Source organism: Kineosporia rhizophila (assembly GCF_021277265.1).
Taxonomy (GTDB): Bacteria; Actinomycetota; Actinomycetes; order Actinomycetales; family Kineosporiaceae; genus Kineosporia; species Kineosporia rhizophila.
Map to the genome: position 1 here is coordinate 1 of NZ_JAJSOH010000006.1, position 230,686 is coordinate 230,686.

Sequence of the window (230,686 nt, forward strand, 5' to 3'; positions counted from 1 at the left end):
GGGCGAGGACCTGGGTGGTGCGGTCACCGGAGGCGGGGACGATGGGCGGTCGGCACATGCCGTCCATGTGCAGTGCCTTGCCCAGAAGGTCCGCCCCCTCCTGGATGTTGTCGAGTTCGGCGTCGCTGAAGGGGGCATCGAGCCCGGCCGCGCGGGCCAGGTCCCACCGGTGGACGTACATGTCCCAGACGTAGAACTGTCCGAAGGTGGCCCCGATCGTCGTGGGCCCGAAGAACCAGTCGATGGGCCGGTCGACGAGGTCGGCGTCGGCCAGGGCTCGGAGCACGCCGTCGGTGTGCTGAGCCCACGCGCCGACGGGATCAGGGGCGGTGTCCGGGGCGTCCCCCAGGACGACGCCGTTCGTGGTCAGCGTCTCGTTCTGAGTCTGGATGAGGTGGGCAAGGACGTCCCGCGCGCTCCAGCCCTCGCAGGGGGAGGGGGCGTCCCAGTTCTGCGGCGGCACAGCGGTCACGACGGCGGTCAGCGGGATCACAGCGGTTCGGTACTGCGCCAGGATGTGCGTCATGGATGGACGCTATGAGCAGGTCTTGGGGCAGGGATTGGCGAAACCCGACACCGACCCCGACACCGACACCGGTGTCGTGGTGAGCACGGTACGTAGGGCGCCGGAGGAACTGGCGCATCTGACCGACACTGCTGGGCCGGTGTACCGGTACGCCGCGAGCAGCGACCTCGGGGGTGTGCTGCGCCGCTTCTGGATCCCGGTGTGGTCGGTGCCCTCCGGCGCCGAGGCGCCGCAGAGAATGTTGCAGGACCCGGCCTGCCTGATCGTGATCACTGGGGACGATGCCCGTTTCTACGGCGTCGCGCCCGAACTGTCGGCGACAACGCTGACCGGGCAGGGGTGGGCGGTCGGAATGGTGCTGGCCCCGGCCACGGGCTTCCGGATGGCGGGCCAGATCGACGGCCTGAACGACCGGTACCTCGATCTGGCGCAGGTGCTCGGCGACGACGGCCGGGCCCTGGCCGGCCGGGTGCAGAACCTCATGGCACCGGATCCGCACGACGCTGCGGCCCATCGAGCCGTCATGGACGTGTGCGAGGGCGCCTTACGTCGGTTCCTGCCTCTCGACGCCGAGAGTGAACTCGTCAACGCCGTGGTGGAGGCCGTCGAGAACGATCTGGAACTGCTGCAGGTGGCCCAGATCTGTGAGCAGTTCGGCATCGGCGAGCGAGCCCTGCAACGTCTGCTGCGCCGCCGCCTGGGACTCACACCGAAATGCCTGATTCAACGTCGGCGGTTGCAGGAGGCCGCCGAGAGGCTGCGCTCGCAGGCGGTCACGCAGGCCGAACTGGCCGCTGCCGTGGGCTATGTCGATCAGTCGCACATGATTCGCGACTTCGTGCACATCACTGGGACGACCCCCGGACGGTTCGTCGCCGCGCACCGGCCGTGACCCGGCCCGGTGGTCAGTAGGACCAGTTGGTGCCAGAGCTTCGCCCAGAACTTATGGCGCCCGTCACATTGCCGCATCTGATGCAGCGTTCCTCCCTCAGCGACCACTACGGCGAGAACAAGAGTGAGGGAAGGATGGTGTGGTGATTGTTGACGAACGGCTCGGCCTCGGCCCGGCGGCCGATGCCGATCTGCTGGCGTCGATCCGCGCAGGGAATCAGGAGGCGTTCACCGAGCTCTTCGAACGGTATGCGCAGACTGTCTGGAACTACGCCTACCGGCTGACCGCGTCGTGGGCCGAGGCCGAGGACATCGCCGGCGCAGTGTATTTGGTGCTGTGGCGACGAAGGCACGAGGTGCGCATCGTCAACGGCAGCGCCTTGCCGTGGCTGCTGAAGGTGACCAACACGCTGGTGCGCAACGAACGCCGTCGATTGGCAAGGTATCTGCGGGCCTTGCCCCGGATCGCTTCGCACCAGGCCGACCGTGACCACGCTGAGGAGTTCAGCGAGCAGGCGGCGGCCAGAGCCCGGCTGGAGCGGGTGCTGCACGCCGTGCGTCGCCTGCCCCGGGCCGAGCGGGAGGCTGTGGAGTACTGCGCCCTGGGGCGAATGGCGACCGGTGACGTCGCCGAACTGCTCGGGATCACCGAGGCCAGCGTGCGCTCGCGACTGTCGCGCGCCCGGGCCCGCCTGCACACGATGACCGACCTGAACGACGAGGACTGACATGACGGACGCTCTTGACCAGGCGGCGCTCGAACCGGATCGGGTGATGCCGGATGATGTGCGCCGCCGGCTGCGATCCCGGGTCTCGCCCCGGTCGACATCACCCCGCACCTATCTGGCCACCGGCCTGAGTGCCACCGCGGTCGCCGGGGTGGCGGTGCTGGCGATGCTGGGGGGCGCGCAGTTGCAGAACGGTGGCCCCGGTCTGTCGGTGGCTGCGGGCGACTCGGACCTGGCCGAGCAGGGTGGGTGGACGCAGGAGGATCTGCGGAAGGGCAACCACTTCTGGACGGCTGCGGAACGCTACGACGCGACCGCGAACTGGGCTCCTGCGGAAGCGATTCAGCGGTGCGCGGCCGACCGACCAAGTTGGAAACCTTTACTGACTGCCTCGGCTCGGGGGGTGACCGTGGTCGCCTTCGCCGACGGCGACGAGCGGATCTTCTGCGAGCTGACGGCCGAGTCGCTCACCCTGTCCCGGCCCGTTCCCGCGAAGAAGAGCGCGGGCGAGGCCACGATCGAAATGGTCTCTCCCCTCGGTACAGTCGCTGGTCTGGCCTCAGCCGACGTCACCCAGGTACTCCTGTCTCCCGGTTCCGACCCTGATCCGACGGATGCGGCCGTGATCAGTAACGGGGTGTTTCTGCGTCCCAACTCGGTTCCTGCGGGCAGCACGTCGTTCCAGGTGAAGGTGAACGGCGCGCTCCAGACCCAGCAAGCGCCGTCCAGCAGCCAGAGCCACGCTGTCGAAGATCCCAACCTGAAGACGAACGACCTGGCCAACTGCACGCGGGAAACCGACCTGCCCGTGGCTGATCCGGGCCGCTGGCAACGCGGCGCCGGGCACGACCTCGACGGCGAACACCTGCAGCTGTGGAGCTACGACGGGATGCTGGCGATCTGCCGCACCGATGCCTCGGGCATCGGCTCGGTGGAGGTGGTGACCAAGGAAGACCCCACGACCACCACCGAACCAGAACTCGCTGCCGCCAAGGACCTTGGCGCGACCCGGGAAATCTTTTTCAACTTCCAGCCCGACTCCGGAGGCCAGTCCAGCGACACGGTGGCCCTGGCCGGAGCGGGCCTGCCCACCGGTGCAGCCACCGTCGAGGTGACCCGCCCACGATCAGATCTGCTGAGTACCCGCGTCGTCGGGGACACCTTCCTGCTCACCGGGATCCGGCTGAACGAGACCGGCACCGGAACCGATCCTTCCACCCTGACCGTCCGCGACGCCGATGGAGCAGTTCTGGTCCGCATAGACCTGGCCGATCTCTAACCCGGCAACCGCACCTTCGTCACCCCGCCGGTTCCGGTGCTGATCCAGGTCGGCACCCCGCACCTGCCGCCGGATGCGGGGAAGATCGGTGAACTGGCCGACCTTCCCCGCCAGCTGAGAGGTTGCCGCTCGGCGAGCCGCGTCAGCTCACAGCTGGGCCTCGTCGTCGAACTCGTGGGCCTGCACGCCCTGAACGAAGGCGCGCCACTCCGGGACAGTGAAGCTCAGGGTGGCGAGGGCGCGGTTCTTGGTGTCCCGCACGTGGACCATGCCGTCGCTGCGTCCCACCTCGACGCACGCTCCCTGTTCGCTGAAAGTCGACTTGTGGAAGGCAATGTCGGGGACCGCGCCGGTGGTCAGGTCGTTGCCGTCGGTGGCGCTCACAGGTACTCCTCGATCGGTGTTGAGCTGTCGAAAACGCTCTGGAACTTGTCGTTCATGCTCGCCACCACCTGGCGGTCGTCGGTGTGCGCACCGCCCACCCAGCTCTCGGTGTAGACGATGGCACGGGACCGGCCCCCGGCCCGGAAACGCAGGATCGTCGCGGCACCCCGCACCGCCGAGTGAGCTCCCGAGGAGATCAGGTGGACGCGGATCTGTGCGTACTCCTCCCGGACCAGGCGCAGCAAGTGGCTTTTGAGTTCGTCCATGACCTTCTTGGACTCGACCTCCCTCAGGAGGACTTCCTCGTCCAGGGCCACGCGCAGCTGCGCGCGCCCCAGCGTCAGGCGCTGACGTTCCATGCGCAACGCGACCACCACATCAGCCGCAGCTCCGTGCGCGCCGTCCAGTCGCGCTGTGGCCGCGGCATAGTGGGGAGTCTGGATCAGCCCGTGCATCCCACCGAGCGAGTCCACCCCCACGGCATGTCGTTCGAAGGCCAGGTACTCGCGGAAAGTCGGTTGTACCGCGGGAACCTGCGAGTTGACCTCCGCACCGGCTCGAGCCCGCATGTCCTCCAGTTCGTCGGCCTCCACGTCCGAGAGCCGGAAGACCTTGCGCATCTGCTGGATGTCGCCTGGGCGCAGGGCGAAGCCGCCTTTGTTGCCCTCGATCCGGTTCCACCGCGACTCCGAACCCAGACCCACGCCGGCCATCTGCTTGTACGTCAGGCCGGCGCGCAGACGGTACGCCTGGATCTGCTGCACCAATAGCCATCGTGTGATGCCGGGCCATTCCCTCCCGTCCTGCGATGGTTCGTCCCCTGTTTCGACCACCACGTCAGCCTACTGATACGTAGAAAAGCCACCATGAGGGAAAACCCCTGCATACCTGTCATATAGGCCTGGCATCGTGACAGGTAGTCAGACAGCCAGGCCATTTGTCAGGATTTCTTGCGAGTAGCCCGACCAGGGCTGCTGAAGCAGGTGCTGGCCGGACTTCCACGGGGGGAGCCCGGTCCGCACCGCTTTCCCCCCGCTCGCAATCGATGGGACAGCGATGCCGAACGAGCCACGGAACAGTGCCTACGGCCAGGAGTCGGCCGAACCACCTGCCCCCGACTCGTTCGTCAGTTTCGTCATCCCGCGTCCCCGCCTTCCGCTCGGTAACGCTCCGGCCGACGAGCGCGTCGTGGGGCGGGCGCGGCGCACGCGATCACATGGGCGGGCCTTCCTGGTCCCGCGTCCCCGTCGCTCGCCGACGGAGCCTTCGTAGATCGCTCAGTCTCTTGAGGCGCCCATTCGGGCAATCGTGGACAGTGATCGGCTCCTGACCGGTCGATCCTGCCCGCAGAGAGCACGAGCAATGGACGTCAGAGGTGGCCGTCAGGCACGGGGTGATCGACTAGGCTGCGCCGGTGACTGCGCCTGACTCTGCACCGCGCCGGCTCCTGCTCGTCAACGGGCCGAACCTGAACATGCTGGGTACCCGCGAGCCGTCGCTGTACGGCAGCGACACCCTGGCCGACGTCGAGGCCAGCGTCGTCGAGGTGGCGGCCGGGCTCGGGTTCGAGGTCCGGGCGGTGCAGAGCAATCACGAGGGTGTCCTGATCGACGCGATCCACGCGGCCCGGTCGGACTGCGCGGGCATCGTGATCAACCCGGGTGCGCTGACCCACACGTCGGTCGCCCTGCGCGATGCCCTGCTCGCGTCCGAGTTGCCGGTCGGCGAGGTGCACCTGAGCAACGTCCACAAGCGTGAGCCCTTCCGGCACCACTCCTACGTCTCGGACATCGCCGAGGTCGTGGTCGTCGGTGCCGGCATTCACGGCTATGCCTTCGCCGTGCAGCAGATCGCCCGCGTCGTCGGCTGACGGCACGGGCGATCCGGCGGGAGCGGACTAGGACTCAGCGGTTCACCGGCGCGCCGATCGGCGCCGGGTCCGGTGCTGGGCCGCCGAGCTGGGCGGTTGGGATGTCCTTGGTCTCGCGGGCGGTGGCGGCGGAGATCGCCGCGGTGATGGCGATGACCGCGGTGAAGCCGGCGGTGACCTTCCAGCCGCCCTCCTCGACCCCGCCGAGCGCGGTGACGATGGTCGGCGCGAAACCGGCCATCAGGAAGCCGAGTTGGGTGCCGATGGCCAGGCCCGAGAACCGCACCCGGGAGTTGAACATTTCGCCGTAGAACGAGGGCCAGACGGCGTTGGCCGCGGCGTAGCCGAACGAGAAGGTCAGCACGGCCAGGGCGAAGGTCAGCAGGTCGTTGCCGGAGCTCATGGACAGCAGGTAGAACGGCATGAACGCGGCGCTGGAGAGCGCGCCGTAGATGAAGACCGGTTTGCGCCCGATGCGGTCGGCCACTGTCGCGAACACCGGCTGCGTGCCGAGGGCGACGATGTTGGCGACCACCACGAGCCACAGGGTGATCGACTCGTTGACCCCGACCTCCTTGCCGTAGGCGATGGCCAGGTTGCCGAACACGGTGGAGACGGCCGCGATGAACGCGCAGAACACCACGCGCAACACGTCCGCCCAGTGGTGGCGCAGCAGATCGGCCAGCGGGATCTTGGCGATCTGGCCGGTGGCCTGCTTGCGGGCGAATTCCGGCGGCTCGTGCAGGGTTCGGCGGATCACCCAGGCGACCACCACGACCAGGGCGCTGAGCCAGAACGGGATGCGCCAGCCCCAGGAGAACTTGATGTCGTCGGGCATCGCGACGACCGGCAGCATGACGAGCGCGGCCAGGATCTGACCGCCCTGGGTGCCGGTCAGGGTCCAGGAGGTGAAGAACGAGCGACGGTCGTCGGGCGCGTGCTCGAGGGTGAGCGAGCTGGCGCCGGCCTGCTCACCGGCGGCCGAAAGGCCTTGCAGCAGGCGGCAGAGCACGAGCAGGGCGGGGGCCGTCCAGCCGATGGCGTCGAAGGAGGGCAGGCAGCCGATCGCGAAGGTCGCCACGCCCATCAGGACGAGGGTGAACATCAGGACCCTCTGCCGTCCGACCCGGTCGCCGAAGTGGCCCAGGATCACCGCTCCCACCGGGCGGGCGACGTAGGCGAAACCGAAGGTGGCGAACGACATCACCTGTGCGGAGGCGTCGTCGTCGGGGAAGAAGACCTGCGGGAAGATCAGCGCGGCGGCGGTGCCGAAGACGAAGAAGTCGTAGTACTCGACCGCGCTGCCCATGAAACTGGCGAGGGCGGCCTTTCTGGGGGTCTTGATGGTGGGGTCCGGTGTTTCCACGAGTTGCCTCCTTGCAATCTGGAAATGAGCCCCGGTCAGGCGACCAGGGACCGGAAGTGCTGGAGCATGCGGGCGGCGTCCGGGGTTCGGCCGGTGATCAGATGGAAGGCGTCGACGGCCTGGTGGACGGCCATGTGGCCGCCGTCGAGGGTGCGGCAGCCGGCGGCGCGGGCTGCTTGCAGCAGCGCGGTCTCCAGTGGCCGGTAGACGATGTCGGCCACCCAGAGTCGGGCGTGCAGAAAGGTGGCGTCGAGGGGGAGTCCGGGGTGGTCGGCCATTCCGGTCGGGGTGCAGTGCACCAGGCCGTCGGCCTCGGACAGCAGCGCGGAGAGTTTCTCCGGGCTGCTGGTCTCGACCTGTGCGCCGGGGTACCGGGCCGACAGGTCCTGGGTGAGGGCGGTGGCCCGTTCGTGGTCGACGTCCACGATGCTCAGGCGTTGGGTGCCCAGCCCGAGCAGGGCTGCGGCGACTGCACTTCCGGCCCCACCGGCCCCGATCTGGACGACGTGCCGGGTGTCGGCCCCGGGCAGCCCGGTGGTGAAGGCGGCCTCGAAACCGGTGAGGTCGGTGTTGTACCCGACCGCCCGGCCGTCCTCGAACACCACGGTGTTGACGGCGCCGAGGTCGGCCGCCCGGCGCTCGACCCGGTCCAGATGAGGCACCACGATCTGCTTGCAGGGGTGGGTGATGTTGAAGGCGTCGTAGCCGAGCAGCCGGCCGTACCGGACCAGGTCGCCGACGTCGGAGGCCGGTAGGCCGAGCGCGGGCAGGTCGATGGTCCGGTACAGGTACTCGATCCCGTGGTGGCGGGCCTCGGCCATGTGCAGGGCCGGGGTCAGGGAGGGGCCGACCCCGGCGCCGATCAGGCCGGCCAGGTAGGCACGAGTCATGGGGGACCGCTCCCATCGGTATGTACTAAATGGTTCGTACGTTGGGAGTACAGCACGTGGCCGCAGGCCCGGGCAAGGGGATGCGGCTCAGTCCGCCGTAGCGGTCAGCCAGGCCACGACGACGTCACCGATCATCGCGCGCAGGTGCTTGCGCTGGAGCGGGGACTGCAGGTCACGGCCGAACAGGTAGCCGAAGGTGTGCTGGTTGGCGACCTGGAAGACGCAGTAGGAGCTGATCACCAGGTGCACGTCGATCGCGTCGACGTCCGCCCGGAAGACCCCCGTGGCCCGGCCCCGGGCCAGGAGGTCCTCGAGGAGCCCGGCGACCGGCGTGGCCAGCTCGCGCACCGACTCGATCCGGCGCAGGAACTCACCCCGGTGGATGTTCTCGATCGAGACCAGGCGGATGAAGTCGGGGTGGGCGTTGTGATGGTCGAACGTGAGCTCGGCCAGCCGGCGCATCGCCTCGACCGGTTCCAGATCGCCGACCACGAGAGCCTGCTCGGCGGCGCGGATACCGGCGTAGGCGTTCTCCAGGACAGCGACGTAGAGCTGCTCCTTGCCGCCGAAGTAGTAGTAGATCATCCGCTTCGTGGTGCGGGTGCGCTCGGCGATCTCGTCGACCCGCGCGCCGGAGAAGCCGTCCTCGGCGAACACTGCGGTGGCCACCTCGAGCAGTTCCGCCCGGGTCCGCTCGGCGTCACGGGTTCGTTCGGCCGGCGACTTGCTCACGGCAGCACTGTAGTGCGTCCCCGGACAGGCCTTGAAGCAGCGTCGCCGTTAATGTACTAGTTAGTTCATTGCCGAGCTCCGGAGGCTGCCATGAAGCGGTCCATCGCCACGGTCTGCCTCAGCGGCGGACTGACCGAGAAGTTGCACGCCTGTGCCGAGGCCGGGTTCGACGGCGTCGAGGTGTTCGAGCCCGACCTCGTGGTCGCCGCGCAGTCACCCGAGGAGGTCCGCGCCCTGGCCGACCGGCTGGGCCTCACCCTCGACCTGTACCAGCCGTTCCGGGACTTCGAGGGCGTGGACCCGGCGACCCTGGAGGACAACCTGCGCCGTGCCGAGGCCAAGTTCGCGCTGATCCGCCGCCTGGGCATGGACCTGGTCCTGGTCTGCTCGAACGTCGCCACCGCAGTGGTCGACTCCGACGAGGTCAGCGCCGCCCAGCTGCGCCGCCTGGGCGAGCTGGGGGCCCGCTACGGCGTCCGGATCGCGTTCGAGGCACTGGCCTGGGGCCGCTTCGTCGACGACTACCGGCGCGCCTGGCGGATCGTCGAGCTGGCGGACCATCCGAACGTCGGCATCTGCCTGGACTCCTTCCACATCCTCTCGCGCGGCCACGACCCCGCCCAGATCGAGGAGATCCCGGGAGAGAAGATCTTCTTCGTCCAGCTCGCCGACGCACCGGCCCTGTCGATGGACGTGCTCCAGTGGTCACGCCACCACCGGCTCTTCCCGGGCGAAGGCTCGTTCGACCTCGCCACCTTCGTGGCCCACGTGCTGCGCACCGGCTACGACGGGCCCCTGTCCCTGGAAGTCTTCAACGACGTCTTCCGGCAGACCGACGTCACCCGCACCGCCGCGCACGCCCTGCGCTCGCTGGTCTGGCTGGAGGACGCCGCCGCGCTCCGGCTCCAGGACCGGACCGACCTGCTGCGCCTGCCCGAGGCCAAGGCCCCGACCGGGTTCGATTTCGTGGAGATCCGCGCCGAGGACACCGCGGCGGTCGAGACCCTGCTGGAGCAGCTCGGATTCACGTTCCGCGGACGCCACCGGTCCAAGCCGGTACGACTCTGGAGCGCCGGAGACGCCCGCGTCGTGCTCAACCAGGAGCAGGCCCGCGACCGTGCACCGCACCTGGCCGCCATCGGCTTCGACGTGGACGACCCTGCCGCCACGGTCGATCGGGCCCAGCAGCTGATGGCACCCCGCGTGTACCGCCGCACCTACGCCTCGGAACTCCCGCTCCAGGGCGTGGCCGCCCCCGACGGCACCGAAATCTTCCTCTGCGACTCGACCGCGGGCACCGACGCCCCGTGGGTGGCCGAGTTCGAGGGCGGCGCCGAACCGGGGCCGAGCCCCACCAGCCCGATCAGCCCGATCAGCCGGGTCGACCACGTCAACATGGTCCAGCCCTGGGAGGACTTCGACGAGGCGGTCCTCTTCTACACCTCCGCCCTGGGACTGGACGCCGAGACCGGTGTCGAGGTCGCCGGCCCCCACGGCCTGGTCCGCAGCCAGGTGATGCGCTCGGTGGAGGGCGCCGTCCGCCTGCCTCTCAACGTCGCTCCGGCCGCGTCCTCGGAGCTGGCCCAGCACGTGGCGTTCGCCTGCGACGACGTAGCCGCGGTAGCCCGTAGCGCTCGCGCCGCAGGCCTGCGATTCCTGCCCGTGCCGGCCAACTACTACGACGACCTCGCGGCCCGCTACGGCCTTCCCGACGCCGTCATCGCCGATCTGCGTGAGCTCGATCTGCTCTACGAACGTGATGCGGCAGGCGAGTTCGTCCACTTCTACACCCGCACCGAGGGTGACGTGTTCTTCGAGGTGGTCGAGCGCCGGTCCCGCTACGACGGTTACGGCGCCGCGAACGCCCCCGTCCGCCTCGCCGCCCAGAGCCTCGGCCGAGGTAAGTAGGTCTTCACCGAAAACCCCGATTGAGGACGCTTGTGAGGACCGACGCTGGAACGCTCAGGAGGTTTCAGGGCACCTCGGGAAAGCCCGGCTGCTCCGGACCGTGTGGGATGTCGATGCGTTCTTCACCGGTGCGCAGGGCTCGCAGCACCACCCGGGCCACGTATTCGGGGGAGTGCGCGACCAGACCGGCCGGAAGTTCACCCCCGGCATAGAACTCGGTGTCGGTGACCGACGGCAGGACCATGCTCAGCTGGACGTTGTCGTCGGCCAGTTCCATGCGCCCGACCTGGCTCAGCCAGTTCACCGCGACCTTGGTGGCCGGGTAGAGGCAGTTGCCCGCCATCGGCATCTGGGTGGCGCCCGAACTGATGTTGACGATGCGTCCCCGTCCGGCCGCCCGCATGTGCGGCAGGACTGCCTGGATCGCGCTCACGACGCTGACCACGTTCAGGTTCAGCAGATCCAGGAACGCGGCCGGCTCCAGCCCGTCCAGGGCGTGGAACGACCCGGCGCCGGCATTGTTGACCAGCCCGTCCACCCGTCCGAACCGCTCCACCGTGGCCTGGGCCAGTGCGTTGACCTGATCCGGGACCGTGACGTCGGTGGGCACGGCCAGCGCACCGTCCAGTTCCTCGCTCAGCACCTGCAGACGGTCGGCCCGACGGGCCGCCAGCACAGGATGAGCCCCCGCGTCATGCAGCAGGCGGGCTGTCGCCCGGCCGATCCCGGAAGAGGCTCCGGTGACGATGATGACCTTGTCCTCGAGGGTGTCGCTCACTGTTGTTCTGCTCCTGCTCTTGTCCTGCTCTGGTCCGGTGAATCGCCCCCTAGTCAAGGTCCGCGGAGGATGAACGGGGAAGGATCATCTGGCTCTCGATTGATACCTTGCGCATATGAGTGAGTTGGAAACGCGTCAACTCCGGTACTTCGTCGCCGTGGCAGAGGAGCAGCACTTCGGTCGCGCCGCGCAACGCCTGGGCATCGCGCAGCCACCGCTCTCGCGCGCAATCCGCGACCTGGAACGGCAACTGGGCGTCCAACTGCTGGTGCGTACCACCCGTCAGGTGGCCCTGACCCCGGCCGGCCAGGCCCTGCTGGAAGACAGTCGCACGGCCCTCGACGCGGTGACCCGGGCTGCCAACCGAGCCCGTCAGGCCGGTCAGGACCAGCCCCGGCTGCGGCTCGCCCTCAAGGCCGACCACGACGGTGGCCTCCTGACCAAGATCCTGGGCGCCTACGACGTCCTACCGGTCGAACTACTGCTCGGCGTCTACGGCGAGCAACTTCCGGCCCTGCACGAAGGGCGGGCCGACGTGGCCCTCATGCACACGCCTTTCGAGCAACGCGGGCTGGACAGCGAGCCACTGATCACCGGTCCCCGCGTGGTCGCCCTGGCCGCCTCGGACCCGCTGGCCGCCGGTAGCCGCATAGGGCTGGCCGACCTGGCGGGACGGCGTCTGCCGGACGGGCAGGCGGCAGACGCGGGGTTCCCTAAGTCCTCGACCCCGTCCCGACCGCTGCTGGACCACTCGCAGATCTTCAACCTCATCGAGGTCGGGAACGCTGTCTGGTTCCTGCCGACCTGGGTGGCCGATCGCCTTCCCCGGCCCGGCATCACCTACCGGCCGGTGGAAGGGCTGGAACCGGTGACGCTTTCGGTCGTCTGGCGGGCCGAAAACCGCTCGGCCGCGGTGGCGGCGTTCGTGCGAACCGCCCAGCAGATCGCCCAGCCCGCTGACTCTCCAGCGCACGGAACGGAAGGTCTTGGGCCCGTGACCACCGAAGCCGCCGGGCGGCCTTGAGAACCCATCCAGCACGGGTGATCAGGGTTCGGGAATTACCAGGCTCGCTGCGCCTACGGCCAGTACCACGCCTCAGGCCAAGCGCCGCGTCGGCCACCGCGCGAGGTCGGCCTCCAGCAGCGCAGGGTCGCGCGGTTCCGGTACCTCGCCGAGGATCTCCAGGCGGGTGATCCGCTCGATCCGGAAGCCGCGGATCGCATCACGCAGCCGGCACCAGCCCACCAGCAGCCAGGCATCACCCGCCCGCAGAAGACCCATCGTCTCGACGTCACGAACGGTGCTGGTGGACAGATCGGGGCCGCCGTCCTCGTTCTCGCCCAGATAGGTCAACCGGACCAGACGGCGAGCGGCGATCACGTCGGAGAGCAACCCCAACGGCACCGCATCGTCCGTCGGGGCGACGGCGTCGATGACCTGAATCATCCCGAGCATCTCGTGCACGGCGCCGCGGTGCTCCTCCTGCATGACCGCGGCGATCTTGGCGCGGGCCCGGCGGGCGGCCGCCTGGTACGGCGAGGACTCCAGCAGCGCGAGGCCGGCGAGCACCGCCAGCGATTCCGGAGCAGACAGGTTCAGCGGCGGCAGCGAGTACTCGCGCAGGATCGAGTAGCCGCCCGCCGCCCCCTGTTCGGCGTAGACCGGGACCCCGGCCAGCTGGAGCGACCTGAGGTCGCGTTCGATGGTGCGGGCCGAGACCCCGAACTCCTCGGCGAGCCGGGCGGCCGACCACGGCCGGCGCGCCCCGCGCAGCAGATCCACGAGGGCGTACTGCCGCTCGGCGCGCTTCATCCTCCAAGTCTGGCAGAGGCCGCCACCGGCACCGATGGCCCCCAACCGATGGGCCTCAGCTGAGCATGCTCCGCTGACCGCCGACGGACCACACCCGGCGGACCCGGCCGTCCGCGTCGAAGTCGAAGACGTCCACGCCGCCCGCACGCTGTCCGTCCGCTTCCACGTCCCACAGCAGTCGGCCGTGCTCGCCGTCGATCGCGTCGGCGATGCGGGTGAAGACGGTCTCGGGGTTCTGGCCGTGCCACCAGTCCAGGTACTGCGCGAAGTCCTCGGCGCTGCGAATGTCGTCCGCCGGGGTCGACCCGTCGGGCTCGGTCACCGCGAAGTGGATGCGGAAGTCGTCGGAGCAGATCTGACGGGCGAGGTCGCCGTCGCTGTTCCACATGGTCAGCCACAGGTCGAGCGAGTGCCGGGCGGAGGTGGTCGTGACCGTGGGGTTCGGGTTCTGGGTCATGCAGGCAACCCTGGACCGCCCGGGCGACAACAGTGTGTCGGTGTTGCCGACATTTCCTCCGCAGGACAGGACCTAGCCGTACAGCCTGCGCTCCAGCGTCACTGCGTGCTGCTGCACCTGGGCCACGAGCTCGCGGTAGCGCTCCGGTGTCGCCTGATCGGCCCGGAAGGTCACCGCCAGGGCCACCGCCGGCCAGCCGCTGCGATCGCGCACGGCCACGGCGACCGACGCCAGACCTTCTGCTATCTCACCGTTCTCGACCGCGTAACCCCGGGCCCGGGTGGCCAGCAGTTCCTCGCGCAGCTGTGAGTACGATTGCGGCGGAAGCGGATTGGCGGCGAAGGCCTCCGGGCCGGGGAAGATGGCGCGCACCTGCTCACGAGGCAGCACGGCCAGCAGGGCCCGCCCGCTCGCGGTCAGCGAGCTCGGAAGCCGCACCCCGACATCGGTGACCAGAACCGGCCGACCGGGCGCACGCTCGTCTGCAAGATAGACCACGTCCCGGCCCAGCAGGACGGCGAGGTGCCCGCTCTCGCGCACCTTGTCCACCAGGTTGGCCAGCACCGGCCGGCCCAGCCGGGTGACCGGTTCCTGCCGGGTGTACCCCGAGCCCAGCTCGAAGGCCGCGATGCCCAGCCCGTACCGCTTGTCCTCGGGATATCTCAGGACGAAACCCCTCTCCTCCAGCACCCCCAGCAGCCGGTAGACGCTCGAGCGGGGCAGATCCAGCGTGCGAGCCAGGGTGGCCGCCGCCACCGGACCCCGCTGCAGGCCCAGAAAGGACAAAATGCGCAGAGCCGCATCAACGGTCGGAGCCGGTGCTGTGCCGCCCATCACGTGCTCCTCCCGCATAAGCCAATGTCCAGCATCCTAGACACCGGCCTGGTCCGAGGCCTAGAGACCGCACCCTGCGCAGCAGTGAGATAGCGGCCATGACAGACGCTTACGCACCCCTCGGCGAGCACGACGTCCTGATCGGCACGGGACCGGTGAGCGTCGCGGACGTCGTTGCGGTGGCCCGCCACGGCCGCCGGGTGGCCCTGGACCCGATCGCGCTGAAAGAGGTCGAGGCTTCCCGCGCCCGGATCGAGGCCCTGGCCGTGGACGCGGAACCGCACTACGGCATCTCCACCGGCTTCGGCGCTTTGGCCACCACCTTCATCGCTCCGGAGGCCCGCACCCAGCTGCAGCGCAGCCTGGTGCGCTCGCACGCGGCCGGATCAGGGCCCACGGTCGAGGACGAGGTCGTGCGCGCGCTCATGCTGCTGCGCCTGTCCACCCTGATGACCGGCCGCACCGGCGTGCGCCCCACCACCGCCCAGGCCTACGCCGACCTGCTGAACGCCCACCTGACCCCGGTCGTGCACGAATACGGCTCGCTGGGATGCTCCGGCGACCTGGCCCCGCTGTCACACTGCGCTCTGGCGGTCATGGGCGAGGGCGTGGTGCGCACCCGCGAAGGCGTCGAGCTGCCCGCGGCCCAGGCGCTGACCGAGGCCGGTCTGCAGCCCGTGGTGCTGGCCGAGAAGGAAGGGCTGGCGCTGATCAACGGCACCGACGGCATGCTCGGCCAGCTCGCCCTGGCCCTGCACGACCTCACCAACCTGTTCAGCGTCGCCGACGTCGCCGCCGCGATGAGCGTCGAAGGGCTCCTCGGCAGCGACGCCGTCTTCGCCGTCGACCTGCACCAGCTGCGCCCCCACGACGGCCAGGGCATCGCCGCGGGGAACATGCGCCGTCTGCTGGCCGGCTCCCCGATCGTGGCCAGCCACCAGGGCCCCGAATGCACCCGCGTGCAGGACGCCTACTCGCTGCGCTGCGCACCGCAGGTGCACGGCGCCGGCCGTGACACCCTGGCCCACGCCGACGCCGTGGCCGCCCGGGAACTGGCCTCGGCGATCGACAACCCGGTCGTCACCCCGGACGGGCGGGTCGAGTCCAACGGCAACTTCCACGGCGCCCCCGTGGCCTACGCGCTCGACTTCCTGGCCATTGCCGTGGCCGACCTGGCCAGCATCTCCGAACGCCGCACCGACCGCTTCCTCGACCCGGCCCGCAACCAGGGCCTGCCCGCCTTCCTGGCCCACGACGCCGGCGTCGACTCCGGGCTGATGATCGCCCAGTACACCGCCGCCGGCATCGTCAGCGAACTCAAGCGCCTGGCCAACCCCGCCTCGGTCGACTCGATCCCCAGCTCGGCCATGCAGGAGGACCACGTCTCGATGGGCTGGGCCGCCGCCCGCAAGCTGCGCAGGGCCGTCGACGGCCTCACCCGCGTCCTGGCCATCGAAATCCTCACCAGCAGCCGCGCCCTGGACCTGCGCGCACCCCTGACCGCCGCACCGGCCACCGCGGCCGTGCTCGCCGTGGTGCGCGAGCACGTACCGGGGCCCGGCCCGGACCGCTTCCTGACCCCCGAGATAGACGCCGTGGTGCAGCTGATCGCCTCGGGCGCCGTCACCCGGGCTGCGCGCTCGCAGGTGGATCTCGACTGACCGGGGGCACCGCCCTCGGCATCTCCCGGGCACGGCAGAATCGACGTCCATGAAGGCTCTGGTTCTCGACCGCCCTGTGGCTCTGCTTCGGCCGGCCGCGTGAACACGAACAGCAGCCCCGCCGGCGCAGAGGTGGTGACGCTGGCCAGTGACCTGATCCGGATCGACACCACCAACACCGGCGACCCCGACACGACGGTGGGGGAGCGGTCGGCCGCCGAATACGTTGCCGCCCAATTGGAAGACGTCGGTTACCAGGTCACGTACCTGGAGTCGGCTCCCGGGCGGGCCAACGTCATCACCCGCATCCCGGGGGCCGACCCGGCCCGCGGGGCCCTCCTGGTGCACGCACACCTCGACGTGGTCCCCTTCGATGCTTCGGAGTGGCGGGTGCACCCGCTGTCCGGCGACGTCGACGACGGTTACCTGTGGGGTCGAGGAGCGGTCGACATGAAGCACATGGCGGCCATGACGCTCGCGGTCGCCCGGCAGTTCAAGCGCGACGGCACGGTACCCCCACGCGACCTGGTACTCGCCTTCGTCGCCGACGAGGAGGCCGGCGGGGTGTTCGGGGCCCAGTGGCTGGTGAAGAACCACCCGCAGCTCTTCGAGGGCGTCAGCGAGGCGATCGGCGAGGTCGGCGGGTTCTCCGTGACCCTGGCCGACGACGTGCGCGGCTATCTGGTGGAGACCGCCCAGAAGGGCTCGATGTGGCTGCGGCTCACCGCCCGAGGGGTGGCCGGGCACGGCTCGATGATCGGGCACGACAACGCCGTGGCGAAGCTGGCGGCCGCCGTCACCCGCCTCGAGCAGCACGAGTTCCCGCTGGTCCTGACCGGCCCGGTCCGCGACTTCCTGACCGTCGTCGGGGAGATCTCCGGCGTCCCGTTCGACGAGGACGACCCGCAGGCGGCGGTGGCCCGGCTGGGCAGCCTGTCCCGGATGATCGGGGCCACCCTGCGCAACACCGCGAACGTGACCGTGTTCCAGGCCGGTTACCGGGACAACGTCGTGCCTTCCGTGGCCCACGCCGTCGTGGACGGGCGGTTCCTGCCCGGTCAGGGCGAGATCCTCGAGCGGGACGTACGAGCGGTGCTCGGGCCCGAGATCGAGTTGCAGGTCCGTTCGCTGCCGGCGGTCGAGACCACCTTCGACGGCCACCTGGTCGACCGGATGGCGGCCGCGATCCGCACGCAGGACCCGACGGCCCGGCTGCTGCCGTACATGCTGTCGGCCGCCACCGACGCCAAGTCGTTCCAGCAGCTGGGCATTCGCAACTTCGGCTTCGTCCCCCTGCGGCTGCCACCCGACCTGGACTTCACCGCCCTGTTCCACGGGGTGGACGAGCGGGTCCCGACCGACGCGCTCGAGTTCGGAACCGCCGTCCTGCAAAGCTTTCTGTCCGACTGCTGAGGGTGCGCCGGGATCAGAGCCCGCGGTCGGCGGGTTGCCCGTGGTGTGACGAACGGGCCACGTGCTGGGCCACCCGCTGCGCCTCGATCCGGATCTGGCGCAGCATCCCGCCCAGCGTCACGTCGTAGCCGATGAAGTAGAGCCCGGGCCGGGCCGGGACTCCCGCATGCGCCACCGGAAGGCCGTCACTGTCGAACAGCGTTGCATCATCGAAAAGTTCGCCTAGTCCAGTGGTGTAGCCGGTGGCCGCGACCACGGCATCGGGTCGCAGGCTCGTCCCATCGGCCAGCTCCACGCTGTCAAGGGTGAAACTCTGCACGGCGGCGACCGGTTTCACCCGCCGCTGCTGAATGTCCGCGACGATCCCCACGTCCTGCAAGGGCACGTAGCGCGAGGTGCGCAACCGTGTCTTCAGGCCCACGATCGGGCGGGAGAGACCGTAGGGCCGTAGGTCCGGGATCTCGACCCGGGCCAGGCCGGCTGCGACGGGATCGAAGATACGCTCCGGCAGCCCGCCGAGCAGGAGGCCGTTCATCTGGGCCGGCCAGCCCGCGACCGTGCGGCGCACGATGTGCGGCGGGGTGCGCACCGCCAGGCTCACCGAGGCAGCACCGCCCTCGGCGAGGTCACTGGCGATCTCGGCGCCGCTGTTGCCGGGTCCGACGACCAGAACGTCCTTGCCCCGGAACGGTTCGGCATTGCGGTACTGGGACGAGTGGATGAGCTGACCGTTCCAGGACTCGCGGCCGGGCCAGTCGGGGATCAGGGGAGTGTGAAGGTAGCCAATGGCGATGACCAGCGTGCGGGTGCGATGGGTGGCGCCGCCGGCCAGGTGCAGCGACCAGCCACCGTCGCTGGCCGACTCGACTCGTTCGACCGTCGTGCCGGTCCGTACGTCGAGGTCGAACTTCTCGGCGTACGCCTGCAGATAGCTGACCAGGTCGTCGCGGCGTACCCACCGGCCGAACTCGCGAGGCATCGCCAGCCCCGGCAGCGCTGAAAGTCGCCGCGTGGTGTGCAGACGCAGGCGGTCGTACCGGCCGCGCCAACTGGCTCCGACGGCGTCCCCACGCTCGAGGACGACGCTGTCCACGCCGTGGCGCTTCAGCTGAGCCGCCACCGCCAGGCCGGCCGCGCCGGCACCCACGATGGTCACGTCGGAGAACAACAGGCACTCCTCATCCTTGAGCTGCCGGAGGGTACAGAACATGACATAGCGGGGTGCCCTACCGCAATGGTCGGCCGGGCTCAGCGTGCTGAAACGGTGAGCGACGGACGGCCGAGACACTCGTCGCCGTCCCGTATCCGCGTGGGCCCGGCCGACCTCGCTACTCGGCCCCGGCGTTGTTGAGTTCGGCGAGCCTGCGCAGCAGGGGCGGGGCGTCGAACGGGTCCAGGACGGCCTCGATGAGCACCATCTGGTCGCTCGGAGCCTCCTCGAGGGCGGCCCGTAGTTCGGTCGTCGTCTTCACCGTGCGGGTGTGAATGGGCGTCTGGACCAGGGATTCGGCCAGGGCTGTCCAGTTCCAGGGGGCCACGTCGTTGTAGCCGGCCTTGGGGCTCTGCAGGGCCCGCTCGATCGTGTAGCCGGCGTTGTTCAGCAGCAGGATCACCGGGTTCAGGCCGTAGCGAGCGATGGTGCTCAGTTCCTGCACGGTCATCTGCGCGGCCCCGTCGCCGATCAGCAGCACCGGGCGCCGGGAGGGATCAGCCAGGCCCTGGCCCAGGGTGGCGGGCAGGGCGTAGCCGATGGAGTTCCAGATCGGCTGGGCGTGGAAGACGGTGTCGTCGGGGAAGGTCAGGGAGGCCGCGCCCCAGAACGCGGTGCCGGTGTCGGCCAGCAGCGCGGTGCCTTCGGGCAGCCACGACTGCACCGCGCGCCAGAGGTTCTCCTGGGTCAGGTCCTCGTCCTCGTGGTCAGGTAGCAGCACGTTGACGGGCGTGGCAGCGCGTTCGAAGTCCACGCCGGAGCACAGCGCGGCCAGTTCCTGCACTGCGTCTGCGAAATGGACGGGGTAGGAGGTCTCGCCGATCCGGGAGAAGGTGGCGTGCACCTGCAGGGTGCGTTCGTCGGCCGGGCGGTGGGTGAAGAAGCCCGACAGTACGTCCGAGGCCACCGTGCCCAGTTCCAGCACCAGGTCGGCCTGGGCGACCAACTGGGCGCTGCGGGCGTCCACCATTGTTCCGGCGTACACGCCGTGATTCAGCGGGTCGGACTCGTCGATCACGCCCTTGGCGGCCAGCGTGGTCACGATGGGGATGCCGGCCGAGCGGGCGGCCTGCAGTACCTGCGCACCCAGACCGAACCGGGCAACCAGGTGACCAACCACGAGAACGGGGCGGACAGCGTCTTCAAACAGGTGTGCCAGGGCCTCCCGCAGACGCAGGGCGGCCGCCTCGTCGCGAACCGGAGTCAGGGGAGTGGCCAGTGGCGCGGGGTCGACCGGCAGGGTGGCCAGGTCCTGCGGGATGCTCAGGTAGGCAGGCTTGCGGTGGGTGATCGCGGCCAACAGCACGGCGTCGATCTGCTCGGTGGCGCGCTCGGCGGTGACCGTCTCCACGGCCACGCTGATCTGTCGGTAGGCGTGCTCGAACCGGTCGAAGACGCCGTCGGCGAGGGTGTGGTGCACCAGTCGGCCGGCCTGGACCGCGGCCGTGCGGGGACTGCCCACGACGTGCACCACCGGCACGTCCTCGGCCGCGCTGCCCGCCACCGCATTGATGCAGCTCAGTTCACCCACACCGTAGGTGGTCACCAGCGCCGCCAGCCCCCGGGTGCGGGCGTAGGCATCGGCCGCGTACCCCGCGCCCAGTTCGTTCGGTGAGCCGACCCAGGCCAGACCCTCGACCTCGTTCAGGTGGTCGAGCAGGGTGAGGTTGAAGTCGCCGGGCACACCGAACAGGTGCTCCACACCGGCCTGCCGCAGCCGCCGGCCCAGGTACTCAGCGAGATTCATCCTCATGGGCATCAACATGCGATCTTGGAAGCAGACTGCGCAAGACCCGAGAGCCGGGCTGAGCATTCTGCGCAACTGCCCCGACGAGGCGGTGAGAGACTGAGCAACATGACACCTCTGGATGGCACGGACGCCCGCATCCTGCTCGCCCTGGACCGCAACCCCCAGGCGACGGTCGTGGCGCTGGCCAACGACCTGGGCCTGGCCCGCAACACCGTGCAGGCCCGGCTGCGGCGGATGGAGACCAGCGGCGCCCTCGGTTCCACCAGCCGCCGGGTCGAGCCCGAGGCCCTCGGGTACCCGCTGATGGCCTTCGTCACCGTGACCATCAGCCAGCGCATGCGCGACCAGGCCACCGCAGCCCTGGCCGGCCTGCCGGAGATCGTCGAGCTGCTGGCCACCACCGGCGACGGCGACCTGCTGGCCCGGGTGGTGGCCCGCGACACCGCCGACCTGAACCGGGTCACCGAGAGCCTGCTCGACATGCCCGGGATCGTGCGCACCAGCACCTCGATCGTGCTGAAGAAGATCCACTCGCTGCGGATGGACCTGCTGCTGGAACGCCTGGCCGACCGCTGAGGACCCGTCCCCGCGCGGACGGCTGCACTGGTGCAATCAGCCCGGGTGCCCATGATGAGGCCCATGACCGTCCCCTCTCTGGCCGAAGCGCTGGAAACGCTGCGCTCACGCGTCGGTGACCTGCGGCTGGACCTGTCCGGGCCAGGAGCCGGGCAGGCCCGGCAGACCCGGTCCGAGCTCGCCGGTCAGGTGGACGACTACCTGCTGCCCCGGCTGCGCCAACTCGACGCCCCACTGCTCGCGGTGGTCGGCGGCTCCACCGGCGCGGGTAAGTCCACCCTGGTCAACACCCTGATCGGCGCCAACGTCACCAAGGCCGGCTGGCTGCGCCCGACCACCCGCGGGCCGGTGCTGGTCTGCAGCCCCGACGACCGGCGCTGGTTCACCGAGGACCGGATCCTGCCCGAACTGGCCCGCACCAGCGGCGACGGCAGCCAGGGGGGTGGGCGCAGCCTGCACGTGGTCGCCGACCCGGGCGTCCCGGCCGGGCTGGCCCTGCTCGACGCCCCCGACATCGACTCGGTCGTCGCCGAGAACCGCCAGCTGGCCGCCCAGCTGTTGTCGGCCGCCGATCTGTGGATCTTCTGCACCACCGCCGCCCGCTACGCCGACGCCGTGCCCTGGGAGATGCTGCACACCGCCCAGCAACGCAGTACCGCACTGGCCGTGGTGATCAATCGCGTACCGCCCGAAGGGCTGCGCGAGATCAGCTCGCACCTGGCGGCCATGCTCGACCAGAACGGCCTGGCCCGGGCCACCCTGTTCGCGATCCCCGAGACCGGCCTGCACAACGCCGACGACCGGCTGCCCGAACAGATCGTCGCACCCCTGAGGGCCTGGCTGGACGGCCTGGCCGGCGATGCCGACGCCCGCTCCGAGGTCATCCGCACCACCCTGGACGGTGCCCTGCAGAGCGTTCGCGCCCGAGTGTCGTTGCTGGCCCGGGAAGTTGACGAGCAACTGGCGGCGGCAGCGGTGCTGCGCGACACCGCCGAGGACTTCTACGCCGAGGCCGTGCGGGAATTCGACGACGGCATCCGCAGCGGCAGCGTGTTGCGCGGCGAGGTGCTCAGCCGTTGGCAGGAATTCGTCGGAACCGGCCAGCTGACCCGCAACCTCGAACAACAAGTGGGCCGGTTGCGTGATCGCCTCACCGCATTCGTCACCGGCCGCCAGGCTCCCACCGCAGCCGTGGAAGAAGCCCTTGAAAGCAGCGTGCAGACGCTGCTGCGTTCGGCCGCCGAGCGCGCGGCCGAACGCACCGTCGACGCCTGGGGCGACAGCCCGGCCGGACGCGCCCTGCTCGCCGACCGCGCGCCCACTCTCGGGCACACCTCGCCGGAGTTCTCCGCCGCTCTGCAACAGGAGATCCGGGCCTGGCAGGGCCGCGTGCTGGAGTTGGTCAGTGCCGAAGGCGGACAGAAACGCTCGATGGCCCGGCTGGCATCTTTCGGCACCAATGGCGCCGGGCTGGTGCTCATGCTGGCGGTCTTTGCCCAGACCGGCGGACTCAGCGGGATCGAGTTCCTGGTCGCTGGAGGAACTTCCGCCGCCAGCCAGAAGGTGCTCGAGGCGGTATTCGGAGACAGCGCCGTACGCGCGCTCGCCACCCGGGCCCGCGCGGATCTTCTCGAACGCGTAGAATTCCTGTTGGGCAACGAAAAACAGCGGTTTTTGGACGTCGTTGAGGGCGCATCCCCGGATGTCGAGTCGTCGACGGGGTTGCGTAGAGCTCTGGAAGACTTCGAAAAGGTGCGCCGGAGCGCTCGTTCCACGACACGTCCGGGCGCGGTCGGCATTCCGGGGAGTAACTGATGCTGCTCACCGGGCGACGTTCCGGTCTCGCTGAGCGGCTCGATGCCCTGCAGGAGGTGCTTACCCTCTCGCACGGGCGCCTGGATCCGGCGGTCGTCGCGGAAGCGGAACAGATCGCGGCCAAAGCGAGTGATCGGCTGCGGTTCGGGGAGTCGCGCACGGTGGTGGCGTTGGCGGGAGCCACCGGCAGCGGCAAGTCGTCACTGTTCAACGCGCTCGTAGGAGAACCACTTTCGCAGGTGGGCATGCGCCGCCCGACAACGGGGGCGGCACATGCGGCGGTGTGGGGCAGTAGCGACGCGACGGCGCTGCTGGACTGGCTGGAAGTGCCCCGCCGTCACCTGCTGGGCGCCGAATCGGTGCCTGAGCTGGACGGTCTGGTCCTGCTGGATCTTCCCGACGTCGACTCGGTCCAGCAGGGCAACCGGCTGGAGGCCGAGCGGCTCATCGAGCGGGTGGACCTCCTGGTCTGGGTCCTCGATCCGCAGAAGTACGCCGATGCCGCCGTGCACGAGCGCTACCTGGCCCCACTGGCCGCGCATGCCGACGTGATGCTCGTTGTCCTGAACCAGGTCGACCGCCTGCCGCCGCAGGCCCGCGCCGGATGCCTGGACGACCTGCGCGCCCTGCTGAAGTCCGAGGGCCTCGCCGCAGCAACGGTTCTGCCCGCATCGGCGAGCACGGGTGATGGAATCCAGGCTCTGCGGGGCGTGCTGGCCAAGAATGTCGATGCCAAACAGGCTGCGGTGCGCCGACTGTCAGCGGACCTCTCAGTCATAGCCGAACGCCTGGACGAGAGCTGCGCCGGCGCCGCGGACCAGGCCATCACGGCCGCCGACCGTAAGGCCCTGACGCGTGCCCTGGGTGCGGCGGCGGGCGTGGACGTGGTGAGCGAGGCCGTGGCCGGGGCCTACCGGTTGCGGGCGCGCCGGGCCACCGGCTGGCCGGTGACCGCCTGGACGTCACGACTGCGTCTGGACCCGGCCCGGCGCCTTCGCCTGCGCGACGAACCGTCGGAATTGGTACGCACCTCGCTACCGGCACCCTCGGCCCTGCAACGCGCGCACGTGGACAATGCGCTGCGCCAGATCAGCGACCGGGCCGCGGGCGGGCTGCCCCAGCCCTGGCCGCAGGCAGTCCGCCGGGCCGCCAGCAGCTCTCAGGAGCGCATGCCCGACCTGCTGGACCAAGCCGTGGCCGGCACCGACCTCGGCCTGGGCCGGCGTCCCTTCTGGTGGCGGGTCGCCGGAACCCTGCAGTGGCTGCTCCTGGCCGCCGCCACGGCCGGGCTCGTCTGGCTGGTGATGCTGTTCGCCGTGGCCTGGCTGCAGTTGCCGGATCCTCCACTGCCGCACTGGGGTCCGCTGCCGGTACCGACCGTGCTGCTGGTGGCCGGGCTGCTGGCCGGGTTCCTGCTCGCTCAGGTCTGCGGGCTCTTCGCGCGTACCGGAGCCCGGCGGCGGGCCCAGCTGGCACGCCGCCGACTGGAAGAACGGATCAGCCGGCTCGCCGACGAGACGGTGCTGGAGCCGGTCGAGCGCGAACTGGCTGCGAGACGGGAGTTCTGCACCGTGCTGGCTCGTGTGCGCGGCTGAGACCCACCAGGGCGTGTTCGCCGGCCTCGCCGTCGTGTGCGTCATGGCTTTCTGGTCCTGTTCGGTCCGGGCAGCCCCGGAAAGGCCTGCGTGAGGGCCTCCCTGCAGTCCCGCGCCTGCGGTTGACCGACGTTCGACGGAAAAAGGGGTTCGCTCCGCCCTGGGCGGCGGCGAGCCTCTTTTCGCGTGATACATCGCCTGCTCGGAAATGGGCAAGGGAAATGACCCGGAAATGCGCCGGGCGGTCTTACTGCCCTTGCTGAATATCACTAGAGGCCACCGAAAGGCGATACCCAGGTTCGGGTCTAGGTGTTTCAATTCGGCCATTGACGCATGTCCGGTCACCGGCGACACTCCATGAACGAACCGGACGGTGGCCGGGGAGCGGGGGCTTGAATCAGCGGCGGGATTCGATCGCAGAAAACATTTCGAATTCTATCGCTTCCCCCATCGCCGTGATCAAAAATGTGAACGTTAACAACGATGTTGACGTGGTCCCCAGGAGGTACGGATGTTGAGGAAGCGGGCTGGCGCACTGCTCGCGGCGGCGCTGATGGTGTCGGCGCTGGCTGCCTGTGGTGACGACGAGGGCAGCGGCTCCGCCGGTGGTGGCGGTGGCGGCGACGGCAAGCTGGTGCTCGGGTTCTCCCAGGTCGGCGCCGAGAGCGGCTGGCGTACGGCGAACACCAAGTCGATCCAGGAGTCGGCCGCGGAGGCCGGTTACGAGCTGAAGTTCTCCGACGCCCAGGGCAAGCAGGAGAACCAGATCAAGGCGATCCGCTCGTTCATCACCCAGCGGGTCGACGTGATCGCGTTCTCGCCGGTGGTCGAGTCCGGCTGGGACACGGTGCTGAAAGAGGCCCAGGACGCCGAGATCCCGGTGATCCTGACCGACCGGGCGATCGACTCCCCGGACGAGAGCCTCTACGAGAGCTTCATTGGCTCGGACTTCGTCCTGGAGGGCAAGAAGGCCGGTGAGTGGCTGGTCGAGGAGTACAAGGACGAGACCGGTCCGGTCAACATCGTCGAACTTCAGGGCTCGCCCGGCGCCGCCCCGGCGAACGACCGCAAGGCCGGGTTCGCCGAGGTCATCGCGGCGGAGCCGGAGAAGTTCAAGGTCATCGCCTCGCAGACCGGTCAGTTCACCCGGACCGACGGCAAGCAGGTGATGGAGACCTTCCTGAAGTCGCACGACGACATCGACGTGCTCTACGCCCACAACGACGACATGGGCCTGGGCGCGATCGAGGCGATCGAGGCGGCCGGCCTGAAGCCGGGCGAGGACATCAAGATCATCACGGTGGACGCGGTCAAGGACGGCATGACCGCGCTGGCCGACGGCAAGATCAACTTCATCGTGGAGTGCAGCCCGCTGCTCGGGCCGCAACTGATGGAGCTGGCGCAGACGGTGGCCGACGGCGGGAGCGTGGAGAAGCGCGTGCTCACCGAGGAGACCACCTTCACCCAGGAGCAGGCCAAGGAGGCTCTGCCCGACCGCAAGTACTGATCACACCCGTGAAGAGTGCGCGGCCGGTCCGGACGGACCGGCCGCGCACTCGCACGGTGGAACCGCCGACGCCCGCAGAAACGGAGTAACCATGGGCGACGATGCCCCGGTCCTGGAGATGACCGGTATCCGCAAGGTCTTTCCCGGTGTGGTGGCCCTGGACGGGGTCGACCTGCGCCTGATGCCGGGTGAGGTGCACGCCCTGATGGGCGAGAACGGCGCCGGGAAGTCCACTCTGATCAAGGTTCTCACCGGCGTGTACGACATCGACGGCGGTGAGATCCGGCTCGACGGCAGGCCGGTGCGCTTCTCCGGCCCGCTGCCCGCGCAGCAGGCCGGCATCAGCACCGTCTACCAGGAGGTCAATCTCTGCGCCAACCTCTCGGTGGCGGAGAACATCCTGCTCGGCCGGGAACCCCGGCAGTTCGGCAAGATCCGCTGGAGCCAGACCCGGCGCCGGGCCCGCGAACTGCTCGAGCGGCTCGACCTCGACCTGGACGTGAGCGCCCCGCTGAGCTCCTACTCGCTGGCCATCCAGCAGATGGTCGCGATCGCCCGCTCGCTCAGCAACACCGACATCGACGCCAAGGTGCTGATCCTCGACGAGCCGACCTCCAGCCTGGACGCCTCCGAGGTGGCCCAGCTGTTCGCGGTGATGCGCCGGCTGAAGGCCGAGGGCGTGGCCATCGTCTTCGTCTCGCACTTCCTCGACCAGGTCTACGAGATCGCCGACCGGATGACCGTTCTGCGCAACGGCCGGCTGGTGGGGGAGTACCGCACCGCCGAACTGCCGCAGATGGAGCTGGTCTCCAAGATGATCGGCAAGGACCTGGCCACCCTGGAGGACCTGGAGCAGCAGCCCCGCGAGGCCACCGCCCGGATCGAGCGCGGTGAACCGCTGGTGCAGGCCGAGGACCTGGGCCGCAAGGGTGGCATCGAGCCGTTCGGGCTGCGCATCCACTCCGGTGAGATCGTCGGTCTGGCCGGTCTTCTGGGCTCCGGGCGGACCGAACTGGCCCGCCTGCTGTTCGGCGCCGACCGGGCCGACGAGGGCAGGCTGAAGGTCGACGGCAAGCCGGTCACGCTGCGCACCCCCCGGGCCGCGATGAACCGCGGTATCGCCTTCTCCTCGGAGAACCGCCGCACCGAGGGCATCGTCGGCGACCTGAGCGTGCGCGACAACATCATCCTGGCCCTGCAGGCCTCCCGCGGCTGGATGCGGCCGGTCTCCCGGCGCCGGGCCGACGAGCTGGTGGACAAGTACGTCAAGGCCCTGCAGATCCGCCCGGCCGACCCTGACCGGCGGGTACGTGACCTCAGCGGCGGCAATCAGCAGAAGGTGCTGCTGGCCCGGTGGCTGATCACCGAGCCCCGGCTGTTCATCGTGGACGAGCCCACCCGCGGCATCGACGTCGGGGCCAAGGCCGAGATCCAGCGGCTGGTCGCCGAACTGGCCGACGGCGGGATGGCCGTGCTGTTCGTCAGCGCCGAGCTGGAAGAGGTGCTGCGGCTCAGCCACAAGATCGAGATCCTGCGCGACCGGCGGCTGGTGGAGGAACTGGAGAACACCGACGCCGTGGACGCGGACCGGATCATGCAGACCATCGCCGGCGGCACGGTCGCGGACACCGAAGGGAAGGCCGCGTCATGATCACGAACCTGACCCGGCACCGGCTGTTCTGGCCGTTCGCCGTCCTGGTGCTGCTGCTGGTGCTCAACCTGTTCTTCTCGAACAACTTCTTCCGGATCACCGTGCAGGACGGGCACCTGTTCGGCACGATCATCGACATCTTCCGCCGGGCGGCGCCACTGACCCTGGTGGCGATCGGGATGACGCTGGTGATCGCGACCGGCGGCATCGACCTGTCGGTCGGCTCGGTGATGGCCGTCTCCGGGGCCCTGGCCTGCCTGCTGATCGGTGACCTGGGCGATCCGCACAGTGTCGCCGGAGTGGTCGGTGCCGTGCTCCTGGCCCTGCTGCTGTGTCTGGTCCTCGGGGTGTGGAACGGGTTCCTGGTGTCGGTGATCGGGATACAACCGATCGTCGCCACCCTGATCCTGATGGTGGCCGGGCGCGGTCTGGCCCAGCTGATCACCGACGGGCAGATCCTCAACGTCACCTCCGACCCCTACCGGGTGATCGGCGCCGGGTACTTCCTCGGTCTGCCGGTGTCGGTGCTGATCGCCGCCGCCGTCCTGGTCGTGGCCGTCCTGCTGACCACCCGCACCGCCCTCGGCCTGCTGCTGCAGGCGGTCGGCGGCAGCCCGGCCGCCTCCCGCCTGGCCGGTATCAACGCCCGGGGCCTGACCTGGCTGGTCTACGTGATCGCGGCGGTCTGCGCGGGCATCGCCGGGCTGATCTACAGCTCCAACGTGGCCAGCGCCGACAGCAACGCCGCGGGCAACCTGATCGAGCTCGACGCCATCCTGGCCGTGGTGATCGGCGGCACCGCACTGACCGGTGGGCGCTTCTCCCTCGCCGGGACCGCCCTGGGCGCGATCCTGATCGAGACCCTGAACATCACCATCCTCAGCGTCGGCATCCCGGTCGAGGCCACCCTGCTGTTCAAGGCGGTCGTCGTGGTCGTCCTGTGCCTCGGCCAGTCCGCCGCCTTCCGCGCCCGGGTCCTCGGACGCGGCACCAAGCCCCAGCCCGCGCTCACCACGAAGGAGGCCGCGGCATGACCGAGACCACCCGGGCCGAACCGGACGTGGACCTGAGCGCTCCCGGGCCCACCGTCACCAGCCGGCGCACCGTGCAGATCAGCCGCCGCCACGTGCCCGTCCTGGCCACCCTCAGCCTGCTGGCCTTCATGTACGGCCTGGGCGTGGTCAACTACGACGGCTTCGACCACCCGCAGGTCGTCCTCAACATCTTCGTCGACAACGCCTTCCTGCTGGTCGTCGCCGTCGGCATGACGTTCGTGATCCTGACCGGCGGGATCGACCTGTCGGTGGGTGCGGTGGTCGCCCTGACCACCACCCTGGGGGCGACCCTGCTGCAGGCCGGCTGGCCGGCCGGGGTGGTGCTGCCGCTGCTGCTGGTCCTGGGCACCGGGCTCGGCCTGTCCATGGGGGCGGTGATCCACTACTTCAAGGTGGAACCGTTCATCGCCACGCTGGCCGGGATGTTCCTGGCCCGCGGCCTGGCCCTGCTGATCGACCGCAACTCGATCCCGATCGACAACGGCTTCTGGGTCAGCATCGCCCAGCAGCGGATCCGTTTCGACCGCGGCGTGTTCATCTCCTCCAGTGTGATCCTGGCCCTGGTGGTGGTGCTGATCGCGGCGATCGTGCTGACCTGGACCCGGTTCGGCCGCTGCGTGTACGCGATCGGCGGCAACTCCGACTCGGCCCTGCTGATGGGCCTGCCGGTGGCCCGCACCCGGATCGCGGTCTACGGCATCAGCGGCTTCTGTGCCTCCCTGGGCGGGGTGATCTACAGCTTCTACACGCTGTCCGGGTACAGCCTGCACGGCAACGGCCTGGAGCTCGACGCGATCGCCGCGGTGGTGATCGGCGGCGTGCTGCTGGCCGGTGGCTCCGGCTACCTCTTCGGCACCGTGCTGGGCGTGCTGGTGCTCGGCCTGATCCAGACCATCATCACCTTCCAGGGCGACCTGAGCAGCTGGTGGACCCGGATCGTGGTCGGCGTGCTGCTGTTCGCCTTCATCGTGCTGCAGCGGGTGGTCACCGGTAAGAGCGCGGTGAGATCCGGCGGCTGAGCCCTACTGCCGGTAGGGATCGACGAGCAGCGTCGGGGTGCGGGCGGTCTCCAGCACGGACTCAGGAAAAGCCGGACCAGCCACACAGGTCCGGGCCCGGGTCCGGCCGGAGGCCACCAGCACCCCGAGCGTGCCCAGATCACGAAGGTCGCGCTGAGCCTGCTGGGTGCTCAGCCCCTCGGCCTGCTCGTAGCGGGCCCGGCGCACCCGGCCGGTGATCGCGACGTCGTGCAGAGCCGAAACCGTCCGCGGGTCCAAGCCCAGGGGGCGGATCGCCTGCTCGAGCTGGGACCACACCGCCGCCGAGCGGTCCCAGCGTCCCTGCACGGTCTGGGCCTGCTGGTGGTAGGCGAGCAGGTTGAACCGCAGCCAGTCCGTGACGTCCTGATCGGGCGCATAGTGCGGGCCCCGCGCATTGAGCCGGCGGTAGTACTCCCAGGTGTTTCCCGGGCGTCCCAGCCAGGCCTCTATCGAGGAGAACTCCGGCGCCAGAACACCTTCGCGGGCGATCAGCAAGGTCTGCAGGGAACGAGACATCCGGCCGTTGCCGTCCGACCAGGGGTGGATGGAGACCAGATGCAGGTGCGCCATGGCCGCGCGCACCAAGGCGGGGCTCCCGTCGTCGGTGTTGAGCCAGTCCACCAGTTCCGACATCAGCGCCGGCACCTGGGCGACATCCGGCGCGGTGTAGGCGGCCACTGACGGGTCTCGTGGATCGGTCACGTAGACCGGGCCCGGCCGCCATTGGCCCGCCGGTCGGCGCGGGGTGTGCCGATGGCCCTGGAGCATCCAGTGCAAGGCGTTGAGCAGGCTCTTGTCGTAGGTGAAGTCACCGACGTCGTGGAGCGTCTGTAGATAGGTCATCATCCGCTGGTAGGCCAGCGTCTCGTCCCGGTTCTCGGCCGACACCTCGACATCGCGCTCGCCAGCAATCAGGTCTTGGACGTCGATCGTGGAGACTCTGAAACCCTCGATGGCGTTCGACGCCGCTACCGCATCGGCCGTGAGGTACCCGCGCATCCCCGCCACCCACGGCTCTGGGGAGTCGAGGAGCAGGTGCCGCAGGTGTGCTCGCCGGTTGTCGATCTGCGCCAGCACTGCCGCATCGGCCCGGTTGAGCCGGGGGGTCGGGAAAAGCACAAATCAAGCTTAGGGTGGGTGGCCCCCTCAACGTGCGGGAGAGGGCCGAATCGGGTTAAAAAGGATCTCTACGGGTGACAACGATGTGACCTTGGGGGAGATCCGGATGTCGCAGCCTGTTCTCTGGTGCGTTTCCTTCGACGGGGCGCCGCTGTCCGGCGTCGTGGTCGAGTCGCTGAAGCTGGCCAACGCCTTCCGGCAACGGGGGCATCGGGTGTTGCTGGACATCGGGTACGACATCAAGGCCGACAAAGGACGTTTCTTCGCGCCTTACACCGACGAGGTCACCAGCCTGCCGGGCTGGGTCGAACTGGTCCGGGTCGCCGGTATCGACAGTATTCCTTGGTACAACACCGCTTTCGTGCGATCCACGCTGGCCGGGGTGGCGCGGGGGCAGGGGCCGGGTGGCTGCTACGAACCTGTGGTCGAGGCGCTGACCCGGCGGATCGTGGCCACCTGGCAGCAGTACGGGGTCACGGCGGTACTGGTCGAGAACGGCACGCTGCCCGAGAACATCGCCTACAGCGAGGCGCTCTACCGGGCGATCGAGCGGTACGGGAAGCAGTTGGGCCACGAAAAGCCCTTCGTGCTGTGGCGCGATCACGACCTGATGTGGAACAGCGAGCCCTCGACCGGCAAGTACGGCCGCCCGCCGTACCCGCTGGCGCCCAAACCCCGCAACTCGCCGTACATCCGCTACCTGGCCCTGCACGAGGAGGCGCGGCGCCGCACTCTGGAATGGGTGCCTGGACTGCGCGATCTGCAGGTGCTGCCGAACACCTTCGACTTCGAGAACACCGCCGTGCAAGCGGGATTCCGCGAAGTCTACGGGATCCCGGCCCAGGCGGCACTGATTGCGCGCTGCACCCGGCTGATCCCGCAGAAAAGGGCCGACCGCGAGATCGATCTGCTGGCCCGGCTGCGGCACCGCATTCACGACCGTCCGGTGTACCTGTTCCTGGCCGGCGATCCTTCCGAGCATCCGGCTACGGTGACGTCCCTGCGGGCACAGGCCGAGCGGCTGGGGGTGGCCGGGCAGGTGGTGTTCGGTGGCCGTCTGGCTCCTCGAGACGTCGCGCCGAGTCACGGCTTCTCCGTGGCCGACCTGCTCGCCGAGGCCGATCTGCTGTCGTTCCTGACCTCGTACGACTACGAGAGCTACGGCAATCCGGTCGGTGAGGCGGTGGCGTCCGGAGTTCCCTTCCTGACCACGCGATACGCGCTCTACGACACGGTTTACGGTCGGAAAGGACTGCAGGCGCCGGTCCTTCCGATCTCTGCCGATGACCAGGCTCCACTCACCGACGACTTCGTGAACGAGGTGGTCGCGCTCCTGACCGATCCTCTGCTGCGTAGCCGGGTGGTGGCTCACAACCGTCGTTGCGGGCAGCAGTATTTCGCCCAGAGCCGGGCCGCCGAGGTGGTCGAAGAGCTTCTGACTATGGACGTCCGTGGCGACGAAGGTCACGAGGAGAGCGTTTACGGGGAGGCGGGTAGGGCGGCTGTTCCGCCGCTGAGCGCGCGCACGCGGATGACGGTGGTGATTCCGGTGCGTGACGAGGCCGCCAACCTTCCCGCCGTGATCGATTCGCTGGCTGGGCAGCAGGGCCCGGACGGCCTGATCGACCGTGACCTGTTCGATGTTCTGCTGGTGGACAACAACTCCCGCGACAACACCGTCAGCCTGGCCCGGGATCTGGCCGCCCAGCACGAGGGATTGCGGCTGTGGGTGATCGGCGAGCCGGAGCAGGGTGTTTCGTGTGCCCGGCGAGCCGGCATGGACCTGGCGGCGCAGCGAGCCCAGCAGCGCGACGGTGACGATGCGACGCAGCGCTTCTATCTGGTCTCGGCCGATGCCGACTGCCGGGTGGCGCCGGACTGGCTGTGGGAACTGCTGAAGGCCATGGACGGTGAGAAGGCCGCGATCGGGGTGTGCGACTACTACTACGACGCAGATCATTTCAATGGACGTCCGTTGTTGTGGGATGCGATCGACCGCACCATCCGCTGTCGGCAGGTCGCGTGGTCGCGCTTCGGTGGCTTCCCCGACGGCAAGGGTTTCGCGGTGGACCGGCGCTCGTACCAGCGGGTCGGCGGGATCGAACTGTCGTACCAGCTGGAGCACGGACGATTCGTCAGTCACCTCTCCGACGACTGGGACTTCGGCATCCTGGTGCGGGCCAGTGGTGAGGACATCGTCTACGTGCCGAACTCCCGGGTGGAGATCAACCCGCGCCGCGTCGACCACGCCCTGGACGAGGTGGTGGCCGGTCAGGCCTACGGCTCGGGCGGGATCATCACGATGCGCGACATCCGGCCCAGCGAGCCGGGACCGGTCACCGGCCGGGACCTGACCGAGGCGGAAGCACTGCAGGCCTGGGAGTTCTCGGTCAAGGACTTCATGCCCAAGAACATGATCCTGGCCGCCGTGCTCACCCCCTCGCTGCTGGACGACGAGGGCGTGATCGACCTGCTCTCACCGGCCCTGGCCCGACGGATGGCCGAACGCATCCCGCAGATCACGGCCGAGACCGGCTTGGTCGACTACACCCCCATCCACTCGTACAAGACGCCCTGCTTCCGGCTGTACTTCGAGTTCGCGGACGAGTTGTTCGCCCGGCTGCGCGCCAAGGTCGGTCCCGAGATCGGATATCCGCCCCCGCTGCCGCAGTGCCTGCAGGAGATCCGCGACACCGGTGACGAGAACAGATTCCGCGAGTTCGTGCGCCACTACTGCGAAGACCGCGAATCCGGAGCGGCCCACGACTACTTCGGCAACGGGGGAGTGTTCTGAGGTGAACCCACTCGAATCGCTGACCCGACTCGACCCCGACTACCCGCGCCCAGCCGTCCTCAATCTGCTGGCCGCCCCGCACAACGAGCGCCTGCTGGAGTATGTGGCCAACGACCCCTTCGGTGCGCACGTCTTTCCCGGCGACATCCCTGATGTGGCACCGGAAGCGTTCCTGGACGACCTGGACGCACAACTGGCCGACACCCGTCCCATCCATCTGTGGTCGTACATCCCGACCTGCAGCTACCGCTGCCGCTTCTGCCAGTACCCGGTGGTCATCGTCAAGGGCCCGGCCGACGTGACTCGGGAAAAGATCGACCACTGGGTGGATCTGAACATTCGCGAGGCGCAGTTGTGGCTGCAGCGGGTGCCCCGGCTGCGCGAGGCCCCGGTGGGGGAGTTCAACGTCTTCGGCGGAACCCCGTCGCTCATGGGCCTGGACTCGGTGTCCCGGCTGCTGAACTTCTACCGGGAGAACTTCGGTTTCGGCCCGGAGACCACCGTCCGCTTCGAGGGCGACCCGACCACGCTCACCCCCGACCTGCTGGCCCGGCTGCGGGAGCTGGGGTGTGACAAGGTCTCCTGCGGGGTGCAGTCGTTCGACGACCAGGTGCTGAAGCTGAGCGGACGTGAGCACACCGAGACCGAGTGTCACGAGTTCCTCGACGCCACCGAACGTCTCGGGTTCGACTGGGTGACCATCGACCTGATGTACGGCCTGCTCGACCAGACCGTCGCCGGGGTGCAGCGTGACCTGGAACAGGTGCGCCGACACCGGGTTCCCGGGGTGGTCTGCACCAAGCTGCACCTGCGTTCTTACACCGACACCCGCACCGGGGTCGCCGGCGACCGGCCGGCGGCCTGGCAGTTCCCCAGCTACCGCAACCGTCTGGCCGAGGCCGGGCACCGCTGGCCGACCCTCGGCGAGCAGTACCAGATGCGCGAGGTGCTGGCCGAGGGGCTACGCGCCGACGGGTACGGGGAGCACCCGACCATGTACTTCCACCGCGCCGACAAGCCGCCGGAGACCTGGAAGTCGATCATGGTGGATCAGGACCGGCAGGACGCGGAGGTGGCGATCGGGCTGGGCGGTAGTTCCAGCTGCCGCCGCTCGGAGGCGATGACCGAGGTGAACGCGGGCCGCTACGCCCAGCTGGTGCAGGCCGGGCAGCTGCCGCTGACCTCGGCCACCCGCTTCGGCCCGACCGCCACCGAGGCCCGGGCGATCAAGATGGCCCTGAGTACCCTGCAGCCTCTGCGCGACGACCTGCACCGCGAAAGGTTCGGCGGGCGTTCGCTGTTCGACGAGCCCTGGAACCGGCGCTGGCTCGACCTGGAGCGCCGCGAGCTGGTCGTCACCGACCGGGCCGAAGGCTCGGTGCGGCTGACCGCGCCCGGAGCGGTGCTGGTCGAGGCCATCATGAACACCGAGTTCTGACCGGGTTCTGACCGGGTTCTGACTGGGTTCTGACTGGGGCGTCCCAGTCCCTACACTCGCCGGGCCACCGACGAGTGAAGGATCACCATGCTGCACGTACGGGTCATCGCACCGGCCGAACTGACCGACAGGGTCGTGGAGCGGCTGGACCGGGACGAGGCGATCACGCACGTGGTGGTCCTGCCCTCGGTCGCGCTCTCGCCGCCGGGCGACCTGATCGAGTTCGACGTGGTCCGGGAGGGCGCCAACGGCATCCTGGCCGACCTGAACGAGCTGGGCCTGCACCAGGACGGCGCGATCGTGCTGGAACGCATCGACACCTCGATCTCGGCGGCGGCCGACCGGGCCGCGCGCAGTGCCCCCGGGCTGGGGGTCGACGCGGTGGTGTGGCGCGAGATCGAGCAGCAGACCGGGGAGGAGTCGCGGCTGTCGGTGTCCTTCCTCGCGTTCATGGTGATCGCCATGGTCATCGCTGCCGTCGGCGTGCTGCTGGACCAGCCCATCCTGATCGTCGGCTCGATGGTGGTCGGCCCGGAGTTCGGCCCCCTGGCGGCGTTGTGCGTGGGGCTGGTGAAACGCCGCGGCGCGCTGGTGCGCCGTTCCGCAGCAGCGCTCGGGGTCGGCTTCCCGGTCGGGATGATGCTGACGGTGGTGGCGGTCTGGCTGCTGACCGCGGCCGACCTGGTGGACCGCTCGATGCTGACGGCCGAGCGTCCGCTGACCGACTTCATCTGGCGTCCCGATGCCTTGAGCTGGGTCATCGGCTTCCTCGGCGGTGTGGCCGGCATCCTCTCGCTGACCTCGGCCAAGGCGGGCACGCTGGTCGGGGTGCTGATCTCGGTCACCACCGTCCCGGCGGCGGCCAACGCGGCGGTGGCCCTGGCCTACGGTGTGCGCGACGAGGCGGTCGGCTCGTTCTTGCAGCTGGTGATCAACCTTGCCGCAATCGTCCTGGCCGGGGTTCTGACGCTTCTCGTGCAGCAGGTGGTCTGGCGCTTCGGCGCCGCAAGGGCGTAAACCTCAGGTGGCGGGGCGGATCATGACCTGCGACTCGGTGCCGGGCAGGAGGCGAACCGTTCCCACCGTGGCGAAGCCGTGCCGGGCGTAGAGCCGGGCGCTGCCGGAGGTGGTGGCCTCGAGCGCGGTGGGGGCGGGGCTCTGGTCGATCAGGTTCAGTCGGTGGGCCAGTAGGGCCGAGCCGATTCCGCGACCTTGCCGGCGGGGATCGGCCGCCACGTCCTGCACGAACCAGTGCGGCTCAGCCGGGCGGTGTTCTCGAACGGCCCGTTCCTGGCGTAGGCCCCGGCCGATCGTGCCGCCCAGTCGGGCCGCCGCTGATCCGGCGGTCCGGCGCCACCACGAGGCGGGCCGGTCGGGGCGGGGAGTGGTGAAACGCAGAGCCCCGACGAGGAGTCCACTGGTCTCGTCCACCGCGACGTCGAGGGCGTTGACCCCGGCGCCGGACAGATCGGCGAGCATCAGCCAGCGGATGTTACGGGCGCGCCGCTCGGCGCGAGGCATCAGTGCGGCCCACAGCGGATCGTGCTCGAAGGCCCGGGCGAACAGGTCGGCGACCGGCGCGACGTCGTCGGCGGTGGCTGCCCGCACAAGGACCATGCCGTCAGCCTACAGACCGCTTGATCGGCCGAATCTGGCCGCGCCGGAGCCGGATGTCACGTCAACCCGGCTCCTTCGGCAAGACGGCGGATGACGTCGGCCGCGGGGCCGGTGGGGGCGTTGCGCCACCCGCTGCCGGCCCACAGGTGCAGACGGTCGGCGTCGCCGGCCTTCCCGGCAGCCTGCCGCAGTGCGCGGGTCAGATGATGCACAGCGGGGTAGGCGCTGGGCCCTTGGGGGTGTCGGTCGGTGAACCCGTTGCGCAGCGCCCGTGCCGGTCGTCCGGTGAAGGCCCGGGTCAGGACCGTCTCGGTGAATGCCGGGTCGCCGAGCGCCTGCCGGTGGGTGGCGGAGGTACCGGCCTCGTCGGTGCGCAGCAGCAGTGTGCCCACCGCGACGGCCTGTGCCCCGGCCTGCAACGCGCGGCGCACCGCCTCGGGGCCGTCGACACCACCGGCCGCGACCACCGGCAGGTCGACCGTCTGCAGCACCCGCCGAACCAGCACGTCAGTGTCGACCGGTTCCGGGAGCTGGGTGGGATCGAAGGTGGCGCTGTGCCCGCCTGCGGCCGGGCCCTGAACGACGAGGCCGTCTACGCCTGCATCGTCGGCCAGCCGTGCCTCCTGCGGGGTCGTGACACTGGCCAGCACCCTGCTTCCGGCGTTCTTCAGGACGGTGATGTCAGGCGCATCAGGCAGGCCGAAGGTCAGCGAGACCACCGGAACGGGATGCCGGACCAGCAGGGCGATCTTTTCCCGCCAGTGATCGTCGTCAGTGACCGGCGACGGGTCGAGCTGCAGCGCGTGAACCGCGGCCTCTTCTTCGAGTTCCCTTGCGTAGACGGCGAAAGCGGTTGCATCGATCGGGGCGGTGGACGGGACGAACAGGTTCACGCCAAACCCCGTCCCGGTCGCCCGGAGCTGCTCGATCTCCGCGGAAAGAACCTGCGGTGACTTGTATCCGCCGGCCAGGAACGGAAAGGCGCCGGCCGAGGCCACCGCGCGGGCCAGGGCTACGGTCGAGGGGCCGCCGGCCATGGGCGCGGCAACGATCGGGAGCGCGGAGTTCAGCAGGGCTGCGTGCACACCCTGTTCTATCAACGTCGAGACACGGTCTGGGCCGGGGCGCGGACGCGTCCGACGACGCAGGAGATCGGAGACAGACGCCGGATGTACCAAGCCCGAAACGCCACCCCGGGCGCGGTGCCCTGCGTAGATTCAGAGGCGACCAAGCAATCGGACTGGAGGTCTTCCGATGACCCTTACCAAACACCGGCGTCTGGTGACCGGTCTGGCCGTGACCACGTCGGTGATGGCCGCCGGCACCTCGGCCGTGATGTTCTCCGGCTCCGCCGAGGCGGTCAGCCGCCCGGCCACCGTGAGCATCGGCAACGACCTGGTGTTCCAGGCGGCCCCGGGCCAGCTCAACCAGCTGACCATCACCAAGAGCTGGGCCGCGCCCGAGGAAGATCCCGGTGGCTACGGCGGCGGGGAGTACACCTATCGGCTGGACGACCGGGTCGAGATCGAGGCGGACGAGGACGGGTGCACCTACCCGGACGCTTCCGACCGCACCCTGGTCGTCTGCACCTTCGTCCACGGCTACGGTCAGGACCCGGGCGAGGTCGGCTATTTCAACCTCGGGGACAAGAACGACACGGTGAAGTTCGTCAACCCCGGCGACTACTACGCCAACGACCGGGTTCATCTCGGGGCCGGGAACGACACCTACACCAGCAACCAGAAGGCCCCGGACGCCAGCTACGTCATCGGCGGAGCGGGCCACGACACGATCACCACCGGTGAGCAGATCGGTGACGTGAGCGGCATCCTCGGCGGCACCGGTGACGACACGATCCGGACCTGGGGCGACTACGGCTACGCCGGGGTCCAGGGGCAGGAGGGCAACGACACGATCTACGGCGGTGACGGTGAGCAGCGTTTGAACGGTGGGGCCGGTGACGACGTGATCCGGGCCGGAGCCGGCAAGGACCTGGTCTGGGGCGGTCCCGGGCAGGACACGCTGTACGGGGGCACCGCCGCCGACGAGATCTACGGCAACAGCGGGAACGACAAGCTGTACGGCGGTCCGGGCAGCGACACCCTGTCGGGTGGTCCGGGGAAGGACCTGATCAAGCACGACTGACGAGGTGCCGACCCAGGTGGCGGTCCGGCTGTCTGAGCGCCGTCGGCCCGGAACCTGACCGGGTCGGCCTGCGTCCAAGCCGGGTGAAGAGGACCAGGACGGGGTTCGGGACATGGACGGCGCTGACGGCGCCGACGGCGCTGGTGGTCCTGCTGGCCGGCTGCGGGACGGGCCAGGACGGGGCCACACCGCAGGACGGGCCCGGCTCGGTGAGCGAACAGATGATCGGAACCTGGTACGCCTGGGACATTCCCGGCTACCAGGCCACCGACTTCGGCCTTCAGACGTTCGACGAGGCCTGGATCGAGTTCCGCGACGACGGCACCTGGTCGGCCAGCGACGGCTGCAACGGGGCGGGCGGTAAGTACGAGGTCGGTGCCGACGGAGACTTCAGCGCGACCAAGCCGGGGCCTCAGACGGCCATCGGGTGCGCGAATGTGCCCAACGACCGGACCTTGTACACCTCGTCGAAGGTCGCGGTCGTCGACGGTGTGCTTGTTCTGAGCAATCAGTACGACAACATCACAGGTCGGTACCTGCGCGAACCTCAGGCTGCTCCCTCCGGCACACCCGGTGGAGCGCCCTGATCCCGCAGGCTCTACCGGGAAGGAGGCCGCCGGCCGGGACGGCCTCCTTCCCGAAGTGGTCAGCCGGAAACCTCTTTGGTGCCGTCCGAAGAAGGCCCGGTGCCCACCGAGTTCTCGGCCGGGCCGAAGAGCCGGTCCTCGTCCAGGGCCGAGGTCTGCACGATCAGCACGTCGCACCGGGCGTGCCTGACCACCTCGCCGGGCACCGAACCCAGCTGCTGCCCGTCGCTGGCCCCCAGTCCGCGGTTGCCGACGACGATCAGGTTCGCCGGGTTCGTGCCCACCGCCTCGAGCAGGGCCTGGGCCGGGTCGCCGGCCACCAGACGCTGGTCGATGTGCCGGGCCCGTTCCCGGGTGAGGTTGGTGATCGACTTCTCCAGCGCCTGCCGGGCGGCGTCGGCTCCGTACAGATGCTGGTGCTCGCCGGCCACCGGAGCGGCGACCTCGCCCTCCCGGTAGGCGGTCACGACCACCAGCCGGGCCTGCGCGGCCTGCGCCACCTCGGCCGCCCGGTCCACCGCGTACAGGCTGGTGGCGGTGCCGTCGGAACCGACCACGACCTGGTCGTAGACGGTGATGCTGCGCCGGCTGCCCAACGGCACGATCGGCGACTCGTCGGCCTCGTCGGGCGGGTTCACCCAGAGCATGGCCACGGCGCCGATGCCCAGCAGCACCCCGGCCAGGACCATCGCGTTGGAACCCTTGCCGTCCAGCAGATGGTTGAAGATCCAGCCGAAGGTGAGGGTCTGCACCAGCATCGGCACGACGATCATCATGTTCAGGATGCCCATGTAGACCCCGGTGCGGCGGGCCGGGACCATGCTGGCGACCATCAGGTAGGGCACCCCGACCGCGCTGGCCCAGAAGATACCCACGCCGATCATCGGGATCAGGGCCAGGTACTGGTTGTCGATGTTGGCCAGCCAGATCAGCGCCGCCGAGGCCAGCCCCAGAGCGGCCGCGTGCACCCGCTTGGCGCCCATCCGCTGGGCCAGGCCGACCAGGAACAGCGCCGAGATCATGGTGACGAAGTTGTACGTGCCGTTCATCAGGCCGGTCCAGGCGATCTCGTCGCCGCCCGAGCCGGCCTCTCCGGGCGCCGCCCCGAACACCGTCTCGCCGAGGCTGACGGCCAGGAACTGCCAGTAGATGAACATCGCGTACCACTGGAAGGCGAAGACCACGCCGATCTTGTGCATGGCGACCGGCATGGTGCGCACGGCGTCGGCGATCTCGCGCACCGCGTAGGTGACGCCGCGCGGAGCCGTCCGCATCTCCTCGAGATCCTCCTCGGAGGGCGTGAGTTCGCGAGTGCGGGACATCGCCGTCAGCACCGTCAGCAGGATGCACACGGTGCCGAACATGAAGACGACGTACATCCAGTACGGCACGCCGTTGCCCGCGGTCTCGTTCAGCGCGTCGACCTTCTGCAGGGCGAACAGTGAGACGTTGGCCAGCACGGCCCCGGCCCCGGTGAACATGCTCTGGGTCAGGAAACCGCGCGCCAACTGGGATTTCGGCAAGCGGTCGGAGATGAAGGCCCGGTACGGCTCCATCGAGGTGTTGTTGCCGGCGTCCAGTAGCCAGAAGCAGATCACGCCCAGCCACAGCGCTCCCACGAATGGGAACGCGAAAAGGATGGTGGCGCAGAGGATTGCGCCGGCCACGATGAACGGGCGCCGTCGACCCCAGCGTGGGTGCCAGGTCCGGTCGCTGATCGCCCCGATCAGGGGCTGGATGACCAGTCCGGTGATCGGGCCGGCCAGGTTCAGGATCGGCAGCTGGTCGGGGTCGGCCCCGATCAGCAGGAACAGCGGGTTCACCGCCGACTGGGTCAGGCCGAAACTGAACTGCACCCCGAAGAAACCCAGGTTCATCAGCAGCAGGGCCTGGGTGCTCATCAGGGGTTTGCGATCGATCCCCTCCGCGTCCGAGGAGTCCGAGGAGGCGGAGTGTGCAGTCGTGGTGGTCATGGCGGCCCCTTTGCCGACGCGATCCGACGCAGATCTCCATTTGACGCTAAGCCTGCTCCGGGCGCCCCGCAAGACAGTTGAGGTCCGGAAGTCGACCTGGCGCATTTGACATCGATTTCTGCAAAGCTCCTTTTGATCAACGACTTCTGGATCTCGGTCCACCTCTCGACGGCGCGCGAACCGTGCCTTAGCGTTTTGCTCGGGTGGATCGCCCGGCCCGGCACTCGACGATGAGGAGCTGACGGTGAGCAGATGGAAGTCCGTCCTGGTCGGCGTCGACGGATCGCCCGGCAGCCGCAAGGCACTGGCCTGGGCCGCGGCCGAGGCCGCCGACCACGGGGCCGAGCTGGTCGTGCTGAGCGTGTGGGAGCCGGCCCTGCTGCCGCCGGTGGGCAGCGGCAGCGTGCCCGTGGGCAGCCTGCCGGTGCCGGGGGAGCAGGCCGCCGCCGACCTGGTCCAGGTGATCCACGAAGAGCTGGGCGCCAGTCCGCCGGTCGTGGCACAGCCTCAGGTGAAGCAGGGCAACCCGGCCGAGGTGCTGATCGAGCAGTCCGCCTCGGCCGACCTGCTGGTGGTGGGCACCCGGGGGTACGGCGGTTTCGCCGGGCTCGTCCTGGGGTCGGTCAGTCAGCACGTCGCCGCCTACGCCCGCTGCCCGGTGACCGTGGTGCGCTGAACCCAGCCCCTCGTCCTCAGGTACCGAAGAACTGACCTGTGGTACCGGATCCGGGCCTGAGGCCGGGCCGGGGGCCTGGACCTGTCTACAGTGCCGAACGTGGCATCGTGGATCTCCCGGCTGGGCCCTGCTGACCTCCTCTTCGGAGCGGCACTGCTCGCGGCTCTCGTATCGGTACTGGTGTTCGTGGCCCAGCGGGGCGCCGGGGCGCGCAAGCTGGTCGGGATCGGAGCGTTCGGCGGGTACCTGGTCGTCCTGGCGCTGATCATTCTCTGTCCCCTGCCCGGCCCGGCACCCGAACCTGCGTTCCCGGGCGCCCCGGCCGTACCGCTGCTCCAGATCTCCACCGAGGTCGAGCTGCGCGGGCTGCTGACCAGTGGCCTGGGTGACCAGAATCTGCAGAACCTGCTGCTGGGTGTGCCGTTCGGGTTCGGTCTGCCGTTCCTGCTGCGGCGAGGGGGACGGTGGCTCATCGCAGCGTGCCTGCTGTTCGGCGCCGGGCTGGAGGCGAGTCAGGCAGCGGCCTCGCTCCTGGCCGGCTGGGCCTACCGGAGCATCGACGTCAACGACCTGATCGCCAACGACCTCGGTGCGCTGCTCGGTCTCCTGCTGTTCTCCGTCGCCAACCAGTGGTTCTCGTTCCGACCCGGCCTTGCGGGGCGGGCCGTGCTGCTCGGCTCCCCGGTCGCGGCCGGCGTCGTCGCCCTGGCCCTGCTGGCCGGGCCGCGGCCGGGCCTCGAACCGGGGGTGAACTACTGCGAGGTGCCACCCGCCACCGTCACCGAGGTCGAGGGCTACTCGGTGTTCGCCGACCATGACGTGGTGTGCCTGACGAACCAGCAGGGGTTCCTGACTCTGCTGCCCGGGGACCAGACCCCGGCCGTCGAGTCCCCTCAGGCCGAAGTGGTCAATGTGGTCGGCCTGGTCCCTGTCGGGACGACTCGGGTGCGGGTGGATCTGGGGGACGGGCAGTCCGCCGAGGCCCGGCTGGTCCCGGTGGCAGGGATCGACGACTGGACGGTCTACGTGGCGGCGATGCGGAAAGGCCCCCTCGACGATTTCACCGTGCAGGTGACGCGGTTCGCCGCCGATGGAACGTCGGTGGTGCAGCCGGCTGTACCTTGAGACCCCGGCTACCGGTCACCGCAGGACGCACGGTGCTGGAAGGTCGGCTGCACCCGGTGACGAGAGGTGGGCGCAGACGGATCGGCGATTCGCTTCACCATGAGTTCGACTGCCCGCCAGCCCATCTGAGCCGTGTCCTGGCGCATCGCCGACAGCCGGGGCTCGAACAGGTCAGCCCAGTCGAAGTCGTCGTAGCAGACCATGGCCACGTGCTCGGGGATGCTCAGGCCCAGGGTGCGCAGGGCCCGCACGGTCCCGATCGTCATCGCGTTGTTGCCCACCACCACCGCGCTGGGACGGTTGCGGGCCGAGAACGCCTCCAGCACGACCTGTTCGGCGACCATGCTCTCGCTGGCGCCGTCCAGCAGGAGGGCGGGATCGGGATCGAGGTCACGCTCGGCCACCACGTGCCGGAATCCGGCGATCCGTTCCTCGGTGGAGTGCAGACCCTTCAGGCCGGTGACCATCGCGATGCGCCGGTGGCCCAGGTCGGCCAGGTGGGCGGTCAGCTGCGCGGTGGCCTCGAAGTTCTCCGGGGCGATCTGGTCCAGGTCGGCGTCGGCGAAGCGGTCCATCAGCACGGTCGGGACGGCCGCGGTGCTCAGGAAGGGCAGGGCCCCGGCGGTGGTGGTCGCCGGTGCGGGGGCGAGGATCACCCCGTCCACCCTCCGGTCGACCAGTTGCTCGACGATCTGGCGCTCCACCTCGGCGTCGTCGTGGGTGTCGCCGAGCATCAGCATGTAGCCGGCCGCCCGGGCCCCGGCGTCGACCGAGCGGATCAGTTCGGCCAGGTACGGGTTGGCCGCCGAGGAGATGGCCAGTCCCAGCGCCATCGTGCTGGAGGTGGCCAGGGACCGGGCGACCGCGTTGTGGCGGTAGCCGGTGGCGATGATCGCGTCCATCACCCGCTCGCGGGTGTCCGCGTTGACGGCTCTGGTGCCGTTGAGGACGTGGGACACCGTGGAGGCGTGCACCCCCGCCAGGCGGGCGACATCTGCCATGGTCACCATCGGAAGGCTCCTCAGTCGATCTTACGCGGCCGTTCCATCCTGGCCCGGATACATGTCCGTATCCATTGCCCGGGTCCAGGTCTGTCGATATCCGTATGAAACCCGTTTGAGACTGGACGGCAGACAAGCGCTTGCGCAAGCGCTTGTACCAATTTATGTTGGTTAGCGCCGGGACCCCAGGGACTGATGTGACGGTTGCCGGAAGTCCGCAACGAGGCGGAGGAGGTCGTGATGTCCATGGCGACGGACTGGGTCGCCGGTGTGGCCGTGCCCCCGGCACCAGGTCGCCGGCCCGGGCCTTCCGTCAGGATGCTGATCGGTGGGCCGAGCCGCCGGCCGTTCGTGACGACCGCCCGGCGCGTGTTCCGCAGCCCGGTCGAGGCCGGACCCGATGTCCGCCCGGTCGACGAAATGATCTGCTCTTGAACAAGTTTTATCGTCGAAGGCGTGCTTGCCGCAGTTAAGCTGTCGCCGACGCAGGCGGTGGACCATCACCGGGAACCTGCGGTCGTACGCGGTGTGTGCAATGTTGTGCGCGACAGTCTGATTCAGAGAAACTGCCAAGGCCCGGCCGGTCTGCGAGCGCGCTGCCCGACCTGCTGACGCTCAGCCAACCACGTGGGAGGCCGTCGAATGACAGTGTTGTCACCTGACGCCGACAGTTGGTCCAGCCAGATTCGGACCTCTGTCCAAAATACCGTGCGAGCGGGCGATTTGGATTTCCTGATGGCCGAGTACGCGGCCGCGGCGCGTGGGGAGACCCGGTGCGTCGTGGTCGAGGGGCCGTCCGGTGGCGGTGCCGGTGAGCTCCTGGCCACGTTCGTGCGCAAGGTGCGAGCGGCCGGTGCCCAGGTGCGCCGCCACTCCTGCCGAGCCGTCGAGGCGGACCTGGGTTACGAGGCGCTGCAGCGGCTCACCGGGCAGACGGTCGAGGGTCCTCTCATACCGCAACGACTTTCGCAGTCGTACTTCCGGATCTTCTCCGACCACCTGCGGCAGGGTCCGGTGGTGGTGGTCCTGGAACAGGCCCACTGGTGCGACGAGGCGTCCCTGCGCTGGCTGGAGCTTCTGCTCAGACGGTGCCGCGGGCTGCCGTTGCTGCTGGTCATGAGTCAGAGACCGGCCCTGCTGCCGCAGTGGCACCGCCTGCTGGACGCGGCCGGCCCGTCCGTGCAGCGGCGGAGCCTGGTCCTTGACGCGGTCGAGGACAACGATGTCTACGAGTGGCTGGTGCGGTCCTGGACACCGGCCGTCGACGTGCTCTTCGCCCACGAGTGCCGGCGGCTCAGCGTGGGCCTGCCCGGTCTGCTGCATCGCCTGCTCACGCGGTTGCAGGAGGTCGCCTGCCCGCCCGGCCCGGCCGGGATGGAGACCCTGGCCGAGGTCGGCGCGCAGTTGCTGGCCGATCACACCGAATCGGTACTGCGGGGCCATCCCCCGCACGTGCGACGCCTGGCCGAGGCGCTGGCGGTGCTGGGACAGCCTGACACCGAAGTGCTCGCCCTGCTGGCTCCCGTGCCGGCCGCTCTGATCCCCGGCTCACTGGAACTGCTGCAGCACGAGGGCCTGCTCGAGAGCCGGGCCAGGATGCCCGAACAGGTCCGCGAGGCGGTGCTCGAGGGCATGGGAGCGAGCGCCCGCACCGCCCGGCACGAACGGGCGGCGCGGCTGCTGAACGACACCGGAGCGGCCGCCGAGCAGGTGGGGGAGGTGTTGCTGCGGCTTCCCACGGTGGCCGAGCCCTGGATGAAGGAGATCCTGCGGCAGGTCGCCGACCAGGCCGAACGGGCCGGCGACGTGACCGGGGCGGTGCGCTGCCGGGCCCGTCTGGTCGAGACCGGCGAGCGTGACGTCGAGGACCTGGTGGCCTACGCCCGGGTCCTGGCCCATCTGGAACCCGGCCGCGCCCACCGCCTGGTGCAGGAGGCGTTGCGCACCGGGCCGGGAGTACGGGTGCGGGCCGCTCTGGCCGTGCAGTTGGGCAAGTCGGCGATCCTGCTGGGTACCGTCGCGGAGGCGATGGCCGAGCTGAGGTCGGTGCTGAACGACCTGGCCGGTGCGCCCGGCAGCGGTGCCGAGCGCATCCAGGTGGAGTCGGCCCTGCTCATTCTGGCCTGCCACGAGGCCCCGGTGCGGCCGGGAAGCAGCGCCCACCGCCGAAACACCTCTCAGCAGCAGACCATTGAGGACGGCGTAGCGTCCCCTTTTGATCGAGGCTCCCAGTTCCCGCGGCCCGCCCCGACCGTCAGCGACCTGGCCGTGGCGCTGGGCCGGGCCCGGGAGTGCGGGTGGATGATGCCCGAGGCCGGACCGGGCGGGCCGCAACAGCTGCCGTGGTGGACGGCGGCCGCGCCGGCCCTGCTCAGGTGCGAACGGCGGCAGGCCCGGGTGGTTGCCGAACCGACCGTGCTGCAACAGGAAAGGCCCTGGATCCGGCTTGCGGCCCAGCTGGCCACCCAGACCCGGGTGCTTCCGCGCTCCCGCCGCGGCGGTGTCCTGACCCCCAGCGAGGAGCAGGTGGCACGGCTGGCCGCCGCCGGCACCAGTAACCGCGAGATCGCCGCCACCCTGGTGATCTCGCTGCGTACCGTCGAGATGCACCTCACCAGCGTCTACCGCAAGCTCGGCATCACCGGCCGGGCCGGTCTCGCCGGGCCCGGGCCGCGGCCGGCCCGGGACGACCGGGCCCGGCTCGGGGCCTGAGCCGGGCGCCGTCCTCATCTTTGTGTCTTCCCCTAGCGAATAGCGGATTTCGTTGCCCGGCCGCCACGAGGTTGCGACATTGGTCTCACTTCGGTGGTTCCCCCGAAGGGCCTGAGCGCCCGCGGTGCGGGCCCGGCGACCGCGGCGAGGGAGAGGTCCTGATGACGAAACGGGCACTGATCACGGGAATCACCGGACAGGACGGTTCGTATCTGGCCGAGCATCTCCTGGCCCAGGGGTACGAGGTGTGGGGGTTGGTGCGCGGGCAGGCCAACCCCCGCCGCTCCCGGGTCAGCCGACTGGCCGGTGAACTGTCCTTCCTGGAGGGCGATCTGCTCGACCAGGCCAGCCTGACCTCGGCGGTGGACCGGATCCAGCCCGACGAGGTGTACAACCTGGGCGCGATCTCGTTCGTCCCGATGTCCTGGCGCCAGGCCGAACTGGTGACCGAGGTGAACGGGATGGGGGTGCTGCGGATGCTGGAGGCGATCCGCACGGTCAGCGGCTACGACACCTCGCGAACCCCCGAGCGCAGCAACCGGATCCGCTTCTACCAGGCTTCCTCCTCGGAGATGTTCGGCATGGTGGCGGAGAGCCCGCAGTGCGAGACCACCACGTTCTACCCGCGCAGCCCCTACGGGGTGGCCAAGGCCTACGGGCACTTCATCACCCGCAACTACCGCGAGTCCTTCGGCATGTACGGCGTCTCCGGCATGTTGTTCAACCACGAGTCACCGCGGCGGGGAGCCGAGTTCGTCACCCGCAAGATCACCATCGCGGTGGCCCAGATCAAGCTGGGTCTGCAGGACAAGCTGTTCCTGGGCAATCTCGACGCGGTGCGCGACTGGGGCTTCGCGGGCGACTACGTGCGGGCCATGCACCTGATGCTGCAGAAGGACGACCCGGCCGACTACGTGATCGGAACCGGGCAGATGCACTCGGTGCGCGACGCCGTCCGGATCGCCTTCGAGTGCGCCGGCCTGAACTGGCACGACCACGTCGTCATCGATCCCGCCCTGGTCCGCCCCGCCGAGGTGGAGACGCTGTGCGCCGACTTCGGCAAGGCCCGGGCCGAGCTGGGCTGGGCGCCGTCGGTCGACTTCCCCGAGCTGATCCGGATGATGGTCGAGTCCGACCTGCGCCGCGCCAGTGACGAGCGCCGGTACAGCGAGATGGTTCTGGACGCGGGCTGGTGACGTACCCCAATCGGTCCACCCCACAGAGGATCCCGGCAGCGGTGCCGGGCCGGACGACGCAATCGGAGGACAGGTCATGCACACGATGAAGGCCTTGCTGACAGGTGGCCCGGAGACAGCCATGGGAAGCGGGATCGTCGAGGTCCAGAACCTGGCGGAGACCGTGAAGATCGCCTTTGCCGCCGGGTACGAGCACTTCCGCCACCACGGCGAGGTGCGTCACGTCGACGGCCAGGAGATGCCGGTGTTCGCCTGGTGCGGCCGTACCCGGATCGCCGAATAACACGTCCGCACAAGGCCGGTCCGCCGAGGTTCTCCCTCGGCGGACCGGCCTTTCTGGTCAGTGTTCGACCAGTGCCGCGGTGCGCAGTTCCTCGGTGACCGCGGAAGCGTGTTCGGTCAGGTAGAAATGGCCACCGGGCCACACCCGGATGCGGAACCGGTCGCGGGTGTGCTCCTGCCACTCGCGGGCCTCGTCCACCGTGCACTTGGGGTCGCGGTCACCCACCAGCACCGTGATCGGGCAGGAGAGCCGGCGCTCGCCCGGCAGGGTGTACAGTTCGGCCGCCCGGAAGTCGCTGCGGATGGCCGGCAACGACATCCGCATGATCTCGTCGTTCAGCAGCGCGGCATTGCCCGGGTCCATCGACCTGATCTCGGCCAGCAGGCCCTCGTCGTCCAGTCGGTGCACCGCCTCGTCGCGCGTGGTGCCCGGTCCTCGTCGGCCCGAGGCGACCAGCGACACCGGAGCGCGGCCGGCCTGCTCCTGACGCCAGGCCACCTCGAAAGCCAGGGTGGCGCCCAGGCTGTGACCGAACAGGACGGTCGGCAACGGTTCCTGGGTCGCCAGCACCGCGGTGATCTGGTCGGCCATCGTGGCCACGTCCGGCAGCAGCGGCTCGTGCCGGCGGTCCTGCCGCCCGGGATACTGCAGCGAGATCACGTCGGTCTGCGGGGCCAGCGCGGTGGCGATCGGGTGGAAGTAGCTGGCCGCACCGCCGGCGTGCGGGAAACAGACCAGCCGGGTGCGGGCTTCGGGGGCCGGGACGTACCGGCGCAGCCAGAGCCGGGGGTCCGGTTCGGAATCGATCACGTCAGTCGCCGTCCTTGTCGGGGTGTCGGGTGGATCCTCCAGCCAAGCGTCCAGGGTGCCGTGATGCCCCTAGATTCACCAGGTCCGCCCGGCCCGTGATGGTTTCCCTAGAGAACTCGTTGAGGCGTTGTCCGGCCCGGCCGCGGTGTCCCAGGCTTCGTGGGAGGTCGTCCGACACTCACGCGGAGGCAAAGGTGGACACGAACACGGACGCCCGGGGCCCGGTGGACCGGCTGGTGATCGTCGGAGCCGGGGTGATGGGCACCGGCATCGCCGCCATGGTGCTGGGGCAGGGGTTGCCGGTGGTCCTCGTCGACCAGGACGCCACCGTTCTGGGCACGGCGGCCGATCGGGTGCACCGCCAGATCCGGCACGGGAACCTGCTGGGCGCCTTCTCCGAGCCCACCGATCCCACCGGTCCAGGTGACTTGGTGCTGACGCAGGACCTGGAGGCGGTGAGCGGGGCGAGCGCCGTGATCGAGGCGATCGTCGAGGAGGCGGCGGCCAAGACCAAGCTGCTGACCGAGCTGTCCGACCGGGTGCCCCCCGGAACCCCGCTGATCACCAATACTTCCGGGATCCCGGTGGACGAGCTGGCCGACTCGACCGCCCGTCCCGAGGACGTGATCGGCACGCACTTCATGAACCCCGCGTACCTGATCGGCATGGTCGAGACCGTCCGGGGCCCGCGTACCTCCCAGGTCACCCTGGAACGGGTGAGTGAGCTGCTCGGCCGGCTGGGGCGCCGGGTGATGGTGGTCCAGGACTCGCCCGGCTTCGTCACCAGCCGCCTGCTGCACCCCCTGATCAACGACGCGGCCCGCCTGGTCGCGGCCGGCACCGCGCCGGTCGAGGCGGTGGACCAGCTGATGCAGGGCTGCCTGGGCCACCCCACCGGGCCGTTGCGCACCGCCGACCTGATCGGCATCGACAACCTCGTCGACGCTCTGGGCGTGCTGGCCGCCCGCACCGGCAACCCCCACTACCGGCCGTGCGAGCTGCTGGTCGAGATGGCCCGCGCCGGCCGGCTGGGCCGCAAGAGCGGAAGCGGTTTCTACGAATACGGAGAGGTGGCGCTGTGAGCAGCGATACGGGAGTCGGCACGAACCAGCAGACTCAGCAGACTCAGCGGATCGGTGACGAGGTGGCCGAGCACCTGTCCCGGATCGTGAAGGCGCCGGTGCCCCGGGACGAGGACCTGTTCGCCTCCGGGCTGGTGCCCTCGGTGGTCGCCATGGAGCTGATCGTGCATCTGGAGGCCACCTACGGGATCGCCATCACCGGCCCCGACCTCAAGCTGGCCAACTTCCGCACCGTCGAGCGGATCTCCGCCCTGGTGCAGCGGCTGCGCGAGCAGCCGGCCTGATGGCGCTCACCCAACCCGGGCCGCGGCCGGATCACCTGGAGCCATCGGACGGCCCGGACGACCTGGACGATCTGGCCCGGCAGGTCGAGGACTGGGTGGCCGGCCAGGCCGGTCAGTGGGACCTGGACGGCCGGCTGCCGGTCGCTCTCCTGCGCCGGATGTCGGCCGCCGGAGCACTGTGCACCCAGGTCCCGCGCCAGTACGGAGGGCGCGGCGCCACCAGCTCGGCCAACGGGGAGTTCACCGCCCGGGTGGGCGCGCAGTGCTCGTCGTTGCGCAGCGTCCTGACCTCTCAGGGCATGGCGGCCTGGGTGATCGAGCGGCTGGGCAGCGAGGACCAGCGCGGCGAATGGCTGCCCCGCCTGAGTGGTGGGGCCCTGGCCGCGGTGGCGTTCAGCGAGGCACAGGCCGGAAGTGACCTGTCGGCGATCAGCACCACGATCCGCACGGACGGGCACGAGGTGGTGATCGAGGGCGACAAACTGTGGACGACGGCCGCCACCTACGCGGACATGATCGTGGTGATCGGTCGGCACCAGGACGGCGCGGCGGCGGTTGTCGTCCCGGCCGATGCTCCCGGAATGTCTCTACGACCGCTACCGGCGCCCTCCGGGTGCCGGGCGGCCGGTCACGCCGACGTGAGCCTGCGCGGCGTCCGTCTGCCCGCCTCCGCCGTCCTGGGCGGTGGTGACCAGGCGCTGCCCATGCTGATCACCACGGCCCTGGCTTCGGGCCGGCTGTCGGTGGCCTGGGGGTGCGTGGGCATCCTGCGCGCCTGCCTGGCCTCGGCCTCCGCCCACGCCGCCACCCGCCAGCAGTTCGGGCGCACGCTCGGCCAGCACCAGCTGGTGGCCGGTCATCTGGCCGATCTGCTGGTGGCCGAGCGCTCGGCCACCTGGGCCTGCCAGGCGGCCAGCCGGCGCTGGGACGACCGCTCGCCGGACCTGGTGATCGCCACGGTGCTGGCCAAGCAGGTGGCGGCGACCCGGGCCACGCACGGCTCGGCGCTGGCCGCCCAGGTGCTCGGCTCGGCCGGGGCGCAGGACGGGCACGTGGTCTCCCGGGCGCACCGCGACGCCCGGCTGATGGAACTGATCGAGGGGACGACCGAGATCTGCCGGACCCTTCTGGCCGGTCACGTCCTGGCCGGGGTGAGCAGATGAACAGTCCGACGAGTACGGCCGTCACCACGCCGGTGAAGTGCCTGGTCTGGGACCTGGACAACACCCTGTGGCGAGGCACCCTGCTGGAGGGTGACCAGGTGGTGCTGACCGACGAGATCCGCGAGCTGGTGGCCCTCCTCGACTCCCGGGGCATCCTGCAGTCGGTGGCCAGCAAGAACGACCAGGACCTGGCCTGGGCCCAGCTCGAGGCGCTCGGGCTGGCCGAGTTCTTCGTGCTGCCGGAGATCGGCTGGGGGGCCAAGTCGGAGTCGGTGCGCCGGATCGCCGAGGGGCTGAACTTCGCCACCTCGGCCGTCGCGTTCGTGGACGACCAGCCGGCCGAGCGCGCCGAGGTCTCCGCCCGGCTGCCGGACGTGCGGTGTTACGACGCGGCCGAGCTGGCGCAGCTGGCCGCCCGGCCGGAGTTCGACCCCGAGGTCACCGGCGACGCCCGGGAACGGCGCCGGATGTACCAGGCGGGTTTCCGCCGGGACGCGGCCCGCAGCGACTTCCCCGGACCGGACGAGGACTTCCTGCGCTCGCTCGACATCGAGATGCAGATCCGCCGGGCCGACGCCGCCGAACTGGCCCGCGTCTCGGAGCTGACCGTGCGGACCAGCCAGATGAACGCCACCGGCGTGCCCTACTCCGGCGATGAACTACAAGACCTGACCGCCGACCCGGAGCACGAGGTGCTGGTGGTCTCGATGTCGGACCGGTTCGGCTCGCACGGCGCGGTGGGCGTGCTGCTGCTGGAACGCAGACCCGGGCTGTGGCGGCTCAGGCTGCTGGCGACCTCCTGCCGGGTGGTGAGCTTCGGCGCCGGCACGGTGATCCTGAACTGGCTGATCGATGCCGCGCACACCGCAGGGGTGCACCTGGCCGGGGACTTCCGGCGCACCGAGCGCAACCGGATGATGGACATCGCCTATCGCTTCGCCGGTTTCGAGGACGCGACGTGCGCCTGCCTGGCCGGGCTCGATTCCGGAACCGCTCCGGACGGGCTGCAGCACCTGCACCTGGTGCCCACCGCCCACCCCGCCCCGACCACGATGCGGCTGAGCTCGCCGACGCTGTTCGGGCGCACATCGTGATCGAGTACGTGACCGCGCTGCTGGTCGGCCTTCTCAGTTCCTCCACGAGAGCCGACAGCCCGTTCGAGACGAGGTGGGAGCCGTGGCCGAGCAGTTGGCGACCGGGGCCGAGCTGACCGGCTACCTGAGGGCGGTGTCCCTGCGGGAGGACGAGGTGCTGCGCGACCTGCGACAGACCACCGCCGAGCTGCCCTGGGGCGAGGCCATGCAGGTGCCGCCCGAGGAGGGGCAGTTGCTGGGGCTGCTGGCCGGGCTGACCCCGGCCCGCATGCTGCTGGAGATCGGCACCTTCACCGGCTACAGCACGCTGTGCCTGGCCCGCGCGCTGTCTCCGGGGGGCCGGGTGGTGACCTGCGACATCACCGACCGCTGGGCGCCCATCGCCCGCCCGGCCTGGCAGCGGGCGGGAGTGGCGGACCGGATCGAGGAACGCTTCGGGGACGCCGCCGTGAGCTTGCAGGAAGTGGAGAACGACTACGGTCGGGGTGGTTTCGACCTGATCTTCATCGACGCGGACAAGTCCGGCTACCCCGCCTACTACGAGGCCGCGTTGCGTCTCGTCAGCAAGGCCGGGCTGATCGTGGTGGACAACACGCTGTTCTTCGGCCGGGTGTTCGACCCGGGCCACGACGACCCGGACACGGTCGCGGTGCGCGGGTTCAACCAGGCGCTGCTGGACGACGAGCGCGTGGACATCTCGCTGCTGCCGATGGCCGACGGGATCACCCTGATCCGCCGTCGCCGGTGAAGCAGCGGACGGGAGAGTGACGATGCCGGACATCCAGGCCGACCGGGACGCCTGCGTGGGCGCCGGGCAGTGCGCAATGATCGCGCCCGCGCTGTTCGACCAGGACGACGAGGGCATCGTGGTCACCCTCGCCCACCGACCACCGCCGGAGCACGAAAGCGTTGCCCGCCAGGCGGTCCGGCTCTGTCCCGCCCGGGCCCTCGCGCTGATCGAGCAGGGCTGAGCCAGAGCTGAGCCAGGGCTCAGCCAGAGCTGAGCCACTGCGGGACCGGAGTGATCCGGGTAAGGACCGACGCGCCGACGAACTAGCACGGATGGGTTGATCTGACGTGGACGACAACGAGGCCAAACTCCGCGACTACCTCCGGCGCGCGACCGTCGACCTGCGCCGCAGCCGCACCCGGGTCCGGGAACTGGAGGAGAGCACCCGGGAGCCGCTGGCGGTGATCGGGATGAGCTGCCACTACCCGGGCGGGGTGCGCAGCCCCGAGGACCTGTGGCAGTTGGTCTCCGGCGGAGTGGACGCGATCGGCCCGGTCCCGCCCGACCGGGGCTGGGACCCGGCCCGACTGCGCCTGGCCGGCTGCGACCGCGGTGGATTCCTGGCCGAGGCCGCCGATTTCGACGCGTCGTTCTTCGGTGTCTCGCCCCGTGAGGCGCTGGGCATGGACCCGCAGCAGCGGCTGCTGCTGGAAACCACGTGGGAGGCGGTCGAACGGGCCGGCCTCGACCCGCGGACCCTGCGCGGCAGTCGTACCGGCGTCTTCATGGGCGCCATGTCACCCGACTACGGCGACATCCTGCCGGTCGACTTCGACGCCTTCGGCCTAACCGGCACCTCCAACAGCATCCTCACCGGGCGGCTGTCCTACCTGCTGGGGCTGGAGGGCCCGGCCGTCACCGTGGACACGGCCTGCTCCTCCTCGCTGGTGGCGCTGCACCTGGCGGCCCGCTCCCTGCGCGCCGGGGAGACCTCACTGGCCCTGGCCGGGGGCGTGACGGTGATGTCCACGCCGGCCGGCTTCGTGCACTTCGGCCGCACCGGGGGACTGGCCCCGGACGGGCGCTGCCGCTCCTACTCCGACGACGCGGCCGGCGTGGGCTGGGCCGAGGGCGTCGGTGTGCTTCTGCTGGAACGGCTTTCCGACGCCGAACGCAACGGCCACCCGGTGCTGGCCGTGCTGCGCGGCACTGCGGTCAACCAGGACGGCGCGTCCAACGGCCTGACCGCCCCTAACGGCCCGTCGCAGCGACAGGTCATCCGGGCTGCCCTGGCCGACAGCGGGCTGACCCCGGCCGACGTCGACGCGGTCGAAGGTCACGGCACCGGAACCACTCTGGGTGACCCGATCGAGGCCCAGGCCCTGCTGGCCACCTACGGCGCGGACCGGCCCGAGGAACGTCCGCTGTGGCTGGGCTCGGTGAAGTCGAACATCGGTCACACCCAGGCCGCGGCCGGCGTGGCCGGTGTGATCAAGATGATCATGGCTCTGCAGCACGGCGAACTGCCCGCGAGCCTGCACTCGCAGACCCCCTCCAGCCACGTGGACTGGAACGCCGGCAACGTCCGGCTGCTCCACCGGCCGGTGCCCTGGGAGCGGTCCGAGCAGCCGCGTCGGGCCGGCATCTCCTCGTTCGGCATCTCGGGCACCAACGCCCACGTCGTGATCGAGGAAGCCCCTGCGCGAACCCCGGCTGCACTCCCGGAAGCCCGCACTGGACAGCCGCTTCCGGTACTCGTCGCGGCCCGGTCGCCACAGGCGCTACGGGCACAGGCCGCGCGCTGGGCCAGCCACGTCGTGGGCGAGGACGTCACGGTCGCCGCCGTGGCGCGGGCCGCCGCCACGTCCCGGACCTCGTTCGAGTTCCGGGCGGCGGTGACGGCTACCGAGCCGGCCGAGCTGGCCGCCGGCCTGGCCGCCCTGGCCTCGGGCGACTCGACCCCCGGTCTGGTACAGGGCCGCGCGCGCGAGCAGGCCCTGGTCGCGGTGTTCTCCGGCCAGGGCGGGCAGCGGCCGGGCATGGGCGCCGGGCTGTACCGGCGATTCCCGGTCTTCGCCCAGGCCTGGGACGAGATCGAACAGCAGATGGGCCTGCCCCTGCAGGAGCTCGCCGACGGTGACCTCGCCCGGACCGGCGACGCCCAGCCGGTGCTGTTCGCATTGCAGGTGGCCGCGTTCCGTCTCGCCGAGTCGTGGGGGCTGCGACCGGACGTGCTGGTGGGGCACTCGGTCGGGGAGATCGCGGCGGCCCACGTGGCCGGTGTCCTGTCACTGGCCGATGCCTGCCGCCTGGTGTCCGCCCGGGCCCGCCTGATGCAGGCGCTGCCCGTGGGCGGCGCGATGGTGGCGGTACAGGCAACTGAGGACGAGGTGGCGCCCCTGATCGCGCCGGTCGCCGACCGTGTGTCGGTGGCTGCCGTCAACGGCCCGCAGTCCGTCGTGCTCTCCGGTGCCGAGGCCGAGGTGCTGCGGATTGCGAGCCAGTTCGCGCGCACCCGCCGTCTGCGGGTCTCGCACGCGTTCCATTCGCCTCTGATGGCGCCGATGATGGACGAGTTCACGCACCTTCTCGGCGAACTCACCTTCGCCGAACCGCACTTTCGGGTCGAGTCCTCGGTGCAGGCCGACGCCGACCTGAGCGACCCGGACCACTGGGCGCGACACGTCGTTGCCCCGGTGCGTTTCGCCGATGCCGTCACCCAGGCCGTCCAAGGTGGCGAAGGGACGTTCCTGGAGTTCGGCCCGGACGGGATCGCCACCGCCATGGTGCAGGAGACCTGGCCCGAGGCCCCGGCCGTCGCACTGCTGCGCTCGGGGCAGGACGAACCGGAGGCCGCGCTGCAGGCCCTGGCCCACCTGCACGTGAACGGTGTCGAGCTGGACTGGGACCAGGTCCTGCCGCCCGCCCGCCCGACCGCCTTGCCCACCTATGCCTTCCAGCGGGAACGCTTCTGGCCGCTGGCCGGGTGGAACGCGGACGCCCGCGGGCTGGGCCTGACCGATGCCGACCACCCCCTGGTCGGAGCGGCCGTGCGGCTGGCCGACTCCGACGGCGTGCTGCTGGTCGGCCGCGTCGGCCTGAGCAGCCACCCGTGGCTGGCCGAGCACCGGATCGCCGGAACCGCGGTCCTGCCGGCGACTGCCTTCCTCGAACTGGCGGTCCGGGCCGGCGACCAGACCGGCTGCCGTCAGGTGTCCGAGCTGACCGTGCTCGAGCCCTTGGTGTTCCCCGAGCAGGACGCCCTGGCCCTACAGGTGTCCGTAGGCCCGCCGGACGGGTCCGGCCGTCGTGGGCTGGACATCTGGTCCCGCCCGGCCGAGGGCGAGGACGTGCCCTGGACCCGCCACGCGACCGGCGCTCTGCTGTCGGACAGTGGCCCGGCGCCCGATGCCGAGGCTACCTGGCCACCGCCGCAGGCCCGGTCCGTGGACCCCGGCGAGATCGAGCAGCAGTTGGCCGGGCTGGGCGTCACCTACGGCGAGGCCTTCACCGGGCTGCGAGCGGTGTGGGTCGGCGAAGGTGAGGTCTTCGCGCAGGTCGAGCTGCCGGCCCAGTTGACCGGTGCCAGCGCCTACGGAGTGCACCCGGCGCTGCTCGACGCTGCTCTGCAAGCCACCCCGTGGGCCGGGCTGGAGCCCGTTCCGGGCGGACGCCTGCCCTTTTCCTGGAGCAACGTGGTGCTCTGGTCCGCGGGTGCTCGGGAGCTACAGGTCCGGCTGAGGCGCACCGGCCCGGACAGTATTGATCTGCTGGCCCTCGACGTCGCCGGGAACCCGGTGCTGACGGTCGAAGGGCTGGTGCTGCGGGAGGCGTCTGCGCTGACGGCTGGGCAGGACCCGGTCGTGCGGGATGCCCTGTTCGAGACCAGTTGGGTCACGCTGCCGCAGAACGGGTCTGTGCCGGAGTCGGACACTCTGCACGTGATCACCACGGCCGGGCCGGGTGACGATGTGGTTGCCTCGGTCCACGCCGCGGGCGCCCAGGTGCTGGCCGGTCTGCAGGACTGGCTGGCGGGCGAACAGCCTGATGATGCCCGGTTGGCCGTGCTCACCAGGGGCGCGGTGGCGGTCTCGGGTGAGGAGGCGGTGCGGGACCTGGCGGGTGCCGCGGTGGCCGGTCTGGTACGTACCGCCCAGGCTGAGCATCCCGGCCGGATCGTGCTGGTGGATGCGGTGCCGGGTACCGAGGTGCCGTGGGCCGCTGTGCTGGCCAGTGACGAACCGCAGGTGGCGGTCCGGTCGGGTGCGCTGCTGGCTCCCCGGCTGGTGCGGCTCACCGCCTCGCGGGATCAGGATGCCCAGGCGGGTCAGGCGGGTCAGGCGGGTCAGGCGGGTCAGGCGGGTCAGGCGGGTCAGGCGGGCCAGGCGGGCCAGGCAGGCCAGGCAGGCCAGGCAGATCAGGCGGCGGGAGCGGTCCTGACCGACCAGGTGCCGGCCTGGCCCACCGAGGGAACCGTGCTGATCACCGGCGGCACCGGCGGCCTGGGCGCACTGACGGCCCGGCACCTGGTGACCGCTCACGGTGTGCGCCGCCTGCTGCTGACCAGCCGACGCGGCGCCCAGGCCCCCAGGGCCGAAGCACTGCGCGAAGAGCTTTCGGCGCTGGGTGCCGAGGTGTCCATCGTCCCCTGCGACGTCGCCGACCGCGCCCAGCTGGCCGCTGTCCTGAAAACTGTTCCACCGCAACACCCGCTGACCGCTGTGGTCCACACCGCAGGCGTTCTCGACGACGGGGTCCTGACCGGCCAGAACCCCGAGCGGCTGGCCGCGGTGCTGCGTCCCAAGGTCGACGGGGCCTGGAACCTGCACGAGCTGACCCGTGACCTGAACCTGCAGGCGTTCGTGCTCTTCGGGTCGCTGGCCGGGGTGCTCGGAGCACCCGGCCAGGCCGGCTACTCGGCCGCCAACGCCTTCCTCGACGCCCTCGCCCAGCACCGCAGAGCCAACGGACTTCCGGCCCTGACTCTCGCCTGGGGCCCGTGGGCCGCGGACGCAGGGATGGCCGGAACCCTGACCATGACAGACCGAGAACGTCTGGCGCGGGCGGGAACTCCGGCCCTCAGTGAGGCCCAAGGGCTGGCCCTGCTCGACGCGGCACTGCGTGGGCAGGCCGCCGCGATCACCGCGGCGCGGCTGGATCTGGCCGCCTTCCGCAGCTCCGGCGCCGTGCCTGCCGCCCTGCGCGCACTGGTCCGCTCCACCCGCCGCGCGCCGGCCTCCTCAGCTCGCGGAGGCGACGGCTCGCTCGCCCGCAAGCTGGCCCGGATCGAGGCCGCGGACCGGCAGTCGTACCTGGTCGAGCTGGTAAGGGCCGAGGTGGTCACCGTGCTCGGGCACGCCTCGTCGGCCGGGGTCGATCCGCGCCGCGAGTTCCGTGACCTGGGCTTCGACTCTCTGACCGCGGTCGAGCTGCGCAACCGGCTGGGCACCACCACCGGCCTGAAGCTGCCGGTCACCGTCGTCTTCGACTACCCGACGCCCACCGGCCTGGCCGATTTCCTTCTTGCCGAACTGCTGGACGAACACCCGGAAGTGATTTCCACCGCGGCGAAGACCGATTCGCCGGAGGATCCGGTGGTGCTGGTGGGCATGGCCTGCCGGTACCCAGGTGGGGTGCAGTCGCCCGAGGACCTGTGGCAGCTGCTGCGCGACGGGCGGGAGGGGATCGGTCCGTTCCCGGCCGACCGAGGCTGGGACCTGGCCGCGCTCTACCATCCGGATCCCGACCAATCAGGGACGTCCTACACCCGTCACGGTGGTTTCCTCTCCGATGCGGGTGGTTTCGATGCGGAGTTCTTCGGGCTCAGCCCGCGTGAGGCATTCGCCACGGACGCGCAGCAACGGTTGCTGCTGGAGACGTCCTGGGAGGCGCTGGAACGCGCCGGCGTGAATCCGGCGGCGTTGCGGGGCAGCCGGACCGGGGTGTTCGCCGGAGTCATGTACAGCGACTACGCGAACCTGTTGACGGGCGCGGAGTTCGAGGGCTACCGGGGAACCGGAAGCGCCGGGAGTGTCGCGTCGGGGCGGATCTCGTATGCGCTGGGTCTGGAGGGCCCGGCCGTCACGGTGGACACCGCCTGTTCCTCGTCCCTGGTCGCCCTGCACCTGGCCGCCCAGGCGCTGCGCACCGGCGAGTGCTCGCTCGCCCTGGCGGGCGGGGTGACGGTGATGGCCACCCCCGGCGCTTTCGTGGAGTTCTCGCGGCAGCGCGGGCTGTCCCCGGACGGGCGCTGCCGGTCGTTCGCCGACGACGCGGACGGCGTGGGCTGGTCCGAGGGTGTGGGCATGCTCGTGCTGGAGCGGCTTTCGGACGCCGAGCGCAACGGTCACGAGGTGCTGGCCGTCCTGCGCGGATCGGCGGTGAACCAGGACGGCGCCTCCAACGGCCTGACCGCGCCCAACGGTCCCTCTCAGCAACGCGTCATCCGTCAGGCGCTGACCGCGGCGGGCCTGACTCCGAGCGACGTGGACGCCGTGGACGGGCACGGCACCGGCACTACCCTCGGAGACCCGATCGAGGCCCAGGCGCTGCTGGCCACCTACGGTCAGGAGCGGCCGGCCGAGCGGCCGCTGTGGCTGGGGTCGGTCAAGTCGAACCTTGGGCACACCCAGGCCGCGGCCGGGGTGGCCGGGGTGATCAAGATGGTTCTGGCCATGCAGTACGGTGTGCTGCCGCGCAGCCTGCACGCCGGGCAGCCCTCGGGCAAGGTGGACTGGAACGACGGGGCCGTGCAGTTGCTGGCCCGGGAGGAACTCTGGCCCGAGGGCGACCGTCCGCGCCGGGCCGCAGTCTCGTCCTTCGGGATCAGCGGCACGAATGCCCATGTCGTGCTGGAGGCGCCCAGCGCACCGGTTCCGTCCGCCGAGGCCGGTGGGCCCACCAGGTCTGGCGAGACCACCCAGCCCGCCACCGAGCCGGCGGCCGTCACTGAACCTGGACCGATCGTCCCTCTGCTGGTCTCGGCCCACACCGAACCCGCACTCCGATCCCAGGCGGCCCGACTGGCCGCGTATCTCGACCGCACCGGCGCCCAGCCGACCGACATCGCCCATGCGCTGGTGACCACTCGCGCCGACCTGGAACACCGGGCCGTGATCCTGGCCGACCAAGGCCGCACGGCGATCGGGGCGCTGCAGAACCTCATCGCCGGACAGGCTTCACCCCATTTGATCACCGGCCCGACCGAGGGCCCGGCCCCGCGCATCGCCTTCGCCTTCAGCGGCCAAGGTGCTCAACACGCGGGCATGGGACTTGGCCTGTACGAACAGTTCCCCGTCTTCACGCAGGCTCTGGACGAGGCCCTGACCGCGGTCGGACTGGATCGCCAGGCGCTGGCGGATGCCGAGCAACTGGATCGCACCGGGATCACCCAGCCCGCGCTCTTCGCCCTCGAGGTCGCCCTGTTCGCTCTGGTCAGGTCGTGGGGGGTGCGGCCGGCGGCCCTGATCGGGCACTCGGTGGGCGAGATCGCGGCGGCGCACGTGGCCGGAGTGCTTTCGCTGCCCGATGCGGCCGTGTTGGTGCGAGCGCGCGCCGAGTTGATGCAGGCATTGCCCATGGGTGGGGCGATGGTGGCTCTTCCGGTGAGCGAGGGTGAGCTGGGTGAGCTGCCAACCGGAGTCAGCCTGGCAGCGGTCAACGGGCCGTCCTCGGTGGTGCTTTCCGGCGACGAATCGGCTGTGCTCGAGTTCACGGCCCAGTTCCCGCGCCGCCGCCGGCTTTCGGTCTCACATGCGTTCCACTCGTCGCTGATGGAACCGATGGTGGATGCTTTTCGCGACGTGGCAGCGGGTCTCACCTTCCATGAGCCCCGGATTCCGCTCATCTCGAACGTCACCGGACAACTGGCCACCGAGGCCGAGTGGGGCGACGCGGACTACTGGGTCCGTCATGTCCGGGAGGCCGTCCGATTCGCCGACGGGGTGCGGGCCTTGGCCGAATCCGGCGTGCAGGGCCTGCTCGAGCTGGGCCCCGACGGTGTGCTGACCGGCCTGGCGCAGGACAGCCTGCCCGCCGATGCCCTGCTGGTGCCGCTGCTGCGCAAGGACCGGGACGAGACCACGGCGGCCCTCACCGCACTGGCTCGCCTGCACACCCGGGGCGTCTCGGTGGACTGGACGGCGCTCGTTCCGGTCCGTCGACCGGCCGAGGCATTGCCGACCTATGCCTTTCAGCATCAGACTTTCTGGCCGCAGGCGCCGGCCTCCGGTCAGGACGGTCCGCTGTGGGCAGCGGTGGACGAGGGTGATGCAGCCCGGCTGCAGGCCCTGCTGGACCTGCCTGACCTGGCCGCCGCCACCGACATGCTGAACGCACTGGCGGCCTGGCGGCAGCGTGACGTGGTCAGCGACGCGCGCCGCTACCAGGTCGGGTGGAGCGAACTGCCCGAGGCCGGGCTGACCGACGCCACGGGCAAGACCTGGGCCGTGCTGGGGGCGGACCAGGTGCCGCCGGAGGAAACGGCGCTTCTGGAGGCCGCTTTTGAGGCCGCCGGAGCCCAGCTCACATCGGTTGCCGAGGCGGTCGACGGGATACTCTCGCTGCACGCACTGGGCGAGGACCCGGTGGCCCCGACCCTCGATCTGGTGAGCCGGCACGTCGCCGGCCCCGAGGACGTCCCCTTGTGGTTGGTGACCAGGCGGGCGACCACCGATCCCACGGCCGCCCAGCTGGCTGGGCTGGGCCGCGTGGCCGCGCTCGAAAGCCCTCGTGGCTGGGGTGGGCAGATCGACCTGGACGGTCCGCTGACCGAGGCCGTCGCCACCCGGCTGGTCGCCGCCCTGCATCGCGGCGGTGAGGAGGACCAGTTCCGGATCACCGAGCGGGGGACCGAGGGCCGCCGGCTGCGCAAGGCCGGCCCGGCTCCGGCCGCGTCCGACTTCACCGTTGCCGGCACGGTGCTGGTGACCGGCGGAACCGGTGCCCTGGGCAGCCAGGTGGCGCGCTGGCTGGCCGCCCGCGGGGCCCGGAAACTGGTGCTGCTGTCTCGCCGGGGCCCGCAGGCGCCGGGTGCCGTGGATCTGGCCGCTGAGCTGAGCGGGAACGGTGTCCAGGTCGAGGTGGTGGCCTGTGACCTGAGCGACCGGCAGGCGCTGGCCGCGGTTCTGGCCGAGCATCCGGTCGATGCGGTGATCCATGCCGCCGGGCTGGGGCAGGCCGACGAGCCGCTGGCCGGGACGTCCCCGGACCGTTTCGCCGAGATCGTGCAGGCCAAGGTGGACGGCGCCCGGCATCTCGACGAGCTGCTGGCCGACCGGGCCCTTCAGTTCTTCGTCCTGTTCGGATCGGTGGCCGGGGTCTGGGGCGGAGCTGGGCAAGGCGCGTACGTGGCGGCCAACGCCGCGCTGGACGCGCTGGCCGCCGACCGTCACGCCCGCGGTCTGCCGGCCACCTCGATCGCCTGGGGAGCCTGGGGCGGAGAAGGGCTGGCGGCCGACGACGTCTTCGCCGAGCAGATCCGGCGGCGGGGCCTGGGACTACTGCCGCCCGACGAGGCCGTGGCCGAACTGGGCCGCGCCATCTCCTCCGGACAGCCGCAGATGGTCGTCGCGGACGTCGAATGGGACCGCTTCCTGCCGGTCTACACCTCCGGACGGCCATCCGCGTTCTTCAGCGAACTGCAGGCCCCGGCCGAGAGCGCCCCCACGGGTGAATGGGCCGAGCGCCTGAGCGCCATGAGCGAGTCCGAACGCCGCCGCACACTGCTGGATCTGGTGCGCAGTGAGGTGGCCGCCGTGCTCGGGCACAGCTCCGGCGCCGCGGTGGGGGAGCGGAAAGCGTTCCAGGAAATGGGATTCGACTCGCTCACCGCGGTCGAGCTACGCCAGCGTCTGGTCTCGGTCACCGGTCTGGACCTGCCCACGACGCTGGTCTTCGACCACCCGAACCCGGCCGACCTGGTGCAGTTCCTGCAGTCGCGGCTCAACGGCCGGACCCGGTCACCGATCGCCTCCGGCCCTGCAGCGGCCTCGCAGGAGCCGATCGCCATCGTCGGGATGGCCTGCCGCCTGCCCGGCGGCGTCGCGTCCCCGGAAGACCTGTGGGATCTGGTGCTCGAGGGCGGCGACGCCATCTCGGGTTTCCCGGCCGGACGCGGCTGGGACCCGGAGGCGTTGTACGACCCGGATCCGGACCGCAGCGGGCACACGTACACGCTCGAAGGCGGATTCCTGCACGAGGCCGACCAGTTCGACGCCGCGTTCTTCGGGATCTCGCCCCGTGAGGCGCAGGCGATGGACCCGCAGCAGCGTCTGCTGCTGGAGACCGCCTGGGAGACTCTGGAACGGGCCGGTCTGGACCCCGACGCGCTGCGCGGCAGCCGGACCGGCGTGTTCGTCGGTTCCAGCGCTCAGGAGTACGGCGCCGGGGTGGGTGAGGGCGCCGAAGGTCATCTGGTCACCGGCACCCTGCCCAGTGTGCTGGCGGGTCGTCTGTCCTACGCCCTCGGGCTGCGGGGGCCGGCGGTCATGGTCGACACCGCCTGCTCGTCGTCGCTGGTGGCGCTGCACCTGGCCGTGCAGTCGCTGCGCAGCGGGGAGAGCACGCTGGCCCTGGCCGGCGGGGTCACGGTGATGACGACCCCGGCCGCGTTCGTGGCGTTCAGCCGGCAGCGGGCCCTGGCCGCCGACGGCCGGTGCAAGGCCTTCGCCGAGGGCGCCGACGGCATGGCCCTGGCCGAAGGGGTCGGTCTGCTGCTGGTCGAGCGGCTGTCCGACGCCCAGCGCAACGGTCACCCGGTACTGGCGGTGGTGCGGGGATCGGCGGTCAACCAGGACGGAGCCTCCAACGGCCTGACCGCACCCAACGGCCCGGCCCAGGAACAGGTCATCCGCGATGCCCTGACCGCCGCCGGACTCACCGCTGCCGAGGTGGACGCGGTGGACGCGCACGGCACCGGAACGGCGCTGGGCGACCCGATCGAGGTGCAGGCCCTGCAGGCCGCCTACGGGCCGGACCGCCGGCAGCCGCTGCGGGTGGGCTCGGTCAAGTCCAACATCGGCCACACCCAGTCGGCCGCCGGTGTGGCCAGCGTGATCAAGATGGTCCAGGCGCTGCAGCACGCCCGGCTGCCCCGCACCCTGCACGTCAGCGAGCCGTCCTCGCGGGTGCGCTGGGCCGACGCAGCGGTGCAGCTGCTCACCGAAGAACAGGACTGGCCGGTGACCGGTCGCCCGCGGCGGGCTGCGGTGTCGTCGTTCGGGATCAGCGGGACCAACGCCCACGTCGTCCTGGAACAGAGCCCAGCCGACACCGGTGTGGCGGACGAGGCGCCAGAACCGGGCGTCCTGCCGTTCCTGATCTCGGGTCGAGGGCGGCCGGCCGTGCGGGCCAACGCGGGCCGGCTGGCCGCGGTCGTCCCCGGCGTCGAACGCCGCGACCTGGCCTGGTCGCTGGCCACGGCGCGGGCTCGCCACGAGCACCGGGCCGTGGTGGTCGCCGCAGACCGGGAAGAGCTTTGGACGGGGTTGCGGGCGGTCGCTGAGGCGGCGCCTTCAGCTGGGGTCGTGGAGGGAAGTGCGGACGTCTCGGGCCGGGTCGTGTTCGTCTTCCCCGGCCAGGGCGCGCAGTGGGTCGGGATGGGGGCCCGGCTCCTGGACGCGTCGCCGGTGTTCGCCGAGCGCCTGGCCGAGTGTTCGCTCGCCCTGGCCCAGTACGTGGACTTCTCAGTGCTGGACGTGCTGCGGGGTGCGCCGCAGGCCCCGGCCCTGGAACGCGTGGACGTGGTGCAGTGCAGTTCGTTCGCGGTGATGGTGTCGCTGGCGGCGCTGTGGCGCTCGCACGGCGTGCAGCCGGACGCCGTGATCGGCCACTCGCAGGGGGAGATCGCGGCCGCCTGCGTGGCCGGGGCCCTGAGCCTGGACGACGCGGCCCGGGTGGTGGCCCGGCGCAGTCAGGCCATCGCGGCGACGCTGGCCGGGGCCGGAGCGATGGCGTCGGTGCAGTTGCCGGTGGCTCAGGTGCAGGAGCGCCTGACGGCCTGGGGCGGCCGGCTCTCGGTGGCGGCCGTCAACGGCCCGGCGTCGGTGGTGGTCTCCGGCGACGTGGAGCCGATGGACGAACTGCTGGCCGAGCTGGCCGGGCAGGAGGTGCGGGCCCGGCGGATCGCGGTGGACTACGCCTCGCACTCGGCCCAGGTCGAGGCCCTGGAAGATTCGCTGCAGAGAACACTTTCGCGGGTCCGGCCGGGTCGGACCGAGATCGCGATGCTCTCCACCGTGACCGGGCAGTGGCTCGACGGCACCGAGCTGGACGCTCGTTACTGGTACCAGAACCTGCGCTCGCCGGTGCAGCTCGAACCGGCCGTGCGCTCGCTGCGGGACGGCGGTCACCACGCCTTCGTCGAGATCAGCCCGCACCCGGTACTGACCGTCGGGATCCAGGCGACCCTGGAGGACGGCCCGACGAATGTGGACGTGCCGACCGTGGTGCTCGGGACCCTGCGACGGGACCAGGACGACCAGACCCGGGTGCTGACCACTCTGGCCGAGGCCTGGGTTCGGGGCCTGCCCGTTGACTGGAACACCGTGCTGCCGGCCGGGCAGCGCATCGACCTACCCACCTACGCCTTCCAGCACGAGAGCTACTGGGCGCTGCCGGTCGAGAAGAATGCTGCGGCAGCCGATCCGGACAGCGAGCGGTTCTGGTCCGCAGTCGAGCGGGCCGACCTGGACGAGCTGACGGCCGGGCTGGACGTGGAACCGGACGCACTGGTCGCGGTGCTTCCGGCCCTGTCCGGCTGGCGGCGCGCCGCCGGGGAACGCTCGCTCACCGAGTCGTGGCGCTACCGGGAGGTCTGGCGTCCGCTCGCCGAGGACCTGCGCCCCCTCGAAGGGAACTGGCTGCTGGTGCGCTCCGCCGAAGACTGCGCGGTGGCCGACGCAGTCGAAGCCGCGCTGCGCGATCACGGAGCCACTGTCCGCCCGGTGCCGATCGGCCCGGAACAGACCGGCCGGGCCGCGGTCGCCGAAGCCCTGGCCGACCAGGCACTGGACCTGCGGGCAGTGGTGTCGGTGCTGGGACTCGCGCCGCACGGTCTGGCCGCAACCCTCGGCCTGGTGCAGGCACTGGGCGATCTGAGCCTGGACGCGCCGCTGTGGTGTCTCACCCAGGGCGCGGTCAGCACCGGGCGCAACGACCTGCTCACCGCGCCCGAACAGGCGCAGATCCTGGGGCTGGGGCGGACTGCGGCCCTGGAGCATCCTCAGCGTTGGGGCGGGCTGATCGACCTGCCCGCCGATCTGGGCCCCAGAACCGCGCGTTCGTTGGCGGCGGCCCTGGGTGGGAGCTCGGGCGAGGACCAGCTGGCTGTGCGACCGGGTGGGCTGCTGGCCCGGCGCCTGGTGGCGGCGCCGGCACCCCGCAGCGCGGCGCCCGACTGGACACCCCAAGGCACGGTACTGATCACCGGCGGCACCGGGACCATCGCCCCGCACGTGGCCCGCTGGCTGGCCGGTCTCGGCGCCACCGACATCGTGCTCACCAGCCGCCGCGGCGACCAGGCCCCCGGCGCCGCCGACCTGGTGGCCGACCTGACCCGGGCCGGCGCCCGGGCCGAGGTGCTCGCCTGCGACGTCAGCGACCGCGACGCCGTGGCCCAGCTGCTGCAGCACCTGGCCGGCCAGGGCCGGGCGGTGCGCACCGCCGTGCACGCGGCCGCCCAGATCGAACTGCGCCCGCTGGCCGAGACCACCCCCGAAGAGTTCGCCGCGGTGCTGGCGGCCAAGGTCGACGGCGCCCGGCACCTGGCCGATCTGCTCGACCCGGAGATCCTGGACCGGTTCGTGCTCTACTCCTCGACGGTCGGCATGTGGGGCAGCGGCGCTCACGGGGCCTACGCGGCCGGTAACGCCTACCTGACCGCGCTCGCCGAACAGCGTCGCGGCCAGGGGCTGCCGGCGACCGCGGTGGCCTGGGGCATCTGGTCCGACGACCGGGCGCTGGGCCGGGTGGATCCGGAGCAGATCCGGCGCAGCGGGCTGGACTTCATGCCCGCGGCCCAGGCCCTTGCGGCGCTGCGGCGGGCGCTCACCGACGACGAGGTGGCGCTGACGGTGGCCGCCGTGGACTGGGAACGCTATTACCCGGTCTTCACTTCGGGGCGCGACACCCGCCTGTTCAGCGAGCTACCAGCGGTGCGCCTGCTGACCACGGCTGCGCAGGAGGCGCCGGCCCAGGTCGAGGGCGAGTTCGCGACCAGGTTGCGACAGGTGCCCGAACGCGAGCGCGAGCGGCTCGTCCTGGACCTGGTGCGCGCGCAGGCGGCCAGCGTGCTCGGCCACTCCGGTCCCGAGGCGGTCCCACCCACCAAGGCCTTCCGCGACATCGGTTTCGACTCCCTCACCGCCGTGGACCTGCGCACCCGACTGGCCACGGCGACCGGCACGACCCTGCCCACCACCCTGGTCTTCGACCACCCCACCGCCGGGGCACTCAGCGCCCACCTGCTCACCCTGCTGACCCCGGGCGCCGGGGGAGGCTCGGCCTTGATCCGGGCCGAGGCCGACTCCGAGGAACCGATCGCGATCGTCTCGATGGCCTGTCGCTACCCCGGCGGCGCCGACTCACCGGAACAGCTGTGGGACCTGATCCGCGACGGGGTGGACGCCATCTCCACGTTTCCGGCCGACCGGGGCTGGGACGCCCAGACGCTGTACGACCCCGACCCGGACCGGCCCGGGCACACCTACTCGGTCAATGGTGGCTTCCTGCACGAGGCGGCCGCCTTCGACGCGGGCTTCTTCGGCATCTCGCCGCGCGAGGCCCTGGCCATGGACCCGCAGCAACGCCTGCTGCTGGAAGTGGCCTGGGAGACCTTCGAGCGGGCCGGGATCGAACCGGGCAGCATGCGGGGCAGCCGCACCGGGGTGTTCGTCGGCGCCAGCTACCAGGACTACGCCGGTGAGGGCGGTGGCGCCGACGGTCACGAGATCACCGGGGCCATCCCGAGCATCGCTTCCGGGCGGATCGCCTACCTGCTGGGGCTGGAGGGCCCCGCCCTCAGCGTGGACACCGCCTGCTCGTCCTCACTGGTCGCACTGCACCTGGCCTGCCAGTCGCTGCGCTCCGGCGAGAGCTCCCTGGCCCTGGCCGGAGGCGTCGCCGTGATGTCCACCCCGGCCGCCTTCGTCGGCTTCAGCCGGCAGCGGGCGATGGCCCCGGACGGGCGCTGCAAGGCCTACTCCGACGACGCCGACGGGATGAGCCTGGCCGAGGGCGCCGGACTGGTCATGCTCGAGCGGCTGTCCGACGCCCGGCGCAACGGCCACCCGGTGCTGGCGCTGGTCCGGGGATCGGCGATCAACCAGGACGGCGCCTCCAACGGCCTGACCGCCCCCAGCGGGCCCGCCCAGGAACGGGTGGTCCGGCAGGCCCTGGCCAACGCCGGTCTCGCCCCGGCCGAGGTCGACCTGGTGGAGGGGCACGGCACCGGGACCCGGCTCGGGGACCCGATCGAGGCGCGGGCACTGCTGGCCACCTACGGAGGCGACCGCGAGCGTCCTCTGTTGCTGGGGTCGGTCAAGTCGAACATCGGGCACACCCAGATGGCCTCCGGCATCGCCGGGGTCATCAAGGCGGTGCTGGCCATGCGTCATCGGACCGCCCCGCGCACCCTGCACGCCGACACCCCCAGTTCGCACGTGGACTGGTCGGCCGGCGCGGTGGAGGTGCTCACTTCTGAGCAGCCGTGGCCCCGGACCGGCCGGCCGATGCGGGCAGCGGTCTCCTCCTTCGGGCTCAGCGGTACCAACGCTCACACGGTGCTGGAGGAAGCTCCGTCCGAAACGCCCACCGAGCGCGAACTGGTTGGCCCTCAGACGCTTCCGATTCTGCTGTCGGGGCAGGACGAGTCCGCCCTGCGCGCCGGGGCCGCTCGCCTGGTGTCCGCCGCGGACCGCCTGCTGGACGAACCTCTGGATCTGGCCTACTCCCTGGCCGCCACCCGAACCGCACACACCGAGCGGGCGGCGATCCTGGCCTCGGACCGCGACCAGGTGCTGTCGGCGCTCACCCACCTGGCGTCCGGCACGCCGGATCGGGCCATCCTCCGGGGCACGGCCAAGTCGTCCCGCCTGGCCTTCCTCTTCGGGGGCCAAGGAGGACAGCGGCTCGGTATGGGGCGCGAGCTCGCCGAGACGTATCCGGTGTTCGCCGCGGCCTGGGACGAGGTCCTGGCTCAGCTCGATCCCGGACTACGGCACGTGGTGCACGGAGACGACGCAGCAGCTCTGGAGCAGACCGGGTGGACGCAGCCCGCGCTGTTCGCCTTCGAGGTTGCACTCTTCCGTCTGCTGGAGTCGTGGGGTGTGCAGCCGGACGCGGTCGCCGGGCACTCGGTGGGCGAGATCGCGGCGGCGCACGTGGCCGGGGTGCTCTCGCTGGAGGACGCCGGCCGCCTGGTCAGTGCCCGGGCCCGGCTCATGCAGGCCCTGCCCGAGGGCGGGGCCATGATCGCGATCCAGGCCACCGAGGCGGAGGTCTCGGCCCGACTGGAAGGATCGTTGTCGATAGCCGCGGTCAACGGCCCGCGCTCGGTGGTGGTTTCCGGCGACGCGAGTGCGGCTGCGTCGCTGGCCCAGGCCTTCTCCGTAGAAGGACGCCGGACTCGCCGGCTATCGGTCTCGCACGCCTTCCACTCGCCGCTGATGGAACCGGTGCTCGACGAGCTCGACACGGTCGCGGCCGAACTGGATCACCGTCCGCCGATGCTTCCTCTGGTTTCTGGGGTCACCGGTCAGATCGCGACCCTGGAAACCCTCAGCGCACCGGGCTACTGGGTGCAGCATGCCCGTGGCACCGTTCGTTTCGCCGATGTGGTGCACACTCTCGCAGCCAGCGGGGTGAAGGGCTTCCTGGAAGTCGGGGCAGACGCGGTGCTGACCCCGATGGTCGGCGAGACGCTCGGGCCGGACCCCGACCTGACGGTGCTACCGACCCTGCGCCGCGACCGCAGCGAGACCGAAGCGCTGCTCACCGCCCTGGCCGGCCTGCACGTGCGCGGCTTCGCCGTGGACTGGGCCGAGTTCTACCGCGGCACCGGCGCCCGGCGGATCGACCTGCCCACCTATGCCTTTCAGCGGCGCCGTTACTGGCCCAAGACCGCGGCCGGTGCGCCCACCGCGGCCGGGCGCTACCAGGTGCGCTGGCATCCGGCCGTGAACGGCGACGTTCCGGCGTCCTCAGGCCGTCGGCTGGCACTGGTCCCGGCTGCTCTTCAGGACGATCCCTGGATCGGCGCGGTGCTCGCAGCGCTCGGTGACGTGACGGTCCTGCCCGTTGCCCAGATCGACCGGGCGGCGCTGGCCGAGCAGTTGCGCTCGGCCGCTTCTCCCGGCCAGATCGTGTCTTTCCTGGCCCTCAGCGACACGTCGGAGGGTCTGCTCGCCACCCTCGCGCTGGTGCAGGCCCTCGGTGACGCTGGTCTCGGCGCGCCGGTGTGGTGCCTGACCCGAGGGGCGGTCAGCACCGGCACCGCGCAACCCCCGTCGTCCCCGATTCAGGCGGGTGTGTGGGGCCTCGGCCGCACCATCGCCCTCGAACGGCCCACGGCCTGGGGCGGACTGCTCGACCTACCCACCGAACTCGACCCCACCGTCCTGAAAAGGCTTTCGGAAGCCCTCGCGCTGGGCGGGGACGAAGACCAGATCGCGGTGCGGCGGGCGGGGGTGTTCGTCCGTCGGCTGGTGCGCTCGCCGCAGACGCGTTCCGGTCGGGACTTCCGGCCGAACGGGACCGTGCTCGTCACCGGTGGCACCGGAGCCCTGGGCAAGGAGGTGGCCCGCTGGTTGACCGGTCTGGGCGCGGCGCGGGTCGTTCTCGCCGGGCGACGGGGGCTCGCTGCCCCCGGGGCTGAGGAACTGGCGCAGGAGCTGGGCACGGCGGTCGAGATCGTGGCCTGCGACGTGTCCGACCGGGAGGCGCTCACGGCCCTGCTGGAACGGACCGGGCCCCTACAGGCGGTGATTCACGCGGCCGGGGTGCTGGACGACGGTGTGTTGCACGGTCTCACTCCGGAACGGCTAGAGACGGTGCTGCGGGCCAAGGTCACGTCGGCCTGGCTGCTGCACGAGCTCACGGGCTCGGCCGACCTGGAGGCGTTCGTCCTGTTCTCCTCCACCTCCGGAGTGGTCGGCTCAGCCGGCCAGGCGAGCTACAGCGCGGCCAACGCCATGCTCGACGCCCTCGCCGAACACCGGCACGGGCTGGGTCTGCCCGCCACGTCGATCGCCTGGGGTCCCTGGGCCGGCGACGGGATGGCCGCCGGTGAGGGCGTCGGCGACCGGCTGCGGCGTGGTGGTCTGCGTCCGTTGGCCCCGGCCGCCGCAGTGGCCGCGCTGGGGGAAGCAATCAGCAGCGGCCAGCCCACGGTCGTCGTCGCCGATCTGGACGAACCGCGATTTGCCGCTGCCTACAGCGCTTCCCGGCCGAACCCGTCTCTTATTGAGATCGCCCCGCCTCACCGTACGGTGACCGCAGCGGCCGATCCCGTCCCGGTTTCCGGACGCGCTGAGCACCTGCTGGATCTGGTGCGCACCCAGGCCGCCGCCGTACTCGGGCACGACGACACCGAGCCGGTCTCCGCCGATCGTCCCTTTGCCGAGCTGGGATTCACCTCTCTGACCGCACTGGAGCTGGGGAACGCGTTGTCCGCGGCCACCGGTCTGAGCCTGCCCGCTACGCTGATCTTCGACTACCCGACTCCGCGTGACCTGGCTCGGATGCTGAAGGGCACGCTGACCGGCGCCGACCAGACGGCGACGCCGACCGCAGTCCGCCCGGTGGACGACGACCCGGTGGTGATCGTCGGCATGGGCTGCCGGTTCCCGGGCGGCATCACCGGCCCGGATCAGCTGTGGCAGTTGCTGGTCGAGAAGCAGGACGCGATCTCGGCCTTCCCGGCCGACCGGGGATGGGACCTGGACGCCCTGGCTGATGGGTTGTCGGTCACCCGCGAGGGCGGATTCCTCGACGACGTGGCCGGTTTCGACGCTGAGTTCTTCGGCATCTCACCGCGCGAGGCCCTGGCCATGGACCCGCAGCAGCGCCTGGTGCTGGAAACCGCCTGGGAGGCTCTGGAACGCGCCGGGATCGACCCCCTGGCGTTGCGGGGGGACCAGGCCGGGGTGTTCGTCGGCACCAACGGCCAGGACTACGGCGGTCTGCTGCGCTCGGGCACCGAGGACGTCCGTGGTCATGCCGCCACCGGCACCACGGCCAGCGTGCTCTCGGGCCGGCTGGCCTACTCCCTGGGGCTGACCGGCCCGGCCATCACGGTGGACACCGCCTGCTCGGCCACACTGGTGGCCATGCACCTGGCCGCCCAGGCGCTGCGCTCGGGTGAGTGCTCCCTGGCCCTGGCCGGCGGCGTTTCGGTGATGTCCAGCCCGGACTCGTTCGTCGAGTTCAGCGCCCAGGGCGGACTGGCAGCCGACGGCCGCTGCAAGTCCTTCGCGGCCGGGGCCGACGGAACGTCCTGGTCGGAGGGTTCGGGAATGCTCGTACTGGAGCGGCTTTCGGACGCTCGTCGGCTCGGCCACCCGGTGCTGGCCGTCGTCAAGGGCTCGGCGGTCAACCAGGACGGTGCCTCCAACGGTCTGACCGCACCGAACGGCCCGTCGCAGGAGCGGGTGATCCGCCAGGCCCTGGCCAGCGCCGGGCTCACACCGGGCGATGTGGACGTGGTCGAGGCGCACGGCACGGGGACCGAACTCGGCGACCCGATCGAGGCCCGCGCCCTGCTGACCACCTACGGGCAGGACCGGGCGCCGGAACGTCCGCTCTGGCTGGGCTCGGTGAAGTCCAACCTGGGGCACACCCAGGCTGCGGCCGGGGCCGCCGGGGTGATGAAAATGGTGCTGGCCATGCGGCACGGCATGCTTCCGGCGACCGTGCACGTCGATCAGCCCACACCACACGTGGACTGGACGAGGGGTGCAGTCCGGTTGCTGACCGAGGCGCAGGACTGGGCATCGGATCAAAAACCGCGACGAGCCGGCGTTTCCGCGTTCGGGGTCAGTGGCACCAATGCGCACGTCATTCTTGAGCAGATTGAGGACGACTCTCCCGCAACGACCGTGGACAGCGGCCCGTTGAGCGGGACGTTGCCCTGGGTGGTCTCGGCCCGGTCGGAAGCCGCGCTGGCCGAACAGATCGAGCGGCTGACCAGTTCGCCGCAGTTGGTGGCCGAGACGGGCGCGGGACTGGCCCGGCGGGCGGTGCTGCCCCAGCGCGCGGTGCTGCTGGCCGGGCCGGACGGTGTTCTCGAGGTCGCCCGCGCCGGTGCCGCGGAGAACGGCCGCCTGGCCTACCTCTTCGGCGGGCAAGGCGGCCAGCGCCCCGGCATGGGCCGTGAGCTGGCCGAAGCCTTTCCTGCGTTCGCCATGGCTTGGGACGAGGTGCTCGCCCAGTTCGACCCTGAGCTGCGCGAGGTGGTGCTGGGCGAGGATGCGGTGGTTCTGGAACGCACCGAGTGGGCTCAGCCTGCGCTGTTCGCCTTCGAGGTGGCGCTTTTCCGGCTGCTCGAGTCGTGGGGTGTGCGCCCGGACACGGTTGCCGGGCACTCGGTGGGGGAGATCGCGGCCGCTCACGTGGCCGGGGTGTTCTCGCTGGAAGACGCCTGCCGTCTGGTGGCAGCCCGTGGCCGCCTCATGCAGGCGCTTCCCTCAGGCGGAGCGATGCTTTCGGTGCGGGTGAGCGAGCAGGAGGCACTGGACGAACTGGCTGACCGGCCCGAGGTGGGCCTAGCAGCGGTGAACGGGCCACGGTCGGTGGTTCTGGCCGGGCCGCGCGAAGATCTGGAACCTCTGGCGCTGGCCTGGGCGGCGCCGCAGTACCGGGCGACCTGGCTGTCGGTCAGCCACGCCTTCCATTCGCCGCTGATCGATCCGGTGCTGGACGAACTTCACGCTGTGGTGGCCGAACTGGATTTGAGGACGCCGGAACTAAACCTGGTCTCCACGGTCACCGGATCACGGATCACGGATGAGATCTGCGATCCGGCCTACTGGGTGCGGCACGCCCGGCAGACGGTCCGCTTCGCCGATGCGGTCCGGACGCTGCGCGAACAGGGAGCCACCTGGTTCGTGGAGGTCGGGCCCGGGGGAGCGCTGGCTGCTTCCACCCGACTGGTCATCGAGGACGAGAGCTCTTCGGGCCGCCGGTCCCTGGTCACGCCGTTGCTGCGACGCGAGGTGGGCGAGGTCGAGGCGGTCCTGACCGGCGTCGCCAACCTGTGGACGGCCGGGGTCCCGGTGCGGTGGAGCAGCTTCTACCCGGGCATCACCGCGGACTGGGGACAGCTGCCCACCTACCCGTTCCAGCACCGGCGGTACTGGCCGGAGCCTGCTGCCGCCAAGGCCGATCCGCGCGATGCGGCCTTCTGGGACGCGGTGGAGCAGACCGACGCCCCAGCCGTCGCCGAGCTGGTCGGGTTGCCCGCCGAGGCCTTGCAGGACGTGCTGCCGGCGCTGAGCAGTTGGCGCCGCGAGCGTGACCAGGTGCAGGCGGCGCAGGAGTGGTGCCATGCCTGGCGGTGGAGCGCTCTGCCCACGCCAACGATGGCGACTCCCGCGGGTAAGTGGCTTGTTGTCGGCCGTGACGGTGATGCGGACGTTCCCGTTCCGGCGGGTGCGGTGCGAGTTGAACTCGGCTCGTTGACCGAGCAGATGGGGGATCACGCTGACGCGGTTGGTGTGCTGTTGCTGCCGCGCGCTGCCGACCCAGGCACGTTGCTGACCCTGCTTCGGGCCATGGATGACGCGGGCCTGGACGCGCCACTGTGGTGCCTGACCCGGGAGGCGGTCGTCGCGGGGGTTTCCGATCCGGCCGGGTCGCGAGCCGGGGCCGCGGTGTGGGGCCTCGGGCGGGTAGCGGCGCGAGAGCAGACCGGTCGCTGGGGTGGGCTGATCGACCTGCCTGCCGAACTGGATGATGCCGGGCGCGCCCGGCTGCAGAGCCTGCTCGCACAGGGGCGGGCGGGAGAGGAACAGACGGCGATCCGGGCGGGCAAGGTGCTCGGACGCCGTCTGGTCCGGACCGCCGCTTCTGCCCGGGACGTTTGGCGGCCGGAAGGCACGGTCGTGGTCAGCGGGGACGCCGCTGATGTGGCTGGGCCGCTGGTGCGGTGGTTGCTGGAGTCGGGGGCGGAGCGGGTGGTGGTGACCGGTCCGGGCGACCTGACGGACCCGGCCGTTCCGACGCGCTCGGTGAGCCAGGAAGGTCCGGTGAGCTCCGTGGGTTCGGCGAGTTCGGTGGGCGAGGCGGGCTCGGTGGGCTCGGTGGGCTCGGTGGGCTCGGCAGGCCTGGTGAGTGAGGCAGGCCCCGTGGGTGAGGCAGGCCCCGTGGGTGAGGCAGGCCCGGTTGGAGCTGCCCCGGCCGAGGGCCTGATCCGCCGGCCCTTCGCCGATCTGGGCCAGGTGATGGCGGAGTTCGCTCCCAAGGCGGTGCTGCACACGGTGGCACCGGGCGCTCCCGGGGCCTTGGGTGAGCTCTTGCCGGAGCAGGTGGAACAGGAGTTGGCCGAGGTGGCGGCGTTCGAGGCAGCCTTGGCCGGTCACGAGCCGAAGCTGGTGGCCGTGTTGTCGGGGTTGCCGGCAAGTTGGGGCCTGACCGGCCGGGCGCTGGATGCCGCGAGCTACGGAGCCTGGGATGCGCTTGTACAGCAGATGACGGGCCCGGACCGGGTGGCGGTGTCGGTCTCCCTGGCGGCCTTCGAGTCCGGCGCCGCATCCGAGGCCAGGCATCAGCGGCTGAACGGACTTCCTCCCATGAGTTCAGCTCCGGCGCTACGGGCACTGGCGCGAGTCCTCGGAGGCGGCGAACCCGAGCCCTTGATCGCAGATATCGACTGGACCACGGTTGCGCCCAGCTTGTTCGCCGGCCGCGCCACCACCCAGCTGAACGATCTGCCCCCAGCCCGGAAGGCCGCCGCCGAGGCAGCCCGCTCGAAGACCCGCGAATCCGACCTCGGCGAACACCTGCGTGGTCTGCCGAGGGCCGAGCGGGAGGCGGAGGTGCTGGCGGAGGTGCTGGAGCGGGTTGCCCTGGTGCTCGGACACTCCGGTGCCGCCTCGGTCGATCCCGACGTGCCCTTCCGCGACCACGGCTTGGATTCCCTGACCGCAGTCGACCTACGAGACCAGCTCACCCCGTCCTTTGGTCCAGATCTGCCGGCCACCCTGGCCTTCGACCACCCGACCGCCCGCGAACTCGCCGCCCACCTGACCGCCGAACTGCTCGGCGGCCTCGAGACGCAGGACGGCCCGGCCGCCTCGGCCGAGACCACCGACCCGATCGTGATCGTCGGGATGGCGTGCCGATTCCCGGGTGGGGCGAACTCGCCCGAAGAGCTCTGGCAGTTGCTGGAGAACGGCACCGACGCCACCGGCGACTTCCCCTCCGACCGGGGCTGGGACCCGGCCGCGACCAGCTTGCGGCGGGGCGGATTCCTCGACAACGCAGCCGACTTCGACCCGTCCTTGTTCGGTGTCTCACCGGCCGAGGCGCTGGTCATGGATCCGCAGCAGAGGCTTGTGCTGGAGGTCGCCTGGGAGGCCTTCGAACAGGCCGGAATCGACCCGCGCAGTGCTCGCGGCTCGGAAGTGGGGGTCTACGTCGGTGCTACCGGCGGCGACTACCGGCCCCCGCGAACCAGCCGTGGGCAGGTGCAGACCGCCCAGGCGGCGGCGGTGATCGCCGGGCGGGTGTCGTACTCGTTCGGGCTGCAGGGACCGGCCGTCACCGTGGACACGGCCTGCTCCTCCTCGCTCGTCGCGCTGCACCTGGCCGCGCAGGCGCTGCGTTCGGGGGAGTGCACGATGGCCCTGGCCGGCGGTGTGGCCGTGATGTCCACGCCGGTCGCCTTCGTCGAGTTCGGCGAACTGGGCGCCCTCTCGCCGGACGGGCGCTGCCGCGCCTTCGCCGACGGGGCCAACGGCACCGGCTGGTCCGAAGGCGCCGGAATGCTGATGCTGGAACGAATGTCGGACGCCCGCCGCCAGGGCCACGAGATCCTTGCGGTTCTGCGGGGGTCGGCGGTCAACCAGGATGGCGCCTCCAACGGCTTCACCGCACCCAACGGGCCTGCCCAGCAGAAGGTTCTGCGGCGGGCTCTGGACAGCGCCGGACTGCGGCCCGCAGACGTGGACGTGATCGAGGCGCACGGCACCGGCACCGCCCTGGGCGACCCGATCGAGGCGCAGGCGCTGATGGCGGTCTACGGCCGGGACCGCGAGCAGCCGGTCCTGCTCGGGTCGGTGAAGTCCAACATCGGGCACACCCAGGCCGCGGCCGGGGTGGCCGGCGTGATCAAGGCGGTGCTCGCGATGCGGCACGGTGTCGCCCCCGCCACCCTGCACGCCGCGCAACCCTCGTCGCACGTCGACTGGCGGTCCGGAACCCTGCACCTGCTGGACGAGGCCCGGCCCTGGCCCGACTCCGGACGTCCCTTCCGCGCCGGTGTGTCGTCGTTCGGGGCGACCGGGACCAACGCGCACGTCATCCTGGAAAATGTTGAGCCGCAGCCGCTTGCGCCCAAATCCGAGCGGTGGCCGCTGCTCGTGCCGCTCGCTGCGCGCACCGGCCCGGCTCTGCGAGGGCAGGCGCGACGTCTGCTGACCCACCTGGAGTCGCAGCCGGAGCAGACGCTGACCGATGTGGCCTTCTCGCTGGCGACCACGCGGTCCGCGCTGCCGTTGCGAGCCGGGCTGGTGGCCGCCGACCGGAGGCAGTTGCTCGTCGCGCTGGACGCTTTGGCGAACGGTGAAGCGGAAGCCCCGGCGGTGCAGGGCCGGGCCGGCTCGGGCAAGCTGGCCTTCCTGTTCTCCGGGCAGGGGGCTCAGCATCTCGGTATGGGCAGCGAGTTGCGCTCCCGGTTCCCGGTCTTCGACCAGGCCCTGGCCGAGGTGTTCGAAGAGTTCGGCCGCCACTTGCCGGAACCGCTGGCCGACGTGCAGTTCGGCGGCGACCCGGACCGGCTGGACCGCACGGACTGGGCGCAACCGGCCCTGTTCGCCACCGAAGTCGCGTTGTTCCGGCTGCTGGAGAGCTGGGGGCTGCGCCCGGATGTGCTGGCCGGGCACTCGATCGGAGAACTGGCCGCCGCGTACCTGGCCGGGATGCTCAACCTGCCCGACGCCTGTGCGCTGGTCGCCGCCCGCGGTCGGCTGATGGCCCAGCTGCCGCCCGGCGGAGTGATGCTGGCCGTGCGGGCAGACGAGAAGGACGTGCTGCCGCTGCTGACCAACAATCGGGTGTCCTTGGCCGCGGTGAACGCGCCGGGCTCGGTCGTGTTGTCGGGGGCTGAGGCGGACGTCCTGGCTGTCGCCGGGCAACTGCCGGGCAAGGTGCGCCGGCTGAAGGTCTCGCACGCCTTCCACTCGTCCCTGATGGATCCGATGCTGGAGGAATTCCGGTCCGTGGCCGAGAGGCTGACCTATCGGCCGCCTACGCTCGCACTGGTCTCGACGGTCACCGGTGAACCGGTCGACACCGAACAGTTCTGCACGCCCGAGTACTGGGTGCAGCAGGTGCGCCGTCCCGTCCGGTTCAGTGCCGCGGTGGCATCGCTCGCGGCGGCGGGGGTGAGCCGGTTCCTCGAGGTGGGTCCGGATTCCGTGCTCGGTAGTCAGGCCGAGATGTCGCTGTCCGACGACAGCGTGGTGGTGTCGGCGCAGAAGGCGGGGACCTCGGAAGCGCAGGCCCTCCTCACCGCGGTGGCTCGCCTGCACGTGGCCGGTATCAGCCCGGACTGGTCGGCCCTGTACCCGGGGGCGCACCGGGTGGCCCTGCCCACCTACGCCTTCGACCGCCAGCGGTTCTGGCCCGACGCCGAGCCCCGTCACGAGGTTGCCCCGACCACTGCGGACGGAGAGTTCTGGGCCGAGGTGAGTGAGGGCGACACCGATGCCCTGGCTGAGCGTCTGGGCCTGCCCAGCGACTCGCTGGACGCGGTGCTGCCGGCCCTGGCCGGATGGCACCAGCGGCAGAAGACCACGTCGGTGCTGAATTCCTGGCAGTACCGGACCGGCTGGCAGCCCTGGGCGCCGACCGAGGTGGCCGGTCGGCCCGGAACGACGGGGCCGACGGAACCTGTCGCCGGAAAGAGGTGGCTGGTCGTGGTTCCGGCCGCGCACGCCGACGATCCGTGGGCCCTGGCCGTCGCGGCCGCTCTTCCTGGAACGGCAGAAGTGCTCAGAGTCGCCCAGCCAAACCCGCAGCACCTCGCCGACCGCCTGCCGCAGGCCGCCGAGGCCGTCGTCTCCCTCCTGGCCCTGGCCGGGCGCGAGGGCCCAGCGCTGACCGCAGTTCTGAGCCAGGCCCTGCAGCAGGCCGGCCTGCGGGCGCCGCTGTGGTGCCTGACCCGCGCCGCCACCTCTGCGGGTGGTTTCCAGGCCGGGCCTGATGTCTGGCAGGCCGGGGTCTGGGGGCTGGGCCGGGTTCTGGCCGTGGAACAGCCCGAAACCTGGGGCGGCCTGATCGACCTGCCCGAGACGGTCGAGGGGCATACGTTGTCGGCCGTTCTCACCGCCGAGACTCCGGAGGACCAGTTCGCCGTTCGGGACGACGAGATTCTGGTGCGTCGCCTGCTGACCGGCTCGGCCAATGAACAGGAGTTGGGCCCGGAGTGGCGGCCGGACGGCACCGTTCTGATCACCGGTGGTACCGGCGCCCTGGGCCAGTACCTGGCCCGGCATCTGGCCGGACGGGGAGCCAGGCACCTGGTGTTGGCGGGACGACGCGGACTGGAGGCTCCGGGCGTCCATGATTTGAAGAAGGAACTGGGGGCGCAGGGGACCACGGTCGATGTGGTGAGTTGCGATGTCTCGGACCGAGAGGCCCTTTCCCAGGTGCTGACCCAGTTCCCGCCGCGAGCGGTGCTGCACGCGGCCGGCGTGCTGGACGACGGGGTGGTGAGCACCTTGACCCCCGAACGATTCGCCGAGGTCAGGCAGGCCAAGGCCGATTCAGCGGTGCTCCTGGACGAGTTGCTGAGCGAGGCCGACCTGTCTGCGTTCGTGCTCTTCTCCTCGGCTGCTGCGGTGTTCGGCAGCCCGGGGCAGGGCAGTTATGCCGCGGCGAACGCGGTGCTGGACGCGCTGGCCGAACGGCGCCGGGTGGCGGGCCGAGCGGGTGTGTCGATCGCCTGGGGTACGTGGGGCGATGCGGCGCCAGGTGCGGGCATGGTCGGTGACCGTGCGGTGCAGGGTTCGGTACGGATGGGGGTGCGCCCGATGGATCCGGCACTGGCGGCCCAGGCTCTCGACCGGGTCTGCGCCGGTTCCGCGCCGGCCGTGATCGTGGCCGACATCGACCGGGAACGATTCGCCCGCAACGCCTTCAGCCGACCGCGGCCCGACCGTCTGCTCGCGGACCTGCCCGAGTACCAGGCTCTCGACATCGCTCCCCAGGAGCCGACCGAGGTAGTGGCGGACCTTCGGGGACGACTGTTGTCGCGTCCTTCGGGGGAAAGGCCGGGGCTGGTGCTGGACGTGGTCTGCACTCAGGTGGCGGCCGTGCTCGGCTACTCCGGGCCGGGACAGGTGGAGACCACGACCAGTTTCGGCGACCTCGGGTTCGACTCGGTCAGCGCGATCGAGCTGCGCAACCGGCTGAACGCGGCGACCGGGCTGACCCTGCCGGCCACCCTGGTCTTCGACCATCCCTCGGCCCAGGCCCTGGCCCGGCACGTCCTCGGCCAGCTGATGCCCGAGGAGCAGCCGGACGAGGAGAGCCGGGTGCGGGAGCTGCTGGCCACGCTCAGCCTGGCCCAGTTGCGGCGCAGCGGGCTGCTGGACACCCTGCTGCAGCTGGCCGACGCGCCCGAGGCCGAGGCGTCGAGCAACGGCCACAGCAACGGATCCTCTGACGGTCTCGACCAGATGGACCTGGACGAGCTGGTGCGGGTGGCTCTGCAGAACGAGGACTGAACGGACGAAGCCCCCGGCCCTTACGGGTCGAGGGCTTCGTCGTGGTCAGAGAAGAGTCAGTCCCAGCGCACCGGGAGCTCGTGCAGGCCGAAGAGCACGCCGTCGTACTTGATCGCCAGATCCTCCGGGGCCACGTCCAGCCGTAGGTTCGGCAGCCGCGAGAACAGCGCGCCGAAGGCGATGTCGAGCTCGGCCCGCACCAGGTGCTGCCCCAGGCACTGGTGCACCCCGTAGCCGAAGGCCACGTGGTGTCGGGCCGAGCGGCTCGGATCGAACTGCCCGGCCCGCTCGAAGGTCGTCTCGTCGTGGTTGGCCGAGGCGCCGAGCGGGACGATCCCCTCACCGGCCCGGATCAGCTGCCCACCGATCTCGACGTCCTCCACCGCCACCCGCAGCGCCACCCGGTCGGCCACCGACAGGTAGCGCAGCACCTCCTCGACCACGCCCGGCGCACCGATCCATTCGGGGTTGGTCAGCTGCACCACCACCCCGAGACCGATGCTGTTGGCCGTGGTCTCGTGCCCGGCGATCAGCAGCAGGAGCGCCACCCCGGACAGTTCCGGCCCGCTGAGCACGTCCTTGGCGACCAGCCGGCTGAGCAGGTCCCGGCCCGGGAAGCGGCGCTTGCTGGAGATCAGTTTGGTCATGTACTCCAGCAGTTCACCGGCCGCCTCCTCACGCTCGGCGTCGGTGGCCGAGTACCGCACCAGCACCTGGGTCCGGCTCTCGAACAGGTCGTGGTCGGTGTACGGCACCCCCAGCAGTTCGCAGATCACCAGCGAGGGCACCGGCAGGGCGAAGGTGGGCACCAGGTCGGCCCTAGGCGGTCCGGCCAGCAGCGTCTCGATCCGGCCGTTGACCACCCGCCGGATCGCCTTGCGCAGCTCGGCGATGCGGCGCACGGTGAACTCCGGGATCAGCGCCTTGCGGAAGCGCGAGTGCTCCGGCGGGTCGTAGCCGACGAACCAGCCGGGTACCGAGTCCCGCAGCGGCACCGTGCCGTTCGTGCCGATCTGGGGGAAGCCCGGATGCATCGGGTTGGAACTGATCCGCGGGTCGGTGAGCACGGTGCGCACGTCCTCGTAGCGGGCCACCAGCCAGACGTCGGTGCCACCGGGCAGGGCCGAGCGCACCAGCCCGGGGGTCTGGCGCAGGTGCGCGTACTCCGCCGGCGGGCCCAGTTCACCCCGCGCGCGAGCCGGGAACTCGATCGGTCTGGTCGTCATCGGGGGTCCTCCCGCTCAGGGTGCTGAGAATCAGGTCGGCCGCCGCCGCACGGCCTCCGGCCGCCCGCTGCTGGGCCGCGAAGAACTGGGCGCGTTCGGTGAACGACGGTTCGTTCAGCACCCGGGTGAGCTTGTCCAGCACGTCCGCCACCCGCAGGTCGTGCGGGCGGTCGAGGGTCAGGCTCACCCCGGCGTCCACCCCGCGGACCGCCTGGTCGTGGCAGTCCACCCAGAGCGGCCGGTTCACCAGCGGCTTGCCGAAGTAGATGCCCTCGTGGAAGCTGTTGCCGCCGGCGTGGGTGAAGAACACCCGCACGTGCGGGTGGGCCAGCGCGTCCAGCTGCGAGGGCAGCCAGCTCTCCACCCGCAGGTTGGCCGGCCACTGCTCCCGCGGCGGCAGCAGGTGCTGCTGCTCGCGGCCGAGCTTCCAGAGCACCTGGTGCCGGTCGCCGAGCCGGCGGGCCACCTCGACCATGTTGTGCACCTGCGGCCGGGTGAGCCGGGTCAGGGTGCCGAACGCGACCAGCACCACCGACTCGTGGGCGTCCAGCCAGGCGTTCAGGTCCGGGTCGGGCTCGGCCTCCGGCAGGGGCGGCACCACGGCCCCCAGCATGCGCAGCTTCTCGGGGACGTCGAACTCGTACTCCAGCCCGAAGACCGAGTAGCAGAGCACCAGTTCGGCATGGTCGACCTTGGCGCGGGGAAACAGCGTCTCGGCCGGGATGCCCATCTCGGTGCGCCCGGGAATGGACTTGCGCAGCGTGATCTGGACGGCCGGATGCAGGAACATCAGCCCGGCGCGGGCCCGGAAGTAGGCGTTGTAGAGCTTCTGCCGGCGGTTCATCCGCCGGGGCAGCCCGGTGTGCAGCATCGGGAAGTCCAGCCCCATCTGCAGCACCATCAACGTGCTCGGCATGAACGGCGAGCTGAGCACGTAGGGGATGTTCCGGGTGACGGCCACCTCGACCGCGTAGGTGCTCATGCTCTCGATCACCATCAGCGCCGGCTTCACCTGCTCGACCAGGGCGTCCAGGGCGCGGAACTTCGGGTAGCGCAGCCGCAGGTCGTAGGTGTGCCGGACCACCGCCCGGTGGGCCCGCCAGCGCGATCGCTGGGTGACCTTGCGGAAGGTCCGGTCGTCCCACGTCTTGGCCGAGAACTCGCTGATCACCGGGCCCAGCGAGCCGAAACGCACCGGGGCGGCGGCACTCAGCGCCTCGACCTCGGCCCGCATCGGCTCGTCGGTGGCGAACCACAGGTCCGGCACCCCGCGGCGGGCCAGTTCGCCGGCCACGACCATGAGCGGATTGGCCAGACCGGCCTCCGGCATGCTGACGAACATGATCGGTCTGCGGCCTGGGTCCATCGCAGCGCACCTTCCTGGTCGGGCCGTCCGGACGAGGGCTCCCGCCCGGGAGGCTAGGCCGGGCCGGCACAGGGGATTCCCTAGAAGGCCCGGGACTCAGGTCTAGGGTTTTACGCGGTGGATCGCCGGTTCTACTTCGTCGGTGGACGACACCAAGGTTCTCGAAGCCCTCCGGACCTCCCTGCGAGACGCCGATCGGTTGCGCAGGCAGAATCGGCAACTCGTCACCGCCGCCACCGAGCCGATCGCGATCGTCGGTCTGGCCTGCCGGTTCCCCGGCGGCATCAGCGATCCGGAGCAGTTGTGGCAGCTGCTGGAGGCCGGCGGCGAGGCGATCGGCGACGCCCCGGCCGACCGCGGCTGGGACCCGGACGTGCTCGGCCGGGCCGGGCTGCGCGGTGGATTCCTCCACCACGCAGGCGCCTTCGACGCCGCGTTCTTCGGCATCTCCCCACGTGAGGCCCTGGGCATGGACCCGCAGCAGCGGCTGCTGCTCGAGGTCGGCTGGGAAGCCTTCGAGCACACCGGGCTGGACCCGCGCACCCTGCGGGGCAGCCGGACCGGGGTGTTCGTGGGGATGAGCGGGCAGGACTACTCGTTCCTGACCTTGCGCTCGCTGGACGACGTCTCGGGGGACGTGGGGACGGGGACCGGTGGGGGTGCGGCCTCCGGACGGCTGTCGTACACGATGGGCCTGGAAGGGCCTGCGGTGACGGTGGACACGGCGTGCTCCTCCTCGATGGTGGCGATCCATCTGGCGATCCAGGCGCTGCACAACGACGAGTGCGGGCTGGCCCTGGCCGGTGGGGTCACGGTGATGTCCACGCCGGGTGGGTTCGTGGAGTTCAGCCGTCAGGGTGGGCTTTCTTCGGACGGGCGGTGCCGGGCCTTCGCGGACGGGGCCGACGGAGTCGGCTGGGGGGAGGGGGCCGGTCTTCTGGTGCTGGAGCGGCTTTCGGCGGCCCAGCGCAACGGTCACCGGGTGCACGCGGTGATTCGTGGCTCGGCGGTGAACCAGGACGGCGCCTCCAGCGGCCTGACCGCGCCCAACGGCCCTGCGCAACAGCGAGTGATCCGGGCGGCGCTGGAGTCGGCCGGGTTGTCCGGGGCCGACGTGGACGTGGTGGAGGGCCACGGCACCGGCACGACTCTGGGCGACCCGATCGAGGCTCAGGCCCTCTTGGCGACCTATGGGCAGGATCGTGAGAACCCTCTGTGGCTGGGCTCCCTGAAGTCCAATATCGGCCACACCCAGGCCGCTGCTGGGGTGGCCGGCGTGATCAAGATGGTCCAGGCGCTGCGGCACGAGGAACTGCCGCGCACTCTGCATGCCCACCAGCCCTCGACCCACGTCGACTGGTCGGCCGGGGCCGTGTCGCTGCTCACGGCACCGGTGCCCTGGCCCGCGGTTCAGGAACGCCCCCGGCGGGCGGGCATCTCGTCGTTCGGTCTCAGCGGGACCAACGCCCACCTGATCCTGGAGCAGCCCCCGGCCGAGGAATCGGCGCCGGCCGCGCCCCCGGTCGAGCACCCACTTCCGGTACTGCTGTCCGGCCGCTCGCCCGAGGCGTTGCGGGCTCAGGCCGCCCGTCTGCTGGAAACGCTCTCCGATGAAACTGCTTTGGTGGATATAGCCTGGTCGGCGGCCACCTCCCGCACCGCCATGGAGCACCGCTGTGCCGTGATGGCCGCGGACCTGGAACAGGTGCGGGCAGGCCTGGAGGCTGTGGCCGAGGCGCTGCCTTCGCCCTTGGTCCGGCAGGACATCGCTTCACGCGGCCGACTGGCGTTCGTCTTCTCCGGTCAGGGCGGGCAGCGCAGTGGCATGGGCCGCGAGCTCTACCAGCGGTTCCCGGTCTTCGCCGAGGCCTGGGACGAGATCGCCGAGCACCTGGGCCTGCCGTTGAGCGATCTGGTGGCGGGTGATCTGAGTCGTACCGGCGATGTTCAGCCAGCGTTGTTTGCGTTGCAGGTGGCGCAGTTCCGGTTGTTGGAGTCGTGGGGTGTGCGTCCGGATGTTCTGGTCGGGCATTCGGTGGGGGAGATTGCGGCTGCGCATGTGGCTGGGGTTTTTTCGCTTGAGGACGCGTGTGTGCTGGTGGGTGCGCGGGCTCGGCTGATGGAGGCGTTGCCTTCGGGTGGGGTGATGGTGGCGGTGGTGGCGTCGGAGGACGAGGTGCTGCCGCTGCTGGCCGGTCTTGAGAGCGAGGTGTCGATTGCGGCGGTGAATGGTCCGTCGTCGGTGGTGTTGTCGGGGGTTGAGGACGCGGTCCTGCGCGTGGCTGGGCGGTTTGCGAAGACTCGGCGGCTGAGGGTCTCACATGCGTTCCACTCGCCGCTGATGGCACCAATGCTGGACGAGTTCGCGTCCGTGGTCGGTCGGGTGCAGTTTGCCTCGCCCACGGTTGCGCTCGAGTCCTCGGTCGAGGCAGGGGCCGATGTGGCCTGCGCCAACTACTGGGTTCGGCACGTCATGGCACCGGTTCGGTTTGCGGACGCCGTCCAGGCCGGCGCTGCCGACGTCCACCTGGAACTGGGGCCCGACTCGGTGGCCACCACGATGGTGGCTGAGGTACGTCCGGCGACCACCGCCGTCCCCTTGTCGGTGGGCGACCGCAACGAACCTGAGGCCGCCCTGGAAGCCCTGACCCGACTGCATCTGCGCGGTGTTTCCGTCGACTGGCAGGCTGCGCTGACCTGGACGCGGGGGCGGCGGATCGATCTGCCCACCTATGCTTTTCAGCGGGAACGGTTCTGGCCGGCCGCCGTTGCGGCCCTCAGGTCCTCAGGCGGCGCACCGGTGGACGACGCGGCTTTCTGGTCTGCGGCCGAGGCCGGCGATGCGGGCGCGGTGGCCGAGGTGCTGGCGGTGGATGAAGAGGCCGTGCGTGACCTCCTGCCCGCGCTGGCGGCCTGGCGGAAGGGCCGCCGGGACGAGGCCGTGCTGGATGGTTGGCGATACCGATCCGTGTGGCGCGTGCTGGACGGGACGGAAGCTGGGAGCGGGCAAGGGACAGCGGGCACCCCGGACGGGCGGTGGCTGGTTCTCGTGCCTGGCACGGCCTCGGCCGGCCGATGGCGTGATGAGCTGGTCGCTGGGATGGGCGATGTCACGGTGGTTGCGGCTGTTGATCGCTCTGGCTTGTCCGAGGTGGCGGGCACCACGTGGGCGGGTGTCCTGGTGTTGGCGGGTGCCGTGGCTGCTGCTGACGGGGGTGGGGGCGCCGAGGCGGCCGGGGAGCCCACGCTTACGCTTGCCGAGGACTCCGCCTGGGTCGCCGCGATGTTGCAGGGGCTGGGCGATGCCGGGATAGGCGCCCGGGCCTGGGTGCTCACCCGCCAGGGCATCTCGGTCAGCCGCTCGGACGAGGTCGGTTCCCTGTCACAGGCGGCGGTCTGGGGACTGGGCCGGGTTGCGGCTCTGGAGCACGTCGATCGCTGGGGCGGCCTCATCGACCTGCCGCAGCGGATGGACGAGCGAGTCCTGAACAGCCTGCGTTCGATCCTGGCCCGCCGGCTGGACGGGGAGCTCGCGGTACGTCCGAGTGGCGTCCTGGCTCATCGACTGGCCCCGGCCCCCGTTCGTCCGGACAACGCTTGGGAGCCCTTGGGCGAGACGGTTCTGATCACCGGCGGCACCGGTGCTCTGGGCTCGCTCGTGGCTCGGTGGGCCGTCGGGGCCGGGGCAGCGCGGGTGGTTCTGCTGAGCCGCCGGGGCGACGCCGCGCCTGGCGCCACCGCGCTGCGGGACGAGCTGGGCCCGGCGGTCGAGCTGGTGGCCGCCGATGCGGGCGACCGCGAGCGGATGAGCCGCGTGCTGGACGACTACGAGGTGACGTCGGTGGTGCATACCGCCGGTGTTCTGGACGACGGGGTTCTCGACGGTTTGACGCCGGAGCGCTTCGCCGGGGTTTTCGCGTCCAAGGTGGCCTCGACCGTCGTCCTGGATGAGCTGACCCGCGATCGCCCGCTGACCGCCTTCGTGGTGTTCTCGTCGGTGGCCGGAGTGCTGGGCAATCCGGGGCAGGCCAGTTATGCGGCCGCGAACGCGGTGCTGGATGCGGTGGCCGAGCGTCGGCGGGCGGCCGGGCTGCCGGTCGTCTCGGTGGCCTGGGGAGCCTGGGCCGGGGCGGGGATGGCTGCCGGTATGCGCGGTGGTCTGGCGCCGGAGCTGGCGGTGCGGGCGTTGGCTCAGACCGGCGCCGGTGCGGTGGGGCCGATCGTGGTGGCCGATCTGCAGCGTCCTGAGATCGTCCGGGCGTACTCGGCCCGTTCTAACCCGGTCCTGAGCGAACTGCCCGCCTACCGCTCCACCACGGCGCAACCGGTTGGGGGTTCCACCTCTCGACAGGGGTTGAGTGCCCTGCCGGCTGCCGCCCGCGCCGCGTCCCTGGTGGACCTGGTCCGGGCGACCGCGGCCACCGTCCTCGGGCATTCCGGGCCGGAGGCGGTGCCGGCCGACCGCGCCTTCAGCGATCTGGGCTTCGACTCACTGAGCGCAGTGACCTTCCGCAATCAGCTGATGGCGGCCACCGGAACCACGCTGCCCGCCACCGTCGTCTTCGATCACCCGACCCCGCGAGCCCTGGCCGAGCGGCTCGCCAACGATCTGCCCGGCGAAGTGAGCGCGGCCGACGAGCCCCGGAACATCGCCCCGACAGACGATCCGATCGTCGTGGTCGGCATGGCCTGCCGCTTCCCCGGGGGCGTGAGCAACCCCGACGAGCTGTGGCAGATGCTGGTGCAGGGCCGGGACGCGGTCTCCGACTTCCCGGACGACCGGGGTTGGGACCTGGCCGCCCTGCAAATGTCCAGCGACACCCTCCGCGGTGGATTCCTTTCCGGCGCGGCCAACTTCGACGCGGCCTTCTTCGGGATCTCACCCCGTGAGGCCCTGGCCATGGACCCGCAGCAGCGGCTGGTGCTGGAGACCACCTGGGAAGCACTGGAGTCGGCGGGCACCGACCCGCACTCGTTGCGCGGCAGCCGGACCGGTGTCTACCTGGGCACGAACGGCCAGGACTACTCCGACCTGGCCCGCGCCCTCCAGGCCGACCGCGAGGGAATGACCGGCACCGGCATCGCGGCCAGCGTGGCCTCCGGCCGGATCTCGTACGCCCTCGGCCTGGAGGGGCCGGCGGTGACGGTGGACACCGCGTGCTCCTCGTCGCTGGTGGCCATGCACCTGGCCGGGCAGGCCCTGCGCTCGGGCGAGTGCGACCTGGCGGTGGCGGCCGGGGTGACGGTGATGTCCACGCCCGGTGGTTTCGTCGGCTTCAGCGGGCAGAACGGCCTGGCGGTGGACGGGCGGTGCAAGGCGTTCTCCGACTCGGCCGACGGCACGTCGTGGTCCGAAGGCGTGGGAGTGGTCGTGCTGGAACGACTCTCGGACGCGCGGCGCCGCAGGCATCGGGTGCTGGCGGTGCTCAAGGGTTCGGCGGTGAACCAGGACGGCGCCTCGAACGGGCTCACCGCGCCCAACGGCCCGTCTCAGCAGCGGGTGATCCGGGCCGCGCTGGCCTCCGCCGGGCTGTCGGCCGCCCAGGTGGACGCGGTGGAAGCTCACGGCACCGGAACCACTCTGGGTGACCCGATCGAGGCGCAGGCGCTGCTGGCCACCTACGGACGCGACCGCGAGCGTCCACTGTGGTTGGGGTCGATCAAGTCCAACCTCGGGCACACCCAGGCGGCAGCGGGGGTGGCCGGTGTGATCAAGGTGATTCAGGCGCTGCAGCACGAAACGCTGCCGCAGACGCTGCATGTCGACCAACCTTCACGAAAGGTCGACTGGGGCTCGGGCGCGGTCACTCTGCTGACTCGGGCCCAGCCCTGGCCGGTCGCCGAAGGAGAACGGCGGCGGGCCGGAGTCTCGTCGTTCGGGATCTCCGGCACGAACGCCCATCTCATCCTGGAGCAGGCGCCCGACGAGCCGCAGGTGCCGACGAGGGCCGCCCGTCCGGACGAGACGCTGCCGGTGCTCCTTTCGGGGGCAACGGCCCAGGCTCTGAGGGCTCAGGCCCAGCGGCTGGCCGCCTTCATCGCCGACGGCGACCATGCCTTGACTGATATCGCCTGCGCTTCGGCAACGTCCCGGGCCGCTCTGGAACACCGGGCGGTAGTGCTGGCCCATGACACGACCGGTCTGACCGAGGGCCTTCACGCTCTGCTGGACGGTTCCCCTTCTGCTGGCCTGGTGACCGGCCAAGCGACGGATCGGCGCCTGGCGCTGGTGTTCTCGGGGCAAGGCGGTCAGCGGACCGGCATGGGGCGGGTTCTGCGTGAGCGGTCGGAGGTGTTCGCCCGCGCCTGGCACGAGGTGGCCACCGAGCTCGACCCACTGCTGGACCGTCCCCTGGACGAACTGGTGAAGGGTGATCTGGGTCGTACCGGCGATGTGCAGCCGGCGTTGTTTGCGTTGCAGGTGGCGCAGTTCCGGTTGTTGGAGTCGTGGGGTGTGCGTCCGGATGTTCTGGTCGGGCATTCGGTGGGGGAGATTGCGGCTGCGCATGTGGCTGGGGTTTTTTCGCTTGAGGACGCGTGTGTGCTGGTGGGTGCGCGGGCTCGGCTGATGCAGGCGTTGCCTTCGGGTGGGGTGATGGTGGCGGTCGCGGCGTCCGAGGCCGAGGTGCTGCCGCATCTGGATGGTCTCGAAGCAGAGGTGTCTGTTGCGGCGGTGAACGGGCCGTCGTCGGTGGTCTTGTCGGGGGTCGAGGATGCGGTTCTGCGCGTGGCCGGGCGGTTTGCGAAGACTCGGCGGCTGAAGGTCTCGCATGCGTTCCACTCGCCGTTGATGTCGCCGATGCTGGACAAGTTCGCTGCTGTCGTGAGGCGGCTGGAGTTCCGGGCGCCGCAGATTGCGATTGCCTCGACGGTGGGGGCCGGTGCGGACCTGTCCGCGCCGGAATACTGGGTTCGTCACGTCGCTGCTCCGGTGCGCTTCGCCGAAGCTGTCGGATCGACCCGCGCTGATGCGTTCCTCGAGCTCGGCGCGGACGGTGTGGCCTCGGCCATGATCGGATCGGCGGCCGCGGTCCCGCTGCTGCGCGGTGACGGCAACGAGATGTCGCAGGCCCTCGAGGCGGCTGCCCGGGTGCACGTGCTGGGCGTGCGTCTCGACTGGGCACAGGTGCTCCGGGAGACCGGTGGCCGTTCGATTCCGCTGCCTACGTATGCGTTCCAGTCCGAGCGGTACTGGCCCGAGGGGCGTCTGACGGCGCCCGTCGGGGGGCAGGGTCAGGCCGACGGAGCGCTGTGGCAGGCGGTGGAGTCCGGTGATGCCGATGCTGTGGCCGATGTGCTGGGACTGGCCGGGGATCAGGTGCGTGAGGTCGTGCCGGCACTGAGCGCCTGGCGGCGGGGCAAGCAGGACGAGGCGGTGCTGGACTCGTGGCGTTATCGGTCGGTGTGGCGGGCTCTGCCGGAGGGCGCGCCGGCGTCTGAGCGGCCGGGCGGGCGGTGGCTGGCGGTGTTGCCGGACGAGCCGGACTCATGGGCGCAGTCTGTGTTGGCCGGGCTGGACGCCGGCTATGAGGTCGTGATCGGTGCCGGCCGCGAGCAGCTGGCAAGTATCGGGCCGGGCCCGTGGACCGGGGTGGTGGTGCTGGCAGGGCTCGGCACCGGTATGGCCGCGCATGGGGGTCCTGCCGCGCCCGACCGGGCAGCCGTGGGTGATAGGGCGGTCGCGGGTGACGGGGCGGTCGCGGGTGACGGGGCGGTCGCGGGTGACGGGGCGGCCCCCGGCGATGGAGTGGCCTTGAGCGATGGGGTGGCCCAGGACGATGCGGTGGTCCATGGCGCGGGCGAGGCTCGGGCCATGGGAAGGGCTTTGCGCGACGGGGCGGCCTGGGTGGCCGGGGTGCTGCAGGGGCTGGGTGACGCCGGCGTGCAGGCGCCCGCCTGGGTGATCACTCGTCAGGGCGTTTCGATCACCCGGTCCGAGGTGCCCGACTCCTTGGCGGCAGCCGGAATCCGGGGTCTGGGCCGGGTGGCGGCCCTGGAACACCCCGAGCGCTGGGGTGGCCTGATCGACCTCCCGGCCGAGGTCGGAACGGTCGAGCTGACACGGCTGAAGGCCGCCCTGTCGCAACCGGAAGAAGGCGAGCTGGCGATCCGCTCGGCCGGCCTGTTCGCGCGGCGCATGGTCCCAGCGCCCGTCCCCTCCGGCGCGGCCTGGGCTCCCGCGGGCGACACGGTCCTGATCACCGGCGGTACCGGCGCGCTGGGGGCAACGGTCGCTCGCTGGGCGGTGAATGCGGGAGCGGCACGGGTGGTGCTGCTGAGCCGACGGGGCGAGGCTGCCCCGGGGGCTACGACCCTGCGGGAGGAGCTGGGCTCGGCGATCGACCTGGTGGCGGGCGACGCGGCCGATCGAGCCCTGGTGGACCAGCTGCTCACCGACTTCGGGGTGACGGCGGTGATCCACGCCGCCGGTGTGCTGGACGACGGTGTGCTGGACAGCCTGACGCCCGAGCGGTTCGCCGAGGTGTTCGCGGCCAAGGTCGATTCCGCGCTGGTCCTGGACGAGCTGACCCGGCGTCCGCAGGTGCGGGCACTGGTGCTGTTCTCCTCGGTGGCCGGGGCCCTGGGCAACCCGGGCCAGGGCAACTACGCCGCGGCGAACGCAGTGCTGGACGCGGTGGCCGAGCGTCGGCGGGCCGAGGGCTGGCCCGTGGTGTCGGTGGCCTGGGGAGCCTGGTCGGGTGCCGGTATGGCCGCAGGTGTGCGCGGCGGTCTCGACCCCCAGCTGGCGGTCAAGGCCCTGGGCCAGATCGGCGCCGGAAGTCTGGGGTCGCTCGTGGTGGCCGACCTGCAACGGCCGGAGGTCGTCGAGGCGCACAGCACCCGGATCAACCCGGTCCTGTCGGAGCTGGCGGCCTACCGGCGGACGCAGGCCGAGCGGGCTGCGACCGACGACGCGGCGGCCACACTACGCCGGCAACTGCGCGAGCTGGCTCCGGCCGCCCAACAGACCCGCCTGCTCGACCTGGTTCGGGCGCAGGCCGCGGCCGTGCTCCGGCATGCCTCCGCCGAAGCCGTCCCGGCCGATCGTGCGCTCAGTGACCTGGGCCTGGACTCGCTCTCGGCGATCGAGTTGCGCACCGGACTGGCCGCCGCCACCGGCCTGGCCCTGCCCACCACGCTGGCCTTCGACCATCCCACGCCTCACGCCCTGGCCGAGCATCTGCTTGCTGAGCTGGCCGGCGTCCCCGGCTCAGAGAACGTCTTGCGCCTTCCGACCGCCTCGGCCCCGGACGACCCGATCGTGGTGGTCGGCATGGCCTGCCGCTTCCCGGGGGGAGTGAACAACCCGGACGAGCTGTGGCAGCTGCTGGTGCAAGGACAGGACGCGGTCTCCGACTTCCCGGACGACCGGGGCTGGGACCTGGCCGAGGTGGCGACGAGCAGCGACACCCTGCGCGGGGCGTTCCTGTCCGGCGCGGCCGACTTCGACGCGGAGTTCTTCGGCATCTCACCCCGGGAGGCGCTGGGTATGGACCCGCAGCAGCGCCTGCTGCTGGAGACGGCCTGGGAGGCCCTGGAGTCGGCCGGGCTCGATCCGACGGCCCTGCGCGGCAGCCGGACCGGCGTCTACGTGGGCTCGAACGGGCAGGACTACTCCGAGCTGGCCCTACGGCTGCAGGTCGGCCGGGAAGGAATGACCGGCACCGGGGTGGCGGCCAGTGTGGCCTCGGGCCGGGTCTCGTACGCGCTGGGGCTGGAGGGCCCGGCCGTGACGGTCGACACCGCCTGTTCGTCGTCGCTGGTGGCCATGCACCTGGCCGGGCAGGCCCTGCGGGCGGGGGAGTGTGGGCTGGCGCTCGCCGGTGGGGTGACGGTGATGTCGACGCCGGGTGGTTTCGTCGGCTTCAGCGGGCAGAGCGGTCTGGCCGTGGACGGCCGGTGCAAGGCGTTCTCCGACTCGGCCGACGGCACGTCCTGGTCCGAGGGCGTGGGAGTGCTGGTTCTGGAACGGCTCTCCGAAGCGGAGCGCAACGGGCACGAGATCCTGGCCGTGATCAGAGGATCAGCGGTCAACCAGGACGGGGCCTCGAACGGGCTCACCGCGCCGAACGGCCCGTCGCAGCAGCGGGTGATCCGGGCCGCGCTGGCCTCCGCCGGTCTGCGGCCGGACGAGGTGGACGCGGTCGAGGCGCACGGCACGGGAACCACTCTGGGCGACCCGATCGAGGCGCAGGCCCTGATGGCCACCTACGGACGGGACCGCGAGCGTCCCTTGTGGTTGGGGTCGGTCAAGTCGAACCTCGGCCACACCCAGGCCGCCGCGGGCGTGGCGGGCGTCATCAAGATGATCCAGGCGATGCGGCACGAAACCTTGCCCCGGACCCTGCACATCACGCAACCTTCCTCACACGTCGACTGGAACGCAGGGCGGATCTCCCTGCTGACCGAGCCCGCGCAGTGGCCGGCCGGGGAGCGTCCGCGCCGGGCCGGTGTCTCGTCGTTCGGCCTGTCGGGAACGAACGCCCACCTGATCCTGGAACAGCCCTCTGCGGCAGCGCAGATACAGCCTGCGGTCACCGTTCCGGGCGTTCTTCCGATCGTGCTGTCCGCCGCCTCACCGCAGGCTCTGCGGGCTCAGGCCGAACGCCTGGCTGCGCACCTGGAACAAGTGCAGCCGGACCCCGCCGACGTGGCCTGGTCGTCGGCCACGGCCCGTTCGAACCTCGAGTTCCGGGCCGCGGTGCTGGGCGCAGGAAGCGCGGAGTTGATCGATAAGCTGCAGTCTTTCGCGGCAGCAGGACCGGAGTCGGGAGTTCTGTCCGGCCGGGCTCGCAGCGGAGAACTGGCCATGGTCTTCCCGGGGCAGGGACGCGAGCGTACCGGCATGGGGCAGGGGCTGCGGCAGCAGTTCCCGGTCTTCGCCCAGGCCTGGCACGAGGTGGCCACCGAGTTCGAGCCCTTGCTGGACAAGCCCCTGGACGAGGTGGCCGCCGGGGACCTGGAGCGCACCGGCCGGGCCCAGCCCGCGCTGTTCGCTCTGCAGGTGGCGCTTTTCCGGCTGTTCGAGTCGTGGGGTGTGCGTCCGGACGTCCTGGTCGGGCACTCGGTGGGGGAGATCGCGGCGGCGCACGTGGCGGGCATTCTTTCGCTGTCGGACGCCTGCCGGTTGGTGGCGGCGCGGGCCCGGTTGATGGACGCGTTGCCGGACGGCGGCGCGATGGTGGCGGTCGCGGCCTCGGAGGACGAGGTGCTGCCACACCTGGCCGGCCTCGAGGACAGCGTCTCGATCGCCGCGGTGAACGGGCCCACCTCAGTGGTGCTTTCCGGTGTGGAGGGCGAAGTTCTGGCAGTGGCCGGGATGTTCGCCAAGACCCGTCGGCTGAAGGTCTCCCACGCCTTCCACTCACCACTGATGGCCCCGATGATGGACGAGTTCGCCTCCGTGGTGCGGCAGTTGCAGTTCGGTGCGCCTTCGGTTGCGCTGGTGTCCACGGTCGAGCCCGGCGCCGACCTGGCCTGCGCCGACTACTGGGTGCGCCACGTGCGGGCCACTGTCCGGTTCGCTGAGGCCGTCCAGACCATCTCGGCGCAGCGGTATCTGGAACTGGGCCCGGACCGGGTGGCCAGCGCCATGCTGCCGGACCTGCACCCCGAGGCCCTGGCCGTGCCCGTGCTGCGACCCGACCACCCGGAAACCGCAACCGCTTTCGAGGCCGCGGCGACCCTGCACGTCCATGGTTCGCCCGTGAACTGGACTTCGGTGCTCGCAGGCACCGGTGGCCGTCGCATCCCCCTACCCACCTACGCCTTCCAGCACCAGCGGTTCTGGCCCACCGGCACCACGAACGCGGCCGCGAACGTCGCCTCGGCCGGTCTGGCCGAGGCCGGGCACCCGTTGCTGGGGGCCAGCGTGCCGATGGCGGGCTCCGACGCGGTGCTGCTCACCTCCCGGCTGTCCGTCTCCACGCACCCCTGGCTGGCCGACCACGTGGTCGGCGGCACCGTCGTGTTCCCGGGCACCGGCTTCCTGGAACTTGCGGTCCGGGCCGGGGACCAGGTCGGCTGTGACCGCGTCGAGGAGATCACCCTGGCCCGTCCGCTGGCGTTCTCCGGTAGCGCCGCGATGGCCGTCCAGGTGGTGGTCGGTGAGCCCGACGACGAGGGACGTCGTGCCGTGGACATGTACGCACGGCCGGCCGAGCAGGCCGGCGCCGGCGGATGGACCCGGCACGCCACTGGACGGCTGGCCGCGGGCGCCCACGAAGATTCCTTCGACACTGTGCACTGGCCGCCCGCCGGCGCCGAGCCGGTCGACCTGACGGGGGCCTACGAGCGGCTTGCCACCGGCGGACTGGCCTACGGCCCGGTGTTCCAGGGGCTGCGGGCCGCCTGGACCCGGGACGGCGAGGTGTTCGTCGAAGTGGCTCTGCCCGAACAGGTGGCCGACGCCGACCGTTACGGCCTGCACCCCGCCCTGCTCGACGCGGCCCTGCACGCCGTGCCGTACGCCGGCCTGGAACGGCTGACCGACGGCGCCGGACGAATGCCGTTCACCTGGTCCCAGGCGAGTCTGCACGCCGCCGGTGCCGCCGCCCTGCGAGTGCGGCTGCGCAAGACCGGCGACGAATCGGTTTCCGTCACCGCGGTCGACCTCACCGGGGCCCCCGTGTTCTCGGCCGAGGAGCTCCTGCTGCGGCGGGTTCCCACCGATCAGATCACGGCCGCCCGGGCCGAGGAACCGGCCGGCTCCTTGTTCGGGCTGGAGTGGGTGGCCGAGCCGCCGCCCCGCTCGCCGGTGGATGCGGTGGCCGGTCTGGACGTGGTGCAGCTGGACGGCGGGCTCGCCGATCTGGACCTGACCGACCGCCCGGCCCCGGACCTGGTGGTCTTCACCGTGCCGCGGGCCGGTGACGACGAGGGGCCCGCGCACGTGCACGCGACGACCGTGCGGGTGCTGGAGCTGCTGCAGGAATGGCTGGCCGACGAGCGCCTCACCGAGTCCCGCCTGGTGCTGGTCACCGAGAACGCGGTGGACGTGCCGCAGGAGGGTCTCGATCCCGAGGACGTGGTGCCGCTGGATCTGGCCGGGGCCGCCGTCTGGGGGCTGGTGCGTAGTGCCCAGGTGGAGAACCCGGACCGGTTCCTGCTGGTCGACATCGACGAGTACGAGACTGATCTGTCCGCGGTCCCGCCTCTGCTGGCCTCCGGTGAGCCGCACGCCGTGCTGCGTGACCACGTCCTGCTGGTTCCCCGCCTGGTTCAGCACGACCGCAGTACTCAGGCCATCGGCCCCTGGAACAGCGATGGGACGGTTCTGGTCACCGGGGGCACAGGAGGGCTGGGTGCTCTGGTGGCCCGGCACCTGGTGACCGAGCACGGGGTACGTCGGCTCGTCCTCACCAGCCGGCGCGGCGCGTCGGCTCCGGGCGCGGCCCAGTTGCAGGAAGAGCTGACCACGCTGGGGGCCCAGGTGAGCCTGGCCGCCTGCGACGTGGCCGAGCGGGACCAAGTGGCCGCGCTGTTGCAGGATCACCAGGTCAACGCCGTGGTGCACACCGCCGGCGTCCTCGACGACGGCGTCCTGACCTCGATGACCCCGCAGCGGATGCACGACGTGCTGCGGCCCAAGGTGGACGGGGCCTGGAACCTGCACCAGCTCACCGCCGACCAGGAGCTCACCGCGTTCGTTCTGTTCTCCTCGGTGGCGGGCACGATGGGCGCACCGGGGCAGGGCAACTACTCGGCCGCGAACGCCTTCTTGGACGGGCTGACTGCAGCCCGGCGTGAGGCCGGCCTGCCGGGGGTCTCGATCGCCTGGGGACCGTGGGCCCAGACCGCCGGGATGACCAGCAGCCTCGACGCTGCCGACGTGCGCCGCCTCTCCAGGGCCGGGTTCGTCCCGCTGCGCCCCGACCAGGCGCTACGGCTGTTCGACGCCGCGACCGCCGGCCGCACCTCGGTGGCCGCGGTCAACCTCGACCTGACCTCGGTCGCGGCCGGGCTGCCGATGCTGAGCAGACTGCCGGTCCCCGGGTCCACACCGACCGATCGGCCGACGGTCACCCGCACTGTCGTGGACAGCCGCGGCACCCTTCGCGAGTTGCTGCTCGGGCTGCCTGCGCCGGGCCGCCGCGACCACCTGATCCGGATGGTGCGCGACCAGGTGGCCCGGGTGCTCGGGCACGGCTCGATCGCCGGGATCGAGCCCGGCAGCCAGTTCACCGACCTGGGGCTGGACTCGCTGGGCTCGGTGGAGCTGCGCAACGGCCTGGGCACGCGGACCGGTCTGACCCTGCCCTCCAGCCTGATCTTCGACTACCCGACCGTGTCGGCGCTGGCCGCCTACCTGCTGGAGCAGCTGGTGCCGGCCGCGGACGAGCCGGACGACGGCCGGGCCCTGCTGGCCGAGCTGGCGCGTTTCGAGACGTCGCTGAACGCCGGGCGGCTGGACGACGTGACCCGCAGTGGGCTGGCCACCCGGCTGCGGCATCTGCTGGCCGCGGTGTCGGCGACGGCCCCGCCGGACCTGCACCGCAACGGCGGCGCGGCAGCGCCGGCCGACGAGCTGCAGGCGGCCAGCGCCGATGAACTGTTCGCCCTGATCGACCAGGAGTTCGGCCGTCGGCCGGGCGGTTCGGCGGGCTGATGTGAGGTCTCGGCCCGGCCCGGGGCGGCCGGTCGAAGACTAGGCGTTTGCGGACCTGGGCTCGGCTTGAATCGGTTCCGGAGGCGGACGGCGGACGCTCGTGAGGGCGCCCGCCGTCTCAGCTACGGCATCGAGGAGTGGCCTGCATGTCCGAAGACCAGAAGCTCGTCGAGTACCTCAAGTGGGTCACCTCGGATCTTCGGCAGACTCGGCAGCGACTGGAAGAGGTGGAGTCCGGCCGGCACGAGCCGATCGCCATCGTCTCGATGGCCTGCCGCTACCCCGGTGGCGTGGCTTCTCCCGAAGATCTCTGGCAGCTCGTCGATTCCGGCCGGGAGGGAATCGGCGACTTCCCGACCGGCCGCGGCTGGGACCTGGACGCCCTGCGCGGTTCCGGTGAGGACGCCGCCCAGGGCCGGGCCAGCGCCACCAGCGCCGGCGGATTCCTCTACGAGGCGGACCGTTTCGACGCCGCTTTCTTCGGCATCTCGCCGCGCGAGGCGCTGGCGATGGACCCGCAGCAGCGGATCCTGCTGGAGACCGTGTGGGAGGCGGTCGAGCGGGCCGGGATCGACGGGGACTCGCTGCGCGGCAGCCGCACCGGTGTCTTCGCCGGCCTGATGTACCACGACTACGCCTCCAGCCGGTTCGACTTCCCGCCCGAGTCGATGAGTTTCATCAGTACCGGCACCGCCGGCAGCGTGCTGTCCGGCCGGGTCTCGTACACCCTCGGCCTGGAAGGGCCCACCCTCACCCTGGACACCGCGTGTTCCTCCTCGCTGGTGGCCGTGCACCTGGCCGCCCAGGCCCTGCGCTCGGGCGAGTGCACCCTGGCCCTGGCCGGCGGGGTCACCGTGATGGCCACGCCCGGGCCCTTCCTCGGGTTCAGCGCCCAGGGCGGACTGGCCCCGGACGGGCGGTGCAAGTCGTTCGCCGAGGCGGCCGACGGCGTCAGCTGGGCCGAGGGCGCCGGTGTCCTGATGCTGGAGAAGCTGTCCGACGCCCGGCGCAACGGGCATCCGGTGCTGGCCGTGATCCGTGGTTCGGCGGTGAACCAGGACGGCGCCTCCAACGGCCTGACCGCCCCGAACGGCCCTTCCCAGCAGCGGGTGATCCGGGCCGCCCTGGCCTCGGCCGGACTGTCCCCGGCCGAGGTGGACGCGGTCGAGGGGCACGGCACCGGCACCACGCTGGGTGACCCGATCGAGGCCCAGGCCCTGCTGGCCACCTATGGCCAGGACCGCGAGAACCCGCTCTGGCTGGGCTCGCTGAAGTCGAACATCGGCCACACCCAGGCCGCGGCCGGGGTCGCCGGGATCATCAAGATGGTGATGGCGATGCGGGCCGGCACGCTGCCGCGCACGCTCAACGTCGACGCGCCCACCACCCACGTGGACTGGAGTGCCGGCTCGGTCGAACTGCTGGCCGAGGCCCGGGAATGGACCGAGAACGGGCACCCGCGCCGGGCCGGGGTCTCCTCCTTCGGTATCAGCGGCACCAACGCCCACCTGATCCTCGAACAGGCCCCTGCCACCACCCTGGACGCGCCAGCCGATAACAGGCCGTCGCCGACCCATGAGCCCGCAGCGGTCCTGGTCTCGGGCCGTTCCGAGTCCGCCTTACGGGCCCAGGCCGCCCAGCTCGCCGACTGGATCGACCAGAACGACACAGTCAGGGCGCTGGACGTCGCCCGTTCGACGGCCACTACGCGCACCTCCTTCGAGCACCGTGCCGCCGTGCTCACCGCCGCGACCGGCGATCTGGTCGGCGTTCTGCGTGCCCTGGCGGCCGGGGAGGCCGACCCCCGGGTGGTGCGCGGTCAGGGCTCGGGCGACGGCCTGGCCTTCGTCTTCTCCGGCCAGGGGGCGCAGCGCCCGGGCATGGGGCGTGAGCTCCATCAACGATTCCCGGTCTTCGCCGCGGCCTGGGACGAGGTGGCCGCGCAGCTGGATCCGCTGCTGGCCCGTCCGCTGGCCGAGACCCTGGCCGGTGACCTGACCCGCACCGGTGACGCCCAGCCCGCCCTTTTCGCCCTGCAGGTGGCGCTTTTCCGGCTGGCCGAGTCCTGGGGTCTGCACCCGGACGTGCTCATCGGTCACTCGGTGGGCGAGATCGCCGCGGCCCACGTGGCCGGGATCTTCTCGCTGGAGGACGCCTGCCGCCTGGTGGCGGCCCGGGCCCGGCTGATGGACGCGTTGCCGGACGGCGGCGCCATGGTCGCGGTGCAGGCCGCCGAGCAGGACGTGCTGCCGCTGCTGGCCGGACTCGAGGACCGGGTTTCCATCGCCGCGGTGAACGGGCCGTCCTCGCTCGTGCTCTCCGGTGACGAGGCCGTGGTGCTCGATCTGGCCGCCCGTTTCACCAAGACCCGCCGACTGAGGGTCTCGCACGCCTTCCACTCACCGCTGATGGCACCGATGCTGGACGAGTTCGCCGCCGTGGTGGCGGGCCTGCAGTTCGGTGAGCCGCAGATCCAGATCGCCTCCACGGTCGAGGACGGCGCCGATCCGGCCACACCTGACTACTGGGTGCGCCACGTCAGCGCCCCGGTCCGGTTCCAGAGCGCGGTCGAGCGGGTCGAGGCGGGCACCTTCCTGGAGATCGGCCCGGACGGGGTGACCAGTGCGATGGTCGCCGGGCTGCGCGAGTCGGCGGTCACTGTGCCGGTTCTGCGGGCGGACCAGGACGAGCCGTCCTCGGCGATCCAGGCCCTGGCCCGGCTGCACGTGGCGGGCATCCGCCCGGACTGGGCCGCCTTCTACGCCGGCAGCGCGGCTCAGGTGCTGAACCTGCCCACGTACGCCTTCCAGCGCGAGTCGTACTGGCCCTCCGGGATGCGGGTCGCAGACGTCGGCGGGCTCGGGCAGACCGCCGCCGGGCACCCGCTGCTCGGCGCCGCGACCTCCCTGGCCGACTCCGGCGGGGTGCTGCTGACCGGCCGGTTGTCGCTGCGGACCCATTCCTGGCTGGCCGACCACGAGGTCGCCGGCCTGGTGCTCTTCCCCGGCACCGGCTTCCTGGAACTGGCGGTCCGGGCCGGCGACCAGGTGGGCTGCGACACCGTTGAGGAACTCACCCTGGCCGCGCCGCTGGTGCTCGGCGAGGACGACACGATGGCAGTGCAGATCGCGGTGGGAGAGGCCGACGGCAGCGGCCGCCGCACAGTGGGCATCTACGCCCGCCGGTTGCTGGCGACCGACGACGAACCCTGGACGCAGCACGCCTCCGGCGTCCTGACCAGTGGGGCCGGCGTGTCCTCGTTCGACGCCTCGGTCTGGCCGCCGGCCGGGGCCACCGCGATCGACCCCGAGGGCGTGTACGAGCGGCTGAGCGAGGGCGGATTCGTTTACGGGCCGATCTTCCGCGCCGCCCGGGCGGTCTGGCAGCACCAGGGCGAGGTCTTCGCCGAGATCGCCCTGCCCGAGAGCGTCACCGACGCCGGCTCCTACGGTGTGCACCCCGCCCTGCTCGACGCCGCCCTGCACCCCTGCCCGCTGGCCGGGCTGGACGAGGTCGAGGGCGGGCGCGTGCCGTTCGCCTGGTCGCAGGTGCGACTGCACGCCGCCGGAGCGTCGGTGCTGCGGGTGCGGCTGGCCCGCACCGGCCCGGAGTCGGTCTCGGTCACCGCAGTCGACACCGAGGGTGCGCCGGTCTTCTCGGCCGGCTCGCTGGTGCTGCGGCCGCTGGCCACCGGCGAGGTGCTGGCCGCCCGCAGCGCCACCCGCTCTTCGCTGTTCCGGCTGAGCTGGATGCCCGCCACAGTCGCCAACACGGTCACCGGCTCGGGTGAGCTCGACGTGCTGCGTCTGTCCGATGCCCTGGGCGCCTCAGTGGACCGGCCCGGCCCGGGCGAGCCGGGTGCTCTGGGCGAACTTGCTGCCCTCGAACGGGTTCCGGCGGTGGTGACCGTGCGGTTGGCGACCGGTCCGGCCGGGCCCGAGGCTGCGCACGAGCTGTCCGGCCAGGCTCTGGCGCTGCTTCAGACCTGGCTGGGCGATGAGCGTTACGCCGACTCCACCCTGGTGCTGATCACCCAGGGTGCGCTGGGCGTGTCCGCCGGAGAGGCACCGGCCGGCCTGGCGGCGAGCGCGGTGTGGGGGCTGGTGCGGTCGGCGCAGTCCGAACATCCCGGACGCATCGTCCTGATCGACACCGAAACCGACGCCGAAACAGACACCGAAACCGGCATCGGCGTCGACACGGACGCCGAGGACGACGCTGACCTGGGTGACCGTCTTCCAGGGCTGCTCGCGCTGGGCGAGCCGCAGATCGCACTGCGCGGGGACGAGGTCCTGGTTCCCCGTCTGGCCCGTGCCGAGCAGCCGGACACCGCCGCAGCCGCCTGGCCCAGTGACTCCCAGGTCCTGATCACCGGTGGTACCGGTGGGCTGGGAAGCCTGCTCGCCCGTCATCTGGTGGCCCGTCACGGCGTTCGCAACCTGGTCCTGACCAGCCGCCGCGGCCCCCAGGCGCCCGGCGCCGACTCCCTGCGCGCGGACCTGGCCGCGCTCGGGGCGGACGTCACCCTGGTGGCCTGTGACCTGGCCGACCGCGAGGCGGTGGCCGCCCTGCTGGCGGAGCACCCGGTGACCGCGGTCGTCCACACCGCCGGGGTGCTGGACGACGGGGTGCTGGCCGCCCTGACCCCGCAGCGACTGGACATCACGCTGCGTCCCAAGGTCGATGCCGCCTGGCACCTGCACGAGCTGACCCGGGACCGGAACCTGACCGCATTCGTCCTCTATTCGTCGATCGCCGGCACCACCGGCGGCACCGGGCAGGCCAACTACGCCGCCGCCAACGCCTGGCTCGACGGTCTGGCCCAGACCCGCGCGGCGGCCGGGCTGCCCGGCCTCTCCCTGGCCTGGGGCCCCTGGAGCCCGGAAATCGGTATGACCAGCGGACTCTCGGATGCCGAGGTGGACCGGCTGAACACGGCCGGCACGCCCCCGATCAGCGCCGAGTTCGGTCTGGCCCTGTTCGACGCCGCCCTCGGCCTGGACCACCCGGTCGTCGCCCCGGTCCGGCTCGACCTGGCCGCGCTGCGCTCGCAGGGCGTGGTCTCACCGATGCTGCGCGCTCTGGTGCGGGGAAGCCGCCGCACCGCCGTGGGCGGGTACCGGGCCACCGACTCGCTGTTGCACAGGCTCTCCGCCCTGGGCGCCGGCGAGCGTCTGGAGGCCGTCCTCGACCTGGTGCGCACCGAGGTCGGCATGGTGCTCGGCCACGTCTCGGCGGACACCGTGGAGCCCCGTCGCGAGTTCCGCGAGCTGGGGCTGGACTCGCTCACCGCGGTCGAACTGCGAAACCGCCTGTCCTCCGCGACCGGTCTGCGCCTGCCCTCCACGCTGGTCTTCGACTACCCCACGCCCTGGGTGCTGGCCGAGTTCCTGCTGGCCGAACTGCTCGACGAGGACCAGCAGGCCGAGACCGTCCAGACCGGCCGGCCCGGCCAGCAGGCTCAGGACGACCCGATCGTGGTGGTCTCGATGGCCTGCCGCTACCCGGGCGCGGTCTCCTCGCCCGAGGACCTGTGGCGTCTGGTCAGCGAGGGCGGCGACGGGATCGCGGCGTTCCCGGACGACCGCGGCTGGGACCTGGAGCGGCTGTACGACCCGGACCGTCAGTCCCGCGGCACCAGTTACGTACGCGAGGGCGGATTCCTGCGGGGAGCGGCCGAGTTCGACGCCGGCTTCTTCGGGATCTCGCCGCGCGAGGCGGTGGCGATGGACCCGCAGCAGCGGTTGCTGCTGGAGACCGCCTGGGAGACGTTCGAGCGGGCCGGGATCGACCCGAAATCGTTGCGGGGCAGCCGCACCGGGGTGTTCTCCGGCCTGATGTACCACGACTACGGCTCCGGCCGGGTGCAGTTCCCGGCCGAGTCGATGAGCTTCCTCGGCACCGGCACCTCGGCCAGCGTGCTCACCGGCCGGGTCTCCTACACCTTCGGCCTGGAGGGCCCGGCCGTCACGGTCGACACCGCGTGCTCGTCCTCACTGGTCGCGATCCACCTGGCCGCGCAGGCCCTGCGCTCCGGCGAGTGCTCGCTGGCCCTGGCCGGGGGCGTCACGGTGATGTCCCAGCCGGGCGCCTTCATCGACTTCAGCGCCCAGGGCGGGCTCGCCGCGGACGCCCGCTGCAAGCCGTTCTCCGACGCGGCCGACGGCATCGGCTGGTCCGAGGGCGTCGGTCTGATTCTGCTGGAACGGCTTTCGGACGCCCGCCGGAACGGTCACGAGGTCCTCGCGGTGGTCCGCGGTTCGGCGGTCAACCAGGACGGTGCCTCGAACGGGCTGACCGCCCCCAACGGTCCCTCCCAGCAGCGGGTGATCCGGCAGGCCCTGGCCGCCGCCGGGCTGCAGCCCGCCGAGGTGGACGCGGTCGAGGGGCACGGCACCGGAACGACTCTGGGCGACCCGATCGAGGCCCAGGCGCTGCTGGCAACGTATGGGCAGGATCGGGAACGGCCGTTGTGGCTGGGCTCGATCAAGTCGAACATCGGCCACACCCAGGCCGCGGCCGGGGTGGCCGGCGTGATCAAGATGATCCAGGCGATGCGCCACGGCGTGCTGCCCCGCACCCTGCACCTGGAGGAGCCCTCCACCCACGTCGACTGGAGCGCGGGCGCGGTCGCACCGCTGACCGAGAGCACGCCGTGGACCGAGGCCGGCCGGCCGCGCCGGGCCGGGGTGTCCTCGTTCGGGATCAGCGGCACCAACGCGCACGTCATCCTGGAGCAGGGCGAACCACTGCCCGAACCGCTGGACAGGCCGGCTCCGGCCGCCCTGGCCTGGGTGGTGTCCGGGCGTGGAGAGCAGGCCCTCCAGCAGCAGCACGAGCGCCTGACCGAGGCCACCGCCGAGCTGGATGCTCAGGACGTAGCCTTCTCCCTGGCCTCGTCCCGTGCCGTGTTCGAGCACCGTGCGGTCGCCGTGGGCGCTGACCGGCAGGCCCTGGCCGGCAACCTCGGCGGCATCAGCGGGGTCGCCGACGTCGAGGGCAAGACCGTGTTCGTGTTCCCCGGCCAGGGGGCGCAGTGGGTGGGCATGGGCGCCCGGCTGCTGCAGGAGTCGCCCGTGTTCGCCGCGCGGATGGCCGAGTGCGCCGCCGTGCTGCAGCCGTTCGTGGACTGGTCGCTGCTGGACGTGGTGCGCGACGGCGATCTGGACCGGGTGGACGTGGTCCAGCCCGCCTCGTTCGCGGTGATGGTCTCGCTGGCCGCGATCTGGGAAGCCGCCGGGGTGAAACCGGATGCGGTGATCGGGCACTCGCAGGGGGAGATCGCGGCCGCGGTGGTCGCCGGGGCCCTGACCCTGGCCGAGGGCGCCCGGGTGGTGGCCCGGCGCAGTCAGGCCATCGCCGGTCGCCTGGCCGGGCGGGGTGCGATGGCCTCCATCGCCCTGCCTCTGGAGCAGATCGCCGTCCCCGAGGGCGTTTCGGTCGCGGCGGTGAACGGGCCGCGATCGGTGGTCGTCGCCGGAGAACCGGCTGCGGTGCGGGCCCTGGTGCAGGAGCAGATCGCGGCCGGGGCCCGGGCCCGGATGATCGCGGTGGACTACGCCTCGCACTCGGCGCACGTCGACGCGCTGGAGGCCGAGCTGGCGCAGCTGCTGGCCGGTCTGTCGCCGCAGACCCTGACCGTGCCGATGCTGTCCACCCTGACCGGTGAGTGGCTGGAGGGCCCCGAGCTCGACGCCGGCTACTGGTTCGCCAACCTGCGTAACCCGGTCGCCTTCCACACCGGGGTGCAGCGGCTGCTGAGCGAGCGCTTCCGGGCCTTCGTCGAGGTCAGCTCGCACCCGGTGCTCACCGTCGGAATGCAGGAGACGATCGACGAGGCGGACGTCGTCGCGGTCACCGGGGGCACCCTGCGGCGGGATCAGGGTGGCTGGGACCGGGTGCTGAGCAGCCTGGCCGAGGTCTGGGTGCGCGGCGTGGCGGTCGACTGGGCGGCGCTGCTGCCCGGGCGCCGGGTCGCCCTGCCCACCTACGCCTTCCAGCACGAGCGCTACTGGCCGCAGCCGGCTCCGGCCGCCACCGGCGACGCCGGGGGCCTGGGCCTGATCCCGACGGCCCACCCGCTGCTCGGGGCCGCGGTCGGCCTGGCCGGTGGCCAGGGCGTGCTGCTGTCCGGACGGGTGTCGGTGTCGAGCCATCCTTGGCTGGCCGGGCACGTGGTGGGCGGCACGGTGCTGTTCCCGGGCACCGGCTTCCTGGAGCTGGCGGTACGGGCTGGGGACCAGGTCGGCTGCGACCGCGTCGAAGAGCTGGTGCTCACCACGCCCCTGGTGCTGGCTGGGCAGGACGCGCGCATGCTCCAGGTGGTGGTGGGCGGCCCGGACGAGGGCGGCCGCCGCACCCTGGACATTTACTCCCGTCCGGCCGAGGACGGCCACGACGAGCCGTGGGTGCAGCATGCGACCGGTCTGCTGGCGGTGGGGGAGCGCACGGCCGATTTCGATGCCGCGGTCTGGCCACCGACCGGCGCCGAGGCGCTCGAGGTGGAGGGCGGCTACGAGCGCCTGGCCGCCGGGGGTCTGGAGTACGACGGGCTCTTCCGGGGCCTGCGCGCGGTCTGGCAGCGGGGAGAAGAGGTCTTCGCCGAGGTCGCGCTGCCCGAGGCCGAACCTGAGGCCTTCGGCCTGCACCCGGCCCTGCTCGACGCCGCGCTGCACGCCATCCCCTACGTGGGCCTGGACGCGGCCGAGGGCAACCGTCTGCCGTTCTCCTGGGGAGAGGTCTGCCTGAATGCGCGGGGCGCGAGCGCGCTGCGGGTGCGGCTGGTGCGCACCGGGCCGGAGACGGTCTCCGTGGCCGCCGTGGACGGAGCCGGGGAGCCGGTCTTCTCGGCCGGTTCGCTCACGCTGCGGGCGGTCTCGCCCGGCCAGCTCGCGGCCGACGGTGCCACGGCCACTCGCGATGCCCTGTTCCGGCTGGCCTGGACAGCGCTGCCCGACCCGGGCGGCGCCACCGACGAGATCCCCTTCCTGACTGGTGATCTGGCTGCTCTGCCGACCGTGACGGACCTGGTGGGGCTCGAAGCGCGCTCCACCGGTGAGAACCCGGTGGCCGAAGCGCATGAACTCACCGCGCTGGTGCTGGGCCGGGTGCAGGAGTGGCTGGCCGACGAGCGCACCTCGGCCGCGCGCCTGGTGGTGGTGACGCGCGGCGCGGTCTCGGTCGCGGGCGAAGAGCCGGATCCGGCGGGTGCGGCGGTCTGGGGTCTGGTGCGCTCGGCGCAGTCCGAGAACCCGGACCGGCTGCTCCTGCTCGACCTGGAACCTGATGCTGCGCTCCGGGTTCCGGCCGGTCTGACCGGCTACAGCGAGCCGCAGCTGGCGGTGCGCGACGGCGTGGTCTGGGCGCCCCGGCTGGCCACGCTCAGCTCCGGCGACGGTCTGGTGCCGCCGGTGGGGGTGCCCTGGCGTCTGGGCAGCCGTCGTAAGGGCAGTCTGGACGCGCTGGACCTGATCGCCTGGCCCGAGGGTGCCGGCGAGATCCCGGCCGGGCACGTGCGGGTGGGCGTGCGCGCGGCCGGCCTGAACTTCCGCGACCTGCTGGACAGCCTGAGCGCCCTGGGCTGGTTCCAGGGCAAGACCGGGTGGATGGGCGGCGAAGCGGCCGGGGTGGTGCTCGACAAGGCCGCCGACGTGACCGACTTCGAGATCGGTGACCGGGTCACCGGCATGTTCAACGGCTCCTTCGGGCCGGTCGCCGACGTGCCCGCGATGGCCCTGAGCACCTTCCCGGAGGACTGGTCCTTCGAGGACGCGGCCACCATTCCGGTGGTGTTCCTGACCGCCTACTACGGCCTGGTCGACCTGGCCGACCTGCGCGCCGGGCAGAAGGTCCTGATCCACGCCGCCGCGGGCGGTGTGGGCATGGCGGCGATCCAGCTGGCCCGGATGCTGGGCGCCGAGGTCTACGCGACGGCGAGTGAGCCGAAGTGGGACGTGCTGCGGTCGCTGGGTATCGACGACGAGCATCTGGCGTCGTCGCGGGATCTGGCGTTCGAGGAGAAGTTCCATTCCACGGCGGGCAGTTTCGACGTGGTGCTGAACTCGCTGGCCAACGAGTTCGTGGATGCGTCGGTGCGGTTGGTGCGTCCGGGTGGCTGGTTCCTGGAGATGGGCAAGCTCGACATCCGGGAGGCCGGTGACTACCCGGAGATCAACTACCACTTCTACGACGTGCTCGACCCGGGCCCGGAGCACCTGCACCACCTGCTCGGCGTGCTGATGGACCTGTTCGGCCGACGCGCGCTGCACCCGCTGCCCTCGACGGTGTGGGACGTGCGGCGAGGCCGCGACGCGTTCCGGACGATGAGCCAGGCCAAACACACCGGCAAGATCGTGCTCAGCATCCCGACGGGCTGGGACGCCGACGGCACCGTCCTGATCACGGGCGGCACCGGGACCCTGGGCGGCGAACTGGCCCGGCACCTGGTGGCCACCCGCGGCGTGCGGCACCTGTTGCTGACCAGCCGTCGCGGTCTGGACGCACCCGGGGCAACCGACCTCGTGCGCGACCTCGAGGCCGGCGGCGCCCAGGTCAGCGTGGTAGCGGCCGACGTGGCCGACCGGGACCAGGCTGAAGCCCTGATCGAAGGCGTGGACCCGCGGCACCCGCTCACGGCCGTGATCCACACCGCGGGCGTCCTGGACGACGGTGTGGTCTCCGGCCTCACCCCGCAACAGCTTTCGGCGGTGCTGCGGCCGAAGGTGGACGCTGCCTGGAACCTGCACGAGCTGACCCAGGATGCGGATCTGGCCGCGTTCGTAGTGTTCTCCTCTTTCACCGGCCTGATCGGCACCCCCGGCCAGGCCAATTACGCCGCGGCCAACACCTGGCTCGATGCCCTGATGACCCGGCGCCGCGCCAGTGGTCTGCCCGGTCTGTCCCTGGCCTGGGGGCTGTGGGAACAGACCAGCGAAATGACGAGTGTGGTCACCGGGTCGGGTCTGGAGCGGATGGCCGCGGCCGGGATGCCGGCGATCAGCACCGAGCAGGGCATGGCCCTGTTCGACGTGGCCATCGGTTCGGACGAGCCGTTGGTGGCCCCGGTGCCCGCCGACCTGAAGGCTCTGGGCCGGGGCCGGGTGGCACCGCTGTGGCGCGGCTTGGTGCGGGGCAGCCGTCGCTCGGCCGTGGCCGTCACTTCCGACCTGAACGGGCTCGCCGCGCAACTGTCCGGTCTCGCCACGGCCGAGCAGCTGAAGCTGCTCACCGACGTGGTGCGCACCCAGGCCGCTGCGGTGCTGGGTCACGCCTCGGCCGAGCAGATCGACCTGCGCCGCGAGTTCCGCGAGCTGGGCTTCGACTCGCTCACCGCGATCGAGCTGCGTAACCGGCTGGGTTCGGCCACCGGGCTGCGTCTGCCCTCCACGCTGGTGTTCGACTACCCGACCCCCGGCGCCGCGGCCCAGTACCTGCTCGGTGAACTGGCCGGCACCACGACCAGCCCGAGCGGCCCGGGCGCGGTCGCGCCCCGCAGCTCCGACGCCGACGACCCGATCGTCATCGTCTCGATGGCCTGCCGCTTCCCCGGCGAGGTCAGCTCGCCCGAGGACTTCTGGCAGCTGCTGGCCGAAGGGCGGGACGCGGTCTCCGGCCTGCCCCGCGACCGCGGCTGGGCGGCACTGGACCAGGACGCCGCCGGTGGATTCCTCTACGGTGCGCCGAACTTCGATGCTGCGTTCTTCGGCATCTCTCCACGTGAGGCCCTGGCCATGGACCCTCAGCAGCGTCTGCTGCTGGAGACCGCCTGGGAGACGCTGGAGCGCGCCGGTATCGTGCCGGCCGAGCTGCGCGGCAGCGAGACCGGCGTGTTCGTGGGCGCGGCATCTTCCGGTTACGCGGCCTCGCCCGAGGCCCGCGGACACGTGATGACGGGTCAGCTCACCAGCATCGCCTCCGGTCGGCTGTCGTACACGTTCGGCCTCGAGGGCCCGGCCGTCACCGTCGACACCGCCTGCTCATCGTCGCTGGTCACCATCCACCTGGCCGCCCAGTCGCTGCGCTCGGGGGAGTGCTCCCTGGCCCTGGCCGGTGGCGTCAGCGTGATGGCCACCCCGGCCGCGTTCAGCGAGTTCGACGCCCAGGGCGGGCTGGCCGCCGACGGCCGGTGCAAGGCCTTCGGGGCCGAGGCGGACGGCACCGGCTGGTCCGAGGGGGTCGGCCTGGTTCTGCTGGAACGGCTCTCGGACGCCCGTCGCAACGGGCACGACGTGCTCGCAGTGATCAAGGGGTCCGCGGTCAACCAGGACGGTGCCTCGAACGGCCTGACCGCCCCGAACGGGCCCTCGCAGCAGCGGGTGATCCGCCGGGCCCTGGCCGCAGCCGGACTCTCCCCGGCCGATGTGGACGCGGTGGAGGCGCACGGCACGGGCACCACGCTCGGCGATCCCATCGAGGCTCACGCGCTGCTGGCCACCTACGGCCAGGAACGGGAACGTCCGCTGTGGCTGGGGTCGGTCAAGTCCAACCTGGGGCACACGCAGCTGGCTGCGGGTGTGGCCGGTGTGATCAAGATGGTGCTGGCCCTGCAGCACAACCAGCTGCCGCAGACCCTGCACGCCGAGAACCCGTCCGAGCACATCGACTGGGCCGGCGGCGACGTCCAGTTGCTCACCCAGCCGGTGCCCTGGGAGCAGAACGGTCATCCGCGCCGGGCCGGGGTCTCCTCGTTCGGGATCAGCGGCACCAACGCCCACCTGGTTCTGGAAGAGGCCCCCGACCGTAAGGAGCCGGTCCCGGAACCGCAGCCCGACCTGCCGCACCCGGTTCCGGTGCTGGTCTCCGGCCGCACCGCTGCGGCCCTGGGGGCCCAGGCCGCCCGTCTGAGCGACTTCCTGATCAACACCGAGACTTCGCGCACCGACCTGTCCTGGTCGAGCGTCAAGGCCCGCTCGGTGTTCGAGCACCGGGCCGTGCTCCTGGTCCGCGACGCCGCCGACCTGTCGGCGGGGCTGACCGCGCTGGCGCAGGGCCGCTCCGCGCTCGGGCTGGTGCAGGGCAGCCGTTCCGACACCGGTGGTGGCCTGACCGTGGTCTTCTCCGGCCAGGGCACCCAGCACACCGGCATGGGCCGAGAGCTGTACCAGCGCTTCGGCGTGTTCGCCGCCGCCTGGGACGAGGTGGCCCAGGCCCTGGGCCTGCCTCTGGACGAGGTGGTGACCGGGCCGCTGGAGCGCACCGGTAACGCCCAGCCGGCCCTGTTCGCGCTGCAGGTGGCCCTGTTCCGGCTGGCCCAGTCGTGGGGTGTGCAGGCCGAGACGCTGATCGGGCACTCGATCGGCGAGATCGCGGCCGCCCACGCGGCCGGTGTGCTCTCCCTCGCCGACGCCTGCACCCTGGTCCGGGCCCGGGCCGCCCTGATGCAGGAGCTCCCCTCCGGGGGCGCCATGGTGGCGGTCCAGGCCTCGGAGACGGACGTCCTCGCGCACCTGGCCGGCCACGAAGACGAGGTCTCGATCGCGGCGGTGAACGGACCGCAGTCGGTCGTGCTGTCCGGCGACGAGCAGACGGTGCTCCGGATCGCCGCGAACTTCGCCAAGAGCAAGCGGCTGAACGTTTCCCACGCCTTCCACTCGCCGCTGATGCGCCCGATGCTGGCCCGGTTCGCCGAGACCGTGCGCGGCCTGGACTTCCGGCCCGCCCAGATCCCGGTGCACTCCACGGTGGAGGCCGGGGCCCGGCTGGACGACCCGGACTACTGGGTGCGGCACGTCACCGCCCCGGTGCGCTTCGCCGACGCGGTGACCGACTGCCCGGCCGGCACGTTCCTGGAGATCGGGCCCGGCGGGACGGCCGCGGCCATGATCGAGGAGATCCGGCCCGAGTCGGCCGTGCCGATGCTGCGCGCCGACCGGGACGAGGTCGAGGCCGCGACCGAGGCACTGGCCCGGCTGCACGTGCGCGGTATCGCGGTGGACTGGCAGCCCCTGCTGCCCGACGGCCGGCGCATCGCCCTGCCCACCTACGCCTTCCAGTCCGAGCGCTACTGGTCGGTGCCGACGCAGCGGCCCGGCAACGTTGCCGCCGCCGGTCTGCGCAGCGCCGAGCACCCGCTGCTCGGGGCCGAGGTCGGCGTCGCCGGCACTTCCGAACTGCTGCTCACCGGACGCCTGTCGCTGAGCAGCCACCCGTGGCTGGCCGACCACGCGGTCGGCGACGTGGTGCTCTTCCCCGGCACCGGATTCGTGGAACTCGCGGTGCGGGCCGGGGACCAGGTGGGCTGCGACCACCTGGAGGACCTGTCGCTGACCACGCCGCTGGTGCTCGACCCAACCGGCGCCCTGTCGCTGCAGGTCCGGTTGGACGAGGCCGACGAGCTGGGCCGGCGCACCGTGGACATCTACACCCGGTCGGCCGAGGCCTCCGACGACGAGCCCTGGACCCGGCACGCCACCGGGCTCCTGAGCCCTGGGGGCGGCGCCGCGGCGCTGACCGAGCTGGCCGAGTGGCCTCCGGTCGGTGCGGAAGCGGTGAACCTGGACGGCCTGTACGAGCAGCTGGCCGGGCAGGGCTTCGGCTACGGCCCGCTGTTCCAGGGCCTGCACGCGGCCTGGCGCCGTGGCGAGGACGTGTTCGCCGAGGTGCAGCTGCCGGACGAGAGCAGTGCCGGGCAGTTCGGACTGCACCCGGCCCTGCTGGATGCCGCCCTGCACGCCAGCACCTTCCTCGACCTGGGCGCCGGGGACGAGGGCGTGCGCCTGCCCTACTCCTGGTCCGGGCTCGACCTGCGGGCGGCCGGGGCCACCACGCTGCGGGTGCGCCTGACCCGCACCGGCCCCGAAAGCATCGCGATCACCGCCGTCGACGGCCAGAGCGCCCCGGTGCTCGACGTGCGGGAACTGGCGTTCCGCTCGGTGCCGGCCGACCGGCTCGGCGCAGCCCGCCCGGACCACGCCGGTGGCCGGGACTCCGTCTTCCGGCTGGAGTGGAAGACCCTTCCCAACATCTCCGAGACCCCGATGGAAGCCGTTCTTCTCGACCCCGACGGCTCGCCGACGTCCCTCGATCCGGTGCCCCCGGTCGTCCTCTGGCAATTGCCCGAAACCGTTGCGAGCGAACCGCTCACCCGAGTGCGCGAGCTGACCACGCACGTCCTCAGGATGCTCCAGGAGTGGATCGCCGACGAGCGCTACGCCGCTTCCCGGCTGGTGATCCGGACCGCGGACGCGGTGAGCGACCCGGGCGTGGCCGCGGTGCAGGGCCTGGTGCGGTCGGCGCAGTCGGAGAACCCGGGCCGGTTCGTCCTGGTCGAAGGTCACGGCGTGATCCCGGCGGCCGTTCTCGAGACCGGTGAACCCCAGATCGCGCTGCGGGCAGGCGAGGTTCTGGTGCCGCGTCTGGTCCGGGTGGTCGCCCGGCCTCCGGCCCCGGCCTGGGACAGCGAAGCCTGCGTGCTGATCACCGGTGGTACGGGGGGACTGGGTGCTGTGCTGGCCCGGCACCTGGTCACCGAACGTGGGCTGCGCCGGCTGGTGCTGGCCAGTCGGAGGGGACCGGACGCTCCCGGGGCGCAGGCGCTGCGCGCAGAGCTGTCCGGCCTGGGCGCCGAGGTTGCGGTGGTGGCCTGCGACCTGAGTGATCGTGACTCTGTCGCCGGGCTTTTGGACCAGCACCCGATCACCGCCGTGGTGCACGCGGCCGGAGTGCTGGAGGACGGGGTGATCGGGTCGCAGTCGTCCGAGCGTCTGGACACGGTGCTGGCGCCCAAGGCGGACGCCGCCTGGCACTTGCACGAGCTGACCGCCGACCGTGACCTCACGGCGTTCGTGCTGTACTCGTCGGTGGCCGGCCTGCTCGGCGCGCCTGGGCAGGGAAACTACGCGGCCGCCAACGCTTTCCTCGATGCCTTGGCCCAGCAGCGTCGGGCCGCCGGTCTGCCCGCCACCAGCCTGCAGTGGGGGCCTTGGGACGCGGCCGACGGTATGGCCGGCGCGCTCTCCGGCTCGGGCGCCGGCCTGCCGATGATCAGCGCTGAGCAGGGTCTGGCCCTGTTCGACACCGCGCTGGCTCTGGACGAGGCGGTTCTGGTGACCGCCCAGCTGGACCCGGCCGCGCTCCGGGGCCTGACCGACCTGCCGCCGTTGGTGCGCGGTCTCGTGCGCGGTGGCCGAAGGACGGCCGTGGGCGGCGGTCAGGCGGTCAGCACGCTGCTGCAGCGTCTGAGTCCGCTGGAGCCGGGCGAGCGCCTGGAGATCGTGCTGGACCTGGTGCGCACCGAGGTCGCGATGGTACTCGGCCACGTCTCGGCCGACACCGTGGAGGCTCGCCGGGAATTCCGCGACCTGGGTCTGGACTCGCTGACGGCGGTGGAACTGCGCAACCGGCTCTCCGGTGCGACCGGGCTGCGGGTGTCCTCGACGCTGGTGTTCGACTACCCGAACCCGCTTTCCCTGGCCGAGTTCCTGCTGTCCGAGCTGCTGCAGGAAGACGGGCCGGGTGCGCCCGTGGAGCAGCTGGCCGGACGGGCGGACGATCCCATCGCAGTGGTGTCGATGGCCTGCCGCTACCCCGGCGGTGTCGCTTCGCCGGAAGACCTCTGGCGTCTGGTCAGCGAGGGCGGCGACGGGATCTCGCCGTTCCCGCCCGGGCGGGGCTGGGACCTGGACGGCCTGTACGACCCGGACCGGGAGGCCCGTGGCACCAGCTACGTGCGCGAGGGTGGATTCCTGCACCAGGCCGGGGACTTCGACGCCGGTTTCTTCGGGATCTCGCCGCGTGAGGCGGTGGCGATGGACCCCCAGCAGCGGTTGCTGCTGGAGACCTCGTGGGAGGCGTTCGAGCGGGCGGGCATCGACCCGGCGACGTTGCGGGGCAGCCGGACCGGTGTGTTCGCCGGGCTGATGTACCACGACTACGCCTCGGGCCGGATGCGTTTCCCCGAGGAGTCGATGGGCTTCCTCGGTACCGGTACGGCCGGAAGTGTTCTCACCGGTCGCATCTCGTACGCGTTCGGCCTGGAAGGGCCGGCCGTGACCGTGGACACGGCCTGTTCCTCGTCGCTGGTGGCGATCCACCTGGCCGCCCAGGCCCTGCGCTCGGGGGAGTGCTCCCTGGCGCTGGCCGGCGGGGTGACGGTGATGGCCACACCGGGGCCGTTCATCGATTTCAGCGCCCAGGGCGGGCTGGCCTTGGACGGCCGGTGCAAGTCGTACTCGGACGCGGCCGACGGAGTCGGATGGTCCGAGGGTGTGGGTGTGCTGGTGCTGGAGCGGCTTTCGGACGCTCGCCGCAACGGCCATGAGGTGCTGGCGGTGATCCGGGGTTCGGCGGTGAACCAGGACGGCGCGTCGAACGGGCTGACCGCTCCGAACGGGCCGTCGCAGCAGCGGGTGATCCGGGCGGCACTGGCTTCGGCCGGTCTGCAGCCGGCTGATGTGGATGCGGTCGAAGGGCACGGCACCGGAACCACTCTGGGTGACCCGATCGAGGCCCAGGCGTTGCTGGCGACCTATGGGCAGGACCGGGAACGGCCGTTGTGGCTGGGGTCGGTCAAGTCCAACATCGGGCACGCTCAGGCCGCCGCGGGAGTGGCCGGGGTGATCAAGATGGTGCAGGCCATGCGCCACGGGGTGCTGCCCCGCACCCTGCACCTGGACGAGCCTTCGTCGCACGTGGACTGGTCGACCGGGGCGGTCTCGCCTCTGAAGGAGCAGGTTTCGTGGGACACCGACGGACGTCCGCGGCGGGCCGGTGTCTCCTCGTTCGGAATCAGTGGGACGAATGCGCACGTCCTGATCGAAGAAGGCCCGCAGCCGGCCCTTCGGGCAGGTCGGCCGACTGTGCCGGGTGCGGTGGCGTGGGCTCTGTCGGCCAAGAGCGAGGCTGCTCTGGGTGGGCAGGCGGAGCGGCTGGCCCAGGTTGCCGGTGAGCTGGAGCCGGTGGATGTGGCGTTCTCTCTGGCTGCTTCTCGAGCCGTTTTCGAGCATCGCGCGGTTGCGGTCGGTGCAGGTTCGGTGGAGCTTGTGGACGCTCTGGGTGGGCCTTTCGGTGGAAGCGTCCAGTCGGTGGGTGGCATCCAGTCGGGCCCGAGCCTTGGTGGCCGGCTTTCGTCGGCCGGTTTCGTTTCCGGGGTGGCTGATGTGGACGGCCGCACGGCCTTTGTGTTCCCGGGGCAGGGGGCGCAGTGGGTCGGTATGGGGGCTCGTCTGCTGGATGAGTCCCCGGTCTTCGCGGCCCGGATGGCTGAGTGTGCGGCGGCGTTGGAGCCGTTCGTGGACTGGTCGTTGCTGGATGTGGTGCGCGGTGGCGAGGCGCTGGACCGGGTGGATGTGGTTCAGCCGGTTTCGTTCGCCGTGATGGTGTCGTTGGCGGCGGTGTGGGAATCGGCTGGTGTGAGGCCGGATGCGGTGGTGGGGCATTCGCAGGGTGAGATCGCGGCCGCTGTCGTGGCCGGGGCGCTTTCGCTGCAGGACGGTGCTCGGGTGGTGGCGTTGCGGTCGAAGGCCATTGCTGGCTCGCTGGCGGGCCAGGGCGCGATGGCCTCTCTGGCACTGCCGGCGGCTGAGATCACCGTGCCGGAGGGCGTTTGGGTTGCGGCGGTGAACGGGCCACGGTCGGTGGTCGTCGCTGGTGACCCGGATGCAGTGCAGGCGCTGGTCGATGACTACGCGGCGCAGGGTGTGCGGGCGCGGATGATTGCGGTGAACTACGCCTCACACTCGGCGCATGTCGACGCCTTGGAGGCCGAGCTGGCGCAGGTGCTGGCCGGGCTGGAGCCTCGGCCGGTGTCGGTGCCGATGCTGTCGACCCTGACGGGTGAGTGGCTGGAAGGCCCAGAGCTCGACGCGCAGTACTGGTTTGCGAATCTGCGTAACCAGGTCGGGTTCTTCGCGGCCGTGGAGCGGTTGCTGGGGGAGCGGTTCCGGGCCTTCGTGGAGGTCAGCTCGCACCCGGTGCTGACCGTGGGCGTGCAGGAGACCATCGACCAGGCGGACGTGGTCGCGGTCACCGGTGGCACGTTGCGGCGTGACCAGGACGGCTGGGACCGGGTGCTGACCAGTCTGGCCGAGTTCTGGGTGCGCGGGCCGGCGGTGGACTGGGCGGCTCTGTTCCCCGGTCAGCGGGTCACCCTGCCTACCTATGCCTTCCAGCACCAGACCTACTGGCCCAGCGCCCCCCTGCCCACGACCGGTGACGCGGCCGGGCTGGGCCTGGTCGCGACGGCCCACCCGGTGCTCGGCGCGGCGGTGGGCCTGGCCGGCGGTCAGGGCGTGCTGCTGTCCGGGCGGCTGTCCCTGCGCACCCATCCCTGGCTGGCCGGTCACAAGGTGGGCGAGACGGTCCTGTTCCCGGGCACGGGCTTCCTCGACCTGGCCGTGCGGGCCGGGGACCAGGTGGGCTGCGACCGGGTGGAAGAGCTGACCCTGCTGACCCCGCTGACCCTGGACGAGCACGTCCAGGTCGCGGTGCAGGTCTGGGTGGGCCCGCCCGCGGACGCCGGTGACCGTACCGTCAGCATCTACTCGCAGACCGCGGACGAGGTGGACGAGTCGGCCTGGACACAGCACGCCACCGGCCGCCTGGCCGTGGGCGAGCGTACGGCCGGCTTCGACGCCACGGCGTGGCCGCCGGCCGGAGCCGAGCCGATCGACCTCGAAGGCGCCTACGAGCAGTTGGCCGCGGGCGGTCTGCACTACGGCGAGCTGTTCCAGGGGCTGCAGGCGGCCTGGCTGCGCGATGGTGAGGTCTTCGCGGACGTTGTTCTGCCGGAGACCGAGGCGGAGGGACCGACGTTCGGGATCCACCCGGCCCTCCTGGACGCGGCGCTGCACGCCATCCCGTACGTGGGGCTGGACCAGGCCGAGGGCGTACGTCTTCCTTTCTCCTGGGAGGAGGTCTGCCTGCACGCCCAGGGGGCTCGGGCCCTTCGGGTTCGGCTCACCCGCACCGGCGCTGACTCGGTCTCGCTCTCGGCAGTGGATCCGGGCGGAGAGCCGGTGCTCTCGGCCGAGAACCTCACCCTGCGTTCGGTGGGCGCCGGTCAGCTGACGGCCGAGAGCGCGTCTGGATCGCGGGACTCGTTGTTCCGCCTGAGCTGGACGAAGCTTCCGGACCTGGCTACGGCGGAAGGCCCGGAGCCGGTCGAGCTGACGGAGTTCGACGCGGTTCCCGCCCTGGTACGGCTGACCGTGAGCCCGGCGGCCGACCCGGTGGCAGCCACCCACTCGACCACCGCCCAGGTGCTGCGGCGCCTGCAGGACTGGCTGGCCGACGAGCGCACTTCGGCCTCCCGTCTGCTGGTGGTGACCCGGGGTGCGGTGTCGGTGAGCGGTGAGCAGCCGGACCTGGCGGCCGCGGCGGTCTGGGGGCTGGTGCGCTCCGCGCAGTCCGAGAACCCGGGCCGCTTCGTCCTGCTCGACCTGGACCCGGCTGCGGCGGAACCGACCGACCTGGCCTCCGTGGCCATGGCGGACGAACCGCAGTTGGCGGTGCGCGAGGGGGCGGTGTGGGCGCCGCGCCTGGCCGCCCTCAGCACGGGCGACGGCCTGCTGCCGCCGGTCGGAGTGCCGTGGCGTCTGGGCAGCCGTCGTAAGGGCAGCCTGGACGCGCTGGACCTGATCGCCTGGCCCGAGGGCGCCGAGGAACTGCCGGCCGGTCACGTGCGGGTCGGGGTGCGGGCCGCCGGGCTGAACTTCCGCGACGTGCTGGACAGCCTGAGTGCGCTGGGCTGGTTCCAGGGCAAGACCGGCTGGATGGGCGGCGAGGCCTCCGGCGTGGTGCTGGAGACCGCCCCGGACGTGACCGGGTTCGCGATCGGCGACCGGGTCACCGGCATGATGGAGGGCGCCTTCGGGCCGGTCGCGGTGGTGCGGGCCGACAAGCTCACCACCTTCCCGCAGGGCTGGTCGTTCGAGGACGCGGCCACCGTCCCCGCGGTCTTCCTCACCGCTCACTACGGTCTGGTCGACCTGGCAAACCTGCGGGCCGGGCAGACCGTGCTCATCCACGCCGCCGCCGGCGGCGTAGGCATGGCGGCGATCCAGCTGGCCCGCATGCTCGGGGCCGAGGTCTACGCCACCGCCAGCGAGCCCAAGTGGGACGTGCTGCGCTCGCTCGGGATCGACGACGACCACCTGGCGTCGTCGCGCGACCTGGCGTTCGAGGACAAGTTCCGGGCTGCGACCGGTGGCTTCGACGTGGTGCTGAACTCGTTGGCGAACGAGTTCGTGGATGCGTCGGTGCGGTTGGTGCGTCCGGGTGGCTGGTTCCTGGAGATGGGCAAGCTCGACATCCGGGAGGCCGGTGACTACCCGGAGATCAACTACCACTTCTACGACGTCCTCGACCAAGGACCCGAGCGGCTGCGCAGCGCGATGGCCGAGATGATGGTCCACTTCCGCGCCGGCACCCTGCAGCCCCTGCCCTCGACCGTGTGGGACGTGCGGCGAGGTCGGGACGCGTTCCGCACGATGAGCCAGGCCAAGCACACCGGCAAGATCGTGCTCAGCATCCCGGCCGGCTGGAACCCGGACGGAACGGTCCTGATCACCGGCGGCACCGGTACCCTGGGCGGCGAGCTGGCCCGGCACCTGGTGGCCACTCACGGCGTGCGGCACCTGATGCTCACCAGCCGTCGCGGCCTGGACGCGCCCGGGGCTCTCGACCTGGTGCGTGACCTGGAGGCCGGCGGCGCGCACGTGAGCGTGGTGGCGGCCGACGTCGCGGACCGGGGCCAGGCCCGCGCATTGATCGAAGGTGTGGACCGGCAGCATCCGCTCACGGCCGTGATCCACACCGCCGGTGTGCTGGACGACGGCATTCTCACCGGCCTGGACCCGCAGCGTCTTTCCGACGTGCTGCGTCCCAAGGTGGACGCCGCGTGGAACCTGCACGAGCTCACCCAGGACGCGGATCTGGCCGCGTTCGTGGTGTTCTCCTCGTTCACCGGCCTGATCGGCACCCCCGGCCAGGCCAACTACGCCGCGGCCAACACCTGGCTCGACGCCCTGATGACCCGGCGCCGCGCCAACGGTCTGCCCGGTCTCTCGCTGGCCTGGGGGCTGTGGGAACAGACCAGCGAAATGACCGGCGCAGTTAGTGGTTCCGATGCCGGGCGGATGGCCGCGGCCGGGCTGCCGGCGATCAGCACCGAGCGGGGCATGGCCCTGTTCGACGCCGCCATCGGTTCGGACGAGCCGATGGTCGCTCCGGTGCCCGCCGACCTCAAGGCCCTGGCCCGGGGCCGGGTCGCTCCGTTGTGGCGTGGGCTGGTGCGTACCCAGCGCCGGACCGCCGTGACCAACGCCGTGGACGAGGGGGCGCTGCTCGGGCGCCTGAACGCGCTGTCGGCCGAGGACCGGCTGACCTACCTCACCGACCTGGTGCGCGGCCAGGCCGCCGCTGTGCTGGGGCACGCCTCCCCGCAGGACCTGGACCTGCGCCGGGAGTTCCGCGAGCTGGGCTTCGACTCGCTCACCGCGATCGAGCTGCGCAACCGCCTCGGCTCGGCCACCGGGCTGCGTCTGCCCTCCACCCTGGTCTTCGACTACCCGACCCCCACGGCCGTGGCCCAGCACCTGCTGGACGAGCTGCTCGGGGCGAGCGCCGAGCCCGGCGCCGTGGTCACCCGCAGCTCCGACGTCGGCGACCCGATCGTGATCGTGTCCATGGCCTGCCGGTTCCCCGGCGGCGTGAACTCCCCGGAGGACTTCTGGCAGCTCCTGGCCGAAGGCCGCGACGCGGTCTCCGGCCTGCCCACCGACCGGGGCTGGGCCCCGATCAGCCGCCAGGTCGAGGGCGGATTCCTCTACGACGCAACCCGCTTCGACGCCGGCTTCTTCGGCATCTCCCCACGTGAGGCCCTGGCCATGGACCCCCAGCAGCGTCTGCTGCTGGAGACCGCCTGGGAGACCTTCGAACGCGCCGGTCTGCGCCCGGAGCAGCTGCGCGGCAGCGAGACCGGGGTGTTCGTCGGGGCCACCGACTCGGGTTACACCGGCCCCCCGGAGAGCCAGGGGCACGCCCTGACCGGGCACCTGGCCAGCGTGGCCTCGGGCCGGGTCTCCTACACCTTCGGCCTGGAGGGCCCGGCCGTCACCGTCGACACCGCCTGCTCGGCTTCTCTGGTGAGCCTGCACCTGGCGGCCCAGTCCCTGCGCTCGGGGGAGTGCTCCCTGGCTCTGGCCGGTGGTGTGGCCGTGATCGCCAGCCCCGCCGTCTTCGGGGAACTGCACGCCCAGGGCGGGCTGGCCGCCGACGGTCGGTGCAAGGCCTTCGGGGCCGAGGCGGACGGCACCGGCTGGTCCGAGGGTGTCGGTCTGATTCTGCTGGAACGGCTTTCGGACGCCCGTCGCAACGGGCACGACGTGCTCGCGGTGATCAAGGGCTCTGCGGTCAACCAGGACGGTGCCTCGAACGGTCTGACCGCCCCGAACGGGCCTTCGCAGCAGCGGGTGATCCGCCGGGCCCTGGCCGCGGCCGGACTCTCGGCCGCTGATGTGGATGCGGTGGAGGCGCACGGCACGGGTACCCGTCTGGGGGACCCGATCGAGGCTCACGCGCTGCTGGCCACCTACGGCCAGGAACGGGAGCGTCCGTTGTGGCTCGGCTCGGTGAAGTCCAACCTGGGCCACACCCAGCTGGCTGCCGGGGTGGCCGGTGTGATCAAGATGGTGCTGGCGCTGCAGCACAACCAGCTGCCGCAGACCCTGCACGCCGAGAACCCGTCCGAACACATCGACTGGGCCGGCGGCGACATCCAGCTGCTGAGCCAGAGCGTGCCGTGGGAGGAGAACGGCCACCCGCGGCGGGCCGGTGTCTCGGCCTTCGGGATCAGCGGCACCAATGCGCACGTCATCCTCGAACAGGCCCCCGGACAAGAGATCTCTGAGCCGACGGTCGATCCCACCCCGGCTCAGGCCTGGATCGTCTCCGGGCGCACCGAGCCGGCCCTGCACCGTCAGGCCGCCCGGCTCAGCGCTTTCGGCCAGCGCCACGACCTGGCGCCGGCTGACGTCGCCTACTCCACCGCCACCGGCCGCAGCCTGTTCGAGCACCGGGCCGTCGCCATCGGCCAGAACTCCGCCGAACTGCGGGCCGGACTGGACGCGATCGACTCCGGCCTCAAGACCGCCGACCTGGTCACCGGCATGGCCGACCTGACCGGCAAGACCGTTTTCGTCTTCCCCGGGCAGGGCACGCAGTGGGCCGGGATGGGCGCCCAACTGCTGGAGGAGTCGCCGGTCTTCGCGGCCCGGATGGCTGAGTGCGCGGCCGCGCTGGAACCCCACGTCGAATGGTCCGGCTGGTCGCTCCTGGACATCGTCCGCCGGGCCGAGGGGGCGCCGACGATCGAGCGGGTGGACGTCCTCCAGCCCGTCTCGTTCTCGGTGATGGTCTCGCTCGCAGCGGTGTGGCAGTCGGCCGGGGTGCAGCCCGAGGCCGTCGTCGGACACTCGCAGGGCGAGGTCGCGGCCGCCTGTGTGGCGGGCGTCCTGAGCCTGACCGACGCGGCCCGGATCGTCGCGGTGCGCAGCCGGCTGATCGCCGACCGGCTGTCCGGGCACGGCGCCATGCTCACCGTGATGTCCGACGAGACCACCGTGCACGCTCAGCTGGACGGGCTGGCCGACCGGGTCGCCGTCGCGGCGGTGAACGGCCCGCGCGCGGTGACCATCGCCGGTCACCCCGAAGCGATGGACGTGCTGGAGCAGCGCCTGGTCGCAGCCCGGCTGATGCGCTGGCGGCTGGAAGGTGTGGACTTCGCTGCCCACTCACCGGCGGTCGACGCGATCGCCGAAGACCTGCTCGACCGGCTGGCCGGTACCCGGCCGACCGCCGGGCACACGCCCCTGCTGTCCACCACCACCGGCCGGTGGAGCGACGGCGCCGACCTGGACGCCGCCTACTGGGTGCGCAACCTGCGCGACACGGTGCGCTTCGCGGATGCCGTGAAGACCCTCGCCGAGCAGGGCTTCAGCAACTTCCTGGAGATCAGCGCGCACCCCGCGCTGTCGCTGGGGATCGAGGAGACGCTCGACCAGGTTCAGGCGCCGGCCGTGGTGACCGGCACGCTGCGCGAGGAGCAGGGTGGCTGGGCGCAGGTGCTGCGGGCTTTCGCCCGGGCCTTCGTGCGCGGTGTGCCGGTGGACTGGCCCGCGCTGCACGCGGGCACCGGGGCGCGGCGGGTGAACCTGCCCACCTACGCGTTCGAGCGGCAGCGCTTCTGGCCGACCGGCAACCGTGGCGGCGACCCCAGCGGTCTGGGCCTGGTCTCCACCGGGCACCCGCTGCTGGGCGCCGTGCTGCCGCTGGCCGGATCGGGCTCAGTGGTCCTCACCGGGCGGCTGGCCGCTCACACCCACCCCTGGCTGCTGGAGCACGCCGTCGGGGAGACCTCAGTCTTCTCCGGTGGTGGGTTCGCCGAGCTCGCGCTGCGGGCGGCCGAGGAGGTCGGCTGCCGGCTGGTCGAGGAACTGACCCTGGACCAGCCGCTTCTGCTGGGCACCGAGGTGCCCACCGCCGTCCAGGTCCGGATCGCCGAGCCGGACGCGGACGGACGACGCGAGCTCTCCGTGCACTCGCGGCCCTCGGTCGCCGGGGAGGACGAACCCTGGACCCGCCATGCCACCGGCGTCCTGGCCGAACGCGCCGAAGGCGCCGCCGATCTGGCCGAGCAGGCTGACGAGCTGAGCGCAGCCGAGCTCGGTGTCTGGCCGCCGGAGGGCGCCGAGAGCGTCGCTCTGGAGGGCAGCACCCACATCCATCACGGCAACGCCTTCCAGGGCCTGCGCGAGGTGTGGCGGCGCGGCGACGAGGTCTTCGCCGAGGTCGAGGCGCCGGTGCAGGTGGAGGACGCCGCCTCGTTCGGCCTGCACCCGGCCCTGCTGGAGGCCGCCCTCCGTGGGGCCACCCTGCTGCTGGGTGAGCCGGAGCGGATGCTCGCGTTCTGGTCCGGCCTGGCCCTGCACAGCGTGGGCACACACACCCTGCGGGTGCGCCTGACCGCGGCCGGCCCGGGATCAGTGCGGCTGATCGCCGTGGACGCCGCAGGTGCGCCCGTCATCACCGCGGAGTCGGTCGGCTTCCGGCCGCTCGACCTCACCCTGTTCACCGGCCGCACCTCGGCCGGTTCCGGTTCGCTGTTCCGCATCGATTGGGTCCCTGCCGACGCCGGCACCGGCCCGGCCGGGACACCCGCCGCGGTGGCCCGGGCCGACGCGGACCTGCAGGGCATCGAGGGCTCGCCGGAGCTGGTGGTGGTCACCCTGCGCTCGGCCGCCCAGAGCGCCGACGCCGTGCGGGACATCTGCGAGCGGGCCCTGGCCCTGGTTCAGAACTGGCTCGGGCAGGAGCGTTTCACGGACTCGCGCCTGGTGGTGATCACCCGGAACGCAGTTGCTGTCCGGGACGAGGAACCGGTGGCCGATCCGGCCGCGGCCGCTGCCGTGGGCCTGCTGCGTAGTGCCCAGGCCGAGCACCCGGAACGCCTCGTCCTGATCGACACCACCGAAACCACCGACCCGGCCCAGGAACTGGCGGCCGTGCTGGCCACGGGCGAGCCGCAGGTGGCGCTCCGCAACGGACAGGTCCTGGTCCCTCGCCTGGCCCGGATCACGCCGAGCGGGACCGCGCCGACGACCGACCCGACGACCGCTTCGACGACCGCGCCGACGGCCGGCTGGGACCCGGACGGGACCGTGCTGATCACCGGCGCCACCGGCGGTCTCGGCGCCCAGCTGGCCCGCCACCTGGTGCACCGCCACGGCGTCCAGCACCTGCTGCTGGCCAGCCGCAGCGGCGCCCAGGCCGAAGGCGCCGAGGAACTGCTCGGCGAACTCACCGCCGAGGGCGCGCAGGTCACCCTGAGCGCCTGCGACCTGGCCGACCGGGACGCGGTCGCCGCGCTGCTCGGGGCCGTGCCGGCCGAGCACCCGCTGACCGCCGTGATCCATGCCGCCGGGGTGCGCGACGACGGGGTGATCGACGGACTCACCCCGCAGCGCCTCACCACGGTGCTCGGGCCCAAGATCGACGCCGCCTGGCACCTGCACGAGCTGACCCGCGAACAGGACCTGGCCGCGTTCGTCCTCTATTCCTCGATGGCGGGCCTGCTCGGCGGGGCCGGACTGGCCGGGTACGCCGCGGCCAACGCCGGTCTGGACGCCCTGGCCCAGTACCGGCACACCCAGGGGCTGCCCGCGACCGCGCTGATCTGGGGCGCGTGGTCGAAGGAGAGCGGCATGTCCGCGCAGCTCTCGGACGCCCACCTGGACCGGCTCACCGCCACCGGTCTGCCCCTGCTGACCGGCGAACAGGGCCTGGAGCTGTTCGACGCCGCTCTCGGCACCGGCCTCGCCGTCGTGGCCCCGGCCCGGCTGGACCTGCGGGTGCTGCAGTCCCACGACGACCTGCCGCCGCTGGTGCAGGGGCTGGTGCGCACCCGGCGCCGCTCGTCCGGATCGCAGGCCCGGCGGGCCGATGCGGTGCTGCTGCGGCGGCTGGCCGGGATGCCCGAGGCCGACCGGGTGCGGCACCTGCTGCAGCTGGTCCGGGTGGAGGCCGCGGCCGTGCTCGGCCACGGTTCACCGACCGCGATCGACCCCCGCAGCGAGTTCCGTGACCTGGGCTTCGACTCGCTGACCGCCGTCGAACTGCGCAACCGACTGGCCGGCGCGGCCGGCACCCGGCTGCCCGCCACCCTGGTCTTCGACTACCCGACCCCGCAGGAGCTGGCCACCTTCCTGCTCGCCGAGATCATCGGCACCCAGCCGGGGGCACTTTCCCCGGCCGTGGCCACCACCGCGCTCGACGACCCGATCGTCATCGTCGGGATGAGCGCCCGCTACCCCGGAGGCGTGTCCTCGCCCGAAGACCTGTGGCAGCTGGTAATGGCCGAACGCGACGCAATCGGCCCGCTGCCCACCGACCGGGGCTGGGACGCTCACGGCGAACTGTCCTACCAAGGCGGATTCCTCGGCGGCGCAGCCGACTTCGACGCCGCTTTCTTCGGGATCGCCCCACGTGAGGCGATCGCCATGGACCCGCAGCAGCGCCTGCTGCTGGAGACCGCCTGGGAGGCGTTCGAGGCCGCCGGGATCACCCCGGACCAGTTGCGCGGCAGCCGGACCGGCGTCTTCGTCGGGGCTCCGGCCTCGGGCTACCAGCCGCCGGAAGACGCGCAGGGCTTCTTCGCCACCGGCCAGTCCGGCAGCGTCGCTTCCGGACGGCTGTCCTACACATTCGGCCTGGAAGGGCCGGCCGTGACCGTGGACACCGCCTGCTCCTCCTCGCTGGTGGCCATGCACCTGGCCGCTCAGGCGCTGCGCTCGGGTGAGTGCTCGCTGGCACTGGCCGGTGGCGTCACGGTGATCACGACGCCGCTGGGCATCGTGGAATTCGGCGTGCAAGGCGGACTCTCGGCCGATGGCCGGTGCAAGTCGTTCTCCGACGCGGCCGACGGCACGAGCTGGTCCGAGGGTGTCGGCCTGGTTCTTCTGGAAAGGCTTTCGGACGCTCGTCGGCTCGGCCACCCGGTGCTGGCGCGGCTGCGCGGATCGGCGGTAAACCAGGACGGCGCCTCCAACGGACTGACCGCCCCCAACGGCCCGTCCCAGCAGCGGGTGATCCGGCAGGCTCTGGCCTCGGCCGGGCTGCTGCCGAGCCAGGTGGATGCGATCGAGGGCCACGGCACCGGCACCACGTTGGGTGACCCGATCGAGGCCCAGGCGCTGCTGGCGACCTACGGGCAGGACCGCGAACGGCCTTTGTGGCTGGGCTCGGTCAAGTCGAACATCGGGCACAGCCAGGCCGCCGCCGGGGTGGCCGGGGTGATCAAGATGGTGCAGGCCATGCGCCACGGGGTGCTGCCCCGTACGCTGCACCTGGACGCGCCCTCCAGCCACGTGGACTGGAGCGCCGGGGACGTCGAACTGCTCACCGAGACCCGGGAATGGCCGAGCAACGGTCACCTGCGCCGGGCCGGCGTGTCCTCGTTCGGGATCAGCGGCACCAACGCGCACGTGATCCTCGAAGAGGTCGCACCGGAGGCGGTACCGGACTCGTCGCAGCCTGAACTGGTTCTGCCGGTGACGGTCTCGGGTCGCTCGCCGCAGGCGTTGCGGGCCCAGGCCGAGCAGCTGGCCCGGTTCGTGGCCACGGGTCTGCCCGTCGGCGCCACCCTGACCGATCTGGCGGGCTCGACGCTGACCACCCGCGCCGCCTTCGAGTACCGGGCCGCGGTCCTGGCCGATGACCTGCAGTCGGCCGTCACCGGGCTCACCGCCCTGGCCGAGGACCGTCCGGCCCCGGGCGTGCTGAGCGGTCGCGAAACCGATGGCCGGCTGGCCTTCGTCTTCTCCGGTCAGGGCGCTCAGCGCACCGGCATGGGACGGGGCCTGCACGAACGGTTCCCGGCCTTCGCCCGGGCCTGGGACGAGGTCGCGGCTGCCCTGGGCCTGCCGCTGGACGACCTGGTCGCGGGTGACCTGAGCCGTACCGGTGACGCCCAGCCGGCCCTGTTCGCGTTGCAGGTGGCGCAGTTCCGGCTGCTGGAGTCGTGGGGCGTGCGCCCGGACGTCCTGGTCGGCCACTCGGTGGGGGAGATCGCGGCTGCGCACGTGGCCGGGGTTCTCTCGCTTGAGGACGCGTGTGCTCTGGTGGGTGCGCGGGCTCGGCTGATGCAGGCGTTGCCTTCGGGTGGGGTGATGGTGGCGGTCGCGGCGTCCGAGGACGAGGTGCTGCCGCACCTGGCCGGTCTTGAGGATGAGGTGTCGATCGCGGCGGTGAACGGGCTGGCCTCCGTGGTCCTGTCCGGCACCGAAGAGGCCGTGCTGCGCGTGGCCGGCGAGTTCGCCAAGACTCGCCGGCTGAACGTCTCGCACGCGTTCCACTCACCGCTGATGGCCCCGATGCTCAGCGAGTTCGCGGGCGTGGTGCAAGGGCTGCGGTTCCGCCCGCCGGCCATCGCGATCGCCTCCACCGTCGAGCCGGGCGCCGACCTGGCCTCGGCGTCGTACTGGGTGCGTCACGTGAGCGCGCCGGTCCGCTTCGCCGACGCCGTCCAGGCCGCCGAAGCAGGCAGCTTCCTGGAGCTCGGGCCGGAGGCCGTGGCCACCGCCATGGTGCTGGAAAGCCGCCCGCAGGCCGCCGCCAGTGCGCTGCTGCGCACCGACCGGGCCGAGCCGGACACCGTGCTGGAGGCCCTGACCCAGCTGCACACCGATGGGCTGGTCGTGGACTGGGCCGCCTACCTGCAGGGTCTCGGCGCCCGTCGCCTGGATCTGCCCACCTACCGGTTCCAGCACCAGCGCTTCTGGCCGCGCGGGCACAGGACGACCGACGCCCGGGGCCTGGGCCTGGTGGCGGCCCGGCACCCGATGCTGGGCGCTGCCGTGCCGGTGGCCGGTTCTGACAGTGTCCTGCTGACCGGACGCCTCTCGCTGCGCACCCACGTGTGGCTGGCCGACCATGCCGTCGGCGGGAACGTCCTGTTCCCCGGCACCGGCTTCCTGGAACTGGCGGTCCGCGCCGGCGACCAGGTCGGCTGCGACCGGGTGGAGGAACTCACCCTGGCCGGGCCGCTGGTCCTGACCGACGCAGAGGCTGTGGCCGTGCAGGTCTCGGTCTCCGGGCCGGACCACGCCGGCCGCCGTGACCTGCAGATCCACACCCGCCCGGCCGGGGCCGAGGACGAGCCCTGGCGTCAGCACGCCACCGGTCTGCTCGCCACCGGCCGCGGCGGTGCTCGGCCCGGCCGGCCCTTCGAGGCTGTGCTCTGGCCCCCGGCCGGCGCGGAACCGCTGGCCGTGGACGACCTGTACGAGCAGCTCGCCGAGGGCGGGTTCGCCTACGGCCGGACCTTCCAGGGGCTGCAGGCGGCCTGGCAGCGGGACGGTGAGGTGTTCGCCGAGGTCAGCCTGCCCGAGTCGGCCACCGCCGACGCCGCGCACTTCGGCCTGCACCCGGCCCTGCTGGACGCCGCGTTCCACGTCCTGCCCTTCGCCGGTCTGGCCGACGGCGGACGCCTGCCCTTCTCCTGGTCCGACGTGTCCCTGCACGCCCAGGGCGCCACCGAACTGCGGGTCCGGGTGACCCGCACCGGGTCCGAGGCCGTCTCGCTGGACGTCGCCGACCTTTCCGGCGCGCCGGTGCTGTCGGTCGGCTCGCTCGTCCTGCGACCGGTTCCCCAAGGCGCCGCCACCGCCCCGAACGCGGCACTGAGGGATGCGCTGTTCGCTCTGGACTGGACTCCCGCCGAACCGGCGCCCGCGCAGCCGGGGCTGACCGACGTCCATGATTCGGTGGACTGGACCGAACTCGGCGACTCGACCCCGCCCGTTGTCACCTACCGCATCGCCGCGCCCGACGACCTGCCCGACCCCGTCGCCCGCACCCGGGCCATCACCGAGCAGGTGCTCGCGGTCGTGCAGAAGTGGTTGTCCGACGACCGCTTCGCCGACTCGCGACTGGTGTTCCTGACCGAGGAATCGGCCGATCCCGCCGTGGCCGCGGCGGCCGGGCTGGTCCGCAGCGCCCAGGCCGAGAATCCCGGCCGGTTCGTGCTGGTGGACCACGACGGGCAGATCACCGGACCGGCGCTGCAGGCCGCCCTGGCGGCCGCCGAACCGCAGGTCGCCGTGCGCCAAGGCGTCGTGCACCTGCCCCGCCTGAGTGCAGTGCCCCCCGCCGGGACCGGACCGCGGGAGTGGAATCCGGACGGGACGGTGCTGATCACCGGCGGCACCGGCGGACTGGGGGCCCTGCTGGCCCGGCACCTGGTGACGAAGCGGAACGTGCGCCACCTGGTCCTGGCCAGCCGACGCGGGATCGAGGCGCCGGGAGCGGCCGACCTGGCCCAGGAGCTGAGCGCTCTCGGCGCCCAGGTCACGGTGGCCGCCAGCGACGTCTCCGACCGGGCCTCGCTGCAGGAGCTGCTCGACGCGATCCCGGCGCAGAACCCCCTGTGCGCAGTGATTCACACCGCCGGCCTGCTGGACGACGGCGTGGTGGGGGCGCTGACCCCCGAGCGTCTGGACACCGTGCTGCGGCCCAAGGCCGAAGGCGCCTGGAACCTGCACGACCTGACCAGCGATCACGACCTGGAAGCCTTCGTCCTCTTCTCGTCGCTGGCCGGCGTGATCGGGGCGCCGGGTCAGGCCAACTACGCTGCCGCGAACGCCTTCCTCGACGCCCTCGCCGCCCAGCGCCGGGCCGAAGGAAAGGTCGCGCTGTCCCTGGCCTGGGGTGGGTGGGCCCAGGACGCCGGCATGACCGGCACGCTCGAGGAGAGCGACCTGCGCCGGATGAGCCGCGCCGGAATGCCCGCGCTGACCGCTGAACTGGGCCTGGCGCTGTTCGATGCAGCCACGGCCACCGACGACCACGCGATGCTGCTACCAGTCCGTCTGGACCGGGCCGCGGTGCGGGCCGCGGGCGAGATCCCGCCATTGCTGCGCGGACTCGTCCGGCCTGCCCGCCGCCTGGTCAGTGGGGGCGAACAGACCGCGTCCGGTCTGCTGCAGCAGCTGGCCCCGCTGGAGGCCGAGGCCCGCCGCGAGGTGCTGATCGACCTGGTTCGCACCGGTGTCTGCCTGGTGCTCGGGCACGCCACCACGGAAACCGTCGACCTGCGGCGGGAGTTCCGGGAGCTGGGCTTCGACTCGCTCACCGCGGTCGAGCTGCGCAACCGGCTGGGTGAGATCACCGGCCTGCGGCTGCCCGCCACCCTGGTGTTCGACTACCCGACCCCGGCCGTGCTGGCCGACCATCTGCTCGCCGAGATCCTCGGTGAGCACGGTGATCTGACCGCATCGACCGATGCGGGGGCCGGTGCCACGGCTACCGACCCGATCGTCATCGTCGGGATGAGCTGCCGTTACCCGGGCGGCGTGACCTCGCCTGAGGGCCTGTGGAACCTGGTGGCGCAGGACGTGGACGCGATCTCCGGTTTCCCGGTGAACCGGGGCTGGCCGGAACCCTCCGGCAGCGGGGCGGACGCGGCGCCCGGCTCGCCCAGGCTCATCCGCAGCGGCGGGTTCCTCCACCAGGCCGGAGATTTCGACGCCGGGTTCTTCGCCGTCTCGCCGCGTGAGGCGCTGGCCATGGACCCGCAGCAGCGCCTGCTGCTGGAGACCTCGTGGGAGGCGTTCGAGGCGGCCGGGATCGACCCGGGCAGCCTCCGCGGCAGCCGCACCGGGGTGTTCGCCGGCGTGATGTACCACGACTACGGCATGGACGCGACGTTCCCGGACGACGTGCTGGGATTCCTCGGCACCGGAACGGCCGGAAGTGTGATGACCGGCCGGGTTTCGTACACCCTCGGTCTGGAGGGCCCGGCGGTCACGGTGGACACCGCCTGCTCCTCGTCCTTGGTGGCTCTGCACCTGGCCGCCCAGGCGCTGCGTTCGGGTGAGTGCAACCTGGCTCTGGCCGGCGGTGTGACGGTGATGGCCACCCCCGGCCCGTTCGTGGACTTCACCGGGCAGGGCGGGAACGCGCCGGACGGGCGGTGCAAGTCGTACTCCGCCGCCGCCGACGGTGCGGGCTGGTCCGAGGGCGTGGGCATGCTGGTGCTCGAGCGGCTCTCGGACGCCCGGCGCAACGGTCACGAGATCCTGGCCGTGGTGAAGGGCTCGGCGGTCAACCAGGACGGCGCCTCCAACGGGCTCACCGCCCCGAATGGACCTTCCCAGCAACGGGTGATCCGCCAGGCCCTGGCCAACGCCGGAGTCAGCGCGGCGGACGTCGACGCTGTGGAAGGGCACGGCACCGGAACGGTTCTGGGTGATCCGATCGAGGCTCAGGCGGTGATGGCCACTTACGGGCAGGACCGGGAGCGCCCGATCTGGCTGGGCTCGATCAAGTCCAATATTGGGCACACCCAGGCGGCCGCCGGTGTGGCCGGGGTGATCAAGATGGTCCAGGCGATGCGGCACGGCGTGCTGCCCCGCACGCTGCACCTGGACGAGCCGTCGGCGCACGTGGACTGGTCGGCCGGAGCGGTGGAACTGCTGCGGGAGAGCATCGACTGGCCGGCGGTGGAACGTCCGCGCCGGGCCGGGGTCTCGTCGTTCGGGATCAGCGGGACCAACGCTCACGTGGTGCTGGAAGCCGCGCCCGAGGTCTCGGTTCCGGTTGTCCAGCGGGCGGAATCGCCGGCCATCGCCTGGACGGTCTCGGCCAAGAGCGGTTCCGCGCTGGCTGAACAGGCCGAGCGGCTCGCGGAGGTCGCCGGTGAGGTTGAGCCGGTGGATGTGGCGTTCTCGCTGGCTGCTTCACGAGCCGTTTTCGAGCATCGTGCGGTTGCGGTCGGTGCGGGTTCGGTAGAGCTTGTGGACGCTCTGGGCGGGCTTTCCGGCCGGAGTGTCCAGTTCGGTGGCCGGCCGTCCGGATCCGGAACCGTTTCCGGGGTGGCGGATGTGGACGGCCGCACGGCGTTGGTGTTCCCGGGCCAGGGGGCGCAGTGGATCGGTATGGGTGCTCGTCTGCTGGATGAGTCGCCGGTGTTCGCTGAGCGGATGGCTGAGTGTGCGGCGGCGTTGGAGCCGTTCGTGGAGTGGTCTCTGCTCGATGTGGTGCGCAGCGGTGCTGATCTGGACCGGGTTGATGTGGTTCAGCCGGTCTCGTTCGCGGTGATGGTGTCGCTGGCGGCGGTGTGGCAGTCGGCGGGCGTTCGTCCCGATGCAGTGATCGGTCATTCGCAGGGTGAGATCGCGGCTGCGGTCGTGGCCGGAGCGCTGACCTTGCCGGACGGTGCTCGGGTGGTGGCGCTGCGCTCGCAGGCCATCGCTGGGTCGTTGGCCGGGCGCGGTGCGATGGCTTCGGTGGCGCTGCCGGTGGCTGAGGTTGTTGTTCCTGGCGGTGTTTCGGTCGCAGCGGTGAACGGGCCGCGGTCGGTGGTGCTGGCCGGCGACCCTCAGGCTGTTCAGGCGCTGGTCGACTCGTACGCAGAGCAGGGCGTGCGAGCCCGGATGATCGCAGTGGACTATGCCTCGCACTCGGCGCACGTGGACGCGCTGGAGGCCGAGCTGGCGGAGGTGCTGGCTGGGCTGGAGCCGCGGCCGGTGTCGGTACCGATGCTGTCGACTCTGACGGGTGAGTGGCTGGAAGGCCCGGAGCTGGACAGCGGCTACTGGTTCGCGAATCTGCGGAGCCCGGTTGGTTTCTTCGCAGCGGTGGAGCGGTTGCTGGGGGAACGGTTCCGGGCGTTCGTGGAGGTCAGCTCGCACCCGGTGCTGACCGTGGGCGTGCAGGAGACGATCGACGAGGCAGACGTGGTGGCCGTCGCGGCCGGGACGTTGCGGCGGGACGAGGGCGATTGGCGGCGGGTGCTGACCAGCCTGGCCGAGGTCTGGGTGCGCGGGGTCGCCGTGGACTGGGCGGCGCTCTTCCCGGGCCGACGGGTGCCGCTGCCCACGTATGCCTTCCAGCACCAGACCTACTGGCCTGAGCCGGCCACCGACGCCCTGGGCGACGTTTCCGCCGCTGGGCTGGTCGCTGCCGACCACCCGATGCTCGGCGCCGTGGTGGAACTGGCCGACGGTCAGGGGCTTCTGTTCACAGGCCGGCTCTCCCTGGCCCGGCAGCCCTGGCTGGCCGATCACACCGTTCTGGGTGCTCGGGTGGTACCCGGCGCGGCCTTGCTGGAACTGGCCGTCCGGGCCGGTGACGAGGTCGGCTGCCGCCAGGTGGAAGAGCTGACTCTGCAGGCTCCGATGGTGCTGCCGGAGACCGCCGCGCTGCGCGTGCAGGTGACCGTCGGCGCGGCGGACGCGCTGGGTAACCGCAGCATCAGCATCGACTCCCGGCCGGAGACGGCAGGCGACTGGGTGCGGCACGCCACCGGTGTCCTGGCCGAAGCTCCGATGGAAACAGACCAGTTCGACGCCACGACCTGGCCTCCGGTGGGAGCTGAGCCGGTCGACGTGTCCGGGCTGTACGCGAACTCCGAAGCGCTGGGCCTGGAGTACGGGCCGGCCTTCCAGGGCCTGCGCGCGGCCTGGCGAGGTGACGGCGAGGTCTACGCCGACGTGCGGCTGCCGGACGGGCTCAGCGACCAGGCCTCGGAGTTCGGCCTGCACCCGGCGCTGCTCGACGCCGCTCTGCACGCCGCTGCGCTCACCGGTTCAGTGGAGGCCGGTCCGGCCCGGCTGCCGTTCTCCTGGCAGGGCGTCACCCTGCATGCGGCTTCCGCCGACCTGCTGCGGGTGAGGCTGCGCACCGAAGGTCCGGACCGGATCACGCTGGCCCTGGCCGACGCGGCCGGAGCGCCGGTGGCCACGATCCGCTCGCTGGCCGTGCGCCCGGTGGCGGCCGAGGAGTTGACGAGGCCGGCCGACGTCACCGGACCGTCGCTGTTCGGACTGCAGTGGAAGACGCTTCGCCTGCCTCAGCCGACGCCGGCCGCCGGTTCCTGGGCCGTCATCGGTGAGGGAGTGCTGGCGGACCGCCTGAGGGAGTCCGGCCCGGGCCTGCCCGGACCGGACTCCGTCGCGGACGTCACCGTGCTGATCCTGGATGCCCACGCCCACCTTCCGGTGACCGAAGCAGTTCAGGCGACCACCGCGTCCGTGCTCGGAGCGGTTCAGGAGTGGATTGCCGCGCCACGGGACGCGGACGCGAAGCTGGTTGTGGTCAGCACCGGTGCGGTTCGGTCGATGGCGAGTGACCCGGCGCCGGACCTGGCTGCCGCCTCGGCCTGGGGGCTGCTGCGCTCGGCCCAGAGCGAGGAGCCGGGCCGGATCGTGCTGCTCGACCTGGAAGCCGGCGTCGTGGAAACCGGCCTCGTGGAAACCGGTGCCGAGGAAACCGGTGCCCTGGAGGCTGATGCCCAGGAAGCCGCTGCCTCGCAATCCGGCTCGCTGGAGGCCGGCCACCGGGAACGCCGTGCCGTGAAGCCGGGCGGCCTCGACGCCGGTGGCCTCGACCTGGTGGGCCTCGTGACGGCCGTCCTGGCCAGCCAAGAACCACAGGTTGCGGTGCGTTCGGGAGCTGCCCTGATCCCGAGCCTGTCCCGGCTGGTCACCGACCAGGCCGGTCACGACCTGCACCCGGCGGACTGGGACCCCGACGGCACGGTCCTGATCACCGGCGGCACCAGCGGTCTGGGCGCGCTGTTGGCCCAGCACCTGGTGACCGCGCACGGCGTTCGCCACCTGCTCCTGGCCAGCCGTCGCGGGCCGGACGCACCGGAGGTCGATGACCTGTTCGCGGATCTGCGTCGAAGCGGTGCCGAGGTACAGGTGGCCGCCTGCGACGTCTCGGACCGGGAAGCCGTGCAGGATCTCTTGGCCGGCATCGATCCCGCCCACCCGCTGACCGCGCTCATCCACACCGCGGGCGCGCTGGACGACGGCCTGCTCACCTCCCTCGACCCGCAGCGCCTGGCCACCACCCTGGCCCCGAAGGCCGACGCCGCCTGGCACCTGCACGAGCTGACCCGCGAGCTGGATCTGAAGGCGTTCGTGCTCTACTCGTCCTTCGCCGGACAGGCCGGGGCGCCGGGGCAGGGCAACTACGCGGCCGCCAACGCCTTCCTCGACGCGCTCGCCGAGCACCGCAACGCCGCCGGGCTGCCCGGTCGCTCCTTGACGTGGGCCGCTTGGGCCCAGCGCACGGCCCTGACCAGCACCGCAGACTTCGACCGCTTGGCCCGGACGGGTCTGCCGGCGCTCGAAACCGGTGACGGACTGGCGCTGTTCGACGCCTCCTTCAGCGCCCCGGCCCCGGTGGTGGCGCCGCTGCACATCGACCTGAGTGCCCTGGGCTGGGCCGCGCAGATGCCCATCCTGCGGGGCCTGGTGCCCGGCCACAGGCCGGCCCGCCGCACCGCCTCCGGCGCCTCGGCCTCCGGCCTGAGCGACACCCTCCTGGCCCTGCCCCCGGCCGAGCGCCTGCCCCGTCTGCTCGAACTGGTGCAGGTCCAGGCCGCGGCCGTGCTCGGACACCCCGACACCGGGCAGGTCCGGGCCACCAGCACCTTCCAGGAACTGGGCTTCGAATCGCTCACCGCCGTGGAACTGCGCAATCGGCTGGGTGGCGAGACCGGGCTGCGCCTGCCCGCGACCATGATCTTCGACTACCCCACCCCGCAGGTGCTGGCCGGGCACCTGCTGGAGGAACTGGCCGGCACCGCGCCCTCCACCGCGCCCGCCACCACGGTCGCGGCCCCGGCCGCGCGGACCATCGACGATCCGATCGTGATTGTCGGCATGGCCTGCCGCTACCCCGGCGGCGTGGCCTCCCCGGACGACCTGTGGCGTCTGGTCGCCGACGGCACCGATGCGATCACCCCGTTCCCGGACGACCGCGGCTGGAACGTCGACGCGCTGTACCACCCGGACCCGGACCACCCGGGCACCTCCTACACCCGGCACGGCGGATTCCTGGCCGAAGCGGCCGACTTCGACCCGGCCTTCTTCGGGATGTCGCCGCGCGAGGCCACCGCCACCGACGCCCAGCAGCGTCTGCTGCTGGAGACCTCCTGGGAGGCGATGGAGGGCGCCGGGATCGACCCGACCACGCTGCGGGGCAGCCGCACCGGCGTGTTCACCGGCGTGATGTACAGCGACTACGCCTACCTGCTGGCCGGTCAGCCCGAGCTGGAAGGGCAGCAGGGAACCGGCAGTTCACCCGCCGTCGCCTCCGGCCGGATCTCCTACACCTTCGGCCTGGAAGGCCCGGCGGTCACCGTGGACACCGCCTGCTCCTCTTCGCTGGTGGCGCTGCACCTGGGGGCGCAGGCCCTGCGCGCCGGGGAGTGCTCGCTCGCCCTGGCCGGTGGCGTCACGGTGATGTCGATGCCCAGTGTCTTCACCGGATTCTCGCGGCAGCGCGGGCTGTCGGCCGACGGTCGGTGCAAGTCCTACGCGGATGCGGCCGACGGTGCGGGCTGGTCCGAGGGCGTGGGCATGCTGGTGCTGGAAAGGCTTTCGGACGCTCGCCGCAACGGTCACGAGGTACTGGCAGTCGTCCGGGGTTCGGCGGTGAACCAGGACGGCGCGTCGAACGGTCTGACCGCTCCGAACGGGCCTTCGCAGCAGCGGGTGATCCGGGCGGCCCTGGAATCGGCCGGTCTGCAGTCGGCCGATGTGGATGCGGTCGAAGGTCACGGCACCGGGACGGCTCTCGGGGACCCGATCGAGGCCCAGGCACTGTTGGCCACGTATGGACAGGACCGCGAACGGCCGTTGTGGCTGGGGTCGATCAAGTCGAACATCGGGCACGCCCAGGCCGCGGCGGGCGTGGCCGGGGTGATCAAGATGGTGCAGGCCATGCGCCACGGCGTGCTGCCCGCCACCCTGCACGTCGACGAGCCCTCCAGTCACGTCGACTGGTCGGCCGGTGCGGTGGAACTGCTGCGCGAACCGGTCGAGTGGACGGCCGGTTCACGGCCCCGCCGGGCGGGCGTCTCGTCGTTCGGCATCAGCGGGACCAACGCGCACGTGGTGCTGGAGCAGGCTCCCTCGTCGCCGGCCCCACAGACATCCGACTGGACGTCCCCGGCCACGGCTTGGGTACTTTCGGGCAAGAATGCCGCTGCCCTGGCCGGTCAGGCCGAACGGCTTACGGACGCTGTCGGCGGGCTTGAGCCGGTCGATGTCGCCTTCTCGTTGGCGGCCTCGCGGGCGGTGTTCGAGCACCGTACGGTTGCGGTGGGTGCGGATGCGGCCGAGCTTGCGGACGCCTTGGGCGGGCTCTTCGCGCGAGGTGTCCAGTTGGCGGGTCCGATCCAGGATCTCGGTGGCCGGCCTTCCGGTGCGGGAACCGTTTCCGGGGTGGCTGATGTGGACGGCCGCACGGCCTTCGTGTTCCCGGGCCAGGGGGCGCAGTGGGTCGGTATGGGGGCTCGTCTGCTGGATGAGTCGCCGGTGTTCGCTGAGCGGATGGCCGAGTGTGCGGTGGCGTTGGAGCCGTTCGTGGACTGGTCGCTGCTCGATGTGGTGCGCGGTGGCGAGGCGCTGGACCGGGTGGATGTGGTCCAGGCAGTTTCGTTCGCGGTCATGGTCTCGTTGGCCGCGGTGTGGGAATCGGCCGGTGTGAAGCCGGATGCGGTGGTGGGGCATTCGCAGGGTGAGATCGCGGCCGCTGTCGTGGCCGGGGCGCTTTCGCTGCTGGACGGTGCTCGGGTGGTGGCGTTGCGGTCGAAGGCCATTGCCGGGTCGCTGGCCGGTCGTGGCGCCATGGCGTCGGTGGCCTTGCCGGCGGCTGAGATCACCGTGCCGGAAGGTGTTTCGGTTGCGGCGGTGAACGGTCCGCGGTCCGTGGTGCTGGCGGGCGACCCTGCAGCCGTTCAGGCGCTGGTCGATTCGTACACCGAGCAAGGCGTGCGAGCGCGGATGATCGCGGTGGACTATGCCTCGCACTCGCGGCACGTGGACGACGTCGAGGCCGAGTTGGCCGAGGTGCTGGCCGGGTTGGAGCCGCGGCCGGTGTCGGTGCCGATGCTCTCGACGCTGACCGGTGAATGGCTGGAAGGCGCCGAGCTTGACGCGGGGTACTGGTTTGCGAACCTGCGTAACCCGGTGCGGTTCCAGGCTGCGGTGGAGCGGCTCCTGGGGGAGCGGTTCCGCGCGTTCGTAGAGGTCAGTTCGCATCCGGTGCTGACCGTGGGTGTGCAGGAGGCTATTGACGAGGCGGACGTTGTGGCCGTCGCCGCGGGCACATTGCGGCGGGACGAGGGTGACTGGCAGCGGGTGCTGACCAGCCTGGCCGAGGCCTGGGTGCGCGGGGTGGCGGTGGACTGGGCAGCGTTGTTCCCGGGCCGACGGGTTGCCCTGCCCACCTACGCCTTCCAGCACCAGCGGTACTGGCCCAGCGGTGGCCGCTCCGGCGACGTGGGCGGTCTGGGGCAGGCGGCGATCGGGCACCCGCTGCTGGGTGCGGCCGTCGCGGTGGCCGGGGCCGACAGCACCCTGCTCACCGGCCGGCTCGCAGCGGCGAACCAGCCCTGGCTGAACGCCTTCGCCACAACGGCCAGCACCGGGACCGGCGACATCCTGGTGCCGGCCTCGGTCCTGGTCGAAATGGCCGGCTTGGCCGGCGACCAGGTGGGCTGCGACCGGATCGAGCACCTCGACACCGGCACAGCGATGGTGCTGGGCGCCCGGGAAACGCTCTCGGTGCAGGTCCGGGTGGAAGCACCGGACGCCGCTGGGCGCCGCCCGGTCGAGATCTACGCCCGGCCCAGTGTCGGCGAGGCCGTCTGGACCCGCTACGCCAGCGGTGTGCTCGCCGTGGCGGCCGGGTCTGCGGTGACCTTCTCGGCGCGGGAGTGGCCGCCGGCCGGTGCGACTCCGGTGGACCTCGACGACCTGTACGAAGACCGCACCGCTGTCGTCCTTTCCGGCAATTCCGACCCGAGCCCGCTGCGGGCGGCCTGGCGCAGGGCCGACGAGGTGTTCGCCGAACTGCTCCTGCCCGAGAGCGTCGGGTCCGGAACGTTCGGCCTGCACCCGGTGCTTCTTGACGCGGTGCTGCATGCCGCCGGTGTCTCGGGTGGCTCCGCCGACCGCCCGGTGGCCTGGTCCGGGCTACGCCTCTACGCGACCGGGGCCACGTCGGTGCGGGTTCGGCTGGCCCCGGTCGGCGCCGATCGGCTGTCGGTGATGGCCGTCGACCAGGCCGATGAGCCGGTGCTCTCGGTCGAGGCGGTGACCGTGCAGGCACTCGACCCGGCGGCCCTGCCCTCCGGCCCGGCCGCCCTCACCAGCGACGCCCTGTTCCAGGTGGCCTGGCGGAACGTGGAAGTTCCGGCGGACCCCGCGGCCCAGCCTGAGCTGGTCGAGATCGCTCACCTGTCGGAACTGGCCACCCTGCAGTCAGTCCCGCCACTGGTGGCGCTGCCCGTCGTCCAGACGGACACCGATGTGGTGCCGTCGGTGCACCGTCTGACCGCAGAGGTTCTGCAGGCGCTGCAGACCTGGCTGGCCGATGAGAGGACCGGCGGATCCCGCCTGGTCCTGCTCACCAGGGGAGCGGTGAGCGCCCTGGACGGTGAGCCGGTGCCCGACCTTGCGGCCGCCGCGGTCTGGGGTCTGGTGCGCAGCGCGCAGGCCGAGAACCCCGACCGGTTCGTCCTGCTCGACCTGGAGTCCGGCCGGGCTGCTGACGGGCTGGGCGTGGCGCAGCGGCTGGGTGCGGCGGGTGTGACGGTGGCGCAACGCATGAGCGTGGCCGAACCGCAGGTGGCCGTCCGCGACGGGCAGGTGCTGGTGCCGCGTCTGACCCGGGCCACGCCCGCCCGGCCGCCGGCCTGGAACCCCGCCGGCACGGTCCTGGTGACCGGCGGTACCGGTGGCCTGGGCGCGCAGGTGGCCCGGCACCTGGTCACGGCGCACGGGGTCAGGCACCTGGTGCTGGCCGGACGCCGCGGTGAGAACGCCCCCGGCGCAACCTCGTTGCGGGACGAGCTGACGGCCGCCGGGGCCGAAGTCGTCTTGGCTGCCTGCGACGTCTCGGACCGGGCCCAGCTGGAGACGCTCCTGCAGCAGATCCCGGCCGAGCATCCGCTGACCGGCGTGGTGCACACGGCCGGCGTGCTCGACGACGGAGTCCTGAACGCCCTGGACGCCGAACGGCTCGAGACCGTGCTGCGGCCCAAGGCCGACGCGGCCTGGCACCTGCACGACCTGACCCAGCACCTCGACCTCGACGCGTTCGTGCTCTTCTCCTCCGCCGCGGCCACGCTGGGCGGCGGCGGGCAGGCCAACTACGCCGCGGCCAACGCCTTCCTCGACGCGCTGGCCGCCCAGCGACGAGCCGACGGCCGGGCTGCGGTGTCCCTGGCCTGGGGCTTCTGGGCGCAGGGCACAGGAATGACGGGCGAGTTGTCCGAGGCCGACGTGCGCCGGATGAGCCGTTCCGGGGTCAGCCCGATCCCGACCGAACTGGGCCTGGCCCTGTTCGACGCCACCACCACGGCCGAGCGCGCGGCCCTGATGCCGGCCCGGCTGGACCTGGCCGCCCTACGCCGCGCCGGTGAGATCCCACCGCTGCTGGGTGACCTGGTGCGTCGCGCCCGCCGCACGGCGGCGACGGGCCCGATGGGGGAGGCCGGTCTGGCCGACCGCCTCGCGGGCCTGGACCAGGCAGCCCGGCTGCGGGCGATGGGTGATCTGGTGCGCGAGCAGGCCGCCGCGGTTCTCGGGCACTCCTCGCCGTCGTCGATCGACCTGCGCAGTGAGTTCCGGGCCCTGGGCCTGGACTCGCTGACCGCGCTGGAACTGCGCAACCGGATCGGCGCGGCCACCGGCCTGCGCCTGCCGGCCGGGCTGGTGTTCGACCACCCGACGCCGGAGGCACTGGCCCGGCACCTGCTGGGCGAACTGCTCGGGCACGTCGGCGAGGTGGTCAGCGCCAGGACAGCCGTCAGGACCGGTGCGGTGGCCGACGACCCGATCGTCGTGGTGGGTATGTCCTGCCGCTTCCCCGGCGGGGTCAGCAGCCCCGAGGACCTGTGGCAGCTGCTGGAGAACGGTGTGGACGCGGTCACGCCCTTCCCGACCGACCGCGGCTGGTCGATCCCGGCCGACCGCTCTCCGCAGGGCGGCTTCCTCACCGGGGCCACCGAGTTCGACGCCGGCTTCTTCCGGATCTCCCCGCGCGAGGCCGTGGCCATGGACCCGCAGCAGCGCGTGCTCCTGGAGACCGCCTGGGAGGCCGTGGAGCGCTCCGGGGCCGACCCGCAGCGCCTACGCGGCAGCGACACCGGCGTGTTCATGGGCACCAACGGCCAGGACTACTCGGCGCTGCTGATGGACTCCGACGACGACGCCGTGCGCGGGCACGCCATCACCGGCCTGTCGGCCAGCGTGCTGTCCGGGCGGCTGTCGTACCTGATGGGTCTGGAGGGCCCGGCGGTCACCGTCGACACCGCCTGTTCCTCCTCGCTGGTCGCCATGCACCTGGCGGCCCAGGCCCTGACCTCCGGCGAGTGCTCGCTGGCCCTGGCCGGTGGCATCACCATCATGTCCACCCCGGCCTCCTTCGCCGGGTTCGACGCCCAGGGCGGTCTGGCCCCGGACGGGCGCTGCAAGGCCTTCGCCGACGGCGCCGACGGCACCGGCTGGTCCGAGGGGGCGGGCGTGCTCGTGCTGCAGCGGCTTTCGGACGCGGTGCGGGAGGGCCGGGAGATTCTGGCCGTGCTACGTGGATCGGCGGTGAACCAGGACGGAGCCTCCAACGGTCTGACCGCCCCCAACGGACCCTCGCAGCAGCGGGTGATCCGCCAGGCCCTGGCCAACGCCGGCTGGGAGGCCCAGGACGTGGACGCGGTCGAGGGGCACGGCACCGGAACCCGCCTCGGCGACCCGATCGAGGTGCAGGCCCTGCTGGACACCTATGGGCGGCAGCGGCCGCGGCCGCTGTGGCTGGGCTCGATCAAGTCCAACTTCGGCCACACCCAGGCCGCGGCGGGCATGGCCGGGGTGTTCAAGATGATCCTGGCCATGCGCCACGGGGTGCTGCCGCGCACCCTCCACGTGGACCGGCCCTCCGGCCACGTCGACTGGACGGCCGGTCCGGTGCGGCTGGTCACCGAGGCGGTGCCGTGGGAACGCGAGGGCCGTCCGCGGCGAGCCGGCGTCTCCTCGTTCGGGATCAGCGGCACCAACGCCCACGTCCTGCTGGAGGAAGGCCCGCAGACGGTCGAGGCAGCCGCGACGCAGACGGATTCGCCCCTTCCGGTACTGGTGTCCGGGCGGTCGGAGGCCGCCCTCCAGGCCCAGGCCGCTCGTCTGGCCCAGCACCTGCGCCGGCACCCGGACCTGACCGTCGCCGACCTGGCCTGGTCGCAGCTGAGCACCCGCTCGGCCTTCGAGCACCGCGCGGCGGTCACCGCCGGGAGCACCGACGAGGTGCTGGCCGGCCTGGCCGCGATCTCCGAGGGCGCGGCGAGCCCGGCCGTGCTGACCGGGACCGACCGCGGTGGGCAGCGCCTGGCCCTCAGCTTCTCCGGTCAGGGCAGCCAGCGGGCGGGTATGGGCGTCGGGCTGGGGGAGCAGTACCCGGTGTTCGCCGAGGCCCTGGAAACCGTTGCCCGCGAGCTCGACCCGCTCACCGGCGTCCCTCTGCTGCAGTTGCTGGACGACGAGGCCGCGCTGCAGCGCACCTCGGGCAGCCAGCCGGCCCTGTTCGCCCTGCAGGTGGCTCAGTTCCGGCTGCTGGAGTCGTGGGGCGTGCGGGCCGACGTCCTGGTCGGGCACTCGGTCGGGGAGATCGCGGCCGCCCACGTGGCCGGGGTGCTCTCGCTGCCGGACGCCTGCCGGCTGGTGGCGGCCCGGGCGAGATTGATGGACGCTCTGCCGGACTCGGGCGCGATGGTGGCGGTTCAGGCCTCGGAAGCCGAAGTGCTGCCGCTGCTGGCCGGTCTCGAGAGTCAGGTGACGATCGCGGCCGTGAACGGCCCGACTTCAGTGGTGCTCTCGGGTGTCGAGGACGTGGTGCTGGAGCTGGCCGGTCACTTCGCCAAGACCCGCCGACTGAAGGTGTCGCACGCGTTCCACTCGCCGCTGATGGCGCCGATGCTGAGCGAGTTCGCCGCCGTGGTGGAGGATCTGGAGTTCCGGGCACCGGCGATCCCGATCGTTTCCACGGTGCAGTCGGGGGCCGATGTGGCCACCGCCGAGTACTGGGTGCGGCACGTCAGCTCGCCGGTGCGCTTCGCCGACGCGGTACGTGACTGCGGGGCTGCGATTTTCGTCGAGCTCGGCCCGGATGCGGTGACCAGCGCGATGATCTCCGAGGTGGTCAAGCCGGCGCCGGTCACCATCCCGATGCTGCGCGCCCGGCAGGACGACGGGGCCGAGACCGGCCGGGCCCTGGCCGCTCTGCTCGTGCACGGTGTCCCGGTCGACGAGACTGCCCTGCGGGGTGGGGCTCGCCGGATTTCCCTGCCCACCTACTCGTTCCAGCGAGAGCGCTACTGGCCGCAGACGTCCGTTGGTGGTCGCAAGCCGGCCGGGGCGGCAGCGGACGCGGACTTCTGGAACGCGATCGAGTCCGACGACCTGGGCTCCCTGGCCTCCACCCTGGGCGTGGACGACGAGGCGCTCGGGGCCGTACTCCCGGCCCTGACCGGCTGGCGGCGCAGCCGTGAGGAGGGTTCGCTGGCCAACTCGTGGCGTTACCGGGTCACCTGGAAGGCACTGGACCGGGCTCCGGCCGGAGGGGCCGCTCCGACCGGGCAGTGGCTGGTCCTGGCTCCGGAAGGCAGCGCCGGCAGCGAGTGGGTGCAGGGCGTGCGCCAGGCACTGGACACCCCGTCCGAGCTCCTGGCCGTGCCCGGCGCCGACCGGCACGAGGTGGCCGCGCGCATCCGCGCCTTGGGCGAGCGGCCCTGGGGCGGGGTGCTGTGGCTGACCGACGGCCTGGCCCTGGTTCCAGGGGAGTCCTTAGGAGCCGCCGTGTCACATTCGCCGCAGTCGATGCCGTCGGGTGTCGCCGCGGAGGTGTCGATGACGATGAGTGTGATCCAGGCCCTGGCCGATGCCGGGGTGACCGCCCGGATGTTCGGCGTCACCCGCGGCGCCGCCTCGATCGGGCGGATGGAGCCGGCGCCCGGCCCGGCGCCGGCCGGGGTGTGGGCGGTCGGCCGGGTCGCCGCGCTCGAACAGCCCCAGCGCTGGGGTGCTCTGGTCGACCTGCCCGGCACCCTGGACGACACCGTCGCCGCCCGCTTCCGGCAGGTCCTGGCCGGCTGGGGCGACGAGGACCAGCTGGCCGTGCGGGGGGCCGGGGTCTTCGGGCGCCGGCTGGTCCAGGCCCCGGCCTCGGGGCCGGTGGCCGAATGGGCACCGACCGGAACGGTTCTGATCACCGGCGGCACCGGCGGACTCGGATCGCTGGTGGCCCGCAAGCTGGCCCGGCAGGGAGCGTCGCACCTGGTGCTCACCAGCCGCCGTGGCCTGGAGGCCCCCGGCGCCGAAGAACTGCAGGCCGAACTGACAGCGGCGGGGACCCGGGTGGACGTCGTCGCCTGTGACGTCACCGACCGGGATGCGCTGAGCGCGGTGCTGGAGCAGTTCCCGCCCTCGGCCGTCGTGCACACCGCCGGCGTGAACCGCTCCACCGCCCTCGCCGACCTGGATCCGGCCGAGGCGCAGGAGGTGGCCGCGGCCAAGGTCCTCGGGGCACTCAACCTCGATCACCTGCTGGGCGAGCGCGACCTGGACGCGTTCGTGATGTTCTCGTCCATCTCCGGGGTCTGGGGCAGCGGCGGGCAGGCGGCCTACGGGGCGGCCAACGCCGCTCTGGACGCCCTGGCCGAACAGCGCCGGGCCCGGGGGCTGACCGCGACCTCGGTGGCCTGGGGTGCCTGGGCCGGTGACGGTATGGCCGCGGACGGCGAGACCGAGCAGTACCTGGCCCGGCGCGGTGTGGTCACGATGGCCGCCGAGCCGGCGCTGCGGGCCCTGTGGTCGGCGATCGCCCGCCGCGAGGTGACGGTGACAGTGGCCGACATCGCCTGGGACCGGTTCGTGCCCGCCTTCACCGCCGGCCGGCCGAGCCCGCTGTTCACCGACCTTCCCCCGGTACGGGCGGTGCAGGACGGCCTGGCGCAGGAACGGCGCAGCCAGGAGTCGGCCGCGTCGGCCCTGCGGGAACGGCTGCTGGCCCGGCCCGCGGCCGAGCGCCCGGAGCTGCTGCTGCAACTGGTGCGCGAACAGGTGGCGGCCGTGCTGCGGCTGCCGCAGGACGAGCCGGTGGCGGCCGCCAAGGCGTTCAGCGACCTGGGCTTCGACTCGCTGACCGCGGTCGAGCTGCGCACCGGGCTCAGTGCGGCGACCGGGCTGGACCTGCCCGCGGGCCTGGTCTTCGACCACCCGACCCCACAGGCCCTGGCCGCCTTCCTGGCCCGCGAGCTGGCACCCGACGCCGCCGGTGACCCGGAGCACGGGGTGGAGGGGCTGCTGGCCGCCGTCGACCGGATGGCCGCCGAGGTCCGCACCCTGAACGGCGACCAGGCCGGCCGCGACCGGGTGGAGGAACGCCTGCGCTCGCTGCTGGCCGAGGTGACCGGGCACCGACCGGCCTCCGCGGTCCGGGAGCGGCTGGTGACCGCCTCCGACGACGAGCTGTTCAGCCTTCTCGATGACGACCTCGGTCATTCCTGACCGCTAAGGAGCCTCGCCGTGTCGATGAACGAAGAGAAGCTGCGCGACTACCTGCGGCGGGCTGTCGCCGACCTGCACGACACCCGCGAGCAGCTGCACACGCTCGAGGCCGCGGCCCGGGAACCGCTGGCGGTGATCGGGATGGGCTGCCGGTACCCGGGCGGGGTGGCCTCGCCGGAGGACCTGTGGCGGCTGCTGGCCGAGGACGGTGACGCGATCTCGCCATTGCCCGCCGACCGCGGCTGGGAGCTGCCGCCCGGCGACCCGCGGCGCGGCGGATTCCTCGAAGGCGCAGCAGATTTCGACGCGGCCTTCTTCGGTATCTCACCGCGGGAGGCGCTGGCCATGGATCCGCAGCAGCGGGTCCTGCTGGAGACGGCCTGGGAGGCGGTGGAGCGGGCCGGGCTGGATCCGGCCGGGCTGCACGGCACCCGCACCGGTGTGTTCATCGGCGCCAGCGGGCAGGACTACGGCCAGGTGCTCAGCCGGGCGCCGGGCGACTCGCAGGGGCACGCGGTGACCGGACTGGCCGGCAGCGTGGTCTCCGGGCGTCTGTCCTATCTGCTCGGCCTGGAGGGCCCGGCCGTCACGGTGGACACCGCCTGCTCCTCTTCGCTGGTCGCCCTGCACCTGGCCGCGCAGGCGCTGCGGCTGGGCGAGTGCACGCTGGCGGTGGCCGGTGGGGTCACGGTGATGTCCACCCCCGGCGGCTACATCGGTTTCGAGGGGCAGGGCGTGCTGGCCTCGGACGGCCGGTGCAAGGCCTTCTCCGAGGCGGCCGACGGGGTGGGCTGGTCCGAGGGCGCCGGGGTGCTGCTGCTGGAAAGACTTTCCGACGCCGAGCGCAACGGGCACCGGGTGCTCGCCGTGATCCGTGGTTCGGCGGTCAACCAGGACGGAGCCTCCAACGGCCTTTCCGCCCCCAACGGCCCGGCCCAGCAGCGGGTGATCCGGCAGGCCCTGGCCAACGCGGGCCTCACCACCGAGCAGGTGGACGCGGTGGAGGGACACGGCACCGGCACCGCCCTGGGCGACCCGATCGAGGCTCAGGCCCTGATCGACACCTTCGGCCGGGACCGGGCCCGCCCGCTCTGGCTGGGGTCGGTCAAGTCGAACATCGGCCACTCCTCGGCCGCCTCCGGCGTGGCCGGGGTGATCAAGATGGTCCTGGCCCTGCAGCACGGAAGGCTGCCCCGCACCCTGCACGCCGCCGAGCCCTCGTCCCGGGTCAACTGGCCGGCCGGACCGGTCCGGCTGCTGTCCGAACCGGTCGACTGGCCCCGGCAGGAGCAACCGCGCCGGGCCGGCGTGTCGTCCTTCGGGGTCAGCGGCACCAACGCCCACGTCCTGCTGGAGGAGGCGGCCGACGTCCCGGCCCGGGCGACCGCCCCCGAGTCCCCGGCCGCGCTGGCCTGGCCTCTGTCGGCCCGCACCGAACCTGCCCTGCAGGAACAGATCACCCGTCTGGCCGGGCACGTCACCGACCAGGGCCTGGACGCTCTGGACGTGGCCGCCTCCCTGGCCTCGACCCGAACGCTCTTCGCGCACCGGGCGGTGGCGGTCGGGCTGAAACGTGACGACCTCACCGGCGACCTCAGCGGCGCCGGGCTGATCCGCGCAGTGGCCGACGTCGAGGGCCGCACCGTGTTCGTCTTCCCCGGCCAGGGCGCGCAGTGGACCGGCATGGGGGCACGGCTGCTGGAGGAGTCGCCGGTCTTCGCCCGGCGCCTGCAGGAGTGCGCGGCCGCGCTGGAACCGTACGTCGACTTCTCGGTGCTGGACGTCGTGCGGCAGATGCGTGACCTGGACCGGGTGGACGTGGTCCAGCCGGTCTCGTTCGCCGTCATGGTCTCCCTGGCCGCGGTCTGGGAGTCGGCCGGAGTACGCCCGGACGCGGTGATCGGGCACTCGCAGGGCGAGATCGCGGCCGCCTGCGTGGCGGGTGCCCTCAGCCTTCCGGATGCGGCCAAGGTGGTGGCCCTGCGCAGCCAGGCCATCGCGCAGCAGCTGTCCGGGCACGGCGCGATGGCCTCGATCCCTCTGCCTGCGGCCGAGATCCAGCTGCCGGCCGGGGTCGGGGTGGCCGCGCAGAACGGGCCGCGTTCGACCGTGCTGGCCGGCGACGCGATCGCCCTGCAGACAGTTGTCGAGCAGCAGGTCGCGGCCGGGGTCCGGGCCCGGATGATCCCGGTCGACTACGCCTCGCACTCCGCCCAGGTCGAGCTGGTGCGCGATCAGGTGCTGGACGCTCTGGCCGGGCTCGGTCCGACGGTGCCCTCGATACCGATGCTCTCCACGCTGACCGGTGAATGGGTGGGCGAGGCAGACCTGGACGCGGACTACTGGTTCCGCAACCTGCGCCACACGGTGAACTTCCACCAGGGCGTGGAACGGCTGCTGGACGAGCGATACCGGGCTTTCGTCGAGGTCAGCGCCCATCCGGTGCTGACCGTGGGAGTCCAGGAGGCGGTGGACGACCGTCGGCTCAACGCGGTGGTGGCCGGCAGTCTGCGTCGTGAGGACGGCGGCTGGGACCGGGTGCTCACCTCACTGGCCGAGGTCTTCGTGCGCGGCGTGCGGGTGGACTGGGCCGGGCTGTTCGCCCAGGGCCGGCCGGCCGACCTGCCCACCTACCCCTTCCAGCGGGAGCGCTTCTGGCCCGACGGCGAAGGAGTTGCCGCCGGCGACGTGACGGCGGCCGGGCTGACCGGTGCCGGGCATCCGCTGCTGGGTGCCTCGCTGAGCCTGGCCGGCGGGGGCGGCCAGGTGCTGACCGGCCGGATCTCGCTGCGCTCACAGCCCTGGCTGGCCGGGCACACCCTCGGCGGGCAGGTCGTGCTGCCCACCGCCGCCCTGGTCGAGATGGCCGGGCGGGCCGGTGACCAGGTCGGCTGCTCCCGGATCGAGAACCTGACCCTGCTCAGCCCGGTGGTGGTCCCGCCCGAAGAGGGGATCACGGTGCAGGTGTGGGTCGGCGAGCCGGAAGGTTCGGAGAACACCCGCACGGTGAGCGTGCACTCCCGGGTCTGGGGGCCCGGCCACGACATGGACGACTGGACGCTGCACGCCGAGGGCCGGCTGTCCGACGCCGGGGAACCACCCGCGGCGCCTGAGGGGGCCTGGCCACCGCCGGGTGCCCAGCCGCTGGAGTCGGACGACTGGACCGATCGCTGGGCCGAGGACGGCTTGGAACTTGGCCAGGCCTACGTCGGTGTGAGCGCGCTCTGGCGTCGGGGCGAGGAACTGTTTGCTGAGATCTCGCTGCCCACGGGCGTCTCCTCAGCCAGCTCCTACGGCATGCATCCGGTGCTGCTGGACACGCTGGCCCGGGTCGGCGGCCTGCAGGTGGCCTCCGGTCTGGTCTGCGACTGGCACGGGGTGAGCCTGCACGCCGGGGGCGCCACCACCGTGCGGGCCCGGCTGAAGCGCACCGGTGAGGACCGGCTGTCGGTGTCGGCCGTGGACACCGGGGGTGCCGCGGTGCTCTCGGTGGACGCGGTGGTGCTGCGCCCGGTCCGACTTCCGGCTGTGGAGACCGCTGCCGATCCTGTCTACTCGGTGGTCTGGCAAGACGCGGCCGACAGCGCGGCCGTCTCCCCCTCCGCCCCACCGGTCGAGGTCAGCGACGCCGCCGAGCTGGCCGGTCTGGCCGAGGAGCAGCCGGTGCCGGCGCTGGTCGTGGCCCGGGTGGGAGCGGCCGCACGGTCGGACGTGGTGGCGGCAGTGCACCAGCAGACCGCCCAGGTGCTTGAACTGCTGCAGGCCTGGCTCGCTCAGGACCGCTTGGCCGGCTCCCGACTGGTGCTGGTGACCCGGGGTGCGGTCGCCGCCGACCCCGGAGCGGATGTGAGCGACCTGGCCGGGGCTGCGGTGTGGGGGCTGGTGCGCAGCGCCCAGTCCGAGAACCCCGACCGCTTCCTGCTCGTCGACCTCGACCCGAATCCCGAACCGGATCTCGGCCCGGACCTCGAGCCCGACGAGAAGCGGGCGGTGCCGTTGTCGGCCGTGCTGGCCTGCGCCGAACCGCAGACGGCAGTACGCAACGGCAAGGTGCGGGTACCGCGTCTGACCCGGGTCGAGCCGTCCACCCTGCAGCCGGCTTTCGGACCGGAGTCCCGGGTCCTGATCACCGGCGGCACCGGCGGCCTGGGCGCGCTGCTGGCCCGGCATCTGGTCACCCAGCACGGTGTGCGCCACCTGGTGCTGGTCAGCCGCCGCGGCCCGGAAGCCCCGCAAGCCACCGAGCTGATCGAAGAACTCACCGCACTGGGGGCCGAGGCCGAGGCCGTGGCCAGCGACGTGGCCGACCGCGCGCAGGTCGAGCAGCTGCTGGCCGGCCGGACGATCACCGGGATCGTGCACGCGGCCGGGGTTCTCGACGACGGCGTGATCGGCTCGCAGACCCCCGAGCGGATGGCGAGGGTCATCCGTCCCAAGGTGGACGCCCTGTGGCACCTGCACGAACTGGCGACCGAGGTCTCCGAGTTCATCGTCTTCTCCGGCCTGGCCGGTGCCCTGGGAGCGCCCGGACAGGGCAACTACGCCGCAGCCAACTCCTTCCTCGATGCCTGGGCCCAGCACCGCCGGGCCACCGGCCGCCCCGGCCGCAGCCTGGTCTGGGGCGTGTGGGAACAGAACACCGGGATGACCGGCGGCCTCGGCGACATCGATGTCCGGCGGATCCAGGCATCCGGTCTGCCGCCGATGACCGACCGGCAGGGCCTGGCCCTGTTCGACCAGGCGCTCACCCTCACCGATCCGGTGGTGGCGGTGGCCCGCTGGGACCTGCCCGCCTTCCGCGCGCTCGGTGAGATCCCGCCCCTGATGCGAGGTCTGGTGCGCGGTGGCCGCCGGTCAGCGGCCGGCGGACCGGCCACCGGTGCCGATTCGGGCCTGCTGCGCAAGCTCATCGGGGCACCGCCCTCGCAGCAGCAGCACGTGGTACTCGAACTGGTGCGGGCCGAGGCGGCGCGCGCGCTCGGCCATCCCTCGGCCGAGCTGATCGACACCCGCAGCGAGTTCCGCGGTCTGGGCTTCGACTCCCTCACCGCCCTGGACTTCCGCAACCGGATGTCCACCGCCACCGGCCTCCGGCTGCCCGCCAGTCTGGTCTTCGACCACCCGACCCCCACCGTCCTGGCTGACTTCCTGCTCGGTGAACTGCTCGGCCGGCAGGAGGAAACGGTGGTCACCGGGGCCGCGGTCACCGGTGACCCGGTGGTCGTGATCGGGATGGCCTGCCGCTACCCCGGCGGCGCGCACAGCCCCGAGCAGTTGTGGCAACTGGTCTGCGACGAGGGTGACGCGATCACCACCGCGCCCCACGACCGGGGCTGGAAGATCCGCGCCGACCGCCCCATGCTCGGCGGATTCCTCGACGGGGTGGGTGACTTCGACGCCGGCTTCTTCCGGATCTCGCCGCGTGAGGCCCTGGCGATGGACCCGCAGCAGCGACTGCTGCTGGAGACCGCCTGGGAGACGATCGAGCGGGCCGGGATCGACGCCACCACCCTGCACGGCAGTCCCACCGGAGTTTTCGTCGGAGGCACCGGCACCGGCTACCAGATGCAGGCCGACGCCTCCGGTCACCTGCTCACCGGCATGACCACCAGCGTCCTGGCCGGCCGGCTGTCGTACACGCTGGGCCTGCAGGGGCCCGCCTTCACCGTCGACACCGCCTGCTCCTCCTCGCTGGTCGCCCTGCACGTGGCCGCGCAGGCGCTGCGCAACGGCGAGTGCTCGCTGGCCCTGGCCGCCGGGGTGACGGTGATGGCCACCCCGATCGGCTATTCGGAGTTCGAGTCGCTGGGGGGCCTGGCGGCCGACGGGCGGTGCAAGGCCTACTCCGACGCGGCCGACGGGATCGGCTGGTCCGAGGGCGTGGGTGTGGTTCTGCTGGAGAGGCTTTCGGACGCCCGGCGCAACGGGCACGAGATCCTCGCGGTGGTGCGGGGGTCGGCTCTGAACCAGGACGGAGCCTCCAACGGCCTGTCCGCCCCCAACGGCCCGGCCCAGGAGCGGGTGATCCGTCAGGCGCTGGCCAATGCGGGAGTGGCTGCGCACGAGGTGGACGTGGTCGAAGGGCACGGCACCGGAACGACTCTGGGTGACCCGATCGAGGCCCAGGCGCTGCTGGCCACTTACGGTCAGGATCGTGAACGGCCGTTGTGGCTGGGCTCGGTCAAGTCGAACATCGGGCACGCCCAGGCCGCCTCCGGGATGGCCGGGATCATCAAGATGGTGCAGGCCCTGCGTCACCGTCGGCTGCCCCGCACCCTGCACGTGGACGCGCCCTCCACGCACGTGGACTGGTCGGCCGGAGCGATCGAGCTCCTGCGCGACCCGGTGGACTGGAACCCCTCGGATCATCCTCGTCGGGCGGGGGTCTCGTCGTTCGGGGTCAGCGGAACCAATGCCCATGTGGTGCTGGAAGAAGCGCCTGAGCAGCCGGAGCCGTCAGCGCTCCGGCCCGTTGCTCCGCCGGCGACGGCTTGGCCGGTCACGGCCAAGAGTGCTGCGGCGTTGGTCGGTCAGGTCGAACGGCTCACGGACGTGGCCGGCGGGCTTGAGCCGGTCGATGTCGCCTTCTCGTTGGCGGCCTCGCGGTCAGTGTTCGACCATCGCGCAGTCGCGATCGGTGCCGGTTCTGTAGAGCTTGTGGACGCTCTGGGCGGGCTTTCGGGTCGAGGCACCCAGTCGGATGGTGGCATCCGGTCGGCCCACTTCGTTTCCGGGGTGGCTGATGTGGACGGCCGCACGGCCTTTGTGTTCCCGGGCCAGGGTGCGCAGTGGGTCGGGATGGGCGCGCGTCTGCTGGATGAGTCGCCGATCTTCGCGGCCCGGATGGCTGAGTGTGCGGCGGCCTTGGCGCCGTTCGTGGACTGGTCACTGCTCGATGTGGTGCGCAGCGGTGCCGATCTGGACCGGGTTGACGTGGTTCAGCCGGTGTCGTTCGCAGTCATGGTGTCCTTGGCGTCGGTATGGCAGTCGGCCGGCGTGGAGCCGGAGGCTGTGATCGGGCATTCGCAGGGTGAGATCGCGGCCGCGGTCGTAGCCGGAGCCCTGAGCCTGCCGGACGGTGCTCGGGTGGTGGCGTTGCGCTCTCAGGCCATTGCCGCGAGGCTGGCGGGCCGGGGTGCAATGGCTTCGGTGGCGCTGCCGATGGCTGAGATGAGCGTGCCGGAGGGTGTTTCGGTCGCGGCAGTGAACGGGCCGCGCTCGGTGGTGGTGGCCGGCGACCCTGAAGCCGTGCAGGCGCTGGTGGACTCCTGCACCGCGCAGGGTGTGCGGGCGCGGATGATCGCGGTGGACTATGCCTCGCACTCGGCCCACGTGGACGACGTCGAGGCCGAGCTGGCGCAGGTGCTGGCCGGGCTGGAACCACGGCCGGCCTCGGTGCCCATGCTGTCGACGCTGACCGGTGAATGGCTGGAAGGCACCGAACTCGACGCGGGGTACTGGTTCGCCAATCTGCGGAACCCGGTGCGATTCCACACAGCGGTGGAGCGCCTGCTGGGGGAGCGGTTCCGGGCCTTCATCGAGGTCAGCTCGCACCCGGTGCTGACCTTCGGGGTGCAGGAAGCGATCGACGAGCAGGACGCGGCCGCAGTGGTGACCGGCACCCTGCGCCGCGACGAGGACAGCTGGGCCAGGGTGCTGACCAGTCTGGCCGAGGTCTTCGTCCGTGGGGTGGCGGTGGACTGGGCCGCCCTGTCTCCCGGCCGGCGGGTTCCGCTGCCCACCTATGCCTTCCAGCACCAGCGGTACTGGACCGGCGCTCAGGCGGCCGGTGATGCCAGTGGTCTCGGGCAGACCGGGATCGGTCACCCGCTGCTGGGAGCCGCCGTCGGCCTGGCCGGTGGCGACGACGTGCTGCTGACCGGGCAGATCTCGGTGCAGGCCCAGCCCTGGCTGGCCGACCTGCAGCTGGCCGTACCGGAGGGAATGGGGGACGAGGCGCAGCGCCGGATCGTGGTTCCCGCCTCGGTGCTGGTCGAGCTGGCCGGGCTGGCCGGTGATCAGGTCGACGGCGAGCGCATCGAGCGGCTGGAGACCCCACGGCCGCTGCTTCTGGGGCCCGAGGAGACGCTGGCTCTGCAGGTGCGGGTGGGCGACGCCGACGACGCCGGACATCGGCCGGTCAGCGTCTACGCCCGCCCGGCCGGGGACGGTGTTCTCGACCAGGCGCCGTGGGTGGCCTACGCCACCGGCCTCCTGGGCAGCCACAGCGCAGCTGAGCCGGCCTTCGACGGGTCGGAATGGCCACCTGCGGGCGCGGTTCCGGTCGGCGTGGACGAGGTGTACGAGCAGTGGGAGGCCGACGGGCCGGGTATCGGTCCGTCCTATCGAGGGCTGCAGGCGGTCTGGCAGCGCGACAGCGAGGTCTTCGCCGAACTGGCCCTGCCCGACCCGGCCGGTGAGCCCGGCACGTTCGGGATGCACCCGGCCCTGCTCGAGGCCGCGCTTCAGGCGAGCGTGCTCCTGGATTCCGGGACCGATGCCGGTCCGGCCGAGGCGACGGTGGCCGAGTGGCGCGGGATCCGGCTGCACGCCACCGGTGCCACCCGGATGCGGATCCGGCTGAGGGCCGACGGGCCCGGCCGGTTCTCGCTGGCCACCGCCGACGGGGCCGGCGCGCCGGTGATCACCGTCGAGAGCATCGAACTGCGGGCCCCCGAGCACTCCGCGTCCACTTCTGGCACTGGGTGGCTGAGGCCGGAGTCCTGGCTGCGGGAGACCTGGACCCCCGCTCAGCCCCTGGCCCCGGTGGCGGGGGTGGCCGACCCGCAGCTTCCGGACCTGGCGTTCCTGCGCCTGGACGACGAACTGCCCGAGGAACCGGTCCCACCGCTCGTGGTCGTGCAGATCAGCCGGCCACCCACCGGCCCGGACGTTGCCCGTTCGGTGACCGAGGACGTCCATGCCCGGACAGCTCGGGTGCTGGAACTCTTGCAGACCTGGCTGGCCGAGGCGCGCTTCAGCGACTCCCGGCTGATTCTGTGCAGCCAAGAGGCGGTCTCGGCCACCACCGCCGAGCCGGTGACCGACCTGGCTGCGGCCGCCGTCTGGGGCCTGGTCCGTAGCGCCCAGTCCGAGAATCCCGACCGGTTCCTGCTCGTCGACAGCGACGTGGTCGAAGGGCTGCCGGTAGCGGCGCTGATCGCTTGTGCCGAACCGCAGATGGCGGTCCGCAGCGGCGTGGTCCTGGTGCCCCGACTGGGCCCGGCCCACGCCGGAGAGGAACCGGCGGCCGAGTTCGGCGAAGAGTCCAGTGTCCTGATCACCGGCGGCACCGGAGGTCTGGGAGCTGCCCTGGCCCGGCACCTGGTCCGCCGCCACGGCGTCCGCCGGCTGCTCCTGGTCAGCCGGCGCGGCCCGCAGGCCCCCGGTGCGCCGGAGCTGCAGCAGGAACTCACCGAACTCGGCGCGACCGTCTCGGTGCAGGCCGCCGACCTGGCCGAGCGCGAGCAGGCCACGGCGGTGTTGTCGGCCCATCCGGTGAACGCCGTGGTGCACGCGGCGGGCGTCCTCGACGACGGGTTGATCCAGAGCCTCACCCCGCAACGCCTGCGCACGGTCCTGCGGCCCAAGGTGGACGCGCTGGTCAACCTCGAGGAACTGGCCCCCGACCGCACCGCGTTCGTCGTCTTCTCCGGCCTGGCCGGGGCCCTCGGTTCGCCCGGCCAGGGCAACTACGCCGCGGCCAACTCGTTCCTGGACGGCTGGGCCCGGCAGCGCCGGGCCGCCGGCCGGCCCGGCCTGTCCCTGGCCTGGGGTCTGTGGGAACAGGCGACCGGGATGACCGGGGCGATGAGCGAGAACGACGTCCAGCGCTCCCGGGCGGCCGGGCTGCCGCCGATGTCCACCGAAGAAGGACTGGCCCTGTTCGACGGCGCCTGCCGCACCGGCGACGCCGTGGTCGCGGTGGCCCGCTGGGACCTGAGGGCGGTCCGGGCCCGAGGCGAGGTGCCCCCACTGCTGCGGTCTCTGGTGCGCTCCGGCCGTCGCGCCGCGGTCGCCGCCACTGGTGACGCCGGTTCGGCCCTGGTCCGACAGATCCGCTCGGCCTCACCGGCCGAGGCCCTGACCCTGGTGCAGGACCTGGTCCGCAGCCAGGCAGCCCGGGCGCTGGGACTCTCCCCGGGCGAGCAGCTCGACCTACACACCCAGTTCCGGGACATCGGCTTCGACTCGCTGACCGGCCTGGACTTCCGCAACCGGGCCGGGGCGGCCCTGGGCCTGCGGCTGCCCGCGGGCCTGGTCTTCGACTACCCCACCCCCCGCGTGCTGGCCGACTTCCTGCTCGGCCAGATCCTCGGCCAGGCCCAGTCGGAGACGGTCGTGGCCGCCCCGCCGTCCACCGACCCGATCGTCATCGTCGGGATGGCCTGCCGGTTCCCCGGCGGCGCGGACAGCCCGGACCACCTCTGGCGCCTGGTCCACGAGGGTGTCGACGCGATCGGGCCGGCGCCGGACGACCGCGGCTGGCCGGTGTCGCCGAACCCGCTGCGAGGCGGTTTCGTGCCCAGCGTCACCGACTTCGACGCCGCCTTCTTCCGGATCTCGCCGCGTGAGGCGCTGGCGATGGACCCGCAGCAGCGGCTGCTGCTCGAAACTGCCTGGGAAGCAGCCGAACACGCTGGGATAGACCCGTCCCGCCTGCGCGGCAGCGACACCGGCGTCTTCGTCGGCGGCACCGCCATCGGCTACGAGGTGGACGTCGAGTCGTCCGGGCACATGATCACCGGGCAGACCACCAGCGTGCTGTCGGGGCGGCTGTCGTACGGACTGGGCCTGCAGGGGCCGGCGGTGACGGTGGACACGGCCTGTTCCTCGTCCCTGGTCTCGATGCACCTGGCTGCCCAGGCCCTGCGCGCCGGCGAGTGCTCGCTGGCCCTGGCCGGAGGCGTGACGGTGATGGCCACACCGGCCGGCTTCCTGGAGTTCGGGGCGCTGGGCGGGCTGGCCGGTGACGGCCGTTGCAAGGCCTACTCCGACGCGGCCGACGGAGCCGGCTGGGGTGAGGGGGCCGGGCTGGTCGTGCTGGAAAGACTGTCCGACGCACGCCGCCGCGGGCACACAGTGCTGGCCGTGGTCCGCGGCTCGGCCGTCAACCAGGACGGCGCCTCCAACGGCCTGACCGCGCCCAACGGCCCGGCCCAGCAGCGGGTGATCCGGCAGGCCCTGGCCAACGCCGGGCTGCTGGCGGGCGAGGTGGACGCGGTCGAGGGCCACGGCACCGGCACCCGCCTGGGCGACCCGATCGAGGCCGACGCCCTGCTGGGCGCCTACGGTCAGGACCGCACCCGGCCGCTCTGGCTCGGTTCGGTGAAGTCCAACATCGGCCACACCCAGGCCGCCGCGGGGGTGGCCGGGGTGATCAAGATGGTGCAGGCCATCCGGCACGGCGAACTGCCCGCCACCCTGCACGCCGAACAGCCCTCGCCGCACGTGGACTGGGCCTCCGGCCAGGTCCGGGTGCTGAGCCGGCCGGTGGAGTGGCCGACCACCGGAGCCCCGCGCCGGGCGGGCGTGTCGGCCTTCGGTATCAGCGGCACCAATGTCCACCTGATCCTTGAACAGGCCCCGGAGGCCGAGGCCGAGGCCTCGGCAAGTGACGAGCCCGGTGGCGTACTGCCGGTGCTGGTCTCCGGCCGCAGTGCCGCCGCGTTGCAGGCCCAGGCCGCCCGACTGGCCGAGGTGCACTCGGCCGGCCTGGACGACCTGGCCTTCTCGTCCGCGACCACGCGGGCCGATCTGGAGCACCGGGCCGTCGTGCTGGTCGAGAACCTCGCGGGCCTGAACGAAGGCCTGGCCGCGCTGTCGGCGGGCCGGCCCGACCCGGCCGTGGTGACCGGCCAGAGCAGCGGCCCCGAGCCCCTTGCCGTGCTGTTCTCCGGCCAGGGCGGGCAGCGGCCGGGAATGGGGAAGGACCTCTACGCCCGCTTCCCGGCCTTCGCCCAGGCCTGGGACGAGGCCGTACAGGCGCTGGAGCAGCACCTGAGCCACCCGGTCGAACTGGACGGCGACCTGAGCCGCACCGGGCAGGCCCAGCCCGCCCTGTTCGCCCTGCAGGTGGCCCAGTACCGGCTGATCGAGTCGTGGGGCCTGGCGCCGGAGGTGCTGGTCGGGCACTCGGTGGGGGAGATCGCCGCCGCCCACGTCGCCGGGGTGCTCTCGCTGGCGGATGCGGCCCAGCTGGTGGCCGTGCGCGCGGAGTTGATGGATGCCCTCCCCGGTGGCGGGATCATGGTGGCCGTCCCGGTCGGTGAGGACGAGGTCTCGTTGGAGGGGCTCGAGGACCGGGTGGCGCTCGCTGCGGTCAACGGCCCGCGCTCGGTGGTGCTCTCGGGTGAGCGGGACGCCGTCGAAGAGGTGGCGGCCCGCTTCGCCAAGAGCCGCCGGCTCGCGGTGTCGCACGCGTTCCACTCACCACTGATGGAGCCGATGCTCGAGGAGTTCGCGGCAGTGGTGCGGCGGTTGACCTTCGCCGCGCCGCAGATACCGATCGTCTCCACGGTGACCGGTTCGGCCGAGGCAGACCTGACCGATCCCGGCTACTGGGTCGAGCACGCCCGCCGCCCGGTGCGTTTCGCGGATGCGGTGTCGGTGCTGCAACAGCGGCGGATCGGCGGTTACCTGGAACTGGGGCCGGACGGCACCACCGCGGCCCTGGTGAAGGATGTCGTCGACGCAGCCGTGGTACCGCTGCTGCGCCGGGACCGGTCCGAGGAGCGCACCGCGCTGCAGGCCCTGGCCGGGCTGCACGTGCGGGGCGTCCCGGTCGACTGGGCCGCCGTGCTACAGCCCCTCGGCGGGCGGCGGGTCGACCTGCCCACCTACGCCTTCCAACGAGAACGGTTCTGGCCCAGCGGCGCTCAGTCCGGTGCCGGTTCTCCGGGCCTGCCCGGCGCGGTCGCCGTGCGGCACCCGCTCCTTTCGGCCGGTGTCCGTCTGGCCGATCCGGCCGGCTGGCTCTTCAGCACCACGATCTCGCCCCGCTCGCACCCCTGGCTGCAGGAGCACACGGTCGACGGGGTGGCGGTGCTGCCGAGCGGGGCACTGATCGAGATGCTCGGCCGCGCCGGGGACGAGGTGGGTTGCCCGGTGGTGCGGGAGCTGGAGGTGCTCAGCCCGCCGGTGCTTCCCGACCGCGGGCAGCTCGCCGTGCAGATCCGGCTGGACGATCCGGAGTCGGCGGACGAGCCGGAGATCCGCCGGGTGCGGGTGCACACCCGGGTCGAGGACGGCAGCAGCGACACGCAAGGGTGGACGCTGCACGCCACTGGAATGGTTGGCGCCGGGCGCGAGGGTGAACCGGTTGTGCCGTCGGCCTGGCCCCCGCCCGGAGCCTCGGCCCTGGACCGCCCGGCCGTCCCGTCCACGGTGACCGTGAACGGCCTGTGGCGCGTGGGCGAGGACCTGGCTATGGAGCTGGCGCTGGCCGAGCCGGGTCGGGCCACCGGATTCGGCCTGCACCCGGCGCTGCTGGAGACCGCCGGGACCTTGGTGGGTACAGGCCTGCCCTCGGTCTGGAAAGACGTGCAACTGCACGCGACCGGTGCCACTGCGCTGCGCATGCTGGCGCGCCACAACCCCGATCAGACGGCCTCGCTGGTGGCGACGGACCCGGCCGGCGCCGTGGTGGTCTCGGCCGGTGAGGTGCGGTTGCGGCCGGTCGGCCGGGAGGACCTGGTGTTCGGGACCGACCCGGACGAGCGGGAGATCCGCGACTCCCAGTTCCGGGTGAGCTGGGAACGCCTGGCCGATCTGACCGACCTGGCCCACGGCGTACCGGAAACGGTTCTGGAAGTGACCGGCCCGAGCCAGATCGGGGCCGAGACCGACACCCCGCCCGAGGTGATCGCCTTCCGGATCGCCCCGGCCGGCCTTGCCGACGCGCCGGCCGCGGTCCGCACGAGCACCGCCTCGGCGCTGGCCGTCCTGCAGGCGTGGCTCGGCGACGACCGGCTGTCCCGGACCAGGCTGGTCCTGATCACCCAGGGCGCCGTCGTCGCGCAGGACGAAACCGTCGCCGATCTGGCCGCCGCGGCCGTCTGGGGCCTGGGCCGCAGCGCCCAGACCGAGAACCCGGGCCGGCTCCTTCTGCTCGACGCCGACGGCCCCGACATTCCCTGGGCCCAGGTTCTCGGCAGCGGCGAACCTCAGCTCGCACTGCGGGGCCGCAACCTCTACGCCCCCCGGTTGACCCGGGTACCTCCGGCCTCGGCCCCGAACTCCTGGAGCCCGGACGGCACGGTGCTGATCACCGGAGGCACCGGCGGACTGGGCGCTTTGGTGGCCCGCCACCTGGTCGCCGAGCACGGCGTGCGCCACCTGGTCCTGACCAGCCGGCGCGGGCCGCAGGCCCCGGGCGCCGAGGAACTCGGTGACGAACTGCGGGCTCACGGCGCTCACGTGCAGATCGAGGCCTGCGACATGGCCGACCGGGAAGCGGTGGCCGGCCTGCTCGCCGCGGTTGCGGCCGAGCACCGGCTGACCGGGGTGATCCACACCGCCGGGGTGCTGGCCGACGGTGTGATCGGCTCCCTCGACCCCGAACGCCTGGACACGGTCTTCCGGGCCAAGGTGGACGCGGCCTGGAACCTGCACGAACTCACCCGCGAGCACGACCTGGCCGAGTTCGTCCTGTTCTCCTCCACGGCCGGCACGATCGGCAGCGCCGGGCAGGGGAACTACGCGGCCGGCAATGCCTTCCTGGACGCCCTGGCCCGGCACCGCGACCAGGCCGGGCTGCCGGCCCGGTCGCTGGCCTGGGGGCCGTGGGAACGCTCGGCCGGGATGACCAGCTCATTGGGGGACGTCGACAGTCGCCGGATCTCGCGCGGCGGGGTCCCGCCGTTGTCGGGTGAGCAGGGGCTGCGCCTGTTCGACGCCGCGCTGGCAGTGTCGGAGCCGGTGCTCGCCCTCACCCGGCTGGACCTGGCGTTGCTCGGCTCGGTCGGTGACATCCCGCTGTTGCGGGGTCTGACCGGGGGCCCGCGGCGCTCGGCGGCCTCCGCCCCGGCGGCCGAGAGTCTGGCCGCCGACCTGGCCCGGCACACCCCCGAAGAACAGCTGGAGCTGGTCACCGACCTGGTGGCCGGGCAGGTGGCCTGGGTGCTCGGGCACACCGGCACCGATCTGGTCGAGGCCGAACACCGCTTCTCCGACATCGGATTCGACTCGCTGACCGCGGTCGAGCTGCGCAACGCCCTCAGCGCCCGCACCGGGCTGAGGCTGCCGTCGTCGCTGATCTTCGACCACCCCACGGTGGGCCGGCTGGCCGCTCACCTGCTGGCCGAGATGGCCCCGGACACCGCGCCGGCGGCTCGCCCGGTACTGGCCGAGCTGGACGCCTTCGAACAGAGCCTGCGACAGGCCCCGCCGGACCTGGTGACCCGCACCGGCCTGGCCGTCCGCCTGCGCCGGCTGCTCGGTGAGCTGACCCCGGCGGCGAGCTCGGCCGAGGGCACGGGGCCGGGCGGCAGCGCCCGTGAGCGGCTCGACCAGGCGAGCGCCGACGACGTGCTCGCGTTCATCGACAACGAGCTGGGCCGTCGGCCCGGGCAGTGAACGCCGAACGCCGAACGTGAACGCCGAACGTGAACGCCGAACCCGTATCCCTGCGAAAGCGAGTGTCGCGATGACGGACGACCAGAAGATCGTCGACTACCTGAAGTGGGTCACGGCGGACCTGCACGAGACCCGCCGGCGCCTGGAGGAGGCCGAGTCCGGACGGCACGAGCCGATCGCGGTGGTCTCGATGGCCTGCCGCTTCCCGGGCGGGGTCGGGTCGCCCGAACAGCTGTGGCAGCTGCTGGCCGAGGGCCGCGACGCGATGTCGCCCTGCCCGCCGGACCGCGGCTGGCCGCTGACCCACATGGACCACCTCGCCGGTGGATTCCTCGACGCAGCCGGAGATTTCGACGCCGGATTCTTCGGGGTCTCACCGAACGACGCACTGGCCATGGACCCGCAGCAGCGGCACCTGCTGGAGGTGACCTGGGAGACGGTGGAGCGGGCCGGGATCGATCCGCTCTCCCTGCGGGGCACTCGCACCGGCGTGTTCGTCGGGACCAACGGTCAGGACTTCACCCACGTGGTCGCCGGGGCCGGCCCGCAGGTGCAGCAGCACGCCATGACCGGTCTGCCGGCCAGCGTCCTGTCCGGGCGGATCTCCTACACCTTCGGTCTGGAGGGCCCGGCCGTCACCCTGGACACGGCCTGTTCGTCGGGGCTGGTGGCGATGCACTGGGCCGCGCAGGCGCTGCGGGCCGGGGAGTGCACCAGCGCTCTGGTCGGCGGGGTGACCGTGATGACCACCCCGGGCGCGTTCGCGGGCTTCAGTGAAGGCCTGGCGGTGGACGGCCGGTGCAAGTCCTACGCCGACGGTGCGGACGGCACCGGCTGGTCCGAGGGCGTGGCCGTGCTTCTGCTGGAACGGCTTTCGGACGCCCGGCGGCTGGGGCACGACGTCCTGGCCGTGCTGCGCGGCTCGGCCATCAACCAGGACGGTGCCTCCAACGGCCTGACCGTGCCCAACGGCCCGGCCCAGGAGCGGGTGATCCGTCAGGCCCTGGCCGCCGCCGGGCTCTCCCCGGGCGACGTCGACGCGGTCGAGGGCCACGGCACCGGCACCACCCTGGGCGACCCGATCGAGGCCCAGGCGCTGCTGGCCACCTACGGCCAGGACCGCCAGACCCCGCTCTGGCTGGGCTCGGTGAAGTCGAACCTCGGCCACACCCAGGCGGTCGCCGGTCTGGCCGGGGTGCTGAAGATGATCCTGGCGCTGCAGAACGCACGGCTGCCGCGCACCCTGCACGTCGACCGGCCCTCGCAGCACGTGGACTGGTCGTCCGGGGCGGTCCGTCTCCTCACCGAGGCCGTCGACTGGCCGCAGCCGGAACGCCCACGCCGGGCCGGGGTCTCGGCCTTCGGGATCAGTGGGACCAATGCGCACGTGATCCTGGAACAGGCCCCGCCCACCGACTCGCCCCGGCCCGAGAGCACTTCCGGCCCGCAGCCGACAGCGCTGCTGGTGTCGGCCCGCTCGGCTTCCGGACTCCGGGGGCAGGCCGCCCGTCTGGCCGGATTCCTGAGCGACCCGGCCCAGGACGGGATCGACCTGACCGATGTGGCCCACTCCCTGGCTCATACCCGATCGACCTTCGATCACCGCGCCGTGGTTCTGGCCTCCAGCCCGGCCGATGCCACCTCGGCCCTGCAGTCGCTGGCCGAGGAACGCCTCGACGCCGCCGTGGTGCAGGGCCGCCGCAGCGCCCGCACCCGCTCGGTGATGCTCTTCTCCGGGCAGGGCGGGCAGCGATGCGACATGGGACAAGGCCTGTACCAACGCTTCCCGCAGTTCGCCGAAGCCTGGGACGAGGTCGCCGGGGCGCTCGACCCGCTGCTGGGCCGGTCGCTGACCCAGGACGTGCGGTCCGGGCAGCCCGGGCAACTCGCGGACACCGGGCTGGCCCAGCCGGCTCTGTTCGCCCTGCACGTCGCCTCCTACCGCCTGGCCCGCTCCTGGGGCCTGCGCCCGGCGGTGCTGGTCGGGCACTCGGTCGGGGAGATCGCGGCCGCCCAGGTGGCCGGTGTGCTCAGCCTGCCCGACGCGGCCCGGCTGGTGGCTGCCCGCGCCCGGCTGATGCAGGCTCTGCCGGAGGGCGGAGCGATGGTGGCCGTCCAGGCGCCCGAGAACACGATCGATCTGACCGGTTTCGAGGACCAGGTGTCCGTCGCAGCCGTCAACGGGCCTACGTCGGTCGTGCTCTCCGGTGCCGAGGACGCGGTGCTGGCCGTCGCCGGCCGCTTCGACCGAGCCCGCCGGCTCAACGTCTCGCACGCCTTCCACTCACCGCTCATGCAGCCAATGATGGACGAGTTCACCACCTTGGTGGCGGATCTGGACTTCCAGGAGGCGTCGATCCCGATCGTCTCCACGGTCACCGGGGACGATTCCGCCGACCTGACCGATCCGGGCCACTGGGTCACCCAGGTGACCGCACCCGTCCGTTTCGACGCTGCTCTGAGAGTGGCCGACCGGATCGCCGTCGGCGCCGCGCACCTGACCCTGGGCCCCGACGGCGCTCTGGCCGCGATGGCGGCAGAAGTGCTGACCGACAACGGATCCAGCGCCACCGTGCACCCGCTGCTGCGTGCCGACCACGACGAGACCGACAGTGCGACCCGCGCCGCGGCCGAGCTGCACGTGCGCGGACTGGCGGTCGACTGGGCGCAGATCCTCCCGGCCGGGCGGGTCGTCTCTCTGCCCACCTACGCCTTCCAGCACGAGCGCTACTGGCCGGCCCCCGCCCCGAACGGCAGCGCCACCGACCTGGGCGCCGCCGGGATCACCGACACCCTCCAGCATCCCGTGCTCGGCGCCGGGCTGGTTCCTGCGGCCGGGGGAGGGATGCTGGTCACCGGCCGCCTGTCCCTGCAGAGTCAGTCCTGGCTCGAGGCGTACCGGACCGACGACGAGGCCAGCTTGCCCGCCAGTACCCTTCTGGAGCTGGCGGTCCGGGCCGGCGACGAGGTCGGCTGCGACCGGGTGGAAACCCTGGAACTCACCGCCCCGCTCCGGGTTTCCTCCGAGACCGCCCGCACGGTGCAGGTCGCCCTGGGCGACGCGGACGAGCAGGCCCGGCGCAGGGTGAGGATCTTCAGCCGGGCCGCCGACGCCGCGCCGGAGGAGGAGTGGACCGAGCATGCCCAGGGTGTGCTGGTGGCCGGGGGCGAGCGTTCGGCGGCTTCCGGTTCACCGGTCTGGCCTCCCAGCGGTGCCCTGGCCGTCACCCTGGCCGAGCGCCCGGACTCCCAGGCCGGCCGACGCCCTGAAATGGTGCGCGGTCTCTGGCGCCGCGACGACGAGGTGTTCGTCGAAGTGGCCCGGCCCGAGGAGGAGGCCGAGGCCTACGGTCTGCATCCGGCCCTGCTGGACGCGGCCCTGGGGGTACTGCCCCTGGCCGGTGTGGCGGCCGCACCGCTGGCCTGGCAGGGAGTGAGCCTGCACGCGGAGGGGGCGTCGGTCCTGCGCGTGCGGCTGACCCGGACCGGGCCGGACACGGTGTCTCTGGTGGGTCTCGACGCGGCCGGCGAGCCCGTGCTGTCGGTGCACTCGCTCCGGGTGTGCGAGCCCTCGGCCCTCCCGGCCGGACCCCACGGCAGCGACGCACCGGCCACGTCACTGTTCCGGCTGAGCTGGAACCGGATCCCCGGCAGCGAGCACCTTCCCCAGGACACCCGGCTCGAGGTGGTGCCGTACCGCTCGCCGCTGTCGGCGACGGAGTCCGGCCCGGACGCCGTGGTCGTCGACCTGCGCCGCGACCAGAGCCTGCCGATGATCGAGTCGGTGCACCAGCTCACCCGGCGGGCGCTGGGCCTGATCCACGAGTGGATCGAGGACGAACGCTTCAAGACCGCCCGGATGGTCTTCCTCACCCGCGGCGCGATGGCGGTCACGGACGACGACCCGGTGCTCGACCTGGCCGCCGCCACGGCCTGGGGGCTGATCCGCTCGGCACAGGCGGAGAACCCGAACCGGTTCGTCCTGCTCGACCTCGACGACGGTTCCGAAGGCTCCGACGCCGTCGTTCAGGCGGCGCTGGCCACCGGGCAGCTCCAGGTCGCAGTCCGGGCGGGGGCTCTGCACGAGCCCCGGATCAGCCGGCAGGCACCGCTGCGCCGGCCCCGGTCCTGGAACCCCGACGGCACGGTCCTGATCACCGGCGGCACCGGCGGCCTGGGCGCCCGCCTGGCCCGCCACCTGATCACCGAGCGCGGGGTCAGGCACCTGGTTCTGACCAGCCGCGCCGGCCTGGACGCGCCCGGCGCCCGGGAACTACGCGAAGACCTGGCCGCCCTGGGCGCCAGCGCCCACATCGCGGCCTGCGACGCCGGTGACCGCACCGCCCTCTCCGCGCTCCTGGCCGAGATCCCGCCCGAGCACCCGCTGACCGCCGTGATCCACACGGCCGGGTACCTGGACGACGGCATCGTGGCCAGGGTGAGCCCGGACAGTCTCTCCTCCGTCCTGCACCCGAAGGTCGACGGCGGCTGGCTGCTGCACGAGCTCACCCAGCACCTGCCGCTGGAGGAGTTCATCCTGTTCTCCTCGGTGGCAGGCACCCTGGGCGGGGCCGGGCAGGGCAGCTACGCCGCCGCCAACGTGTTCCTCGACAGCCTGGCCCGCTACCGGCACCAGGCCGGTCTGCCCGCGACCGCGATCGCCTGGGGCCCCTGGTCGCAGGGCGCCGGCATGACCAGCAACCTGGCCAAGGTGCAGATCCAGCGGATGATCCGTACCGGTCTGCCGCCGATGGCCCAGCCCGACGGCCTGGCCCTGTTCGACGCGGCGATCGGCCTGGGCCGGCCGGAACTGGTGGCCACCCGCCTCAACCTGAACACCCTGCGCCGGGCCCGGGACATCCCGCTGCTGCGCAACCTGCGCCGTGGTCAGCGTCCCCGTGCCGCGTCCGCCCCCTCGGCCCAGAGCCGCTACGACCAGCTACGCGTCCTGCCCGAGGCGGTCCGCCGGGAAGAACTGCAGGCGCTCGTGACCGAGCGGGTCGCAGCCATCCTCGGGCACTCCGACGCAGACGCGGTCGACACCGAACAGGGCTTCCTGGAGATGGGTTTCGACTCGCTCGCGGTGATGGAGCTGCGCTACCTGCTCTCCCGGGCCACCGGCCTCGAGCTGTCGCCGTCCACCGTGCTCGACGAGCGCGATCCGCAGGGCCTGACCGAGTGGATGGTCGCCGCCTACGCCTGAGCCCGTCCAGTCCTGACCTCTCGACCGAAGGAAGTCCATGATCCAGGAAACCGCCCAGGCCCCGCCCGCCGTACCCGACCGGACCGAAGAGGTCGGTGAGCTGTACGACGAACTCGAGCACGACGTCCTCCATTTCGGCTACTGGGACGACGAGTCGGACCCCAGCTCGTTCACCGAGGCCTCGGCCCGGCTCACCGAGCTGGTCCTGCAGCGGCTCCGGCCGGCCGACGGGTCGTCGGTGCTGGACGTCGGCTGCGGCAACGGGACACCGGCACTAAGGGTGGGCGAGACCACCGGGGCGCGGCTGACCGGGATCACCGTGAGCGAGGAGCAGATCGGCCGGGCCTCCCGCCGGGCCGAGAAAGCCGGGCTGGCCGGGCGTCTGCGGTTCCAGCGGGCCGATGCGACCGCGCTGCCCTTCCCGGCGGACTCGTTCGACCACGCCTTCGCGCTGGAGTCGGTGCAGCACATGGACCGGCTCGCCGCCCTGCGCGAGATGGCCCGGGTGGTCCGCCCCGGCGGCCGGATCGTGCTGACCGACCTCTTCCGCCGGGCTCCCGCCCCGCCCCAGGGGCCACCGGTGATGGACGCGCTGGTCCCGATGTGGCGGATGAGCCCGCCGATCACCCTGGACGAGTACCCGGGGCTGCTGGAACAGGCCGGCCTGGAGCTGCTGGAGCTGAACGACGTGACCGCCCAGGTGATCCGGCGCAGCTTCACCGAGGTGCTCGGGCAGATCCAGCACGCCCTGGACAGCGGTCAGGCGGCCTCGATCCCCAGCGCCGGGCGGCTGGACCTGACCGTGGAGGCCAACCAGCGGGCGGTGCTGGACTTCGCCCGGCACATGACCGGCACCCGAGAGGTGGGCTACCTGCTGCTGACGGCGGCCGTCCCCGGCGCCGGGCAATGAGTTCCGAGAATGTTCCGAGACTGTGACGAGGGGACCAGCGATGCCCGAGAGTGCGACCACGGCCGGTCAGGAGCGCCTGGACCCGGGCGAGATCGAGTCCGTCTACGACCGGCTCGGCCTGGAGATCCTGCACTTCGGCTACTGGCACGACGACGCCGACCCGGCCACCCTGGAGGAGGCCTCGGACCAGCTGACCGACCTGGTGCACAACCGGCTGGCGATCCCGCCCGGGGCGCGCCTGCTCGATGTGGGCTGCGGTACCGGGGTTCCCGCGGTGCGGATCGGGGGCTCCGGCGACGCCTCGGTCCTGGGCATCACGGTCAGCGCCCGCCAGGCCGAGACCGCCACCGTGCGAGCGGGATGCGCGGGCCTGGGCGACCGGCTGCAGTTCCGGGTGGCCGACGCTATGGACATGCCGTTCGAGGACAACACGTTCGACGCGGCCTACGCCCTTGAGTCCATCCACCACATGGACCGGCCCACCGTGCTGCGCGAACTGGCCCGGGTGGTGCGCCCCGGCGGCACCGTCGTGGCCACGGACGTCTACCGGCGGGCGCCTGCACCGGCCGGTGGACCGCCGGTGCTCGACCTTCTGGCGCCGATGTGGATGATGACGCCGCCGTGCTCGTTCGAGGCGTATCCCGGGCTCTTCGAGGCGGCCGGGCTGCAGTTGGCCGAGCGGCGCGACATCAGCTCGGAGGTGCTGCCCCGGACGTTCGGGGCCGTGCGCGAACGGTTCCTGGCCGCGGTCGCGGCCGGTGAGGCGGCCTCGCTGCCGGCCACCGGCGAACTGGATCTCACCGATCCCGGGAACCAGTCCGCCGTGGTCGATTTCATCGGGCTGATGTGCGAAACCGACGAGGTCGGCTACGCGCTGCTGGTCGCCACCGTGACCGGCTGAGGACTAGGGAAGTACACAGGCGCTGCCCACGGATAGTGGGGGAGTGCCAGTGGACGGCACCGGCGGACGTGAGGAGATCAGGCCATGGACGCACCCGAAACCTCGACCCTGCAGATCGACGCGACGGCCCCGGCCGACGCCGTCGCCGAGCGGATCGTGCTCGACGGCTACACCCTCAGCCCGGCCGACGTGGCCCGGGTCGCGTCCCGGCCGGGCACGTTCGGGCTGGCGCTCAGCAGTGACGCCGCGGTGCGGATGAAGGCGTCGGTGCGGGTGAAGGAGCAGATGATCGACTCCGGGATCCCGATCTACGGAGTGACCACCGGCTTCGGCGACAGCAGCGGCCGTCAGGTGGGTGCCGCCAAGACCGCCGAACTGCAGCGCAACCTGCTGCGATTCCTGCGGGTCGGGGTGGGTCCGGTGGCGGCGCCGGAGGTGATCCGGGCGACCATGCTGATCCGGGCCAACTGCGCCGCCCGCGGCAACTCGGCGATCCGCGAGGAACTGGTGCGGCTGATCCTGGACCTGCTCGAGCACGACGTCCTGCCGCAGATCCCCGAGCGCGGATCGGTCGGCGCCAGCGGCGACCTGGCACCGCTCAGCTACCTGGCCGCGGCCCTGACCGGCGAGGGGCAGGTGCGCTGGAACGACTTCACCACCACGGCCGCCGAGGCGCTGCGGGCGAACGGGCTGCAGTCGCTGGAACTGCAGGCCAAGGAGGGCCTGGCGCTGGTCAACGGCACCTCGTTCATGGCCGCCTTCGCCACCCTGGCGCTGACCGAGGCCACCGAGATCGCCTGGGCCGCGGAGCTGTGCACCGCCTTCGCCACCGAGGTCCGGGGCGGCAGCCGCGACCAGTTCAGCGCCTTCCCCCACCTGCACAAGCCGCACCCGGGGCAGATCACCAGCGCGGTCGGGATCTCCGACCTGCTGGAGGGCTCGGCCCTGGCAGTCGGCGACGACGACCTGATGGCCGCCGGGCTGAGCGGCGACCAGACCTACCTGGAGCTGGAACAGCGCATCCAGGAACCGTACTCGATCCGCTGCGCCCCGCACGTGATCGGGGTGCTGCGCGACACCATGGGCTGGGTCGAGCAGTGGATGGAACGGGAGATCAACTCCTCCAACGACAATCCGCTGTTCGACGCCGAGGCCGGCCGGGTGCACAACAGCGGCAACTTCTACGGCGGCCACGTGGCCCACGCCGCGCAGGCGCTGAGCACCGCCACCGCCAGCGTCGCCGACCTGCTCGACCGCCAGCTGGCTCTGCTGGTGGACGAGAAGTTCAACCGCGACCTGACCCCCAACCTGATCGCCCGGGTGGCCCCCGACCACCCGGCCGCCGGCGTGCACCACGGTTTCAAGGGCGCCCAGATCGCCGCCTCCGCCCTCACCGCCGAGGCCCTGCACCTGGCCACCCCGGCGGGTTCGTTCTCCCGCTCCACCGAGGCGCACAACCAGGACAAGGTCAGCATGGGCACGATCGCCGCCCGGCACGCCCGCACCGTCGGGCAGCTGGTCACCGAGGTCACCGCCATCCACCTGCTGGCGCTGTGCCAGGCCGCCGACATCGTCGGGCCCGAGCGGCTGGGCCGGCACACCGCCCGCGCCCACGCCGCCGTGCGCGCCGGCATCCCGACGGTCGAGCAGGACCGGCCGATGGACCTGGAGATCCAGGCGGTCGCCGAGATGCTGCGGACCGGTGCCCTACGGGCCGCGGTCACCGGCAGCTGACCCCTTTCCTCAACCCCCATCGATTTCGGACGTCGCACCGGTGCGGGTTCGCTGCCCCTCCGGGTGGAGGAGCACAGCATGTCGGGTACGTCGGTCGACCTCAGTCCCGCTGCAGCAGTAGTCAAGATCGCCGGCCAGGAGCCGGGGCGGATCGCCGTGGTCTACGAGGACCGCCCGGTCGGCTACGCCGAACTCGCCCGCTCGGTGCGCCGACTGGCCGGTGCCCTGGCCGACGGCGGGGTGGGCCGTGGGGACCGGGTGGCCTACCTGGGACTGAACAGCCTGGCCTTCGTGCAGACCTACCTGGCGGCGGCCTGGCTGGGGGCGGCCTTCGTACCCGTCAACTTCCGCCTGGCCGCAGGTGAGGTCGAGCGGGTGCTACGGGACTCCGGCGCAGTCGCGGCCGTTCTCGAGCCCGGGCACGCGACCGTCCTGGCCGAGACCGGCGTTCGGCTGGGCGCGGTCCTGGTGGTGGACGACGACCCGGCCGTTCCTCTGCAGACGTCGCTGCCGGACGGCTGGCAGGCTGTCTCCGAGCGTGCCGACCTCGATCCGGGCCCACCGGTCGCACGACGCGAGAACGACCTTGCCGTGCTGATGTTCACCTCCGGTACCACCGGCCGCCCGAAGGGTGTGCAGCTGACTCAGGGCAACATCTGGTGGAACGGGGTGAACGTCGACTCGGTCACCGACTGCCGTCGTGACGACGTGAACCTGGCCGTGGCCCCGCTCTTCCACATCGGCGCCCTCAACTCCTTCACGTTGCGCAGTCTGAACCGCGGTGGCACCACGGTGATCCGCCGGGTCTTCGATCCCGCCCGCACCCTCCAGGACCTGGTCCACCACCGGGTCAACGCCCTGTTCGCGGTGCCGGCCATGTTCGCCGCGATCGCCCGGGTGCCCGGCTTCGCCGACGCTGACCTGTCGGCCCTGCGCACCCCGATCGTGGCCGGCGCCCCGGTGCCGCCGAAAGTGATCGCCGACTGGGCGGCGCGCGGCACCCTTCTGCAACAGGCCTGGGGACTGACCGAGACCGCGCCCTTCGCCACCTACCTGCCGGCCGCCCTGACCCTGGAGAAGATCGGCTCGGCGGGCTTCGCCATGCCGTTCACCGAGATCCGGGTGACCGACCCGGCCACCGGCGCCAGGGTCACCGAACCCGGCGCGCGCGGCCAGGTCTGCGTGCGCGGGGCCAACGTCACGCCCGGCTACTGGAACAACCCGGACGCCGACGCGGCGGCCTTCGACGCCGAGGGCTGGTTCCTCAGCGGAGACATCGGGCACCTGGACGAGGACGGCTGCCTGTTCATCGTCGACCGGCTCAAGGACATGCTGATCGTCGGCGGTGAGAACGTCTACCCGGCCGAGGTGGAGGCGGCCCTGACCACCTGCCCCGAGGTGGCCGACGTGGCCGTGGTGGGCGCGCCCCACGAGGCCTGGGGTGAGGCTGCGGTTGCGGTGCTCACCCTGGAGCCAGGTGCTTCGCTGACGCTCGGGGAACTGCGCGATCACGGCGCGGAAAAGCTTGCCGCATACAAGCTTCCGGTGCGGATGGTGGTGGTCGAGAGCATCCCGCGCAATGCGGCCGGCAAGTTCGACAAGAACGCCGTCCGGGATCTGGTGCAGACCGAGCCCGGTGGAGCTGATGAAGGTGCTGCCGAGCCCGCGCGACCGGCCGCGAGCCCGTCGCCGAAGGTGGCTGCGGATCCCGGACCCGGGCCGGCGGCCGCGACTGTGACCCGGGCCGAACTGTCCGCTCTGGTGCGCACCCTCACCGCAGAGGCCCTGGAGTGCCCCCCTTCCGAGGTCGAGAGCGACCGCACTTTCCTGGCCCTGGGTTTCGACTCGCTCATCGCCGTCGCCTTCCGTGACCGGCTCGCCGAGGCCGTCGGTCGTCCGTTGCCCGCCACCCTCGTCTTCGATCACCCCACCGCGGCTGACCTGGTCGACCACCTCGCCGATCCGGCCGGCGGTCCCACTGATCCCGGCGAGCCGCCCGCCCCGGCCGATCAGCCCGGTCTCAGCGACGACCCGATCGCCATTGTCGGCCTGGGCTGCCGATTCCCGGGTGGCGTGACTTCACCCGAGCAGCTGTGGAACCTGCTCACCGAAGACGGCGACGCAGTCTCCGGCTTCCCCACCGACCGAGGCTGGGACCTGGACACCCTCTACGATCCGGACCGCACCCGTCCCCGCACGAGTTCCGTGCGTGAGGGCGGATTCCTGCATGATGCCGCCGACTTCGACGCCGCCTTCTTCGGTCTGTCCCCCCGTGAGGCGCTGGCCACCGACCCCCAGCACCGTCTGTTGCTGGAAACCTCCTGGGAGGCGTTGGAGAACGCCGGAATCGCCCCACAGTCGTTGCGCGGCAGCCGCACCGGTGTCTACGCCGGAGTGATGTACCACGACTACGTCAATGCCGGCCGCCTTCCCGACGACGTGGCCGACCTGGCCAGCGTGGGCACGGCCGGAAGCGTGGCGTCCGGCCGCATCGCCTACACCCTCGGGCTGGAAGGGCCGGCCGTCACGGTGGACACGGCCTGTTCGTCCTCCCTGGTGGCCCTGCACTGGGCGGCGCGCGCTCTGGCGAGCGGGGAGTGCGACCTCGCCCTGGCCGGCGGGGCCACGGTGATGTCCACGCCCACCGCCTTCATCGACTTCAGCGCGCAGAACGGGCTTTCGCCCGACGGGCGGTGCCGTTCGTTCAGTGACGCGGCCGCCGGCGTCGGTTGGTCCGAGGGCGTGGGTGTGGTGGTGCTGGAAAAGCTTTCGGACGCTCGGCGCAACAATCATCAAGTGCTCGCCTTGGTGCGGGGATCGGCGGTGAACCAGGACGGCGCCTCCAACGGCCTCACCGCACCCAACGGGCCGTCCCAGCAGCGGGTCATCCGGGCGGCGCTGGAATCGGCTGGGCTGAGGGCCTCCCAGATCGACGTGGTGGAGGGACACGGAACCGGCACCCCGTTGGGCGATCCGGTCGAGGCTCAGGCGCTTCTGGCCACCTACGGGCAGGACCGGGAGCGCCCGGTCTGGCTGGGCTCGGTCAAGTCGAACTTCGGTCACACCCAGGCCGCGGCCGGGGTGGCGGGCGTGCTGAAGATGGTGCTGGCCCTGCGCCACGGGACGATTCCGCGCACTCTGTACGCGGACGAGCCGTCGAGCCACGTGGACTGGGCGTCCGGTGCGGTGCGCCTTCTGACCGAGCCGGTGCCCTGGCCCAGCGCCGAGGACGGGGTCCGGCGGGCTGCGGTCTCGTCGTTCGGGATCAGTGGGACGAACGCGCATCTGGTGCTGGAAGAGGCCCCAAGCTCCCCGGTCGATGCGGCGCAGGGTGACGCGGCGACGGTGGGGCGTTCGGCCCCTCCTGGACGAGCGGCCAAGGTTGACGCTGCGTCGGCGGACGCCCGGCCGGCGGTGCCGCTGGTGATCACTGGCCACTCCGAGCAGGCGCTCCGGGCCCAGGCGGAGCGGCTGGCTGCCCACGTCCGCCTTCCCCACGTTCAGAACCGGCTGCCCGAGCTGGCCTCAGCCCTGGCCCGGACCCGTTCGGTGCTGCGGCACCGGGCCGTGGTCATGGCCGGCGGCCAGGAAGAACTGCTGCTCGGTCTGGCCGCGGTGACGGCCGGCGCGGCGCCGGTGCAGGGCCGAGCGCGCGAAGGCGGCCTGGCCCTGGTGTTCACCGGCCAGGGGAGCCTGCATCGGGAGATGAGCCGGACGCTGGCCCAGCGCTTCCCCCTCTTCGCCGAACACTTCGACCAGGTCCTCGCCCAAGTGGGCACCGAGCCGGGGGTGCTGGAGAACACCGACCTGCTCGCCGAGACCGGAACCCAGCAGCGGGTGGTCTTCGCGGTGCAGGTGGCCTTGGTCGAGCTGCTGCGCTCATGGGGAATCCACCCCGACGTGGTGATCGGGCATTCGGTGGGGGAACTGGCGGCCGCTTGGACGGCCGGGGTGCTGTCGCTGGACGACGCGGCCCGCCTGGTGATCGCCCGCGCCGACCTCATGCAGACGCTGCCGCGAGAGGGAGCGATGGTGTCGGTGCGGGCCACCGAGGAAGAGGTGCGCCAGACGCTGACGGGCTGGGAGCAGCAGGTATCGGTTGCGGCGGTCAACGGGCCCGAAGCAGTGGTTCTTTCCGGGCATGAGCAGGCCGTGCTCCAGGTGGCCGAAAGACTGGGAGGGGGCAAACGGCTGACCGTCTCGCACGCCTTCCATTCCCAGCTGATGGATCCGGTGGTGGAACCACTGAAGCAGGTGGCCGCGACCCTGAGCTTCCACCCTCCCCGCATTCCGTTCGTGTCCACCGTCACCGGCGAGCCGATGGGGGAGGAGCTGTGCGCCCCCGACTATTGGGCGAGCCAGGTGCGAGCAACGGTGCGCTTCGCCGAGGCAGTGAGCCAACTGCCCAGCCTCGGGATCACCAACGTTCTGGAGGTAGGACCGGCTGCCGTCCTCACCCCTCTGGTCAACGCCACGCTGGGAGACGAGGTAAGCGCGTTACCGACCCTGCGTAGGGATCTGGCCGAGGACGTGGCCGTGCTTGAAGCGGCGGGCAAGCTGTTCGTCCGAGGGGTTGCGGTCGACTGGTCCGCCATAGTGCCGCTCGCCCAGCCGATCGCCCTACCGACGTACGCCTTCCAGCGCCAGCGGTACTGGCCCTCGTCTGAGCCGGCGGCGGTCTCGCTGGTCGAGTCTGTTCTCGCCCTGGCCGGCTCCGGGGCGGTGCTGACCAGCCGTCTCTCCCTGAGCCGACAGCCTTGGCTGGGGCAGCATCAGGTCGGCGGGGAAGCTGTCCTGCCCGCGGCGGCACTGGTCGCTCTCGCTCTGCGGGCCGGGCAGGAGGTCGGATGCACGATGCTGAAGGAATTCGTGGTCACGGCGCCGGTCGTGGTCACCGATCAGGAGCAGGAGCTCCAGATCACCGTCTCCGCGGAGAGCGCCGGCGAGCGCACTCTGCGGGTGCACGTGCGGGCCGACCGCGATCTGTCGTGGGTCGAACACGCCGGCGGACGAGTCGGCACGGCCGAGGCCAGCGCTCACAAAGCCACCCACGACGCCACCACGACGCCCCCGGACGAGGCATTGGCAATGGACGTCGGTGAGGTCTACCAGGGGTTCGAGTCGGGTGGACTGGAGCACGGGGAGATCTTCCAGGGCCTGCTGGGGGCCTGGCAGCACGGTACGGATGTGTACGCCGAGGTCGCCGGGCCCGAGGAAGCCTCCGACCCTGGCGTCGACATCCACCCGGCTCTGCTGGACGCGGCTCTGCATGCTGCCGACCTGATCGGCCAACCCCTTAGAGACGCAGCGGGTCCCGGCCGCACCCGTCTGCCCTTCGCCTGGTCGGGCGTGCGCCTGCACGCGAGCGGGGCCACCCGCCTCCGGGTACGCCTGAGCCCGAACGGCAGCGACACCGTCACCCTGGTCGCGACCGACCCGCACGGCGCGCCGGTGCTGACCGCCGATGCCGTCACCCTCCGCGAGCTGCCCAGCGGAAAAGCCACTACTCAAGGACGATTGTTCCGCACCCAGTGGGAAGCGGTGCCTGCCGGACCGGCAGTCGCAGCATCGCTGGAGCTGCTCGACTGGCTCAGCGACCCAGCCGAAGTGGCGTACCCGAGCGCTGCCGACTGCTGCCTGGTCATGCCTACCGAAAGTGAGCGGGAGGCAGCTCCCGAAAGCAGCGTGGCCCGACTGCGCGGCCAAGACCTCGCGGCCCAGTGTCTTGCCGAGGCCGACCGGGCCCGGCGTTGGGTGCAGTGGTGGCTGGGGGCACCGCAGTCCGAAGGACGGCTGGTGGTCGTCACCGAATCCCGGGGCGTCGCAGCCGCCGGAGTGCGGGGACTGCTGCGCTCCGCGCAGACCGAGCATCCCGATCGCTTCGTGATCCTGGAGACCGACGAGCCGCCCGCCGACGTGCAGAACCTCGTCGCCCGGGCGCTGCCCCTGCCGGAGCCGCAGCTTCGGTGGAATGGCAAGCGCTTCGAAGCGCCCCGGCTCACCCGCGTCGCACCTGAACGCTCCACCGGGGTCGAGTGGCCGGAAACCGTTCTGATCACCGGGGGGACCGGCGCACTGGGCAGCCTGACCGCCCGTCATCTGGCTGATCGATACGGTGTGCGGCGTCTGATCCTGGCCAGCCGGCGCGGCCCAGAGGCCCGCGAAGCAGCCAAGCTTGCACTGGATCTGCGAGCGATGGGGGCCGAGGCCGAACTGGTGGCCGTCGACCTGTCCGACCGCGAGGCGGTCAGCGGTCTGCTTAACACGTACCGCCCCGGAGCAGTCATTCACACGGCCGGGGTCGTGCAGGACACTCTGCTGAGCCGGATGGAGACCGCCGATCTGGAGACGGTTTACCGGGCCAAGGTCGTCCCGGCCCTGCTGCTGGACGAGCTGACCCGAGACCTTCCGATCACGCAGTTCCTGGTCTTCTCCTCGATGGCCGGAGTCCTGGGCAACCTGGGCCAGGGCAACTACGCGGCCGCCAATGCCGCGCTGGACGCCCTCATGGCCCGCCGCCGGGCGGACGGCCTGCCTGGTCAGTCGCTGGCCTGGGGGCCGTGGAAGGACACCGGCCTGGCCGCCGGGCTGACCGAAGCAGAACTGGAACACCTTGCCGGACAGGGCATTCTGCCCATTCCGGCCGAGCAGGGGGTCGCCCTGCTGGACGACGCTCTCACGATCGACTCGGCCACCGTCGTCCCGGCCTACCTGAGTCCCAGTGCACTCCGGCGCCGCCCCCGCATCCCAGCTGTACTCCACCGAATCGCGCCGTCCAAGAACCGACCCGCAGACAAGCAGCCGCGGGAAAAGGAGTGCGACTGGGATCGGGTGCACGTCCTCAACCTGGTACGGACCGAGAGTGCGCGCATCCTGCGTCATCCCGATCCCGCCGCGGTGGACCCGGACACCGGGTTCCTCGACCTCGGGTTCGACTCACTGATGTCGGTGGAACTACGCAACCGCCTGGCCTCGGTCACCGGTCTGGAACTGCCCGCCACCGTCGTGTTCGACCAGCCCACCCCACAGCGGCTGGCGACCTTCGTGGCCGGCCGGCTGGCCGGGACCACCGACGAGCCGGAGATCCCCGCAGAGACGGCCGAGGTCGACGACCCGATCGCGATCGTAGGCCTGGGCTGCCGCTACCCGGGCGGCGTGACGTCGGCGGACGACCTCTGGCGGCTCTTGGCCGACGAGACCGACGCCGTCTCCGCCTTCCCCGACAACCGCGGCTGGGACCTGGCCGCGCTCTACGACCCGGACCCCCGCCGCGCCGGCACCAGCTACGTCCGGGAAGGTGGATTCCTGGCCTCGCCGGGCGACTTCGACGCCGGTTTCTTCGGCATCCCGCCCCGTGACGCCCTGACGATCGACCCCCAGCAACGGCTTCTGCTGGAGACCAGCTGGGAAGCGCTCGAGCACGCCGGAATCGATCCGGCCGAGCTACGCGGGAGCCGGACCGGAGTCTTCGCCGGCGTGATGTACCACGACTACGACCGGCTGCTGCCGGGAGAGGAGTTCGAAGGCCTGCGGGGCAACGGCAGTGCGGGAAGCATTGCCTCTGGACGTATCTCGTACACGCTCGGGCTGGAGGGCCCGGCGATCACCGTGGACACGGCCTGTTCCTCCTCGCTGGTTGCCATGCACCTGGCCGCCCAGGCGCTGCGCTCGGGGGAGTGCTCCTTGGCCCTGGCGGGCGGGGCCACCGTGATGGCCACGCCCGAGGCGTTCGTGGAGTTCTCCCGCCAGCGCGGCCTGGCTCCGGACGGCCGCTGCCGGGCCTTCTCCGACCAGGCCGCCGGGGTGGGCTGGTCCGAGGGGGTGGGTGTGGTCGTCCTGGAGAGGCTTTCGGACGCCCGCCGCAACGGGCGTCCGGTACTGGCCCTGGTGCGCGGGTCGGCAGTGAACCAGGACGGCGCATCGAGCGGCCTCACCGCTCCCAACGGTCCGTCCCAGCAACGGGTGATCCGCCAGGCGCTCGCCTCGGCCGGGCTCAGGCCCGACGAGGTGGACGCGGTAGAGGGGCACGGCACCGGCACCCGCCTGGGCGACCCGATCGAGGCGGAGGCGCTCATCTCGGTGTTCGGCCGGGAGCGGGAGCGGCCGCTGCACCTGGGGTCGGTCAAGTCCAACCTCGGCCACACCCAGGCCGCGGCCGGGGTCGCCGGGGTGATCAAGATGGTCCAGGCGATGCGGCACCGGGTTCTGCCCCGCACCCTGCACCTGGATGCGCCCTCGTCCCAGGTGAACTGGAGCGCGGGCAAGGTGACTCCGCTGAGCGAGGCAGTGCCGTGGGAGAAGGACGACGGCCCGCGCCGGGCCGGGGTTTCCTCGTTCGGGATCAGCGGTACCAACGCGCATCTGATCCTGGAGGAGGCACCCGCACCCGCGGTCGCCGGGAAGGCGAGCACCGACGTCCGTACCTTGCCCTTCGTTCTTTCGGCCCGTGACGAGACCGCCCTGCGTGGGCAGGCCCGCCGGTTGCTCGAGGCCATGGCGACGAACCCGCCGCCGGCCGTCGACGACGTTGCCTCGGCCCTGGTGCGCAGTCGCACGTCGTTCGAGCACCGGGCCGTCGTGATGGCCGCGGATCCGCAGGAGCTGAAGCAGGGTCTGGCGGCCGTCGCCGAGGGAGCGCCGGGAATCGTCCGGGGACGGGCCGCTTCCGGTGGCCTGGCCATGATCTTCTCAGGGCAGGGGAGCCAGCGTCCCGGAGCCGGTGCCGGCCTGGCTGAGCGATTCCCCTTCTTCGCCGAGCGGTTCGCCCATGTCCTTGATCTTCTGGGCGTCGACCGGACTGTTCTGGACGACCCGGTGGCGCTGACCCGGACCGGCACCCAGCAGCGGGTGGTCTTCGCGACCCAGGTCTCGCTGGTGGAGTTGCTGGCTTCCTGGGGAGTGCGGCCGGACGTGGTGGCCGGGCACTCGGTCGGTGAGATCGCGGCGGCCTGGACGGCCGGTGTGCTGTCGCTGGAGGACGCCGTGCGGCTGGTCGGGGCCCGGGCCGATCTGATGCAGGCCCTGCCCGCGGGTGGGGCCATGGTCTCCCTCCGGCGGCCCGAGTCCGACGTGGTCGAGCACCTGGTGGCCGGGGTCTCGGTGGCGGCGGTGAACGGGCCGGCGGCAACGGTCGTCTCCGGGCCGACGCAGGCCGTCGAGCAGGTCGTCGCCCGGCTCACCGAGCGGTTCCCCGACCTCGGATCGCCGGACGGCCGGGGCATCCGGTGGCTGGACGTCTCGCACGCCTTCCACTCCGGCCTGATGGACCCGATGCTGCCCGAGTTCGAGCAGGTGGCGAGCGGGCTCACCCACCGACCGCCGCAGCTCAGCTGGGTCTCCACCCTGGACGGATGGGAGATGGCCGCGGGCGGGTGCTCGGCCGCCTACTGGGTGCGGCAGGCCCGCGAGACCGTGCGCTTCGCCGACGCGATGACGGCGATGGCGGACACCGGGCTGAATGCGGTCCTGGAGGTGGGCCCCGGCCCGGCCGTGGCCGTGCACGCCGCTTCGGTGCTGGGCCCGGGGACGCCGGTGGTCGCCGCCCTGCGCGGTGACCGGCCCGAGGACATCGCCCTGATCGAGGCGGTCGCCACGCTGCACACCCGCGGGTCGGCGGTCGACTGGTCCCAGCTGGTGCCGCCGGGATCCCCGATCACCCTGCCCAGCTACGCGTTCCAGCACACTACCTACTGGCCGGCGGCCCCGGAGCGTTCGGCCGAGGGCCTGGTCGAGTCGTGCGTACAGGCGGCCGGCACGGGGACGCTGGTTCTCTCCGGCCGGATCTCGACGACGCGTCAGCGGTGGCTGGCCGAGCACCGCGTCGGTGGCGCGGCGGTCCTGCCCGCCGCCGTCCTGGTCGACCTGGCGCTGCGGGCCGGTCGTGAACTCGGGCTCGCGCAGCTGGGCGAACTGCTGGTCACCGAGCCGGTGACGGTCACCGCCGAGGACACCCACCTGCAGGTCGTGGTGGGCGAAACCGGTCCGGACGGAACCCGTCCGCTGAGCGTGCACACCCGCCCGGACGAGGAACCGGCCTGGACCGAGCACGCCCATGGCCGACTGGGCGACGTGGCCCGGCCCGACCTGCCCATGCCGGTTCCGGCCGAGTGCGAAGCAGAACCCGCGGAACGGGTTTACGACCTTCTGGAGGCGGCCGGGCTGAACTACGGACCGGCCTTCCGCGGGCTGCGGAACACGTGGCGGCAGGACGGTGAGGTGTACGCCGACATTGCGGTGGAGAGCACCGGGGAGGCCGTCGCACCCACTCTTCTCGACTCAGCCCTGCACGCAGTGGCCGCCGCCGACAACGACGCGCCCATCGTCCCCAGGTTGCCTTTTGCCTGGAGAGGGGCGTGGATGGCCGATTCGCCGCTGCGCGAGATGCGGCTGCGGGTAACACCCCTGGGGCCGGACACGGTGGCCCTGCATGCCTGGGACGCGCAGGGCCGAACCGTTCTGGCGGTGGAATCGATCACGCTCCGGCCGGTCTCGCCCGAACGGGTACCGCGTGAAAATCTTTTCCGCTACGACTGGGTGGTGGTCCCGGCTGCTGAGAACCATTCTGCCCCGGTCGTCGTGGACTGGGACGCAGATCTGGACGCGACCGAACCGGAGGGCGCCACAACGGTGCTGCGGGTCCCGGCCGGTACCGATCCGGCCGAGCTGACCGGGCGGGCCCTCGCCTGGATGCGCTGGTGGCTGCGGTCGGAGCGCTCGGACGCCCGCCTGGTGTTCGTGGTTCCGGCCGACGACGTGGCCGCGGCCGGCCTGTGCGGCCTGGTGCAGGCGGCGCGGCAGGAGCAGGGCGAGCGTTTCGCGGTGGTCCAGGCCGACGATCCGGCCGGCCTCGACGTGCGCTCGCTGGTCGACGACGAACCGTGGCTGAAAGTATCGATCGACGGCCGGATCACGGCGCCTCGCCTGGTGCCGGCCGGGACACCGGACGGGGCGCCGCGGCCGTGGGCCGAGCCGGTACTGGTCTCGGGCGGCACCGGAGGACTGGGGTCGCAGGTGGCGCGGCATCTGGTCACCGAGCACGGGGTGCGCAGTCTGGTCCTGGCCGGGCGGCGCGGGGATCAGGCCGAGGGGGCGCGGACACTGGCCGACGAACTCACCGACCTGGGCGCCCAGGTGCAGGTCGTGGCCGCGGACCTGTCGCAGCGACCGGTGGTGGCCGACCTCCTGGCCCAGTACCGGCCCGGCTCGGTGATCCACGCAGCCGGTGTTCTGCGGGACGGGCTGATCGGCTCGCTCACCGACGACGACGTGGCTGCGGTGTTCGCCGCCAAGGTTGCTCCGGCTCTGCTGCTGGACGAGCTCACGGCCACCACGCAGCTGAGCCACTTCGTGGTCTTCTCCTCCCTGGCGGGCGTTCTCGGTAATCCCGGGCAGGGCAACTACGCGGCCGCCAACGCGGTGCTGGACGCCCTGGCCCGGCGCCGTCGGGCGGCCGGCCTGCCGGGTCAGTCACTGGCCTGGGGGCCGTGGACGGGCACCGGAATGGCTGCCGGCCTCGGTGCCCGGGAGCTGGCCCGGCTCAGCCGGCTGGGCAGCATTCCGATCTCGGCCGAGGAGGGACTGCGGCTGATGGACGCGGCAGCGTCCCTGGACGAGGCCGTTCTGGTCCCGGCTCACCTGGACCTGAAGGCGGTGCGAGCCGGAAGTGCAGGTCATCTGGTGCGCCGCCCGGGCCTCCCGACTCGCTCGGCATCGGCCGAAAGCACTGCGCCGCAGGAGTTCGCCGACCGGTTGACCCGGGTCCCGCCCTCCCGCCGCATCGAGCCGGTCCTGACCTTGGTGCGCGAGCAGGTGGCAGCCGTCTGCGGGTTCGCCGGTGCTGCGGCGATCGGCCCGGAGCTGGCCTTCCAGGAACTGGGGATGGAGTCGCTGGCCGCGATCGAGCTGCGCGACCGGCTGGCCGCAGCGACCGGTGTGGTGCTGCCGGCCACCTCGGTGTTCGACCATCCGACGCCGCGCGCGCTGGCGGCCGCGGTGCTGGCCGGGACGGAGCTGGACGAGTCGTCCGGCACCGACCGGCTGCTGGCCGGGATCGACGCGCTGGAGAAGTCCTTCGCCACCGCCGAGACGGATCCGGGGCAGTACGAGCGGATCGCCGGGCGGCTGGAAGGGCTGCGCCGCGCCTGGGCCGGACGCCGGGGGCTGGGGGCCGACTCCGGTGCGGAGGAGCTCGCCGACGTCAGCGACGACGAGATGTTCGAGCTGCTCGACAACGAGCTGAGCTGACGCATCCGGACCAGGGGGGACTAGGGGATCCCCCGTCCGGCCCGGCCTAGGGTCGGACCGGGGCAACCGTCCGACCGTCCGACTCGGCTGGCGAGGTCATGATGAGCTATCGATACCCGGTCTCCCGGCCGCAGTTCGGCGGGCGGGAGCTGGAACTTCTCTCGGAGGCGGTCACTTCGGGCTGGGTCTCCTCACAGGGGCCGTTCGTGGCCGAGTTCGAGGAGCGGTTCGCGGCCTGGACCGGTCGCTCCCACGGCGTGGCCTGCTCGTCGGGGACCACGGCGCTGACCCTGGCGCTGCGGGCCCTGGGGGTGGGACCGGGCGACGAGGTGATCGTGCCGGAGTTCACCATGGTGGCCTCGGCCTGGGCGGTCACCTACACCGGGGCGAGGCCGGTGTTCGTCGACTGCGGCGACGACCTGAACCTGGACGTCTCCCGGCTGGAGCAGCGGATCACCGGGCGGACCCGGGTGATCATGCCGGTGCACGTGTACGGGCGGCGCTGCGACATGGACGCGGTGATGCGGCTGGCCCGGGAGTACAACCTGCGCGTGGTGGAGGACTCGGCCGAGGCGCACGGAGTGGCGCCGGTCGGGGACATCGCCTGCTACTCGCTGTTCGCCAACAAGATCATCACGGCCGGGGAGGGCGGTGTCTGCGTCACCGACGACCCGCACCTGGCCTGGCAGATGGCGCACCTGCGGGGGATGGCGTTCAGCCCTGAGCACGACTTCGTGCACAAGAAGCTGGCCTACAACTTCCGGATGACCAATCTGCAGGCCGGGGTGGCGCTGGCCCAGCTGGAGCAGGCCGACCAGTTCCTGGCCGCCCGCAAGCAGATCGAGGCCTACTACGACGAGGGCCTGGCCGACGTCCCCGGCCTGACCCTGATGCCGCCGCGGGACGTGCTGTGGATGTACGACGTCCTGGCCGAGCAGCGCGAGGAGCTGCGGGAGCACCTGGCCGCCCAGGGGATCGAGACCCGCCTGTTCTTCCAGCCGATGAGCCGTCAGCCGATGTACTACGACGAGGGATGGGAACGCCTGCGGGCCGCGGACTTCGGACGGCGCGGGCTCTACCTGCCCACCCACGTGGGCCTGACCCGGGCCGACCAGGACGCGGTGATCGGCGCCGTGCGTGACTTCTACCGGTCCCGTCGGGCCGCCTGAGCGAAAGGACATCGACGATGATCATCGCCAGAGGTCTGGCGCGACGGTTCGACTCCGGGGGCCGCACGGTCGAGGCGGTGCGTGGGGTCGACCTGGACGTGGCCGCGGGCGAGATCGTCGCGTTCCTCGGCCCCAACGGCGCCGGCAAGACCACCACGCTGCGGATGCTCGCCACCCTGCTGAAGCCGACCGGCGGTCATGCGGTGGTGGGTGGGCACGACCTGTCCAGCGATCCGATGGGGGTACGCCGCAACATCGGATACGTGGCCCAGGGCGGGGGCACGGTCGACGACCGCCGGGTGAACGAGGAGATCCTGCTGCAGGGCCGTCTGTACGGGCTGTCGCGCCGGGCCGCGGCCGAGCGGGCCGCCGCGGTCCTGCAGCAGTTCGAGCTGACCGGTCTCGAGCACCGGCTGTGCTCGACCCTCTCGGGGGGCCAGCGCCGCCGGCTCGACATCGCCCTGGGCCTGGTGCACTCACCGGGCCTGGTGTTCCTGGACGAGCCGACCTCCGGCCTGGACCCGCAGAGCCGCAACAACCTGTGGAACCACATCCGCGCCCTGCGCCGCGACCACGGCCTGGCCGTCTTCCTCACCACCCACTACCTCGACGAGGCGGACCAGCTGGCCGACCGGGTGATCGTGATCGACCAGGGCCGGATCGTCGCCGAGGAGACCCCGGCCCGGCTGAAGACCACCGTCTCCGGTGACACGGTGACCCTCACGGTGCCGGGGGACCAGGCCGGCCCGGCGTCCCAGGTCGTGCAGCGCCACCCCGGGACGGCCGGGCTGCAGGTGCTGCCCCGGGCGGAGGATCCGCGCACCCACGAGGTCAGGTTCCGGGTGCCGGAGGGGGACCGGGCCGTGCCCGAGCTCCTGCGGGCCCTGGACGCGGCCGGGGTCCGGGCCGGCTCGGTGCAGGTGCGCAGGCCCAGCCTGGACGACGTCTTCTTCGCCCTGACCGGCACCGGCCTGCGAGAACCCGGGAAACCGGGGACCCCGGCGGACCACCTGCGGGAGGCGGTGCCCGGTGCTCACTGAGACCCTCGTGATCTGCCGCAGCGAACTGGCCGTGGCCCTGCGCAATCGCACCTGGCTCTTCATGGGCCTGGTCCAGCCGGTGATGTACCTGTTGCTGTTCGGGCCCCTGCTGGTCCGGATCGCGTTGTCCACCCCCGGTTTCCCGCCCGGCGGCGCCTGGAAGGTGCTCACCCCCGGGCTGGTCGTCCAGCTCGCCCTGCTCAACAGCATCTTCGCCGGCTACACGGTGCTGGCCGACGACAAGGCCGGGGTACTGGAGCGGCTGCAGGTCACCCCGGTCAGCCGGGCCGCCCTGATCCTGGGCCGGGTCCTGGTCACCGTCGGGCTCACCCTGGCCCAGTCGGTCGTGCTGATCGGGCTCGCGGTGCTGGCCTTCGGCCTGCGCGCGCCCCTGTTCGGGACCGTCGTGGTGCTGCTGATCGCGGCCTTCGTGTCGGTCAGCCTCTCGGCCTGCTCCAACGCCCTGGCCCTGAGACTGCGCAACGAACCGGCCTTCTCCTCGCTGCTCAACGTGGTGCTGCTGCCGCTGGGGCTGCTCTCCGGCATCCTGGTGCCGATCACCGCCGCGCTGGCGCCGACCTGGCTGTGGGCCGTCTCGCGGGCGAATCCGCTGGCCCACCTGGTCGACGTGGGGCGGGCCGCGTTCCGCGGCGAGGTGCCGGTGCCCGCCCTGCTGGGGGCGGGCGCACTGCTGGCCGTGATGACCGCCCTGAGTCTGCTCTGGGCCACCCGGACGTACCAGCGCGAGAGTCTCTGACCGGTGCTCGGCGGCCCGGATCGGCCCGGTTCGGCGCCGAAAGCCGGTCAACCGTGCCCGGAACGGTCCGGTCACCGATCGCTGCTGCGTGGCGGGCGCGGCGGTGTGGGGGGAATGGCAGGATCAGCCCTTGTTCACCTTTTGTTACGACCTGCGACGCCTGGAGCACGGTGCCGTGGCGTAGTGGGACGGCGGACGGAGGGCCGACGGCGCCGCTGAGGCGGCGGTCCGGGGGCAGTACGTGCACCGCTGGACAACGTTGTCCAGCGTTGAAGTGGGGAGGAACGGCACTTGACGGCCCAATTGCTGGAGCGGACAGCAGAACTGGCGGCGGCGCAGGAGGTGCGGCGGGCGGCCCGGACCGGCTCGGGGGGCCTGGTGATCGTGGCCGGCGGTCCTGGCGCCGGGCGCTCGGCGCTGCTGGAGGCCATCTGCGAGCAGACCGCCGGTGACCTCGTGCTCCGGGCGAGCGGCTCGGTACTGGAGCAGGACTACGACTTCGGTGTGGTCCGGCAGTTGCTGCCGCACCTGCTGTCGGCGATCCCCCCACGCCTGCGCCCCGGCCTGGGCAACGCGCTCGAACTGGTTGCCCAGCTCGTACCGGAGGACGAGGAACCGCCGGCCTGGCCCGCCCTCCTCCCGGCCCTCACCGCCCTGGTGGCCGGGGTCAGCCAGGAACAGCCCCTGACCCTGGTGGTGGACGACCTGCACTGGGCCGACACCTCGAGCCTGCGCTGGCTCGGCCATCTCGCCGCCCGGCTCGGCCACCTGCCGGTGAGCGTCTTCGCCGGGATCGCGGAGGGGGTGTCGGTGCCCGAGGGAGCCCTCCTCGAGCAGGTCCGGGCGCTGGCCGGGGCCACCCTGCAGCCGGCGCCGCTGTCTCTGGCCGCGGTCGGGGAACTGGTGCGCGACACCTTCGGCGTCGACGCGGACGCCGGGCTCAGCCACATCCTGCACCGGGTCACCGCGGCCAACCCGGCGGCGCTGGACATCGTGCTGCGCGGCCTGCGCGAGGAGGGTCTGCCGGTCTCCGGTCCGGGCCTGCAGGAGGTCGAGGAACGTGGGCACCTGTTGCTGCGCGATCGTCGTACCTACTGTCTGAGCCTCCAGCCACCTCTGGTGCAGGCGATGGCCCGGGCCATGGCGGTCCTCGGATCGGTGCCCAGTGACGACGCGGTCGGCCGGGACGCCTTCGGCCGGGTCGGGGTACTCACCGCTGCCGATCCGTGGGACCACGCCACCGCGGTGCGGTCCCTGGACCGGCTCGGTCTGTTCTCGGCAGGCGGTACAACGGTTTTCGTGCACCCGAGCGTGCCCGACGCGCTCTTGTCGGTGGTGTCGGTGGACGAGAGGGAGGAACTGCACCGGCGGGCCGCCAGCCTGCTGCACGCTGCCGGATTCCGTCCGGGCGACGTCGCTCAGCAGTTGCTGACCATCACCTCCGGGCACGCCGCCTGGGAGGCTGGAGTGTTGCGGCAGGCCGCCCGGGAGGCGTTGGAGCGCGGGGCCGGTCGCCTGGCGGCTGGCTACCTACGGCCGCTGTTGTTCGAGGCCCCACCCGGTTCGGCCGAGCGCGGCCGGCTCCTGATGGACGTGGCGGTCGCCGAACGAGGAGCCGACCTGGCCGCTTCCGTCCGGCACGTCACGCAGGCCCTGCTGGTACTGCCCACCGCGCAGGAACGAGGCGCAGCGGCGCTGTGCGTCCCACCCGGCCCGGCGGCCGCCACCCCGGCAGTGGCCGAGGCCTTACGGGAGGCCGGTGAGGCCCCGGCCGAGGACCCTGACTTCGCTGCCCGGATCGAGGCGCACCGACGGGCGCTGGAACCGGACACTCCGCAAGCCCTTGCCGCCTCGGTGGAACGACTTCAGACAATGGACGTCGATCAGCACCTTTGCGGCGAAGGTGGCCGTGAGTTGCTCGCTGTACTGCTGCGGGCGGGCACCGTCGGCGCCGGTCTGCGAGCCGGGACGGTGGCCGGTCTGGGGGCCAAGATCCTGCTGCGCGAGCCCGCCCGGTGGTCGGCCGCCTTCACCGTTCTGCCTTCGCTGATCCAGGTGATGGTCACTGCCGACGCAGTGGACCGGGCCGAGCACTGGGCCCTGACCTTCCTGCACGAGGCGGGCAAGGGCGACTCGGCTCCGGCGCTGGCTGTGGCGACCGCCGGGCAGGCGGTGGTCCGGATGGCCCAGGGACGCCTGCGGGAGGCCCGCGCCGCCGCGCACACGGCCATGGACCTGCCGGGATTCGACGCACCGGACTGGCCCGAGGTCTGCGGCTCGGTCGCCACCGTGCTGAGCAGCGTCGCTCTGGCCACCCACGAACCGCAGGCCTGCGAGCGGGTTCTGCAGTTGGCCCAGGCCACCGACGACCCTCGCGCGGCAGTGGCGGCCCGGACGGTGCGGGGTGTGCAGGCCCTGAGCCGCGGCGCGGTGGCCGAGGCGACCGACGCCTTCCGCTCCGCCGGTGCGCAGGCCGCGCGGCTGGGCTGGCACAACCCCCAGTGGATGCCCTGGCGGCCGGCCGTCGTCGAAGCGCTCGCCGCCTCGGGCCGACCGGCGCAGGCGGCCGATCTGGCCGAGGAGGAACACGCTGCCGCGCTCGACTGGGGCACGCCCACGGCGATCGGCCGGGCCCTGGGGCTGAAGGCCGCCCTGGCAGGCCCGGACGAGGCTCTGGACCTGTGGCGCGAGGCGGTGGGGGTGCTGGGCTCGTCACCGGACCTGATGGCCCGGGCCCGGGCGACCACGGCCCTGGCCCGCCAGTTGGAAGGTGCCCGGATGGCCGGAGCCGAGGACACTTTCGTCGAGGCGGCCCGGCTGAGCGCCGAGTGCGGTCTCACCGATGCGCCTCCTGTGCCCGGGCGGTCCCAGCCGGTCGGACCGCCCACGGCCGCAGTCACCGGGGCGGTCGCGGCCCAGTCGGCGAGACCGGCTGCTCTGCGGTCGGTGGGCGTGCGGGGGGTGGAACTGACCCCTTCGGAGGAGTCGGTGCTGGGCCGGGTCCGGCAGGGGTGGACGAACCAGCAGATCGCCGACTCGCTGGGGATCAGCCGCCGGGCCGTGGAGAAGACCCTGACCGGTACGTACCGGAAGTTCGGAGTACGGGGACGGACCGAACTGCTAGCGGTGTTGGGGAACTGAGCGGCGGTACGGAGGTTCGGACCGAACCGGCGGGGGCGGGTACGGAGGTACGGAGCGGGCAGCCACAGTCTTTCCCGGGGCGCCTCTGACATCGTTGACGTCGAAAATCCGGTGTGTGAGTCTCGGAGTAGATGCAGGTGACGGCGAGGTGGTCGAAAACAACGGCTGCAGAGCCCTTCCCGTATCCGCAGGACGCCTGCCCGGCCACGTTGCCGACCGGGCGGCGCTCCGGCGGAACCCTTCCCGGCGCATTTGTGATGGAGGAGCCCCACCATGAGCCAGTACCCCAGCGGCCCGACCCGGATCGCCCCCGTCGTGATGACCCAGTCGGTGGCCTCCAGCGTACGGCGGGAGAGTGCCCGGCCCGGCGTGGGCCCGCTGCCGGCCACCGCCAGCCTCGATGCCGACCAGGTGATCGTTGCGGCGAACCCGGAGTTCCACCTGACCTTCCGCCGGGCCCTGGGCGAGACCTGTGGCACGCACATCTACGACCTCTTCCACCCCAGCGCCGAGAGTGTGCTGCCCCGCAGTTTCGCCACCCTTCTGGAGGAACGGCGCACTCAGTTCGTCACCCGGGCACTGGGCCTGCGGGGCCAGGACGACGGTTTCTACGCAGAGGTGAGCTGCGTTGCGGTGCGAGGCGAGGACCAGTCGCTGCGCGGCTTCGTGATCCAGGTTCAGCCGGAAGAGGCCGTTCCCGGCAGCGTTTCGGTGGCCGGAGCGCCGCGGGCGCTGCTCAGCCCGCTGGAGTGCCGCATTCTCGAGGCGATGGCCACCGGCTCCTCCACGATCCAGATGGCCACCCGCTTCTTCCTGAGCCGGCAGGGCGTGGAATACCACGTGGGCCGGATGCTGCGGAAGTTCAAGGCGCCCAACCGGGCCGCGCTGGTTTCCCGGGCCTACTCGATGGGGGTCCTCAGCCCGGGCTGCTGGCCGCCGCACGTGGCCCAGGGCTACGTCAAGGCGGCGAGCTGAACCAGGGCGCCCACCGGCCCGCCGAAGCGCCGTTCAGTTCTCCGGCAAGGCAGCGAAGTCCCGCTCGGCCCTGCGTTACCACCCCAGTGCTTTCGATTCTGAGGACGTCCGTGGTCACCACGGTAGGAGCCGGCCGGTCGCCGGCGCTTCTCGACTCCTGACCGGTCCCGGCTCGGGGCGGGAGACCGGCGGGCGGATAGGCTACTAATTCGACCTGATTTGTATAGAATCCTGCGGAAAACGACTCGGCGCAGGCCTCCGTGCGGGGGCGGGCAGGGGAGACGCATGACGATCGTCAGTCGCAGGACACTGCTGCGTGGTTCGCTCGCCGCCGGCCTGGCCGGTCCGGCCCTGTTCGCGGCTGAGTCGGCCCGGGCCGCCGGGCCGATCGTGAAACCGTTGCCGCCCGAACTCTTCAACGTCTTCGGCACGAACGCCGAGACACGGTGGGAATCGTTGCGCGGCACCGGCTACCACACGCCCATCGACCGGTTCTTCGTCCGCAACCACACCTCCACCCCACTGATCGACCACCGCACCTGGCGGCTCGACGTGCACGGCAGCGGCGTCCGCCGGCCACTGCGTCTCAGCTATGCCGATCTGCGTGCGCTCCCGGCCCGTGAGGTGTCCGCCTTCATCGAGTGCACCGGCAACGGCCGCAGCTTCTTCACCTCTCAGCAGGGGCAGACGGTGTCGGGAACGGCCTGGAAGCTCGGCGCGGTGGGAGTGGCCCGCTGGCGCGGGGTTCCACTGTCCCGGGTGCTGGGCCTGGCGGGCGTGAAGCGTGAGGCGGTCGACGTGATGCCGGTCGGGCTGGACGCCGAATGGGTCGATGGCTCAGTGAACCGCGGTCACGTCCGGCGGCCGTTGCCGATCGCCAAGGCTCTCGACGACGTGCTTCTGGCCTACGAGATGAACGGCGAACCGCTGCCGCCCGACCACGGATTCCCGGTGCGGGTGGTGGTTCCGTCGTGGATCGGTATCGCCTCGATCAAGTGGGTCGGCAGTATCGAGGTCTCCAGCGAACCGCTCAGCTCACCGTGGGACACGAACTACTACCGGCTCTTCGGCCCGAGCTACCCGGCCGAGGGCAGTGCCCCGCTCACCGAGCAGGTGGTGAAAAGCGCCTTCGAGCTGCCCTTCCCGGCCACGGTCGGCGCGGGTCCGCAACAGCTCACCGGGCGTTCGTGGTCGGGCGGCGGCCGGATCCGGCGGGTCGAGGTCACTACCGACGGGACGACCTGGCGCCGGGCCACCCCGCACGGTGCGGCCGGTCGCGACGGCTGGCTGCGCTGGAGCGTTCCGTGGCGGCCGGAACCGGGCACCTATCAGCTGCGGGCCCGGGCTGTGGACGAACACGGCCACACTCAGCCCGAGCAGACCGAGTTCAACCGTCTGGGCTACCTGTTCGACGCAGTGGTGCGTCACCCCGTCACGGTCGTCTGAGCCGGCCGCGGTTCACCCTCGCAGCTGGGAGACGAGCAGATCGATGCGCTCGTCCTCGTGGCCTGGGCGTAGTCGCTGATTGCGGGTCAGGGCGGTGAGCCCGTGCAGGGCTGCCCAGAACACCTCGGTGAGGGTCTCCACGTCCTGATCGCCGGCGATGGTGGCGACCGCCTGGTGTAGTTCGATGTATCCGGCCGCCAGTTGCTCCGGGATGTCGTCACCGCCGAAACGTAGCCGGGTGGCCCGGGTGAACATGGCGTCGTACAGAGCCGGGCCGGCGGCGGCGAACGCGGTGTAGGCGCGAGCCACCGCGTGCACCGCATCGCCGGGCCCGGCCGCACGCCGGGCCTGCCCGAGGGCCTCGGCCAGTTCGCCGAAACCCTCGAGGGCAACGGCCTCGGTCAGGTCGTCGAGCGAGGCGAAGTGCTTGTAGATGACCGGCTGGCTGTACTCGATCTCGGCCGCCAGTCGCCGCGTGGTCACCGCTTCCCAGCCCTCACGCTCGGCCAGGGCCCGGGCAGTGTCCAGGATCAGCCGGTGCCGGGTGGAGCGTTCGCGGAGCCTGCGGTCTTCGGTGCCCATGCCCTGAGGTTAGCACTGCTACTGACGCTAGCGACGCTCTTGACGGCTAGCTCGGTGCAGAGTTAGCGTCGCTAGCGCTAGCAATGCTAACCATGGGAACGGGAGAACATCATGCTTGCTGTCATCGCCTACGGGATCGCCGTCCTGCTCAACGTCGGCATCATCTTCATCGGTACGCGTTTCCTGATCAGCCCCCGGGTGGCCGCCGCCGGCTACGGCGTACCGGCCGCGGAGTCGGGGGATCCGGCGTATCTGAGCATCAAGGGCGTACGCGACGCCGCCCCGGGCCTGCTCGGCCTCGCCCTGATCGCCTTCACCGACAACCTCAGCGTCGCCTGGTTCATGCTGGTCCTGGCCCTCATCCCGCTCGGCGACATGCTGATCGTGCTGCGCCACGGCGGAACCCGGGCCGCTGCCTTCGGCATCCACTTCACCACGGCCGTGGTCATGCTCATCGACGCCGCGTTGCTCTTCGCCCTCTGATCCGGCGGATGCGGCGCGTAGCCGGACCGGGGCCGTCCTGCTGCGGCAGACTCGCACCATGCAGTTCACCGCCATCGTGCAGCTGGACGGAAAGACCGCGACCGGGATCAACGTGCCCGACCACGTCGTCGAAGAGCTCGGCGCCGGCCGGCGTCCGGCGGTGCTCGTGACGATCAACGGGTACAGCTTTCCCACCACCCTGGGCGTCATGAAGGGCGTGACCAAGATTCCGCTCAACGCCCAGCACCGCTCAGCATCCGGCGTGGCGGCCGGCGACGAGGTGGACGTCGAGATCGTCGTCGACACCGGCCCGCGCGAGGTGGCTCTGCCCGCCGAGCTGCAGAGCGCTCTGCGGGGCGAGCCGGAGGCGGCGGCCTTCTTTACCTCGCTCTCGACGACCAACCAGAAGCTGTTCACCACTTGGATCGAGAGCGCCAAGAAGGCCGAGACCCGCGAACGTCGGGTGACCGAGACGATCGATAAACTCCGCGCCGGAAAGACCTTGCGATGATCCGGCCGACTCGTACCGGCATACCCCTGACCCGGCGGGCTCGACCGTGGACCTGACCCGGTGGAGCCTGCTGCGCTCGATCTGGCGCCTGACCCTCACCGTGCTCGTGCCCCTGCTCCTGGTCTCCGCGCTGGCCTACCCGCTCCTGCCCGACCGCGTGATCATCCACTACTCGGCGGGCGGGGCTGACGGCTACTCCGCTGCGGCTTTCGCCGTCCTGGCCCTGCCGGCCACCCTGTTGGTGCTCACCGCCGTCGTGTCGGTGTGGATCGTGGCCGGCCCGCAACTGCCCTCCGGTCGCTGGAAGGGCGGCTGGCCGGCGGTGTTGCTGCTGATCACCGTGGCGCACCTGGCCCTGGTGCTGGGCAGCTTCTGAGCCCGGCCGACGGGATCAGCCCGGGGAAGAGGCCGACATCTGCTGGATGCCGATGGTGGCCAGCAGATCGAGCTTGCTGCGGGCGTCGGTGCCCGGACGCGGGGTGTCCACCACCAGGCGCAGATTCGTGCCCTGGATGACGAGCACGTTGGAGTCGAGCGCGATGTCACCCACGTCCGGGTGCACGACGATCTTCTGCGCGGTCTGGTGCTCGCCCACCAGCTTCAGCGCCCAGAGCTCGCGGAACCGGGCACTGCGTTCCAGCCGGGCGATCAACGCCGCCACGTCCGGATCGCGGGGATAGCGACTGCTGGTGGCCCGCAGATCCGCCACCAGTGATTCCTCGAAGGCGCTGCGCTCGGCCGGGGTCTGCCGCACCCGGGTGGCCGCGCCCTCGAACTGGTAGATCAAGGCGTTACGGTCGTCGTCCGAGCGGGTCGTGGGATCGCCGAAGGTGGCCGCGAACAGCGCGTTGTAGTGCAGCATCCGCCAGGCGGCGTCGCACACCAGCACCGGGCTGGCAGTCAGTTGCTGGACGATACGGTGCACGCTCTGGGGGATCAGCTGCGGGACGAGCGCCGGGTTCTCGGCGTGCCCGGCCAGACGGAACAGATGGCCCTGCTCCTCGTCGGACAGCTGCAGGGCGCGGGCCAGGGCCGAGCAGACCTGGGCCGACGGCGTCCCGGCCCGGCCCTGTTCCAGGCGCACCACGTACTCGGGAGATATTCCGGCCAACTGGGCCAGCTCGGCCCGCCGCAGGCCCGTGACCCGCCGTGACGAACCGTGCGCCAGCCCCACGGCCCGCGGCTCCAGGCGATCTCGCCAGGCCCGTAACGCGACTCCGAGCTCGTTCATGCGGCCATTTTCGCTCATTACCGCTCATCGCTGTGGGGCCCGGAGTAGTACCAGCTGTACCAGGAAGTTCCGGGGCTCCCACCGATCCACAGGGCCGAGCAGCCTGGAACCCATGAACGAGACACCCGGTATGAACGTCTTCCTCACCGGCGGCAGTGGTTTCGTCGGCCAGCACCTCATCACCCGGCTAGTGGGCGACGGCCACACCGTCTGGGCCCTGGCCCGCAGTGACCAGGCCGCCCAGAAGGTCGAACGGGCCGGAGCCCGGCCGGTGCGCGGCGACCTGGCCGACCTGGCCGACCTGGCCGACCCGGCCGACCTGGCCGACCTGGCCGACCTGGCAGGCCTGGCAGACTTGGCCGACTTGAACGGTTCCGGTTCGCAACCGGCCTGGCTCAACTCGCTGCAGGAGAGTGACGTGGTGGTCCATGCGGCCGCGCGGATGGCTTTCTGGGGCGAGGACGCCGGATTCGAACGGGACAACCACCGGCCCACTCTGGCGCTGTTCCGGGCGGCAGCCGCCGCCGGCGTCCGTAGGTTCGTCCTGATCAGCGCCGCCGCCGTCTCCACCGACCGGAACCGGGGCCCGGCCGTCGTCGCGGAGGACACGCCCACCGGCGACTCCGTGATCGCCTACGGCCGGGTCAAACTCGCCACCGAACAGGCCCTGACCGAAACCGCCACCCCCGGAATGGAACTGATCATCCTGCGTCCCCCGTTCATCTGGGGCACCGGCATGACCACGCTCGACGAGACGGTCGCCTCGGGCCGGTTCGCCTTCATCGACAACGGCCGTCACACCATGGACTTCGTCCACGTCGCCAACCTGGCCGCAGCCACCGCGGCCGCTCTCACGCAGGGCCGCGACCGCGGCGTCTACTACATCACCCACGGCACCCCGATGGCGATGCGCGACTTCTTCACCCCTGTCATGGGTGCGCTGGGGGCGGACGTCAGCAAGGCGCCCAGCCTTCCGTTCGCCGTCGCCACGCTCCTCGGGAGAGTGTTGGACCGCACCGCCCGGATGCTGCGCCGGCCCACCCCACCGCCGCTGTACAACTGGCTGGTCGCGATCATGGGACGCGACCGGAGCTACGACATCACCCGGGCCCGCACCGAGCTCGGCTACCGCCCGGAAGTGACGTTCGCCGCCGGAGTGAAGGAGATGCGCGCCGCCGCGGGCCCCCGGGAGTGAGGTGACCCGGCGACTGCGGACCGGCCTCAGGTGTAGGTGATCAGCGCCGACTCGACCGCGGCCTGCAGCACCGACCGGGTGACCGGCTTGGGCACGAAGTGGGCCCCGAGGGCCCGGGCGGCGGCCCGGTCGGTGTCGAGCTCACTGGCACTCAGGAAGATCGCCGGGATCTGCCGGGTGACCGGGCGCCGGCGCAGGTACTGCAGTAGCTCGACACCGCTGTGGTCCGGCATCACGATGTCCAGCACGGCCACGTGCAGCGCGGGCGCCGGGACCTGCGTGCTGCCCTCGACCAGGTGCACCGCCTCGGTCGCCGAGGCGGCCCCGAACACGTCGTGCCCCATCCACTGCAGCCAGGCCTCCAACATCCGGCGGGTGTCCGGATCGTCCTCCACCAGCAGTATCCCCGCCATGACCATCCCTTCCCCGGGCCCGCGGCCCGTGCGCCGCCGGCCTCTTCGGCGCACTCGTCGGTCGCAGATCCCTCTGCCCCATCGGGTGGTTCCGGTCGTTGCTTGATGCCGATCTACCGACCGGTCACCGCCGGCGCGGGCCGAAGTGTTCGTCTGCCGGTGGTCCGCCGTTCCGGATCTGTCCGGCTGCCTTCAGCGGGCGGCCGCCATCCTCGGGAGGTGCTGAACCGCAGTCCGGCCCCGCCGAGTGCCTGCCGAGGGCTGCTGCACGCGGCCGGGATCGGGTTCGGGGCGCTGGCCCTGGCCTGGATGTTCCCCGCGGTGATGGGCACCGGCTGGATCGAGGTCGCGCGCACCCTGGCGGCCGTCCCGGCCCTGCCCCTGGCCGGTCTGGTCCTGCTGTGGGCGGCGGGCAAGGCCGCGCACTCGGTCTCGTTGTCGGCCGCGATGCCCGGGCTGGACTGCCGTCGCGCGCTCATGCTGAGCCTGACCGGCAGCGCCGTGGCCAACGTCCTGCCGCTCGGCGGTGCCGCCGGGATCGCGCTCAACTACCGGATGAGCCGGGGCTGGGGATTCTCCGCACCGGCGATCGCCACCTACGCGGTGGTGGTCAATCTTTGCGACGTCATGGTCAAGCTCTTCCTGCCGCTCGCCCTGGTGCCGCTGGTGCTGGGCGGCCATCTCCCGGCGCCGTTCTCCGGGTCCCTGATCCTCTCCAGCGTCATCGGGCTGGCTGTGGCCGGAGTCGCAGTCGCGGGGTTCCTGGCCGCCGGCCGGCCGGTGCGCCGCCTGGCCGGGCTGGCCTCGGAGCAGGCGATGCGCTCGCCGTGGCCCTGCGGATGGCGGGCGGCCCAGCGGCTGCTGACCGGGGCGGAGCAGATCTCGTCCCTGGCGCTGGTCACGATCGTCGGCGCATGGACGCGGCTGGCCCTGGGGCTGAGCGGGTACACCGGGCTGCTGTTCCTGCTGCTCGCCGCCTGCCTCGGCACGGTCGGTGCGCAGGTGCCGCTCGCGCTGGTGCTGGCGGCGTTCTGCGTGGAGCGGCTGCTGACCCTGGTCGGGATCACCCCGGCCGGCTTCGGCGTGGTCGAACTGGGGCTGGCCGGGGTGCTGATGCTGGCGCCGGCGGCGGCCGGAGCCGACGTCGCCTCGGGCATCCTGCTCTACCGGTTGCTCAGCGTGGGGCTGGGCATCCCGGTGGGCGGGGTGCTCCTGGCCCGGTGGCTCTGGTGCAGTCGGCGCGGGCCGCGACCGACGGTGGCGGTGCCCGCGATCGCCTTCCGCTAGCAGAGAACCCAGAAGGTACTCAGAGCGCGAACTCGGCCAGAGCCAGTTCGCCCAGCGACTTCTCGTCCATCGCCGGCCCGGCCAGCCGGGCCACGGTCAGGGCGTGCAGCGCAGGCATGCAGGCGCGCGTCTCGACCGTGCTCAGCCCCGGGTTGGTCAGCACGAAACCCAGCGTCACATCGAGGATCGAGCGCATCTGGGCGCGCAGCAGGCCCTCCCGCAGACAGGCCCAGGCGCCCTCGTGCATGGCCTTGGCCCAGACCCCGGACGGCCAGGAGATGCCGGACAACTGGGCCGGGGTGATCGTGCCGGCCTGGACCAGCTCGATCAGGTCCTGCACGGCCGCGGTGCGCGGGCCGTAGCCGAATTCGCTGTCTTCCAGCAGGTTCCCGCTCTGTCCGGCCTGCTCGTAGGGGGCTCGCAGAGCCTCGACCTGTTCGGCGCCCAGGTCCGGGCTCGCCCACGACGCGGCCACGGCCGCTGCCGCGACGGCCGCGGAGGCGGGCACCGTGCCGGCCCCCGGGACCGGAGCGATCGCCGCATCGGGCCACACCGCAGCCTCTTTCGCCACCAGCGCCCCGACCTGGGAACTGGTGCCGAACCGGCTCTGGGCCAGTTCGTCGGCGTTCACCGCGGCCCCCGCCTCCAGCGTGCTTCCGGCGGCCCGGAGGGTCTGCGGCAGAGTGGGCGCGTTCATGTCCAGCAGCGCCACCAGCGTCCAGGCCACCGAGTGCGCCGTCCGGTCCCGGTCGTGCCAGGCCTGGGCCAGCGCGAAGGCACCGTCCTGGCTGATCCGGAAGGCGGCGCTGAGCCCGTGCAGGACCTGGACGGCGGCCGGGTGGACGGCCGCGTCGGTGGCGAGCACAGTGGGCGAAGACAGGGTGTACACCTCTTCGACACTGCGGCCCGCGGCCGGGAACGGTCAACCGGCGCCGTGCGTTTGCCGGAGCTTTGATGACGATGCGTCGTTGCCGACTACGGAACGTCGAGGAAGGGTTGGTGAGACCCACGCATCAGTGGGGCGCCCGGAAGCCCGTCCATGGTCAGTCGCCGGCGTCCAAAAGCTCGCGTAGTCGTTCACCGCACTTCTCGTACTGCTCGGCCCCGGTGTTGCGGAACTCCGTCTCGATCACCATGACCAAGGCCAGGTACAGGGTGTACAGCCAGCGTCGCCGACGTTCGCCGGTGGTGAGCTCGCCGCGACCGTAGCCGCGCAGGAACGGGCCCGGGTCACCGAAGGCGGGCAGGTCGAGGGCGACGAACCCGGCCTCGATCAGCGGGTCGCCGTAGAACGCGCGCTCATGGTCGATGACGCCAACGATCCGGCCCTTGTGCACCATGGCGTTGTTGGGGAAGAGGTCCCACTCCACGAAGCGCGGCTCGGTGACCTCCTCCAGGGCCGCTGCCCGCTCGGCGATGGCGGCCCGGACCACGTCGTACCCGACCGTGAGGTCGACTCCCCGCCGCTCCCCGTCGCCGAGCACTTCCTCGAGCTTGCCGGTGAAGCAGTCACGCCAGGTGGGCTCGCCCGGCCCCTCGAGCGCCCCGAACCAGGGGCCGGGGATCCGGTTGAGCTCGCGGTTGACCGCGCCCAGGGCCTCACCGAACCGGATCTGATCGTCGGGGGAGACCTCGCCCCGCTCGTACAGCAGGCCCAGCGGCTCGCCCTCGACGTGGGACATGAAGAAGTAGTCCGCGTCGCACAGTTCGTGGCTCTGGTCACCGAACAGGATCTCCGGCACCGGCACCGAGGTGTGCTCGCGGATCAGGCGCAGCGCGGCCAGTTCGGTGGCCATGGCGCCGCGCTCGTAGCTCATCACCTCGACGTGCGCCGGGGGAGCGATCTTCAGGATGGTGCGGCGCCCGTCGAGCAGATCGATGCGGTACACCACGTTGAACCAGCCGTGGCCCAGTTCGGTGAACCAGCCGGCCTCGCCCGAGGGCAGCTGAGCCGGCCCGAAGGCACGTTCGGCCATCGCCCGCAGCACGGCCGGGGACTGACGGTTCTTGGTGATGCTCTCCATCGCCCTAATCCTCGTCGATCGGGACACCGATCCGCTCGGTGACCACGAAACCGGTCTCGCAGCGCGGGCAGTCGGCCTCACCGAAGACGAAGGTCAGCAGGGTGGCGATCTCGTGCTGACCATCACCGTCGGCCAGGTCGTACAGCCGCCGGCCCAGGCCCTCGAGCCGGGCCGCGTCGATCGGCCGCAGCGGCCGCGACCAGCCCTCGTCGTCGGCCTCGGCCACGTAGAAACCGCGCTCGTCCAGCACCATCAGCAGCGCGGCCGAGCAGGCCGGGCAGGTCAGCTCGTACTCGCCGTCGGACAGCCCGGCCGGCAGGTCCTCGTTCCAGTGGGTCTGGCCCTCGAACGAGAGCATCGCCGCCATCAGGTAGATGTACTCCAGCGGCGGGCAGCGCCGGGCGTGCAACTGCTGCTCGGCGGCCGCGCGCAGGGCCTGTCGTTCCTCGGCGTGGCCGGCTTCGTGACCGGACTCGTCGGCGGCCAGGATTGCGGCAGCCAGCACGACAGCGTTGACCGCCTGCTCGCGGTCGGTGCCGGCGGCCTGCCCGGCGAGCCAGGGCAGGGCGGCGAAGCTGGCGTCGTAGACTCCGCCCTGGTGGCACAGGGCCGACCAAAGGTCGTTCCACAGCTCAGCTCTCGGCTGCTCGCCGAGTTGCTTCAGCAGGGCGGGGATGTCGTCCGCCGGGCCGTAGGCATGGGTGAGCCTGGACCAGTCCGTCACGGACCCAGAGTGTGCCATACGCCGGAAATCCCTATGCTGCCACTCGTGACGCCCCTGCACCCGCTGACCGACCAGGCCCTGGCCCGCCTGCCCAAGGCCGAGCTGCACGTGCACCTGGAGGGCTCGATGCCCCCGGAGACGCTGCTCGAACTGGGCGTGCGCCACGGCGTGGACGACGTGCCGCGCACGCTGGACGACGTGCGCCGGTTGTTCGAGTTCCGCGACTTCGCGCACTTCATCGAGGTCTACCTGATCATCGTGAAGGTGCTGCAGGAGGGCGCCGACTTCGCCGCGCTGGCCTACGGCAAGGGGGCCGAGCTGGCCCGGCACAACGTGCGCTACGCCGAGATCTTCTTCACCTCGCCGCTGCACACCGACCGGGGCATCCCGGCCTCGGAGATCTTCGGTGGTTTGGAGGAGGGCCGGCAGCGGGCCCGGGCCGAGTTCGGCGTGGAGATGGTGTTCATGGCCGACATCCCCGGTGAGCGCGGCATCGCCGGCGCCGAGCAGACCCTGCAGGAACTGCTCGACAACCGCCCGCCCGGCTTCGTGGCACTGGGCCTGGGCGGCCCGGAGATCGGCACGCCCCGCCCGCAGTTCGCCCCGTTCTTCGAGGCCGCGATCGCCGAGGGCTACCACAGCATCCCGCACGCCGGTGAGACCACCGGACCGCGCACGATCTGGGACGCGCTGGAGTACCTGCACGCCGAGCGCATCGGCCACGGCACCAGCCTGCTGGAGGATCCGGCGCTGGTCGAGTACCTGGTGCGGGAGCAGGTGCCGGTCGACGTGAGCGTCACCTCGAACCTGTGCACCAAGGCCGCGCCCAGCCTGGCCGCCCACCCGCTGCCGCGGATGGCCGAGGCCGGGGTGAACGTGACCGTCAACAGCGACGACCCGCCGATGTTCAACACCGACATCTCGGCCGAGTACCGGATCGCCCGCGACCTGCTGGGGACCGAGAAGCTGCTGCGGGCCGCCCGGGCCGGCTTCGAGAACTCGCTGCTTCCCGAAGACCGCAAGGCCGTGTACCTGAAGGAGTTCGACGCAGTACTAGGCAAGCAGCTCACGTAGGGCGCGGAACTCCTCCACGGTCAGGAACGAGGGATTCCCGGCCTGCGGCTGGCGCAGCACCTCGGCCCCGGCCAGCACCGGGTGGGCGCGGAACTGCTCGCGGGTCAGCCGCTCGGCCTCGGGCAGGATGTCCAGGCTCAGCGGCACCGACCAGCTGCCGCCCTCGTCGGTGCCGGCCTCACCGATGACCTGCCCCACGCCCCAGACGCCGTAGGGCACCGTTCGTGAGCGGCTGCCGCTGGCCCAGAACACCACCGCCTGACCGGTCCGCATCAGGTCGGAGCGGTAGTTGCGCTGCACGCACCACCGGCCGACGTGTGGGTCGGCGGCGAACCGCTCGGCCAGGGGGCTGTTGTCGGCGTTGCCCTTGATCAGCCAGGCGCCGAGACCGGACTCGGTGATGCGGCGGGGTTCGGAAGCGGGCACCGAGGCACGCTATCGGCGTCCGCGGTGCCCGCACCTCGATCAGCGGAGCTGGTCGACGATCACCTCGGTGGCGTCGGCGATGAGCTGGTCGTCGGTGCTCGCGTCCGGCTCGCCGCGGGTGGAGAGCACCGCAAGGACGATCGGGGCGGACCTGGGCGGCCAGATCACGGCGATGTCGTTGCGGGTGCCGTAGCCGCCCGAGCCGGTCTTGTCGCCGACCACCCAGCCCTCGGGAACGCCGGCCCGGATCACCTTGTCGCCGGTGGTGTTCCGCTTCAGCAGGTCGGTCAGGGCGGCCTTGTCCTGGTCGTCCAGGACATCGCCGAGGACGAACTTGCGCAGGTCGGTGGCCAGGGCCCGGGGGGTGCTGGTGTCGCGGCGGTCGCCCGGGGTGGCCTCGTTGAGGTCGGGTTCGATGCGGTTCATCTGCGTGGTGCGATCGCCGATCCGCTCCAGGGCGGCGTCCACCTCCGCGGGGCCGCCGAGCTCTTTGAACAGCAGGTTGGCGGCGGTGTTGTCGCTGTAGCGCACCGAGGCGTCGGCCAGTTCACGCAGGGTCATGCCGGTGGCCAGGTTCTGGCGGGTGATCGGGGCGTACTCGAGCAGGTCGGACTCGTCGTAGCGGACCAGCCTTTCCAGCTGCCGGTCGGTGCGCCTCTGGAACAGGACGCCGGCCTGGAGGGCCTTGAACGTGGAGGCGTAGGCGAAACGGCGGTCGGCCCGGAACCGCACGGTCCGACCGGTGCCGGTGTCCAGGGCGTAGACACCCAGGGTGGCGTCGTACCTCTCCTCCAGGGCCCGCAGCTCAGCTGCTGGGCTGGAAGGTGTCTGCGTGACCGAAGGGCCCAGCGCGGCGGAAGCGTTCTGGGTGGCGGAGGCGTTCTGGGCGGCGCAGCCGAGGAGCAGGGCGGCGCAGGCGACGGTCGCGCCGAGACGACCTGGGACAGAGAGCTTCATGGACCACCTTCCGATGTGGTTCGAGCTGGTGCAGCCAGCCTGGCGGCGCCGGATCGATGCGGTCCAATGCCCGGATGGCCGAATCGATGCTGATCCGGCATAGGCTGAGTTCGTGGACGTGGTCTCCGGCTGTCAGGCCTTCGTGAGCGTGAGCGAGCACGGTGGCTTCACCCAGGCCGCCGCGGCCGTGAACCTCCCGCAGTCGGTGGTCAGCCGCCGGGTGGCCGCGCTGGAGAGACATCTGGGCGAGGCTCTGTTCGAGCGCACCTCGCGGCGGGTGGCGCTGACCCGGTTCGGTTCCGACCTGCTGCCCTCCGCCCGGCGACTGGTGCGGCTGGCCGACGACCTGCGGCACGACGCCGAACGGGCCCGGCGCCGGCCCTTCCGTCTGGCCGTGCCCGGCACCTGCGGTACTGCCGCCCTGGCCCGGCTGGAGGCCGGGGCCCGGCCTGAGGAGGTCTACCTCGACCTGGTCACCGGTGGGCCCGAGGAACGGGCCGAGATGGCCCGGTCGCTGGCCGTGCGGGCGGCCCTGGTCGCCGTCCCCCCGGACCAGGGCATCTGGGCGGTCCCGCTCGGCCTGGCCGGCACCGGCGAGCCCGAGGGCCCGGTGATTCATCTGGAGTCGTTGCGCCCCGGCCGTTCTCAGGCCGGCGAGCGGGCGCGGGTGGTGCGGGTGCAACCCGAGGACGACGTGCCGCACGTCCGCGACCGGCTCACCCGGCTGCGGGACGCGGTCGGGCTGCGGCCCGCCCAGGTCGCGGTGGCGCCGACCCTCACCACCGCGGTCGCCGAGGTGCTGGGCTCGTCCGACCTGCTGCTGTGCTCGCCGGCTCAGGCGATCGAGCTCGGGCTGGCCTGGCGGCCGGTGGGGGAGATCCGGCTGGCCCGGGGCTACGACGTGGCGGCCATGGCCCAGGCCGACCGCGAGCGGGTGCACACCCGTCTGGAACCGTTGGTCGCCCAGTGTCTGGGGGCGCAGCGATGAGACTGCTCGAACAGCTGCGGCAGGCGCTCGAGGAGGGCGGCCTGCACGGGTCGTTCCTGGTGCGCGACCTGGACAGCGGCGAGGAGATCGGGATCGAGCCCGACCTCGAGTTCGCCGCCGCTTCACTGGTCAAGGTGCCGCTCGCGCTGGCCACCCTGGAGCGGGTGCGCACCGGCGAGCTCGACGCCGCCGCCCGGATCGAGGTGCAACCGGGCGCGCTGAGGGTGCCCGGCCCGACCGGCCTGACCAAGTTCCGTCACCCGGCCTCGATCGCCCTGGAGGACCTGCTCTACCTGAGCGTCTGCCTGAGCGACACGACCGCCGCCGACGTGCTTCTCGACCTCACCCCGCCCACCGCGGTCGCCGCCTACCTGCGCGAGCACGGCCACACCGGGCTCACCGTGCGCCATCGTCTGGGCGACCTGGCCGACACCCCGGCCGAACGCTTCCCGGCCGGCGAGGGCCATCTGGCGCACTCGCTGGCGATCGGTGCGGGCACCGCCGGGCGCGGCCATCCGGTGCCCCAGCTCGATGTCAGCCGGGCGAACTCGGGCAGCGCCCGGGCCTTCGCCGACCTGCTCCAGGCGCTCTGGCGGCCCTCCACGATCGACCCGTGGGTGGCTGGGCGGATGCGCGAGCTGCTCGCCAACAACGTGCTGCGCCAGCGGCTGGCCCCGGACTTCGCCTCCGACGCCTCGCGCTGGTCGTCCAAGACCGGCACGCTGCTCAACCTGCGCCACGAGGTCGGTGTGGTGGAGCACGCCGACGGCCAGGCCTTCGCGGTGTGCGTGCTCACCGAGTCTCGGGTGGCAGCCACCGTCCAGCCCGGAGCCGAGGCGCTGATGGCCACGGTGGCCCGTCGGCTGCGCGACCACCTGCGGCGCTGACCGGTCCGTGGCGCCTCAGACGGTCATCACCCGGCGCAGCACCTCGAAGTCGTTCCGGGAGAGGGCGACCAGGCCGAAGCGCAGCGAGTGCCCCCAGCCCGGCTCCCGGGTCAGGTCGAGCTGCCCGGCCAGGTCACCGATCGGCACGGGCCGGGCCGGGACGAACTCCACCCTGCGCCGCCACGGCCGCACCGGCTCTCCGGCCCGCATCTGCACCAGTTCCTCGGCCTGGAAAGGCACGTCGTCGGCGACGATCCCGAGCTGGGTCACGGCGCGCAGCGGCTTCTTCTCGCCCAGGCGCTGGGTGGGGGAGTAGAAGACGAACCCGTCACCGCGGCGCAGCCGGGTCAGGTTGTTGCGTTTGCCGTGGTTGAGCTGGATCCAGTTCTGCCCGGCGGCCCGGGCGGCGTGATCGGCCGACACAATTCCCAGCCATGCTTTTTCCATGACGCAGACGATGCCGGGGATACCTGACAGCTACCGTCATATACGTCCGGTCTAAATCACGATCAAGGACGTCCTAGAAGTTGCCTTCGACCCGTTTCGAGCCCTTATCGTGACCGGATGGAGATCAACTCGCGTCCTCGGGGCCGGCACCTGGCCCGCCGCTTCCGCAGCAGTGAGACCGGGTCCTCGGCCGTCACCTGGGAGCCGAGCGACGTGGTGAAGGCGCACACCGGCAGCATTCCGGTGCTGTCCGAGGACCCGCGCAGCCGGGTGGCCCGGCTGCGCGAGATCCGCGACCGGATGGCCGAGCCGGATCCTGCCTGAGTCGGCCTGAGTCAGGCGCGGCCGAAGGTGCTGGTCCCGGTGGTCCAGGCGTGGGCCTGCTCGCTGAGGGAAAGGCCCAGGCCGGGCCGCGGCGGCACCACCATCCGGCCGGCGCGCAGCTCCAGGCGCTCGTTCCAGAGCGGTTCCAGCCACTCGAAGTGCTCCACCCACGAGGTGTGCGGGTAGGCCGCCGACAGGTGCACGTGGATCTCCATGGCGAAGTGCGGCGCCAGGCTCACCCCGGCGTGCTCGGCCAGAGCCAGCAGCTTCAAGAAGGGCGTGATCCCGCCGACCCGGGGCGCGTCCGGCTGCAGGTAGTCGACCGAGCGCAGACGCAGCAGCTCGGCGTGCTCGGCCACGCTGGTCAGCATCTCGCCGGTGGCGATCGGGGTGTCCAGGGCGGCGGCCAGCTGGGCGTGGCCCTCGGCGTCGTAGGCGTCCAGCGGCTCCTCGATCCACTCCAGCCCGAACTGCTCCAGCGCCCGGCCCATCCGCAGTCCGTCCTGGCGGTTCCACTGCTGGTTGGCGTCGACCATCAGGGTGAAGTCGTCGCCCACGGCCGCGCGCACGGCGGCCACCCGGGCCAGGTCGGCCTTCTTGTCCGGCTGCCCGACCTTCAGCTTGATCCCGCCGATGCCCGCGGCCACCGAGCGCTGCGCGTTCTCCACCACGGCCTCGATCGGCATGGACAGGAAGCCGCCGGAGGTGTTGTAGGCGGCCACGGTGTCACGGTGGGCCCCGATCAGCTTGGCCAGCGGCAGCCCCGCCCGCTTGCCCTTCAGGTCCCACAGGGCCACGTCGAACGCGGCGATCGCCTGGGTGGACAGGCCGCTGCGGCCGACCGAGGCGCCGGCCCAGACCAGCTTGGTCCACAGCCGGGAGATGTCGCTGGGGTCCTCACCGATCAGGTTCGGGGCGATCTCGCGGGCGTGCGCGTACATCCCGGGGCCGCCCGCGCGCTTGGAGTAGGCCCAGCCCAGGCCGCTCAGCCCGGACTCGCAGGTGATCTCGGCGAAGACGAACGCGATCTCGGTGAGCGGCTTCTGCCGGCCGGTGAAGACCTTGGCGTCGCTGATCGGGTTGCCCAGCGGCAGGTGGCACAGGCTGACCCGGACGCCGGTGATCCGGTCGGAGGTGGCCACGTCGGCGCCCAGGTGCAGGCCGCTCAGGTCGGGGACGACGGTGCTGCTCTCGAGCGTCATCGCAGGATCTCCTTCGATCGGGGGCTCCTTCGACGCTAAGCCGCTCCCGCGATGCCCGTCCAACATTGCTTGAGCATCACCCGATGCCGATCCGGCATGGGGCGATGCCCGGGAGTAGGGTCGTACGGCCTCGTAGGCCGAGCCGAAGGACGTTCTTGCCGTGCCCAGTTCCAGCCCTGAGACCACCGTCGAAGACCTCGCCGCGTTCGTGTCCGCCGCGCCCACCCCGTACCACGCGGTGGCGGAGGCGGTGCGGCGCCTGAGCGAGGCCGGTTTCACCGAACAGCCCGAGAGCGGTGAGTGGGACCACACCCCGGGCGGGCGCTACCTGGTGCGCGACGGCACGGTCCTGGCCTGGTACACGCCGCCGAACGCGAGCCCGACGAAGGCTTTCCGGATCTTCGCGGCGCACACCGACTCGCCCACGCTGAAGATCAAGCCCAACCCCGACACCGGCACGGCGGGCTGGCGGCAGGCCGGGGTCGAGGTCTACGGCGGGGCGCTGTGGAACTCCTGGCTCGACCGGGACCTGGGCCTGGCCGGGCGGCTGGCCCGGCTCGACGGCACGGTCGTGCCGGTGCGGATCGACCGGCCGCTGCTGCGGGTGCCGCAGCTGGCCATCCACCTGGACCGGCAGGTGAACCAGGGCCTGAAGCTCGACCCGCAGCGTCATCTGGTGCCGATCTGGGGTCTGGGCCCCACCGCGGACGGCGACCTGCTGCAGTACGTGGCCGACCGGGCCGGGCTCGAGGCGGACGAGATCGTGGCGCACGACCTGGTCGTCCACGAGCTCACGCCGCCGGCCCGGCTCGGCGCCGACGGGGAACTGCTGGCCTCACCCCGCCTGGACAACCTCTCCTCGGTTCACGCCGGCCTGACCGCGCTGCTCGCCGCGGCCGAGTCGCAGCCGGAAACCGTGCCGGTGTTCGTCGGTTTCGACCACGAGGAGGTGGGCAGCAGTTCGGCCACCGGCGCCGCCGGGCCGCTGCTGGAGATGGTGCTGACCCGGCTGGCCGGTGGCGCGGAAGAGCGCTACCGCTCGTTCGCCGCCTCGCGCTGTCTTTCGGCCGACGTGGCCCACGCCGCACACCCCAACTACCTCGACCGCCACGACACCGACCACCTGGCCCACATGAACGCCGGCCCGGTGCTGAAGACCAACGCCAACCAGCGCTACGCCACCGACGCACCCGGGGCGGCCGCCTGGCACCGCGCCTGCGCCGAGGCCGGGGTGCCGAGCCAGGTGTTCGTCTCCCACAACAACGTGCCCTGTGGTTCCACGGTGGGCCCGATCACCGCCACCCGCCTGGGGATTCGCACGGTCGACATCGGCATCCCGGTGCTCTCGATGCACTCGGCCCGCGAGCTGTGCGGGGCTCAGGACCCGGCCTATCTGGTGGCGGCGGCCACGGCGTTCTTCGTCGACCCGGTCTGAGCCTGCTGCGAACTCAGGGCAAGGATCCCGGCGCCGGGGTCGAACTCGACCAGACCTCGGCGCCGGAACTCCTCCAGCCAGCCCTGCATCGGGTACCAGCCGTGAATCTCGGCGAACAGGGCGGCATTACGGACGATTGCGGCCAGGTGCCGGGTCGGCGGGGTCTCGGTCTCGTGGTGCTGGTGGTAGGCGACCGCGTCGCCGCTCCACCACACGCCCAGGCCGGCCTGCCCGGCCCGCACGCCGAAATCGGTGTCTTCGCCGCCGTATCCGACGAAGCGCTCGTCGAATCCGCTGATCCGGTCGAAGTCCCGGCGATTGATACCTAAGGACGTGGTCCAGGCCAGTTCGTGACGATCGTCGCGCACCAGCCGTCCCGGCTCGGGTGCGGGCCGGGACGCGTGCTGCCGGGAGCGGGCGATCAGGTCGCGCTCATTCCAGCCGTCCTGCACCGCAGCCGGTTCCAGGTAGCGCAGCGGTCCACTGACCAGGCCGTCGACCTGCTTGAGGGCATCGGCGTACGTCTCGACGAGCTGCTCGCCAGGAATGCAGTCCACGTCCAGGAAGACGATGTGCTCGGCATGAGTGGCCCGTGCTCCCAGGTTCCGGGCGGCCGCAAGGGGCAGTTCGCCACCCTGGGAAGGCATATCGACGATGACGACCTGCTCGGCCACCCGCGGCGGCACTGTGATCTCGGCGCCGTCCATGCGCACGATGACCAAGTGCTCGGCCGACCGGGACTGACGCTGAAGGCCTTCCAGCTGACGGGCCAGGTGGGCGCGGCGTCCCGCGACGATGGTGACAACGGCCAGGCTCATACGGTTCCCACCTCGACGGCCTGCGCCTCGACCAGTTGGGCGAAACGAGCTGCGCCCACCTCGGGCTCGTCCTGTTCCGGCAGCAGCATGGCCCTGCGCACCGCATCGGCCCAGCCGCCGGGCTCGGGCAGCTGCCAGAGGGCGACGGCTGCCCCGACCCCGTCCAGGGCCTTGGCGGTTGCCTCCTGCTCGTCGAAAGCTCGCTGCTCAGGCAGGGTCACGAACGGCTTACCGGCGGTGGTGACCTCGCCGACCGTGCCCAGGCCGGTATTGCCGATGACCACCGAGGCCTCGGCAATGGCCGGCCCGGCGTCGGCCACACGGCCCTGGAAGGACAGGTTCGCGGGCCCGGCTTCGGCCGGGGCGTCGAGGCCCAGCACCGTCACCTCGTGATCGGGCAGATCGACGGCGATCTCGGAGCACCGACGTGCGTCCAACCGAGACCCACCCGTGCCGACCACCACAACTGCTCGCGGGCGTCCATCGTTGTTGCTCTTGAGAACCCTGCGCGCAGCCGTGACCAGACCGACGGCGTGGGTCCGGGGAAGGTTGGTGTGCAGGCCCCACGACTCGGGAACCGGCATGACCACCTGGTCGGCCAGGGCGAAGCCGAGGTTGTGGGCCGGATCGGTGCGCTGACCAGGAAGTCGAACTGCGACAACGGGAATGCCGCTGGTGCGCAGCAGCACCGCTATCTCGACCGAGACGTCCACCACGGCCAGCGCCGGCTGATAGTGGGCGGCGGCGCTCAGGAGCAGCCGATGGCGGGCCAGCAGCCCGGGCTGATGAGTCGGCGCCCAGTGCAGTGCGCCGTGAGCATCGGGGTCCTCGTTCACCAGCCCGAAGTCCAACGGCAGCGGCACGTGCTCGCACGACGGCGGCAGAGCCCGCGGGGGTTGCGCCGAGGATGCGAAAATCACCGGCCGGGGCAGCTGCTCGGCCATCGCCAGGGCGCGACGCCAGTGGCCGGAGCCCTGGTGATGGACGTAGTAGAGGATCGGGCGCACGAAACCGCCTCAGGCTGAGAGCACTTCGGGAAGTGATGCGGGCAGACCGGCCAGATGCACCAGCAGGTCTTCGTAGCGGTTCATCATGGCCTTGGTGTCGTAGCGCTGGGCGTGGGCGTGCACCTGGGCGTTGTCGAGCAGCCGGGCGCGCTCGATCGCCCAGGCCAGGGCGATCGGCGAGGTGTTGGCGGCGACCACTCCACCACCCGGCAGGACCACTTCGCGGCAGGCGCCGTTGGGGAAGGCCGCGACCGGCGTGCCACAGGCCATCGCCTCGACCATGGCCAGGCCGAACGGCTCGTCCCAGAGCGGGGTGGCCAGGAAGACCGAGGCCCGGCCGATCAGACCGGCGAGGTCACGGTGGTCGAGGTGGCCGCGGTAGAGCACGTCCGGGCCCAGCCGGGGCCGGATCTCGTTCTCCCAGTAGGCCTGGTCGCCGATGGCGCCGCTGAACTCCATCCGCATCCCGGCCAGGCGGGCGGCGTCGATGGCCTCGTGCAGCCCCTTCTCGGGGGTGATCCGGGCCGACCAGACCGCCAGGTCCGGGTTGCGCGGGGCGCCGGTGTGCCAGTGGTCGAGGTAGATGCCGTTGGGCACGGTGTCGACCTCGGGCAGCCGGGAACGCCAGGCGCGGGCGGTGAAGCGGGACACGGCGACGAACGCGTGCCGGGGACCCGGCCGCCAGGCGGGCGACTCGATCACGGCATTGATCCGCGCGAGCGGGGGTGTGTGCAGCACGGTCAGCATGGGCTGCTCGGTCAGCTCGGTGTAGGGCAGCGGGTTGAGGCTGTTGTTCAGCACCACGTCGAAGTCGCCGGCCTGGACGGCGGTGACCGCCCGGGCGATCGCCTCGTCCACCACCAGGTCGCGGGTGTGCCCCTCCCACATCGGTGAGCGGGCCGCGTCCTCACCGAGGATGGGCTGCAGCCGGGCCCGGGTCGAGCTGCTCTCGCGGGCGAAGAGCGTCACGTCGTGCCCGCGTTCGACCAGCTCGTCGGCCACCATCGAGGTGTGCATCTCCAGCCCGCCGACGAACGGCGAGGCGATCGGGTGGTGCAGGTGGGCCAGCAGAGCAACTCTCACCGGTACGCCTCTCACGTTCTGGCCGGGCCCACGCTGGACCTTACCTTCGCGACGGAACGTATCGCCGGTTCTCCGGACCCGCCCGTTGGAGTGACCCCCTCGTCCGTTTGTCCTGGTGAAGTGCCCTCAGAGACGGGCAGGGCGGGTAGCGGAGAGTTACCAGTGGCTGCAGTGACGACTGAGCCTCAGCTTCCGGTGCCTGCCACGGGGCAGGCTACGGCTTCTCCTCGCGCACCGGTTCCTGGGCGTGCAGCAGTTCGTCGCCGTGCTCGGCCATCCACGCACCCAGCGCCCGCAGCGGCCCCTCCAGCAGACTCGCCCCCAGTGCGGTGAGCCGGTAGTCGATCCGTAGGCCCGCCCCCGGCTCCCGGGCCACCAGTCCGTGGCCGCTGAGGCGCTGCAACGTCTCGGTGAGCACCTTGTCGCTGATCGCGCCGATGCGGGCACGTAGCTCCCGGCGGCGCATCGGCCCGTCCCGCAGCGCTGCCATCACGACCACGTCCCAGGTGTGAGCGAAGAGTTCGGTCGCGGCCCGCAGGCGGCAGTCGGCGACGAACTGGTCACAGTGCTCTTCGCGCATGCTCTCATCGTGGCATTCGCCTACGCACCGATCGGTGCGTATCAGCTCTCTAGCGTCGAGGACATGAGAATCGGGATTCTGGGAACGGGCACCCTGGCGCGCGCTCTGGCCGACGTGTGGGCGCAGAGTGGGCACGATGTGATGCTCGGTGGCCGCTCCCCTGAAAAGGCTGCGGCGTTGGCCGCTTCGTTGGGTGCGCGGGTCAGTGGTGGTGATCTATTGCAGGCCGCAAAGGGCCGGGACGCAGTGCTTCTGGCCGTCCCCTGGGATGCGGTGGCTGATGTGCTCGCCACGGTGGGCGCCGGCCTGGCCGGCCAGGTGCTGATCGATCCGGTCAACCCGGTCAGGTACAGCGACGGCACGGTGCTGGTACGTGACGGGCACTCCGCGGCGCAGGAGATCGCGCGTCTGGCGCCGGGGGCGCACGTGGTGAAGGCGTTCACCTTCTTCCCCGCGTCCCAGTGGCACCCCGGCGAGGGGCACGTCACCGTGGCGATGTGTGGCGACAACGATCAAACAATGGACGTGGTGGGCACCTTGGTCCGCGACGCGGGCGGGGTGCCCGCGAACCTTGGGCCGCTGAGCCGGGCTCGGCAGCTGGAAGAGGCCGCGGGCCTCGTCTTCGCCCTGGTGGCAGGCGGTTTCGATCCGCGCAGTGCCGTGCCTTCGGTGCCGCAGGTCAGTCGAGGAGCGTGACCCGGCCGTTGTCCAGGTCGTAGCGGGCGCCGACCACCCTGACCTCACCCTTGGCCACGTGCTCGGCGATCAGCGGGCTGCGCTCGGTGAGCTGCCGGACCTGCGCCCGCACGTTGGCCACCACGCCGGCCTCGACCACCTTGGCCTTGTCGTCCGAGGAGCCCAGCAGCGGCTCGATCACCGGGCGCAGCGCGTCGACGATGGTGCCGATGTGCCCGGCCGGGGTGCCGCCCGACTCCAGGGCGTCGACCGTGGCGGTGATCGCGCCGCAGCGCTCGTGCCCGAGCACCAGGATCAGCGGGGTGCCGAACTCCTCGACCGCGAACTCGGTGCTGCCCAGCAGCAGGTCGTCGACGATGTTGCCGGCCACCCGGTTGTCGAAGACGTCACCCAGACCCTCGTCGAACAGGATCTCGGGGGAGACCCGGGAGTCGGCGCAGCCGATGGTGGTGACGAAAGGATGCTGCCCGGCGGCCAGTTCGTGCAGGTGGGCCAGCGACTGGTCGGGGTGCCGGGCGTGCCCGGTGACGAACCGGCGGTTGCCCTTGAGCAGCCGCCGGAGCGCTGCCTCGGGGGTGGCCGGGACGGGTTCGGCGGTGGGGGTGCTCGTGGCGGCGGCCGCGGAACCGGCGCCGAGCAGGCCCAGCGCGGCTGCACCACCGGAGACGAGAAGGGAACGACGGGACGAGGCGAGAACAGACATATCCGCTCTTTCTCCGAATCAGGGAAACGTCCGCACCATACGCCTCACTCCTATCTGGTTGCCAGACCCAACTACTTCTTCGTCATGTCGAAACACGCTCCGCTGTCGGGGGTCACGACCGGTCGGTGATAGCGACGTTCAAGGGTCATCCCGATCGCGGCGGCCAGGATCATCGCTGCTCCGGCGGCCAGGAGAGGGCGGGGCCCGAGGCCGATGGCCACGCCCGCCGCCGCCGAGCCCGCTGCCGAGGAGCCGACCTTGAGCGCGGCCATGGTCACGAACACCTGGGCACGCGCTCCGGGTGGGGAGTAGCGGGACCGGGCAGCCAGGGTGGCCGTGAAGTAAGGCGCGTTCGAGGCCCCCAGCAGGAAGAAGGCGACCGACGCCACGACGTAGTTCGGAGCCACGGCGCAGCAGGCGAAGAAGATGCTCACCACTGCCACCGTGACCGCCACACTGCGCTCGGGTTCGCCCGGCAGGGGCCAGGCGATCAGGATTAGCGAGCCGATCAGATACCCCAGGCCGAACACGGCTGTCAGCAGGCCCGCGGTGCCGGCCGAGACGTCGAGGTCGTCGGCCAGGGCCACCGCGATGACCGCGACCGCTCCGTTGGGGAAGGCGACGACCAGCATGGTGCCCATCACCCGACGCAGCGGCCCGGGCGCCGTGAACAGGCCCAGGGCACTACGCAACGGCAGCACCAGATCAGCCGGAACCGCCTTCTCGCCCGGTGGAAGACCACGGATCAGGGCCGCCGCGACCAGCGTGGTGAAGGCCAAGGCCAGCAATGCCACCCTAGGGCCGGTCAGCGCGGCCAGCGAGGCCACCAATGCGGTGCCGCCAGTTCCCCCAATGCCGTAACTGAGTGAATCCAGACCCTGGGCGCGGCGCTGAGCGTGCTCGTCGGGTGGGGAGAGTGCGGCCAGCCGACTGCTCAGGCCGCCGGTGAGCAACGGCCCGCCGGCACCGGCGAGGGCGGCCAGTCCGAGCACCAGCGCCAGCGGCGCATGCCCCAGGGTGAGCGTGGCTGCCCCGATCAGCACCGCGTACCCGACGCAGACCGCCGCGATCAGCCGTCTTCCGTCACGTGAGCGGTCCAGCCGACGACCGGCCAGCGGCCCCAGCAGGTGCGGCAGCATCAGACAGGTGACCAGCAGTGCGCCCACCAGTTCCGGGCGATCGAGCCCGGGAACCGTCCCGGCCAGCAGCACGAACCCGACCGGGGCGCCCGCGTCGGCGCTGCGGGCCAGGGTGGCCGCGATCAGGTACCGGGTCAGCGCCGTCCTCGAACTCACCGGCCGGGCTCGTTCACGAACCACGGGCCGGGGGTGGCCGAGGCGCACCGCTCCTCGATCTCCCGGATCTCCTCGTCGTTCACAGAAGCCAACCTAGAACCAAAGGACGCCGTGCGAGACCTGGTCTCCCACGGCGTCCTCGGTTCCGATCCGGATCTACTGGGTGCGCAGGCCGTTCTCGATGGCCTCGATGATCCGCGGGCGCATTTCCTCGGCACTGATGATCGCGTCGACCGAGCCGACCTCAACCGCACGCCGGATGCTGTGCACCCGGTCGAACTCGGCGGCCACCTCACCGAGCTTCTCGGCCCGCACGGAGGCCTGCACCTCAGCCAGGCGGGCGTTCACCGCCGCCCGGTCGCCCGCTCCCGCCGCCAGCAACTGCGCCTGCAGTTCGCTGACCCGCGGGTCGTTCGTGGTGCGCTTGTTGACCTCACCGGTGAAGACCACCGCGGCGGCCGGGGCACCACCGAGCACCGAGGCGAACGAGCCCTCCAGTGCCAGCACCGTCATGTTCGGGTTCAGCCGCTTCGAGAAGACCACGAAAGCACCACCGTGGTAACGGGAGATCACGGTGAAGATGATCGGGCCCTCGAAGTTGACGATCGCCCGGCCGATCTCGGCGCCGTACTCCAGCTGCAGGCGGCGCATCGACTCGGGGGAGCCGTCGAAGCCGGAGAGGTTGGCCAGCACCACCAGCGGGCGGTTGCCCGAGGCGGCGTTGATCGCCCGCGCCGTCTTCTTCGACGACTGCGGGAAAAGCGTTCCCGCAGTGTAGGTGTCGGGGCCGTCGGTGGGCGGGAACCCGCGCCGGGCCACGGTGCGCGACTCGATCCCGACCAGGCAGACCGGGCGCCCGCCGATGTGCACGTCCTGCACCACCGAGGTGTCGGCGTCGGCCATGCCCGCCCAGCGCTCCAGCACCGGGTGGTCCTGGTCGGACAGGGCCCGCATCACCGTGCGGATGTCGAACGGCTTCTTGCGGTCGGGGTTGTGCTCCGCCGAGAAGATCTCGCCGACCGTGGTGAACTCCTCGCCCAGCGGGTGCGGGTAGGAGCGGATGTCGCGATCGGCCGGGTCGGTGGTCGGCACCGGCCGCGGCGACGTCTCGCCGGGGGCGATGTAGGCGTGGTCGTAGTGCGCCATCAGGATGTCCCGGGCGCCGGCCAGGTCGGGCGCCCAGTACTGGGCCTGGCCGTTGGGGCCCATCACCCGGTCGTAGCCGCCGATGCCGAAGTTGTCCTCGGCCGAGACACCGCCGGAGAAGTCCAGCGCCTGCTTGCCGGTGAGCACCATGGCCGAGTCGGGCGTCATCACCAGGATGCCCTTGGTGTGCATCAGCATGGTCGCCTCGGCGTTCCAGTACGGCTGGGCGCCCACGTTGATCCCGGCCACCACGATGTTGATCTCACCGCCGGCCTGGGTGAACTGCACGATCCGCTTGAGCGCGGCGGCCACCCAGTCCAGGTTCTCGCTGCCCGAGGACATCGAGATCTTGGCCCCGGCCGAGAGCGAGTACCACTCCAGCGGCACCCGCATCGACTCGGCCAGGTCGATCGCCGCGATCACCCGGGCGCACTCCGGCTCGGACAGCGAGCCCAGCGCCTTGGTCGGGTCGCCGAGCAGCACCACCCGGGTCACGCCCTGCGGGTGCCGGGCGGTGACCGTGGTGACCACGCCGGCGACGATCCCGGCGCTGTTGTTGCCGGGCGCCCGCTCGACCGGGACGAGCCTGCCCTCTTCCAGGTCGTGCTCGGTGAAGTCACCGAGCATGCCGGTGAGCTCGTAGGGGTAGACGTTGCCGCGGGCGGCGGCGCGCAGCACCTTCTGGCGGTAGTCGTCCAGCGGCTGCACCGGCTCGGTCGAGGGCTCCCCGACCTCCAGTTCGGCGCCCCGGCCGCCCGGGGCGGGCAGGATGCGCACCTCGATGTCGGCCAGCTCACCGGCCTCGTTGCGGCGCCGGGCGATGAAGCGGACCTCTTCCAGGCCCGCCCCGACCACGGCCGGCAGCACCCGCTTGACCAGCATGCCCAGCTCGGGGTCGGTCAGGTCGGTGACCGGCCAGACGTACATCATGATCCGGTTGGTGGCCAGGCGCCGGTTGGCCGGCGACTGGGCCTGCGCGGCCCGGATGGCGTCGACCGCGTTGATGATCGCGGTCTCCACGTTCGGCAGGGCGATCAGCCGGCCGTCGGCCTCCCGCTGCGGAGTCAGGTCGCGGACCTGGCCCATCACGAAGAGCCGCTCGTCGGCCGGGTTGCTGCGGGCGACCGCCTTGTACAGGTAGATCTCCTCGTCGGCCGAGGGCAGCCGGGTGAGGTGGAACTCGCGCAGCCGCTGCAGCTGCAGGCGCTGAGCGATCTGCGGGTGCAGGCCGCGGATCAGCCGGTCCTCCACCAGGGTGCCGGTCTCGTCCGGCCGGAAGGTGAAGTGGTGGTGCATCACCGCACCGGCCGTGCCGGCGATGGTCACGGTGATCCGGCGCACCGCGGCGGGCATCGCCCGGGCCGCGATCAGCCCGCTCAGACGCTCGGCGACGGCGTCCGTCTCGGGCAGGTCGTCCCAGGCCACGTACAGGTCGGCGACCAGGCCGCGCTCGCTGACGTCGGCGGCCAGCGCACTCACCCCGGCCAGCGCGTCGGGCAGGGTGACGAGGTCGGCCACGGTGGTGACCACCTGGGAACGACGCTCGGGGCCGGTGTGCTCGGCGGTGACGAAGCGGATGCCGCCCGCCTCCTGCGGGCGCACCGCGCCGACCAGGCCGCGGTTGCCGTAGTAGCGCCGGGTCAGCACCTCGAGCAGGGCGCTGTGGTCGACGCTCTCGCGGCCGATCCGCTGGCCGATCAGGCGCACCAGCGGCTCCGGGCCGGCGACCATGGCCTGGATGCGCTCGGGCCGGTCGGGGGCGTCGGGCAGCCGGTCGAGGTAACGCAGGTCCTCGCTGACGGCCGCGTAGACGGTGGCGCGGTTGCGGCGGAACAGGGGCTGGGTGAACCAGCGGAACACCACGCCCCGGGCCAGGTCGGAGATGGCCGGGAAGCGTACCTGGGTGGCCTCGACCAGGTGGCGCAGGGCCGTGCCGGCCCGCTCGCCCAGCCCGTTGTGCGGGGCCGTGCCGGCCAGCCACTCGCGCAGCAGCCCGGTGATCACCGCGCCGGCCGACGAGAGGCGCTGCTGCGCCAGGAAGATCCGGAAGACGGCGGCCTCGAGCTCGGGGGTGCGCTCGAGGTCGGAGACCCCGTAGTAGCCCAGCACCTGGGTCAGCCGGGCCTGGAACACCGGGCTCACCCCGGCCCGCTCCACGTCCAGGCTCTGCAGGTAGGTGTGCAGGTACTCGCGCGGGCTGTGGACCTGGCTACCCGGTTCCACCTCGAGCCCGGTCTGCGGCCGGTTGCGGCTCAGCTCGGACAGGTCGGCGAACACCGTGAGCAGGCCGACCTCACCGGGCAGGGGCCGGTCGGTGAGCTCACCGCGGGCGGCCAGGTACTGCTTCAGCGCGGCGCTGCCCTCGACCGGGGTGACGTCGTAGCCCAGCAGCAGGCTGCGCAGGTCCTGCAGGGCGCGCTCGGCCCGGTCGGCGGCGGAGACGCCGTCGGGCTCGGACGGCAGGTCGATCTCGGCCACCGCGCTCTGCGCCTCGGCCGCCTCGGCGTCGCCGTCGGACAGCGGCTCCAGCCGCATCAGCGGCGCACCCGTCTCGACCTGGCTGCCCACCGACACCGGGCACTCGCGCACCCGGGCCCGGAACGGCGCCCGCAGCACCGTCTCCATCTTCATGCTCTCGAGCACCAGGATCGGGGCGCCGGAGTCGACCTCGTCGCCGACCGCGACCGGGGTGGCCACCACCAGGGCCGGGGCGGGGGAGCGGACCACGCCGCCCTCGTCCAGGCTGATCCGGTGGGTGACGCCGTCGACCTCGACCAGGTGGATCGGCCCGTGGGTGGCGGTGACCAGCCGGAACCGCCGGCCGTTGACCACCATCCGGCTGCTGTGCCGGTCGAAGCGCTCGACCGTGACCTCGGCCGGGTGCACGTCGGTGCCGGCCGAGCTGATGCCCACCCGGAACCGGTCGGCCCCGGCCCGGGCCACGCTCACCCGGTAGCCGACCCCGCGCAGCTTCAGGTCCAGCGGGCGCCCGGAGTCGTGCTGCACCTGCGGGCGGCCGCCGTGCGCGGTCTCGAGCAGACGCTGCCGGCTGACCTCCTCCTCGTCCTGGTAGGCCTCGATCGCGGCGGCGGCGAGGGCCACCGAGGAGTGCCGCTGGGCGACCAGCCGGCCCTCGGCCCGGACCCGGTCGATCCAGCCGGTGTCGGCGCTGGCGTCGATCACCTCGGGCTGGTCGAGCAGGTCGAGCACGAAACTCTTGTTGGTGGCGCCGCCCTCGATGATCACGACCGTCTCGGACATCGCCCGGCGCAGCCGGGCCAGGGCCTGCTCGCGGTCGCGGCCGTGGGCGATGATCTTGGCGATCATCGAGTCGAAGTCGGCCGGGATGGTGTCACCCTCGCTGACCCCGGTGTCGACCCGGATACCCGGGCCGGCCGGCAGCAGCAGCCGGGCGATCCGGCCGGGGGAGGGGGCGAAGTCGCGGTCCGGGTCCTCGGCGTTGAGCCGGGCCTCCACGGCGTGACCGATCTCGGCCGGCGGCTCACCCTCCAGCCGGCCGCCCTCGGCCACGTGCAGCTGCAGGCGGACCAGGTCGGTGCCGGTGGTGATCTCGGTGATCGGGTGCTCGACCTGCAGCCGGGTGTTCACCTCGAGGAAGGCGAACAGCTTCTCGGCGGGCTGGTAGAGGAACTCGACCGTGCAGGCGCCGCGGTAGCCGACCTTGACCGCCAGGCGCTCGGCGCTGGCCTTGAGCTCGGCCGTCTGGGCGGCGGAGAGGACGGCCGAGGCCGACTCCTCGATCACCTTCTGGTTGCGCCGCTGCACCGAGCAGTCGCGCACGCCCAGGGCCCAGGCGGTGCCCTGCCCGTCGGCGATGACCTGCACCTCGACGTGCCGGGCGCCGGTGACCAGGCTCTCCAGGAACAGCACGCCGGAGCCGAAGGCCCGCAGCGCCTCGTCGCTGGTGCGCTGGTAGGCCTCGGTCAGCTCCTCGCCGTTGGTCACCTTGCGGATGCCGCGCCCGCCACCACCGGCGGTCGCCTTCAGCATCAGCGGGTAGCCCAGCTGCTCGCCGGTGGCCAGCGCGTGCTCCAGCGACTCCAGCGCACCCCCGCTCCAGGGGGCCACCGGCACGCCGACCTCCTCGGCGATCAGCTTCGCGCCGATCTTGTCGCCGAGCCGGCGCATCGCCTCGGCGCTCGGGCCGACGAAGGTCACGCCGATCTTCTCGCACAGCTCGGCGAACGCCGGGTCCTCGGCCACGAAGCCCCAGCCGACCCAGGCCGCGTCGGCGCCGGTGGCGGTCAGGGCCTTCTCCAGGACCGCCAGGTCGAGGTAGGGGCGGGCCGAGGCCGGGCCGAGGTTGTACGCGATGTCGGCCTCACGCACGAACGTGGCGTTGCGGTCGGCGTCGGTGTACAGCGCGACCGTCTCGATCCGCGCCCCGCTCTCGGCGGCCAGATCGCGGACGGCATGGATGAGCCGCATCGCGGCCTCTCCGCGGTTGACGACTGCGACACGTTTGAACACCGGCTGAGCCTCCCAGACACCACTAGATCCAGCGTCCTACTCTCGCCGGGTCGAGGGCCGCGCGCCATGTACGCCACAGGGTGGACCCTGAGCCACCCTTTGTAAGAAACCTACAAAGTCACGGACGGTAGAGGCGATGCAGCCGCACCGCGGTGATGCCCTCGGCCAGCGCCGGCATCTTCAGTACATCGGGTTCCGGCAAGGGATGGAAGGGCCGCCGCCGGTAGCCCAGCCGCTGCACCGCGTGATCAGCCTCTGCCTCGCTCGTCGTGTAGAAGTGGTCGGTCAGGTGGGGGTGCCACAACCGGAACAGCCGGGTGCTGTCGGGGGTGTCACCGCCCGGGAACACCCACAGCGAGTCCAGCCGCAGTTCGTCGGTGTAGCCCAGGCCCCGGATCGAGCGGCGCACCTCGGCCTCGTCGGTGGTGTACAGGTGATCCTGGCGCTCGGCGCTGTACAGCCGGTGCAGTGGCACGGCCCGGATGCCGGCGTGCAGCAACCCGCGGTCGAACACGTACATCGGCGCGGTGGTCCCGGTCTCGTCCCGGTAGCCGCGCGCCATCGCGGCCCGCTTCTCGGCGAGGTTGGTGGTGTAGAAGTGGTCGGCCCGGCCGCGGGCACGCGTCTGCAGGCCGGGCAGACCCAGCAGACCACGGCGGGGGACCCGCCCGCTCACGCCGGTCGCCACAGGCGCTCGAACTGGTAGGGCACGGCCTCGGGATCGACCTTCGCGGTGAACACGTACGGCGCCGGGTACTCCGCCTCCAGCCGGTAACCCAACTGCTGCACCGCGTACTCGGCCGCCTCGGCGCTGTGGGTGCGCATCTGGGTCTGCCGCCGGGGATGCCACAGCCGCAGCAGCTGGGCAGATCCGTCCGGCGCCTGCTCCGGATCGGTCACCGGAATCACCCAGAGCGGCCTGGTGCCCGACTCGTCCCGATAGTCCTTGTACCGCAGCGAATAGGCCGCTTCACCGGCGTTCATCGTGTAGAAACGGCCACCCCGTCCGGCCAGCCGGTGCAGTTGGGCAGCGCGAAAGCCCTGGTAGTAGGTGGATTCGGTGAACACCCACGAACGGACGGGGGTGGGCCACCGGCGCGTCGGCGCCGGCCGGGCGGTGGCTGGGGTGGCGTTGGTGATCGCCATCCCAGCCAGTCCGGCCGCCCCGGCTGCTCCGGCCATCCCCACCAGGGCGCGGCGCCGGGAGAGATCCTGGGTGACAGACATGGTCCTCCCGGTGCGGACGGCGAAGGTCATTGCTGGGCAGGTGCTTCCGGAACCCTCCCACCTACCGCTGGGTTCGCCGCCAGCCACGCCGCCGGGCGCCTGGCTCAGGCCCCTCAGATCCCTCGGGTCCCGCGCATCACTCGGGCAGCCGCACGGCGACCTTCCCGATCGCCCCGCCCGAGGCCACCACCGCGTGGGCCCGCTGCAGTGCCGCTTCCGCCGGGCCGTCGAAGCTCTGGGTGAGGGTGGAACGGATCCGCCCCGCGTCGGCCAGCTCGGCCACCTGCGTGAGCAGACGCCCCTGCTCGGCCAGGTCGGAGGCCTGGTTCAGCACCCGCGCGAACATCAGCTCCCAGTGCAGCGACGCCGCCTTCGCCTTCAGCGGCAGGCTGTCCTGGCCCTCGGGCTCGTCGATGGCCACCACCTGACCGAACGTGCGCACCAGCTCGGCGTAGGTCGGGATGTTGCCCCGGGTGTACGGGGAGAACACCCGGCCGACGCCCTCGGGGACGAACGCCCGCACGTCCTCGACCAGGTTGTCCCGGCCGATCACGTGGTCGGCCCCCATCTGCCGGGCCCAGTCACGGGACTCGCCCCGTCCCGCGGCCGCGATCACCTCCACGCCCGGCGTCAGCGTCTTCACCAGCTGGGTCAGGATGCTGCCGACCCCGCCCGCGGCCCCCAGCACCAGGAAGTGCCCCTTGTCCTCGGGTGTCATCTTCAGCTGGTCGAACATCGTCTCCCAGGCGGTGATCGCGGTCAGCGGCAGCGCCGCCGACTCTTCCCACGACAGGGTGCTGGGCCGCCGGCCGACGATGCGCTCGTCCACCGCGTGCAGTTCGGCGTTGGTGCCGTCGCGCGAGATGTCCCCGGCGTAGAAGACCTCGTCGCCGACCCGGAACGACTGCGCCTGGGATCCCACCGCCTCCACCACCCCGGCGGCGTCCCACCCCAGCTGCCGGGTACGGCCCGGGGCCAGACCCGCGTGCACCTTCGTGTCCACCGGGTTGACCGACACCGCCTTCACCCGGACCAGCACGTCCCGCGGCCGCAGCTCGGGAACCTCCCGCTCGACCTCGGTGAAGCTCTTGTCAGTACCGCCCACTGCCTGCCAGGACCTGATGCCCATGATCTTCGCTCCCGTCTCGTTCCGACGTCGGCGACGCTAACCCCGGACCTGCGGTTACCCTCAAGGGAGACAAGTAACCTTTGGGAAGCAATGGAGGTCAGATGGTCACGGCCTGCTCCACCGGCCTGCACGGCCCGCATGACGTGTTCAATCCCGACTGCCCCTGCCGCGATCTGCTCGACCTGATCGCCAACAAGTGGTCGGCCCTGGTGATCGGCGCGCTCGAGCCGGGCCCGATGCGCTTCGGCGAACTGCGCTCCCGGCTGAACGGGGTGAGCTCGAAGGTGCTCACCGCCACCCTGCGCCGGCTCGAAGAGGCCGCCCTGATCGACCGTGAGGTGTTCGCCGAGGTACCGCCCCGGGTCGAGTACACACTGACCGACCTGGGCCACTCGGCCGCCGTGCCGCTGGCTGCCCTGCGCACCTGGGCCGAGGGCGCCCTCGACCACGAACTCAGCCGAAGGTGACCAGCATCAGCCGGCTGTCCAGCCAGTCCTCCAGCCGGGTGGGCTGGCTGATCGTGCCCGGGTTGTGCGGCTGGTTGAGGTCGGCGACGATCTCGGCCAGGACCGCCCGTCGTTCGACGGGGTCGGTCACCGGGCTCGCCGTAGCCGGAAGGTCTTCCTGCACACCGTGTTTCAGGTGGAAGGTGAAATGCGGTTCGGCCAGCAAATTGGCGTACCAGCTGACCGGCCGGCCCGACGACCCGCTGCACAGGTAGACCCGGCCGGCGCAGCGGTAGAAGAAGATCTCGATCCGTCGCGGCCGCCCGGTGCGGCGCCCGACGGTGGTGATGTCCACGATTCGCTCGTAAGTGCCTGCGGCGGGGGTGATCTCCAGCGCCGCCCGGACGGCCGGGCCCATGTCTCAGGCCGCTTCGTGCTTGAGGGCCGGGCCGAGCAGCAGCCCGCCGTCGGCCACGAACTCCGAGCCGGTGACGAACGACGCCTCGTCCGAGGCCAGGAAGAGCAGCAGGCCGGTGATGTCCTGCGGGGTGCCCAGACGCGGCACGGCGTAGGGCTCGGGCGAGTAGAAGTCGGCGATCGGGGCGTCGGCGCCCGCGGCCGGCTCGGTGATGAACGGGGTGGCGATGACGCCCGGGTGGATGGCGTTCACCCGGATGTTGTCGCGCCCCAGCTCCAGGGCTGCCGTCTTGGTCAGCCCCCGCACCGCCCACTTGCTGGCCACGTAGGGCGCGTAGAAGGCGGTGCCGCCGACCCCGGAGGTGGAGGCGATGTTCACGACCACGCCGCCCCCGCCCCGGCGCAGCGACGGCGCGGCCGCCTTGATGCCCAGGAACGTGCCGGTCAGGTTGATCTGCAGGATCCGCTCCCAGGTGGCGCGGTCGGTGGCCTCGATCGGGGCGGCCGGGTTCTGCACGCCGGCGTTGTTCACCAGGATGCTCAGCGGGCCGGCCCGCCGTTCGGTCTCGGCGATCGCGGCCTGCCACGACTGCTCGTCGGTCACGTCCAGCCGGACCGCGAAGGCCCGCTCGCCCAGCTCGGCGGCCAGCGCCTCGCCCCGTTCGCCGGCGATGTCGCCGATCGCGACGGTGGCGCCCTCGGCGTGGAAGGCCCGGACGTGGTTGCTGCCCTGGCCGCCGGTCCCACCGGTGACCAGCACGATGTGGTTGTCGAAGCGTCCCATGGTGTCCTCCTGACGATGGTGAGTCGAGTGACTCGCCTCGGGGAAGAAGGTACGGGCCGGGTAGAGGTGAGTCAAGTGACTCACCTCGCTAGGCTGGGCCGGTGACCACCGAACCCTCCGCCTACCACCAGCGGGTCGCCGGGCAGAAACGCGAGGCCATCCTGCAGGCGGCCACCCAGCTCTTCCTCCAGGCGGGCTACGACCGCACCTCGCTGGCCCGGATCGCCGAGGCGGCCGGGGTGTCCAAGGCGACGTTGTTCAAGCAGTTCCCCACCAAGGCGGCGCTTTTCGAGGCCATCGTCGCCGCGTCGTGGGACACGGACGGGGACGAGCCCGCACCGCCGCCGGCCGGTGACCTGGACGCCGGCCTCACCCTCATCGGGCGGCGCTACGTGGCGCTGCTGACCCGTCCGGGCATGGCCGACCTGTTCCGCATCGTCATCGCGGAACTGCCGCGCTTCCCCGAACTCGGCGAGACCCAGTTCAGCCTGGGCAAAATGCCCTACTTCACCTCGGTCCGCGCCTATCTGGAGGCCGAGCGGGAGGCCGGCACGGTGCTGCTGGACGACGCGGAGCTGGCCGCCACCCAGTTCCTGGGCATGATCTCCAACTACGTGTTCTGGCCGCGCCTCCTCCTCGGCCACTGGGCCCCCGAAGAACAGGCCATGGACCAGGTCGTGCTGGAGGCGGTGCAGATGATGCGGGCCCGGTACTCACGCTGACCGGGCCTGCCTGCCTCTGCTTCAGGCGGCTTCAGGCGCGCCGGGTGAAGTGCAGTCGCATCCAGAGCCGGCGCTCGTCGTCCGGGCCCGGCGCGGTCCACTCGGCCTGCATCGAGGCGCCGTCGCCGGCCACGGTCAGGGTGGCTTCGGCGTCACCGGCCACGAACGTCCACACCCCGTCGTGCACGGTGGCGGTGGCGTCCTCGGCGCCACCTTGGTCGTCGTAGGCCCGGGTGGGGAAGACACCGCGTTCGGGGTCGAAGGGCTCGAAGACCTCCAGGGCGCGGGTGTGGGTGCCACCGACCATCACGTCGACGTGGTGCACCACAGTGGGGCCGAGCCACTCGTAGACGTCGCTGCCCTCGAGCTCGGACTCCACGGTGCGGCCGTCCTCGGCGAAGATCTCGCCCCGGGTGCGCCATTCACCGATCAGCGGGTGCATGGTCGGGTTCTCGGTCAAGACGATTACTCCAGTCGAAAGGCTCAGTGTCCGCGGAAGGCCTCGGCCAGCCACCAGGCGCCGCCGTCGTCGGCGATCTTCGCGTCGATCACCAGCACCCCCTGAGGGGTGCTCAGCCAGTCCTTGACCTCGGCGAGGTCGTCCAGGCTGCGCACGGTCACCCCCTTGGCCCCGAATCCGGTTGCCATCGCGGCCAGGTCGGTGTCGGGGAAGGTCACGGCGCCGAGGTCTGCGTCCGGGCCGAAGTGGTGCACCTCGGCGCCGTAGGCGGCGTCGTCGTAAATCACCACCACGAGGGGAATCCCGAGGCGGACGGCGGTCTCCAGCTCGGAGATGCCCATCAGGAAGCCGCCGTCCCCGGTGGCGACCACGGCCAGGCGGGACGGCTGGGCCAGGGCCGCACCGAGGCCGCTGGCCAGCCCCAGGCCCACCGACTGGAAGGCCTGGGTGAAGCAGAAGCCTTTCTCGTCGGGCACTCTCAGGTAGGCGGCGGGGTAGCCCATGAAGTTGCCCGAGTCGATGGAGACCATCCGCTCGGTGGGCAGCAGGTCGTCCAGGGCCGCACTGAGCACCCGGGGGTCGATCCGGGTGTCGCTGGAGAGGTCGGGGGTGGGGGTGTCGTTCCACCACCGGCTCTGGGCCAGTTTTTGCGAAACTGTGGACGTCCGATAGCCCGGTTTGGTGGTCGGGAGCGCCTCGCTCACGTCGCGCGCGGTGGCGGCGCAGTCGCCGAGTACGCCCAGGCTGATCGGGCGGTGCGCCCCCAGAGCGGAGTGGTCGTCGTCGACCTGGACCACGACGGCGTCCTCGCCGATCAGGGAGCCGTGACGCATCGTCCACATGTTCAGCGCGCAACCCCAGCCCACGATCAGGTCGGCGCCCTCGATCAGGTCGGCGGTGAGCGGGGTGGAGAAGCCGCCGGAGATGCCGAGGTCGAACTCGTCGTGGCGGAACAGGCCGTTGGCCACGGCCGAGGTGGCGAGCAGGGCGCCGGAACGGGCGGCCAGGGAAGATATTTCGAGCCCGGCCGAGCGGGCGCCGCGGCCGGCGACGAAGACCGGACGCTGGGCCGAGGCCAGCAGGGCGGCCAGCGCGGCGACGGCTTCCTGGGCCGGGCGCACCGGGAACGGCGGCACAGACGGAAGGGGCTCAGGCTGAGCTGGGTCGCTGAGGCGTTGGTACGGGGGAGCGGGCTGGGCCTGCACGTCGAGGGGCAGGCTGAGTACCACGGTGCGGCGGCCCTCGACGGCGGTGCGGTAGGCCCGGGTGACGTCGGCGACCGCGCTGGCCGCCGAATGCACCCGCTCGGCCACCGCTCCCACGCTGACGGCCAAGGCGTCCTGATCGATGCGGAAGTTCGAGCGCACCGCCGATCCCGCGGTGTCGGCGGCCAGCACGATGAGCGGCGTGCGGCTCTTGGCCGCCTCGCCGATCCCGGTGATCGCGTTGGTCAGCCCACATCCCTGATGCACCGACAGAACCGCCGGCCGCCCCGAAAGGCGCGCGTACCCGTCCGCCATCGACGCCGCCCCGCCCTCGTGACGGGCCGCCACGAACCCGACCCCACGCGTCCTCAAACCATTGGTGATCTGGAAGTTCCCGCTGCCGACCACCCCGAAGGCGTGGCCGACGCCGAGGTCCGCGAGGACCTCGGCGATCAGCTCAGCTACTGAGTCCATCACTTCGGAACGATGGCGAAAGCGCGTGCCGGAGAACCGGTACCACCGACGATCGGCAGGGGTGCCACCACCAGCAGGGCACCGGTGCGGGGCAGGCGGTCGAGGTTCTGCAACTGGGTCAGGCCGTACTTGTCGGCGCCGAGCAGGTGGTAGTGCACCGGGAAGGCAGGCTCCATACCCCCGGCCTGGCCGGCGTCGATGCCCACCGTCTCCACCCCGAAGCCGGAGATGCTCGAGCGGGCCAGCCATTCGGCCCCGGCCACCGAGACCCCGGGCCAGTGCGCGCCGCTCTCGTCGGCGTTGGCGAAGGCCGCCGGGTCGCCGCCGCGGCTGCTCCAGCCGGTGCGCAGCAGCAGCCAGGCGCCCTCGGGCAGCGGCCCGTGCTCGGCCACGTACGCGTCGAGGTGGGCGGGTTCGAGCAGGAAGTCCGCGTCGGCCTCGGCCTCGGCGGTGAAGTCGACGACCACCACCGGGCCGATCAGCCGGGCCGGGGCGATCTGGTCGACCGACTTGCCGTCGCGGCCGCTGGCCCAGTGCACCGGGGCGTCCAGGTGGGTGCCGGTGTGCTCACCGGTGTGGATGTTGTTCCAGCCCCAGAACGGCCCGTCGTCGTCGAAGTCGCTGACCTTCTCCAGCGACAGCGGGATGGTGTTCGCGAACGGCGGCGGCAACTGCAGGATCGGCGTCTGCGGCGACAGCGGCGCGGTGACGTCGATGATCTCGACCTCGCCCGAGGACAGAGCGGCCAGCAGGCCGGCGATGGCAGTCATAGCGGGATCTTGGCCGCTGCCCCGGGCCCGGCCGGGGACGACGCGCCGGGATTACCGGGACGAACTGCGGCATCCCGCAGCAGGAACACCGCCGAGGCGCTGATCAGCAGCCCGAGCACGGTGAGCCCACGGATCGGCTGACCGAACATCGGCGCCGCCCACAGCGCGGTGGTGGCCGGGGTCAGGTAGAGCAGGGTGCTGGCCCGGCTCGCGCCGTCGCGCGAGGTGATCAGGTAGTACAGGCCGTAGCTGCCGATCCCCGCCGCGGTGCCCCAGGCCACGGCGGCCCAGAAGCCGGCGGTCATGGGCGGGGCCAGGTTGCCTGCGGCGGCGGTGTACACGGTGAAGAAGGCCGCGGAGATCAGGGCCTGCACGGCCAGCGTCTGCATCAGTGGCGGGGAGGGGCGGCGCTCCTGCAGCATCGTTCCGGCGGTGAGCGACAGCATGGCGGCGAGCGGCAGGACGAGTGCGGCGATGGTGACTCCGGCGCGCAGGTCCCCGACCGCCGTCAGCATCACTCCGCCGGTGCCCAGGGCGAGTCCGGCCAGGTGGCGGGGCCTGAGGCGGCGCGAGCTCAGGAAGATCACCAGCGCGGGCTGGAGCGAGGCGATCAGGGCCGAGGTGCCCGCGGGAACCCCGGCGGCCGCGGCCCAGTAGGTGCCGCCCAGATAGAGGCACTGGGAGAGCAGGGCCAGCACGCCCTGGTGGATCCGGCCGCGCCGGTCCAGATGCGCCAGGGCGGGCCGGAGCCAGGGCAGCAGAAGCACCGCCGTGGCCAGGAAGCGCCAGGCCAGGAGGGTGTCCGGGCCGGCGTGGCGGGCGCCGAGCTCGGCCCCGACGAATCCCGAACTCCACACCACGACCAAGGCGAGCCCGCGAACCTGGGGGCTCGCGATCGTCCATTGTCGGTTCGGCATCCCCTCAGGTAACCACACCGGTCGGTATACTCGCAGTGCACCCGGACCGCGAGGAGACCGATGATCACCGAGCTCGACGAGCGCACTCCCGAGCCCCTGCGGGCCGTGCTGCAGCCGCTACCGCCTCTGACCAGTGCCGGAACCCGTCTGCTGGAGGCCGCGGCGCAGCTGTTCTACGAGCGTGGGGTGCGGGCGGTCGGTGTCGATCTGATCGCCGAGACCGCGGGCACCACCAAGAAGACGCTGTACGACCGGTTCGGCTCGAAAGACGCCCTGGTCGCGCTGTACCTGCGGCGACGCGCCCAGCGCTGGCGCGAGCACCTGCAGACCTTCCTCGACCGCTCGGCGCCGCGCGAGCAGCAGGTGCTGGCGGTGTTCGAGGCACTGGAGACGTGGCTGGGCACCCAACGTCGGGGGTGCGCCTTCGTGAACGCCTACGCCGAGCTGGGTGCCGACGAGCATCCCGCGGTGCCGGTGATCCGGGCGGAGAAGGCGTGGATGCGCGCCCTCTTCGACGACCTGACCGGCGATCCGGCGGTGGGCGGGCACGTGCATCTGGTGTACGAGGGCACTCTGGTGGTGCTGAATGCCGGTGGTGACGATGCGGCGCTGGACCAAGCGCGCCGAGCGGTCGGTGTCGCTTTGGCCGCAGGCACTTGAGGGATACCGTGACTGAGCCAAACGGGGGACTCGCCGGGGAGATGCCCAGTCGTGACGCCAACGCAACTGCGCGCCTTCACCGCCATCGTCCGGCTGGGCTCGGTGAAGAAGGCGGCCGCCGATCTCGGGGTGAGTGAGGCCGCCGTGTCCGCGCACGTCGGCCAGCTGCGCCGGGAGCTGGGTGACCGGCTGTTCACCCCGACCGCGGCCGGTCTGGCCTTCACTCCCGGCGGACTCCGTCTCGCCAGTCGCTCGGCCGAACTGCTCGGCCTGCAGGACCGCACCGTGCTCGAGGTCAGCCGGGCCGGCCGGGGGCGGCGGTTCCTGCGGGTGGCGGCCTCCAGCCTGTTCGCCGAGTACGCGGCGCCGGGCCTGCTGGAACTCTTCGCCGGGCGGGCCAAGGACCTGGACGTCGAGCTCGGCGTGTGCAGCCCCCACGAGTTCGGCGAGATGCTGCTGACCCGCGCCGCCGACGTGGCCATCGGCCCGCAGCCGCCGGCGCTGGACGAGGCGATCTGCCGTCAGCCGTTCCTGAACTTCCAGGTCGCCGTGGTGGTCGGTGCGCAGCACCCGCTCGGCGAACTGCGGCCCGGCCCGGGCCGGTTGCGCGAGCAGACCTGGCTGCTCGGCCCTTCGGCGATCGGCGCCATCGGCGTGGTCCCGGGGCTGCTGCGGCGCTTACGGGTGCCGGAACAGCAGCAGCAGATCTTCCAGAGTCACGCCGCCGCGTTGGAAGAGGTGAAGCGGGGCAAGGGCGTGACGCTGGCGCCGGCCTTCGCGGTCGGCCAGGACATCGCCCGGGGAGATCTGGTGCGCCTCGGCCCGCCGGTCACCCCCGGCAACGGCACCTGGGCGGCGATGTCGCTGACCGGCGCGGGTTCGGTGCCGGAGGCGGCCGAGCTGACCCGGTTCGTGAGCACCCCCCGCGCGGCCCAGGCGATGCTGCGCGGGACCGGGGTCACGGCCGGGCGCTTCCGGCCCTCGATCCATGTGACCCTCTGGAGCTGATCTGCGGGATCTCGGTAAGCACCCGGGCCAGCGAGGCGAACGAACCGGCCGGCAGCAGAGCATGGCAGTGCGGCAGGGCAGCGGCCATGGTGGCCACCTTGGGCTCGAAACCCGTTGCCTCAGCGCGGGGATTGATCCAGATCACCCGATGCGCACGCCGTCGCAGCCGGGCCATCACGGCGCTCATCTGCTGCGCAGGATCGCTGTCCCAGCCGTCGCTGGCCAGGAGCACCACGGCCCCGCGCAGCAGCCCGCCGTGATGAGAACCGAGCAGAGCCTGCAGATTCGCTGTGATCCGGGTGCCGCCGAAGCGGTCGGTCACGGTGGTCTCGGCCCGCGACCAGGCGTCGGTGACAGACCCCTGTTTGAGGACGTTCGTGAGCCGGGTGAGTGAGGTGGCGAAGGCGAACGCTTCGGCGTCGGTTCGCAGAACGAGGGCCCGCATCAGGTGCAGATAGGCCACCGAGGGGGCCTGCATGGAACCGCTGACATCGCACAGCATCACCACCCGCCGGGGCTTGGTCCGCGGCTTCACGCGCACCAGTTCCACCGGTTCCCAGGCTGTGCGGCGGGCCCGGATCATGGTGTGGCGC

General features: G+C 71.7%; 107 protein-coding genes and 1 pseudogene (1 of these 108 cut by a window edge). 61 read left to right on the forward strand and 47 right to left on the reverse strand.

What is annotated here, in order from left to right:
- Nucleotides 1-526 (reverse strand): maleylpyruvate isomerase family mycothiol-dependent enzyme (locus LWF15_RS11540; RefSeq protein ID WP_232810449.1); only part of this gene is annotated, 526 nt, incomplete at its 3' end.
- On the opposite strand from LWF15_RS11540, the gene LWF15_RS11545 reads away from it, so the two are divergent.
- The 3 genes from LWF15_RS11545 (at nucleotide 525) to LWF15_RS11555 (ending at nucleotide 3,424) form a co-directional block, all read left to right on the forward strand.
- Complete coding sequence (locus tag LWF15_RS11545) at nucleotides 525-1,418, forward strand: helix-turn-helix domain-containing protein (RefSeq protein WP_232810450.1); 894 nt, start codon at nucleotides 525-527, stop codon at nucleotides 1,416-1,418. The genes LWF15_RS11540 and LWF15_RS11545 overlap by 2 nt on opposite strands.
- Before the next feature lie 142 nt (nucleotides 1,419-1,560).
- Complete coding sequence (locus LWF15_RS11550; protein ID WP_232810451.1) at nucleotides 1,561-2,145, forward strand: RNA polymerase sigma factor; 585 nt, start codon at nucleotides 1,561-1,563, stop codon at nucleotides 2,143-2,145.
- 1 nt (nucleotide 2,146) lies between these two features.
- The gene (locus tag LWF15_RS11555; RefSeq protein ID WP_232810452.1) at nucleotides 2,147-3,424 is read left to right on the forward strand and encodes a hypothetical protein; all 1,278 of its coding nucleotides are present in this window, start codon (nucleotides 2,147-2,149) and stop codon (nucleotides 3,422-3,424) included.
- Nucleotides 3,425-3,571: 147 nt separating this feature from the next.
- Here LWF15_RS11555 and LWF15_RS11560 read toward each other — a convergent pair whose 3' ends face one another.
- Together LWF15_RS11560 and LWF15_RS11565 are read right to left on the reverse strand one after the other, a co-directional pair.
- Nucleotides 3,572-3,808 carry a DUF397 domain-containing protein gene (locus LWF15_RS11560; RefSeq protein ID WP_232810453.1) on the reverse strand — a complete coding sequence of 79 codons (237 nt, stop codon included), beginning with the start codon at nucleotides 3,806-3,808 and terminating at the stop codon, nucleotides 3,572-3,574.
- The gene (locus LWF15_RS11565) at nucleotides 3,805-4,572 is read right to left on the reverse strand and encodes a Scr1 family TA system antitoxin-like transcriptional regulator (RefSeq protein ID WP_232810454.1); all 768 of its coding nucleotides are present in this window, start codon (nucleotides 4,570-4,572) and stop codon (nucleotides 3,805-3,807) included. Before LWF15_RS11565 ends, LWF15_RS11560 begins: the two co-directional genes overlap by 4 nt.
- 650 nt (nucleotides 4,573-5,222) lie before the next feature.
- Between LWF15_RS11565 and aroQ the strand changes: the two genes are divergently transcribed.
- Nucleotides 5,223-5,678 (forward strand): type II 3-dehydroquinate dehydratase, encoded by a 456-nt coding sequence (aroQ, locus tag LWF15_RS11570; RefSeq protein ID WP_232810455.1) that lies wholly within the window; start codon nucleotides 5,223-5,225, stop codon nucleotides 5,676-5,678.
- Between the two features lie 34 nt (nucleotides 5,679-5,712).
- Here aroQ and LWF15_RS11575 read toward each other — a convergent pair whose 3' ends face one another.
- From LWF15_RS11575 to LWF15_RS11585, 3 genes are all read right to left on the reverse strand, one after another.
- Nucleotides 5,713-6,987, reverse strand: coding sequence for an MFS transporter (locus LWF15_RS11575; RefSeq protein WP_269810028.1), 1,275 nt, complete (start codon nucleotides 6,985-6,987; stop codon nucleotides 5,713-5,715).
- Between the two features lie 92 nt (nucleotides 6,988-7,079).
- Nucleotides 7,080-7,934 carry a shikimate dehydrogenase gene (locus LWF15_RS11580; protein WP_232810457.1) on the reverse strand — a complete coding sequence of 285 codons (855 nt, stop codon included), beginning with the start codon at nucleotides 7,932-7,934 and terminating at the stop codon, nucleotides 7,080-7,082.
- 87 nt (nucleotides 7,935-8,021) lie between these two features.
- Complete coding sequence (locus LWF15_RS11585) at nucleotides 8,022-8,666, reverse strand: TetR family transcriptional regulator (protein WP_232810458.1); 645 nt, start codon at nucleotides 8,664-8,666, stop codon at nucleotides 8,022-8,024.
- Nucleotides 8,667-8,756: 90 nt separating this feature from the next.
- Between LWF15_RS11585 and LWF15_RS11590 the strand changes: the two genes are divergently transcribed.
- Entirely contained in the window at nucleotides 8,757-10,574 is a 1,818-nt protein-coding gene (locus LWF15_RS11590; RefSeq protein WP_232810459.1) for a bifunctional sugar phosphate isomerase/epimerase/4-hydroxyphenylpyruvate dioxygenase family protein, read from the forward strand.
- A gap of 64 nt (nucleotides 10,575-10,638) precedes the next feature.
- On the opposite strand, the gene LWF15_RS11595 is transcribed toward LWF15_RS11590, so the two are convergent.
- Complete coding sequence (locus LWF15_RS11595; protein WP_232810460.1) at nucleotides 10,639-11,352, reverse strand: SDR family NAD(P)-dependent oxidoreductase; 714 nt, start codon at nucleotides 11,350-11,352, stop codon at nucleotides 10,639-10,641.
- A 115-nt stretch (nucleotides 11,353-11,467) separates the two neighbouring features.
- Between LWF15_RS11595 and LWF15_RS11600 the strand changes: the two genes are divergently transcribed.
- On the forward strand, nucleotides 11,468-12,376 hold the full coding sequence (locus LWF15_RS11600; RefSeq protein WP_232810461.1) for a LysR family transcriptional regulator: 909 nt from the start codon (nucleotides 11,468-11,470) through the stop codon (nucleotides 12,374-12,376).
- A gap of 72 nt (nucleotides 12,377-12,448) precedes the next feature.
- On the opposite strand, the gene LWF15_RS11605 is transcribed toward LWF15_RS11600, so the two are convergent.
- The 3 genes from LWF15_RS11605 to LWF15_RS11615 form a co-directional block, all read right to left on the reverse strand.
- Entirely contained in the window at nucleotides 12,449-13,165 is a 717-nt protein-coding gene (locus LWF15_RS11605) for a helix-turn-helix transcriptional regulator (protein WP_232810462.1), read from the reverse strand.
- Between the two features lie 55 nt (nucleotides 13,166-13,220).
- Nucleotides 13,221-13,622 (reverse strand): nuclear transport factor 2 family protein, encoded by a 402-nt coding sequence (locus LWF15_RS11610; RefSeq protein WP_232810463.1) that lies wholly within the window; start codon nucleotides 13,620-13,622, stop codon nucleotides 13,221-13,223.
- Nucleotides 13,623-13,694: 72 nt separating this feature from the next.
- Nucleotides 13,695-14,456 carry an IclR family transcriptional regulator gene (locus LWF15_RS11615; protein WP_232810464.1) on the reverse strand — a complete coding sequence of 254 codons (762 nt, stop codon included), beginning with the start codon at nucleotides 14,454-14,456 and terminating at the stop codon, nucleotides 13,695-13,697.
- Between the two features lie 98 nt (nucleotides 14,457-14,554).
- Here LWF15_RS11615 and hutH point away from each other — a divergent pair, with 98 nt between their 5' ends.
- Entirely contained in the window at nucleotides 14,555-16,117 is a 1,563-nt protein-coding gene (gene hutH / locus LWF15_RS11620; protein ID WP_232810465.1) for a histidine ammonia-lyase, read from the forward strand.
- A 99-nt stretch (nucleotides 16,118-16,216) separates the two neighbouring features.
- A complete protein-coding gene (locus LWF15_RS11625) occupies nucleotides 16,217-17,530 on the forward strand; it encodes a M20/M25/M40 family metallo-hydrolase (RefSeq protein WP_232810466.1) in 1,314 nt (437 codons plus the stop codon).
- A 13-nt stretch (nucleotides 17,531-17,543) separates the two neighbouring features.
- Here LWF15_RS11625 and LWF15_RS11630 read toward each other — a convergent pair whose 3' ends face one another.
- Both LWF15_RS11630 and LWF15_RS11635 read right to left on the reverse strand, forming a co-directional pair.
- Nucleotides 17,544-18,698 carry a flavin-containing monooxygenase gene (locus tag LWF15_RS11630; RefSeq protein WP_232810467.1) on the reverse strand — a complete coding sequence of 385 codons (1,155 nt, stop codon included), beginning with the start codon at nucleotides 18,696-18,698 and terminating at the stop codon, nucleotides 17,544-17,546.
- Between the two features lie 160 nt (nucleotides 18,699-18,858).
- Nucleotides 18,859-20,493 (reverse strand): alpha-keto acid decarboxylase family protein, encoded by a 1,635-nt coding sequence (locus LWF15_RS11635; protein WP_232810468.1) that lies wholly within the window; start codon nucleotides 20,491-20,493, stop codon nucleotides 18,859-18,861.
- A 102-nt stretch (nucleotides 20,494-20,595) separates the two neighbouring features.
- On the opposite strand from LWF15_RS11635, the gene LWF15_RS11640 reads away from it, so the two are divergent.
- The 7 genes from LWF15_RS11640 to yjfF all read left to right on the forward strand — a co-directional run bounded on the left by LWF15_RS11640 (nucleotide 20,596) and on the right by yjfF (nucleotide 29,708).
- Entirely contained in the window at nucleotides 20,596-21,066 is a 471-nt protein-coding gene (locus LWF15_RS11640) for an Lrp/AsnC family transcriptional regulator (RefSeq protein ID WP_232810469.1), read from the forward strand.
- Nucleotides 21,067-21,129: 63 nt separating this feature from the next.
- On the forward strand, nucleotides 21,130-22,881 hold the full coding sequence (locus LWF15_RS11645; RefSeq protein ID WP_232810470.1) for a GTPase family protein: 1,752 nt from the start codon (nucleotides 21,130-21,132) through the stop codon (nucleotides 22,879-22,881).
- Nucleotides 22,881-24,476 carry a YfjP family GTPase gene (locus LWF15_RS11650; RefSeq protein ID WP_232810471.1) on the forward strand — a complete coding sequence of 532 codons (1,596 nt, stop codon included), beginning with the start codon at nucleotides 22,881-22,883 and terminating at the stop codon, nucleotides 24,474-24,476. The genes LWF15_RS11645 and LWF15_RS11650 overlap by 1 nt, the downstream gene beginning before the upstream one ends.
- Nucleotides 24,477-24,987: 511 nt before the next feature.
- The gene (locus tag LWF15_RS11655) at nucleotides 24,988-25,983 is read left to right on the forward strand and encodes an ABC transporter substrate-binding protein (protein ID WP_232810472.1); all 996 of its coding nucleotides are present in this window, start codon (nucleotides 24,988-24,990) and stop codon (nucleotides 25,981-25,983) included.
- A gap of 91 nt (nucleotides 25,984-26,074) precedes the next feature.
- Nucleotides 26,075-27,634: a sugar ABC transporter ATP-binding protein gene (locus LWF15_RS11660; RefSeq protein WP_232810473.1), complete on the forward strand. Its 1,560-nt coding sequence runs from the start codon at nucleotides 26,075-26,077 to the stop codon at nucleotides 27,632-27,634.
- Entirely contained in the window at nucleotides 27,631-28,668 is a 1,038-nt protein-coding gene (locus LWF15_RS11665) for an ABC transporter permease (protein ID WP_232810474.1), read from the forward strand. The genes LWF15_RS11660 and LWF15_RS11665 overlap by 4 nt, the downstream gene beginning before the upstream one ends.
- Nucleotides 28,665-29,708 (forward strand): galactofuranose ABC transporter, permease protein YjfF, encoded by a 1,044-nt coding sequence (gene yjfF, locus LWF15_RS11670; RefSeq protein WP_232810475.1) that lies wholly within the window; start codon nucleotides 28,665-28,667, stop codon nucleotides 29,706-29,708. The genes LWF15_RS11665 and yjfF overlap by 4 nt, the downstream gene beginning before the upstream one ends.
- Before the next feature lie 3 nt (nucleotides 29,709-29,711).
- Here yjfF and LWF15_RS11675 read toward each other — a convergent pair whose 3' ends face one another.
- Complete coding sequence (locus tag LWF15_RS11675; protein ID WP_232810476.1) at nucleotides 29,712-30,848, reverse strand: Fic family protein; 1,137 nt, start codon at nucleotides 30,846-30,848, stop codon at nucleotides 29,712-29,714.
- A 106-nt stretch (nucleotides 30,849-30,954) separates the two neighbouring features.
- Here LWF15_RS11675 and LWF15_RS11680 point away from each other — a divergent pair, with 106 nt between their 5' ends.
- The 3 genes from LWF15_RS11680 to LWF15_RS11690 all read left to right on the forward strand — a co-directional run bounded on the left by LWF15_RS11680 (nucleotide 30,955) and on the right by LWF15_RS11690 (nucleotide 36,097).
- Nucleotides 30,955-33,642 (forward strand): glycosyltransferase, encoded by a 2,688-nt coding sequence (locus LWF15_RS11680; RefSeq protein WP_232810477.1) that lies wholly within the window; start codon nucleotides 30,955-30,957, stop codon nucleotides 33,640-33,642.
- A 1-nt stretch (nucleotide 33,643) separates the two neighbouring features.
- Nucleotides 33,644-35,080, forward strand: coding sequence for a radical SAM protein (locus LWF15_RS11685; RefSeq protein WP_232810478.1), 1,437 nt, complete (start codon nucleotides 33,644-33,646; stop codon nucleotides 35,078-35,080).
- An 87-nt stretch (nucleotides 35,081-35,167) separates the two neighbouring features.
- On the forward strand, nucleotides 35,168-36,097 hold the full coding sequence (locus LWF15_RS11690) for a DUF389 domain-containing protein (RefSeq protein ID WP_232810479.1): 930 nt from the start codon (nucleotides 35,168-35,170) through the stop codon (nucleotides 36,095-36,097).
- Nucleotides 36,098-36,100: 3 nt separating this feature from the next.
- On the opposite strand, the gene LWF15_RS11695 is transcribed toward LWF15_RS11690, so the two are convergent.
- Entirely contained in the window at nucleotides 36,101-36,697 is a 597-nt protein-coding gene (locus tag LWF15_RS11695; protein ID WP_232810480.1) for a GNAT family N-acetyltransferase, read from the reverse strand.
- A 56-nt stretch (nucleotides 36,698-36,753) separates the two neighbouring features.
- Complete coding sequence (locus LWF15_RS11700; RefSeq protein ID WP_232810481.1) at nucleotides 36,754-37,782, reverse strand: NAD(P)H-dependent flavin oxidoreductase; 1,029 nt, start codon at nucleotides 37,780-37,782, stop codon at nucleotides 36,754-36,756.
- A 169-nt stretch (nucleotides 37,783-37,951) separates the two neighbouring features.
- Here LWF15_RS11700 and LWF15_RS11705 point away from each other — a divergent pair, with 169 nt between their 5' ends.
- The gene (locus tag LWF15_RS11705) at nucleotides 37,952-38,842 is read left to right on the forward strand and encodes a calcium-binding protein (protein WP_232810482.1); all 891 of its coding nucleotides are present in this window, start codon (nucleotides 37,952-37,954) and stop codon (nucleotides 38,840-38,842) included.
- An 83-nt stretch (nucleotides 38,843-38,925) separates the two neighbouring features.
- Nucleotides 38,926-39,429 (forward strand): META domain-containing protein, encoded by a 504-nt coding sequence (locus LWF15_RS11710; RefSeq protein WP_232810483.1) that lies wholly within the window; start codon nucleotides 38,926-38,928, stop codon nucleotides 39,427-39,429.
- Nucleotides 39,430-39,488: 59 nt separating this feature from the next.
- Here LWF15_RS11710 and LWF15_RS11715 read toward each other — a convergent pair whose 3' ends face one another.
- On the reverse strand, nucleotides 39,489-41,402 hold the full coding sequence (locus LWF15_RS11715) for an MFS transporter (protein ID WP_232810484.1): 1,914 nt from the start codon (nucleotides 41,400-41,402) through the stop codon (nucleotides 39,489-39,491).
- Nucleotides 41,403-41,646: 244 nt separating this feature from the next.
- Between LWF15_RS11715 and LWF15_RS11720 the strand changes: the two genes are divergently transcribed.
- Nucleotides 41,647-42,078: a universal stress protein gene (locus tag LWF15_RS11720; RefSeq protein ID WP_232810485.1), complete on the forward strand. Its 432-nt coding sequence runs from the start codon at nucleotides 41,647-41,649 to the stop codon at nucleotides 42,076-42,078.
- Nucleotides 42,079-42,177: 99 nt separating this feature from the next.
- Nucleotides 42,178-43,203, forward strand: a complete 1,026-nt coding sequence (locus LWF15_RS11725; protein WP_232810486.1) for a VanZ family protein — start codon at nucleotides 42,178-42,180, stop codon at nucleotides 43,201-43,203.
- Between the two features lie 8 nt (nucleotides 43,204-43,211).
- On the opposite strand, the gene LWF15_RS11730 is transcribed toward LWF15_RS11725, so the two are convergent.
- On the reverse strand, nucleotides 43,212-44,213 hold the full coding sequence (locus LWF15_RS11730) for a LacI family DNA-binding transcriptional regulator (RefSeq protein ID WP_232810487.1): 1,002 nt from the start codon (nucleotides 44,211-44,213) through the stop codon (nucleotides 43,212-43,214).
- A gap of 633 nt (nucleotides 44,214-44,846) precedes the next feature.
- Between LWF15_RS11730 and LWF15_RS11735 the strand changes: the two genes are divergently transcribed.
- The 3 genes from LWF15_RS11735 (at nucleotide 44,847) to LWF15_RS11745 (ending at nucleotide 48,395) form a co-directional block, all read left to right on the forward strand.
- Nucleotides 44,847-46,916: a helix-turn-helix transcriptional regulator gene (locus LWF15_RS11735; protein ID WP_332879893.1), complete on the forward strand. Its 2,070-nt coding sequence runs from the start codon at nucleotides 44,847-44,849 to the stop codon at nucleotides 46,914-46,916.
- 161 nt (nucleotides 46,917-47,077) lie between these two features.
- Nucleotides 47,078-48,112, forward strand: a complete 1,035-nt coding sequence (locus tag LWF15_RS11740) for a GDP-mannose 4,6-dehydratase (protein WP_232810489.1) — start codon at nucleotides 47,078-47,080, stop codon at nucleotides 48,110-48,112.
- Between the two features lie 85 nt (nucleotides 48,113-48,197).
- The gene (locus LWF15_RS11745) at nucleotides 48,198-48,395 is read left to right on the forward strand and encodes a DUF5988 family protein (RefSeq protein ID WP_269810034.1); all 198 of its coding nucleotides are present in this window, start codon (nucleotides 48,198-48,200) and stop codon (nucleotides 48,393-48,395) included.
- Between the two features lie 57 nt (nucleotides 48,396-48,452).
- Here the strand turns inward: LWF15_RS11745 and LWF15_RS11750 are convergent, their stop codons facing one another.
- Nucleotides 48,453-49,205, reverse strand: a complete 753-nt coding sequence (locus LWF15_RS11750) for a thioesterase II family protein (RefSeq protein ID WP_232810491.1) — start codon at nucleotides 49,203-49,205, stop codon at nucleotides 48,453-48,455.
- Nucleotides 49,206-49,399: 194 nt separating this feature from the next.
- Between LWF15_RS11750 and LWF15_RS11755 the strand changes: the two genes are divergently transcribed.
- The 7 genes from LWF15_RS11755 (at nucleotide 49,400) to LWF15_RS11795 (ending at nucleotide 81,502) form a co-directional block, all read left to right on the forward strand.
- On the forward strand, nucleotides 49,400-50,287 hold the full coding sequence (locus LWF15_RS11755) for a 3-hydroxyacyl-CoA dehydrogenase family protein (RefSeq protein WP_232810492.1): 888 nt from the start codon (nucleotides 49,400-49,402) through the stop codon (nucleotides 50,285-50,287).
- Nucleotides 50,284-50,571: an acyl carrier protein gene (locus tag LWF15_RS11760; protein ID WP_232810493.1), complete on the forward strand. Its 288-nt coding sequence runs from the start codon at nucleotides 50,284-50,286 to the stop codon at nucleotides 50,569-50,571. Before LWF15_RS11755 ends, LWF15_RS11760 begins: the two co-directional genes overlap by 4 nt.
- The gene (locus tag LWF15_RS11765; RefSeq protein WP_232810494.1) at nucleotides 50,571-51,734 is read left to right on the forward strand and encodes an acyl-CoA dehydrogenase family protein; all 1,164 of its coding nucleotides are present in this window, start codon (nucleotides 50,571-50,573) and stop codon (nucleotides 51,732-51,734) included. The genes LWF15_RS11760 and LWF15_RS11765 overlap by 1 nt, the downstream gene beginning before the upstream one ends.
- A complete protein-coding gene (locus tag LWF15_RS11770; protein WP_232810495.1) occupies nucleotides 51,731-52,828 on the forward strand; it encodes an HAD-IIIC family phosphatase in 1,098 nt (365 codons plus the stop codon). The genes LWF15_RS11765 and LWF15_RS11770 overlap by 4 nt, the downstream gene beginning before the upstream one ends.
- Nucleotides 52,829-52,910: 82 nt before the next feature.
- The gene (locus LWF15_RS11775) at nucleotides 52,911-53,576 is read left to right on the forward strand and encodes an O-methyltransferase (protein ID WP_232810496.1); all 666 of its coding nucleotides are present in this window, start codon (nucleotides 52,911-52,913) and stop codon (nucleotides 53,574-53,576) included.
- 22 nt (nucleotides 53,577-53,598) lie between these two features.
- Complete coding sequence (locus LWF15_RS11780; protein ID WP_232810497.1) at nucleotides 53,599-53,799, forward strand: ferredoxin; 201 nt, start codon at nucleotides 53,599-53,601, stop codon at nucleotides 53,797-53,799.
- Between the two features lie 106 nt (nucleotides 53,800-53,905).
- Nucleotides 53,906-81,502 (forward strand): type I polyketide synthase, encoded by a 27,597-nt coding sequence (locus LWF15_RS11795; protein WP_332879894.1) that lies wholly within the window; start codon nucleotides 53,906-53,908, stop codon nucleotides 81,500-81,502.
- Between the two features lie 56 nt (nucleotides 81,503-81,558).
- Here the strand turns inward: LWF15_RS11795 and LWF15_RS11800 are convergent, their stop codons facing one another.
- Complete coding sequence (locus LWF15_RS11800) at nucleotides 81,559-82,728, reverse strand: cytochrome P450 (protein ID WP_232810498.1); 1,170 nt, start codon at nucleotides 82,726-82,728, stop codon at nucleotides 81,559-81,561.
- Complete coding sequence (locus tag LWF15_RS11805; RefSeq protein WP_232810499.1) at nucleotides 82,685-84,094, reverse strand: glycosyltransferase; 1,410 nt, start codon at nucleotides 84,092-84,094, stop codon at nucleotides 82,685-82,687. Before LWF15_RS11805 ends, LWF15_RS11800 begins: the two co-directional genes overlap by 44 nt.
- 154 nt (nucleotides 84,095-84,248) lie before the next feature.
- On the opposite strand from LWF15_RS11805, the pseudogene LWF15_RS11820 reads away from it, so the two are divergent.
- The 14 genes and pseudogenes from LWF15_RS11820 to LWF15_RS11885 form a co-directional block, all read left to right on the forward strand.
- Nucleotides 84,249-98,702 (forward strand): annotated as a pseudogene (locus LWF15_RS11820) (type I polyketide synthase); the annotation flags it as partial.
- A 146-nt stretch (nucleotides 98,703-98,848) separates the two neighbouring features.
- Nucleotides 98,849-146,770, forward strand: a complete 47,922-nt coding sequence (locus LWF15_RS11825; protein ID WP_232810500.1) for a type I polyketide synthase — start codon at nucleotides 98,849-98,851, stop codon at nucleotides 146,768-146,770.
- 18 nt (nucleotides 146,771-146,788) lie between these two features.
- Nucleotides 146,789-162,346, forward strand: coding sequence for an SDR family NAD(P)-dependent oxidoreductase (locus LWF15_RS11830; protein WP_408623068.1), 15,558 nt, complete (start codon nucleotides 146,789-146,791; stop codon nucleotides 162,344-162,346).
- 70 nt (nucleotides 162,347-162,416) lie between these two features.
- The gene (locus tag LWF15_RS11835) at nucleotides 162,417-167,549 is read left to right on the forward strand and encodes a type I polyketide synthase (protein WP_232810501.1); all 5,133 of its coding nucleotides are present in this window, start codon (nucleotides 162,417-162,419) and stop codon (nucleotides 167,547-167,549) included.
- 37 nt (nucleotides 167,550-167,586) lie between these two features.
- Nucleotides 167,587-168,459 carry an SAM-dependent methyltransferase gene (locus tag LWF15_RS11840; protein WP_232810502.1) on the forward strand — a complete coding sequence of 291 codons (873 nt, stop codon included), beginning with the start codon at nucleotides 167,587-167,589 and terminating at the stop codon, nucleotides 168,457-168,459.
- 40 nt (nucleotides 168,460-168,499) lie between these two features.
- The gene (locus tag LWF15_RS11845; protein ID WP_232810503.1) at nucleotides 168,500-169,360 is read left to right on the forward strand and encodes an SAM-dependent methyltransferase; all 861 of its coding nucleotides are present in this window, start codon (nucleotides 168,500-168,502) and stop codon (nucleotides 169,358-169,360) included.
- An 84-nt stretch (nucleotides 169,361-169,444) separates the two neighbouring features.
- The gene (locus LWF15_RS11850) at nucleotides 169,445-171,094 is read left to right on the forward strand and encodes an HAL/PAL/TAL family ammonia-lyase (protein WP_232810504.1); all 1,650 of its coding nucleotides are present in this window, start codon (nucleotides 169,445-169,447) and stop codon (nucleotides 171,092-171,094) included.
- A gap of 78 nt (nucleotides 171,095-171,172) precedes the next feature.
- Entirely contained in the window at nucleotides 171,173-183,337 is a 12,165-nt protein-coding gene (locus LWF15_RS11855) for a type I polyketide synthase (RefSeq protein ID WP_232810505.1), read from the forward strand.
- Between the two features lie 101 nt (nucleotides 183,338-183,438).
- A complete protein-coding gene (locus LWF15_RS11860) occupies nucleotides 183,439-184,506 on the forward strand; it encodes a DegT/DnrJ/EryC1/StrS family aminotransferase (RefSeq protein WP_232810506.1) in 1,068 nt (355 codons plus the stop codon).
- Between the two features lie 17 nt (nucleotides 184,507-184,523).
- A complete protein-coding gene (locus LWF15_RS11865; RefSeq protein ID WP_232810507.1) occupies nucleotides 184,524-185,546 on the forward strand; it encodes an ATP-binding cassette domain-containing protein in 1,023 nt (340 codons plus the stop codon).
- Nucleotides 185,536-186,303 carry an ABC transporter permease gene (locus LWF15_RS11870; RefSeq protein ID WP_232810508.1) on the forward strand — a complete coding sequence of 256 codons (768 nt, stop codon included), beginning with the start codon at nucleotides 185,536-185,538 and terminating at the stop codon, nucleotides 186,301-186,303. The genes LWF15_RS11865 and LWF15_RS11870 overlap by 11 nt, the downstream gene beginning before the upstream one ends.
- A gap of 291 nt (nucleotides 186,304-186,594) precedes the next feature.
- Nucleotides 186,595-189,444, forward strand: a complete 2,850-nt coding sequence (locus LWF15_RS11875) for an AAA family ATPase (RefSeq protein ID WP_232810509.1) — start codon at nucleotides 186,595-186,597, stop codon at nucleotides 189,442-189,444.
- Nucleotides 189,445-189,717: 273 nt separating this feature from the next.
- A complete protein-coding gene (locus LWF15_RS11880; protein WP_232810510.1) occupies nucleotides 189,718-190,419 on the forward strand; it encodes a helix-turn-helix transcriptional regulator in 702 nt (233 codons plus the stop codon).
- A gap of 285 nt (nucleotides 190,420-190,704) precedes the next feature.
- Entirely contained in the window at nucleotides 190,705-191,865 is a 1,161-nt protein-coding gene (locus LWF15_RS11885) for a sulfite oxidase (protein ID WP_232810511.1), read from the forward strand.
- A 12-nt stretch (nucleotides 191,866-191,877) separates the two neighbouring features.
- Here LWF15_RS11885 and LWF15_RS11890 read toward each other — a convergent pair whose 3' ends face one another.
- Nucleotides 191,878-192,447, reverse strand: a complete 570-nt coding sequence (locus LWF15_RS11890) for a TetR/AcrR family transcriptional regulator (RefSeq protein WP_232810512.1) — start codon at nucleotides 192,445-192,447, stop codon at nucleotides 191,878-191,880.
- 111 nt (nucleotides 192,448-192,558) lie between these two features.
- Here LWF15_RS11890 and LWF15_RS11895 point away from each other — a divergent pair, with 111 nt between their 5' ends.
- From LWF15_RS11895 to LWF15_RS11905, 3 genes are read left to right on the forward strand one after another with little or no spacing between them, the layout of a single operon-like run.
- Nucleotides 192,559-192,930: a DUF4267 domain-containing protein gene (locus LWF15_RS11895; RefSeq protein ID WP_232810513.1), complete on the forward strand. Its 372-nt coding sequence runs from the start codon at nucleotides 192,559-192,561 to the stop codon at nucleotides 192,928-192,930.
- A gap of 58 nt (nucleotides 192,931-192,988) precedes the next feature.
- Nucleotides 192,989-193,441 (forward strand): YdeI/OmpD-associated family protein, encoded by a 453-nt coding sequence (locus LWF15_RS11900; RefSeq protein WP_232810514.1) that lies wholly within the window; start codon nucleotides 192,989-192,991, stop codon nucleotides 193,439-193,441.
- Between the two features lie 46 nt (nucleotides 193,442-193,487).
- The gene (locus LWF15_RS11905) at nucleotides 193,488-193,817 is read left to right on the forward strand and encodes a DUF1648 domain-containing protein (RefSeq protein WP_232810515.1); all 330 of its coding nucleotides are present in this window, start codon (nucleotides 193,488-193,490) and stop codon (nucleotides 193,815-193,817) included.
- A gap of 15 nt (nucleotides 193,818-193,832) precedes the next feature.
- Here the strand turns inward: LWF15_RS11905 and LWF15_RS11910 are convergent, their stop codons facing one another.
- The gene (locus LWF15_RS11910) at nucleotides 193,833-194,672 is read right to left on the reverse strand and encodes a helix-turn-helix transcriptional regulator (RefSeq protein ID WP_232810516.1); all 840 of its coding nucleotides are present in this window, start codon (nucleotides 194,670-194,672) and stop codon (nucleotides 193,833-193,835) included.
- A gap of 112 nt (nucleotides 194,673-194,784) precedes the next feature.
- Between LWF15_RS11910 and LWF15_RS11915 the strand changes: the two genes are divergently transcribed.
- Entirely contained in the window at nucleotides 194,785-195,867 is a 1,083-nt protein-coding gene (locus LWF15_RS11915) for an NAD-dependent epimerase/dehydratase family protein (RefSeq protein WP_232810517.1), read from the forward strand.
- A 26-nt stretch (nucleotides 195,868-195,893) separates the two neighbouring features.
- On the opposite strand, the gene LWF15_RS11920 is transcribed toward LWF15_RS11915, so the two are convergent.
- Entirely contained in the window at nucleotides 195,894-196,280 is a 387-nt protein-coding gene (locus LWF15_RS11920; RefSeq protein WP_232810518.1) for a response regulator, read from the reverse strand.
- 219 nt (nucleotides 196,281-196,499) lie between these two features.
- Between LWF15_RS11920 and LWF15_RS11925 the strand changes: the two genes are divergently transcribed.
- Nucleotides 196,500-197,567, forward strand: coding sequence for a lysylphosphatidylglycerol synthase domain-containing protein (locus LWF15_RS11925; protein ID WP_232810519.1), 1,068 nt, complete (start codon nucleotides 196,500-196,502; stop codon nucleotides 197,565-197,567).
- Between the two features lie 19 nt (nucleotides 197,568-197,586).
- Here the strand turns inward: LWF15_RS11925 and LWF15_RS11930 are convergent, their stop codons facing one another.
- The 3 genes from LWF15_RS11930 to LWF15_RS11940 all read right to left on the reverse strand — a co-directional run bounded on the left by LWF15_RS11930 (nucleotide 197,587) and on the right by LWF15_RS11940 (nucleotide 200,315).
- A complete protein-coding gene (locus tag LWF15_RS11930; protein WP_232810520.1) occupies nucleotides 197,587-198,456 on the reverse strand; it encodes a hypothetical protein in 870 nt (289 codons plus the stop codon).
- Between the two features lie 154 nt (nucleotides 198,457-198,610).
- A complete protein-coding gene (locus tag LWF15_RS11935) occupies nucleotides 198,611-199,591 on the reverse strand; it encodes a phosphotransferase family protein (protein ID WP_232810521.1) in 981 nt (326 codons plus the stop codon).
- 4 nt (nucleotides 199,592-199,595) lie between these two features.
- Nucleotides 199,596-200,315, reverse strand: a complete 720-nt coding sequence (locus tag LWF15_RS11940) for a hypothetical protein (RefSeq protein WP_232810522.1) — start codon at nucleotides 200,313-200,315, stop codon at nucleotides 199,596-199,598.
- Between the two features lie 45 nt (nucleotides 200,316-200,360).
- On the opposite strand from LWF15_RS11940, the gene add reads away from it, so the two are divergent.
- The gene (gene add, locus LWF15_RS11945; RefSeq protein ID WP_232810523.1) at nucleotides 200,361-201,389 is read left to right on the forward strand and encodes an adenosine deaminase; all 1,029 of its coding nucleotides are present in this window, start codon (nucleotides 200,361-200,363) and stop codon (nucleotides 201,387-201,389) included.
- Here the strand turns inward: add and LWF15_RS11950 are convergent.
- Entirely contained in the window at nucleotides 201,369-201,815 is a 447-nt protein-coding gene (locus LWF15_RS11950; protein WP_232810524.1) for an EVE domain-containing protein, read from the reverse strand. The genes add and LWF15_RS11950 overlap by 21 nt on opposite strands.
- 39 nt (nucleotides 201,816-201,854) lie before the next feature.
- On the reverse strand, nucleotides 201,855-202,772 hold the full coding sequence (gene bla, locus LWF15_RS11955; RefSeq protein WP_232810525.1) for a class A beta-lactamase: 918 nt from the start codon (nucleotides 202,770-202,772) through the stop codon (nucleotides 201,855-201,857).
- Nucleotides 202,773-202,884: 112 nt separating this feature from the next.
- Between bla and LWF15_RS11960 the strand changes: the two genes are divergently transcribed.
- A complete protein-coding gene (locus LWF15_RS11960; RefSeq protein WP_232810526.1) occupies nucleotides 202,885-203,760 on the forward strand; it encodes a LysR family transcriptional regulator in 876 nt (291 codons plus the stop codon).
- Nucleotides 203,757-204,647, forward strand: a complete 891-nt coding sequence (locus LWF15_RS11965) for a serine hydrolase (RefSeq protein WP_232810527.1) — start codon at nucleotides 203,757-203,759, stop codon at nucleotides 204,645-204,647. Before LWF15_RS11960 ends, LWF15_RS11965 begins: the two co-directional genes overlap by 4 nt.
- A gap of 15 nt (nucleotides 204,648-204,662) precedes the next feature.
- Here LWF15_RS11965 and LWF15_RS11970 read toward each other — a convergent pair whose 3' ends face one another.
- A complete protein-coding gene (locus tag LWF15_RS11970; protein WP_232810528.1) occupies nucleotides 204,663-205,094 on the reverse strand; it encodes an EVE domain-containing protein in 432 nt (143 codons plus the stop codon).
- A 117-nt stretch (nucleotides 205,095-205,211) separates the two neighbouring features.
- Here LWF15_RS11970 and LWF15_RS11975 point away from each other — a divergent pair, with 117 nt between their 5' ends.
- Nucleotides 205,212-205,418 carry a hypothetical protein gene (locus tag LWF15_RS11975; RefSeq protein WP_232810529.1) on the forward strand — a complete coding sequence of 69 codons (207 nt, stop codon included), beginning with the start codon at nucleotides 205,212-205,214 and terminating at the stop codon, nucleotides 205,416-205,418.
- A gap of 11 nt (nucleotides 205,419-205,429) precedes the next feature.
- On the opposite strand, the gene LWF15_RS11980 is transcribed toward LWF15_RS11975, so the two are convergent.
- Complete coding sequence (locus tag LWF15_RS11980; RefSeq protein WP_269810021.1) at nucleotides 205,430-206,620, reverse strand: L-talarate/galactarate dehydratase; 1,191 nt, start codon at nucleotides 206,618-206,620, stop codon at nucleotides 205,430-205,432.
- A gap of 160 nt (nucleotides 206,621-206,780) precedes the next feature.
- On the opposite strand from LWF15_RS11980, the gene LWF15_RS11985 reads away from it, so the two are divergent.
- Entirely contained in the window at nucleotides 206,781-208,055 is a 1,275-nt protein-coding gene (locus LWF15_RS11985) for a M18 family aminopeptidase (RefSeq protein ID WP_232810530.1), read from the forward strand.
- Here LWF15_RS11985 and LWF15_RS11990 read toward each other — a convergent pair.
- The 4 genes from LWF15_RS11990 to LWF15_RS12005 all read right to left on the reverse strand — a co-directional run bounded on the left by LWF15_RS11990 (nucleotide 208,010) and on the right by LWF15_RS12005 (nucleotide 211,543).
- Nucleotides 208,010-208,873, reverse strand: a complete 864-nt coding sequence (locus tag LWF15_RS11990) for a glycosyltransferase family 2 protein (protein WP_232810531.1) — start codon at nucleotides 208,871-208,873, stop codon at nucleotides 208,010-208,012. The genes LWF15_RS11985 and LWF15_RS11990 overlap by 46 nt on opposite strands.
- Nucleotides 208,870-209,880 (reverse strand): glycosyltransferase, encoded by a 1,011-nt coding sequence (locus LWF15_RS37470; RefSeq protein ID WP_232810532.1) that lies wholly within the window; start codon nucleotides 209,878-209,880, stop codon nucleotides 208,870-208,872. Before LWF15_RS37470 ends, LWF15_RS11990 begins: the two co-directional genes overlap by 4 nt.
- 9 nt (nucleotides 209,881-209,889) lie before the next feature.
- A complete protein-coding gene (locus LWF15_RS12000) occupies nucleotides 209,890-210,963 on the reverse strand; it encodes a glycosyltransferase (protein ID WP_232810533.1) in 1,074 nt (357 codons plus the stop codon).
- 214 nt (nucleotides 210,964-211,177) lie between these two features.
- Complete coding sequence (locus tag LWF15_RS12005) at nucleotides 211,178-211,543, reverse strand: winged helix-turn-helix transcriptional regulator (RefSeq protein ID WP_232810534.1); 366 nt, start codon at nucleotides 211,541-211,543, stop codon at nucleotides 211,178-211,180.
- A gap of 63 nt (nucleotides 211,544-211,606) precedes the next feature.
- Between LWF15_RS12005 and LWF15_RS12010 the strand changes: the two genes are divergently transcribed.
- On the forward strand, nucleotides 211,607-212,239 hold the full coding sequence (locus LWF15_RS12010; protein ID WP_232810535.1) for an NADPH-dependent F420 reductase: 633 nt from the start codon (nucleotides 211,607-211,609) through the stop codon (nucleotides 212,237-212,239).
- Here LWF15_RS12010 and LWF15_RS12015 read toward each other — a convergent pair.
- The 6 genes from LWF15_RS12015 to LWF15_RS12040 all read right to left on the reverse strand — a co-directional run bounded on the left by LWF15_RS12015 (nucleotide 212,223) and on the right by LWF15_RS12040 (nucleotide 222,230).
- The gene (locus LWF15_RS12015) at nucleotides 212,223-212,942 is read right to left on the reverse strand and encodes a carbonic anhydrase (protein WP_232810536.1); all 720 of its coding nucleotides are present in this window, start codon (nucleotides 212,940-212,942) and stop codon (nucleotides 212,223-212,225) included. The genes LWF15_RS12010 and LWF15_RS12015 overlap by 17 nt on opposite strands.
- 71 nt (nucleotides 212,943-213,013) lie before the next feature.
- Nucleotides 213,014-214,237 carry an MFS transporter gene (locus LWF15_RS12020; RefSeq protein ID WP_232810537.1) on the reverse strand — a complete coding sequence of 408 codons (1,224 nt, stop codon included), beginning with the start codon at nucleotides 214,235-214,237 and terminating at the stop codon, nucleotides 213,014-213,016.
- Nucleotides 214,238-214,393: 156 nt separating this feature from the next.
- The gene (locus LWF15_RS12025; protein WP_232810538.1) at nucleotides 214,394-219,874 is read right to left on the reverse strand and encodes an ATP-binding protein; all 5,481 of its coding nucleotides are present in this window, start codon (nucleotides 219,872-219,874) and stop codon (nucleotides 214,394-214,396) included.
- Nucleotides 219,875-219,992: 118 nt separating this feature from the next.
- Nucleotides 219,993-220,550: a hypothetical protein gene (locus LWF15_RS12030; RefSeq protein WP_232810539.1), complete on the reverse strand. Its 558-nt coding sequence runs from the start codon at nucleotides 220,548-220,550 to the stop codon at nucleotides 219,993-219,995.
- Nucleotides 220,547-221,101, reverse strand: a complete 555-nt coding sequence (locus LWF15_RS12035; protein ID WP_232810540.1) for a hypothetical protein — start codon at nucleotides 221,099-221,101, stop codon at nucleotides 220,547-220,549. Before LWF15_RS12035 ends, LWF15_RS12030 begins: the two co-directional genes overlap by 4 nt.
- A 136-nt stretch (nucleotides 221,102-221,237) precedes the next feature.
- Nucleotides 221,238-222,230 carry a zinc-binding alcohol dehydrogenase family protein gene (locus tag LWF15_RS12040; protein WP_232810541.1) on the reverse strand — a complete coding sequence of 331 codons (993 nt, stop codon included), beginning with the start codon at nucleotides 222,228-222,230 and terminating at the stop codon, nucleotides 221,238-221,240.
- A gap of 101 nt (nucleotides 222,231-222,331) precedes the next feature.
- Here LWF15_RS12040 and LWF15_RS12045 point away from each other — a divergent pair, with 101 nt between their 5' ends.
- Nucleotides 222,332-222,697: a winged helix-turn-helix transcriptional regulator gene (locus LWF15_RS12045; protein WP_232810542.1), complete on the forward strand. Its 366-nt coding sequence runs from the start codon at nucleotides 222,332-222,334 to the stop codon at nucleotides 222,695-222,697.
- On the opposite strand, the gene LWF15_RS12050 is transcribed toward LWF15_RS12045, so the two are convergent.
- Nucleotides 222,684-223,094 (reverse strand): nitroreductase/quinone reductase family protein, encoded by a 411-nt coding sequence (locus LWF15_RS12050; RefSeq protein ID WP_232810543.1) that lies wholly within the window; start codon nucleotides 223,092-223,094, stop codon nucleotides 222,684-222,686. The two genes, LWF15_RS12045 and LWF15_RS12050, sit on opposite strands and share 14 nt — an antisense overlap.
- A 3-nt stretch (nucleotides 223,095-223,097) precedes the next feature.
- Nucleotides 223,098-223,877, reverse strand: coding sequence for an SDR family NAD(P)-dependent oxidoreductase (locus LWF15_RS12055; RefSeq protein WP_408623109.1), 780 nt, complete (start codon nucleotides 223,875-223,877; stop codon nucleotides 223,098-223,100).
- Nucleotides 223,878-223,978: 101 nt separating this feature from the next.
- Here LWF15_RS12055 and LWF15_RS12060 point away from each other — a divergent pair, with 101 nt between their 5' ends.
- Nucleotides 223,979-224,599 carry a TetR/AcrR family transcriptional regulator gene (locus tag LWF15_RS12060; RefSeq protein WP_232810545.1) on the forward strand — a complete coding sequence of 207 codons (621 nt, stop codon included), beginning with the start codon at nucleotides 223,979-223,981 and terminating at the stop codon, nucleotides 224,597-224,599.
- A 31-nt stretch (nucleotides 224,600-224,630) separates the two neighbouring features.
- Here the strand turns inward: LWF15_RS12060 and LWF15_RS12065 are convergent, their stop codons facing one another.
- From LWF15_RS12065 to LWF15_RS12080, 4 genes are read right to left on the reverse strand one after another with little or no spacing between them, the layout of a single operon-like run.
- Complete coding sequence (locus tag LWF15_RS12065) at nucleotides 224,631-225,059, reverse strand: hypothetical protein (RefSeq protein WP_232810546.1); 429 nt, start codon at nucleotides 225,057-225,059, stop codon at nucleotides 224,631-224,633.
- Nucleotides 225,060-225,082: 23 nt separating this feature from the next.
- Nucleotides 225,083-226,738 carry a thiamine pyrophosphate-binding protein gene (locus tag LWF15_RS12070; protein WP_232810547.1) on the reverse strand — a complete coding sequence of 552 codons (1,656 nt, stop codon included), beginning with the start codon at nucleotides 226,736-226,738 and terminating at the stop codon, nucleotides 225,083-225,085.
- The gene (locus LWF15_RS12075) at nucleotides 226,738-227,508 is read right to left on the reverse strand and encodes a cyclase family protein (protein ID WP_232810548.1); all 771 of its coding nucleotides are present in this window, start codon (nucleotides 227,506-227,508) and stop codon (nucleotides 226,738-226,740) included. The genes LWF15_RS12070 and LWF15_RS12075 overlap by 1 nt, the downstream gene beginning before the upstream one ends.
- Nucleotides 227,505-228,425: a DMT family transporter gene (locus LWF15_RS12080; protein ID WP_232810549.1), complete on the reverse strand. Its 921-nt coding sequence runs from the start codon at nucleotides 228,423-228,425 to the stop codon at nucleotides 227,505-227,507. The genes LWF15_RS12075 and LWF15_RS12080 overlap by 4 nt, the downstream gene beginning before the upstream one ends.
- A gap of 60 nt (nucleotides 228,426-228,485) precedes the next feature.
- On the opposite strand from LWF15_RS12080, the gene LWF15_RS12085 reads away from it, so the two are divergent.
- Both LWF15_RS12085 and LWF15_RS12090 read left to right on the forward strand, forming a co-directional pair.
- A complete protein-coding gene (locus tag LWF15_RS12085) occupies nucleotides 228,486-229,085 on the forward strand; it encodes a TetR/AcrR family transcriptional regulator (RefSeq protein ID WP_232810550.1) in 600 nt (199 codons plus the stop codon).
- A gap of 51 nt (nucleotides 229,086-229,136) precedes the next feature.
- The gene (locus tag LWF15_RS12090) at nucleotides 229,137-230,093 is read left to right on the forward strand and encodes a LysR family transcriptional regulator (protein ID WP_232810551.1); all 957 of its coding nucleotides are present in this window, start codon (nucleotides 229,137-229,139) and stop codon (nucleotides 230,091-230,093) included.
- Here LWF15_RS12090 and LWF15_RS12095 read toward each other — a convergent pair.
- Nucleotides 230,044-230,686, reverse strand: the 3' portion of a protein-coding gene (locus LWF15_RS12095; protein WP_232810552.1) for a vWA domain-containing protein. 566 nt of this gene lie beyond the right edge of the window; only the last 643 of its 1,209 coding nucleotides appear in the window; its start codon lies off the right edge, out of view; the stop codon is at nucleotides 230,044-230,046. The two genes, LWF15_RS12090 and LWF15_RS12095, sit on opposite strands and share 50 nt — an antisense overlap.

What these genes read in the sequence shown, in the direction of transcription:
- LWF15_RS11545 (WP_232810450.1), top strand. Translation starts at nt 525, where the DNA reads ATGGATGGACGCTATGAGCAGGTCTTGGGGCAGGGATTGGCGAAACCC.
- LWF15_RS11555 (WP_232810452.1), top strand. Translation starts at nt 2,147, where the DNA reads ATGACGGACGCTCTTGACCAGGCGGCGCTCGAACCGGATCGGGTGATG.
- LWF15_RS11575 (WP_269810028.1), bottom strand. Translation starts at nt 6,987, where the DNA reads ATGGGCAGCGCGGTCGAGTACTACGACTTCTTCGTCTTCGGCACCGCC.
- LWF15_RS11580 (WP_232810457.1), bottom strand. Translation starts at nt 7,934, where the DNA reads ATGACTCGTGCCTACCTGGCCGGCCTGATCGGCGCCGGGGTCGGCCCC.
- LWF15_RS11590 (WP_232810459.1), top strand. Translation starts at nt 8,757, where the DNA reads ATGAAGCGGTCCATCGCCACGGTCTGCCTCAGCGGCGGACTGACCGAG.
- LWF15_RS11600 (WP_232810461.1), top strand. Translation starts at nt 11,468, where the DNA reads ATGAGTGAGTTGGAAACGCGTCAACTCCGGTACTTCGTCGCCGTGGCA.
- LWF15_RS11605 (WP_232810462.1), bottom strand. Translation starts at nt 13,165, where the DNA reads ATGAAGCGCGCCGAGCGGCAGTACGCCCTCGTGGATCTGCTGCGCGGG.
- LWF15_RS11610 (WP_232810463.1), bottom strand. Translation starts at nt 13,622, where the DNA reads ATGACCCAGAACCCGAACCCCACGGTCACGACCACCTCCGCCCGGCAC.
- LWF15_RS11615 (WP_232810464.1), bottom strand. Translation starts at nt 14,456, where the DNA reads ATGGGCGGCACAGCACCGGCTCCGACCGTTGATGCGGCTCTGCGCATT.
- hutH (WP_232810465.1), top strand. Translation starts at nt 14,555, where the DNA reads ATGACAGACGCTTACGCACCCCTCGGCGAGCACGACGTCCTGATCGGC.
- LWF15_RS11635 (WP_232810468.1), bottom strand. Translation starts at nt 20,493, where the DNA reads ATGAGGATGAATCTCGCTGAGTACCTGGGCCGGCGGCTGCGGCAGGCC.
- LWF15_RS11640 (WP_232810469.1), top strand. Translation starts at nt 20,596, where the DNA reads ATGACACCTCTGGATGGCACGGACGCCCGCATCCTGCTCGCCCTGGAC.
- LWF15_RS11645 (WP_232810470.1), top strand. Translation starts at nt 21,130, where the DNA reads ATGACCGTCCCCTCTCTGGCCGAAGCGCTGGAAACGCTGCGCTCACGC.
- LWF15_RS11650 (WP_232810471.1), top strand. Translation starts at nt 22,881, where the DNA reads ATGCTGCTCACCGGGCGACGTTCCGGTCTCGCTGAGCGGCTCGATGCC.
- LWF15_RS11655 (WP_232810472.1), top strand. Translation starts at nt 24,988, where the DNA reads ATGTTGAGGAAGCGGGCTGGCGCACTGCTCGCGGCGGCGCTGATGGTG.
- LWF15_RS11660 (WP_232810473.1), top strand. Translation starts at nt 26,075, where the DNA reads ATGGGCGACGATGCCCCGGTCCTGGAGATGACCGGTATCCGCAAGGTC.
- LWF15_RS11665 (WP_232810474.1), top strand. Translation starts at nt 27,631, where the DNA reads ATGATCACGAACCTGACCCGGCACCGGCTGTTCTGGCCGTTCGCCGTC.
- yjfF (WP_232810475.1), top strand. Translation starts at nt 28,665, where the DNA reads ATGACCGAGACCACCCGGGCCGAACCGGACGTGGACCTGAGCGCTCCC.
- LWF15_RS11680 (WP_232810477.1), top strand. Translation starts at nt 30,955, where the DNA reads ATGTCGCAGCCTGTTCTCTGGTGCGTTTCCTTCGACGGGGCGCCGCTG.
- LWF15_RS11690 (WP_232810479.1), top strand. Translation starts at nt 35,168, where the DNA reads ATGCTGCACGTACGGGTCATCGCACCGGCCGAACTGACCGACAGGGTC.
- LWF15_RS11695 (WP_232810480.1), bottom strand. Translation starts at nt 36,697, where the DNA reads ATGGTCCTTGTGCGGGCAGCCACCGCCGACGACGTCGCGCCGGTCGCC.
- LWF15_RS11705 (WP_232810482.1), top strand. Translation starts at nt 37,952, where the DNA reads ATGACCCTTACCAAACACCGGCGTCTGGTGACCGGTCTGGCCGTGACC.
- LWF15_RS11715 (WP_232810484.1), bottom strand. Translation starts at nt 41,402, where the DNA reads ATGACCACCACGACTGCACACTCCGCCTCCTCGGACTCCTCGGACGCG.
- LWF15_RS11730 (WP_232810487.1), bottom strand. Translation starts at nt 44,213, where the DNA reads ATGGTGACCATGGCAGATGTCGCCCGCCTGGCGGGGGTGCACGCCTCC.
- LWF15_RS11735 (WP_332879893.1), top strand. Translation starts at nt 44,847, where the DNA reads ATGACAGTGTTGTCACCTGACGCCGACAGTTGGTCCAGCCAGATTCGG.
- LWF15_RS11740 (WP_232810489.1), top strand. Translation starts at nt 47,078, where the DNA reads ATGACGAAACGGGCACTGATCACGGGAATCACCGGACAGGACGGTTCG.
- LWF15_RS11745 (WP_269810034.1), top strand. Translation starts at nt 48,198, where the DNA reads ATGAAGGCCTTGCTGACAGGTGGCCCGGAGACAGCCATGGGAAGCGGG.
- LWF15_RS11765 (WP_232810494.1), top strand. Translation starts at nt 50,571, where the DNA reads ATGGCGCTCACCCAACCCGGGCCGCGGCCGGATCACCTGGAGCCATCG.
- LWF15_RS11770 (WP_232810495.1), top strand. Translation starts at nt 51,731, where the DNA reads ATGAACAGTCCGACGAGTACGGCCGTCACCACGCCGGTGAAGTGCCTG.
- LWF15_RS11780 (WP_232810497.1), top strand. Translation starts at nt 53,599, where the DNA reads ATGCCGGACATCCAGGCCGACCGGGACGCCTGCGTGGGCGCCGGGCAG.
- LWF15_RS11800 (WP_232810498.1), bottom strand. Translation starts at nt 82,728, where the DNA reads ATGACGACCAGACCGATCGAGTTCCCGGCTCGCGCGCGGGGTGAACTG.
- LWF15_RS11805 (WP_232810499.1), bottom strand. Translation starts at nt 84,094, where the DNA reads ATGGACCCAGGCCGCAGACCGATCATGTTCGTCAGCATGCCGGAGGCC.
- LWF15_RS11825 (WP_232810500.1), top strand. Translation starts at nt 98,849, where the DNA reads ATGTCCGAAGACCAGAAGCTCGTCGAGTACCTCAAGTGGGTCACCTCG.
- LWF15_RS11835 (WP_232810501.1), top strand. Translation starts at nt 162,417, where the DNA reads ATGACGGACGACCAGAAGATCGTCGACTACCTGAAGTGGGTCACGGCG.
- LWF15_RS11840 (WP_232810502.1), top strand. Translation starts at nt 167,587, where the DNA reads ATGATCCAGGAAACCGCCCAGGCCCCGCCCGCCGTACCCGACCGGACC.
- LWF15_RS11845 (WP_232810503.1), top strand. Translation starts at nt 168,500, where the DNA reads ATGCCCGAGAGTGCGACCACGGCCGGTCAGGAGCGCCTGGACCCGGGC.
- LWF15_RS11850 (WP_232810504.1), top strand. Translation starts at nt 169,445, where the DNA reads ATGGACGCACCCGAAACCTCGACCCTGCAGATCGACGCGACGGCCCCG.
- LWF15_RS11855 (WP_232810505.1), top strand. Translation starts at nt 171,173, where the DNA reads ATGTCGGGTACGTCGGTCGACCTCAGTCCCGCTGCAGCAGTAGTCAAG.
- LWF15_RS11860 (WP_232810506.1), top strand. Translation starts at nt 183,439, where the DNA reads ATGAGCTATCGATACCCGGTCTCCCGGCCGCAGTTCGGCGGGCGGGAG.
- LWF15_RS11865 (WP_232810507.1), top strand. Translation starts at nt 184,524, where the DNA reads ATGATCATCGCCAGAGGTCTGGCGCGACGGTTCGACTCCGGGGGCCGC.
- LWF15_RS11880 (WP_232810510.1), top strand. Translation starts at nt 189,718, where the DNA reads ATGAGCCAGTACCCCAGCGGCCCGACCCGGATCGCCCCCGTCGTGATG.
- LWF15_RS11885 (WP_232810511.1), top strand. Translation starts at nt 190,705, where the DNA reads ATGACGATCGTCAGTCGCAGGACACTGCTGCGTGGTTCGCTCGCCGCC.
- LWF15_RS11890 (WP_232810512.1), bottom strand. Translation starts at nt 192,447, where the DNA reads ATGGGCACCGAAGACCGCAGGCTCCGCGAACGCTCCACCCGGCACCGG.
- LWF15_RS11895 (WP_232810513.1), top strand. Translation starts at nt 192,559, where the DNA reads ATGCTTGCTGTCATCGCCTACGGGATCGCCGTCCTGCTCAACGTCGGC.
- LWF15_RS11900 (WP_232810514.1), top strand. Translation starts at nt 192,989, where the DNA reads ATGCAGTTCACCGCCATCGTGCAGCTGGACGGAAAGACCGCGACCGGG.
- LWF15_RS11910 (WP_232810516.1), bottom strand. Translation starts at nt 194,672, where the DNA reads ATGAACGAGCTCGGAGTCGCGTTACGGGCCTGGCGAGATCGCCTGGAG.
- LWF15_RS11915 (WP_232810517.1), top strand. Translation starts at nt 194,785, where the DNA reads ATGAACGAGACACCCGGTATGAACGTCTTCCTCACCGGCGGCAGTGGT.
- LWF15_RS11920 (WP_232810518.1), bottom strand. Translation starts at nt 196,280, where the DNA reads ATGGCGGGGATACTGCTGGTGGAGGACGATCCGGACACCCGCCGGATG.
- LWF15_RS11935 (WP_232810521.1), bottom strand. Translation starts at nt 199,591, where the DNA reads ATGGAGAGCATCACCAAGAACCGTCAGTCCCCGGCCGTGCTGCGGGCG.
- bla (WP_232810525.1), bottom strand. Translation starts at nt 202,772, where the DNA reads ATGAAGCTCTCTGTCCCAGGTCGTCTCGGCGCGACCGTCGCCTGCGCC.
- LWF15_RS11965 (WP_232810527.1), top strand. Translation starts at nt 203,757, where the DNA reads ATGAGACTGCTCGAACAGCTGCGGCAGGCGCTCGAGGAGGGCGGCCTG.
- LWF15_RS11970 (WP_232810528.1), bottom strand. Translation starts at nt 205,094, where the DNA reads ATGGAAAAAGCATGGCTGGGAATTGTGTCGGCCGATCACGCCGCCCGG.
- LWF15_RS11975 (WP_232810529.1), top strand. Translation starts at nt 205,212, where the DNA reads ATGGAGATCAACTCGCGTCCTCGGGGCCGGCACCTGGCCCGCCGCTTC.
- LWF15_RS11980 (WP_269810021.1), bottom strand. Translation starts at nt 206,620, where the DNA reads ATGACGCTCGAGAGCAGCACCGTCGTCCCCGACCTGAGCGGCCTGCAC.
- LWF15_RS11990 (WP_232810531.1), bottom strand. Translation starts at nt 208,873, where the DNA reads ATGAGCCTGGCCGTTGTCACCATCGTCGCGGGACGCCGCGCCCACCTG.
- LWF15_RS12005 (WP_232810534.1), bottom strand. Translation starts at nt 211,543, where the DNA reads ATGCGCGAAGAGCACTGTGACCAGTTCGTCGCCGACTGCCGCCTGCGG.
- LWF15_RS12010 (WP_232810535.1), top strand. Translation starts at nt 211,607, where the DNA reads ATGAGAATCGGGATTCTGGGAACGGGCACCCTGGCGCGCGCTCTGGCC.
- LWF15_RS12015 (WP_232810536.1), bottom strand. Translation starts at nt 212,942, where the DNA reads ATGTCTGTTCTCGCCTCGTCCCGTCGTTCCCTTCTCGTCTCCGGTGGT.
- LWF15_RS12035 (WP_232810540.1), bottom strand. Translation starts at nt 221,101, where the DNA reads ATGTCTGTCACCCAGGATCTCTCCCGGCGCCGCGCCCTGGTGGGGATG.
- LWF15_RS12040 (WP_232810541.1), bottom strand. Translation starts at nt 222,230, where the DNA reads ATGGGCATCAGGTCCTGGCAGGCAGTGGGCGGTACTGACAAGAGCTTC.
- LWF15_RS12045 (WP_232810542.1), top strand. Translation starts at nt 222,332, where the DNA reads ATGGTCACGGCCTGCTCCACCGGCCTGCACGGCCCGCATGACGTGTTC.
- LWF15_RS12050 (WP_232810543.1), bottom strand. Translation starts at nt 223,094, where the DNA reads ATGGGCCCGGCCGTCCGGGCGGCGCTGGAGATCACCCCCGCCGCAGGC.
- LWF15_RS12055 (WP_408623109.1), bottom strand. Translation starts at nt 223,877, where the DNA reads ATGGGACGCTTCGACAACCACATCGTGCTGGTCACCGGTGGGACCGGC.
- LWF15_RS12070 (WP_232810547.1), bottom strand. Translation starts at nt 226,738, where the DNA reads ATGGACTCAGTAGCTGAGCTGATCGCCGAGGTCCTCGCGGACCTCGGC.
- LWF15_RS12075 (WP_232810548.1), bottom strand. Translation starts at nt 227,508, where the DNA reads ATGACTGCCATCGCCGGCCTGCTGGCCGCTCTGTCCTCGGGCGAGGTC.
- LWF15_RS12080 (WP_232810549.1), bottom strand. Translation starts at nt 228,425, where the DNA reads ATGCCGAACCGACAATGGACGATCGCGAGCCCCCAGGTTCGCGGGCTC.
- LWF15_RS12085 (WP_232810550.1), top strand. Translation starts at nt 228,486, where the DNA reads ATGATCACCGAGCTCGACGAGCGCACTCCCGAGCCCCTGCGGGCCGTG.